Here is a 230686-nt window from a genome sequence, read left to right as displayed (position 1 = left end):
CGTCAATCGGTGCGTAGACCTCACTTGCCGCCTTTACAGACTCCACGACACCCGCTTCGTCGCCCTGGGCGAGTTCGGTGCCAGCATCCGGCAACTCGACATAAACAACGTCACCGAGCTGTTCTTGAGCATATGAGGTGATGCCGATTGTTGCGATGCCTCCGTCAACTGAAATCCACTCGTGATCCTTGGAGTAATAGGTGGTCATGTCCTTATCCGTTCTCTCGATTGTTCAAGGGTTTGATTTGCGATAGTAGCGATTTGACACGAAGGGCATATCTGAAACTGTTGCCGGAAGACGACGATTGCGGACGATCAGCTCCAATCCGGTGCCGGTCTTTGCAAACCCGGCCGGCACATATCCCATCGCGACAGGCGCACCGACCACGGGGCAAAAGCCGCCACTGGTGACGGTGCCGATAACCGGCCCATCAGGTTGCGCGATCTCCGCACCGTTGCGGGCGGGGACCCCGCCGTTGAGCCTGACGCCGATCCGGACCCGGCCCGGACCGTTCTTCAATTCCCGTTGAATACGGTCCGCGCCCGGAAAACCGCCCTCCTCAAGCCGGCGTTTCTGCATGCAGAAAATTATGCTTGCTTCGACCGGTGATGTTGTTTCATCAAGATCGTGACCGTAAAGGCACAGGCCCGCCTCCAGCCGAAGACTGTCACGTGCTCCCAGACCAACCGCGTCAATACGCTCGTCAGCCAGCAGTGCCCGCGCGATCGGTTCGGCGGCTCCGGCCGGAACCGACAATTCCACGCCGTCTTCACCTGTGTAACCGGCACGTCCGACGTGACAATCAATGCCGTCGAACTGCGTGGAACATGCCGACATGAACGCGAGGTCTGCTGCTTGCGGCGCATGTGCAGCGACAGCATTGACAGCCTCCGGCCCCTGTACGGCAATCAGCGCCCGGTCCTCGATGACTTCGAGCTTGACCGCGTCTTGCAGATTTTTCCGAAAATGCGCGATGTCGACCTCTTTACGCGCCGCGTTGACGACCAGATAAAGACGCCCGTCTTCCGCGTCGGTTTCAGGCCGTGTCACCATGAGATCGTCGATGACACCGCCTTCGCGGTTAAGCAGGACAGAGTAGCGCTGCCGCCCGCGCGGCAGATCGACGAAACTGGATGGGGTCAACGCTTCGAGTGCGTGTGCTGTCGTCTCGTGGTCCGGCCCGACGAGAACAAGCTGTCCCATGTGAGACACATCGAACAATCCGGCCTTGCTGCGCGTGTGCAGGTGCTCGGCCAGTATACCGTTCTGGTACTGCACCGGCATTGTGTAACCCGCGAACGGAACCATGCGTGCGCCGAGCTCCAGATGGAGATCGTGAAGTGGCGTCTGCATCAATTCTGTCACTTCGGTGGCCATTGCCATCATTGGTCCTCGAATGCAGGGCGTTACTTGGCATTCCGGCAGATCATGAACCGGTCAACCAGCACCCCCTCTGTCCGAGTACCTGAGAGATTTCCTGTCGAACGCCATGAGTCGCGCGCCAGTTACTCCTTCGGTGAGCAGTCCACTGAACAGTTCAGTGGAGCACTGCTTTCCAGAGCGTTGTTCCCCATGCGGTCCTTTTGCCTGAGAGTTTCCGGGGCGGTTGCTCCTTCGGCGCCGGGTCATTTGACCCGGGCTCTCCCGCGTGGGGCACGCGCGTTGCCGCGCCAAACAGGTCACGACCCTGATTGCGGGCGGGATTTTGCGAGCGGGGAATACCCTTGTCAATACAGGATTAATCCGGCCGGGATTGAAGTCTTTCAAAACAAGACCCACGGCAACCAGGGTAACGTAGCGGCTTCCCGACAGTCTTGTGATCCGTGGGTCACGGCGTGTGTGCGTTTCCGCGGAAGACGTCGCTCAGCGGCGACGCCCTTCATCAAATCCGAACACCACCTTGACGCTCTGGCCCTGCGGAATCGTGAATTTTTCCTCGATCAACGTCCACTTTTCCGCAGGCGCGCTCTCGCCGAGCGTCACAGGAACGGTCAGCACTTCAGAGCTCAGGGGTTTGGCACCAGTGCCGCCGGGCACGATCGCGACCCGCAGCGGCAGAACGATCTCACCGCCTTTCCAGGCCGGGCCAGGTGTTACGTCACCGGACAGCCCGACTTTCATGAGCCGCTGACCGTCCGCCTGCTGGGTGCAGCTGTTTGCCCAGTCTTCGACCGTTGCCTGATAGAGCAAGCCTTCGGATTCATCCTCTTTGCCGCGAACGTAATTCCTGATCAGGTAAGCGTTTGACTTCAGTTCCATGGACGGACAAGGCACCGGCGGTGCAAAGGTTGCCGGAGAAACTTCGATCGGTTCCTGTCCGCCCGTGATTATCTTGCTGGCAATACTGTCGGAACCTCCGCCACAGCCTGCCAGGGTCGCAGCGCACAAACCAGCTGTCAGAATTGTCTTCAGTTTCACGTCGAATACGGCCTGGAACGCACTGATCATCATCTACCCATCGGATCGAAAAGCAACTTGGCGGAGTGTCATAGCAGGTGAACATTTGCTTGGCGAGGCTTGATCGCCTGAAAGCTTGAAGCATCTCATTGTGGCTGAAATAGTGTGCACATCAGCGCATCTACTTGACAGGCATGACCTTGAAGCCCTTATTGCGGCCAGGAAGGTTTGCTGAAAGAGCACCATGAGCGATACCAAGCAGATAAAACCGCCACTTACGATAAAACTCTGTGCGCCACGCGGGTTCTGCGCCGGTGTGGACAGAGCGATCCAGATTGTTGAACTTGCGCTGGAAAAATACGGCCGTCCCGTTTATGTGCGCCACGAAATCGTTCACAACAAATTCGTTGTTGATGGTCTTAAAGCCAAGGGAGCAGTCTTCGTCGAGGAATTGAGTGAAATTCCTGCTGATGATGCCGGCAGGCCCGTGATCTTTTCCGCGCACGGCGTCCCGAAGTCGGTGCCCGAAGATGCCGAGGCACGCAACATGTTCTTTCTGGACGCTACGTGTCCGCTGGTTTCCAAGGTGCACAAGGAAGCTCAGATCCACGATCGGCGCGATCGTGAAGTGCTTCTGATCGGACATGCCGGCCATCCGGAAGTCATCGGGACGATGGGCCAGCTGCCGGCGGGAACCGTTGCGCTCATCGAAACCGAGGAAGATGCCCGAAAATTTCAACCCAAGTCGGACAGATCACTCGCCTACATTACCCAGACGACTCTATCGGTTGACGACACGGCCGGAATTGTTGCGGTCCTGCAGGAGCGTTTTCCCGATATCGTTGCCCCACACAAGGAAGATATCTGCTACGCAACAACGAACCGGCAGGAAGCGGTAAAACATGTCGCGCCGGATGTGGATGCAATGGTTGTTGTCGGTGCGCCGAATTCTTCCAATTCCCAGCGCCTGAGGGAAGTTGCTGAACGCGCCGGCTGCAAGGTTGCGGTTCTGATACAGCGTGCAAGCGACATCGAGTGGCCGGATTTCGAAGACGCACGGTCCCTTGGACTGACGGCAGGTGCATCGGCGCCGGAAACTCTGGTAGAGGAAATCATCGACGCGTTTTCCACCCGGTTCGAAGTCATCGTCGAAACCGTGCGAACCGCTGAGGAGACAATTTCCTTCAATCTGCCACGGGAACTCAGAGACGTGGTCTCGACGCCCCAGGCGGCTACCGGATAAGAACATGGCCGTTTATACCGAAGTGACCGATGAGGAATTGCAAGACTTCATCGGAACCTACGATGTGGGGCGCCTGCTTTCGTTCAAAGGCATTGCCGAGGGTGTTGAGAACAGCAACTTTCTCGTCCATACCGACAAGGCCTCCTACATTCTGACACTTTACGAAAAACGGGTAGATCCCGACGATCTGCCCTATTTCCTCAATCTTTTGCAGCACCTTGCCGGCAAGGGTCTTTCCTGCCCGACACCTGTTCCATCAAGGGATGGCGATCTGCTTGGGACGCTGGCTGGCCGCCCGGCCGCGCTTGTCACATTTCTGGAAGGCATGTGGGTCAAGCGCCCACGGGTTGAACATTGCGCCGGCCTTGGAAGGGCGATGGCCGAACTGCATCTTGACGGCCAGGACTATGACGGTTTTCGGACCAATGCGCTGAATGTCGCCGGCTGGCGGCCCTTGTTCGAACAATGCGGAGACCGGAGCGACACTGTTCATCCGGGACTGGGAGACGAGATTACGCGGGAACTGGCGCATCTCGAAGCGACCTGGCCGTCAGACCTGCCGCACGGTGTCATTCACGCCGACCTGTTTCCGGACAATGTCTTCTTTCTCGGCAACGAGCTTTCGGGTCTGATCGACTTTTATTTCGCCTGCAACGATGCGTTTGCCTACGATATCGCGATCTGCCTGAATGCCTGGTGTTTTGAAATCGACCTTTCGTTCAACGTGACAAAGGCCAGGGCACTGTTGAAAGGTTACACTTCCGTTCGCCAGCTCGACTCCAACGAATACGACGCGTTACCGACCCTTTGCCGCGGTGCTGCCTTAAGGTTCCTGCTCACGCGGCTTTATGACTGGTTGAGCGTGCCCGAGGGAGCCCTTGTTACACCCAAGAACCCACTGGAATACCTCAAGAAACTGAAATTCCATCAGACAATTGGCGGTACGGAGGCTTACGGACTGGAACGATGAGCAATCAGAATCGCGTAACGGTTTTCACCGATGGTGCCTGTTCCGGAAATCCGGGCCCCGGTGGATGGGGTGTGTTGCTTCGTTTCGGCGAGCACGAAAAGGAACTGAAAGGCGGGGAGCCGGAAACCACCAACAACCGCATGGAACTGACCGCGGCAATCGAGGCACTGAATGCACTCAAGCGCCCCTGCGCGATCGACCTCTACACGGACAGCACCTACGTGCGGAGCGGGATCCGCGAATGGCTGGACGGCTGGAAACGGAAGAACTGGCGGACGGCTGCCAACAAACCGGTGAAGAATGCCGACCTCTGGCAAGCCCTCGACGAAGCACGCGAACGCCATGACGTTTCGTGGCACTGGGTCAAGGGTCATGCAGGGCATCCTGACAACGAACGCGCGGACGAACTGGCGCGCGGCGGCATGGCACCGTATAAGAACGGCGATTGAATACAGCTCCCGACCGACGCGCTGAGGAAATCAAGTGAGAGATCTCTGCTGGTCCGCTCCCGCATCGCGGCGTCAAGCCGCACCCGACATTCCAGGGTCCGTGCTGATCATGGCGAACCCCACTTCCGGCGGATACAAGGCGGAATTCCTCGACAGCGTCCGTACAAGACTGGAAGATCTCGGTTTCCGCACAGAAATCAGACTCACCAGGCATGCCGGTGAAATCGGCGAAGTCTGTGCCAACCCAGGCCTGGGTGTTCGAACGCTTGTCGTTGCCGGGGGCGATGGATCGATCAACGAGGCACTGACGGGCTTTCAGAACAATCCCGACCCGCCGCAGCTTGCTGTCATCCCCTTCGGGACGGCGAACGTCCTTGCTCTCGAACTCGGTCTGCCACGAAAGCCGCTTGCGATCGCTGACATGATCTGGCGGCAGAAGACGAAATCTCTGCGCTTCGGACTTGCCAACGGTCATCCGTTTGTTCTCATGGCGTCCAGCGGCTTCGATGCGGAAATCGTTCACGCCGTGCCGCTGGCTCTCAAGCGGAAGTTCGGCAAGCTTGCCTACGTGATCACTGCTTTCAGGATCGGTTTCAAACGCAAGGCGAGCCATCTGGAAATTTCACTGGACGGCGAAACGATCAACGGAAAATTCGCGGTCGCCAGCAATGCGCGCCACTATGGTGGTCCCTTCGTCATCTGCCCGCACGGGGCGACAGACCCGGGTCTGTACATGCTGGTGCTGGACAAGGACGACCCCTGGTCTTCCCTGCGTTATGGATTGGCGCTGATGTTCGGACGAATACACAAGGCGCGTGGCGCAACCGTCCGGCCGTTTTCCGTGGCCACTATCGCTTCAACCTCGCCCGTCGCTGCGCAAGTTGACGGCGATCCATTCGGCACTACGCCACTGGAAATCCGCCAAACGGAGAAGACAGTGCCGGTACTGGTTCCCTGACACCCGTTGTCAGCCGCAGGGCGCCATACGAGTTCAAGGCCAGGCGGGGAACGCCTATGCGCTTTCAGCTTCTGCCGGCATTTTCCGGAGCATCTTGGTCGCATCGGAGGAAGACATCGCTTCTCCGAAGAAGAAGCCCTGTGCAAATTCGCAACCGAGCTGGTAGAGCTCCAGCGCATCCGTCTCACTTTCTGCACCTTCCGCGACAACGGACATGCCCAGATCGTGGCCCATGGCGACGATTGTTCGAAGCAGGACGGATCGGGCAGACGATCCATTGGTCTTCACGAAGGACTGGTCGATCTTGATGGTGTCGAACGGGAAGCGCTGCAAATACGACAGGGAGGAATGACCGGTTCCAAAATCATCCAGAGACAGCCCGGCCCCAAGGCTGCGCAGCCGCTCCAGTACCTTTGCCGAGTATTCCGGATTTGACATGACGAGGGATTCCGTCAATTCCAGTTTCAAGGTTCCCGGTTCAAGAGATGTCCTTGAAAGCACCGCCTTCACATCGTTGATGAGATCCTGTTTCAACAACTGGCGCGACGACAGGTTCACCGATGCAAACAGCGGCCTTTTTATCGGATACTCTCTCTGCCAGAAGGCGAGCTGCTGAGCTCCCTTGTCCAGCACGTACATCCCGAGTTCGTTGATCAGGCCAGACTGTTCTGCGATCGGAATAAACTCCGATGGTGCAATCTTTCCGCGCTTCGGGTGGTTCCAGCGCGCCAAAACCTCGTAACCGGCAATGGACTGGTCTTCCAGGCGAATGATCGGCTGGTAAAATACGCCGAGCGTTTCCTTCTTGATGGCCTCACGCAGGTCCGCTTCAAGATCGACGATATTCTTGTCGAGCGGCCGCAGGATAGGTCTGAAAACTTCCTGCCGATCACCGCCCAGTCGCTTGGCGTGATTGAGCGCGATCTCCGCGTTGGTGACCATATCTTCAACGGCCTGTTTGCCGCCCTCGAAGAAGGCAATCCCGACCGAACAGGTCAGAAAGATTTCCCGGTCCCCGAACGTGATCGGTGCGCGGACCGCTTTGCGCAGGGAATCCGCCAGGGCGACGATCCTGTCCGGCTCCTGTTCCGACAAGAGCACCAGGCCATACTGATCGCCGGACAACCTGCCAAGCGTGTCCTGCTGGCCAATCAGGCGGCCGAGACGGCGTGCCACCGTCAGGAGAATGCTGTCACCTGCCGACAGGCCGATGCTGTCATTGACCTGCTTGAAGCGGTCAAGATTGAGAACGAGCAAAGTGGGTTTGGCTGTTTCTTCCGCCTTCGAGCGCACAACACTGGTGCGCAGGCGATCGACGAACAGTTCCCTGTTCGGCAATCCGGTCAGGTTGTCATGTACCGCATCATGAAGCAGCCGCTCTTCTGCCGTGCGCTCCTCCGTGACGTCAAGCAATGTTCCAACGCAGCGTATCACCTCACCGTCGGACCCTATGATCGGCCGGGCGCGCAACCTGAACCAGCGGAAGTGTCCATCTTCAGATCGCAGGCGGAATGTCTGCATGACCTTGCCGCGACGCTGGTCGATAACAGCGTCAAGCGTCGCCCGGAACCGGTCCCGGTCCTGTGGATGCAGAACTTCCAGCCAGTCCCTCGCCGGCCCTTCAAGCGCTCCGCGCTTGAGATTGAGCAACTCCTCCACCTCGTTGCCCGTATAGATCCGGTCGCGGTCGATATCCCAATCCCAGATAATGTCGCCGGCACCGGTGAGTGCCAATGCCTTGCGCTCAACATCGGAGATCAGCCCTTGAGCGATTGCACCACCGGCAAAAGCGTGCTGCATCACCGTGAAACCGATGAGCAGGACGATCAGAACAAGGCCGCCACCGAGCGCTGGTTGAACAATATCGTTAGATAGATATCCCGTCACCGTCATGGCGGAGCCGACAAGCCAGGCAATCAAAAGGCACCAGGTGGGGATCAGCAGGATCGCCCGGTCGTATTGCTGGAATGCCAGCACGGCAATCGTTATGAAGCCGAGTGCGCCGATAACGCCGAGTGACAAGCGCGCAACGCCTGCCGCAATTGACGGATCCCAGACCGCAACGCCCAAAAGCCCGAGGATGAGGATCAGGGTCGTCAGTGCCAGGTGGGAGTAGTGTATGTTCCAGCGATTGAGATTGAGATAGGCGTATAGAAAGATGAGCAGGCTGGCTGCAAGCATGACTTCAGCGCAGGACCGCGCCAATTGACTGCCGCCACCGTCGAGATTGAAGACAAGGCCCCAGAAGCCGAAATCGATACACAGATAGGCCAGGACCGACCACGCCAGCGCCGCGGTGGCAGGAAACATGACGGTTCCCTTGACCACGAACAAGATGGTCAGGAACAAGGCCAGAAGACCGGAAATCCCCAAAATGATGCCGCGGTAGAGGGTGTAGGCGTTGATCGTTTCCTTGTAGACGTCGGGTTCCCAGATACGCACTTCGGGAAGTTTGGGCGTCGTCAGTTCGGCCACGAATGTGACGATCGAACCGGGATCGAGCGTTACGAGGAAAACGTCTGCTTCCAGGCTCTTCAGTCTTTCGGGCGCAATGCCCTGGCTCGGCGTGATCGCGGCTATGCGCGACGAACCGAGGTCTGGCCAGAAGAGATCCGATCCGACCAGCTTGTAATTCGGCGCAACGATGAGACGATCGATCTGTTCGTCACTGGTATTGGCAAGCGCGAAAACAGCCCAGTTCGTGTTGTTGCCGTCAAGCGATGGAACTTCGATCCTGCGCACGATGCCGTCCGCGCCGGGTGCCGTGGACACCTGCAGACGTGTTCCGGCGTCCCGATGCAGTTCGATTGAGTTCGTAACATCGAGCGCCTCGATATCGATTGGAACGGGAATCGGCTCAAGTGCTTGAACGGGCAACGCCGCAAACACCGAGACGATCACGCAAAAAGCTAAAACAACACGTCTGATCACACTATTGATCGGGTCCGGCAACAAAATCGACATGGAGCGAAGAACTACCGGGTTGTGGCGCATGTCACAAGAATTCTTTCAAGATACCCTCAACACTGGGGCTAATTTTTCCGGAAAGAACAGCGTGATCCTCCGCAAGACAGGCGTAAAGAAGATGATCCTGCCAGGTCCCGTTAATTAACAGGTAGTTACGTGCGTATCCCTCTCGGCGGAATCCTGCATTTTCGAGCAATCGTATCGACGCCGTATTGACCGGAATGCAGGCCGCCTCGAGACGGTGAAGGTTCAAAACGTCGAAACAAAATGGCAAGATCATGGCGACCGCTGCGGACATGTGTCTCTTTCCCGCATGACGTTCACCCATCCAGTACCCCAACGTGGCGGTCTGGCTCACACCGCGCCGGATGTTGCTGAGCGTCAGACCTCCCAGGACCTCGTTCGTCCTCGACCGGAAAAGAAGAAATGTCAGGCTTCGGCCTTCCTTGCGATCCTTGGCATAGCGCCGCAAGCGCCGGCGAAATCCGGATTTGGTCAGATCATCGGATGGCCACAACGGTTCCCACGGCTTCAGGAAGGCGCGGCTCTCATCTCGCAGTTCCGCCCAGTCCTTGAAGTCGGACATAAATGGTGGGCGGAGGAGATATCCACCCGCCTCAATCAGCAGCTCGGCGTCAGGTGACGATCCCGGCCGTAGCAATGCCATGCCCCGAACCTCGTAGTTTTACAATGACGCGGCCCGCAGCACCGGGGCCTGTTCCAGTCGTCCTGCCAGTTCATCCGCTTTCATGATGCCGTCTATCGGACCGATCGCCGTCAGCGTCGGCGTGGTTCCGACAAAAGTTTCGTGCGCAACTCTGCGAATATCCTCGGCCGTAACAGCTTCGATCTTACTGGAAATTTCATCCGGACCAAGTACCCTTCCATGAACCAGGATCTGACGTGCGATCTGACCGGCACGGGCGGCCGGACTTTCAAGAGCCATCATAAGCCCTGCCCTTATCTGCGCGCGTGATCTGGCAACTTCATCATCGGAGATCGTCTGCGAGGCAGATACTAGTTCGTCCGTGATCATCGGCATGAGCGCCGCCAGGTCGTCATGACTGGTCGCAGCGTGTAATCCGAACAGGCCGGTATCGGAAAATGCCCAGTGGAAACTGTAGATTGCGTAACACAATCCGTGCTTTTCGCGTATTTCCTGGAAGAGCCTTGACGACATGCCTCCCCCCAGAACGGATGCAAGGATCTGAATGGCATAATAGTCCTTGGACTTGTAGGCCAGGCCTTCAAAACCGATCAGTACCTGGGCTTCCATCAGGTCCTTGTTTCGAAGCGTCTCACCACCACCATATTTGGCCGTGGCATCCTGGGCGGCCGCCTCGCCGCTGAAACCACTGAACTTTTCCCTGGCAAGAGCAACCAGTTCGTCGTGTTCAACCGCACCGGCTGCCGCAAGCACCATATCCGGTGCCCTGTAGCGATCGGAAAGATAGGTGTTAAGTGCGTCCCGGTTAAATCCCTGAACGGTTTCCGGCGTGCCGAGAATCGGCCTGCCAATCGCCTGGTCCGGCCAGGCGGCTTCCTGAAACAGATCGAACGCCTGATCATCGGGCGAATCGTTCGCGGCGCCAATCTCCTGCAGGATCACATGCTGTTCGCGGGCCAGTTCCTGCGAATCGAACGTTGAGTTCTGTAGAATGTCGGACAAAAGGTCGACTGCGAGGGGGGTGTCTTCTGCCAGGATCCGCGCATAGTAGTTGGTATGCTCGATGCTGGTCGACGCGTTCAATTCGCCTCCAACCGCTTCGATCTCTTCAGCTATGCTGCGCGCTGTCCTGGTCTTGGTTCCCTTGAAAGCCATGTGCTCCAAAAGGTGCGTGATGCCATTTTGCTGCACCGTTTCCGCTCGGGACCCGGTCCGCACCCAAACTCCCAGTGCCGCCGTCTTCAAGTACGGCATCTGGTCGGTTACGACCGTCATCCCGTTTTCCAGGACAGTTGTTTGTACTTTCATATAGCTACACCCTGGCGGTGGCGGCGCGGGCGTGTGTCTCGATAAATCGTTCCACCTCGTCCAGTTCTGCCGCCAAAACCTGCTGGCGCTCCTCCGCAGTCATCATATCTTTCAGGTTGTCCGGCAGTTCGGGCCGAATACCTGAGGCTTTTTCAACCACATCCGGGAACTTCGCCGGATGAGCCGTTCCCAGCACCACCATGGGCACCGAACCGTCTTCGTGGTTCCTAGCCACGTGAACGCCGATCGCCGTATGTGGATCCAGAAGATATCCGGCCTCCTTCCACGTTCCGGCAATTGTCGCCGCCGTCTGCGCTTCGTCACAACGGCCTGCTCCGAAATGGGCTCTCATTTCAGCAAGCGGCCCTTCCTCTATCGAAAAGCTGCCCGACTGGGCGAGCTGGTCCATCATCCGGCGGACCGACGACCCGTCGCGACCGCTAACCTCCGCCAGAAGCCGTTCGAAGTTTGACGAAACCTGGATATCCATCGAAGGTGAAATCGTTGGCGTCACGACCCGCTTTTCGTAGCGGCCGGTTTCGAGTGTACGTGCCAGAATGTCGTTCACATTGGTCGCAACAATGAGCTTTTCGACGGGAAGCCCCATCTTCACTGCCGCGTAACCAGCGAAAATATCTCCAAAGTTGCCGGTCGGCACCGTGAAGGACACTTTGCGATGCGGTGCGCCAAGGGTGGCACCGGCAACAAAGTAGTAGACGATCTGCGCCAGGATGCGCGCCCAGTTAATTGAATTGACGCCCGACAGGGCGACACGGTCACGGAACGAAAAGTGATTGAACATGCCTTTGACGATTGCCTGGCAATCGTCAAAGTTTCCGGTGAGGGCGAGCGCATGGACGTTGTCTTCCGTCGGCGTCGTCATCTGGCGGCGCTGTACGTTGGAAACACGGCCATCGGGGTACAAGACAAATATGTCCGTGCGCTCGCGCCCCCTGAACGCTTCGATAGCTGCACCACCCGTATCACCGGAGGTCGCTCCGACAATTGTCGCACGCAGACCTTTTTTGGTCAGAACGTAGTCCATCATGCGCCCGAGCAGCTGCATGGCGACATCCTTGAAGGCAAGGGTCGGGCCGTGAAAAAGTTCAAGAATGAATGTGTTTGCACCGGTCTGCACGAGCGGTGTCACGGCAGGATGTCGGAAACCGGCATAGGCTTCATCGATCATCGCCTTCAGGTCTGTTTCCGGAATTGCACCGCCAACAAACGGCCGGATCACTTCCAACGCAACGTCGGCGTAAGGTTTACCCGCAAAAGAGGCAATCGTATCCGCATCGAACTGAGGCCAGGATTCGGGAAGATAGAGGCCTCCGTCGCGGGCTAGCCCCTGCAGCAGGACATCGGAAAACTCCAAGACCGGTGCTTCGCCACGCGTACTGCTGTATTTCACCCTGCCATTTCCCTCTTCGATCGTTTCAACGGACTTTGTCCGCTCCTGCCCTGCAACCAGACCCCCAACCTACTTGAAACCCGGCTGCTTTGAAACAAACCATGCCATCCAGCCGACTTACGCGCCATAACTTTCAAGCGCAAGTCGCTTTTGGGTTAAATGATGACCGTGAGCCGACAAGGCTTTTGCAACGCCACGGCATTGAAATGGTCAGGCGTGTCCGGCGTCGGAATATAACATTGCCGGATCGATCCCCATTGAACTGAGCGCCCTGCGCCATTTGGCGTCGAAATCCGTATCGAACAGGATTTCCGGATCGGCCGGTGCGGTCAGCCAACCGTTCGCCTGAATTTCGTTCTCCAGCTGTCCGGGAGCCCACCCGGCATATCCAAGTGCCAGAATAGCCTGTTCCGGGCCGTCGCCCTGGGCAAGAGCCCGCAAAATCTCCAGTGTCGCGGTCAGACAAATACCGTTGTCGATCGTCAGTGTTGACTGATTGAGCATGAAATCGTCGCTGTGAAGCACAAAGCCACGCTCGACTTCCACCGGACCACCTTTGTGGACATTCATACCGCGAACGCTGTCCGGCAACCGGATAGCGCTCTCATCATCATTCAGGATATCCAGCTGGATCAGCAATTCCTCGAGGGAAAGATGCCTGGCAACCTGATTGACAACCAGCCCCATGGCACCCTGGTCGGAATGAGAGCACAGGTAGATCACGGAGTGTTCGAACCGACTGTCAGCCATGCTCGGCATTGCAATCAGAAACTGTCCTTCAAGAGAGTCTGTTTCTTCTGCTCCGACCATAAACACCTCGACTGAGTTTGACGCCTGCGTCCGTGCAAAAGCATACCGCCTTTGAACGGCTTTGTTAATGACTGTTTCCCGTGCCGGTCGTCCGTCATTTCACTTTGCCGTAACGTGACCGTCACAAGGAAATGACCGCTGCCGGAGGCTCGGACCCATGACGAGCCGACGAAACTCGTGTAGCACTGAGCCCATGAAATACACTGTCCAGATTGCGCTCATGATGCTTTTGTGCGCCTTTTCCCCCGCCCGCGCCGAGATGACTGACTGGGTCGAGGTTCAAGGTGGCGCTGTTCGTCTGATCTCCGCCGGCCCCCTTCAGGACGGACACTACATGGCCGGGCTGGAGTTCCTGTTGGAGCCTGGCTGGCACACCTATTGGCGATATGCCGGTGAGGCCGGAATACCGCCGCAGATTTCGGTAACCGCGTCAGACAATATTGAAAATCTCGAAATTCTGTACCCCGTGCCTGAGCGTTATGATGACGGTTTTTCGGAATCGATCGTCTATCACGACGGAATAGTGTTGCCATTCCGGATTACGCCAGCGGTGAAGGATCAGGATGCCAAGCTGGAAGTCGAGGTCTTTTTCGGAATATGCAAGGATGTTTGCGTTCCAGGAGACGCTGCCCTGACACTGGACTTCAACCCGAGTGGCAACAACGATGCATTGTCAAAACGCCTTATCGAGCGGGACCTCACCGCGGTTCCTCGCCAGGAAACCAATAACGGACTGGAAATCAATTCCGTGACACATGACGGCAAGGGCTTTCTCCTTGTCGAGGCCACCGTTGGCGATGATGGTGAAGCCGACCTCTTTGCAGCGGGTCCGGAAGGATCTTTCATCGGCCTTCCGAAACCGCTGGGAAGGAACGGAGACAAGGCGACATGGCGTCTTTCGACGAAAGGCCTGGCGACAACTGCAAGTGACCGCCAGCTCAGGCTTGTGCTGTCTTCGAACGGAACAGGCGTCGAACGCCTGGAGCCCATTTCTGCGGACTGGATCGACTAGGGCGCATCCATTGACCGGATTCGTTCAAGCTTCACTCGACGTTGAACGAACAACGCTCTATCTGTGCAAGCGGACAAGTTCTTCGTTAAGTCATCCAGCAAAGGGATATTCGATATGACAATCAAGGTTGGGGAGCGCCTTCCGGACGCCACTTTCAAGATCATGACCAGCGACGGGCCCGGCGAGATGTCGTTGAAGGACATTGCAGGCGGCAAGACCCTTGTTCTGTTCGGCGTGCCCGGCGCATTCACGCCGACGTGCCACATGAATCATCTTCCCGGTTTCGTCGAGCATGCCGAAACCCTGAAAAACAAGGGTGTCGACACGATTGCGGTCCTGTCCGTCAACGATGTGTTCGTCATGGATGCCTGGGAAAAAGCCTCCAATACGGGTGGTAAAGTCACCTTTTTGGCTGACACCGGTGCGGAATTTGTCGAGGCCATCGGCCTGGGCCTCGGCCCGGCGCCTATTTTCGGCCATCTGCGTTCGCAACGTTTCGCGCTCATCGCCAAGGATGGCGAAGTTACCTTCCTGGCCGTCGAGGAAACTCCGGGCGAAGCAACGAAGACAGGCGCTGCCGCCATACTTGAAGCGCTCGGCTAAGCACTTCCACTGCCCTTGCTACGCGGCCAGAGTATCGTGGCCGCGTAGGTCAGAAACACGCCCAGAAGTGTCGCAGCCAATCCGAACCATGTCAGCGCATACCCAAGATGGTCATTCTTGAACCGGACAATGGTTTCACCGGCCTGCGGCAACCCGGCTTCGGGCGTAAACGTGCCGTCCAGATCAATGCTGTATGGCGCAAGGTTTCCGGGATCTAGCCCCAGCATCTCCCCCATCGCCTCCGTATCGCGGGCAAACCATAACCTGTCATTGGCACTCGGTTCGGGAGTGGTCCAGTTCGGTTTCTCGCTCAGCCTCAAAAGACCTGTCAGATTCACTTGCCCGGCGGGAATATTCAAGGCGGCCGCCTTCGCAGGTTCCGCAAGTCCCTGCGGCAGAAATCCCCGATTGACGAGAACCAGCCAGCCTTCCGTCGTTCTGAACGGCGCATAGACCATGACACCGGGACCTTCCGCCAGCCCTACAGGGTTTGAAAGCGCGGTGTAGTAGAAGGTGTTGCCCTCCAGGAATGCACCTGCCAACTTGACACGGCGATAGTCGTACTCTTCTCCGAGACCATCCCGCCACAGTGCCGGGCGCGGCGCTTCGACAGGCGACTTCGTGACACCTGATTCGACTTGAGCGATGAGGTTGGTCTTCCACTCAAGCCGGTCGAGCTGCCAAAAGCCGAGGTTCAGAAGAACAACAAGGCCAAGTGCTGCGGCTATTGTGGGGATGAGAAGTTTCTTTAGTCCGCCCATGGGCCGATCATGTCTCTTTGGTTCAAATGTCGTCCGGATTGTCCAGTCGGCCTTCTTCGGCTTTATGCCTGAACTGAAGTGCGATCATCAGCCCTTTTAGCGGGCGTAATACGGCAGCCGCGAGGACGACTGTCAGTGGAAGCCAAAGCAAGAGGTGCAGCCAAATCGGTGGCTGAAAGGACAGCTCAACAAACAGAACCAGTCCGACGACGACAAACCCGACGAGCATGATGACAAAGACCGCAGGGCCGTCGCCGCTGTCGGCGAAGGAATAGTCGAGGCCACAAGCACTGCAGGCCTTCTTGACGCTGAGAAATCCGTTGAAGAGTTTACCCTGGCCACAACGGGGGCATCTTCCGGATAGTCCGGAGGTCACCGGATTGACCGGCGGAAAATGGGCCTTGTCTTCCATACCTGATGCCTAAGGTTCGAAAATCAAAAACGCCCGGTCTGTCCAGCAAACCGGGCGCTTCTTGATGGAGTGGCTTGCTCACCTAGTGCGCGGCGGGAGTACCTGCACCCCAGATGTAGATGGCGACGAACAGGAACAGCCAGACGACGTCCACGAAGTGCCAGTACCAGGCGGCGGCTTCGAAGCCGAAGTGTTTTTCCACGGAGAATTGTCCGGCCAGTGCACGCAACAGGCAAACCAGCAGGAAGATTGTTCCCACGATCACATGAAATCCATGGAAGCCGGTCGCCATGAAGAAGGTCGCGCCATAGATGTTGCCGTCGAAGGAGAATGCGGCATGGCCATACTCGTAGGCCTGAACGATCGTGAACAGGACCCCGAGCAGAACGGTCAGCGTAAGGCCCCATTTCACGCCTTCACGGTCGTCGTGCAGAAGAGCGTGGTGCGCCCAGGTAACTGTCGTTCCGGAGCAGAGCAGGATCAACGTGTTCAAGAGCGGCAGGTGCCATGGGTCGAATGTTGCAATTCCGTCCGGCGGCCAGTGACCACCGGTCGCTTCAACGCGGCTGAACTGTATGGCTTCACCGGCAAAAAGCGCCGCATCGAAATATGCCCAGAACCAGGCAACGAAGAACATCACTTCAGAGGCGATGAACAACAGCATGCCATAGCGAAGGTGAAGGGACACAACGCGCGTATGGTGTCCCTCGCGCGATTCCCTGATGGTATCGCTCCACCAACCGAACATCACGTAAAGGACCACCAGCAGACCGATGGCAAACAGCCCCCAGCTTGCCGCGGCGAAGTCGATACTGAAAAGCTCGAATGATTCACCGGCTGCGGATTTCATCCATGCGATTGCGCCAATCGCCATGATGAAAGCGCCGACCGACCCGATGAAAGGCCACGGGCTCGGCTCCACCAGGTGGTAGTCGTGGTTATTGGTATGTGCCTCAGCCATCGGCAAGCTCCCCAAACACAGTCATGTCATGCGCAACAAGCGCAATCGCTCACAAGTTCGTTTCAGCAGAAGGCGCCTCAGCCCGTGCTGCAACAGGTTGTTCCGGTTCTTCTACCGGGAAGAAAGTATAGGACAAAGTGATTTCCTTCACGTGTTCCAGCTCAGGATCCTTGTCCATCTCCGGGTCGACGAAGAAGACGACCGGCATTTCGACGGTTTCACCGGATGCAAGTTTCTGCTCGGTAAAACAGAAGCAATCCAGCTTGTTGAAATATGCGCCTGCTGACGGAGGCCACACATTGAAGGTCGAGGTTCCAACAGTCTCCTCGCTACCGGTATTGGTCGCCAGATAAGCAAGTTGCGCGCTCTCGCCCATCTTGAGGGTCACCGACCGTTGTGCCGGCTTGAATTTCCAGGGCAGGGAATGATTGACATTCCCGTCAAAGCGCACGGTGATCATCCGGTTGATGACAATGTCGCTGTCACTGGTCGCAACTTGCGGAGTTCCGCCAAAACCGGTCACGCGGCAAAAGAGATCGTAAAGGGGAACGGCAGCATAGGAAGCGCCCACCATCAGTCCGAATACGCTGACGCACGCAAGGGCGACCCTGCGATTGCTGCTTGCGACCTGATTGTTGTTCTGCTCGTTTCCCACGTACGTTTCCCTAAAGAGCCCGATCCATGATACTCGGTCCCAGCTTGACGATGGTGACCACATAAAAGAGAACGACAAGCGCCAGCAACACAATCGCGATCGCAATCGAGCGAGAACGCCGCTTCTTCTGCTGTTCCGTTGTCAGCCTGATACCCTGTTCTTCTTCCGCCATCATCCTACGCCCCTGCGACCAGACTTTCGCCCAGCAACAGGGCAAACAAAAGAAACAGATAGAAGATGGAAAATCTGAACAGGTTGACGCAGGCCTTGCGTGCTTCATCGCCTTCGCGCCTGCGCCAGACGTTGGCGGCAAGCGCAAGGAAGGCCAGTCCCAGCACCGCAGAAGCAGCCCCGTAAACAGGGCTCGCAAATCCCAGGAAATACGGAGACATGCCGACGGGTGCAAGGATCAGCGAATAGGCGAGAATATGATGACGTGTGCTGGTTTCACCGGCAACAACCGGCAGCATCGGGACGCCCGCAGCACGATAGTCGCCACTCTTGAACAGGGCCAGCGCCCAGAAATGCGGCGGCGTCCACATGAAGATGATGAGGAAGAGCACAAAACTCTCCAGGCTCACCGAGCCGGTTACCGACGCCCAGCCGACCATTGGAGGAAATGCGCCGGCTGCACCGCCAATGACAATATTCTGCGGCGTGGAGCGTTTCAGCCACATCGTGTATATGACGACGTAGAAGAAAATCGTAAATGCCAGGAACGCACCTGCGAACCAGTTGACCAGCAACCCGAGCGTGACCACGGACCCGATCGCCAATGTCATGCCGAAGGCAAAGGCCTCCTCCCCGGTGATCTTTCCAGCGGGAATCGGACGCTTTTGAGTGCGCGACATGATCTCGTCGATGTCGGCGTCGTACCACATGTTCAGGGCACCCGATGCACCTGCACCGATGGCGATACACAGGATCGCAACACCGCCCAGTACCGGATGCACGGACCCCGGAGCCAGCATCAGGCCAACAAAGGCCGTGAATATGACGAGAGACATGACGCGCGGTTTCAGCAGCGCCACATAGTCGCTCACCGATCCCATTCCACCGTTCCAGACGGCGCTGTCCTGACTGATCGTATCCTGGCGCTCGACGAGCGACATGGGCGCGTCCTTCAAATTCCGTTGTACTGCATTGGCAGCTTTTCAAAGGAGGCACCGCGCCGGTTGCCGGTGCGGTGCCGATTTCAGGCCGGAGGCCGTGCCTCCGTCCGCGGGCCTATTTGATCCGCGGCAGGGTTTCGAACTGGTGGTGCGGTGGAGGTGAAGACAGTGTCCACTCCAGGGTCGTCGCCCCCTCGCCCCACGGATTGTTGCCAACCGCACGCTTCTTGGAGAAAGCCTCGGCAATACCGAACAGGAACACCAGCACGGCGAAAGCCGAGATATACGATCCGATGGAGGAAACGTAGTTCCAACCGGCCAGAGCGTCCGGATAGTCGGCATATCTGCGCGGCATGCCGTTCATGCCCAAAAAGTGCTGCGGGAAGAACAACAGGTTCACACCGATGAAGGTGATCCAGAAATGCGCCTTGCCGATGGTTTCATTGTACATGTAGCCGAACATCTTCGGGAACCAGTAGTACCAGGCTGCGAAGATCGCGAACACGGCACCAAGCGACAGCACGTAGTGGAAGTGTGCCACAACGTAGTAGGTGTCGTGGAATGCGCGGTCGAGACCGGCATTGGCAAGTTGCACGCCCGTCACGCCACCAACGGTGAACAGGAAGATGAACCCGATCGCCCAGACCATAGGTGTCTTGAACTCGATGGAACCGCCCCACATGGTGGCGATCCAGGAGAAGATCTTCACACCCGTCGGCACCGCAATGACCATCGTGGCCGCGACGAAGTAGGCCTGTGTCTCGGAGGACATGCCAACAGTGTACATGTGGTGCGCCCACACGATGAAGCCGACCACGCCGATGGCAACCATTGCATAGGCCATGCCGAGGTAACCGAAAATCGGCTTGCGGGCGAAGGTGGAAATGATGTGGCTGACGATGCCGAAGCCCGGGAGAATCAGGATGTACACTTCCGGGTGGCCGAAGAACCAGAACAGATGCTGGAACAGGATCGGGTCACCGCCGCCGGCCGGATCAAAGAACGTGGTGCCGAAGTTTCGATCCGTCAGCAGCATCGTGATGGCGCCAGCGAGAACCGGCAGGGACAGCAGCAGAAGGAACGCCGTAATCAGGACGGACCAGGCGAACAGCGGCATCTTGTGCAAGGTCATGCCCGGCGCACGCATGTTGAAGATCGTCGTGATGAAGTTGATCGCACCGAGAATGGACGATGCGCCGGCAATGTGAAGCGACAGAATTGCAAGATCCATTGCAGGTCCGGGCTGGCCGGACGTGGAAAGCGGCGGATAGATCGTCCAGCCACCACCAACGCCATTACCACCCGGAGGGCCTTCAACAAATAGCGACAGCAAGAGAAGAAGGAAAGCCGGTGGCAAGAGCCAGAAGGAAATGTTGTTCATGCGCGGGAACGCCATGTCGGGCGCGCCGATCATGATCGGAACGAAGTAGTTGGCGTATCCGCCAATCATGGCCGGCATCACCATGAAGAAGATCATGATCAGGCCATGTGCGGTCGTGAACACGTTGAACATATGCGGGTTGCTGAAATACTGCATCCCCGGTTCCATCAGTTCCATCCGCATGCCGACGCTGAGCGCGCCACCCACGATCCCGGCAAAGATCGCGAACATGAGATACAACAACCCGATGTCCTTGTGGTTGGTCGAATAGACCCACCGGCGCCATCCATATGGATGGTCATGTGCCGCATGTGCTTCGCTCGCAGCCATTTGGGGCTCCCTCTTCAAGTACTTTCAGCAGCGCTGCGTGCTATCGCGCGTCGCCGGTCAAATGAAAGCCGCCGCGTTATTTCGCGGCGACAGAGATGTCTTCGAGCTTGCCGGCAGCAAGCTTCTTTTGATCTTTGATGGATGCCATCAGCTGTTCATTGGCCGTGTCCAGGTCTTCCTGCGCCGCTGTTGCCCAGGTCTTGTACTGTTCCTTGGACACCACACGAAGAGCAATCGGCATGAACGCGTGATTGACGCCGCAAAGCTCGGAGCACTGACCGTAGTAGACACCTTCCTCGCGTGCGCGGAACCAAGTCTCGTTCAAACGACCCGGGATCGCATCGATCTTGAGACCCATCGAGGGCATTGCGAAGGCGTGGATAACATCTTCTGCCGTGACCTGAAGACGAACGGTGGTATCTACAGGAACGACGAGATCATAGTCGACCGCCAGAAGGCGAGGCACTTCGTTCAGCGACACGCCACGTGCTTCGGCAACAGCCTGACGATCATCATCAGCGATCATGTAGGAATCAAAATAAAGATCGCCCATGCCTTCGTCGGTGTACTCGTATCCCCAGTACCACTGGTATCCGATCGCCTTGATCGTCATGTCGTATTCAGGGATATCGAGCTGCTTGTAGAGCAGACGGAACGACGGGATCGCGATAACAACAAGGATCAGGATCGGCACGACCGTCCAGGCCACTTCAATCATCGTGTTGTGCGAGGTGCGGGAGGGCACCGGATTTGCCTTGGAGCTGAACTTCACCATGCAAACGACCAGCAGGGCCAGCACGAACAGCGTGATCACCGTAATGATCACCAGCGTGAACGCGTTGAACCACGTGATGTCGTCCATCATGTCAGACACCGAGGCCTGAAAGCCAAGCTGCCAGTTTGTCATACCGGATTCGGCTGCCAGGGCCGCGGTGGACACTCCAGCAAATGTTGCCGCCGCTCCGGCCAATGTCATGAGACGCTTGAAGACTGCCTTCACGTCCACGCTCCCTTCCCTCAGCCGCCTGTAAGCGGCACCTGCATACATCCTGGACCCACGATCCGGACCAATCCGGTCGGGCAGTAACGGGCTTGGCGCGAGTTCGCAAGCCTGAATCTGCCATAACCGTTCATCGGACAGGATCATCAGATAGCCGGACTATAACCATAAACCCCTATGAAGGGCGATGGTTACAATCGGCCAGAGCGGCGATCTGCCGCATCACCCCGCCGACACCATTGTGCCGCACAAAAACCACAAGAAACGCCGAGCTGCAACGGAATTTCCAACTTTTCACATCCTCAGGATGGCCTTGCCAGATTGACGCACGTCAAGGACACGCGGATTTTCGACAAAAATTCGGGCTAATCGACGGCTCGGCCCCCCGGCAGACTGGAATCAACGGCCATTGTGCGGCAATGTCTGGCCGGGATTAAACCATGATTCGCTGAGCGGACTGAAAACCAGTTGATACGCTTTTGCAGAATCGGACAACGATTGACCGGAGGATTTCTTGTCAACTCATACGCAGCAGTCCTTCCAACCACACAGCTCGGGAAAAACCGGGCTTTCCATTTTGAAACTGGCCGCCATTGCCGGGCTTTTCCTGGGCACGCTTGTCCATGGAAATCCACCTGCTCAGGCTCAAGGCGAGGTCCGATCCAGCCATGGCGATTGGCAGATGCGCTGCGATACACCTCCTGGTGCTTCCGGCGAGCAATGCGCCCTCATTCAAAATGTCACGGCTTCAGATCGCGAGAATGTCGGCCTTTCCGTGATTGTACTCAAAACCGCCGACAAACAGGCGCGCATCCTGCGCGTTCTTGCGCCGCTGGGTGTCCTGTTGCCCTCCGGTCTGGGATTGCGCGTCGACAATGCGGACATCGGACGAGCCGGGTTCGTGCGCTGCCTGCCGAACGGCTGTATCGCGGAAGTCATTTTGGAAGATGAATTGCTGACGAAACTGAAGGCCGGTGCGCAAGCAACCTTCATCATCTTCCAGACACCCGAGGAAGGTATCGGCATCCCGATTTCGCTGAACGGATTTTCGGAAGGTTTCGACACACTGCCCTAAGCCGGAAAACCATCCGTTTGTCAGCGCACAAGTGACTGCTTGTGCCGTGGAGGTCCGACGAAGCCCGGACGAGGATCCCTGCGGTCAATCCAGCGGCAAGATTGCAGTTTCAGATCCGACGGGTACCGGATCTTCGCTTCGCTGCGTCTGAAGCTAAAATCAGTGGAAACAGGAGATTCAACACGCGTAACACGTCGGTTCACGCGGCGGGCACGTCCTGCTGATCCTTCACGACTTCCTTGCGCGGCGTCACCTTGTGCAGGCGGTCCGCACCGGCATACATTCCCTTTTCAAGCTGGACGGCGAGGCGTTCCTCATCCCTGCCGCGCACATCTTCTTCAATCTGGTCGATCCGGTCCAGCGGTGTGCCGAGCGCTTCAAGCGCCGCACGGCCAAATACGACGCTGGACTCGAATGTCTCGCGAATCTGGAAATCCACACCCCGCCTGGTGAGGTCCAGAACATGGGCGCGATCTGTTGCACGGCAGAAGATCAGCGCTTCGGGAAATCCGTCGCGGATCAGGTCGATCGCCTTTGCCATCACCTTGTCGTTTTCGATGCACATGGCAACCAGCGCGGCGTTGCCAGCCCCGGCGGCTGCCAGAACGTCGGCCCGGGTCGCATCGCCATAGTAGACCTTGTAGCCCTGTTTTCGAGCGTAATCGATGCGGTCGGGCCGGTTGTCGATCGCCGTGATTTCAAGGCCTTCAGAGGTCAGTATCTGCGCGACAACCATGCCGAAACGACCGAATCCGATGACAAGAACGGTCGGTGCCGCCTCCTCGAAGGTTTCGATAGACGGGTTTTCAATGCCCTTGGCCTTGGCTCTTGCGGCAAGCCTGTCGAGCCCCAGACAGGCGAGCGGTGTCAGCAGCATTGTCAGGATGACGATAGCATTCAGCAAGTTGGCCGTCTGGTACGTCAACAGGCTGTTGCTGACGGCTGCAGTGAAGAGAACAAAGGCGAACTCGCCGCCTTGCGGCAGCGTCACCGCAATTCGCATGGCATCCGAATTCGACGAGCCGGTTCCGCGTGACAGTGCCCACAGGAAGACGCCCTTGAGCCCCATGACCACAGTGACGCCGGCGGCGACCACTATCCAGTGCTTGATGACCAGCGACACATCCAGCGACATGCCGACGGCGACGAAAAACAGACCCATGAGCAGCGACCGGAACGGCTCGATATCAGCCTCGAGCGTATGCCTGAAGCTGGATTCGGCCAGAAGTACACCCGCCAGGAATGCCCCCAGAGCCATCGACAGGCCGACGGAATGCATGATCCCGGCACTGCCGAGGGCGACCAGAAGTGCCGCTGTCAACATGACTTCGCGGGCACGGCTTGCCGCCAGAAACAGGAATATGGGTGAAATCAGATATCGGCCCGTCAGGATAACGGCCGCCACGGCTCCGAGAACGATCAGGATTTCGTTCAGGATCTCCCCTGTTGTCGAAGGCCCTTCCCCCGGTGCCAGGATCGCTACCATCGCCAGGAGCGGCACGATGGCAATGTCCTGAAGCAGCAGAATTCCGAAAGCCCGCTGTCCATAAGGCGACGAAAGCTGAGCCCGCTCCTGCAGAATTTGCAGGGCAAACGCCGTTGAGGACAGGGCGAGACCGAAGCCGGCAACAAGTGCGGTTGAAAAAGGCATGCCGACAAATCGGGCGACCGCAAACAGGCTGGCGCCTGTCAGGATGACCTGGGCTGTTCCCAACCCAAAGATATCCCTTTTCATGCGCCAGAGTTTTTGCGGGTCGAGTTCAAGTCCGATCACAAACAGCAGAAGCACGACGCCGAGCTCCGCGACATGCAGAACGTCCTCGCCCGAGCCCAGAAGCTGCAGGCCATGCGGACCAATCGCTGCTCCGGCAGCCAGATAGCCCACAACCGAGCCGAGACCCAACCTCTTGGCAATCGGAACGGCGACGCAGGTCGCTGCCAGGAACACAATCGATTCAGCAAAAAACGGAGGTGCGCCTTCCGCAGCCATCCTATCTCCTCTGCCGTGCGGCTGAAAATTCCCTTGCCCCAGCATGACAGCCAGGGAGTTGATTCCATATTAACAAAAATCAGCTGCATTAACTTTGACAAATCTAAAACAAGACAGGAATTAGTGATCAAAAAACGGTCAATTCTGCCAAAACAAGTTGCGAAATTCTAATCCACGGGCAGATCAGGTAAAAACTCTCGAAGAAATTTATCTGCTCTTGAACGAAATAATCTTGTTCGAAGACGGAACCAAATCATCCTTTTACCAGTATGCCCCTGTACTGGCCGGTCCTTTTTCTCGCCTGGGTCATTTCGATCTTGCACTATCCAAATCCGGTACCGGGCAGATGACAGAAAGACGATCTGATCTGTTGTCAGATCAGTCCGTGCCGCTGCAGGAATGCCAGAAGAGCGCCGTCGGATGTATAAACATGTCCTGTCAGACCAGCCTTCTCCGCACCGGACACGTTTGCCGCATTGTCATCGACAAAGGCGCTTTCTTCAGGCTCGTATCCGTATTTCGCACAGAGGCGACGATAGACGACCGGATCTGGTTTCCGGGCTTTGAATTCGGCGGAAACGTGTGCTTTTTCACCAAATAATTCAATCGCTTCCGGTGCACAGACAGGCAAAGCGGCCTTGAGCATCATGCCGTTGTTCGTCAGAAGCGCCAGATCGGCTCGCTCCTTGAGCCTGCGAACATGCGCCAGAACCAAAGGTCTTGCGCGCATCATCTGTCTGCGTATATCCGCCCAGGTATCGAAATCAATCGGATACCCGAGCAGACGGGCATATTGAGCCAGATAGCCTTCCGCAGTATCAGGAGATCCGGCTTCGGCCACCGCTTCATGAGGTCCACCCCAGACGGCGGCGTCAATCTCGGTCGCGGGCCGACCGGTCAGCTCTTCCAGCAGACGGAGCCTGACCTGGTGATCGTAGTCATAGAGCACCTGATCCATATCGAAAATGACGAACCGGATATCAGGCATCTCAAAATCCGTGTTCCTGATCAGACAGCCGTCCCTCCGACAGTCAACTCGTTGATGCGCATGGAGGGTTGCCCGACACCGACCGGGACACCCTGCCCCTGTTTGCCGCAAGTCCCCATGCCGGGATCGAGCTTCATGTCATTGCCGATCATGGCAACGCGGGTCAGGGCGTCAGGGCCATTGCCGATCAGCATCGCCCCCTTAACGGGAGCACCGACCTTGCCGTTTTCAACCCGGTAAGCTTCCGTACAGGAAAACACGAACTTTCCTGAAGTGATGTCAACCTGGCCGCCACCGAAGGAAACAGCATAGATGCCATCCTTCACCGACTGAAGAATCTCTTCCGGATCCTTGTCTCCGGACATCATCACGGTGTTGGTCATACGCGGCATCGGAATGTGTGCAAAGGATTGCCGACGGCCGTTGCCGGTCGGCTCCATGCCCATCAGGCGGGCGTTCTGACGGTCCTGCATATATCCTGTAAGAATACCGTCCTCGATCAGGATGGTGCGACCGGCCGGAGTGCCCTCGTCGTCAACACTCAGGGACCCTCGTCGATCGGGTATCGTGCCATCGTCGACAATCGTGACGCCCGGCGACGCGACCCGCTCTCCCATCAGTCCGGCGAAAGCCGAGGTCTTCTTTCTGTTGAAATCGCCCTCAAGGCCGTGACCGACTGCTTCATGGAGCAGAATTCCCGGCCAGCCCGGACCGAGCACAACATCAAAAGATCCTGCCGGGGCGGGCACGGCTTCAAGGTTGACGAGTGCCTGACGAAGGGCTTCGTCAACACCGCCCTGCCAGTTCTCTGCCGTGACAAAACGTTCGAAACCCTCACGGCCACCGCAGCCAAACATTCCGCTTTCCTGGCGTTCGTCATTGCCGGCAACCACGGAGATCGAAAGGCGCACCATCGGACGGGCATCGCGAACGAGATGTCCATCAGCACGCAGGATTTCCACGACCTGCCAGGAGCCGGCAAGTGACGCCGTCACCTGGCGGACCCGCGGGTCTTTTGCCCTTGCATAGGCATCGATCTCCTGCAGCAGCTTCACCTTTTCCTCGAAACTCGGTCCTCCCAGCGGATTGGCATCGGTGTAAAGAGACTGATTTGTGCGCGCGGGTGCTGCTGCGTAGCTGCCCGAATACCCCTTCGACACCGCGCTGACAGCATCCGCCGCACGCTTCAGTGCGGCCTCGGAGATATCGCCTGCATGAGCATAACCGGCTGCTTCGCCGGCAACAGCCCGCAAGCCAAAGCCCTGAGCCGTGTCATAATTGGCCCCTTTCAAGCGTCCGTTGTCGAACACCAGACCTTCCGTCTGACGATATTCGACAAACAATTCGCCATCATCCGCCCCCGCCAACGCCTCCTGCGTAATCCGCTTGGCGGAGTCCAGTCCAAGGCCGGAGGTTTCGATGAGATCTGTCGTTGAAAGGGTCATGTCGTGTCCTGTCTTCGCCCGGGTTTCGAGGCGCGAATCTGCGTGTAGACGCAAACCGGTGATCCTGTTTCCCACAACATAGGTGCATTGCGTCCGTTTTTCACACGAAAAGCAGCAAAATCCGCTTGAGGAAATTTAAACTTGAATTTAAAACTCAGCTTAAATTCGCCGAGCGAGAAGCTGCGGCACAGCCTGGCGCGTCACGCCGCCTAGCCAATTCCCCGAAAACTCGAACCAATCCCGCTGCCAAAGAGCTTGCGGAACAGGGCCCGGTATGTCCACACCAATCAATGTGACCGCAGGCGGCAGCATAACCGCGTTTCATGACATTGCCGCGCTACGCGGCGACGGACTTCACCCCAAGCTGCTGGAGGCATTGGCAAAAACCGGAACTGTTTCAGGTCCGCCCGCCGAAAACACGACGAGTGACAGAAACATCATCCCTGTTGACTTCGCCTCAAGATCAAGCTTGCCGGCTCCGGACCGGAAAGCATCGAAATGAAGTCGATCCTCGTTGCCATGCACCTGGTCGCCTGTCAGCCGGACCTCCTTGTCTGTCAGGACATGTCCGTGAATACCAAACGCTGGTCGGATATTGAAACCTGCCGCCAGGACCGGATTGGTGAAATGTTCCGGCTGAAGCAGGATTTGCCGGAGTGGGCTGTGGTCATGTCGCGCTGCCGCTATCTAATCGGCAGCGATCGTCGTTCCACTCCGGCATTCTAAATAACCGGTTTGTTTATTTGGTTCACGGCTTGCCGGATAGGCGCAAAGTACCGTAAAAGACGGGGAGAAACTGCGAAACAACACGGCAAACCGGCGACAATGAACCGATACGAAAATCCGCGCATTCCAAGCGAAGCCCGCGTCCGGTACCTGGATGGCGACTATCAGGTCGAAACGCCGGGAACATTCGTGCGCTGCGCCGTTACAGGGTCGGCGATCCCTCTGGATGAGCTGAAATACTGGTCGGTCGAGCACCAGGAAGCCTACGTCGATGCCAAGGCATCCATGAAGCGGTATCTGGAAACACGCTAACGCTTTGCCCTAGCCTTCGAAGGACTTTGCACGCAGTTTCTCGCGGATCAGCGCGTTGAGACGTTCTGCATCATCGATTTTCATCGACACGTCCAGCACCTGTGACTTTGCGACCAGCCAGCGGAACAGTTCACCTTTCGAAGATGCAAGCCGCACCATGTCTTTCTGCGTTGTCACCAATTGCAGGTCGTCGTTTTCGGCTTCCGTCAACAAGGCTCGTGCTTCTGTTTCCTCATATTTGTGGTGATCGGCAAACTCCCGTGTTTTCCTGACGCTGTACCCAAGGTCTTTCAGCGACTTGAAGAACTTTTGCGGGCGTCCGATACCTGCGAAAGCGAACAGTCCGGTGTCCTTCAGAGCGTCATTCGATTGCGGTTTCAGGTGAGCGTGCAGTATCGGCAAACCCTTGCGCCCTGCCAGGTGAACCACCTCGTCCGCCGCCTCGCCCTCACCGACCAGCACGAGACAGTCGGTCTTGATGATTTGCCTGTCGGCGGGTGCCCGCAACGGTCCTGCGGGCAGGCAATATCCGTTTCCAAGTCCCGTCGTACAGTCGACGAGAACAAGATTCAGATCCTTGGCCAAAGCCGGATTCTGGAATCCGTCGTCCATCAATATGAGATCAATCGGCTGTGTCTCCGCAAGGAGCGCACCCTTCGGACGATCCGACGATATGACCGTCGGTCCATGTGCAGCCAGCAGCAACGCTTCGTCGCCAACGTCTTCCGCGCGGTGCCTTGCCGGGTCCACGAGCAGTGGCCCTTTTTCCCGTCCACCGTATCCTCTCAGCAGAAAGCCGGGCGCAAAGCCCTCTTCCCGCAGTAAACCGGCCAGCGCAATTGCAAAGGGTGTCTTTCCGGTTCCGCCGACAACGAAGTTGCCGATGCAGATTACAGGCAACCGGCTTCTGGCCTTGGGTTTTTTGAAAAGTCTCCTGCCGGACACAAATCCGTAGGCCCAACTGAAGGGCACCAAAAGAGTCGAGGCTGGAGACAGTGACGGCTGCCACCAAAATTCAGGTGATTTGTTCATCCGCCGTCTCCTGGAGCCGCTTTGCGCGATCTCCATTCAATAGGGGTTGCAGCAACGCCAAGGATTTGTCGAGCGCACCACGTCCTGCCTCGACGAGCGCCCTTGCTGTTTCAATTTGCCGGTGGATCTTTTCGGGGTTACGGAACAACTCGCCGACTTCATTGGCGAGTTTCGTCGGATCCTGCACCCGGACAGCAGCGCCATTGCTCCAGAATTCCTTGTAGACCGCGCGGGCATTTGCAACTTTCGGCCCAGTCACCAGAGCGGACCCGCTGAGCGCTGCCTCTACCGGATTGTGCCCGCCGACATCGGCAAAAGACCCACCCAGGAACGTGACGGGCGACAAACGGTAGTACAACCCCATCTCACCAAGCGTATCACCAAGAAAGATCTCGGTTTCCGGTGTGACCGGTTGTTGAGAACTGCGCGACACGAGCGAAAGATCGCTGGCTGCAGCCAGATCGATAACGTCCTGCGCACGCGCCGGATGCCTTGGCACCAGAACAAGCAGCAGATCCGGAAATTCCTGCCGTAGCCTTTTGTAGGCATCGAACACGATTTCATCCTCGCCGGGATGGGTCAGTGCCGCTACCCAGATCCTCCGTTCACCGATTTGCGCCTGCAGAACCGTGATCGCCTCGTCATCGACCGCCGGCTCGGGCGCATCGAACTTCAGGTTTCCCGGAACCTTTACGTCGTGGCAGCCAAGCTTTTCAAATCTTTCGGCATCCGCCGGACTTTGAGCAAGCACCAGATCCAGGCACCTGAAAATGAACCGGGATATGTACGGGACACGGGACCAGTTCCGCAAGGACCCGTCGGAAAGCCTGCCATTCAACAAGACAAATGGCACATTGCGGCCGTGCATTTCGTCAAACAGGCACGGCCAGATCTCGGATTCGACAACCATCGCAAGGTCGGGTGACCAATGCTCAAGAAACCGGTTGAGTGGAACCGGCGCGTCGTAGGGTACGAACTGATGAAAGGCACCATCCGGCAGTCTTTTTTCGGCTAATTCGGAGGCAGTCACAGTCACCGTTGTCAGCAACACCGCGTGACCATCTCCGGTCAACACGTCAATCAGTGGCAGCACCGACATGGTTTCACCGACGCTTGCGGCATGAATCCATATCAGACTACCTGCCGGACGGGCCAAATCGCTCCTGCCGAAACGTTCTCCCTTTCGGGCGGGAATTTCCTTCGATGAGCGGCTCCTGAGCCCAAAAAGAACATGAAACAAAGGTGAAACGCCTTGCGCAGCGGCCCGATAGAGACTGAGCAAAACTGGGCGCTTCTCAACCATCCGACCTGCCGACCAGTTCATAGGCCCGCCTGGTAACGGCATTCAGTTCGCCTTCCACTTCCCGGCGATAGGTTTCAAGCGCGTCTTCTTCCGCGTCAGAAGGAACCCAGATCAAGTCGCCAACGGCGATGCTGCCACGCCCGAACGGCAGATTCACACTTGCCTTGTCCCAACTGTTGAGCTCAATGCTACGGCTCGTTGCGACGGCGACAGGAAGGATTGGGCGGCCCGAATGCTTGGCAAGTTGCACAATTCCCTCGCCGGCCTTGCGAGAAGGCCCTTTCGGCACGTCAGCTGTCATGGCAATGCTGTAGCCGTCCTTCAATGCTCTGACCGCTTCGATAAAACCGCGCATGCCACCGCGCTTCTTGATCTGGCGTGCATTCCGGCCACCGGAGGCCCGGATCAATCCCAGACCGAATTTGCTGGCTGCGATTGCGTTCACCTCCCCGTCGGCCGACCGGGAGATCATGACCTTGGCTGGCCAGTGCCTCGGTTTTGCAAACGGCACCATGAAGTGCTGCCCGTGCCACATCGCCACGATGACAGGCAACTCTTTCTCCGTCTCGTCGTGAATACCTTCGGGATCAACGTTGAAACGGTTGGTGTGATAGACCAGCTTCAGGTATCCGGCGAGCGCGGAACCCACGCCTGCAAGTACCCATGGATGGCGGCCAAGGCGTTTGATCATTTTTTGTTATCGCCTGAATGTTTCTGAGTTATGCCGCCGCTTCCGGATCCAGAAGGCGATGCATGTGTACAATGAAGTAACGCATATGCGCGTTGTCGACCGTGGCCTGGGCCTTGGCCTTCCAGGCTTTGCTTGCCTCGGCATAATTTGGATAGATGCCCACAATATCCAGCTCATCCAGATCCCGGAAGGTCAACCCATCCGGCGATTCCAGTTCACCGCCAAAGACCAGGTGCAACAGCTGTTTCGGGGTGTCGGTCTCGCTCATGAGCATCCTCGCTAAGTTTAATACAGGCGCTGGTCATCTACCGGATAATGTCCTCAAGCACCGCACGCACTGGTCCTATAAGCCCGGTCGAAGCCGCGATCAATGCCGGGTGACCGGTCCGACTGCGATTATAGGTCAGATCCCGGCCGGAAACGTCGGTTATCCGCCCGCCAGCCTCGTTCACCAGAAGGTCGGCTGCTGCAAGATCCCAGTCGCTCGGACCACCACGCGCTGTGCCGACATCTATACGCCCCGCAGCAACCATGACGAGCCTGTAGGCCAATGACCTGAGGATCTCGGTTTTCTGAAACCCGGCAGCAAGCACATCCGTATTCGAAATGATCGAATGCGGTCCGGTCAACGTTGCACCCGAAACACTCGTACGGCCGGAGACCCTGATCCCGGCTTCGTTCAGGAACGCCCCGCCACCCGCACGCGCCGTGAACATTTCGTTCCGCCGCGGACAGAAGACTGCACCGGTCACTGGCCGACCGTCTTCAACCACAGCGATCGATATCGTCCACTCATCGCCGCCGGCCAGGAACGCGCGGGTACCGTCTATCGGGTCAACGATGAAGACACGTCTACATTCCAGACGGGCGCGGTCGTCAGCGGTTTCCTCCGAAAGCCAGCCGTAGTCCGGACGAGCGGTCAGAAGGCGGTCCGCCAGAAACCTGTCCACCGCGATGTCCGCTTCGGAGACAGGTGACTTGTTACCCTTGAACCAGGTCTCCAGACCCTGCCCAAAGTAACCAAGCGCCAGTTCCCCTGCCTGACGAGCCGCTGTTTCCAGCAATTGAAGATCCGCAACGAGGTCACACCCGTCGGCATCCTGATCAGCTTCCGGCAAGCGCCATTCCTTCAATCATCACAGAGGGTGTCGCTGCCGAGTAGCGGTTGTCCAGGTCACTCCCGGGAACCAGCCGCCTGAACATGTCGTTCAAATTGCCAGCAATCGTAATCTCACTGACGGGTTCAACAATTTCACCGTTTTCGAACCAGAATCCGGCAACCCCGCGGGAATAGTCCCCGGTGATGCCGTTGACCCCGTGGCCAATAAGATCGGAGACCAGCAATCCGCTGCCGGCTTCCGCCATAAGCGTGTCCAACGACAACTCTCCCGGCATCAGGGTTATGTTGGTGGCACCGGGCGACGTGCCACTTCCGCTTCTGTGCGCGCGTCCATTGGGATCCAGACCCAGTTCACGAGCGGACGCACCATCAAGAAACCAGTGCTGAAGAATGCCATCCTCGATCATGTGCAAGACGGAGGCAGCCGTTCCCTCACCGTCGAACGGCCGGGTGGCCCCTCCCCTGCGCTTGAACGGGTCGTCGACAATCTGAATTCCGGGTGCGAAGATCGCTTCCCCCATACGATCCTTGAGAAAACTGGTTTTCCGGGCAATGGAGGCACCATTTATGGCGCCGGTCAGGTGACCGAGAATGCTGCGTGCGGCGCGCGATTCATAAATGACATTGGTCGTGCGCGTGGAAAGCTTTTGCGGATTGAGACGACGGACAGCACGCTCGCCCGCCCTTCTGCCGATTTCAGCGGGTGCATCGAGGTCTTCGAAATACGTCCTGCTGTCAAAGTCATAGTCACGTTCCATACTGGTGCCTTCACCAGCGACCGCCGTCATTGACATGCCATAGCGGGATGTCATGTACGACCCTTCAAATCCATGACTTGTGGCCAGCACGACACCGGCGAGGCGCCAGGATGCTCCGGCGCCACCAGACTTGCTGACCCCGGCAACCTCCAGTCCCGCCGTTTCCGCTTCAAGTGCGATATCGGCGAGCGCATCCGCGGTCATTTCCCTGCTGTCAAGAAGTTCCAGTCCGGGCATGTTCTTTACAAGGAGGTGTTCGTCGGCAAGCCCGGCATAGGGATCTTCAGGCGCAACACGAGCCATCGCCACGGCACGCTCAGCCAAGGCGCCGGGATCATCCAGCTGATTTGCGGAAACGGCCGCTGTCCGCTTGCCAACGAAAACGCGCAACGTGACGTCGTCGCCTTCGGCACGTTCGGTCTCTTCGACCTTTCCCTCCCTGACATCAACGGCGAGCGAGACGCCTGTCACCGCCACGGCATCGCAGGAATCAGCTCCGGCCTTCCGGGCCGCTTCGACAAGACGCACAGCACGCGACTGCAATTCGCTTTGATCAATCATTTCCGACATTCGTTCCGCCTTGATGGGTCTGCTTCATTCGCCCCGCTTCGGCTGTTGTTTACGCCCAGCGCCCGTGCTCCGCAACAACTTGCGCGCAAACGACCCATCGTGGACAGGGCCAGCATGTTGAACCGCCTTTGAAATTTCCGTTTCGGCCCATTTTGAACACAGGCATGAACAGATCGTTTGCACCGCGCTTACACTCCGGTAACCCTCTTTAAAATCAGAGTTTTTTAACTCTATCTCTTAAGTGGTTCACGACTTTTCTCCGTTACATTCAGCTTCATCAAGAGACCTGAAGGTCCGACGGAGAGTCATTTGAGACGTCAAACAGAACAACAGGCGCCAAAAGCAACCGGGAGCAATGCAGAAACAATACTGCATCCCGGTTGCCTGCCGGTCCGATTTGAACAAAGGCTCGAATGCCGCCCCGGAACACCCTCTCTTCCTGCTGAAATCTATATCGACCGCACAAGGGTCATCATAAAGCGACGCATTGCAGGTGTTCCCGTCAGGGTCATTGTCCCTGCAAACGGTTTCGATGGTGTCATGGTCCGGATCGTTCCGGGTGCCGCGCCTGGTAACATAACGGCTGCGCTTATCCTGAAACATCCCGACAGCGCCTTATCAATCACCCTCGCAGAGACGGAAAACTCCGACGAACTAGCCGTGCTTTGGAGCCGTTGGGCCCAAACGCTGAAACTGCCCATGCTCGTATGCGATCTTGGCGGTGAAGTTAAACCGATAGACGCATTCTGCGCGACACCCGCCGCAAATCCGGCTCCTCGACGCAAGCTGCGTCTGTTGACCGGCCGCCGTCCCCGTTTTCTGAACAGGCGCATACCTGGAACGGTGACCGATGCACCCGCAGTTTTCGGACATGAGCGGGAAATCATCGCAAGAACCTGAAGCCCAGCCAACTTCCCGTAACCGGAAGGCACTTCCTGGTCTCTCAAAGACCCACGCCAACCAGCGCATCGGTGACAAATCCGGCGAACAGGATCCAGCCATAGGTTCCGTTGGAACGAAAGAGCTTCAGGCACTGGTCGCCATCGTCGATGTCGAGCACGATCACTTGCCATCCCAGATGAACCACGCCTGCCAGGATACCTGCAAATGCCAACGGACCGGCGTCGGCAAATGCAGCTGCCAACGAAAAGAGCACCGTCGCACATCCATAAAGGGCAATCAGGGCCGGCTTCGTGCGATTCCCGAATAGGCGTGCCGTCGACCTGACACCGACAAGTGCATCGTCGTCCTTGTCCTGATGCGCGTAAATCGTGTCATAGCCGATCGTCCAGCATATGCCTCCAAAATACAAAAGGACGGGCGCTGGCGACAACGACCCGAAAACCGCGGCCCAACCCATGAGGGCTCCCCAGGAAAATGCAAATCCGAGGAACAGCTGCGGCCAGTTCGTAATGCGCTTCATGAATGGATAGATCGCGACCGGCAGCAGTGAGGCAAGGCCGAGAACTATCGAGAATGTGTTGAACTGCAACAAAACCAGCAACCCGATCAACGCTTGCACGATCAGGAAACTCCTGGCCTGGTTCTTGGTCACCTGACCTGCCGGTATCGGCCGGGACCGCGTCCGCTCGACCCTGGCATCAATGTCAACATCCAAAAGGTCGTTGTAGGTACATCCGGCGCCGCGCATTGCCACGGCTCCAACAAAGAACAGAACGAGATGCCAGGGGTTGGGCCACCCGTTGCCGGCTGCGATTGCGGCAAGCGCAGCTGACCACCAGCAAGGCCAAAGGAGCAACCACCATCCGATAGGCCGTTCCCACCTTGCTAGACGGGCATAAGGACGTAACCCGGCGGGCAAACGTGTATCGACCCAATGTTGCTTCACCGCGTCAGCGACCGGTCCCGTGTCCTTGGTGGAAAATAACATTCGCTGCCCTCTTTGAGTTTCGGACTTCTACCAAATTCGCGACGAAATACATCCTGCAATTGCCCCGGGATATCGGACAGCAAGCCCGTCCCGATGATGAGCGATGATCTGCCTTCTCCGTCTCCGCGTCCATATGACGGTTCGCCGCTCCCAGCAGGCTCTTTGTCTTCAACGACGGAAGGACGGTCTCACCTGCACTTGTTTGCCGGATTTGCAGGGACAGACCTGCCATGATAGACCGCGCAACTGCAACGCTGGCGTACCCGAATCCGCGTCAGCGAGACGGATCGTTCTCGAAAGATCGGCGATACATGAAACTGCTGCTTATCGGGTCCGGCGGGCGTGAGCACGCCCTTGCCTGGGCTTTGGCGAAATCCCCGAAACTGACCAAGCTTTACGCCGCTCCCGGAAATGCCGGGATCGCCGAAATCGCCGATCTGACCGACCTGAATGTTTCCGATCATGATGCCGTGATCGGGTTCTGTCGCGCAAAACAGATCGATCTCGTGGTTGTTGGTCCTGAAGCACCGCTTGTTGCCGGGATTGTCGACGACCTTGAAGCAGCCGGCATCAAGGCATTCGGACCAAGCCGAGCCGCCGCACAGCTGGAGGGATCCAAGGCATTCACAAAGGGTGTGTGTGATGACGCGGCAATTCCGACAGCCGGATATGGGCGTTTTGCCGATTGCGACGCCGCACTTTCCTACGTCCGCGACCAGGGAGCACCCATCGTCGTCAAGGCCGATGGTCTTGCGGCCGGAAAGGGTGTCGTGGTCGCCATGACCATTGGCGAAGCGGAAGACGCGGTCAAGGCCTGCTTCGAAGGTTCGTTCGGGGATGCCGGTGCCGAAGTGGTCATAGAAGAGTTCCTGCAAGGTGAAGAAGCCAGCTTCTTCGTGCTTTCCGACGGTACCCATGCCCTCCCCCTGGCAACCGCCCAGGATCACAAGCGCGCCTATGACGGCGACGAAGGACCCAATACCGGAGGAATGGGGGCTTACTCACCGGCACCCGTCCTGACAGGCGACCTGGTCACCCGGGTCATGGATCAAATCGTCAATCCGACGATCAAAACCCTGGCGGACCGCGGAACCCCTTTCAAAGGCGTTCTCTATGCCGGCCTGATGATCACTGCGGCTGGTCCGAAGCTGATTGAATACAACACCCGTTTCGGCGATCCGGAGTGCCAGGTCTTGATGCTGCGTCTCAAGAGCGACCTTCTGGAACTCATGCAGCGCAGCGTTGAAGGAACATTGGCAACTGCAAACGCCGACTGGAGCCATGAGAGTGCACTTACCGTCGTCATGGCCGCAAACGGATATCCGGCAGCATACGAAAAGGGCACCGAAATTCGTGGCCTCGAAAAGATAGGATCCGAGACGCTCGAAGTGTTTCATGCCGGCACCAAACGCGAGGATGAACGATTGCTGGCAAATGGAGGCCGGGTGCTGAATGTGACCGCGCTCGGTGATACGGTTCGCGACGCAAAAGCCCGCGCCTACGCGGCAGTCGGGCAGATAGACTGGCCGGAAGGCTTTTGCCGTAACGACATCGGTTGGCGCGCTGTTGAGCGCGAGGTAGCCGAAGGTACCGGAGACGAATAAAATTCCGGACACCCTTGCGGACTGAAGTGAGCAACAACAAGCCTGAAAAATCGTCTTGGCAGCATGTTCTGGTAGCCGATACTGTTTTGGTGTTCGTGGCCCGGGGAGAGCGTCTTGAAGAGTGATTTGCCCGATCTGTTTCCCGGATTCGAAACCAGATTCGTCGAAGCGAACGGGATAACCCTGTTTTGCCGGATCGGCGGGTCCGGCCCTCCTCTCCTGCTACTGCACGGCTACCCCCAATCGCATGTCATCTGGCATGAAATCGCATCAATCCTGTCGGCACATTTCACCCTTGTGATGCCTGATCTTCCCGGCTACGGAATGTCCTCCATTCCCCCGGTTTCCGGCAATCACGAGGCGTATTCAAAGCGGTCAATGGCGTCCGTCATGCGCGAAATGATGCGTGTGCTGGGGTACCGGACGTTTTTCGCAGCGGGACACGACCGGGGGGGCCGTGTTGGATACAGACTGGCCCTGGACCATCCGGATACGATCCCAAGGCTGGCCGTGCTCGATATCCTTCCCACGTCGGACTATTGGGACCGGATGAACCGCGTCTTCGGTCTTAAAGTCTATCACTGGATGTTTCTCGCACAGCCATTTCCATTCCCGGAGAAAATGATAGCCGCTGCACCAGTCCGATATCTGGAACACACATTGGCGAGCTGGACAGCGGAAAAAAACCTCGACTGTTTTGCGGAAGGGGCCCTGGAACATACCCGTGCCTGGTTCTGCGAGCCCGACCGGATCTCCGCATGCTGCGAAGACTATCGAGCAGGCGCGACAATCGACTATGAGCACGACATTGCCGACCGGAACGCCGGCAACATCATAAGGGCGAAAATGCTGGCCCTTTGGGGCGACAAAGGCATTGCAACAAGTGTCGACGACCCACTGGCGGTATGGCAGGCCTGGTGTCCACATGTCGAAGGACACTCCCTTGCCGCGGGCCACTTTCTGCCAGAGGAAGCACCAAAGGCCACTGGCGAGACCCTGCTCGACTTTTTCAGCTCCTGATTGAATAAAACTTGAATAAAATTTGAGCGATAAACTTCAATTCATCAGTACTGCCTGTAAAAAAAGTTGAAAAACCTGACTTTTTCAAAGTTGCGTGAATTGTCGCTTAATAGCGCTTAAGAATTCCATTCAAACCAATTTAACTATTCTAGTCTATTGAGAGAATGGGCAGAGAACGCTTGGAAAAAACGGCGCTTCATACTTGCGGCGACGAGACCCCGGCATCCTGGCCAATCAGTTAGCAGCTGCGGCTGCCGGGGGTATTTGTGCTGAGTATGGGCAAACAAGTGGCTGGGGAACAGGAGAAGCTGCGGGGACACGCGCCTCGTCAGGACCGGTTCAACGGTTTTCTGGACCGCCTCGTTGATCAGCTTTGTCCGGATGACCTGCATTTCGAAAAGCCATTACGCATCGTTTTCCTGTCCTTTCTGGCTTTGACCGTATGTGTTCTTACTGTTCAGAACATCGTTTCCGAATACCGGAATTTGCGTGAACCCCAGGAAGCGCTCGTCAACACCGCTGAACGCCTGCTGATGAAGCAAAAGAAGGTCGGCTCCGAAACGCTTGACGAAATTGTCGGTGCGCTTGGTGCGAATGAAGATCTTCTGAACGCGATCCGCAACAATGACCATCGACAGATCAAACAGGTTGCAGATGCACTGTTTGCCGTGAAATTTGACAATCTCAACGTGGTGGAACTTGCGATCTATTCCGCCAACCGGAACCTGATCTACCCGGCCAATGGCACGGCACCCGTCCGCGTTCCCGGCGCTGTCTTCAAGTCCGACCTGAATTCAACCGCCCCTGGCCGGAGCGACGGCATCGAATTCGGCCCGAACAACCAGTTCGTTGTCAGTGTCTTTCGCCCGTGGATATCCGACGGTCAATTGCTGGGATACCTGAAGCTGGCAATCGACATCGAACGCTCTCTGGCACTTGCAAGTGCTGCGGTGGACGCTCAGATCGTGAAATTGTGCGAATTGCCCGCGGCCAACGGAGACCCTGCCGGTTCGACACGTTACAAGATCCTTGGAAACCTTGCTCCATCGGGGTTTGATCTGGGCGTTTTTTCTGCCGGCGACCAAGACCTTGCCCGGATACATCCATTGTATCTTCAGGACGGCAAGGTCTTCATGGTTCGCGACCTGCCTATCGCGGTCACACAGAACGATCACGCATTCAAGCTGCTGCTGGTCAAAGACATTACCGACAACGTCTGGGCATTCTTGAACGGTATTGTCATTTCCCTGCTTGCCGGTATCGGCCTTTCTTTCATTGCTTGGGCCGTCATCCATCGCCTTCTTTCACGCTTGCAATCGTCTGTTCAGAAAACCCGCGCACGGCTCGAAGCAGAAGTCAGGGACTACACTGAGAAGCTGGAAAGGAATGCGTCAAAACTTATCGAAGCTCAACGTATTGCCACAGTTGGAAGCTGGGAAAGGGATGTTGCCACGAACGAGGTCAGCGCGACGGAAGAATATTATCGGATCATGAACCTGCCAGCTGGTCTTTCCTCGAAGAAGATCATCGAAAGAGTATACGCCCAAATACCTGAAAACGAGGCGCAGGCGGCCAAACTGATGGTCAGGCGTGCGATCGAGACCTGCGGCGAATTTGATTTCGAACACTCGCTGGTGCCAGAGAACGGTTCTCCACGCTACCTCCACATCCGCGGCTATGTGCTTTCCGGCCGGGACGGAACGGCGACCAAAGTCGTGGGAACCGTGCATGACATAACCGAACGCACACGGGCGGACCGCAAAAACAATCTGCTGGCCAATATTCTGGAATCTTCGCTCAATGAAATTTACATTCTCGACGCCAAGACTTTCCGCTTTGAACACGCCAACAAATGTGCCCTGAACAACCTCGGCTACAAGCTCGACGAACTTAAATCGCTGCAGATCTGGGACATAAATCCAATTTATGATCGGGATACGATCGAGCGGCAGACCAGGCCTCTACAGAACGGTGACATTGAGGGCGTGGCAGCGGAATGTCTGCACAAGCGCGTCGATGGTTCCGAGTATCCGGTAGATCTGCGCGTACAATTGCACCAGGACAAGGACCACGATCTTTTCGTCATCATTGCGAATGATGTCACCGAAAGGGTCCTGCGGGAGACTGAAACCCGTGAGGCCAGAGTACGGGCCGAGCGATTGGCCTATTTCGATCCACTCACCAAACTGTCCAATCGGGCTGGATGTCAGCGTGATGCGAAACAGCGCTTCGGCCACGACACCAAACCAGCATTCCTGGTGCATGTCGACATGGACAATTTCAAGCGCGTGAACGATACGCTCGGGCATCTTGCCGGCGATTATTGCCTTGAAGAAACCGGTCGCAGATTGCGCGAAGTCTCGCGCGGGCTAGGCACGCCCTATCGATGGGGCGGTGATGAGTTCGTCATTATTGCCGAAGCGAGCGACTCCGATCCGAACGAACTTTGCGAACGCGCACGTCGACTCATGCGCATGCCGATGGAGTTCAAGGGCAATCGGTTCTGGCCAACCGTCAGCATGGGCATTTCGCTGTGTCCAGAGGACGGATCGAACTTTGAAGACCTGCTTTTCAATGCCGACCTGGCGCTGTACCAGTCGAAGGAAAACGGCAAGGATCGGCTCACGTTCTTCCGGACCAGCATGAAGACCGAAAGCGAAACGGAAGCCAGGATCGAGCGGGAACTTCAGGACGCAGTCAAGAACAACCAGTTTTTCATGGTGTTCCAGCCGCAGGTCAATCTGCGCTCGCAAACGATAACCGGTATCGAGGCCCTGATCCGGTGGGACCATCCGGACCGAGGTGTTCTGTCGCCCGGTGGCTTCCTGCCTGTCGTCGAAAAAACGAGCCTTGCGCCGGTACTGGGCGAAGTCGTCATCGACCGGGCCATGGCGGCGGCAAAGTACTGGCTCGACACGGGACTCGACTTTGGACGGGTCTCGATAAACGTGTCGCCTGCACACCTGGCGTCCGGTCTGCTTGTCGACCATTTCAAGGCCGCGATGGCGAAATATCAGGTCCCGCCTGACCGCGTTACCGCCGAAGTGCTGGAATCGGTCTTTCTGAGCGATAATCGTTCAGGCCATCTGGCTGCGCTGCGGGAATTGTACGAACTTGGTGTTCACATTGAACTTGATGATTTCGGTACAGGTTATGCGTCGCTCACCCATGTGGCCGACCTGCCCATAAACGGTTTAAAAATCGACCGGTCCTTCACGAACCAAATGATTGACGACCCCAGAAAGGAAGCAGTGGTCAATCAGCTTATCCACCTCGCCCGATCGCTCAACATAAACATTGTCTGCGAAGGCGTGGAAACAGAAGCGCAGTATGACCGCCTGCGCATGATGGGCGATTTTTCCATCCAGGGCTTCCTGATTGCCGAACCAATGCCCCTAGATCAGATGACCGAATGGATGAGCGAAGCGTCCGACGATCTCTATTTCGTCATTTGACCGGGCGGCCGGCAGCTCGACAATTTGCGCGTTGACAGCACTCTTTCGAAGCGGATCGGTCCAGCCGAAGCTTGGAAAGACACAGTCCGGCACCCATCTGTCCCAAGGCACATTCATATGAAGGGCAATTCAGATGGCCTCAACACCCTTACCCGCCGGGACCCAACCGCGCATAGGTCTGACCCTTGGCAGTGGCGGCGCACGTGGCCTTGCCCACATTCCGGTTCTGGAAGCACTCGATGACCTGGGTTTGAGACCGGTCCAGATCGCGGGCACCTCGATCGGAGCAATCCTTGGCGCTGCTTATGCAAGCGGGCACAGCGGGCAGGATATCCGGCAGATTGTTCTCGACATTTTCGCCGACAGAAACACTGTCCTGTCCAAGGTCTGGCAATTGAGGCCGCGGCGGTTCGGCGACATGTTCCGGCCCGGACCGGTTCAGTTCGACCCCGAGCGTGTCCTTGAGGTCTTCGTTTCTGAATATCTGCCTGAAAATTTCGAAGATCTGCAGATACCGCTACGCCTGCTTGCAACGGATTTCTTCGGCGTCGAGGAGATCGACTTCGAAAAAGGACCACTCCTTCCGGCGGTTGCCGCGTCAATCGCAATTCCGGCGCTGTTTCGTCCTGTGAAGCACGGAGACCGGTTCCTGATCGACGGCGGTGTCGTCAACCCTCTCCCGTTCGAAGGCATGCGCTCCAACTGCGACATTGTCATCGCTGTCGACGTCGTCGGAGCACCGGTGCCGCGGCCTGAAAAGTCCGATATCAACATGCTGGACTCGCTGTTCGGGTCTGCGCAAATCCTCATGCAGACCATCACCAACCAGAAACTCAAAATGGAACAGCCGGATATTCTGGTTCGTCCTCCGCATGACACAACTCGCGTCCTCGATTTCATGAAAGCGGATCGGATCCTGGACAGGGCGGAACACTTGCGGGCAACGACCCGAGAACAATTGGCCAAATTGATAAAAGAGACAATGAAAGTAACCTGAATGTCACATAAGTAAATTTCACCAGACAACTGGATTTTATTGCAAAATATTTTCAAATTAATTGTTGTTTAACGATTTAATGAGATCTTATTCTTGAATAAATAGGGGCAAAACAATGCAACATACGCGGTCAATAGATCTGGAGGACTGCCCAGTTCCAGAGGATCTACTCAAACGCCTGCTCGACGCGACACTGAATGCAATCTCGGATGTCGGATCCCAGTTGACAGAGCCCCAGCGCGCCGCTCTTGCGGTTTACTGTTACCGGCGCTCTCACCTGCGCCAACTCGGCTTGTCGCTGGCAGCCCTTTGCAACCGGGCCGCATTGATGATGGAAGCCGGTCATGCCGGTGAACTCATTCACATGCAGGCACAGGCAAACACCAACAGCGATGTTGACGCCGACCGACGCCCGAGGGGCGGTAAGGCACCCGTCAGCCTCTACGTTGTTTGACAGTTCATTCGGGGCGGGTACTTCCTCCCTCCTGCCCCCACCTGCGGCAACCGCCTCCGTATAAGTGATACGCAGGCCGGTTGCCCTTTTCTTTCCAAAAGCCTTGCCGAGTTGCTCCTGAAACCGGATTTGAACATGTTTCGGCTATTCCTGCTTGCCAGTGACGATCTGACCGCTACTCTTTAGGGAACTGATAGAAACCGGGACCAGACACATGGCTTCAGGCGTTTCCGTTCTCAAACTGTCCCGGTACCGGGAAATCAATCCTGGCCGCGTCATTGCGGTTCTTCTGGGCATTTTCCTCTCGTTTGTGGCCCAACCGGCTTTTGCGATTTGTCAGCTGATCGCAAACGGTCCTTATCTCCAGCCCCAGGCCGATGCCGTCCGCGTCTGGCAAGCCTCGCTTCAGGCCGGAGAAGTTCAAATCCGTTACATCGGCCACTCGACGTTTGAACTCGAAACACCAGGTGGCGTGCGCATCGCAACCGACTACAACGACAGTGTCCGGCCCTTTCTCCCGCCCACGGTCGCGACGATGAACGGGGCTCATACGACCCACTACTCGCTAGCACCCGACCCGAGTATCGAACATCTGCTCTACGGCTGGAATCGCGAAGGTGGTCCAATGGACCACGACCTGACGGTTGAAGATGTCCGCATCCGGAACATCCAGACAAACATTCGCGGCTGGGACGGGGAAACCCGCAGGCTCGGCAATTCCATATTCATCTTCGAAATTGCCGATTTGTGTATTGCGCATCTGGGACACCTGCATCACAGGCTGACAAAGGACGACCTCGCCAGACTTGGTCAGATCGATGTCGTATTCGCGGCGATCGACAATTCCTCGACGCTCCGCCTGGACAGCCTGATGGATGTCTTGGCAGGCATCGGCCCGACCATGGTCATCCCGATGCACTTTCACTTTGCAGGTGCACTTCCGGCCTTCATGGGAAGGGCAACGGAAGCCGGCTACCGGATCGTCAGGGCAGAAACGCCGAAACTCGTGATCAGCCGATCCTCTCTGCCTGTGAACCCGACCGTCTACATCATGATGCCCGGAGGAACCTGACACCCGTTGCAGGGTCAATCAGCAAGCTGGTAGCGGAGAAATATTACCTGGCTGTCTCCGGTCAGCCGCCTGTCGATTTCTGAAAAACAATCGGGAACATCAGGCTCAACGCCAGCACGTTCTTCCAGAACGCAGATCGCTTCCGGCTTCAGCCATCCACCCTTCACGGCAGAACCCAGTGCCGCTTCCCCCAGTGCCTTCCCGTAAGGCGGGTCGGCAAAAACAAGATCGAACGGCTCGATTGTTCCGGCGTCACCGAGGCGGGTCGCATCACGGCGAAATATCTTGGCCACACCGTTCAGGCCGAAATTTTCCATGTTTCGCCGGATAACACCTCGCGCCTCCGCGCCCTCCTCTATGAAGGTGCAGTGGCGGGCACCTCGGCTCAGTGCCTCAAGGCCGAGAGCACCGGTGCCTGCGAAAAGATCAAGAACCCGAGCGTCCTCGACGTCGACGGCAACACCATGAGCAAGAATATTGAAGATGGTCTCACGCAGCCGATCGCTCGTCGGCCGTGTCATCTGGGATTTTGGCGCGGCAATCGCTTTTCCCTTGAAACGCCCGGAAACAATTCTCAAGAACGACCGCCTCCGCGCGGACGACCACCGCCTTTTGGTGGTCGGCGACCATCCTTATTGTCTTGATCCGCCCTGCTTTGCTGTGCCTTGTCCTCCAGCAAGCCGTCTTCGCTCCATATACGGCGCTGCGGCGTCCGGCGCTGTTCGCCAAATTCCTTTCGCGGCTTCGGTTCGGACGTCATGCGAAACTTGGATCTCGGTGAGACCTTTTCCTGCCGGGGACCAGCGCCGCCACGCTTGGCCTGCTTTCGATCCTGCCGGTCGTTCTTTGCGGTTTTGCGTTTGTCGGTCTCGGACTTGCCTTCCCGCGCAGTCAGCCATTTGCCCTGATTGCCACCCCGATCACCACCGGATTTGCGGCCGGAGCCGGATTCGGAGCTGCGGCGGCTGGCTGGGCTCTTTTTCGGAGTATCCTGTTTAGGCTGATGAAAAATCGGCGCATCAAAGTCGGCACCAGCTTCATTTGCGAGTGCCTCACCAAGCTGGTCGCGCAGGATCCTGCCCCGGATTTCACGGACATCGTTGTCCGGCAGGTCCATCAGCTGGAATGGCCCATAGGAAATCCGGATGAGCCGGTTCACCGTAATACCCAGATGCTCGAGGACCCGCTTGACTTCCCTGTTCTTGCCTTCGCGCAAACCGACCGTAAGCCAGATATTGCCACCCTGTTCCTTGTCGAGGGTTGCCTCGATGGCGCCGTAGAGAACTCCCTCTACCGCAATGCCGTCCTGCAACGCGTCAAGATCTGCCTGGGTGATCTTGCCGAAAGCACGGACACGGTACCGCCGCAGCCATCCCGTCGACGGCAGTTCAAGAACGCGTGCAAGGCCGCCGTCGTTTGTCAGCAACAGCAGTCCCTCGGTATTGATATCAAGCCTGCCGACAGTCAGGACACGGGGCAATTCCTTCGGCAACCTTTCGAACACCGTCGGACGGCCTTCCGGATCCTTGTTGGTCGTCACCAGTCCGCGCGGCTTGTGATAGAGCCACAGACGCGTCCGCTCGCGCATTGGCAATGGCTCTCCGTCGACGAGAACCTTGTCGTTCGCCGAAACGGTGATGGCAGGCGTGGCCAGCACCTTGCCGTTCAGCTGGACACGCCCCGCCTCGATCCAGGTCTCCGCTTCCCGGCGCGAACACAACCCTGCGCGGGCCATGACCTTCGCGATGCGTTCGCCGCGCTCCAGAGTATTGTCGGAGACCACGTTGGCCGGCTCGGCATCCGGCCTTTTCCTGGCGGGAGCCCTGGAGGGCTTTTTGCCCTGCACGCTTTTTCCGCGCCCTCGGCCTGATTGCGGTTCTGGGCGCTTTTGAGAAGGTTTTCTTGTCGTCATGGATGCGTCATAGCAGAGCTGGACCGTTTCGGAAATCGCCAGTTGACGTCCAATTCTGCAATGGAGCCCTTTTCCTGGTGCATGGCACGTGCGAAACAACTTGCGCACAGGACCCTTGAGGGGATCCGTGCGGACGACTTGAAGACCTATTCGGCGAACCTGAAATATCCTCGACACATGACCACAACCAGCATCAAGACCGAGAAAAACTCTTTCATGAACATCGCCCTTGAGGAAGCAGAAGCCGCTGCCGCAAGAGGGGAAGTTCCGGTAGGTGCCGTTCTGGTCAGGAACGGCACCATCCTGGCCCGCAACGGCAACCGGACGCTGGAGCTGCACGACCCGTCAGCGCATGCAGAGCTTCTCGTCATCCGGACCGCGTGCACGCTGCTGGAATCTCAACGCCTGACCGGCTGCGATCTCTATGTCACTCTGGAGCCATGTCCGATGTGCGCCGGGGCGATATCCTTTGCCCGGATCAGACGACTCTATTACGGAGCCGGTGACGAAAAGGGCGGCGCGGTAGATCACGGAACGCGATTCTTCTGTCAGCCGACCTGCCACCACGCACCAGAGGTCTATGCGGGCATCGGAGAAACCGACTCCGCAAAAATACTTAAAAACTTCTTTATTTCCAAGCGGTAACGGCAATCTTGCGTTGCGCAGAAGTCACAACACTTCGCTAAAAGTGCCGGAACCTTTTCTCGCTCGCGTTTTCCGTTGGCAAACCGTCTGGTCCATCATCCATACTTGCACGTATCGGCACCCGTGAACGCTGGAGTTTAAAATGTCCCGTCTTGTTGCTCTTGGTCTGCTTGCCGGCATTGCCAGCGCGACCGGCCCCGCCAACGCCGCCGATTTGCCGGTTGCGCCGGAGCCCATCGACTACGTCCGCATTTGCGATGCCTATGGTTCCCGTTTCTACTACATTCCCGGCACCGAGACTTGTTTGCGCGTCCGCGGCAGGGTTCGCACCGAGTTCCGGGTTCGCAATTTCGGCGAGGCCGAAAACTCATGGGGTAACAGGGACTCTGACGGGTATCAGTGGCGCTCCCGTGGCTACCTTTATCTCGATGCCCGCACGCAGACGGAATTCGGCACGCTCCGCGGCTTCATCGAAATGTACATGCAGCAGACCAACGAAAGCGCGGGCTATTCAATCGACAACGCCTATATCCAGTGGGGCGGATTGCTCGCAGGCCTGACAAACTCGAATTTCGATTTCTTTACCGGTTACTCGTTCAACGCCCAGGTCGAAAGCTATTCGGACCAGTCGCTGAACCAGGTGGCCTATACCTATGCCTTCGGCAACGGGTTCAACGCGACGATAGCCCTGGAGGACCGTTCCGATCGAGAGGCCAGCATCGGTCTCAACGGCGGTACGCTTGGATATGGCGGAACCCGGGTGCCGGATGCGATTGGCGTCCTCGGCGTAAGTCAGGGCTGGGGTGAAGCCCAGATCATGGGCGCCTTGCACCAGGTTTATCCGAACTCCGTTTACAACGGCACGACCGGCGGTTCTGAAGATGAACTCGGATGGGCCGTCGGTGCAGGTGTCGAAATCGAATTCGGCGGTTTTGCAAACGGCGGCAGCATCGCACTGCAGGGCGTTTATACAGACGGAGCGAGCGCCTATGGTTCGACCGGCTGGGACAGCCGCATTACCGATGCAGTCTGGAACGGCAACAGCACGGAAACCACCAAAACCTGGAACGTTTTCGGCGGTGTGAGCCTCGGCCTGACCGAAACCGTCGAACTCAACGTCGAAGGCGGTTATCACAATGTTGATGCGGGAACGAGTGCTTATGATTTCACGCAGTGGAGTGTGACGAGCAACCTCGTGTGGGAGCCCGTTTCGGGCCTTATCATCGGTCCTGAACTCCAGTACCGGGACATCGACTACAGTGCCGCTTCAGGCCTGAACGATACCTACCAGCTTTATGGTACCTTCCGGATGCAGCGTTCCTTCTAGTGCGCATCCCTTGAATGCTGGATTACCTGATGTCGAGAAGCGGTCTACACGGCAAGACACTTCGGGGCGCTGCGGGTGCCGGGCCTTCCATCACCTGAAGGACCGGTAACGTCAGGAGCGCAAACCGAGCCTCGATTTTCAGCTCAATCTGAATTCGATTGCCCGAAAGTCTGAAATCACCGGACAATCGGGTTTTGCGACATCCGGGCTGGCAAATCCGATCGCGATCACGTCGCTCCCGGCATTCAACCCGGCCTGAATACCTGCCGGGGCGTCTTCAAAAACCAAACACTGTCCGGCACTGGTGCCAAGCTTTTCTGCAGCCAGTGTGTAACCGGAAGGATCAGGTTTCCCGTGTTCGATATCTTCGGCAGTTATCAGCACTTCGGGAATTGGCAGGCCGGCTGCAGTCAACCGGCGAACAGCAAGATCGTGGCCGGCAGACGTTACGATGGCCCAACGGCCGGTCGGCAATTGGTTCAACAAATCAGCGGCCCCGGGGATTGCCACTATTCCGCGGACATCGTCAGTTTCTGCCGCCTCGATTTTGTCAGCCTCGGATTTGCAATCCGTGCCGGCTTTCGCGAATTCTCGAACGACATCAATTGTTCGTCGGCCATGTGAAACGGCAAGTATGGAAATGGGATCGAGTTCATTGGCAATTGCCCAATCCGTTAAAACACGCTCGATCACCACACGGGAATCCAAAAGCGTTCCGTCCATGTCGAACAGAACGGCTGAATAGGCTCGATCTAGCTGCAGCATGTTTTGATTTGTTCCTTTCACAAACAGTGCCGAAAAAAACCTGAACAGGTAGGTGCAGCAATGATACGGCGTGTTTCAGGTTTGCCAGGCCAGAGCGTGTCCTCTGTCCGACTTGCTCCGGGCTAAAGTGCCCGGAGCTGTGGTTCAGGTGCCTTCCCGGGCCCATTTGTCCCGGACGGCATCCCAGAGACCGGTCTTCCACAAATCGCTGTGACCCGCGCCCTCAATGATCAGGATTTCCTTGGGATCAGATGCGAATTCGAACAAGCGCTTGCCATGGTCGACCGGAATGACGGCGTCATCGGTTCCGTGAACAATCATCACCGGCGCACCGACTTTCCCGATCCGCTCGCGTGTTTTCATCGGGTCCTTCATCAGCATTTCAACAGGAAGCCAAGGATAGCTTTCGCCTGCCATGTCAACGAGTGCGGTATAAGGTGCTTCCAGCACAACAAGTCCTACATCAGAACGTTCGGCGCCCACGGCAGCTGCAAGTCCGGTTCCGAGGCTCTCGCCGTGGACAATGACCGGTGACCCGGCAGCTGCTGCCCTGTCGTAGTGCTCCAGCGCATCGGAAACGAGGGCGGCTTCCGATGGGCTTCCCTCGCTGCCAGCATAGCCGCGATGTGTTGGTGCATAGAGACCGTATCCGCTGTCCACGATCTGCTTGAACCGCTTCCAGCGGCCCGAGAGATTGCTCGAATTGCCGTGAAAATAGACAACAGTGGGAGTACCCGGATCCACCGGCTCCGCGGTCCAGACCGTTATCTTTGTTCCATCCGCCATTTCGACGATTTCGGCTGAAACAGTCTCAAGTCCCTTGTCTGCAGGTGTTTCCAGTTCGCCGCTTGGCACAAAAACGAAGCTACGCTGGTTCACATACATGTATCCTGCTGCCATGGCGTATGCGATGGCAGCGGCGATCACCAGTTTGATCAGACCCCGCCGAAACTTCGGCCAGGCACCCGCATGTTTTTCCTGTGCTCCCGCTGCACTGCCGGCTTCAGCCTCGGCCATGACACGCTCCTTGTTGCATTTGCCGTTGTTCCTACGCATGGCGGGTTGTTGCCGATCAGATTGCCGCGATCACTTGCGCCCGAAAAGCCTCTCAATGTCCGTCAGCTTGAGCTCGACCCAGGTCGGTCGGCCGTGATTGCACTGGCCTGATTTGGGCGTTGCCTCCATGTCGCGCAAGAGCGCGTCCATTTCTTCCGGACGCATTCGCCGGCCTGCGCGCACGGATCCGTGACATGCCATGGTCGCGGCTACATGGTCGAGTTTTTCCTTCAGGCCGTCCGCAGTGTCCCATTCCGCCAGCTCATCGGCCAGGTTTCTGACCATGCCCTGAATGTCCATGTCACCCAGCAATGCCGGAGTTTCCCTGACGGCGATCGCACCGGGACCGAATGCCTCCAGCACGAGTCCAACCTCTTCCAGGTCTGCCGCCTTTTCGTGCAAGCGGAGCGCATCTTCTTCCGCCAATTCGACAATTTCCGGGATCAGGAGAATCTGGCGCGCAACATCTTTCTTCGCCAGCGCCTCCTTCAGCCTTTCATAGACGAGCCTCTCGTGAGCCGCGTGCTGATCGACAATCACAACACCATCCGTGGTTTGTGAAATGATGTAGGTTTCATGAACCTGCGCGCGTGCAGCACCAAGAGGCAGTTCGGTCTTTCCGGTTTCGACTGGTTCCTGGTGAGCCCTTGCATCCGCGGATGGAACCGACATTTCGGCGAAACCGTTCTGAGCCCGGAAACTCTTCTGGGCTGTCTCGGCAAATCCCTCCATCGCCGCTCCGTCATCCTCCAGCGGACGGAAGACGTCCGGATTCCAGCGGTCGCCGGCTTGCGGACGGGCATGAGGATAAGCCTGAGCCTGGGCGCTTCTTCCGGTATTCCCCTGACCTGGCGTGTATGCACCTGCAGCGGAAGTCTGAAAGCCGGGTCCTTGGGAGCGCAGTGCATCGAGTGCGACTGCGGCGTTGGAGGTTGACGACCGGTGCCCGGCCTGAACGAGCGCCTGTTTGATGGCCCCGACGAGCAGTCCGCGAACCAGTTGGGAATCGCGAAATCTCACATCCGCCTTTGCCGGGTGCACATTGACATCCACCTGCGCCGGATCCAGTTCGAAAAAGAGAACGACGACGGGGTGCCGCTCTCTTGCCAGCACATCGGCATAGGCGCCGCGCAGTCCGGACAGCAACAGTTTGTCCTTTACCGGCCTGCCGTTGACAAAAAAGAACTGATGTTGGGCATTGCCGCGATGATGGGTCGGCAAACCGGCAAATCCGGTCAGGTGAACCCCTTCCCGCGCCGCATCTATTTCCATCGCGTTTTCGACGAATTCCTGCCCGAGTATCTGGGCGATCCTCGCAAGCTCGGGTTCATTGCCTCTTGCGGCCGGCCAGCTTTGCGCCTGCCGGTCAACGCCCGAAATCGAGAAACCGACTTCCGGATAGGCCAGAGCGATCCGTTTGACGATATCCGTGACCGCAGAGGTTTCCGCGCGGTCGGATTTCAGAAACTTCAATCGGGCCGGGGTCGCAAAGAACAGGTCTCTGACTTCAACCAGTGTTCCGCCGGCACGCGCGGCAGGTGCCAGCGGCTGTTCCCGTCCCCCTTCGACCGCAATCGCCCAGGCATGATCTTCTTCCCTGTGACGGGTCTGTATCGTCAGCCTCGCCACGGACCCGATGGATGGCAGGGCCTCTCCGCGAAATCCGAGAGTCCGGATATCGAAAAGGTCATCGTCGGATATCTTGGATGTACAATGTCGGCGGATTGCCAGTTTCAGGTCGTTCTGGCGCATGCCTTCGCCGTCATCGGCAACGCGCATGAGCGTCTTCCCACCGGCAGCGGTCACGATCTCGATATTCCGCGCTCCGGCATCAACGGCATTTTCAACCAGTTCCTTGATGACACTGGCGGGCCGCTCGATTACTTCGCCGGCCGCAATCTGGTTGATCACCTGTTCGCCAAGTTGCCTGACCTGCATGAAACTCCCTTTACTCGGTTTCGCACTGCGTCATGTTCCTATATGGTCCGCGCCGAGTTTGTCCCGATTCTTTCCCAGCTTATCAGATCAAGCACAATCCGAGTGAATGACATGACCGTTTCTGCACCGCTTCTGATTGACGGGCTTCGCGCCGTTGCTCCTTTCTACAAGGGGGTTCTGTGCGATGTCTGGGGTGTGCTTCACAACGGGGTTGCAGCGTTCGAGGAAGCACACAAGGCGCTGAGAGCCTATCGGGAAGAGACCGGCGGCAAGGTGGTACTGATCACGAACGCACCACGCCCGGCCAAACAGGTCGGGGAGATGCTTGCAAAACTCGGTGTTCCCGAAGAGGCCTACGACGATATCGTGACATCTGGCGATGTGACCCGGGCGATTCTGGAGGAACAGGGCAACAAGACCCTTCTGCATCTGGGGCCCAACAGGGATCAGCCGCTTTACTGGGACCTTGAAGCGACCTTCACCACAAATGACGACGAGGCGGAAGCGATCAGTTGCACCGGACTTGTGGACGACGAGAGGGAAACGCCCGACGACTACCGGGACCGGCTGCAAAAACTGGCCGACCGGAAGTTGCTCATGATCTGCGCCAATCCGGATATCGTGGTGGAACGTGGTGACCGGCTGGTCTGGTGTGCAGGAGCCTTGGCCCGGCTCTACGAAGATCTGGGCGGAGAAGTCGCCATTCTCGGCAAGCCGCACGCACCAATCTACCACGCCGCAATGAAACGGCTGGAAACGCTTGCGGGTGAACCGATTTCAAAGGAAGACGTTCTGGCCATTGGCGACGGTCTTCCCACGGATATCCGCGGAGCGGTCTCACAGGATATCGACGTCCTGTTTATTACCGCCGGAATTCACGCTTCGGACTTCGGACCCAGTGACGCTCCGGAAGAACACCTGATCCGCAAACGTCTGATCGAGGAGGGGCTGCGCGCAAGAGCTGCTCTGCCCCGGCTCTGGTGGTAGAAACAAAAAGGGCCGCCAGCGGCGACCCTTTGTTCAATCGGGATCGAGATTCTTCAGTCGAAAAGCTTGTCGATATCCGCCTGGGCGCCCATCAGCATTGAATCGATATCATCCTGCGAAACGCCTTCACCATCGTGTTGCGGACCGTGCAGGATCAGTTCACGCTTGCGGCGCTCTTCGTCGCTTTCCTGAAGTTCCGCATCCAGATCCTCCGGAATACGCAGATGTTCGATAAAGGACGAGACGCGTTCGTCGATATAATTCAGGGTTGTCACGACCTTTGAAATCCGCTGTCCCGTTATATCCTGGAAAGTGCAGGCTTCGAAGATGCTGATCATCTTGTTGCTGACCAGTTCCTGGTAGGCTTCCGTGTCGCTTGTGTCCGCCCCCATGATATCCTCGGCGGCTTCCATGATCGTGTTGGTGGCCTCTTCGGTCGCCTCGACAATCGCATCAAGCTCGCGTCCGGCATCAGGTATCTTGTTGCCGGTCATGTCATTTGCGCGCAGTTGGCAAATTTCTTCCTTCATGCGCGTAATTTCTTTGGCGATCAACTTGAGCTCTTCAGTCACCGTTGGCTGAACGGTCGACAGAAAGTCATGCATCGATCCGGACATGACCTCTGCAAGGTGCATCACGTCCGTGAGTGAGACTTCGCCATCACGATTTTTGTTCTGTTCCAGGAAATCTATAACGCGCGCAACGTTTTCCTGCTTTATATTGGCCATAAGGTTCACCCCCCGCATGAAAGCCATTCCTGAACGCAGCGGCAAACTTTGCGCCGCGTTCCTGCTTCAGAATCCCGATAGACCTGAGCACACCTGCCCGTCCGACAGCTGTGTCACGCCTTTGATCCCGGTTTGCGCCGGCGGAACACCCACTACTGGGCTCCGCCCGGCACAAAGGTCACTCGGAGAAAACAGCTTCGATCTTGCCCTTGAGCGTCTGAGCATTGAACGGCTTCACGATGTAGTTGTTCACACCGGCTTTCTTTGCGGCAATGACGTTTTCCGTCTTGGATTCCGCAGTGACCATAATGAACGGGGTTTTGCTGAGACCAGAATCGGAACGAACCTGCTTGAGCAGTTCGTAGCCGGTCATCGGCTCCATATTCCAGTCCGAAATGACCAGGCCGTAACGGCGCTGCTTCATTTTTTCCAGGGCTTCGGTGCCATCCGCGGCATCGTCGATGTCTTCGAAACCAAGTTGCTTCAACAGGTTCCGAATGATGCGAATCATCGTTTTGTAGTCATCGACCACGAGGACCGGCATCTGAAGATCAAGGGCCATTGTCTACTCCATACTGTCAATTGGCGCGGCCCCTGGCCGTGGGCCGGTGGAAACGCGATATGACTCTGAAGGAGAGCAACACAATTACTGTGTCCTCACCTCCCCACACCCGGCATAATCTACCTGCTGGCCCTGAAAAGACCGTTAATAACGCGCGTATTTTTCTTCGCCGAAAGCATAATTGCCAGAAAACCCTTGCGGGCCTAGCGTTCTCGCCGGTTGGAAACAAGAAAAAACCGGGCGGAATTGGCATGTTGGAACTGCGAACACTCTGTTTCGAAGATCTGGAAACGGGAATGCGGGAAGAACTGGTGAAACACGTCAGTTCTTCTGATGTCGTAGGCTTCGCCGAAGTCTCGGGGGACCGGAACCCCATTCACCTGTCGGAGCACTTTGCAGCACGCACACCTTTCAAAACCCGGATTGCGCATGGCCTTTACACCGCAAGTCTCATTTCGGCGGTGCTCGGGACCCGTCTTCCCGGCCCAGGTGCGATTTATCTTTCCCAGACACTCAATTTCAAGGCACCGGTCAGGATCGGTGACGACGTAAAGGTAACGGTCACGGTCGAAGAACTCATGGAACGGGGAAACCGCGCCCGGCTTTCCTGCATCTGCAGCGTCGAGGATCAGGTGGTTCTGGAAGGTGAAGCCCTGGTGAAGGTCCCTCGCCGTGACGAGGACAGATCGCGTATCTGACCGCAAAGCATCGGCCGACCGGTTTACGATGTCTACCGACCTTGACGTTTTCACGCGCAGACGGCAGTTTCCACGCCAGCATCAGCGAGCGGACACATCACGTGCCCCCGTTCCCACTGCCGTTTCCCGAGAAGCCGTTCCGGCCGACACACTGCGCGAAGGTTTGCTGCATGAGCCCGTCTCAATCCGCCAGTTTCTTGTACGCCGAGAATCTGGACGCGTTTCCTGAAGAATTGAAAGGCGGCATCGTCGCAATCGGAAATTTTGATGGCGTGCATCGGGGGCACAGAGCCGTACTGGGCGCGGCATTGGGGCTTGGCCACGGCACGCACCATCCGGTTTTCGCCATGAGTTTCGAACCGCATCCGAGAACAGTGTTCAATCCTTCCAAACCGGTCTACCGGCTGACGCCTCCGCCGTTGAAGGTCGAGATGCTGAATGCGTGCGGACTGGACGGGGCTCTTATCCTGCCGTTTACCCGGGAATTCGCCGGCATTGAAGCAAACGCCTTTGTTCAGGACATCCTGATTGACACACTCGGCATTTCGCACGCGGTCACGGGCTATGATTTCCACTTCGGCCGGGCGCGACAAGGAACACCCGACTATCTGCGCATGGCAGGCGCTGAAAACGGTTTCGGTGTCACGATCGTTCAGCGTGAAGAAGATGAAGGCGCCGAAGTCATTTCCTCCACCCGGATTCGCGACTGCCTCGCACAAGGAGACGTAGCGCAGGCCAATGCCCTGCTCGGGTACCGGTGGTATTTCGATGCAACGGTCGAACACGGCGACAAGCGCGGGCGTGACCTCGGCTATCCGACAGCGAACCTGCATCTGAGCGGTGACAGTCCGCTTCTCCAAGGCATTTACGCGGTCAAGGTGCGGACGGAAAACGGCTGGCATGACGGTGTCGCCAGCTATGGCAGACGGCCTACTTTCGACGACGGCGCGGTCGTGTTCGAAGTCTTCCTGTTCGATTTCAGCGGTGACCTATACGGCCAGACACTGAGAATACACCTTGTTTCCTATCTCCGGGGAGAGGACAAGTTCGACTCGGCCGAGGCCCTCGTTGCGCAGATGGATCGTGACAGCGCCGAAGCGAGAGCGGCATTGCAATCCCTCCAACCCCTTTCGGAAATCGACATGAAGTTGCTGGATCTTGCCACGTGACGAAAGTCTCAGCCCGGGCACCGGTCGAACCTAATCCGCTATTTGCAATTTTTCTGATGACAACAGCAATGCTGATCGTTCCGGTCATGGATATCATTGCAAAATACCTGTCGTCGGCGCTACCGGCACTTGAAGTTACCTTCGGCCGATTTTTTTTCCAGTTCGTGATCTGCCTCTGTATCGCACTTGTCACCGGACGGATAATGCGGCTCAGGGCCAGGCAGCCGGTCATCAATTTTCTGCGTGGCATCCTGCTCGCGATTGCATCGCTCAGTTTTTTCACCGCCGTCAAATACATGTCGGTCGCAACGGCGATCTCGATCTTTTTCATAGAACCGATGGTCTTGACCATGCTGGCCGCGCTGATCCTGAAAGAACAGGTCGGCATCCGCAGGATCGGCGCCATTCTTGTCGGGCTTCTGGGCGCCATCTTCATCCTGCGCCCAAGCCTGGCAGAAATCGGACTTGTCAGTCTACTGCCCGTTTTGACCGCATTCTTGTTTTCCTTTTATCTTCTGATCAACAAACTTTACCCGGTGGAAGACGACTTGCTCACGATCCAGTTCGGCGCCGGTCTATCAGGTGCGCTACTGCTGGGTACGGCTTTGCTGATCGGATCGTACGGACAATTTGAAGGCTACGAGTTCGAAGTCCCCACACTTCCGCAAACGGCCTTGCTTGCGCTCATCGGGCTGATTTCATTCGCCGCCCATGGACTCGTTGTTGCCGCTTTCCAGCGCGGCAGTGCCAGCCTGCTCGCACCGCTGCAATATGTCGAAATCGTCAGCGCGACGCTGTTCGGCTATCTTGTCTTTTCAGACTTTCCCGATGGTCCCACATGGATAGGGATAGCACTCATCATCGGCAGCGGGCTCTATATCGCGCACCGTGAACGGAAGCTGAAAAAGAAAACTCAGGCCGATGCCGTTCCGGAGATGTGATCCGGTTCACGTTCCTGTTGCCGTGCACGATCGATGAGCTGCATGCGCCGCATTCCAAGAAACAGGATCGCTGCCGGCAAAAGCGGTGCCATCGGAATGCCAAGCAGGATGGCAAATGGTGCCGTCGATGCGGACAGTCCGATGACCACGGCAAGCAAAATCCTGTCATACGGGAAAAACCCTCGATCGAGCCCTTCCCTGATCAAAAACGCACACGGGATGACGAGAAGCGTCAGGTCATAGGTGAGTGCAAACGGTGTTACCAGGAGGGTTCCGCCAATCAGTGATGCGGACCGGACGGCCATGTCGCCCGTTCTGCGCCAGGTCTTCCAGACGCAGATGAGCGCGCCGAGGCCGACCAACATCTGCGCAGCCATCGAAATCTCATGGCCAAGCCCGAATTGACGGAAGCTGCCATAGACAGAAATCATCTTGCCCCATTCGACACCGCCAAGCTCCATCATTGCTGCTGCGACCGGCGCCTGTTGCCAGAACATCAGCCAGACACCGGCGCCGAGCACAGCAGCGCTTAGGCCCGCAAACACCAATGTGGTCACCGACGCGCCGAGGAAGGCTCGCCAGTTCAAGCTGGCAACAAGCGCGACCGGGACAAGAATTCCGAGTTGCGGCTTTATCGTCAGCAAACCGAGAGCAAACCCGGCCAGCATCATGCGCTGTCGCTCGATACCGACGAGAAAGAATCCGTAAAGAGCGGCGGTCAGGGCCGCATTCTGTCCGTGAAACGCATTGTTTGCACAGGCCGGGATGAGGATCAGGCACGCGGCGAGCAGCCACTTGCCGGTGATCAGCCTGCAGGAAAGGCACAAGAGCGCAGTGGTTGAAATCACGAAAGCCGCAAAGGCCATCTTGTAAGGAAGCGCAGCAAAAACGCTCAGGAGAAGCTGGAAAGTCGGCGGATAAAAGAAGCCGAAGACCGTTTCGGACCCCGAGATTTCGACCTGCAATGCCGAAAACTCGGCGGGAACATAGACAATTTCAGGGACTCCGGCGAGCGCCTGCCGTCCTGCAAGCCAGAAACTGAAATAGTCCATCAGCACGGTGCCGTTGGGCGCGCCGAAAGCGTTGGGAACAACCAGCAACCAGATAAGGCCGAGACTGAGGCCGATGGCGGAGCAAAGGCACGCGAAGCCGATCCGGTCCCAGGTAAGCCAGGCCCCCTCGCGAATCCCCTTTTGCCAGATCATTGCGGCGCGGTTTCGCGCTTTCATGACTGCACCTCCTTGCCGATACGACCAGAAAAACTGACAAGGCGCATTGACACAAAAAGGATGATTGCCGGTGCAACAAGACCGAGCGGCACTCCCGAGACAGCCCCGATATATCTTGAGGAGGCAGAGAGCAGCACCGCGAGGGCAACCAGCGTCCACATGTACGGGAATGCCTGCTTGCCGTTTGTGGCCTGCACCAAAAACGCGATCGCGACAGCCAGGGCCGCCAGGTCATAGGGCAGCACATAGGGTGTCGCAAAGAACCCGGCCGAAACCAGAACCGCTGCCTTCAGACCGAAAGCCTCGTCGGATCCCCAGACTTTCCAGACCACCCACAGGGCCGCGAGGGACGCCGCGCCCTGAACCGCATAAGCGGGCAGCGCGTCCAGGCCGATCAGGCGAACAGAGGCGTAGACGGATGCCATCTTGTAAAATCCTGCCATTCCCTGGTCGGTTGCCTGGCCGGTGAACGCGGCCTGTTCCAGAAAAGCCTGCCAGGTACCGGAACCCAGCACAATCCAGCTCAGCGCGGCAACGGCGATCGCGGTGACAGCGGCCGACGAGAATGCCCTGTAGTAACCAGCCGCCAGGAACGCGAAAGGCAGAAGAACGCCCATTTGCGGCTTTATCGTCAACAGACCGATGAACAGCCCGGCCAACACTTCGCGGCGCTCCGACAAGGCAACAAGACCGGCTCCCAGCAATGCAGCGCACAGAAGTGCATTTTGTCCGTGAAACACTGCATTGAACGTTGCGGGCATCGCTGCGATCAGCAGAACCCCGGTCCAATTGCGCAGGATGCGTGCGCAGACCGCGCCGGCGAATGCCAGGCTGACCACTTGTGACATCACATAGGCCGGGATTGCAGCCATCGTCCCAAGAGGAGCCAGAATGAGTAAAAAGGTCGGCGGGTAGAAGAACGGATAGAAGGCACCGGGTTCAAGATAAGGCGCTTGCAGCGCAAGAAAGGCTTCATTGTCGTAGGCAACCTGGGGCGTGCCCCGCACAACCTCCGAGCCCGCCAACCAGAAACAAAGGAAGTCGTTTATAGGCACGCCAGTGGCGGTCACGGCCGGTCCGGCCGGTGAAAAGAAATAGATCAGCACCGCGCAATAGGCCGTGACGGCCATGAGACCTGCCGGGATCAGGCGATCCCGTGTCGCCCAGTACCCATCTGCAAAATACGCGGCCATGCCGTCCTCTTGATCAAGCTCCTCCTCTTCATAAACTGCCAGCCGTTAAAGAAAGCCTGCCATTCCGGCAGTCGAGTACCCACGAAATACTGCAGACCTCTTTATTCGGCCTGCAAGTGCTGCTATGTCCCATCCCATGCACGACATGCCACTCATATTCATCGGCTCTGAGATGATCGCGATTACGCGAATTACCTGCCCGGCCTTCGGCTGACGCGAACAACGCGGCGCCAGGGACCGGGACACTCCTGTTCTCGCGGCCTGAAGACAGGCACGCAACACCCCGTAAAATTGGCGGGCAGTTTGCCCGAACGACCGGATCGACTTGACGATGACCGAGACAGATAAACGCGACTATTCCGAAACGCTCAACTTGCCGAAGACCGATTTCCCGATGCGGGCGGGCCTTCCCAAGAAGGAACCTGAAATCCTCGCAAGGTGGGAAAAGCTTGATATCTACAACAAATTGCGCGCGCAGGGTGCGACCCGCGACAAATTCGTGCTGCATGACGGCCCCCCCTATGCCAACGGCAACATCCACATCGGGCATGCACTCAACAAGACGTTGAAGGACATTGTCACCCGCTCGATGCAGATGATGGGTTTCGAGAGCAATTATGTTCCTGGCTGGGATTGCCACGGCCTGCCGATCGAATGGAAAATCGAGGAACAGTACCGCGCCAAGGGCAAAAACAAGGACGAGGTTCCGATCAACGAATTCCGCAAGGAATGCCGCGAATTCGCCGAACACTGGATCGATGTACAGCGCAAGGAATTCAAGCGCCTCGGTATTGAGGGGGACTGGGACAACCCCTATCTTACCATGCGCTTTGAGAGCGAGGCGGTCATCGCCCGGGAGCTGATGAAATTCGCCATGTCCGGGCAGCTTTATCGCGGCTCCAAGCCGGTCATGTGGTCGGTTGTCGAAAAGACGGCACTCGCGGAAGCAGAAATCGAGTATCAGGATCATAAGTCCGACATGATCTGGGTGAAATTTCCGGTCGTGACCGCTGGTGGCAGTGATCAGGCCGCCGTGGAGCAATTGCTCGATGCGTCCCTGGTCATCTGGACAACCACGCCCTGGACCATTCCCGGAAACCGGGCGATCTGTTTCTCTTCGCGTATCGCCTACAGTCTGTATGAAGTCACGCAGGATGGCCTGCCGGACGAAAACTGGGTGCAGAAAGGCGATCTCCTGATCCTTGCCGATGCTCTGGCGGCAGACGTCTTCAAGAACGCCCGCATTTCAGACTTCAATCGTGTTCGTGCCGTAACCGCAGACGAACTTGAGGCAATCACCTGTGCACACCCTCTCGCCGACCTCGGCCTCGGCGGCTACGAATTCGATGTGCCCGTGCTGGATGGTGATCACGTAACCGATGATGCAGGTACGGGCTTTGTCCATACTGCCCCCGGCCACGGCTCGGACGATTTTGAAATCTGGATGGATAAACGCGCCGAACTGGATGCGCGCGGTATCAATACCGCCATCCCGTTCACGGTTGCCGATGACGGATTTTACACCAAGGATGCTCCGGGCTTTGAAGGTGCCGAGGTCATCACCCACAAGGGTGAAAAGGGCAAAGCCAACAAGGTGGTCATCGAAAAGCTGAAGGAAAGCGGAAATCTGATCGGCCTTGGCAGACTTAACCACTCCTATCCGCATTCCTGGCGCTCGAAGAAACCGGTGATCTTCCGCAACACCCCGCAGTGGTTCGTCTACATGGACAAGACCTTGTCCGGTGAAGGAGACACGTTGCGCACGCGCGCGCTCAACGCGATCGACGAGACCCGCTTCGTACCGGGAAGCGGTCAGAACCGGTTACGCTCGATGATCGAGAACCGTCCGGACTGGGTCCTGTCCCGCCAACGCGCATGGGGTGTTCCGATTACCGTGTTCATCCACAAGGAGACGTCTGACGTTCTGAAGGATGAGGCAGTCAACGCGCGCATTTACGAAGCCTTTTGCGATGAAGGTGCCGATGCATGGTACGCGGAAGGTGCCAAGGAGCGTTTCCTCGGGAATGACTATCTGGCCGATGACTGGGACATGGTCACCGATATTCTCGATGTGTGGTTCGATTCCGGTTCCACCCATGCCTTCGTCCTGGAAAAACGGGACGATCTCAACCCGACCCGCAAGAAGGACGGCGGAAACGACTATGTTCTTTATCTTGAAGGGTCGGACCAGCATCGCGGCTGGTTCCATTCCTCGCTGCTGGAGAGTTGCGGCACGCGCGGTACGGCGCCCTATGACGCCGTCCTGACACACGGCTTCACCATGGCCGAAGATGGCCGCAAGATGTCCAAGTCACTCAACAACCAGGTGTTCCCTCAGGATATCATCAAGCAGTACGGGGCCGACATCCTGCGTCTTTGGGTGGCGTCGACAGACTATTGGGAAGACCAGCGTCTCGGCCAGGAAATCATCAAGACAAACGTCGACAGCTATCGCAAGCTGCGCAACACGCTGCGCTGGATGCTCGGATCCCTTGCTCATGCAACCGGCGAAGAGGTCTCGATCGCCGACATGCCTGAACTCGAAAGACTGATGCTGCATCGTCTTGCCGAGTTGGACGCCCTGGTTCGTGAAGCCTATTGGGAGTTCGACTACAAGAAGGTGACCCACCAGCTCTTCACCTTCATGACCGTCGAATTGTCCGCCTTCTATTTCGATATCCGCAAGGACACGCTTTATTGCGATGCCGAATCTTCTGCTCGCCGCAAGGCGTCGCTCTTCGTCATCGACAAGCTGTTCAACTGCCTGGTCACCTGGATGGCGCCGATGCTGCCATTCACAATGGACGAAACCTGGGTTACCCGCTACGGGGAAGAGACCTCGGTTCATCTTGAGCAATTCCCGGTCGTTCCCGCAGAATGGCGAGATGAAGATCTGGCTGCCAAATGGGCGAAGATCAGAACGGTTCGCCGCGTGATCACCGGTGCTCTTGAAATTGAACGCAGGGAAAAGCGGATCGGTTCGTCACTGGAGGCACACCCGGTCGTACATGTGACCGATCCGGATCTGATGGCCGCGCTTGAGGGGCAGAACATGGCTGATATTGCCATCACCAGCCAGTTGACGTTGTCTTCCGGCGCTGCGCCGAACGGTGCCTTCACACTTGAAGACACAAAGGGCGTAGCGGTTGTGCCGGCTCTGGCAGAAGGCCAGAAATGCGCCAGATCCTGGAAGATCCTGCCTGAAGTCGGGACTGATCGGGACTATCCGGATGTCACATTGCGCGACGCCGCAGCGCTTCGTGAATGGGACGCTTCTCACGTGCCCGCATAACGCGGCAAGGCAAGGGACAGTTTCTGGAACCGCATGAGCGAACCGACACAAATTGAACCAGATACCGCCGGGCAACCCCTCTTGTGGGGTCGCTTCAGCGGGATTGTGTTCGTTGTTGCGCTTGCCGGCCTCGTCCTGGACCAGGTGAGCAAACTCTGGCTGCTTTATGGCTTCGAGCTTGGAACGAATGGCCCTGTAGAGCTATTCCCGGTGCTGGAATTCGTGCTGGTCTGGAACCGGGGTGTCTCCTATGGCCTGTTTCAACAGGACGGCGATACAGGTCGCTGGCTGCTGGCCGGACTGACGGTTGCCATAACCATCGGTCTTTGGGTCTGGTCGGCGCGCTGCCAGACAAAACTGGTCGCCTTCGCACTCGCGCTGGTCATAGGCGGTGCGATCGGCAATGGAATAGATCGAATCGCATACGGTGCCGTGGTTGATTTTGTGCATTTTCACGTTGGCACATTCTCCTGGTACGTCTTCAACCTCGCAGATGTGTGGATCGTTGCAGGCGTCGTCGCTCTCCTGTATGACAGTTTCAGAATTGGTCCTAATTCAGCCGCAAAATGAAGGTTTAACGCTGAACAGATGGATTGCGGGCGCGTGTATGCCTGCTTTTTCAACAGGTAACCGGGGAGTCTGCTGTGGTGCGGACGAAAATTAGCTGGGTCAGAAAATCCGCCGTGCTTGTCCTATTGACTGGGCTGGCGGCTTGCCAGGCGGCCGACGGAACATCGCAGGCGCCGGATGTGGCACTGGTGAATTCCCTCATGAGCGGGCTCGGCGCTGTCGATCCGAACGCAAAGCCCATCGATTACAAACCCCGCGCTCCGCTTGCCATGCCTGCCGAACCGGGAAAGCTTCCGGAACCGGAAACCGAAGTTGCCGGAACCGATGCCCAGAACTGGCCGCAGCAACAGGAAAATGCTCAATACCGGGAACTGAAGGAGCTCTACGCAGATACCGGCGGGCTCAACAAGCAACCCTTGACACCTGAGCAAATGCGCGGCTTCAAGATCACGGGCGTGACCGGCCAGACGACACGAGACCTGGAAGCCGAGCGCCGCGACAACGATATTGCCGAAGGCGAAGTTCAAACACGCGCGCAGCAGCGCGAAGAGTGGGAAAAGCTTCAGCAACTCAAGGCACAGCAGGCCGGTCTGGAAGACAATGGTATTGCGACACGCCGCTTCCTGACCGAACCGCCAAGCAGCTACAGCACGCCGTCCCCGGACGCGCCGATGCCGGACATTGTAAAGAAGTCGAACAACAAGAAACCGACCAATTACGATCCATATACAAGTACGCCAGTCGATCCGCGGTGTCTGGAAGGTCAACAGGAATTTTGTAACTGACCGATCCGCGGTTAAACCGCGAATGACAAAAATGTAATGGGACCTCTGGACCAACCTTCCTATATGGAGGGATCAGTCCGGAGGTTTTTTCGTTTTCAGGCCACAAAGGGAGTTACACGTGAACCCTCGCCAAAATGCATTTCGTCCATCAATTGCAAAACGACTGCGACGGTCCGCCCGTCTTTTGGCTCTACCCGTACTCTTGCTGGGTACTACAGCGCTTCTCACCCCATCGCAGGTTGCTGCAGACTCACTCCTGACGAGCGATATCGTCATAGCACCCAATCTGGAGAGTTTCACGCTGGAGAACGGCCTCCAGGTCGTCGTGATACCTGACCGCCGGGCCCCGGTCGCCACGCACATGATCTGGTACAAGGTCGGATCGGCAGATGAACCAGAGGGGCAGTCAGGCGTGGCACACTTTCTTGAACACCTGATGTTCAAGGGGACAAAAGCATACCCTGACGGCGCTTTTTCGAAAATGATCGCGGAGCGAGGTGGTCAGGAAAACGCCTTCACGAGCCTGGACTACACGGCCTATTTCCAGAAGGTCGCAAAAGAACACCTGCCGCTGATGATGAAGCTTGAGGCGGACCGCATGGAGAACCTGGTGCTGACCGAAGAGATCGTCGCGCCGGAACGTGATGTCGTGCTTGAAGAACGCAGAAGCCGTGTGGACAGCGAGCCCGGTTCGCGCCTGCGCGAAGCCATGAACGCCATCACATTCGTCAACCATCCGTATGGGTCACCCGTGATCGGCTGGGAGAGCGAAATCGAAGCCCTGAACAAGGATGCCGCGATAGATTTTTATGACCGGTTCTACACACCGAACAACGCGGTGGTCGTGATCGCCGGTGACGTCGACGTTGAAAAGATCCGGGAACTTGCAATCGAAACCTATGGCAAGGTCGCAAGGCGTGCGGAACCCGGCGAACGTGTGAGACCTTTGGAACCACCACTCTCCGGAGAACGCCGGATTGCGGTTTCTGATCCAAGGGTCCGCCAGGAAACCATTTCGCAGACCTGGGTCGTTCCCAGCCAGTCGACGGGACAGGGACGGACGCCGGAGGCGCTCGATGTCCTGTCGTATATTCTGGGAGAAGGCCCTTCGAGCCGGTTGCACAAGGCCCTCGTGCTTGGCCAGGAAGCTGCCATCGGAGCAGGAGCCTATTACCAGAGCCGAGCCCTGAATGACGGCAGGTTCGGAGTTTATGCCGCCCCGCGCCCGGGTAAGACCCTTGAAGAAATGGAGCGCCTGATAGCAGCGGAGCTGCAGAAGGTCATCGATACAGGCGTCTCCGAAGAAGAAGTGGCGCGTGCCAAAAACAGCATGCTTGCAAGCGCGATCTACGCCCAGGACAGCCAGTCAGGACTCGCCAGGCTGTTCGGCGGTGCACTGACCACCGGCCAGACGGTGGAAGATGTCCAAAGCTGGCCGGCACAGATAAGTGCCGTTACGCCTGCGGATGTTCTGGAGGCCGCGCGGTCCTACCTGACAAAAATCCCGGTTTACGGGGAATTGCGGATCGAAAGCGGGACAGAACCCGCAGCCGCCCTGACCAATGCAACAGAAGTCAACGACAAGTCCTGATCCATGACCCAGAAGACATTCTTTCGCACGCTTTCATCCCTCGCCGTTCTTTCCGTCGTCGCCCTTATGGCGCTTTCCCGTCTTGCCTATGCTGTCGAGATACAGAAAGTTGTCAGTCCGAAGGGTATCGAAGCCTGGCTCGTTGAGGATCATACGGTTCCCATCATCGCGGTGAATTTTTCCTTTGACGGTGGCTCAACGCAGGATCCAGCGGGAAAAGAAGGCCTGACACGGCTGCTGGCGGCGTCACTGGATGAAGGTGCAGGTGACCTCGCTTCCGAAGATTTTCAGGGCAAGCTGGAAGAACTCGCTGTGAGTATCGGGTTCAGCACCGGCAAGGACCGGTTTTACGGAAGCTTGAGAACTCTCAGCCCAAGACTGACACAGGCAACAGATCTTCTGAAGCTCGCAGTCAATGAACCCCGTTTCGATGAAACCCCCGTCGAGCGCATGAAGACGCAATTGAGTACGCAGATCAGACGGAACCAGAGCGATCCGAACGCGATTGCAGGCCGGTCACTCGCCGATGCCATGTTCGGGGCGCACCCTTATGCCCGCCCGACGCTTGGGACGATGGAGTCGTTGACCAGCCTTTCCGCAGCAGACCTTCAGGCACAGCACGGCAAGATCCTGACGCGGGACGGACTGAAGATCGGCGTCGTCGGCTCGATCGATGCAAAGACCCTGGCCCCGCTTCTGGACAAGATTTTCGCCGACCTTCCCGAGCGAAGTGACCTGGCGGCTGTCGCCGACCTCGCGCCCCGGACCGGCGGGACAGTTCACCGTGAACTTACAGTGCCGCAAACAACGATACTTCTGGCTTATCCCGGCATCACACGCGACGACCCTGACTATCAGGCGGCTTACGTGATGAATCACATACTTGGAGGTGGGACCTTTACATCATGGATGTATCAGGAAGTGCGCGAAAAACGCGGACTTTCCTATGGGGCGAGCACGTCCTTGTCGCCTTACCGCCACACAGGCCTTCTCATTGGATCCGCGGCGACCAAATCGGACCGGGCCGGCGAGACTGTAGAGGTGATGCTGAACCAGCTGAGCCGCATGGCAACGCAAGGCCCGAGCCAGGACGAGCTGGAGGCGGCCAAGCGATTTATCACCGGTTCTTACCCACTGCGCTTCGACAGTTCGGGCAAGATCGCCCGTCAGCTCGTTGCCCTTCAAAACGCCGAGCTCGGCATCGACTATTTCGACCGCCGCAACAGCGAGATCCAGGCCGTGACACTTGAAGACGTTCAGCGCGTTGCAAAAAGGCTGCTCGCGGAACACAAACCGACCATCATCACCGTCGGCCAGCAGCAAGGCTGACAGACGACTGGATTTGATGTGTGTTGTCGAGAGCAGGTGCAGGTCCGCAATGTGCCAGCACCGGTCTCGGCAACTCGCCGCGGCCACCATGCCTATGCCTCACCTCGGCGTCTTTGATCCGGACCAAAAAGAGTCTGCCGCAGTTTCCCTGAAAACGGAACGTTAGGCCTTCTGGTTTTCAGTCTTCGCCTGTTACCTCAAACAATGTTGTTTTGGGATAGTGCAAGGTGTTGTGAAACTGGGCCTGCTCATCGTGAAGATTTCGATATCCATGGGGTTGATCTGCACGAAATCTCAGACCGTCACCGCAGCGGCAGCGTTTCCAGCGGCCGTCGAACAAGATTTCCATCTCTCCCTTGGTCACGAACACATCCTCGACCACACCGACATCGTGTGAGTTCGAGGTGTGTGTCTGTTCTGCTTCCAATGTCACAAGAAACGTCTCAGAACCGAAAACCGGGTCGAAGGGAAATACGGTGTGAAAACCGATGCTTCCCGGAAAGCTGATTAACTCCTTGCGGGCAGGTGTAAAGGTATCACCGGTCTGGATCATGTCTTCAATGAAGGCTGTGAGAGGCAAGTGAAACCCCTTCGCCAATTTCCACAAGGTCGCGATGGTCGGGCTCGAGTCGCCGCGTTCGATCTGATGAAGCATCGCTTTGCTGACGCCAGTCAGCTCCGCGGTCCTCGACAGGCTTAGCCCGGACTTCAATCGAGCGGCCTTGAGTTTGATTTGAATTTTTTTGTCTGTCATTTGCCTGAATCTCTTGTTCGTTATAACGAACGTACGTTATAACGAACAATCGCAGAGTATGGTCCCACGTGTCCAAGCTTAGCTTTCCCGAACCGCAAAGGCACGACAGATATGATTGCCGGTCTGAAACTTTCACATCTTGTCTCGGGATCCATCGCGGTACTGGTCGGCTACACCGGCAGCGTGGCGATCATATTTCAAGCCATTGACAAGCTTGGAGCCACGCAGTTGCAGGCCAACAGCTGGATGCTGGTCCTGGGGCTGGGAACCGGGTTAAGCGGCGTTGCACTGTCCTGGCGCTATCGGATGCCAATCCTGACCGCATGGTCAACACCGGGGGCGGCTTTGCTGGTCATTGGTCTTGATGGCATTCCCATGAGTGAAGCCATTGGCGCCTTTCTGGTTTGCGGCGCGTTACTGACGCTGACCGGATTGACCGGCTGGTTTGAGAAACTGTCGCATCTGATACCTGATGCGATCGCCAGTGCCATGTTGGCAGGAATTCTGTTTCGCTTTGGTTTGGGTGTTTTTTCGTCAATGGAAGAGGACATGGCGCTCGTCGCGGTCATGTGCCTGACGTATCTTGCAGGAAAGCGATGGTTTTCGCGATATGCGATACCTTCGGTATTGGCGACCGGCATCTTTTTTTGCTGGATCGCAGGCGCCTTCCACACCGATGTCGAATTTGCGTTTTCAATCGCTCGACCGGTCTTTGTCATGCCCGAGTTTTCCATGGCCGCACTCATCGGGGTCGGCCTGCCCCTCTACGTGGTCACGATGACCTCGCAAAACATGCCCGGCATCATTGCCTTGAAATCAGCAGGATACCAACCGCCGGTTTCCGCGAGCATGACGGTCACCGGGATGACCACAGTTCTGCTTGCCCCGTTTGGAGGTTTCGCATTCAATCTCGCGGCAATAACTGCAGCGATATGCGCAGGTCCGGAAGCCGATGCAAACCCATTGACGCGATACAAGGCGGCCCTCATTGCTGGTGCATTTTATTGTCTTGTCGGTTTGCTTGGAGCTGCCGTTATCGGTCTATTCCTGATTGCTCCCAAGGCGCTTGTGGTATCGGTTGCGGGGCTTGCGCTCATGAATACCATCGGAACCAGCCTCAACACCGCGCTGTTGCAGTCCGGGCAGCGAGAAGCCGCATTGGTAACTTTCATGACCACTGTGTCCACTATCTCCTTTTTCGGAATTGGTGCGCCTGTCTGGGCCTTGCTTTTCGGGGCTGCGACCAGTTTGGCATTGTCAAAAAAGGGAGTGAACCCTCTAATAAGCGCGAACTAGCAACCACAAAACGACTCTTCCGTGCGACACCAGCCAGATCCGCGTTCCGGCCCATTTCGGGAACGACATCTGCGAGGAAAGGCGTTCCCGATCATGCATTTAAGGAATTGAAAAACGTCCTGCATTCCACACAACCGGTTTGAACGATTGCGCCAGATCAGCCTGCCGCCGACTTTCTGGGAGCCGGCGCGCCCTGCAGGACTTCTGCCCGGACGGGACGCGGCGGAGAAAACAGGTTGCCCTGGGCAAGTTTCACATCGTAGTCGAGCAATTCCAGAACCTGCGATTCCGTCTCGACGTGATCGGTGATCAGTTCCATGCCGTAACGATGCAGCAGATCGCCGAAGTCCGAGGGATGAATGTGACCGTGCTTGGCTTCCCGGCGACCGATCAGATAGTCAGCATGGAGCTTGCCGTATTTGAAGCCACGCCCGGCCAGAGAATTGAAGTCCATTTTCATGTCGTTGATCCGGTCGATCGAGAACCGGAAACCGACTTCATATAGAGCGTTCAGGCTCTCGAGCTCCATCGCTCCCATCTCGGCGACATCGCCCTGGGAGAATTCGAAGACGAGCACATCGGCAAAATCCCTATTGGATTTCACGAATTCCAGAAACCCCGGGAAAAAAGTTTCATCGACAAGCGAAACCAGGGAAATATTGCAGAACAGAACCGCATTGCGATTGCGGGAAGTCAAACGACGTATGACCTGGACGGCACGGAACAGCAACAGGTTGTCTATGCGGGCGATCTGGCCCGACAGCACCGCTTCGGGCAGAAATGCCGTTGCTGCTATCGCATTGCCTTCTGCATCGCGGAGGCGCGTGAAGGCTTCATAGTACTTGACCTGTCGCTGCGGCAAGGTGACGATCGGCTGCAAGTGCAGCTCTACCCTGTTGGCATTGAGCGCGGAAGTTATCAATTCCCGCATTGCCATGTTGGGTTGCGGGCGAGGTGGCTGAACTGTTTCGACATCTTTTGCCTGAAAGTCCGCTTGAGACGTCACTTCATCGCCGAAATCAAACGCAGGTTCAGGCCTCGGTGCCGGCACCATGGTGTCTTCTTCACGGGGTCTTTCGCCATGAACACCATATCGCCGGTCCCATTCCGCCATGTCGCCATGGCCGTGCGTTTCAGGCGACTGTGGAGCCGGTACCTGTGGCGCTGGCGCCTGTGGAGCTGGAGCCTGCCAGTTCATGTGATCAACAGGCGGATGCTCGGGCTCGTGCTGCGGCATCGGATGCAGCTGAGGCGGCACTCTCGGTTCAGCATGTACAGGGTTGTACGGAGGCGGGCTGGGGGGGGCAGGTGCGTATGAGGGCGGAATGCCCGCTTCATGCGCCTGCACAGCGGGCCGGGCCTGCGGATAATGCGGAAGATTGGGCGCCCGCGGCGGTGGAGCAAGTGCCTGTTGATCTTCCACCCGGGTTTCCAGATCGGACATGGCTTCCGCCATCTGTTTCACCAGAGTGCCGAGCACTTCCACCTCGGCGAACAAGGGATCGATTTCCGCGCGGGTCCGGCGAGGCATGGTATGTTCCATTCCCGTCAACCGCCCCTCGAGATTACCGACATCCTCATCAAGGTCGGCCATTCGGTCCTCGAGACGGTCCACCGCAACGCTCACCGCTCCACGATCACGCGCACGGCCGATCAGAAGATGGATCAGAATCATCGTGCACATCAGTGCGAGCGACAGCGAAACGGCTTCACCGAACGGCCGCCCGAACTGAAAAATCAGCACGATTGCGGACGACAACGCGATGATCGCCATGCATATTGCTACAAAGATGGTCCCCGTTCGACCCATGATGTCTGAAAGTTCCGACCCGAATCAAAATTTACCGGTTAATCATGCCTTAAGAAACAGGCACATCCGAATCCGCAAGCCTCTGTGAGGCATCGAATTGCCGACTTGTCCCCGACTATGCATCACCAAACCCACTGTTTTTTCGTTTCATGCGCGATACCGGGCAGGTCGGAAACCGGTGCAGCGCGGAAGCGGTGTCAGCTGCTGTATCTGCCGAACAGGAATGCTAGGGATTTGCAATCACCATAGACTTGGTTAAAATTATGGCGGGCAAAATGTCGTGGTGCAGAAGGAACCGGTTACCATAAGGGGACTGGCATGCACACCGCCGAGCAGACGACCCGGAACGCTTCCACCCGAAAGGCACAGGATGACCGCCGAGGCAGCCACTCGTCTGCTCAGGCCGATTCCGCAAAAGTCCCCGATGCGCACCCGGCACCCAATTCCGATGCCTCCGTCCTGCCGTGCAACGAGAGGCAGGCCCGGTCGGCATTGACCGATGCCCTCGAAAGCGCGGAATTTCGCTCGGCACCTCAACTCAGATCGTTCCTGGAATTTGTCGTCCACGCGTCGCTGGAAAACAAGCATGAAAAGATCAAGGGGTACACGATCGCCGTGGAAGCCCTTGGACGTGCAACGGATTTCAACCCGGTCACCGACCCGATAGTAAGGGTGGAAGCCGCCCGGCTCCGTCGCCGGCTCACGAAATACTATGAGGGTTCGGGTGCCTCCTCCCCTGTCCGTATCACGATCCCCAAGGGAAGTTACGCACCAGCGTTCACCTCCGTGAAATCGGTGGCAGATTCGGGAACAGCAGCCAATCAGCAGGACGCTGTCACGAGCGAGAACAAGGCCGCGGAAGACAGCCGACCGTTCGAGGACCTGCATTCCCCTGTTTCTGCGGACGGTCAAGCAGGTCGCTCTGATGCTGAGCAAAGCCTCGCGAATTCGAATTCCATCGGTCAGGCAGGTACGGCACAAGGCGTGGAAAACGCGAACCCCTTGCAGGGCAGCTCCCAACGCACATTTCCAAATCAGCGGGAATCTCCACTCCCGCGACTCCTCCGGATACAGGTATCGCTTCCGATTGCTCTCGCACTCGCGGCGGGTGGTTTTCTTGCCGGTCTCCTTGTGGGCGCTTAGGATAACTCGCTGGTCCGATCAGTTTTCTCCGTAAAAACTGCAAAATGCGTCATCTGACAACGCTTTGTTTACCCTGTTCGGAGAATTATCAGGGTGACGAATCTTTCGATATTCGAAGGACCCGGATCAAGCGATGGGAGTTACCCAGCAATGGGGAGTATTGAGGGCAACCATTTGCCTGTGATTGTACGTGTACTCGATGCATCGGCCTCGGAGGCAGCTCGCACATCCGCCGTTTGCGCGAAAATATCCGCCTCCTGCGCCGATCCGATCCTCTACACGGACTCAGCGTCCTGCCTTCAGGATCTGGCGGACAAGTCAACCGACGTTCTTATCATAGACCTGGAAACTATTGGCGGTGACGAAGCCCTTGAAGCCTATGCCGTAAGATGTCCGAAGGCCGTAATCATCGCCGTATCGGCAAAAGGATCGGTATCGCGTGCGGTCAGTGCGATGCGATCGGGTGCCCATGACTTCCTGACCAAACCGTTCTCGCTTGATGCACTTGCCACCAAGATCATGTTTCAGCTCAAACAGCGCAGACCTGTTCTGGCGCCCGCTCCCGTCGAGGCCGCATTGCCGAAGGAGCCTATTCGCGTGCCGGAACGCCAAGCCCTGAAGTCGCGATCTGAAATCTCAATCGTTGTACAAACGGGCCTGGATCGCCTGATCGGTGTTTCGCTTCAAATGCGCGACGTCCATGATCAGATAAGACGCATGGCGCCCTCGCAGGCGCCGGTGTTCATCACCGGCGAGTCTGGAACCGGCAAGGAACTGTGTGCAAACGCGATCCATGACCTGTCCGATCGTCATCCCAACCGGTTTGTCACGCTGAACTGTGCCGCCATCCCCCGGGACCTGATCGAAAGCGAAATATTCGGGTACATGCGCGGTGCCTTCACGGGCGCATCGGAAAATCGGGCCGGCGCCGCGGAACAAGCCGATGGCGGAACACTGTTTCTCGACGAGATCGGCGAAATGGACCTGCTGCTGCAAAGCAAGCTTTTAAGGTTTCTTCAAACCGGAAGTTTTCAACGGCTGGGTGACACACAGTCCCGCAAGGTGGATGCACGTATCATCTGCGCGACGAACCGCAATCCGGTTGCCGAGATCACGGCCGGTCGTTTCCGTGAAGACCTTTATTATCGTCTTCACGTCCTACCGGTCCACCTGCCGCCGCTGCGGGAACGCCGCGACGATATCCTGCCGCTTGCGGAGACTTTCCTTGACAGGTACTCCAGCGAAGAACGGCGGAATTTCAAGGGGTTCGACGCCGACGCCGAAACGCGGATCTTGTCCTACGGCTGGCCCGGCAATGTCCGGCAACTTGAAAACACCATTCGACAGATGGTTGTCATGAATGATGGTGCAGCCGTCACCTATGACATGCTGCCGATGGTAATCCGCGATCAAAGCAGTCGGCCGAATGCAATCATCGATCTTTCCAGGGAAAGGTCGCGCGTGAGCGTTCCAAGCCGTCCCTTCGGGTCCATCGAGCCCCTGTGGGCCCAGGAACGGCGGATTATCGAAGACGCCCTCGATGCGTTCGACGGAAACATCGCCATGGCGGCGGCGGCACTGGAAATCAGTCCCTCCACTATCTATCGGAAACGTCAATCCTGGACGGCACGCAGCCTTTAACCGGCTATCCGTTTACTGCATTGCACACATTTTCTTGTCTATCGTCAAAAGTCGGTCTATATCGGCGAAATCGCCAAGAAACGACAAGACATAAGGGCGTGCGGGGAAGTGAAAATGCTGACAGGAAAACGTGTATCCCGGCGAGGTGCCTCTGCTATCCTCCTGGCAACGGGGATTTATACGGGGATTTGCACAGCAAGTGTTCAAGCTGAAACTGTCTCCACTCCCTCAAAAGCGTTCACGGACGCACTGACAGCTTATGATGCAGCCTGGGAAGCCAACGGACTTGCATTCTCGGTTGCAACTTTCACGCAAGACGGTGGAACCGCATACGGACAATATACTCCGCACAAAGATGCCATCTTTCAGGAAGACGACGTCCTTTCCATCTATGCCGAGCCGATCGGATATTCCTTCAGCCAGACCGACGGCATCTACGCGTTTGAACTCACAGCAAGCTACAGGCTCGTGAACCTGTCGGGTCAGGTCCTGGCCGAGCAGGACAATTTCGCCGTGTTTTCCGGTGAGGGCCGATCCAAGCAACGCGAACTTGCCGCAGCCCTTTCCTTCCAGTTCAGCGGGTTGCCGGCCGGCGACTATCAGCTAGAAACCCGATTTAGCGATGATGAGGGCGGAAAAGTAGCCGGATTCACCTTGCCATTTACAATTGCCGATCCCAAATAACGGAACGTTCGGAGACACGAGCGCGCGCTCCGCGTCGGTTTAATTCAAGGTTCCTTGATCAGGAATCACGCCATTGCGCAAATCTGCGCCAAGTGAAGATTAAATTCTCCTCACAAACCATTGACAATCTGGACGTTGCTGCATAAATCCAAGGCGCTGTTAGCACTCGCCTTGAGGGAGTGCTAGTACGCAGCAGGGATCAAGGTCTCCTGCTTAGTTCAACCCAGAAATCATGTCTCGCGCGCTGCCAATTGCGTGGGGCGCGCTCATGAGAGGAAACAGTCTTATGGCATTTCGTCCATTGCACGACCGTGTCGTCGTTCGCCGCGTAGACTCTGAAGAGAAGACTGCCGGCGGAATCATCATTCCAGACACCGCCAAGGAAAAGCCGCAGGAAGGCGAGATCATCGCTATCGGCACCGGCGCCCGTAAAGACAACGGCGAGATCGTTGCGCTCGACGTCAAGGCAGGCGACCGCGTTCTGTTCGGCAAGTGGTCTGGCACCGAAGTCAAAATCGACGGTGAAGACCTGCTGATCATGAAGGAATCCGACATCATGGGCGTGATCGCTTAATCAAACAGCGAACCGCTTCTGATCTCCTCCATTTCTCAATTTAGGTGAGACGACCCTATGTCTGCTAAAGAAGTAAAATTCTCCTCCGACGCCCGTGAGCGCATGCTCCGCGGCGTTGACACTCTCGCAAATGCCGTCAAGGTGACCCTCGGCCCGAAAGGCCGGAATGTCGTGCTCGACAAGGCCTTTGGCGCACCGCGCATCACCAAGGACGGTGTATCGGTTGCCAAGGAAATCGAACTGGAAGACAAGTTCGAAAACATGGGCGCCCAGATGGTGCGCGAAGTCGCTTCCAAAACCAACGACATCGCTGGTGACGGCACGACCACAGCGACCGTTCTGGCCCAGTCCATCGTCAAGGAAGGCGCCAAGGCTGTTGCAGCCGGCATGAACCCGATGGATCTGAAGCGCGGCGTTGACATGGCTGCTGCTGAAGCCGTCAGAGCGCTGGAATCTGCTTCCAAGACCATCACAACTTCCGAAGAAGTTGCACAGGTCGGCACCATTTCCGCAAACGGTGACGAGCAGGTCGGTCAGGACATTGCCGAAGCCATGCAGAAGGTCGGCAACGAAGGTGTTATCACCGTCGAAGAAGCCAAGTCCCTGGAAACCGAGCTGGAAGTCGTTGAAGGCATGCAGTTCGACCGCGGCTACCTTTCTCCGTACTTTGTCACCAATGCCGACAAGATGCTGGCTGACCTGGAAAAGCCGTTCATCCTGCTGCACGAGAAGAAACTCTCCAACCTGCAGGCCATGCTGCCGATCCTGGAATCTGTCGTACAGTCTTCCCGCCCGCTCCTCATCATCGCTGAAGATGTTGAAGGCGAAGCACTGGCAACCCTGGTTGTCAACAAGCTGCGCGGCGGCCTGAAAATTGCTGCTGTCAAGGCTCCTGGCTTCGGTGACCGCCGCAAGGCCATGCTGGAAGACCTCGCGATCCTGACAGGTGGTACCGTGATCTCCGAAGATCTCGGCATCAAGCTGGAAAACGTTTCTCTCGACATGCTCGGCACCGCCGAGAAAGTTGCCATCACCAAGGAAACCACGACCATCGTTGACGGTGCCGGTTCCAAGGAAGACATCGATGGCCGCGTCGGGCAGATCAAGGCGCAAATCGAAGAAACCACTTCCGATTACGACCGCGAGAAACTTCAGGAGCGCCTGGCGAAACTCGCAGGTGGTGTTGCAGTAATCCGCGTTGGCGGTGCGACCGAAATCGAAGTGAAAGAGAAAAAAGACCGCGTCGATGATGCTCTGAACGCAACTCGTGCTGCTGTTGAAGAAGGCATCGTTGCAGGTGGTGGTGTTGCTCTGCTTCGTGCAAAGAATGCTGTCGCCAAACTGACTTCTGCAAATTCCGACATCGCAGCCGGCATCAAGATCGTTCTGCGTGCCCTGGAATCCCCGATCCGCCAGATCGTCGAAAACGCTGGTGTTGAAGGTTCCATCGTCGTTGGCAAGATCCAGGAGAACGATGACGACACATTCGGCTTCAACGCTCAGACCGAAGAATTCGTCAACATGATCGAAGCCGGCATCATCGACCCGACCAAGGTTGTTCGTACGGCTCTTCAGGATGCAGCATCCGTTGCCGGCCTCCTGATCACAACCGAAGCAATGGTCGCAGAGCTTCCGAAGAAAGAAGCAGCCCCGGCAATGCCAGGTGGCGACATGGGCGGTATGGGCGGCATGGGCTTCTAAGAAGCCCGACGCTCAAATGTCTTACGAAAAGGGCGGCTCTCGGGCCGCCCTTTTTGCATTTCTCCACGCTCATCATTTTCAATTCGTACTGCCTTGCAGCATGAGAGCGTCATGGACAGTCAAGAAGCCAGACGTTCAGGTGCTTTGCCGAGGGCCGGCCATTGACGGACTTCCGTCCGCGAGACCTTACCTCGACACATGGCGATCTCTGCCGTCAATCTTGAGATTTACCAGGCTTGGCAGCAATGCAACGGGCCACGGAGGACCGACATCCCAATGACCTGTGCTTACCCTTTCCTGGACCGGTTTCGAACACTGGGGCATAGCCACCAATCAACCTGATCCGATGTTTGCGCGACCTGCAGCCTCTGCTAGAAAGAAATCATGGATCTTACCTCTGCATTTCTTCTGGCAACCGCGACAGCCGCACTTGTGGCAATTCCCGGACCCAACGTCGCCCTGTTCGTCGCGAACACTCTGACGCATGGCGCCCGCTACGGCTGCGCAACAGTGGTCGGCACGACAATCGGCATCGCAATCCAGCTGGCAATCGTCGTTCTCGGCCTGTCCGCGTTACTTCAGGTCGCGGCAAGTACGCTCATCTGGCTGAAATGGGCTGGTGTCCTTTACCTGGTCTATCTTGGCGTGTGCGCGTGGCGCCAGGGGATAGACGACATTGAACGGCCGAAGGCAACCGGCGGAACGATGGGTCGCCTGTTCCTGCAGGGCCTGCTGCTTGCAATTGCAAACCCGAAAACGTTGATCTTCATCGCAGCTTTCCTCCCCCAGTTCACGGGAAACGATCCGACCGCGGGTCACATGGCGGTGGCCGCTGCCATCTATCTTTCGATCGTCTTTGCCGGCGATATGTTGTGGGTCGTGGCGGCAAATGTTTCCAGGCCTCTCGTCATGCAACTGGGCCGTCTCCGGCACAAACTGACCGGTGCGTTGTTTGTCGGTGCCGGTATCGGGCTTGCGCTGGCACGCGTTGAGCGCTGAAGCTGCGTGCCCGGCGAACCGGCCATTGCAGTATCAGGCGACCGGTTCGCTTTACGCTGACCCACGAAAGACCATAGCCCGCAAAATCCGAGGGAATTACATGCCCGTCATCGAATATGTCTATTCTGCGCATTCCGGCTACGCCTATCTCGGATCTTCCGAGCTTATGCGGATCTGCAAGAGCGCCGACGTCGTCTTGATCCACAAACCCGTCTTGCTATCGCCCGTTGTCGACGCTCAGCGCGGACAGTCTTTCCGCAAGCGCACGCAGCAGCACGTCGACTACTTTTTCGGACGCGAGATTGAAAGATGGGCGGAGTATCGTGAGGTGCCCATAATCAACTATCGACCAAGCCGGCACGATGCAGATTACAGCCTCGCCTCGGGCATGATCATCGCCCTGGGAGAAACCGGGCCGATGACTGACCGGATGGCTCACAATCTGCTTCAGGCACATTGGCGTGACGACGTGGACCTGTCGGATCAGGCAGCTCTTGGAAGAATTGCAACGGAAATGGGCCTCGATGCCGAGACGCATTTGGAAAGGGCCGCCTCTCGGGAAGTTCAAGAAACGCTGCGGAAAAACACTGAATGGGCAGTGTCGAACAACGTCTTCGGCTCCCCCACCTATTTCGTCGATGGCGACCCGTTTTACGGACAGGATCACCTGACACTGGTTGAACGTGCCCTTCACACCCCGTTCAAACCGGGAAACTGGTCCAATCCGAGCGTAGCATAACACACGCTATTTATTCAGTTCCTGCGCCCGTTTCCTGGCAAGCAGATTGATTGTCGGACCGTCTGTGGCGAGCGAAATCGCTTTGTCGTAACTTTTTGCCGCTGCGAGGTGATTTCCCGCCCGGGCCTGTAAGTCCGCACGCGCTGCCCAGAGTGGCTGGTATCCGGAACCGGTCACGGTTTCCGCCGCATCCAGGGCTTCCTGCCCAGCCCGAGGTCCATGAAGCCGCCCGGTGACTACCGCCTGCGCAACCAGGCTCCCGACAGAAGGAGCGATTTTGAGAAGCGCGACATAGAGTTTGTTCAGCGCCAGCCAATCGGTGGAGCCGGTTTCCTTCCTCGCAATATGAACAGATTCGATAGCTGCCTCGATCTGGAACCTGCCAACTGACGACTTCACATAGGCGCAGTGCAATTGCCGCTTGCCGTATCTTATCAGCGCGTCGTTCCAGAGCGTCACATCCTGCTCGTCAGTGGGAACCAGCATGTCATCGACAATGCGTGCACGCGCCCGCGCATGGCTGAAGGCGATCAGGGCGGCAAGGCCAAGAGCTTCCGCATTGTCCACTATCAGACGTCCCAGCAGATCTGCGAGATAGAATGCCTCGTCGCCAAGATTTTCTGCGGGATCCTGCCAGTCATGCGCATGCAAGGCATAAAGCGCCTCAAGAATTGCCGTACTGCGTTCCCGCAGGGCGTCGTCGCAGGGAAGCGCGAAGGGTATTCCAGCGTCCCGGATCTTGGCCTTGGTCCGAACCAGTCGCTTGGACAGCGCGACAGGTGAGATCAAAAAGAGCCGCGCAATGGTTTTCGCTTCCAGACCAAGAACGGTTTGCAACATCAGGGGAACGTGCAGATCCTGGGCAATTGCCGGATGCGCGCAAACCATCAGGAGTGACAGGCGCCGGTCCGGGATTGAGCCGTCAGCAAGCTCGGACGAGGGCATATCCGGTATCTCGTTCACGGTCGGAAAACGGAACTGTCGCCGCTGACTGTCCGTCAACCGGTTTCGTGCAGTGGTCAACAGCCAGGCATCCGGGTTGTCCGGAATTCCGTGCGCCGGCCAATGGCTGAGCGCTCTTGCAAATGCCTCTGCCAGTGCATCCTCGGCGAGTGCGATATCGTGCGTGCGAGACGACAGGAGCGCCAGCAGCCGACCATAAGACCCTCGCGCAGCCAGTTCGGCTGCGCGAGCGGCATCTGTCATTCACCCCCCATGGCGGAGGCCCGAATCTCGACCTTTCCGGTCTTGGCAGCAGGACATTTCTGGGCCCACACCATGGCTGCATCCAGGTCCGGAACATCAATGACAAAATATCCGCCAAGCGTTTCCTTCGTATCGGCGAAAGGTCCATCCTGAACCTGCCTGGTTCCACCTTTCAGTGACAAGGTGGTGGCCGAATGTACAGGTTGCAGCCAATCCGTATCGACGAAGACCCCGGCCTTTTGCAATGCTCCGATGTAAGCCCCGTAGACTTCCTTTTCGGCTTGCCAATCCTCGGGCGTCATATCTGAGAGATCCGCAGGATCGGTGTAGAGCAAGAAAGTGTAGCGCATACTTTTTCCTTCGTTTTCAGGACGCTGCCGACTCGGTTGCAGCGAGGTTATCCAGTCCCTGTTCGAATGTCTTGCCCACCATGCCATCAAGGAAAAGACCAAACACGCGGGCGACAGGATTAAGTCCCAGATCCATCTTCATCGTCCACACGACACGTGTTCCCTGAGGTGTGTCCAACGCCGTTATCTGCTGGACCGGACGCCCCATCGCTCCTAGGTCGATGTCATAACGGACACTGTCAGCTGTCACCGAGGCGACCGTCTGGCTGCCCTTGCCCTCACGACCTTCGAAACGAAACCCGGAACCGACACCCGATCGCGGTCCGAACGGCATGATCTTCAGGTCAGGATCCGAGGTCAGGTAAGGATTGAACCGCTGATATCCTTCGTTGGATGCGGCAAGGTCCAAAACGGTTTCCGGTGCCACCTTCATGGTTGCCTGCCGTTTCACGTGCACTTCTCCAGGCAGGAAGAGTGTGCCGGCGGCCGCCAGGGCAATCACCCCAACGCCGCCAAGAAGAACCGTCCATATCGTCATGTATTTCTCCATCCGGTTTTTCGAAAGCAACGGTGCTTTCATAGACATGACGAACGACCGGACGGCCGATGGACATCGGCAGCAAATTTTTCCTCCCCGAACGGTTTCAGCGCTCATGACACGTCGGCAGCCCAGCGGTATGATCCGTCTGCAGGCCTTGTACAAACGCATTTCCTGCTGGGAGGCCGGAATGGAATTACTGCTGCTTTGCGCCGGTGCCGGCGACAAGTCCTGGGCAGGACCGGCAGCCGATCGCCCGCTTCGCACGAAGGGCAAGCGCCGCGCCCAGAAAGTCGGCGCCTTGATCGGTCAACGCGGATTGCGCCCGGATATCACCTTGACTGCCTTGGACAAACGGTCCCGGGTAACGGCAGAGAAAACACTCAAGGCAGCAGGGTGGACGGCTCGCGACATTCGTGGTTCCCGGAAACTTTCAGCGGGGCGTGTTCCGGATTTGCCTGATGTGAACAGGGTGCTGTTGACAGCACCATCGGCAACAATTCAGGCGTTGGCGGATCGCCTCGGTTCCGTGCTCAGAACCCACGCCGGTGCGCTCCTCATCATGTCTCTTAACGCTGGCAATGCCGACTTGAAAGAGTACGTCGACCCTAGAAACCTGCCGGATCTCTTCCCTTGGCCTTCGCCCGACGGACCCGAACTGCGTCCGCGGCCCGCCTACTATTACACGCAATCGGCAGCCCTTCCCTATCGCAACGGCGAAGCGGGCACCGAGATCCTGATTGTCGGATCCAGCAGCGGTCGCCATTGGGTCGTCCCGAAGGGTATCGTCGAGCCCGGGCTCGGCCCGGCTCAGTCGGCGCTGATTGAAGCTCGTGAAGAAGCCGGGGTTGAAGGCATGGCAGGTCACGATCCGCTCGGCCATTACACTTACGACAAGTGGGGCGCGGCCTGCAGCGTTGCGGTCTATGCCATGGAAGTCACCCGTGTCCTGCCTGACGATCAGTGGGAGGAAAATCACCGGGACCGGCGCTGGGTGTCCCCCGTCGAGGCTGCTGATCTGCTTCATCAACCTGCTTTCAGGGGCATGCTGGCTCGGCTTTGATTCACCTGTCCAGGAAACCTGCCGTTTTGATTGTTTTCAACTTCTTGATGAATCATTCCAGGCCGTCAGCAGTCGCGGAACAGCTTCTCGAATTCGGCTTTCTTCGGGAACCGTGCCTAAATCCAGCTGCACAAAGTCCGCAAGTTTGCAGGCACATGCGCTTGATTTTCATGACGCGCCAATCCAGAGGCCCTGAACTTTTTCGACATGGATCCATTTGGGAAAGCCGTGCCACTACGTTCTTGCAGCTTAAGCCATTTCTTTAAGATAGTCCGTTACGCTACGGGGAGGATTCAAGGTCCCGGCACTGCCGGAACAGCCCGGCAGCGGTGAGGCTCTTGACGATCAGACTGGCATCTTTTCGAACGATCTTCGGCATTGATCTTCGCACACTTGCGCTGTTCCGTGTCCTGCTTTCGCTCTGGATACTCATCGATCTCTCGATGCGCGCACGGGATCTGGCGGCGCATTATACCGATTTCGGCGTCATGCCCCGCGCCGTGCAATTGGACCATCTTTACGCCCCTAGCTGGTCATTCCATCTGGCCAATGGATCGGCCTGGTTCCAGGCAATGCTTTTTGTCCTTGCCGGCCTCGTCGCGCTTTGCCTGCTGCTGGGATGGCGAACTCGCCTGATGACAGCGCTTTCCTGGGTTCTGCTCCTTTCGCTCCAGAACAGGAACACGTTCATATTGTCCGGCGAGGACAATCTGGCGCTTCTCTTGCTGTTCTGGGCCATGTTCCTGCCTCTCGGCGCGCGCTACTCGCTCGATGCAGCGGTGTCGCGACACAAGGAACTTGCCGAAAACGCCTATTTTTCGGTCGCGACAACTGCCCTGCTGTTGCAGGGAATGTCCATGTATTTCTTCAGTGCTCTCCTGAAGACACATCCCATATGGATCAGTGAGGGAACAGCGGTCTACTACGCCCTGCAACTGGACTACCTGGTCACGCCGTTCGCCCTCTGGTTTCGCCAATTCCAGGGTCTTTTGACGGGGCTCACCTACTATGTCTATCTGCTGGAGTTGATCGGCCCGATCCTCATTTTCTCACCGATCTTTCACAGGACGCTTCGAACGCTCTTCATGCTGGCCTTCGTGACCATGCATCTGGCGTTCGCCGTTTTTCTGGAGATCGGGTTTTTCCCGTTCATCTCCATCATCATGAATATCACCTTCATGCCCGGCTGGATGTGGGACAAGCTTGCCGCCGCATTGCCCAAACGCACACGCCAACCGGTTTCAATCTGGTTCGATCGTGGCTGCGACTTCTGCGAAAAGACCTGCAATATCCTGAGAATGATCCTGTTTCTGCCGTCCGTACCGGTCAAACCCGCCCAGGAGGACCCGGAAATCGGTGCTGAACTGGAGGCCCGCACTTCCTGGGTTCTGACAGTCGGAGAACAACGCCTCTTCAAGTTCGAGGCACTCGCAAAGCTGGTTACCGTCTCGCCCGTTTTTTTCCCTCTGGGTTGGTTCATGGGTCATTCCGCCTTCACGGCCATCGGCGACCATTCTTACGACTGGGTCGGTCGCAACCGGACCCGCCTCTCCCGCGTTACAGCTAGATGCCTTCCATGGCGCAGTGCCCCACCCCGGTTTGGTTGGCTTACGCAGATTGCCGCCGGTGCCTCGCTTGTCTTCATCACGGTGCAGAATGTCTCCACGCTGCCTGCGAGCGGCCTCACATTGCCAAGTGCATTCGTCGGTGCACGCCAGGCCCTCGGGCTCTATCAGCACTGGACCATGTTTGCCCCGTATCCGGAAATGACCAGCCCCTGGCCTGTGATCGAGGGGGAGCTGTCCGATGGCACCATGGTTGACGTCTACAAAGGCCGGGAGGGTCTCGCGGACTTTGAAAAACCGGCTGCCGTTTCGAAGACCTATGAGAACTACCGTTGGCGCAAGTTCCTGTCCAACGTGGAAGACCAGTCCTATGAAGATGTAACACAGGTGCTTGCGCTCAATTATGCGCGGTACCTGTGCCGCAACTGGTCCGCCAGGCAAAACGGTTCTGTGTCCCTGACCAATTTCGTCATTTTCTTTCAGATCGAGAGAACGCCCCGGCCCGGCGCTGCGAAAGAGATCGAAACACGCACTGTCTGGACGCACGATTGCTTGGGCTGACCAACTGGCAGCTCTCCGGATCAACGGTCCAATCTTTTCAATCCATGAGCGAGAATTTTGTCGTCCCCCACCGGAAATTCAACCGATGGCCCGGCAGAAATCCGCCAGGCCGCAATTGTGGTTTGCGGGGTCAAGGAAGATCAACTGGATGGTGCCGCCGAAACTTGCAAACCTCTGCTGCACGAGACCGCACTGAACATTCACTTTTTTGGCGCGACGAACCGGGTATCGCCGCACCGCTCAACCCGACACCTTACGCGATGCTCCGGCGGCACCAGCACGGTGTGCGATAACATCGCGGCAGCCAGTTTCCAGATGACTCGGCAATCCGGTTCTGCAAAGTAACAGGCAGACCCGATGAAAGGACCTCGTACATGAAATCCATCGATCTTTCAGAGAAACTGGCCCTGTTTTCCAGCCACTGGGATCCCCATGTGGTGTCCGACTATAACGACAACGACGTCATGGTGGTGAAGTTCAAGGGTGAATATCCGTTTCACAAGCATGACACGACGGACGACTTCTTCTACGTCCTTGAAGGCGAGATGATCATGGATATCGAAGGGCAACCGCCGCGGACCGTGAAAGCGGGAGACCTTTTTATCGTTCCGAAAGGGGTTGTTCATCGCCCAAGAGCCGAAAAGGAAGTTAAGGTTCTTCTGATCGAGCCCAAGGGAGAGCCCAATTCCGGCGATTCCGATCGTGCACCGGCGCCTAAGCCGAGAATTTAAGGCCGTGTAAAACCGTACGGTCACCTGGCTGGAAAAGGCGGTTTGGTTCCGCCTTTCCGACAGGCCAGTCCATGCTGCCTAGTCCCGTGCAGGAATATTGATCGCCTTTTGGCTGGCCGGGCGGGCGAGGCAAGTATCCACCCAGCGCACGACATTCTTGAAATCATGATAGCCGACAACTTCAGCGGCTTCGTAAAAACCGTTGATGTTGCGCGCCCAGGGCCAGGAAGTGATGTCGGCGATCGTATAGTCGTTCCCCATTATGAACTCGCGGCCATCGAGTTGGGCGTCGAGCACTTTAAGAAGGCGTTTGACTTCATCGCGATAACGCTCGAACGGACGGCGATCCTCAAAATTCTTTCCGGCAAACTTGTGAAAAAAGCCAAGCTGGCCGGTCATTGGACCCAGGCCGCCCATCTGCCACATCACCCACTGGATCGCCTTATATTTTTCGCCCGGTTCGGCGGGAAGGAACTTCCCCGTCTTTTCGGCAAGATAGATGAGGATCGCGCCGGACTCCCAAAGAGCAAGAGGTTTTCCCCCGGGGCCGTTCGGGTCGATAATCGCCGGGATCTTGTTGTTCGGGTTGAGCGAAAGAAACTCCGGAGAGGTCTGGTCGTTGGTTCCGAAATCCACCTTGTGCGGTTCATATGCCAGGCCTGTTTCCTCGAGCATCGCCGAGACCTTGATACCGTTCGGTGTCGGCAGGGAATAGAGCTGGAGACGGTCGGGATGTTCGGCTGGCCACTTCTTGGTGATCAGGAAATCGGACAAGGTGTTCATGAAGATCTCTCTGGTTTTATGCCCCGGCAGCTCCAGCCGGGATCCCGAAGGTCATATAACACTCGCGATCGCAATTTAAACCCATCGTCCGGATGCGATGAATAGATTTGTTCTTTCGCGGGATTACGCCTATATCAGCGCGGCCAACGACAACGAGGAATGCCCGATGACACAGGATCACGAAGCGCGGATCGAGCAGCTTGAGATCGACCTGGCACATGCCAATCGCACGATTGAAGATCTCAACAGCGTCGCGGTCGCGCATGGCAACCAAATCGACCGGCTGACGCAGCTCCTCGCCAAGATGACCGATCAGATGGAAGAGCTCGCGGAACAGGTTCTGCCAGCCCACAGTATCGACAAACCGCCGCATTACTGACCGAGTTTGTGACCGTGCCGTTGTCGCGGAAGAATTGATTCATGACATGGACGTCATGACATGAACTTCTAGACTCGTGCAGTCACATTCAGGTGCTTCATGCGTTCATTTCGATATCCAGTCCTGCTTCTTCTGCTCGTTGCGACCCTCGCCAGCGCCTATTGGTGGTCCAGCCGTCCGCCAGAGGTTGCAGTCACGCAACCTTTCAGGGGCCGTGCCGCCGAGGTGGTCTATGCAACAGCTGTCGTGGAACCCGTCAGGTGGGCAAAGGTTACAAGCATCATTCGTGAAAGGATCATATCCCTTTGCGGCTGTGAAGGGGCGGAAGTCCGGCAAGGCGACCAACTTGCCGAATTGGACAGCGGGGACGCGCGGGCGACGCTCGCCGAGCTAGAGGCACGCCGCGAACTGGCCCTGTCGGACCGGGAGCGGGCGTTGCAGCTCATGGAGCGGCGTGTCGTCAGCCAGCAGGTTTATGAAAAGGCTCAGAACGAGGTCATTCGCATCAATGCGACGATCGCCGCGCAGAAGGAGCGGTTGCGGGACTACCTGATCACCGCGCCGATGGATGGCGCTGTGTTACGGCAGGACGGTTCTGTCGGCGAGGTTGCGGAACCTGGCGAAATCCTGTTCTGGATCGGGCAGCCCCTGCCATTGCAGCTTGTTGCGGAGGTGAACGAGGAAGATATCCCGAAAGTCGAGAAAGGCCACAAGGCGCTCATTCGTTCGGACGCGTTTCCAGATGAAGATCTCGCCGCAACAGTCTCGAGAATTACTCCGAAAGGTGATCCGATTCTCAAAAACTACCGCGTTTACCTCGAACTTCCGGACGATACCCCCTTGCGTATCGGCATGACCACGGAAATCAACATCGTCACAAACGAAAGGGACGATGTCCTGTTGCTGCCGATTGCCGCTTTCGACGGCACCATGCTTCAGGTCCTGGACGACCAGGACCGGATTTCGCTTATCAAGGTCAAGACCGGCATTCGCGGCACCAGAGCGATCGAGGTTCTCGACGGCATTGGGGAGCAGAACCAGGTCGTCTTTCCGTTTCAGGCTGACCTTTCGGAGGGCGACAGGGTTGCACCGAGGGATGGAGGAGCCAGGTAATGCTGCTGTTGCGGATAGCTGCGACACATGTCCGGAACCGCATGCGGCAAACCGTTGTCTCAACGTTGGGCGTTGCCCTTGGCGTCGGCTTTTCAGTTGCCATGGCCAGCCTCATGGAAGGCTCGCAGCGGGACTTCATGACGACGCTGATCGAGGCAATTCCACATGTTGAAATCCTGGACGAGCAGCGAAACCCGGCAGAGCAACCGGCAACGGCAAAGTACGACGCTGTGGCCTTTCACGGCTTGCGGCCGCTGGAAGATTTGCGCGGCATCCGCAACCCGACGGAAGCCATCGCCTCGCTGCGCGACTGGGTGCTTGGCGATTTCGCCCAGCGGCTGAGCGGCCAGGCCGTACTGCGCTACAGCGGGCAGGACATTGGCATGACGCTTGTCGGAGTGGTTCCGAGACGCGAATTACTGGTTTCCAAAGTCCGGGAGGACATGCGCGCCGGCAGCTTTGAAGCCCTCGATACGACAGCGAATGGCCTGGTGATTGGCGGCAAGGCTGCCAGTCGTCTGGGCGCGGAACTCGGCGACACGGTCACGCTGACCTCGGCGAACGGCATCGCCAAACGGTTCAAGATCGTCGGCCTGTTCCACACGGGCATCACGACCAGCGACGAGGGCCTTGCCTATGCTCCGCTCAAGGCCGTGCAGATACTTCTGGAAAAACCGGACATCATCAACAGCATCTCGATCAGACTGGCCGATATCAGACAAGCGAATGATGTCGCCGCGCGCGCGGAGCGTCAGCTCGGATACAAGGCCGTCTCCTGGGAGGAAGCCAATGAAGGCCTGATGGAGGCCTTCGTCGTGCGCAATGCGATCATGTATACCGTTGTCGGCGCAATCCTGGTGGTCGCCGGCTTCGGAATATTCAATATCGTGTCCACGATCGTGCACGAGAAGGCACGGGACATTGCAATACTGAAGTCTCTCGGCTTTCCGGAGTCCGACATTCAGCAGATCTTCGTTCTCGAAGGCCTGGTGATCGGCATTCTGGGAGCGCTTGCAGGGTGCCTGCTCGGCTTCGGGCTTTCAAGCTATCTGGCGACCGTCAAGTTCGAGGTCACCACGGATATCGAGATGACCCGTTTACCGATACATTTTTCGTATATCCACTACGTGCTTTCCTGCTTCCTCGCCCTGTTTTCCTCTGCCATCGCAGGCCTCATTCCGGCCAGGAAGGCCGCGAAACTCAATCCCGTGGACATCATCAGGGGTGCGACATGACCCCGGCCGAGGCTGGTCCGACCAGCAATGTCAGCCTTCTTCTCCAGACCAGGAAACTGACCCGGATTCTCCCCGCCGTTGTTCCTGTCACCCTGGTTCAGGATGTCGATATCAGCATCGGAAATTCGGAGTTCGTTGCGATCACCGGACCTTCCGGTTCCGGCAAATCCTCGCTGCTTTACCTGCTTGGCCTGCTCGACAAACCGACATCAGGCGGGGTGTTGATTGAAGAAAGCAGCACATCGGATTTGTCTTCCGGCGAGATGGCATCGATGCGTCTTGCAAAAATCGGCTTTGTTTTTCAGTTTCACTTTCTCCTCCCCGAATTCACGGCCCTGGAAAACATCATGATCCCGATGCAGAAACTCGGCAGGCTTTCCGCCCGGGACCAGCTCGAACACGCCACCGGGCTATTGGTGGATCTTGGCCTGCAGGACTTTCTTCACCGCCGGCCTGCGCAACTTTCCGGGGGACAACGCCAACGGGTTGCGGTGGCCAGGGCACTTGCCAATTCGCCGGACCTGATCCTGGCGGACGAACCGACGGGCAGCCTTGATTCAGCGGCAACGGAACAGGTCTTTGGCAGTCTCCAGTCGATCGTCGAGACACAAAAGACAACCGTGGTTGCCGTGACCCACGACATGGATCTTGCGTCCCGCATGCAGCGCCGCATCCATCTTGTGGATGGCAAGATCGATTACGATCGTGTCCAGTAGGTGCCGGAACATCAACTTTTCCTGTCCGGCTTGCCAAGCCATAAATGTCATGTCATAAGCATCCCATCATCAAGAGAAGGGCTGGCGCCCTCGCCAACCTGCCGAACCGGGCAAGGTGGTTTCCGCAACAGGGATGCGGCCGGATGGAACCTCATAGAGGTATTCCGGCAATGAAGCGGTTCAATTGCATGCGCCAGTCCTCCTCGGGCAACTGATGGAGGATTTTTTGTCTCAAGAGCCTTTTGCCGGACGCGCGGCAGTTCTGATTGAGGACCATCTGGCGGCGAATGCCGCAATCGCCGACACGGCTGTCTGGCAGCAGGCGGCCGAAGACTGCGTGATGATGCGCATCCAGAGCCTGCGTCTGATCGGCGGTTTGCCGCACCACAAGGCGCCTCTTGCAGAAGAGGTCAGGATCAGGCGCCTGAAGGACCTTCTCCGACTTTGGGCAAACGGCTGCACCTGTGCCGTCGATGAAGATCTGTTTGCCGATCTTTTGAAGCGCAAGCGGTCGTGAGCCTGAAGGATGTCAGTTCGGGACCGGCCGGGGACGGCCGCTATCATCAACGGATACGAAAGTGAAATGGGCTTCCGTAACCTTTTCGCGATGGCCGTAACGGTGGCGCAGCGCCCAGGCATCCAGCCTGATTTCCATTGACGAATTGCCGACGCGAACGACCTGGGTATAGACGCAAAGAACGTCGCCGACATGAACCGGGCGAATGAACTTCATCCGGTCTACGGCGATGGTCACCACCCTGCCCTCAGCGCGTTGCCCGGCAGCAATGCCGCCTGCAAGGTCCATCTGCGAAAGTACCCAACCACCGAAAATGTCTCCCGCAGCATTGGTATCTGCGGGCATCGCCATTGTTCGCAGCGTCAAGTCACCACTCGGTTTCTCCTGCTCTTCGCTCACGCTGATCCTCTCCTTTTCAGTTTCGGAAAAGACTAGCGGCAAGCAGGCAGATCACAAGCTTTTCTTGTCAGATCAGCAGCATAAGGATTGCCATGATCCACAAGGGAGCCGGTGAGGCAACCCAGATCAACAGGATAGGCAGGCCGCGTGGCAGAAAATTCGACAAGGACATTTCACGTTTCCATTATCCAAAGACCGGCAATTCAACAACGGTAAGCACCACGAGTGCCAGCATGCCCGTGACAAAGGCGAGTTTCGCACTGCCGATCAATGTTCGACCGGCGGTGTCGAGCCTCGGCAGTTCCATTTGCCGGGAATCCAGATACATGGACACCAGCATTACCGAGAAAATCGCGAACCAGACGACCACGAGAACCTCGGCGACAAGAACGACTGCTACCAGCATGATCCGCTCCATTCCGATTGTTGGGATGTCAGTTCGGCCGGAGGCGACGACCCGGCATGGCCGAATGTCGCGAGCCAGAGACTTTGTGCAATCCGTTCGGCAACTGCGATGATCTCATCTGCCAGATCAGGCACGAACAACTCGCGAACGACAGGACGAAAAATCGACAGCCAATCTCCATAATCGGAACTGACCACCTCTTTCAGCTTCAGATGTGCCGGGACAGGCTTGCCCTTGTAGGCGCCATTCTTCAGGAGAACGGATTGCCAGAAGGCTTCCATCTTCGGCAGATGCTCTTCCCATTTGCCGTCAAGTCGACCTTTGAAGATCAGACCGAGACGCGGATGCTCACGAATACAGCCATAGAAGGTGTGCACCATCACCCGAATGGATTGCTCGTTCACCGTCTCGTACCGGCGCAGGCGATCACCTGTTTCCCTCACCGGACGAACCGGTAACTTGTATCTGTCTGAACCGGATCTGCGCGCTTTCATCGCCCTCTCCATAACATTCATTTTAGATGTATCTTTTAAATGACACACATCGACGCTAAAATCAACATCTCAGATGAATGTTTTATGGAGCCCAGCCATGCGCCTCAGTCAGGCCAGCGATTTTGCATTGAGAATTCTGATGGCCACCGGTCAGACGGACAAGCCGCAGACAGTAGACAGTCTGAGCACACAGCTCGGACTGGCCAAATCACATGTCATGAAAATCGTCGCCCAGCTTGCGCGGGCCGGATACCTGAAAACCACGCGCGGGCGCGGTGGCGGTATTCGCCTGGGACGCTCACCGGAAGAGATCCGGCTCGGAGATGTCGTCAGGCTGATCGAACCTGACCTGGGTGTCGTCGCCTGCCTCAAACCGGAGCTAACAGTTTGCGCCTTTCTGCCGCGCTGCGCCCTGAAGGGAGCCATGTCGCGCGCGGCGGAAGCGTTTCTGGACAGTCTCGATACCGAGACGCTGGCCACGATCCTTGCAGGGACGCAACTGGCCAGTTTGCCGGGCAAGTAAACCTAAAGCGTGGACGCCTGCTCCAGGAATTCCCGGTCCTCCAGACAATAATATCCCGATATCCTGCTGATCGTCCCGGAACGTTTCCAGTCATTCAGCACGCGGCTGACATTTTCACGCGCCGCCCCGGCCATGTTGGCAATGTCCGCCTGGCTGAGCTTGTAGTGGATGAGCATCCGGCCATCGTCCAACGTTTTTCCGAAGGTCTCCGACAATTGCAGCAGGGTCTGCGCGACCCGCCCCGGCAATGGCAGGAAAGACCTTGCCGCCAGAACGTCATTGGCATGACGCAACCGTTTTCCGACGATCGACAGCATGTGGCGGTAAACCGCCGGGTGTTCATCGGAAAACCGCTGGAAGGCCGCCTTGTCGATGAAAGCGAGTTGCGCCTCTTTCAGCGCACTGACTGTTGCGGAGCGCGGGCGTCCGTCAAGGAGTGCCAATTCGCCGACCAGATCACCCGGGCCAAGAACCGCCAGGAGTTGTTCGTCTCCCTCAACGGACAGGAGCGATACCTTCAACGAGCCCTCCAGAACGGCATAACAACCGTTCCCCGGATCGCCGTTTTCAAACAATATTGTACCTGCTGCCAGTTTCATCGGCCTTGCGAGCCGGGATAACCCGACAGCCAAATCCGGCTCAAGCCCTTCCAAAGAAAAGCTGTTTTTCAAAAAGTCCTTGATTTCAGCCACACCTACCCCCTGCCAAAGGACGTTCACGACACATAAAATTTCCTGCCACGCGCAATCCTGTGATGTCCGTCACGTGCGTTCAAGAAAAAAATACCTATATCTAGAGTCATGGAAGCGGGGCTGCCCCTCCCCCCTTCCTGACCTCCACGAAAAACGGCTCTGTTCCCCGCAGAGCCGTTTTTTCGTTTCATCGATCAAAATCCCGCGAACCGGCGGTTTTTTCAATTCAAAAACACATCCTTGCGGTCAATGGTCCGAAAAAACCTGTCGCTGGCAAGGACCTCGTACTGGCATTCGCGGATTGCAATTTTTTTACGAGGTTCTTCCCGCATCAACCTGTCGTCGGACTTTCCGGGGATCGCGGCGACGAAACTCCGGTCGTTCATGCCGTCGAAATGATTGAGGAGAAGCTCGTGAAGCTCCTCGACATTGCTGGTCTGTGGCAAAGGCTCTGCAGAGGGCAGAATTTTAAGATTGTATCCCTTTGCAAGACGCGCAAGACGCAAAGTCTTGAGGCCAGACCGAAGCGGTGAGATCACCAGTGGCGGCTGATCGAAATCCGCGCGCTCAATCGCCTTGAACACAATCCGGGCAATCGATGTTCTCGACAGCAATCCTTCGCGGACTGCGACAAAATCCGGTTGCCGCTGCATGAGCACCGAATAGCGCGTCAGCTGGGCAAGGGCCTCGTCCAGCAGGACTTCATCGGGCAGCAGACGGAAGAAAGCGCGCCTGTTGAGCTGTTCGCGGGTGAACATGCGATCTCCGCAGGTTTCCTGCATACGCGTGCTTACCGGCAGGACCCGATCGCCGCTGAAGGCAAGCGTAATACCGAAAAGCATGCGGTCTCCGACCTTCTCGGCAACTTCCTGAAGCGGTCTGAATTCGCGTGGCCAGAGTTCGGTGGTGACCAACGCACCGATGGCGCTCAGCCGGCCATTGACCGCAAGGTCGCGCAATGCGCGGTCAACGCCGAATGCGAGACCGTAATCCAGTGCACCAAGTGTAATTTGTTTCATCTAGTCTGACAGGCGGGTCGGTGATTCAATGTTTCACCCAATTCCCTGCGTCATTCGGGAGATCTTTGCAAGTCTGTTGCGCAGATTGAGGAGACTTGAATGCGAAACAGATGCCCATGTGTCCAGGTATTCGTCACGCACCGAGTATTTCCCTGCGCCGGGTGAGCAGCTTGTTTCTCACAGTCAAACGGATTGCTCGGCTCCGCAAAACAACTACTTCTCCCGAGGCTCAAAAACCGGCGCCTTCAAACCATCAACCTTGTAAACGACAAGTTCCTCCAGCGGCACGCCCTTCACCTTGCGTACCAGAACGGCAAGTTCCTCGACCGTTTCGAACGATCGTTGCAGGTCGCCGGCCTTGTCGCGCCGTTTTTCGGTGAAGTAGAGACCCGGTTGCACAAAGAGGGTTTCGTCCGGATCAGGGGTCATGATGTAGCGGATGCGCTCGGTCACCTGAATGACAGGCAGTTTGTCTTTCATCAGAAAGTCGGTCTGCGCATTGAGGCCATAGCTCATGGTCAGGATGTAGGACGCATTCTCATCTTCGGCCAGTTGTTCCACAGCCGCACCGATCTCGTCCCAACCGCGCAGCTGGAACGTCGGGTCCTTGCGGGCGAGTTGTCCCGTGACCGGATAAACGGCATGGATCTGCACCAGAACGGCGACGAATATTCCGATCGCGATTCCGGCAACTGCCACTTTTCGCCAGATCAAATGATCTATGCGCGGTGACGTCATGAAGACCGCCGCCATCATGGCGAAGGCCGGAAACAGCGGCGCAGGCCAGTTGGCCTGAACCCGGGCATGGAGCGAGTGATACGTCAGATAGAGCATGAACGGCAGCGTTGTCAGCAGGATCAGGGACGCGGCACTTTCCCTTGCCCGGAAAGCTTTGAAAAGAAGTCCCGCGCCTGCGGCAGCCAGAATGGCAATCAGGGGGTTCAGGAGCCCGACCAGGGCACCGAGATATTCAAAGACGTATTTCGTTGTGAAGCCACCGCTGCCCGCACGGCCGAACTGCTTGTAAAAACTCACCCACTCATGGACATGGTTCCAGTAGAGCACCGGCGAAAAGCAAAGAAACGCAAGGGCTCCCCCCGCCCAGAGCTGCCAGGTGCTCCACCAGCGTCGTGCCTCCGGCACCCAGATGAGCCAAAGCACGATGCCGGCCCCAAGGAAAAGCAGTGAATATTTCGACAACAGACCGAAACCGGCCATCAGCCCGACCAGCAGCCACCAGTTCGGATTTCTTGATACGGACAATTCGGCAAGCGTCCAGAATGTCAGTCCCCAGAAGACAACGGAGGGTGCATCAGGCGTTGCCAGGATGCCGCCGATCCCGATCAGCAGGCTGGTGTTCAGAAACAGAACGGCCCAGCCCGCTGTGCGTCGGTCGAACAGGATCGTGGCTGAGCGCCAGAGTGCAAGGGAGCCGATCAGGCCCGAGAAGACGACCACCGCGCGCACGGCCAGGACCGTGTCGCCGAAAACCGCCTGCCCGGCGGAAATCCACCAACCGATCATCGGCGGGTGATCGTAGTAGCTCAGGGCCGGAAAGAGCCCCCAGATGCGATAATACGCTTCGTCCTCGACAAGATGAGCATTGGCAGCAGCGAAAATCTTGAGTGCCGTCAGAAGACCGACAATCAGAACCAGTCCCGACGGCCGCAGGAAATACGGCAGGTCTTCGGTCTTTGCCACGTTAGGTCATACCCGCCGTTTACGATCTCCGCCAGGTGAGCGCGGAGCTGGCCGCGTAATTCCATACCGCTCCCATCACGGCACCTGCGGTTCCGGCAACCCACCAATAAACCGGGTCGGCGTAAATCAGGTTGGCGACGCCGACATTGGCGAGCACACCAACGGAGCAGACGGCATAGAAAGTCAGGAGACCGATCAGTGCCCTCACGCCCCTGAGGCGCCGGTCACGGTAAGTCAGCTGATTGTTCAGGAAAAAATTCGATGTCATGGCAACGAAGGATGCTGCCGTCTGCGCCAGATTGAATTCCATCCCGCCCAGCAAAAAGAACCGCAGGGCGACCAGATGGACGAAAAGCCCGCTGGCGCCGACAAGTCCGAACATCAGAAAGCGGACGGAGACGATATCGCCGAAGTACTTGGCCAGCAGCAGACCGAAATAGTCCAGTGTCACCAGCGTGTCCAGCTTGCTTTCCCCATGCTGGCGTTCACGGAAGGTGAACGGAAGTTCCTTGATCTTCAGCGTACCGTTGGCGCTGGATACCAGATCGAGCAGGATCTTGAAGCCCTGGGGCGACAGACGCGGTGCGAGCGCCTCCGCCTTGTCACGGCGCACCATGAAGAAACCGCTCATCGGATCGCTCAAGGTCACGTTCAGGAGCTTTTGAGCCAGCCCGTTCGCGATATTTGAACCCCACGCGCGAATAGCGGACAGGCCTTCGCCGACAGTGCCGCCTTCCACCTTGCGGCTGGCGACAACAAGATCAGTGTCATCGGATTTGATTGCAGCGAACATCTTCGGCAGCAGCGTCTCATCGTGCTGCAGATCGGCGTCCATGATGGCGACAAACGGCGCTGACGACGACAGGATTCCCTCGATGCAAGCGCCGGACAGTCCGCGGCGCCCGATCCGCCGGATAACCCGCACGCGCGGATCGACACCCGCGATCTTTCGGGCAACCTCGGTCGTTCCGTCCGGTGAATTGTCGTCGACCACGATCGCCTCCCAGGCAATGCCTGAAAGGGCCTTGTCGAGCAGATCGATGAGGATCGGGATATTGCCGGCTTCATTGAAACTGGGCAGCACGACACTCAGCTCTGCCGCACGCAATCCGGAAGCGTCTCGGGGGCTGTCCCAGCCTCCCTCATCCGTGCCTTGTGCAATGCTGGCTGCGCTTTCCATGTTTCAACCCTGTTCGTCTTCTTCATCCCGTCGATCGGGTGAAAGGACGTGCCGCTCGTCTGAAAATTTCGCGGACCATAGCCTTCCATGTGTTAAATACAAGCAAAGACGCGCCATACGCTGGCAAGTACACGTCCTTCATTGCTCGTTTTCATGGACCACGATGCCCGGTCCGCTCCTTTTACCCGTAAGTGTGATGCAAACAAGGCAAACCTGACGGCATTTCGCTGCCGGCAGAATAACCCCCGGGTCCGCTCCTCAGGATCCCGCCTTCGCGAACCTTGCTCTCAACTGCTGTTTCGTCTAGGACAACCGCAATTGTCTTAGCGCCGGTTGCCACAAACATGTGACAGCAATCGGCCAGGAACTCGCCGGGATCTGACGACTTCATGGCCAAAAAACCGAACAAACTGAAGGCCCGCCTGCCGCGGGGCTTTGTCGACCGCTCTGCCGACGACATCCGCGCGACGGATGAGATGATCAGCAAGATCCAGGCGGTCTACGAGCAATACGGCTTCGATCCGGTCGAAACGCCTGCCTTCGAATATACCGATTGCCTCGGCAAATTCCTGCCCGATACCGACCGGCCGAATGCCGGTGTCTTTTCGGTGCAGGACGAAGACGAGCAGTGGATGAGCCTGCGCTACGACCTGACCGCACCCCTCGCCCGTCATGTCTCGGAAAACATCAACGGGATCCAGCTTCCCTATCGCACTTACCGCGCGGGCTGGGTGTTCCGGAACGAAAAGCCGGGCCCGGGCCGCTTCCGCCAGTTCATGCAGTTCGACGCCGATACGGTCGGCGCTCCGGGCGTCCAGGCGGACGCGGAAATGTGCATGATGATGGCCGACACGATGGAAGCCCTCGGCATTCCGCGCGGCCAGTATGTCATCCGGGTCAACAACCGGAAGGTTCTCGATGGCGTTCTGGAGTCCATCGGGCTTGGCGGTGAAGAGAACGATGGGCACCGTCTGACTGTTCTGAGAGCGATAGACAAGCTCGACAAGTTCGGAATTGACGGCGTGCGCCTTCTGCTCGGAGAAGGTCGCAAGGACGAAAGCGGTGATTTCACCAAGGGTGCCGCTCTAGAAGCATCTGCGATCGATACCATCGCGGATTTTGTATCCGGCACCGGCTCCCTGGAAAATGACGGCGTCACCGAACTCAATACGATGGCCGCAATGTTCAACGCCTGCGGCTATGCGGATGACCGTATCAAGATCGACCCTTCCGTCGTGCGTGGGCTGGAGTACTACACCGGTCCTGTCTACGAAGCCGAGCTGCTCTTCGATGTCACCAACGAAAAGGGTGAGGTCGTGCAGTTCGGGTCCGTTGGCGGCGGTGGGCGTTACGACGGGCTGGTCAAGCGCTTCACGGGCCGCGACGTACCGGCAACCGGGTTTTCAATCGGCGTCTCGCGTCTGATGACGGCGCTCAAGAACCTCGGCAAGCTCGGCAGATCCGAGGTTGTCGCTCCTGTTCTGGTGACCGTGATGGACGGCGATGTCGACGCTCTTGGGCGGTACCAGAAAATGGTTCAGGAGTTGCGCGGCGCAGGTATCAGGGCCGAAATGTACCAGGGCAACTGGAAGAAATTCGGCAACCAGCTGAAATATGCCGACCGGCGCAACTGTCCGATTGCCATCATTCAAGGGTCGGATGAGCGGGAAGCCGGTGATCTTCAGATCAAGGATCTGATCGAAGGCAAGCGGTTGTCGGAAGAAATAACCGACAACATCACCTGGCGGGAAAGCCGGCCGGCGCAGATCACGATCAAGGAAGCTGACCTGGTGGAAACCGTGCGCGGCATTCTGGATGGCCAGGCAGACGATCGCAGACGTCAAAACGAGGGCTGAACAATGACGGCGGCTCAGACAACCGGGCTGGACCCGAACAAGATCGAAGCGGTTCTTGCTGCTTTCAGGGATGCGGGACATGAATTCGTTAACCCGCCGATCCTGCAGCCGGCAGACGTCTTTCTCGACCTGACAGGCGAAGACATCCGGCGCCGTCTGTATCTGACGCAGGGGAGCAATGGCACGGATCTCTGCCTGCGCCCCGATTTCACCATTCCGGTCTGCCGGCACCACGTGGCAGCGGACAAACCCAGCCTACCGGCTGCCTACTGCTACAACGGCCCGGTGTTTCGCCAGAGGCCGGACGGGCTGGGTGAAATTCCCCAACTCGGTGCAGAAAGCCTTGGCCGAAAAGACACCGCGGAAGCCGATGCCGATCTGCTGGCCCTGTCCGTGAGTGCACTTCAAACATTCGGAGCAACGGGCACTTCCATTCGCATCGGTGACGAGACGCTGCTCGCGGCTGTCCTGTCCGGGCTGGATCTGCCGGCCGTCTGGAAGAGACGTTTGCGTGATCTGTTCGGTGAAACCGACAAGCTGACCGCCGCGATCGACCGCATGGCGGGAAGTGCTTCGGCGAATGACGACAGCCGGGATGTGCGCCTCGGTTTTCTTTCTGCACTGGAGGGCGCGGACCCGACGGCCGCCCATGCCGTTGTCGAGGACCTTCTGTCAATCGCCGGCATTTCAGCCGTCGGCGGGCGGACACCCAGCGAAATTGCCGACCGGTTCCTGGAACAGGCCGCCCTTGCAAGCGGCGGTCGCGGACATGCGCAGGCGGCAGTCACGCTTCGTGCCTATCTTGCCCTGAAAGCCGATGGCGACAATGCCGTTGCATCCCTGCGTTCGTTCGGTACGGACCACAGTCTCGACCTCGAAGAGCCGATTGCCGCCTTCGAGTGCCGCCTGTCGGCACTTGCAGCCAAAGGCATTGAACCTTCCCGGCTTTCGTTCGCCGCTGATTTCGGCCGCCGACTTGACTATTATTCCGGATTTGTCTTCGAGATACACTCGGCCTCGGACCAGATCGCGGGACCACTGGTTGGCGGCGGGCGCTATGACAGGCTGCTGACCCTTCTCGGGGCCGGCGAAAACGTACCGGCCATCGGCTTTTCCATGTGGCTGGACCGGATCGCCGCCAGTATCGGGGCTGACTCATGAGCAAACTCATCATCGCCATTCCCTCCAAGGGCCGTCTCCAGGAAAACACCCACGCTTTCTTCGGGCGCGCGGGTCTGAAAGTTGATCAGCCCGGCGGCGCGCGCAACTATCGAGGTGCCATCAAGGGGTTGCACAACGTCGAGATCGCCTTTTTGTCGGCCTCTGAAATTGCCCGGGCGCTCTCTGAAGGCTCCGTTCATTTCGGCGTCACCGGACTGGACCTTGTCGAAGAGAATATCAGCGATCCGGCAAACAATGTTCACGTCGTCACACCACTCGGATTCGGGCCGGCCGATGTCGTCGTTGCCGTCCCGAAAGCCTGGATCGATGTGGAATCGATGGCAGATCTGAGCGACGTCGCCTCCGACTTCCGCAGCCGTCATGGTCGCCGCCTGCGTGTTGCGACCAAATACGTGAACCTGACGCGTGCTTTCTTCGCCCGGCACGGAATAGCGGACTACCGCATCGTTGAAAGTGCGGGCGCAACGGAAGGTGCCCCTGCTGCCGGATCTGCGGAGCTCATCGTCGATATCACCACCACCGGATCGACCCTTCACGCCAACAACCTGAAGATCCTTGCCGATGGCGTGATGCTGAAGAGCCAGGCCAATCTTGTTGCCTCTCTCAACGCCGACTGGAGCGTTACTGCACTCGCTGCAGCGAGAGCGATCCTGGACCGGGTGGCAGCTGAAGAAGCTGCGCGCGGCATCAGACTTGTCAAGGCAGTGGTCGATGACAGGACACAGGCGCTGAGATCAGTCAGCAAGGTCGGCGCGATCCAGCGTTTCTCCGAAAGCGATGACGCAAACCGTGTCAATGTGCTGTGCCCGAAGGACGCTGTCGCCGATTGCGCCCAGCTCCTGATCGAGGAAGGTGCAGACACTGTAACCGTCGAGACGCTGGACTACGTGTTTTCCAGAGAAAATCCGCTTTTCACACCTTTGAAAGAAAAGGTTGGCGGATAGCCCCGCCGGTCTCCGTTCCCCGTCAGAAGGTTTCGCCTTGAGCTGAATTTCCAGGTTCGACACCGTCTCGACCGGAGCCAGGGGCAAATCGAGGCACAATCCGGTCTTCCCGGGTCTTCAGTTTCAGCTGCCGGTTTACCGCTGCAGACATCACAACTGCCTCGCAACACTTTGAACGCCGAATACCTGCGCCGCATCCAGCATCCCGATGGAATACACACCGATAATGCATTAACAATCAAAGGGTACGAGGCTGAGGAGCGCGCTCACGGTCTCTCTTAGTTGTTTCGCATCAGGATGCGCCGGACAACGACCACGGGTACGAGGGGCGAAGTGGTATGACACTATTGAATAAACTGCGGATCGCGAGCGGTCTGGTTTTATTCGTGTTTGTGCTTGGACATCTGCTTACACTGGCATTCGGTCTGCGATCGATCGAGGCGATGGAAACGGCCGGTCGGTTCCTGATGGGACCCTGGACCAATCCGGTTGGCGGTCCGATACTTATGTTGTCCTTCCTTCTGCATGGGGCGCTTGGAATCTGGGCGCTCTTCTGGCGCAACAGATTGTTCTTCAACTGGGGTGACAGCATCCAGGCGCTGCTCGGCATTGCGATCGTGCCGCTCCTGCTGCCCCATATCATGGGGACGGTCGTCGGGCCGGCGATGACCGGAGCGACACCAAGTTTCAAATGGGTGCTTGCCGTCTACTGGATGTTCGTCCCGCATCTTGGAATTCAGCAGGTGATCGCCCTCATCGTCATCTGGATTCACGGCTGTTATGGACTGTTCCTCTGGATGCAGGTCCAAAACTGGTGGGGCCGGATCTCAACTGTTTCCTACCCGTTTGTCGTGATCGTTCCTGTTGCCGCCCTGCTTGGCTTCGTAGAGGCGGGCAAGATCCTGCTGGCGAACAGCGGAAATGCCGAATTCATGGCGCCAGTGCGCGAAACGGCAACTTTGTATGGGCAGGTCGGCGATCAGCTTTGGCGAATTCAGGACCAGATATTGTGGGCGTATGCTGCCATTGTCGCAGTCGTTTTCGCGGCGCGTGCGGTGCGGGTGTGGCGCAAGCGGCCGATGGTCACACTGAATTATGTCGACGGCCCGACGATCGTCCGGCCAGCTGGCCTCAGTCTTCTCGAGACCGCCCAGTCCAGGGATACCCCGCACGCCGCGCTGTGTGGAGCACGAGGCCGTTGCGGCTCTTGTGCCGTGCGCATTGTCGAAGGTGCCGGGAACCTGTCGCCGGTCGGCCCTATAGAAGCCGAAACCCTGGCACGGCGGTCTGCCGCTCCGGGGGACCGGCTGGCATGCCAGGCCATGCCTGTTGGTGGTTCCGTGCTTGTCGAGCCTTTGTTCTCGCCGGATATCACACCGATCGAGTACCAGGAATTGCTGCGCGGCGAGGTTCCGGACCCACCGGTTCCCGAGCCTGCCTCGGTGGGTGAGGGCTCGCAATGAACCGGTTTCTGATAGCGCTCGCATGTTTGTTTGCCGTTCAAATGATTTCGCCCGTCTCGGCACAAATGCCCTTGCCCGGATCCGGCTCAACAGAAGTTGAAGATACGGTCGCGGAACCTTCACCCAATGACATCAAGGAACTGGCCCGCCTTCTTGCCGACCCGACCATCGTCAACTGGCTGGAACAACGGGCCGACGCACTCAACGGAGAGGGTACACCGGAGAACCAGTCCTTCAGGGACATTGCGGCACAAGGGCTCGAGGCCGTCCAGGCAAGGGTGCGGCAGGTCGGTGTCGCCCTGACACTGTTGCCACAGGCACCGTCGATCATTTCCAGCACATGGCAACAGGAACTCTCACCGCGGGAACAGTTGAACCTTGTTGTTCTGTTGATCATTTTCGTTTTTGTCGGTGCAGGACTTGAGTGGCTCTACTGGCGCTACGCCGGATTTGTCCGGCGACGTATCGAGCTGCATCAATCAACCACCTATCTTGAAAAAATCCGCTCGGCGCTCACTCGCCTTGCACTGGTGTCGGGCGGTGCCTTCTGTTTTTCCCTGGGCACGATCGGCACGTTCGTCATTTTCGAATGGCCGCAAAACTCCTATGACTTTGTTCTGGAACTGCTGATTTCGCTTGTCATCATGCGGGCCATTGCGGCAATTGCGCTGTTCGCGCTTGCTCCGCGCGTCGAAGCGCTCAGACTGGTGCCACTCTCCCGGCAGGATGCGCGGCTTCTCTATCTCGGGGTCATGGTGACATCCGCCGTCATGCTGTTTGGTGGCAGTCTCGCAGAAACCATAGTGCTTCTGGGACAGAATGAGGCTGCAGGCCTGGCCATTGACATATCGGCCGCGGCCGCAACGACAGTCCTGGTCATCCTGCTGTTGTGGCTGTTATACGCGCGCAGCGAACGTCAGCGCCGTTTCATTCTGATGCCGGTCCTTGGCTCCTTTGTGGTGCTGATGCTCTTCATACTCTGGCTGATTGGTGCCTACAGCCTGGCAGGCACTCTGGCCGTCATTGCCCTGCTTGTGCCGATCGAGCGCATTCTGAGGCGTACGATCGAGCATGCTTTCAAGGCAAACAGGCCCGATCCGGTATCGGACGAGCCGGATGGAGACAGCGACGTGGAAGAGGAGGCGGATCACGGGATCTATCTTCCCGTTGCCATTCGCCTTGGCAGGTTCGTCGTCGTCGTCACGGCTGTTGTGTCAATCGGGCTGTTTTGGGGTGTGCAGCCCTGGAACCTGTCAGCCGTGAATTCGACGCCGGCTCAGATCGTGCGAATCCTGGTTGACGTCATGGTGGCATTTCTGATTGGCGACCTCATCTGGACGGCTACAAAGACGGCAATTGACCGGCGTATGGCGGCGATGCCGAAACTTCAGCCCGGTGTGGCGCCAGGGCCGGAGGCGCGCATGGCGACGCTGCTGCCGCTGATCAAGAAAGTCGTGCTGGTCACGATTCTGGTCATGGTCGCGCTGATCGGGCTTTCATCGATGGGCATCAACATTACTCCGTTGCTGGCCGGCGCGGGCGTGGTCGGACTGGCGATCGGTTTTGGTGCCCAAGCCCTGGTTCGCGATATCGTCTCGGGCGTCTTCTTCCTGATCGACGATGCCTTTCGGGTCGGCGAATATATTGAAATGGGTGATTTGCGCGGCACCGTGGAATCCATGTCCATTCGCTCCCTGCAAGTCCGGCACCACCGGGGTGCAGTGCACACCATCCCGTTCGGCGAACTGAAGTCGCTCACCAATTACAGCCGCGACTGGGTCATGATGAAACTGGAATTCCGGGTGCCTTTCGACACCGATCTCAAACTCGCCAAAAAGATCGTTAAACGCATTGATGCCGAATTGCAGGACAACCCGGAATACGGGAAGAATTTCCTGCAGCCGCTCAAGTTTCAAGGTGTCCGGCGGATGGAGGAATTCAACATGGTCGTCGGCGTAAAATTCATGACCAAACCGGGTGAGCAATGGACCATCAGGCGCGATGCCTATCAACGCATTCGGGATGAATTCGAAAAGGCAGGCATCAATTTCGCACAACGAAACGTCAAGGTTGAAGTCATCGGCGCAGAGGACATGAGCGAGGAAACAAAGGAACAAGCCGCCTCTGCAGCAATGGACGCCATTGAACAACAGGTTGACGGACCAACCGGGTCATAAGGCCGGTCCGCATCTTTGGGACGCCGTGCACAGCCACCGAGAATGCTTTGCAATGTCACGTGATCCTGCGCATTTCCGAAGGAGACGAAGCTGCCGCGTCGGCGTTCACCGTCCTGCCATGCTGTTGCGAAGCAGACCGTGTCCCTGATAGCGAAATGCGCCGATACGATTGCAATCACGCTTTCGCAAAATCCGACACCAGTCGCGACAGGACATCCCAATCTGTGAATTCGCGCGTGTTCTGGAGCTCCTTGTTGACGTGATCCGCAAGATCACCCTCCAACAAGGCCGACTTTTCAAACCAGTCATAGGAACCCGGTTTCACCGCACCGGCGATCAGAGCGATTTCCGTTGGCTTCCAACTTGCGGCCTGAAGAAAGGTGTCGACATATTCCCCGGCCTCTTCCCTGGTGTCCTGAAAGGCCGCCGCCAGGCTTACGGACACGAACAGGCCAGGCAATTCGTTGAGACTGCCCCGGTTGGCAAAGACAAACAATTCGAGATCAGGCTGGTGCCTGGCCGAATGCACGGAGCCGGCAATGATGGTCTTGTCAAAGTCCGGAATGGAAAGCCCGCCGGAGAGATCACTTACATTGTGAAATCGGACCTCATTCCCCTCGCCCGACAAGGTCGCGCCAATGAATTTTGAAATCTTTTCCGTTTGTCCTTCGGTGGTTGCATAGGCAATCAGGTATCTCAAGACAGCACCTATCCGCTTTCGTTCGACATTCCCACGCTAGCGTATGCCGTGTTTTCCGTCGCTCCGTATCTTCACGTGTTTTGCCTGGGTAAATCGCGGCAAATTGTCCGATCACGAGCACTCGCGTCTGGTGCTGGCCGACACTTCAAGGAATTCCGGGGTCGACGGGTGAACCAACGCTTATCAATGCGAATTCCGAACGCAGGACGGGCCGACAAAGACACGGCGCCTGCCGATGAACAGGCCCGAAAGGCACCTCCTCTTTATTTCCTTGTCGGTCTCACAAACGCTTCCCTGGCCTTTTCAACCTGGTCCCGGCAACAACAACCTTCCAGGTGGTCGTTGACCATGCCCATGGACTGCATGAACGCATAGACGGTCGTAGGGCCGACGAAGCTCCAGCCGCGTTTTTTCAGGTCCTTTGAAAGGGCCGTGCTTTCAGCCGTCTTGCCAAGCGTTCTTGCGGTTTCAAAATCGATCCTTGCCGGCCGGTCTTCCGGTTTGGGTTCGAAGGACCAGAAATAGGCCGCAAGCGAGCCAAATTCCGTTTGGAGTTCCAGAGCCCGATTGGCGTTGTTGATCGTTGACTCGATCTTCTTGCGGTGCCGCACGATACCACTGTCTTCCAGACACCTTGCAACATCGCCGTCGTTAAACTTCGCCACTCTTTCAAACTCGAAATTGGCGAATGCCGCCCTGAAGCCTTCCCGTTTCCTGAGGATCGTCAACCAGGACAGGCCGGACTGAAAGCCTTCGAGGCAGACCTTCTCAAAAAGCCGCCGATCGTCATCGACCGGCCAGCCCCACTCCGTATCGTGATACCGCTGGTAGTCCTCAAGACCACCATGCCACCAGCAACGGCCCCTACCGTCCTGCCCTTTCAGGAGACCGGTGACCGGGTCCCGCTCGGGTTTCACGTCTTTTCCGGTTGCCTGTTCGCTCATGCCTCACCCGATATTCACTATTTGTTCTCAATTGGTAGCGGTGATCGAGAAAAGTTACAAGCACAAGTGTCCAACCAAGCTTGAAAAACGAAAAAGCCCGGCGAAATGCCAGGCTTTTCAATCGACTGTATTGGGGGTCAGGCAAACAGGGCGTCGATATCGTCCTGGGACGCAACATCGTTGTCGGTTTCCAGTGCGGGACCGTTGAGCAGCGCCGCGTCGCCTTCCTTGAACTCCCGTTGCTCGAGCTCAATGTCCTTGAAGGTGTCAATTCCGCCCCAGATGTCCATCATCTGCATGATGCGATCCTCGACAAACCGGAGTGTCGAAACGACCTTGGTGATGCGCTGACCTGTAAGATCCTGGAAGTTACAGGCCTCGAAAATCTGAACAACCTTTTCCTGAATGTCGTTTGCGAGCTCAGAGTCCTCTTTGCCGACACGAGCCGAAAGTGTGTTGGCGGTCTCGTCAATAAACTCGGCGGCAGAAAGAATCATTTCCGTCGCCCCTTCTGTCCCGTCGACAACGGCATCAAGCTCGTTGGTGACACGGGTCATTTCCTCACCCTTGGAACCAGTGGTGTGGTGCAGGGTGGCAATTTCCTTTTTGGTCTGAGCGATCGCTTCATACATCGCGTCGATCTCGACCTTCAGTTTAGCGGCCTCCGACAATTCCTTGCGAAATTCGGACATGAATTTCTGGCTCATCGCTTCGGGGTCAAGTGCGTCGCCCTTTTGCGCAGCTCCTTTGCCGATCAATGATCTCAGACTGGAAATTTCCGCCAACACTTCCTGATGCCGTCGTTCTTCGGCAAAGGCCGGATCACTGTCGGCCCCGGTATTCATGCGTATCAAGCTTTCCGCTCGAAAGGATCTCTTCACCGCGGCCATGCCTTCTCCCGTCCCTTGCCCCTGCCGGCGCATACAAATAGCGATTACCCAATTGGTAGCAGCGGAAGTTTAAAGAAATGTTTTTCCCTGAATTGACGAAAATGACAGGGGTGTCCGATGTTTGGCGCGATATTCCTTCTTTTTCCTCTCAAACGGTTTGGTTATCTTTTTCAACGACATTATTTGCGACGATCCGGACATGCCCGCACCGGTTTCGTCGCAGGGAATATTTGAACTGAACATGAATGTGGCCGGTAACTGCGATCTGACTTATATGAAAACCATGCGTTTCCTTCATCTGCCAGCATTGCTGACAAGTTTGTTTCTTACGGCGCTCATGATTTCCGTGTCGGCGCGAGCCGCAAACGATTCATTTTCTACCGAGGAACTGCTGAGAGGTTTCGAGAAGACGGTGTTCGGGCTCGAGTACCGCAGCTGGAGCTGGCGTCCCTACCTGGTCAAGAAGTTCACGCAGCCGGTAACCTTTTACGTACACAATCTGTCACGCCGCGACCGCACGCGCGTGGTCCATCGTTTCGTGCGGGAAATCGACCGGCGGATCGGTGGTCTCGAAACCAGCATTACCAACGATCCAGCCGCTGCGAATTTCGAGGTTTTTGTCGTGGACCGGGCGCAATACGTGTCGGTGGTTCAAAGAGACATTTACAAAAACGACCGTGCAAAAGTCCCAGGCCGGTGCCTGGTGCGCGTGGTTTCCGGTCGCAAGGGCATCAAACGCTCGTCCGCGGTCATTGTTTCAGATGAGGGGGAGTTTCTGTTCAAACGCTGCCTTGTCGAGGAAATCCTTCAGGGGTTAGGCCCCATGAACGATCATCAGGACCTGACACACTCGGTTTTTAACGATGCTTCGCGCCACAGCCGGTTTACTGTGTTCGACCAGATCATTTTGAACATGCTTTACGATCCCCGAATCAGGCCCGGCATGTCGATGAAGCAGACCAAACCCATCCTGCCCCTGGTTGTGCGTGACGCCCGCAGGCGCGTGCGTTAACCAACGAAAGCTGGAAATCGCAAAGATTTCAATCATCGGAAATCGATGTGCGAGCAGGTCGCCACCGTGGCAGGGATCTGTTAATCCTGTTCCTCAAGACTCGGCTAACCATAAGAAAGATTTACGCGAATTCTCACGTCGAGATTCACTATTGCCTGAGCATGCCCGCTTATCATCCTTGCCAGTTCGTTAACCGGCAACTTAAAATTGCCGGAAGACGTGGTTGATGATGAGTTGCGAGTGTTGCCATGTTCTTTTTGAAGAAACGTTCTTCGAACTTACTGTTTCTGGCGGGAGCTACCCTGCTCGGCGCCTTCATTTCGGCGGGTCCGGTGTCTGCCGGCCAGGTTTCGCCTCCCCCACTGGTTCTGAGCCCAAATCTGACAGAACCCTGGATGCTGCAGCTGCAGCCCGGCACGGCGCGCCGCGCAGCAGCTCCCGTACAGAGGCGGCAGGTCCAGCAGCCCAAGGTCCGGCGTGCCAATTGGTGGTCGCGCCGAATGGAACCGGCCCGGCAACAGCCCAAACGGCAGACCCGGCAGATTGCACCTCAATTCCTTCCGACGATCATCGACTATGACGGCCCTTACAAGGCGGGCACGATTGTCATCGATACGAACGCCCGCTTCCTCTATCTGGTCCAGAAGGACGGAACCGCTCGCCGCTATGGTGTCGGCGTCGGCAAACCCGGATTTGAGTGGGCAGGCATGCATCGTATCACGCGCAAGGCCGAGTGGCCGGACTGGCGTCCACCAGCATCGATGCGCAAACGCCGCCCCGACCTGCCTGTCTTCATGGCCGGCGGGCCGGAAAATCCGCTCGGGGCAAGGGCGCTCTATCTGGGGTCCACGCTTTATCGCATTCACGGGTCCAATCAGCCCTGGACCATCGGACACGCAGTCTCGTCCGGCTGCATTCGCATGCGCAATGAAGATGTCATGGACCTCTATCAACGTGTGGGCGTCGGAACCAAGGTACACGTTCTCTAATGCACAACCTCGACAACTGAAAATCACCTGAACGCACGGCAACGCCGTGCGTTTTGTTTGGTTTGCCAGCCACTGCTTGCACTGCTGCAGGTTTCTTTGCAGTTTGTTTTTCAACGAAGAGCGGATCTCCGCTCGTCAAAGCGTATCGAGACGACGCAGGGTATGACCCGACGCACCAACATTGAATCTGCGCGGTCCGACGCGGCCTATTTCGTGAAAGCGGCCCTGGTCGGCCTTCTCGTGGGAGGATTGGCGACCGGTTTTCATGCAGGTCTCGAGCATCTGTTTACCCAGTACGCCGCCCTGAGAAACTCTCTCGGCAGTGGCGCATTGCCGTATGTCGTTTCGATTCTCATTTCATCTATATGCGTTGCCGCAGCTTTTCTCCTCGTTCAACGGGTTGCTCCGGAAGCCGCCGGCAGCGGCATTCAGGAGATAGAAGGAGCGATGGAGGACCGGCGTCCGGTTCACTGGCCCCAGGTGCTTATTGCAAAATTTTTTGGCGGCCTGCTTGCCCTCGGCTCTGGCCTGGTGCTGGGGCGGGAAGGACCGACCATTCATATGGGAGCCATGACTGCGGAAGCGCTCGCACGCTCTCACAAGGTCTCTCCCGCCGATCACAAGGGCCTTCTCGCAGCAGGAGCAGCCGCGGGACTTGCCGCTGCCTTCAATGCGCCGCTTGCCGCAATCCTGTTCATTGTCGAGGAAACGAGACGGCAGTTTCCGTTCGGCTACCGTACCTACATGGCCGTCATCATTGCCTCCATCCTGAGTGCAGCCGTTACCGAACAGCTCACACAAACCGGCCCTCTCCTGGTTGTCGATGTGCGTTACCTGCCGGTCTGGAGTTACCTGCTGCTTGCCTTGATGGGCATCCTGCTCGGTGTGCTCGGTGTCTTCTTCAACAAGGCGCTGATCACGGTCATGGACCTGTTTCTGAAAATCCCGAAGGGTCTGAGATGGCTCCCGGCCCTTGCAATCGGCGCAGTCACGGGCATCCTGCTCAATGCGTTTCCCGATGCAACGGGCGGCGGCGAAGATCTGGTCCATGACCTGATATCCAGCCATTATGGCGTTCTTGCTCTCTTGTTGCTCACCTTCCTGCGCTTTGGCGGCGTGCTGTTTTCCTACGCGTCCGGTGTCCCGGGCGGCATATTCGCCCCCATGCTGTCCATTGCGACATGCGCCGGACTGGCGTTCGGCGTGATTGCCGTCGAGACGCTGCCCGTGGAAGCTGATTTCCGGGCAGCCTGTGCCGTCGCTGCCATGGGCGGTTTTTTTGCAGCGTCCGTTCGTGCGCCCCTTGTCGGCGTCGTGCTGGTGATGGAGTTGACCGGAGCCTATGCCCTGATCATGCCCGTGCTCGTGACCTGCACGACCGCATCGCTCACTGCTCACCACCTCGGCGGGCGCCCGATCTATGAACAGCTTCTGGAACGCACGTTGCGTATTGCAGGCCAGGATCCCGATAACGAACCGGACAAAACACCGGTGCAACTCGGCACGCGCGAAGGCTGAGCTGCCGATCCAGGCGTTTCCCCGGACAGCGTTTCCCCGGACATGGTTGCCGAAGGCAACTCAGATTTCAGGCACCACGAGCCATTGCTGCCGCTCCAGCGGCACCCTGAACCGGACAACGCACCGGATCGCGGCACAAAAAGGGCTCAAGCCTCAGCAATCCGGAGACGAGGACTTCAGAACATCCAGGTCTCCGGATTTGAAATCGCGTCGCCGCGACCGGCTGTCTGCACGCCCTTGATGCACCGGATGATGAACCAGACAAGCGTCGCGATCAGCACGAAAATACCAATGAACACGAATGTCAGCACGGCGCCTATAAGGCTGTACAGCAATCCGATCCAGAATGTTCGGATCTGATAGGTATAGTGGGATTCGACCCATCCCCCGGCTTTTCCCCTGTTCAAATAGGCGAAAATTACACCGATAATCGAGGTGATGCCGACGATGATACTGACAAGATAAAGAATGTAGATAAGAGTGGCGTTCTTACCACCGGGTTCCATGTAACCTGCGACATCGGTCTGATCGTTCATAACCGCACTCCGCTAAAATTCATTCTATCGAAACCGGGCCTGTGCAGCTGCGAATCTCGTTGCATCCACATTGATCCGGCCAGCCTAGATTACAGTCCTTTGCCCATTCGTCCAGACTTGTGAATATCGCTCCGCGCGAGACGGACCAAAGTGCCTTGCCAATTGCTGGGGCGACGGCCATGAGGACCAGAAGACCACGGGGATTTGTTTTCCCGTCTTAACGACTGATCTGGTCGGCTTGTCCTGCCGTAACAAGTGCTGTTAGTTCAAGAACGTTCCCGAATTCTGACATGGTCTGTCGCATTGGGGAGAGTTCAAGCAGCATCTGTCGTCTTTCTGAGAGATTGAAAATGAGCAATCTGACGGACATGGAAATCTTTGCGCGCGTGGTGAGCGCAGGCAGCATGTCGGCGGCCGGTCGGGAAATGAGCCTGTCCCCCGCGGTGGTTTCGAAACGAATCCGAAGGCTGGAAGAAAAGCTGGGAACGCGACTTCTTCAGCGAACAACCCGTCAGATCGCAATGACCGAGGCTGGTCAGGGCTTTTATGAACGGGTCATTGCCATTCTGGCCTCGGTCGAAGAAGCAGAGTCGTTTGTCTCGCGCGGATCCGCCAAGGCCCGGGGAAATCTCAGGGTTGCCGTTCCCACGTCGTTCGGACGCCTTCACATTGCACCGCATCTGGGACGGTTTCTGTCCGAGAACCCCGACCTGTCAGTCAATCTCGACCTGTCCGACGATTTTGTGGACATTGTCGGCGATGGGTATGATCTCGCGGTCCGGATTGCGGAGCTTTCGGATTCAAGCCTGGTCGCAAGGCGGTTGGCCCCGGTCCACCGTGTCCTGTGCGCCAGCCCGGAGTATCTGGCAAAACACGGCGTTCCGATCAGCATTGAGGATTTGGCAAGCAATCATGTAACGATTGCAGCGACAAATCAGGATCCGTGGCGGCTTGCCGGGCCCACCGGAATCGAAACCGTGCGTACACGTGCGCCTCTCAAGACAAACTCAAACGAAGTCGTGCGGGAATGCCTGCTTGCAGGTGTTGGCGTGGCACTTCGTTCCACCTGGGATGTCGGTCCGGAGCTACGAGAAGGCAAGTTGCAGATACTGCTGCCTCAATACAGGGCATCAAAGGACGTCGGCCTGCATGCCGTTTATCCGAGCCGTCAGTTCCTGCCGGCCAAGGTGCGGGTCTTCATCGATTTCCTGGCCGGTCTTTACGGGACTTCGCCCTATTGGGATGCCGGCCTTGACGACTGGCTCCGCCTGCCGAGCAGCGCAAAGGCCGGGTGATCACTCCATTTTGACATGTGACGTTTAACTGCCGCATTAGTATCTCTCCTGATGCGACTGTGCGTCACTTGCATCATGTTCGGGCTTCCTGTCTTTTGTGCCAGGGTATGTATGCACCCAAATTGAGGGAGAGTTATATGCAGCGTTTGCTGATGATCGCCGGAACAGCGCTTCTGGCCGTAACCGCTCAGGCAAGTGCCGAAGGCGACCCTGCCAAGGGTGAGAAAGTTTTCAAAAAGTGCGCCGCCTGCCACGCCGTTGGCGAAAGTGCTAAAAACAAGGTCGGACCGCAGCTGAACGGGGTGGTTGGCGCTCCGTGGGGACGTATCGAAGGATACAAGTACTCGAAAAACCTCGTTGAATTGAGCGACGGCAAAGTCTGGGACGAAGACACTCTCGTCGTCTATCTGACTAAACCGAAAGACCTTATTCCCAAGGGCAAGATGGCATTTGCCGGTCTGAGAAAAGAAGCGGACCGCGACAACGTGATTGCCTATCTTGCACAATTCAAGGAAGACGGCACGACCGAGTAGGATCAATCGGCATCGCATTACAGGAAAGGCCGGGGCTCCCCGGCCTTTTTCATTGCGGCAACTTCAGTCAATGTTCACCATGATGCTTGCGGATACGCCTGACGACCCACCAGATGAGCAAAACGACCAACGGCACTGCCAGGCCTGTCGTGATATTCGCGCTCGGAACCGGAAGCCCCGCATCCTTGGCGGCCTTTGCCAGGTACGAAATCAAACCGACTACATAATAGGAAACCGCAGCGACTGACAGACCTTCGACGGTTTGCTGAAGTCGCAATTGCAGACGGGCTCTGCGGTTCATTGATTGCAGGAGGCTGCGGTTCTGCTGTTCCAGTTCCACGTCAACTCTCGTGCGCAGCAATGTCGTCGCGCGGGCAAGCTTGCGTGACAGCATTGCCTGGCGGTCTTCAATTGCCTGGCAGGTTCGCATGGCAGGTGCAAGGCGTCTTGCCAGGAACGATGCCAGGGACAAATCGCCCGGTGCGGCTTCTTCTCTCAATGTCTCAAGTCTGGCCTTGACGATTTCGGCATAGGCGCGGCTAGCACCGAAACGGAAGGCACTCGCCGTCGCCCCGGCTTCCAGCGCCGCCGCCAGGGCAGACAGCTTGTCAAGTAGCTCCTGGTTGGTTCCAAGCGCAGCGGCATCCTTCATCTGGCCGGTCATTTCCGCCAACTCGATCTCAAAACGCCGGATTTCCGGTTGCAGACCTGTTGCCTCAAACAATCCCAGCATGGCAAGCGTCCGATAGGTTTCGACCTCAAGAAGGCGTTGCACGACAGCGCCGCACTGCACACCGCTCAGGGATCGATTGAACAACAACATGCGTGTCAGTCCGTCTCCGTCCTGACGGAAATCCGTCACCACGGTCGCTGCCCCGTCTTCCAGGTTCGAGACCGTCAGACTGCTCTCGTCAAACTGGCTGCGCCAATCTTCGTTTTCGACCGGTTCGCGCAATTCGAGGCGTACAGCAACGAGAAGGTCTCCAGGCGCGCGAAAGGCCGCGCCGAACGGATGTGTCGCAGCAAGTTGCCCGAACAGCTGGTCCGGTCTCGCGCTTCCATCCCAGGTGTAGGTCGTGAATTCCGCGTGCTGTTCCCAGCTGAGGGTTCCACCGCCGAAAGTCAGGGTGTGATGCCGGTTCCCCGACGCCGGCCCGGGCACTCCTCGGGACATGCAGAATTCCGACAACCAGTCGTGATCCCTAGCCGCCTCTTCCGCGTTGGTCAGGAACGCATAGTGCAATACCGTGCGGGGACACGTCAGCGGTCGGAATGGACGTGCATGCACTTCTCCCAGCACACGTTCGCGCAAGAGAGATGTCCGGAACGACGGCAGCGACGACCCGTTCTCTGACCCCTGACCCACAATACTCGCCCCTGTCCAGTGTTCCGTCTGCGAGGCACTCTGATCACAAAGAATGCCTTATACCAAGGTCTAATATTGTCACAGGCCATGATTGTTCGCTGATGGCGGTTTTGACGCAATGATAATTGGATAAAAAAATTGACCAATTTTTGCATTGCACTTATGTTGCGCGGCAACGAAGGGATGCATCACGCATGTTTCAGCCTGTTGATCATCAAAAAACGGCCGACGCCGTTGTGGAACAGATTGAAAATCTGATCCTGAAAGGCGTCCTGCACTCCGGTGACCGGCTACCGTCCGAACGGGACCTGGCCGAACAGATGAAAGTCTCAAGACCCGTCCTCAGGGATGCGCTCAAAACTCTTGAGGAACGCAGGCTGATTGAAGCACGGCGCGGTGGCGGCACCTATGTCTGCGATCTGATCGGTCCCATATTTTCCGATGCCATTATTGAGCTGATCGCCCGGCATCCGGACGCCATCAATGACTATTTCGAGTTCCGAAGGGGGATCGAAGGACAGGCGGCCGCCCAGGCAGCCATGCGTGCAGCCCCTACCGATCTCAAGCGTCTCCAGGATATCGTCAAACAAATGCACGATGCCCACGAGGCAGAGGACCTTTCCGTCGAAGCGCTGCTTGATGTCGAATTTCACCATGCAGTCGGCGAAGCGGCTCATAACGTGGTGATGCTGCATACGCTGCGTTCCTGCTACCGGTTGCTTGAAAACGGTGTCTTTTACAATCGCGGCCGGCTCTACCACCACCCGAGCGCACGAGACGAGTTGCTGCAACAGCACGTCGCGATCGCAGACGCGATCTGCGAGGGTGATGCTGTCGGGGCAAAGCGCGCATCAGAAGAACATATCGACTATGTACGCGGCACGCGTGCCGAGGCCGAACAACTCGACCAACGCGAACAACTGGCGGGCCTGCGTCGTATCAAACCCATTAAGAATTCCACTCGATCCTGATCCGGGGGAGGATAAATCGTGACGACTATTACCGATGTTGCCGACATGCAGGCTCTTGCAAAGCGCAGGGTTCCGAAAATGTTCTACGACTATGCGGATACCGGGTCATGGACGCAAAGCACCTACCGGGAAAACGAAGCAGCGCTGCAACGCCAGAAGCTGCGTCAACGTGTTGCCCGCAACATCGACAACCGTTCGGTCAAGTCGACCATGATCGGTCGGGAAGTCGCCATGCCGGTCGCATTGGCGCCTGTCGGGCTCACCGGCATGCAACACGCGGACGGTGAAATTCTCGCGGCACAGGCGGCTGAAGAATTCGGTATCCCCTTTACGCTTTCCACAATGAGCGTTTGCTCGATCGAGGACGTTGCGGAGCACACCAAGACCCCCTTCTGGTTCCAGCTCTATGTCATGCGCGACAGGGGATTTTCGGAAAACCTGATGCAAAGGGCGACGGCGGCGGATTGTTCGGCACTTGTGCTGACCCTCGACCTCCAGGTGCTTGGCCAACGCCATCAGGATCTCAAGAACGGCCTGAGCACACCACCCAAACCAAAGCCGAGCGTCCTTGTCGATCTCGCATTCAAGCCATTCTGGTGCTGGAACATGCTTCAGACAAAGCGCAGGGAATTCGGCAACATTCACGGGCACGTGGCTGGTGTCGACGACATGTCGTCGCTCGCTGAGTGGACGAACAGCCAGTTCGACCCGACACTTGACTGGTCTTCGGTCGAGTGGGTCAAGAAACACTGGGATCGCAAGCTGATCCTGAAAGGCATCAACGATGTCGAGGATGCAAAAATCGCTGCCGGCCTCGGTGTGGATGCGATCGTGGTCTCCAACCATGGCGGACGTCAGCTGGACGGTGCTCTGGCCTCCTATGACGTCCTTGGCGACATCGTCGACGCAGTCGGGGACAAGATCGAAGTTCATTTCGACGGTGGGATCCGCTCAGGACAGGACGTCTTCAGAGCGGTCGCAATGGGTGCTCACAGTACCTATATCGGCCGGGCCTACATCTATGGCCTCGGCGCAATGGGCAAGGCTGGCGTGACCAAGGTTCTGGAGATGATCCACAAGGAACTGGACGTGACAATGGGCCTTTGCGGCGAGACCGACATCACGAATACCGGCCGGCATAACCTGGTGCTGTAGGTCACGGACGCCGGAGCAAGGCCAGCCATGCCCGGGCGATCGCTTCACCCAACGCGTCGGACTTGTCCGCGTGACGGGCAGCTTCCTCATCGAGCTGCTCGGGCCAGTCCGGCGTATGTGGAAGGATCTCGTCTGCAAGATTTTCAGACCATTCACGCACGTCCGCTGAGGCGGCTTCGAAATGGAACTGGATAGCGTAGGTAGTCCGGCCGATGCGGAAGGCCTGTATCGGTGTCATTGCGCTTTCAGCCAGGTGAACAGCGTCTTCAGGAAGCGAAACGGTATCGGTGTGCCAGTGAAACAGTGGCCCGCCCTTTCCCAACGCCGAGACGACAGGATCGGCCTGGCCCTCTGCCGTTGGTGTCACGTGCCGCCAGCCGAACTCAATGGGCCGGCTCAAAATGTTGCGTCCACCGAACGCCCGCGCGATGAGCTGGCAGCCAAGGCAGATCCCAAGCACCGGCCGATCTGCCTCGTGGAACGTCCTGATCAGATCACACAAGCGCGGCAGATGCGGATACTCCTTGTCCGCAAGGGCATTCTGGCCACCTCCGAGCGTTACCAAACCGCTAAAGGTGCCGGCCTCGTTCGGCAACTCCTCGCCCGCGTAGGCCCGGACAGTTTTCCATTTGTGCCCCATCCGGGCAGCCGTTCTGCCAAGTGCCGCCAACCCGGCATCCGGATAGTTCTCGATCACCAGCAGGGTCATCCCGTCTCCCGTGTCTTCCAGTTGCTCAAACCGCTTTCGCTGGTTGACCGTAATCATCTGAGTTCTTGATGCAAACATCAAAAACAATCATTTGCGCTTAAGTGAATTGAACGCCAGATTCCCTTCAGGATTTTCCAAGCATGGTGTTTTCATGAGCGTCGCTTCCCCCGCGATCCGCAACGGTTCAGGCGGTTTTTCTGCAATGGATTACGGGCTCTATGCAGCCACGGTGCTTGCCTGGGGCTTCAGCTGGATCGCGATGAAAAGTCAGGTTGCCACCGTGGCGCCGGAAGTCTCCGTCTTCTGGCGATTTGTGCTGGCAGCTGCGGTCATGATGGCATGGGCAAAATTCCGCGGCCACAACATGTCCTTCCCAGTGCAGGATCACTTCCGCTTCGCAGGCCTTGGAGCCTTTTTATTCTCGACCAACTTTACATTGTTTTACTATGGCGCCATGCAGATCCCCTCCGGGCTGCTTGCCGTGATTTTCTCCACCGCATCAATCTTCAACCTGTTTCTTGGGCTGATCGTATTCGGTCAGCGCCCCAATCCCCTGGCGCTGTTGGCAGGCACAATCGGGTTTGCAGGGATCGCCCTGATGTTCTGGCCGAAACTGGTCGGTGCTGAATTCAACACACATGCGGCAATCGGACTGGGCATATGCGTTGCAGGCACGCTGTCATTCTGTGTTGGCAACATGGTCTCCGCCGACACCCAACGGCGCGGCATCGGAGTAGTCCCCGCGACCGCCTGGGGCATGTTCTACGGAATGATGTTTCTGGGATTGTTTTCAGCCATTCGTGGACAGAGTTTTGCCGTCGAATGGTCGATCAGCTACTTCAGCGGACTTGTCTATCTTGCAATTTTCGCATCGGTCATTGCCTTTGCGTCCTATCTGACCCTTCTGGGGCGGATCGGGTCTGCGCGGGCAGGTTATGCGACCGTCATGTTTCCGGTGGTCGCGCTTACGCTCTCGACAATCTTTGAGGGATACCAATGGACCACCGCTGCAGCCCTGGGTGTGGTCTTCGTGCTTGGCGGAAACATTCTGATGCTGCGCGCGCGTTGAAACGCCAGTCATGAAACAAAAGTACCTGGTGACGGAATATCTTATTCAGCCGCAAGCTGGCCGGTACCGCCACCGACATTGCCGATTGCCGCGACAAGGTGATTGCACAGGGTATCGTGCATGGCTTCTCGGGCCGTGTCCGACCGCAAAAGGGCGATGTCGCAAGACGGCAGGGCAGGAAATCCGTCCCTTTCATCCAGAATACGCATTCCGTCGCGGATCGCACTTTCCGGAAACACGGTGACTGCAAGCCCTGCCTGTACCGCTCCAACGAGAGCTGCCGCACTGGAGCTGGTATAAGAAACGCGATATCGCCGCCCGACCCTGTCCAGCGCGTCCATCGACAGTCGCCGCCAACCGCAGGTCGACGGCCCCAGCGCCAAGCGGATGATGTCCTGCGTATGCGCGCAATGCTGACTGGATGTCACCCAGTAGAGCGGTTCGCGCCGGATGATCTCGCCGCGAAGATCCATCGTATCGCTCGACGTGGTGATGGCAACATCCAGCGCTCCATCGCGGATCGCTTCAGTCAGTTTGCTGCTTCCCGAACACTCGACCTGCACTTCAATTGATGGATTCAGCCGGTTAAAAGCGGCCAGAACCTGTGGCAAGAGACGGTCCGCGTAATCGTCCGGCACGCCGAGCTTGACGTGGCCAACTTCCTTTTGACCGTTGAATGCAGTGAGTGTCTCGTCGTTCAGAAGGATCATCCGCCTGGCATATTCGACCAGGCGCTGCCCGTCTTCGGTCAGCCGTGACTGTCGTCCGTCCTTGATGAATATGGCCTGTCCGACGCGCTCTTCCAGCCGGCGCATCTGCATGGATACAGCCGATTGCGTCTTGTGCACAGCTTCGCCTGCCTTGGTGAAGCTGCCCAGTTCCGCAATCGCTAAAAACGTGCGGAGCTGATCAATATCCAGCGCGTGATTCATGTGAATGCTCCACGGCACAACCACTTGTCAGTCGGTTGATTTGAGATTCGAATTAATTGAGCGAAGATACATCACAAATTCTTACATTACAAACAATATTTCAGCCCAGCGAACAACTTGTCCTCGACGCAAGTTATTGCAAACAAAACAAAACTTACAGAAACCGCTTTCTACTCCGCCGCCTGGGGAACGGAGAGGTTGTCCAGCGAAGAAACGATATGTTCGACCAGAGCGTCCGTTACCCGCGAACTGTTGTGCCAGGATCGCATGATGCCGATTTCGCAATCAGGAAGTTTCGGAAAGCCATCGGCTTCCGTCAGGACACGCATACCTGAGCGCAAGGCCGATTCCGGCAGAACGGAAATTGCCAGTCCCGCAAGGACAGCTGCCCCCACCGCCGTGGAGTTCCAGCTTGAATAAAGCAGGCGGTGTTCGCGCATCTGGTCTCCAAGTGCATTGATCGCCGCCTTTCGCCAGTCGCATGTCGCACGGCCCAGCGCCAAAGGTAAAGGAGACTCGTTTTCAACCGCATGGCGCGCCGAAACGACCCATAAAAGTGGTTCGCGGCGCACAAGATCCACGTGTTTGCGACCTTTCTTTTGAACATGCGTGATGATCGCGACGTCCAGTTCTCCTTCGGAGATCATGTCGGCAAGATTGGGGGTGGGCGCGCACACAACGCTTACTTCAGCCTTGGGATTGGACCTTGAAAACCTGGCAAGAATCTCGGGCAGAAAGCGGTCGGCGTAGTCATCCGGAGTTCCCAGACGCACAAGACCGGCAAGTTCGGTATCGTCAAAGGCGGCAAGTGTTTCATCGTTCAGCTGGACAAGCCTGCGGGCATAATGAAGCAGCCGTTCGCCATGCTCGGTCAACCGGGACTGACGCCCGACCCGCACGAAGAGCGGTTTGCCGATGCGTTCTTCCAACCGTCGCATCTGCATGGAAACCGCCGACTGTGTCTTGTTCACATTGTCGGCTGCCTTGGTGAAACTGCCGCTTTCCGCGATCGAGACAAAAGTTCGTAGCTGATCCAGGTCGAGCATTTCCACTCCAAACTATAAGAGATGATCATGTGTAACATGACACTCATTCGATCGGGAAATGTTTATTGACTGTTCGACCATCACGCGACCTGCCTGCCTGTCGAAAAACTTACATCACGCATACTGATCAATTCCATCAAAAACATTCGTTGGAATTATGTTTGAAGATAGCGCATCTTGAGGATGTTCCTCAGACAATGATCGCCACGACCGGCGCGGAACAAGTTGCCGAAACTTCGTTCGGCCGCTAACAGGAGACTTTTGCCATGACACATATCGCAAGCATCCCCTTCGTCGCTCTCTTCGGGCAGATGGCTGCCCGTGCATGGCGTGTGTTTACGAACCGCCGCCATGTGACCGAACTCAAGTATTGGTCCGACGAGCAGTTGAAGGACATCGGTTTGACGCGGAGCGACGTTCGACGAGCGTTGGCCCTCCCCTTCTACCGAGATCCGACATCTTCACTGAGCAATCTTCCGGAATTCGCTTTGCCGACGCATCTCAGCGCTGCCAACACCGCGAAGGAGAATCCGGCCCTTACGCTCATTGACGGATGCAAGCCGAAATCCGGGCAGATCGCTGCCTGATCCCAATCGAGTCCCCCCGATTGCAGCCCCCTGTCGGCAAACCTTGCTGACATTCACTGACCCGCCTTTTGGCGGGTCTTTTTTTTGCCAGATCAGTTCATTTCTTGTCGTAGTCCCGCGCCGCTTTTTCAAAGAAACTGTCGAATGCCTTGAACTGGCTCGACTGAAAATCCCGGCCGGCTGCCAGCCAATTCGATACCATTTCATCTATCTCGGAGGATTCGGCGTCAAGATCTTCCTCGGGAGCCTCCGGCTCTTCCTCGGGCTCCGGTTCAGGTGCTGCGTCTTCTTCCGTTTCCCGGGTTTCGGTCACAAGGCTGGCCGGCTGGAGAAATGACCCCCAGAATGCGTTCATTGCGTCCGCATAACCTTGCATGTAGTCGACCGGTGTCGGCTGAGGTTTGGGACGGCCACGGGCGAAGCCACGCAGATAGGCATCAAGGAGATTGCGCGCCTCCCCGTGCACAAAGGGGCGCGCCACCTGCCCCATGGCGAGCGTTGCCGCAACAGGCATCATTTCCTGAATGGCATCGCTCTGCAGACCGGTAAGACCGGATATCTGTCCGGCAAGCGCCTTTTGAACCGCTTCCGGACCAAAAAAGGGCGTTAGAGCGGTTTCAGATGCATTTTGAACAAACCCGGCAAAAGGAGACTTCACCGCCTCATCGAATGAAGACGGCAGACCGGGAAAATCCGAAAATCCGGGCACCGTGCTGCCAAAATGCCGGAAGCCGTTGAGAGCCGCAGGCAAAAGCTGCTCCATCACGCGACTCAAGTCGTCGTTCGACCAGCCAAACCGCTCTCTGACATCCTCCGCCAACGAAAAAACGTCAAATGGAGGCGCACCCTTGTCGCTGCCCGTCATCGCTTTGCTCCGGTCAATTTCCAGCGAGGTCCTGAGGAACAAGACCAACCGGTACAAGAGTGACGCTTCAGGGGGCTCAGGTCAATTCGCACGCGAGACCAGGCTCTTTTGGTCACTGATCTTTTTTGCGATGGCTTCAATCAGCTTCAAGAAAACCAGAATAACAAGAAACTAGCGAAGCCTTTTGTAACTTAGCCGATTTGGATCATCGGCGAGGCAGTCTTCGGGAAAAAGAAAAAAATTTCGTATCTTGCCGTTTTCCAACTGACTAACTTGTCAAGGATTGAGCTGAGCCAATCTGTCAAATATAGCCTGTTTAAACTCGCGAACATTCTCATCAAACAGGTCTGCCTGAGGCCCTGAGGCGAGTAGAGCCGCGTCGGCCATTTTCATGGCACATTGATCTTTTTTCAGCGTCGCAAAGATCGCTGCATGCGCATATGCCAACCAGCAAGGCAGCACGCCAAGGAAACTTGCTGTCTGCTTGAACTCAAGTTCCTGCGAAGGACAGTTTTCAGAGAACGCCTTCACGCTTTCAGTTTTCGAAAACCAAAGATCCAGCTCCCGAGACAAAAGACCCTCAATCTCTCTCACATCGGACCGGTACAATTTTTCGATCCGCCACCATTGGTCTTGCAATTCATTCACCGCCATTCGACGAGAAAACAGGTGTTCTCCAGAGCTCAACGGTAACTTTGGAAATCCTGGATATCCATCGATCAAAGGATGCGAATAAAGATTGATGCAGAATTTACCTTTATAGAGCGCGCTCCAGTTCTGACTTTTCTGGAAGCTAACAACGTGCTCAAATCCATTGGAAACTCGCCGAAACACACGATTTCTGGCTCTGAAGCCTTTTTCGTCGAGAAGCGGAGCAACGACGTCCTTCATGAGGCTGTCTAAGTTCATTTTCGGTGCTTCGAAAATGTGCCCGACAGGTAAAGTCAATCTGCGGAAAGCCCTCCACATAGACGATCGAATCGACACGCGCACCTCGATTACCAGACTAGTAAGCGTATTCGCGAAACACCTGCGTGATGTCACCGTTCCAGGAGCCGTTGTAGCGCTGCAGCAGAATGTCTGCCGGGCACATGCCCGCGGCAAGGCCTTCCTCGAGCGGCGCCAGGTGGACTCGTTCGTCCAGGTCGCCGTCGCTAAGCCGGTTGCGCCGCTTCAGTCCCTCTTGCGCCAGGGCCAGTACATCCTTGGCAACGTCGAGAACCGTTCCTTGCCGGAAAGGTGTCTGCAAGGCCGACCCCGGAACGCCGCTGCGCAATGCGGCGCGCTCTTCCGCGGTCCAGTCCTTGACCAGTTCCCAGGCCTGGTCGAGCACACCGCTGTCGTAAAGCAGTCCGACCCAAAGGGCGGGAAGCGCGCAAATGCGGCGCCAGGGCCCACCATCGGCCCCACGCATCTCAATGAATTTCTTCAGTCGGACATCCGGGAAGAGTGTTGAAATGTGGTTGTTCCAATCGCCAAGACTTGGCGTGGCATCGGGAACCCTGCCTTCCAGCGCCCCCTTCATGAACTGGCGGAAGGTCGTATCCGTCACGTCGTAATAGGTCTCTCCGCGCTTGACGAAATACATCGGCACGTCGAGTGCCCAGTCCACGTAGCGCTCAAAACCGAACCCTTGTTCGAATACAAAGGGAATGTCGCCTGTTCTGTCCACGTCGGTATCGGTCCAGATCTGCGCGCGGAAAGACTTGAACCCGTTCGGCTTGCCGTCGGTAAACGGAGAATTTGCAAACATGGCGGTCGCGATCGGCTGAAGCGCAAGGCCAATGCGCATTTTGCGGATCATGTCGGCCTCTGAGGAGAAATCGAGGTTCACCTGGATCGTCGACGTTCGATACATCATGTCGAGGCCGAGCGAACCGACCTTCGGCATGTAATTGGTCATGATGTCATAGCGGGACTTCGGCATGCGCGGAATTTCCGCACGCGTCCATGTCGGCGTCATGCCGATTCCCAGGAAGCCGACACCCATCGGCTCGGCGATCTGGCGGACATGGGCCAGATGCTGATTGGCTTCACGGCAGGTCTGGTGGAGATTTTCCAACGGGGCTCCGGAGAGTTCGAACTGTCCTCCCGGCTCAATGGAAATTGCACCCCCACCCTCGTTGTCGGCGAGACCGATGATCTTGCCTGCGTCTTCGATGCGCTCCCAGCCAAGGAGACTTTCCATGCCTTCCAGAACCGCTTCGACTCCGTTGGAACCTTCATACGGAATGGGAGACAATTGCTTCAGACAGAAACCGAACTTCTCGTGCTCTGTGCCGATCCGGAAACGGTCTTCCGGCTTGCAGCCCTCTTCGAGAGTTGCGGCAAGGTCCGCAACAGTTTCAATCGGTGTGGTATCGACCGTATCGCGGGCCATGAAACCGTCCTAAGTGTCTGCGCGGCAAGTCACGAAACGCGTTGTGAGCACTCTCGTTTCCGCATTGATCCGGCACGTTTCATGTAAAACGCACTCGAGCTTGCGTGATTTAGGAGGCTTGAAACAAGAATGCAAGGAAGGAAACCGCAGATGCGTTCGTTCACGCAATTCTGAACACGGATAGCGGATCGTCCCGACCACGCAGTTGCACCGGGCCGAGACTGGTTGTGCTCGCACCTTCCGGCAGATGCGCCATGGTTTGCGCGCTTGCAAGCGCAATCACCTTTGCGTCGGGGTCGACCAGTTTACCATATTCCTGCAGTCTCGCAGCGACATTCACGGCGTCGCCAATGACGGTGTAGTTCATGCGCGAGGAGGTTCCGATATCGCCGACAACCACCTTTCCGGTGTGCACACCTATCCGGACCCGCAAATCGATGTCCGGTGACTGATTGATCCGTTCAGCGAGAGACTTGACCGCCTTGATCGCCATGGCCGCGTGATCGGGCTGGTCGGACGGCGCGCCCCAGAACGCCATGACACCGTCCCCCAGAAACTTGTCAATCGTTCCCTGGCTTTCGGCGATCGCATCGGAAACAGTTTCGAAGTACCCGTTGAGGTAAGACGCGGTTTCCTCCGCAGACAGGTGAGAGGCCAGCCCGGTAAAACCCGCGAGGTCGGCAAAAACGATCGTCATCTCGCGCAATTCGATATTCCGCGCACTTGTCATGCCTTCTTCGATTAGGCGGGACACAAGCTGCCGGGGAACATACCTGGCAAAGGCGTTCAGCGCACCGACAGAACCGTTGAAGGCCTGGTTGACATGGTCCAGCTCGGCCAGCCGTGACCGCGGCAGACGTTCAGCCGCCTCAAAATTCAGTTGCCGCAGCTCGGCGGCGGAATGAGCCAGCCGTCTCAGGGGTCTGCCCAACATGCGTCCGACCATGAAGGACAACAGCGCCCCAACGAACAACGCGACAATTGCGGCATAAAGGACAATACGGGTCTGATCGAGTGCAGCGCCGAACTGATCTGCCTGATAGAGCGTGCCGACAATCCAGCCCTCGGCTGGACCTTCATCCACTTTGGAGAAGATCGCCGTGAACATGCCTCTTTCACCGGGAAACACCCGGCCATCAACCTCCCCTCCCATATTGTGGGCCTGTTGCTGATCCTTCCAGATCAGGTGCAAAGGAGTGTTCTTGAGGTCCGCAAGATCCGGCAGGGGGCTTTGCGGTCTGGAAGCAAAATCGTTTTCCGGCACCCCCTCCACCACGATTGCCTTGTCCCGGCTTTCCAAAAGAAACACCTTCTGCCGGCCTTCCCAGGACATCTGGTCAGCAATCCCGGCAAACACGGGCTGAGGGTAAAAGGCGAAAAGCGACCGGGTGTCGCCAAGGCCGAGTTCCGCGACCAGAACCGCGGTTGAAAATCCTTCCTTGTACCGGAATGGCGCCCAGGCAACGATCGGTTTCTCGTCACCCGGTGTTTCACTCAGACCCGTTTGCCCGAGTTCCAGCATTGCGCCGTCGGGCAAGAGCCTGAGATAAGGTGCCAGATCTGCGTCCCCAAACTGCTCGCCGGATGCGGAGGCATGAACAGCAATCGACCTGAGGAACTGTTCCTGCTTCTGGAAAAATTGCTTCAGGGTCGCTTCATTGCCCTTCAGAACGGCCAATGCCTGCTCATCCAGCAATCGCCCGGCGATCCGCCTGTCGGCAGACGCCATATAGGAAATGATGATGCCGCAGATCACGACCAGCAGCAGTGAAAAAACCAACCCGAGCGCTATTCCCACGGGAAGCCGGAAACGATTGCGGTCTGTCTCCATCACAGCATCGGAATCCGGTTGATCCACACCGGATTTTTCAAGCGCCTTGCCACGTCCGGATGAGGAATCTCCCGGTGGAAGGATGTCCTGCTGCAATGAGTTATCTCCAGTCGCCAACCGTTGCCTGTATGATGGTCAATGCGGCTACCGCCGCAGTATCGGCCCTCAATATACGGGGTCCGAGCGGAATTGCGGTAACGAAATCCAGACCACGCAGATGGCTGCGCTCGTCGTCGGAAAACCCGCCTTCCGGCCCGACGATCACCGCAAGCGGTTGAGGACCGGCTTCCTTCATCTGTGCAAGGGTCAGCAATGGATTGTGCGTTCCTTCCGCCTCGTCGCAGAACAGCAGACGGCGGTCCGGATGCATTTGCGGCCACTCGGCCAGGACGTCTTTCAGAGACTGTGGACCAATGACTTCTGGAATTGAAAGAATGCCGCACTGTTCAGCGGCTTCGATGACATTGGCTTCCATGCGCTCGAGGTTGATGCGGCTGGACTGAGTGTGCTGGGTCATGACCGGCTGGAGACTGCCCACACCCATCTCCACCGCCTTTTGCACCATGTAGTCGAGCCTGGCATGTTTGAGCGGCGCGAATAGATAGATCAGATCATTGTGCTCGGTCTGCTCCCGCGTGCGCTCCATCACCTGCAGTGCGCAATCACGGCGGCTGCCGCTGGAGATTTTTGCAAGCCATTCCCCGTGATTGCCATTGAAGACCAGCAAGTAGTCGCCGTCCTTCATCCGCAGCACATTCATCAGATAATTGGCCTGGCTTCGGTCGGCCTCGATCCTGGCGCCTTCGGCAAGAACGTGCCGCAAAAACAATCGCTGCATCTTGTATTCGTATTTTCCCATGTGTCGAACGTAGGCGACCGATTGTGTATGTTTCAAGGCGTATAGTCGGGCCTTGCCTGAACTACACAACATTCAGTGACCAGCGGTGTCACAGCCTTCTCAAGTCGCGCGACAACGTGTTCACTTTCCCGACGGCATGAGGATGACGTGACCCGGCATCTTGACCCGTCACCGGCAAGCAGCCACTTTCGGGTTAAGAAAAGGAATCACACGCGTGAGCGAAACCCCGTCCAACGTCGCCGAATTTTCCGTCTCCGAGATTTCGTTCTCCATCAAGCGCACGATGGAAGACACCTTCGGATATGTCCGGGTGCGCGGCGAACTGGGGCGCATCTCACGTCCGGGGTCGGGCCATATCTACCTGGACCTCAAAGACGACAGGGCGGTTCTGTCCGGCGTCATCTGGCGCGGTGTTGCCTCGAAGCTGAAGATCCAGCCGGAACAGGGGCTGGAGGTGATCGCCACGGGCAAGATCACGACATTCCCGGGTCAGTCCAAGTACCAGATGGTGATCGACGCGCTTGAACCAGCTGGTGCCGGAGCGCTGATGGCACTTCTGGAAGAGCGCAAGAAAAAGCTCGCGGCAGAAGGCCTTTTCGCGGAGGAACGCAAGCAGATACTGCCACCCTTGCCAAAAGTGATCGGCGTGGTCACGTCACCGACCGGTGCCGTCATTCGGGACATCCTGCACCGGATCTCCGACAGGTTTCCGCTGCATGTGCTGGTCTGGCCGGTTCGCGTGCAGGGAGAAACATCGGGTGCGGAGGTTGCCAACGGTATTCGCGGTTTCAATGCGCTGGAAGCCGGCGGCGCCATACCGCGACCGGACCTGCTGATCGTTGCGCGTGGCGGCGGCAGTATCGAAGACCTCTGGGGCTTCAACGAGGAGACCGTGGTGCGGGCTGCTGCTGACAGCCAGATCCCCCTGATTTCCGCTGTCGGACACGAGACCGACTGGACGTTGATCGATCTGGCCGCCGACGTTCGCGCACCCACACCCACAGGGGCTGCGGAAATCGCTGTCCCGGTAAAGGCCGAGTTGATGGCGATGGTCGACGACCGTTCGCGGCGGCTCAACTCAGGTCTTGTCCGGTTCGTCACGGGCCGAAGAACGGAACTGAGGGCGGCGAGCGCCGCCCTGCCGGCCCCGCAAGACCTGCTGGCGTTGCCACGACAAAAATTCGACACGCTTGCCAACGGTCTCGAGCGCGCGCTGATCGTCAGCACGAAAAGTCACAGATCCACATTGCAGAACCTGGAAGGGCGCCTCTCTCCCCTGCTGCTTTCGCGGCTCAGTTCCAAGGCGCGGCAGGATCTCAGCAATGCCAGCGACCGGCAGCAGCGCGCACTCACTGTTGCGGTTGCTCAAAAGCGGCAGGCATATACCGCTGTCGCTGCGCGTCTCACGCCTTCTCGCCTGTCCCAGCAGACGCTACTCGGCCAGGAGCGCGTCACCGGGCTTTCGGAACGGCTCGACAGGGCTTTCCTCGCACGCGTTACCCACGAGAAAAGCAGGCTCGACGGATTGCAGAAGTTGCTCAAGTCGCTGTCCTACAAAGATGTTCTTGCGCGCGGATATGCCGTTGTCCGCGATGAAGCCGGACAACCGGTCAGATCCGCAACCGCTATTGCCTCAGGTGCGGCACTTGCCATCGAGCTGGCCGATGGAACAGTGGATGCCGTGGCGATGAGTGATAGCGCCGCTGCCACCCCCCGCAAAGGCGAGACCAAAAAATCCACTCCTTCAAAATCGAGGCCGGAAAATCAAGGAGATCTGTTCTAGCTTCCCGATCTCATTTTTGGAAAATCCTGCCACCCGAAAGGAAGCAGACCGACCCCTTGTTTTCTTCAATCCGCTTAGGGTTAATTTAACCAGTTCCCTTACCGCTATCTTAAGTTGTCTCCCCTAGCGTAAGCCGAAATGATTGAGCTTGTAGACGGGGCAGTCAGAAAATGCAGCGCAAACAATTCGGCAAACGCGGTGTTCAGCAATCCGTACCGCAATTCGGCGACAGGAACACGAGCTACGCTTCCGCAGGCATGCCGGCCTATGCATCGGCTGGCGGTGGTGCAGCGACTTTCGAAGACGACGACAATTTTTCCATCGGAAAGATGCTGGGACTTGCGTTCGGCATGCTCTTCAGTTTCCGGGGCCGTCTTGGCAGAATGGAATACTGGGTAATCGGATCCATTCGGTTCGTCCTGTTCATTGCCGTGTTGATCGCGTTTGTCTTCGCAGTCGGGCCACACATGAGTGGCCTGTCGGAAGAACAAGCGAATATTGCGCTTATGAAATATGCATTCGGCACGGCCAAGGGCGGGGTCATGACGTTTCTGCTTCTGACCCTGACATTGTGCCAGTGGTCGCTGGAAGCCCGGCGTTGCCACGATCGGGACTCCTCTGCCCTTTATCTGCTCATCCTGTTCATACCGATCGTCGGCAGCTTGTATGCCATCTATCTCTTCATCGTGAATGGTTTCTTTCCCGGCACTCTTGGCCCCAACCGATTTGACACTGTTCGCAGCCAGGCACAGATTTTCGACTAAGCGCATACAAGCAGATATCGGGACAAAAAACCGCCGCTGGAGCGCCAACTCCAGCGGCGGTACTTTTTTTCGCGGGTGTCATCCAACACCTTACCGAGCGTGCTTGCGGCCCGGCATCATCCCATGAGGGACGGCAACAGCGTTATGATCGACGGAAACGCGAGCAGCCCGGCAATCGTCAGGACATCAGCAACGAAAAACGGGATACAGCCCCGAAAGACTTCCTGAACCGGAATATCGGGCCGCACGCCCGAGACGACGAAACAGTTCAGGCCTATGGGCGGGGTGATCAGACAGAGCTCCGCCATTTTCACCACCAGAATGCCGAACCAGATTGCACAGGCCTCCCCCGACATGCCAAATGCGCTGTCTGCTGCCGAAACACCTTCGCCGCCATTCAGCGCGATCACTGCCGGATAAACAACAGGAAGGGTCAGGATCAGCATGCCGATCGCATCCATGAACATTCCGAGCACGGCATAGGCCAGCAGGATGCAGATCATGACGATCCACGGGGAAAATTCCAGGCCGACGATAAATTCCCTGAAGGCGTCGGGTAATCCGGCAAATCCCAGGAAACGGACATAGACCAGCACACCCCAGATCAGGGTGAAGATCATCACGGTCAACCTGGCGGTTTCATGCAAGGCCTGTCCGAGCTGTTTTACCTTCATGCCCTTTGCAAAGGCGACGACCAGAACCACAAAGGCCCCCAGAGACCCTGCCTCGGTCGGTGTTGCCAGGCCAAAGAAGAACGAACAGAAGATAATGGCAACCACGGCAACGATCGGCAGTGTTCCCGGTACGCTTTCCAGGCGTTCCGCCCAGGTGAACCCCTTGACGGCCGGCGCGTCGCCGCGCCAGGCAGAGACCGCCACGATGATCCCGACATAGATCAGTGCTGAAAACACACCCGGCAGGAACCCGGCAATCAGCAACTTGCCCACCGATTGTTCGACCAAAATGGCGTAGATCACCAGAATGGCTGACGGCGGTATCAGTGAAGCCAGCGTGCCGCCGGCAGCCACGACGGCGGCAGACAGCCGTTTGGAATAGCCCGCCGCAAGCATCTCGGGAATGGCGACCCGGGCGAAGACCGCTGCCGTTGCTACCGACGCGCCGGAAACCGCCGCAAATCCGGCTGTGGAGAATACCGTGCCGACGGCCATGCCACCTGGAAGCCAGCCGAGCCACCTTTTGGCAGCCTCGAACAACTGCTTGGTGAAGCCTGCATAAAAAGCCAGAAATCCGATAAGGATAAATGTCGGCAAAACCGAAAGGGCATAAGTGACGGATTTTGAATGCGGGATTGTGCCAGCCATCTTCAGGGCGACGAAGAAGCCCCGCTCAAACCCCATCTTCATGGAGAAATGAACGATCAGCCCGACAAGACCCGTGAAGGCCGCGGCAAAAGCCACGCGGACACCGAAAACAACAAGGACCAGAAGCACTCCGGTCATCAGGATGCCAACTTCAAACGGGGTCATCTGGAAGCCTCCTCATCGGTTTCATCACCAAAGGCTTCTTCGATCTCGTGCTGCGCAACGTCCTCGACATTCTCGATCATCGGAACCTCGACCGGTTGTCTTGCCGGATTGGCGACCAGGCGGGCGTATCCGTAAATCTGCAGCAGGAGCCGCAGGAAAAGCAGGCCGAGCGCCACCGGGATCACCAGTTTCGACGGCCAGGTGGGGAGGCGAATGTCCATGGTGCTGTCGCCAATGGCCCACGACCGGTCAAAATGATACAGCGATCCCCAGATCAGCAGGGCGACAGTAAAGGCGATCAGCATGACGCCGAGCATTTCGCAAATGTAAAGTGTGCGGCCGCGCAACTGTCCGAGCACAATCTCCATCCGGATATGTCCTCCCACGCGCTGGCAATAAGCAACGCCCGCGAATGCAAAGATCGCCATCGCCTGCTCGGTGATATCGATGAACCCGGGTATCGGCGTGTTGAACAGCAGCCGTCCGAGTACCTGCGCAACGGCGAGCAGGATCAACGCCAGAATGGAAAACGCGGCGAATAGGTTAAATCCGTTTTCGATATGGGCGAGAAAGCCGCTGAAGTGGATGTAGGTGGTCGGGCGCTCCGGATCGGAACGTCCAGCGGGATCGATTGTCATCATGAGTGTCAGCCCCGAGGCAGAGCTTTCCGGCGCTCATTCCGCGCGCCGGAAAGCAACAAGGTCAAACCAGCAACGCGGGCTTATTCGGCAATGGTCTTCTTGACCATGTCGAGCAGTTCCTGCGCCGGAAGACCAGCGGCTGTCTGCTCTTCGATCCAGGCGTCATGGATCGGGCCGGCCTTTTCAGCAAAGGACGTCAGTTCCTCATCCGTGAATTCCACCTGGACAACACCACGGTTTTCCAGTTCCGGCCACCACTTGTCGTAGACCTTCGCATAGGTGGCGAGATAGTGGGCAAGCGCGGGATCGACGGAGTCGTCAAGTGCCGCCTTGAAGTCATCCGGCAACGCGTTGTAGGCGTCGACATTGACGACGATCGGGCAATGAACGGTGCCCGGGTTGAGGTTCTTTGTCCACCAGTCCGCAACTTCCACGACCTTGAAGGATAGGTGTGCGTGCGGTGCAAATCCGGCAGCCTGAACCGTTCCGGAATCAATTGCCTGATAGGTCTCGGAAGCCGTTACGGATGTCGGAACAGCACCGACTGCGTCCATCAGCTTGCCCAGTCCGCCAAGCGCGCGAACACGCATGCCGTCGAAATCGGAAATCGATTTAGGCACCGCTCCCTTGCCGGCAAAGTTATATTGCGGCATCGGCGACGGCATCAGCAGTTTCGCGTTCCAGCGGCCGAGGTCTTCCTGAACTGCCGGATGATCGTAGAGCGCCTTTGAAACCTTCACTTCGGTTTCGAGGTCATTCACGCCAAGAAACGGCAATTCCAGAACAGTAAGGGTCGGGTTCTTGTCCGCATGATAGGACGCACAGAACTGAGCCATTTCGAACGCACCGAAGGAAATTCCGTCGAGATTTTCCCGGGACTTCGACAGCGCTCCACCATAGTGCAGCTTGATTTCGAACTTGCCGTCCGTCTTTGCGGCAACTTCCTCGGCGAGTTTTTCAACATGCTCGGTGAACGCCCGGCGCTTGCCCCAAAGGGACACATTCCATGTCACGTCGGCGGCGAAGGTTTCGGTGGCGAATACGACAGACAGTGCAACCGCCGATACAGCGGTCGCGGACTTCAGTGAAAAGAGCATGAAATCCTCCCAGATATTTTGCTCATTTCCTTGGCGACTCACCCCGCAGGCAATTCACCTGTGAGCCGTGCCAAGTCGACGGGATCTAAGCACAGGACGTGCCAATTGCGAACTGGTGACGTAACTGCCTGTGACAACAAGTCTTTCGTAAAGAACAAGCGATCCGTGAGCTTACGGGTTGGCAAGAATCCGCCTATCGGAAACATCAATCGGCGGATTTCCGCCTAAACCTCAACTGTATCTGCATTGCTAGGCTGCTCGCGGGTGAGGCCATGCCGTGCCATCTTTTCGTTCAAGGTCCTGCGCGGAAGATTGAGTTCCCGCATCACATCAGCGACGTGTCCCTTGTGCCGCCTGAGAGCGCTCTCGATAAGGCTGCGCTCATACGCGTCCATGAGGTCCCTGAGCCCGCTCGACGGTTTCAGCGTTGCGGCTCCCCTGTGCCCGGTCACCAGGACTTCCAGCGGCTGCGGACTGACAGCAGCATTCAATACGAAACGTTCGGCAGCGTTCCGCAACTCGCGAACATTGCCCGGCCAGGCATAGGTTTGCAGGAATGCTTCATCACGCGCCGAGAGACCGGGGGTGGATACCGCATATTGTGCCGCCAGACGATTCAGGAACGTATCGAACAAAAGCAGACTATCCCGCCCCCGTTCGCGCAACGGCGGCAGGTGAAGTTCGATCGTGTTCAGCCGGAACAACAGGTCTTCGCGCAATCGGCCCGACCGAACCGCTTCCCGTGGATCCAGGTTGGAGGCACTGACCAGCCGAACGTTCACATTGACCGGTTTGGTGCCGCCAATCCGGTCCACCTTGCCTTCCTGCAGTACCCGCAGGAGTTTCGGCTGAAGGGTGAGCGGCATTGAAACGATTTCATCCAGAAACAGCACGCCATTGTCGGCTGTTTCGATCCGGCCGATATGTCTGCGGTCCGCACCGGTAAATGCTCCGGCTTCGTGACCGAAAAGCTCCGCTTCCACCATTGACTCGGGCAAGGCAGCTGCATTGACAGCGACAAACGGTGCTTCGTTGCGCTGGCTGAATTCATGGAGCGCCTGAGCAATCACTTCCTTGCCGGTGCCGGTTTCGCCCGTGATCAGGACAGCCGCGTCCGTTCCGGCGAAATGCAGGATCTGCTGGCGAAGCGTCTCGATCTCCGGACTGTTTCCGATCAGCCGGCTCTCAAGACCGGCTCCGTCGGCAAGCTGTTTCTTCAGCGCACGATTTTCCGTAACAAGAGCACGCTTGTCGGACGCCCGGCGAACCACTTCGGCGATGTGGTCCGGATCGAACGGCTTTTCGATGAAATCATAAGCTCCGGCCCGCATGGCCTCGACTGCCATCGGAACGTCACCATGCCCGGTGATCAGGATAACCGGCAGATCGGCATCATGTGAACCGATCCTGCGCAACAGGGAAAGACCGTCTTCGCCTTCCAGCTTCACATCAGAAACGACACAGCCATCAAAACCGGCAGCCAGCCTCGACATGGCTTCATCGGCTGTGGCGACCTCGAGCGTTGCAAAACCGGCAAGCCGGATCCACTGTCTTAGCGCCGCCCTCATGGAGGGGTCGTCATCGACAATAAGAACTTTCTGGGTATCCGGCTGTCCGGTCATTCTGCGGCTTCGATATCCATGTCCTGAGTCTGGCTTGACGGTCTCATTCCGCTTTCAATTGCAGGCAGCGTCAGCTCGAACACAGCTCCTTTAGGCGTTTCTGTCCTTACAGACAAGCTGCCTCCGAGGTCCTCGGCAAGGCGCATGGAGATTGCCAGACCAAGACCCATCCCTCCAGAACTCGTCTTCGTGGAGAAAAACGGATCGAAAATCCGTTCACGCAAGTCTTCCGGGATACCGGGTCCGTTGTCAGAGATCTCCAACCGGATTTCATTGTCAATCAGCTGCGCGATCAACCGAACTTGACCTTCTCCTTCCGCCGCGGCCGCGTCGGCGCCGTTGCGCAGGAGGTTCACCAGGATCTGCTCTACCCGCAAGGGGGCGGTTTCGGTTTCAAGCGCAGTGTCCGGCAGCTCCATTTTCAGGAAAACACCCGTTTCCTCAAAGCGTGGCCGGACAATCTTTTCCGCTGTCCGGATACTTTCCCTCAGGTCGATTTTCTCGATCCGGCTTTCTCCCGGACGAGCGAAGCGTTTCAGTTCCTGGGTGAGGTTTGCCATGCGCAGCTGGATACCATCGATTTCCTTGAGGTTCTCAACAGCGGTCCCGGTATCGCCCTTGTCCAGAAACTTGCGGGTTCCTGCAACGAACATCCGTAGCGCGGAAAGCGGCTGGCTCAGTTCGTGAACAACGGCTGCCGACATTTCGCCGACAGCAGCGAGGCGGTTGGATCGCGCCAGACCGCGCTGTGCTTCCAGCAATTCCCGTTCGATCCTGCGGCGCTCCTGGATCTCGCCCACGAGTCGCGTGTTGAGTTCCTTCAGGTCCGCCGATTCCTGGCGCAGCTGGACCGAGGTCTTGCGCAGCCGACGGCCACGCAGAACCAGCAGGATGACCACATAGACCAGGCAAAGCGTGATGGTAACCGCCCAGATCGGCAATACGCTTTTGCGCGTTTCTTCCACGGGCACAAGAAAATGCAAGGTCCAGCCAAGCAAACCGACCTCTGCGGATTTGTGCCTGAACATATTGCCGTCAATCGTAACCAGTTCACTTGAAATGACCGGCTGATCGCTGACCGGGAGAAGGCTTTGCGAGGCATATTGCCGTGTCGTATTGATCGTCTGGCGCACGCCTGGCGGCAATTCGGACAGCGTACGGTAGCGCCATTCCGGCCGGCTTGAGAGAAAAATCACGCCGTTTTCATCAGATGCAAAGACCGTTTCCCCGCCTTCGGCCCAAGCTGCCTCGAGAGGACGCATGTCCACTTTGACCACGGCCGCTCCGATCGGCTTGCCCGATACCGGCGTTGGCCGTGCCAGAAACAGACCGGGTTCGCCCAGCGTTGCCCCGATCGCGAAAAACTGCCCCTCTTCTCCCTTGATCGCGGATTTGAAATATGGACGAAAGCCATAATTCTGGCCGACAAGCGACAGCTCATCCTGCCAGTTGCTTGCTGCGAGCGTCGTTCCGTCTTCGTTCATGACATAGAGCAGGTCAGCACCGGAATTGTCGGCCATTTCCTGCAGAAACCGGTTTGCACTTTCAATTGGCCGCCCGGACTGAAGAGCGAATGTCGCCCTTGGATCGCGGGCAATCATGTAAGGAAGATAGCGATATTTCTGGTACTCACCCAGGATCGTCTGGCGATAGAGCGTCAGACGTTCCGCGGCCTTGCGATCGACACTGTCCTCATCCAGATCCATAAAAAGCTGAATGAGGACAAAGGCGGCTGCAATGAGCAGAAGCGGCGGTATTGCCAGATATAACCAGCTTTTCGACATTCCCTGTTATTGCCCATTTTTTTGAGCTGCGCCAGAAAACTGAATTGAGAACAAATCGGTGTTGACGAAAAAAACTATTGATACGCGTCAAGGACTCTCGTCATGCGTGTTGGTTAGTGTTTTCATGTGGCTGGCTTGCAGTCGTGTTCCAGGCCAATGGAGGAATGAATGCCAATCAAAGATGTTTTGACCATTCTCGACCTTGCAGGCGATCAGCCTGCCGCAAAATACGCCTTGGAATTCGGTCGAACCCACGATGCCCATGTTACCGGGCTCGCGGTATCGTTCGAACCCGTCGTACCTGCCTTTGCCGCCGCACCGATGCCTGTCGACTACATGCAGGCCGCACACGAGCAAGCGATAGCTGCCGCTAACGAGGCCAGGAAGGAATACGACGAACTTGCCCGGCTTGCCGCCGTCAACAGCGAAAGCCGGCTGGCCGAGATTCTGACAGGTGGTCCGTTGGAAAACGTCCTGGTTCACTGCCGCCCGACAGATCTGGTTGTCATCGGCCAGGCCAATCCGGATCGACCGGAACCGATGCGCGAACTGCTCATTGAAACGGTGCTTTTTGAAAGTGGCGTTCCGGTGATGCTCGTGCCCTATATCGGCAGCACGGCTTTTCAACCCAAGAATATTCTGGTCGGCTGGGATGGAAGTTCCACGGCAACCCGCGCCATTCACGCGGCACTTCCTGTTCTGGAAAAAGCCGAGAGCATTACCGTTCTCGTGATCGAGAAGAAGGCTTCTGCCGGGGAAGGTCAACCCGGCGCGGATGTCGCCAACTACCTGGCGCGCCACAACATGAACGTCACGGTCGAGGTCGTCGTCAATCCCCAGACGAGCGTCGCCGACACGGTGCTCAACCAGGTATCGGACAATGGCAACGACCTGGTTGTCATGGGTGGTTACGGGCACAGCAGAATGCGGGAGTTCCTCTTCGGAGGCGCGACCCGGGAAATCCTGGAGGCCATGACCGTTCCGGTCTTGATGGCTCACTGAGGAACCGGAAACCGTCTATCTCCTGCGGGTCTGCCGCAAACAGACCCGCAGGAGGGAATTGCCTCGGTCCTGCGCTGGAACGCGTTCTTCCAGGTGAGGTCGAATTGGCAGATGCAAAGGGTGAGACCTGCTAGGGCCGGCACGAAAGACAGGCTTCCTGCCCGGTTCCGTGCAGCCGTTCAACGTCGTTCTGGCGCACCATTACGATCCGGTCAATTCGTCTGGCAACAACATTGCGAGCCCTTGAAACCCGGACGGTTTCTTGCAATTTTTTAACCTTGTATCCGGGTAAAATCACCGTCACCATTTCAATCTCATTCATGAGGGCATGACCGGTTTCGAGCTCAGTACCGGCTGTGTGGAAAGGCTCAGGTTCCGTGACCATTCGCAATCTTGAAGGCTTCTTCGCACCTAAATCCGTCGCCGTCATGGGGCCCTGCAGACATCCGGGTGTCCTGACGGAAAAACTGGTCGACTGCCTGCACGACATAGAAACTGAACATCTCGTCTCACTGGTCGGCATCGAGGAAGACATTTCCTTCAAGGGTACCAGGTGCAGATCACTGGACGATCTGGATGTCATGCCTGACCTGGTGATTTACCTCGCCCGAAGCGATGACCTTCCGGCAACGATCGAAAAGCTTGGTGCGGGTGGCACCCGTGCGGTTCTGATCCCCTCGCCCGGATATGAGACATGGGCGGAACCGCTCATGCAAGAATGCCGTGAAGCTGCCCGAAGAACAAACCTTCGACTGATCGGACCGGGCAGTCTCGGTGTTGCCGTACCGGCCAGCAAACTGAACGCCCTTTTGAGCGCCGAACCACCCACGCGAGGCGATATCGCGTTTTTCTCGCGTTCCGGTGCGGTGCTCAATGCAACTCTTTCATGGGCAAGAACCCATAATACCGGCTTCTCCGCCGTTGTGTCGCTTGGTGCGCGCATCGATGTCGATCTGGGCGATCTGATTGACTATTTTGCCCAGGACTACCGAACCCGCTCGATCGTACTCCATCTCGAAGGCATTGCATTTCCGCGCAAATTCATCTCCGCAGCGCGGGCCGCGGCACGCAGCAAACCGGTGATCGTCATCAGGTCCGGCAAGAGCCGGGATACGGGTGGATCGGGCCGCACCCATGCAGGTCGTCTTTCCAGGACCGATCTTGTCTATGAAACGGTGTTCCGTCGCACCGGCCTGTTGCGTGTCCATGATCTTGACGAAATGTTCGAGGCACTGGAAACCCTGTCGCATATCCGTGTGCCCCGCTGCAACCAGGTTGCTGTCATTGCCAACGGTCGCAGCCTTGCGAGCCTGGCGGTTGACCGGCTTCAGGACCTAGGCGCGCAATTTGCGACCTTTAGCGCAGAGACCAGACAGGAACTGACGGCAGTCAGCCGGGAGCCATCAGATCCTGAACCGACCCCGGCAGCGGACGGATCCGTCATTCTGCGGGAAAGCGTGTCTGCGGCGGACATCACGACGGCGATCACAACAGTTCTGAAAGACCCCGCCGTCGACGGAGCAATCGTTCTCCAGGCCGCAAGTGCCTTCCAGCCCTTGAGAAGCATCGCGAATGCCATAACCGATGCCGCTGCCACCGACCGGCGCCGTTCAGGACGCAAAAAGGCTCTGGTCGCCGGCCTGATCGGCAGTGATGGCGCGATCAGAGCTGAACTTTCTGCCGCCAAGATCCCGAACTATGCCAGTCCGGCCGAGGCAGCCCGCAGCCTGATGCATCTGGTGCATGACGCCCAGGCGCGTGAGTTCCTGATGGCAGCACCGCCAAGCCTGCCGACCAACTTCACGCCGGATGTCGAACGCGCACGTTCCATCGTCGAAAACGCGTTGCAGGAAGGACGAAACTGGCTTGATCCCAGGGAAGCCTTCGACGTCCTTGCAGCCTATGAACTGCCCCTCATGAAGACGGTGATGGCGACAACAGCCGAGGAGGCGGCCAAACTCTCGCGCGCGTTGTTCGAAACATCCAGGCACTGCGTTGCGAAACTGGTTTCGCCCGATTTGCCGTTCAAGTCACGGATCGACGGTGTCAGGCTGGGACTTGAAAACCCCGAGGCCGTCGAGAATGCCGCCAGGGAACTGATTGGCAACACCAGACGAGATTATCCGGATGCCGAGATCGCAGGAATATCCCTTCATCCGATGCTTGAAGACCGTCACGGCATGGAACTTTACATGGGACTTGCGGAAACACCGGAGTTCGGACCGGTTCTCGTCTTCGGACACGGCGGCACCGCAATAGAAGAAAGCGAGGACATTTCGCTCGAACTGCCGCCGCTTGATCTCAATCTTGCCGACGCCCAGATTGGCCGGACACGGATCGCACGGCTTCTGGAGGGTGGGCCTTCCCGCCCGGCGCTCGACAGGTCAGCCCTCGCCCAGGCCCTGGTCAAGCTGTCCCAGATCACAATCGACATTCCGGAGATCAACGAACTCGACATAAATCCGCTGGTGTCCCTGCCCTCGGGGCTGATTGGCCTTGATGCCCGCATGACCCTTTGCCATCCCGAACACCGCCCAGGGAGAACAGGCGGATCGCGCCTTGCCATCGCTCCCTACCCGCAGGAATGGGAACAGACACTCACGCTCAAGGGTGACAAGGAAGTCTTTGTGAGGCCGGTCCGGCCCGAGGATGAAGACCTTTTCAAGAGTTTCTTCGAAACCATCACACCGGAGGATCTTCGGCTACGCTTCTTTGCACCGGTTCGGGATTTCAGTCACCGGTTCCTTGCCAGGCTTACTCAGCTTGACTACGCCCGTGCCATGGCGTTCGCCGCGATTGACCCGAATGACAACGGGCTTCTGGGGGTCGTTCGTCTGCATGCCGACCCGGACCACCAGACCGGAGAATACGCAGTGATGGTGCGCTCCGACCTGAAAGGGGTCGGCCTGGGCTGGGCGCTGATGAAACTCATCATCCGATATGCCAAGGCCGATGGGATCGAAACCGTCAAGGGCGAGGTTTTGAAAGAAAACACGTCGATGATCTCCATGTGCCAGGCGCTCGGTTTCACCGTCGGCACCTCACCGGACGACCCGGGTATTGCCCTCGTTACGCTCGCCGTATCGGAAATGCCGGAAGACATTTGAATCTGTTGCCAGATTTTCCAACGACCTCTACCGTGGGGCACCGGCGTGCCAGTTCTGGAGGGGCATATGGACAGCAGAGCCAAACGTATCCTGGGAGCCGTCTCGGTCCCATCCTTCATGATCGGCACGGATTTTACCGGGGCCATGCTCCTGGTGACACCGATCGAACAGGAATACTCCGTCGACATAACGACAACCCAATGGGTTTTGAACGCCTATGCGCTGACATTGTCCATGGGTCTTGTTGCCGGTGGCCGACTTGGTGATCTGCTCGGCCATCGCAGATACGTGCTGATCGGTCTCGGCATCTTCTTTGCGGCTTCGATCGCCTGCGTGTTCGCCCCAACCGTCTCAGCGCTCATTTTCGCAAGAGCCGCGCAAGGTGTCGGATCTGCGCTCATCTGGCCCTGCATTCTCGCGCTGGCTGCAACTTCGGTTGAAGAAGACGAACGGGGCAAGGCGATGGGCATCCTGATGGGGACCGTCGCTGGCGGAAATGTACTTGCGCCGTTCATTGCCGGGTCGCTGGCCGCACTCGGCGACTGGCGCGGTTTTTTTGTCTTCAATGCCGTGTTTGCAGTCATTGCCGCGCTTCTCATTTTCCGTTTCATCGACCGGGAAAAGGAACATGCGCGGGATGAGACGGTTGATTTGTCCGGCATGGCCGTTCTTGCCATTGCGGTGTTTTGCCTTCTCTTCGGACTGGATACCGGAGCGGACAACGGCTGGTTCAACGGAACCACTCTTCTGCTTTTTGCCGGCGCCCTGGTGTTTTTCGCCGCTTTTCCGTTTGTCGAAAAATTCGTGAAGGATCCGATGATCCCGCTGCCGATGATGCGGAATCATCAATTTGTCAGGACGCTTGCGCTTAACGGTCTGCCGGCCATCGTACTGTTCCTGTGTCTGCTCTACCTGCCCCAGTACATGCAAAAAGTCCTTGGCTGGTCGATATTCTGGAGTTCGATGGGCATGCTGCCGCTTGCAGTTGTCGTTGCCTCAATGAACCTCGCGGTTGGTAACTACTACAATTCCATCGGTCCTCGAAAACTGATGGCCGCCGGCCATGCGTTTCTGGTTCTGGGTTGTGTCCTGATGCTCTTCCTTCAGACCTCCTGGGGTTATGTCGCACTGGTACCGGTGATGATTGTCGTGGGTATCGGAGGAGGCCTTGTATTCGGGCCGGCCGGGACCGCCGCGGTCAATGCCGTCGGAGCGCAGGGTGCCGGTCTTGCCGGAGGTCTGTCCTTCATGTTCCATCTCGGGCTTGGAGCGATCGGCATCGCCTGTGCAACTGCCATGATGTTCGTCACGGCGATCAAAAAGGTCGAGACGATCGTGTCGTCCGCCGGTATCAAGCTTCCCCTCAACGAGCTCCGCGTGTTGGCGGCGGGTACTCTCGATGACCCGGCGGTCAAATCGATCACGGAGCGTTATTCAGGCAAGGATATCGACGTGATCAACACAGCAGTGCGCGACAGTTTTGCAGCTGGTCTGCACGCTGCATTCTGGTTCGGACTCGCCGTGGCCATCATCGGCGTTGTTGTCTCTGTCAGTCTGGACGAGAGCAAACTGCGAACCGATGCTCCGGAGGATGACGCCGCGGAGATCTGATCACAAGTCAGGTCATTGCTTTGCCTGGGCGGCAGCGCGGATCTGGCTCAGTGACGCCGCCGGCGTGATCGCCTCAGGGTCGAGTTTCATGTGCAGGATCGCTGGCATGCCGGAAGCCCGTGCCGCCGCATAGGCCGGGCCAAAGTCTTCCGCCGTTTCAACTGTCGCCCCAAACGCGCCATAGGTTCGGGCCAGGGCAGCGAAGTCCGGATTTACCAGTTTTGTCGCCGACGGTCTGCCGGGATAGGTTCGTTCCTGGTGCATTCGGATCGTGCCATACATGCCATTGTCGATGGCCAGAACGATGATGTTGGCCCCTTCCTGACAGGCAGTTCCGAACTCCTGCAAGGTCATCTGAAGGCAACCATCTCCGGCGAAGCAGATCACTTCGCGCCCCGGAAACGCAAGTTTGGCGGCCACAGCTGCCGGCAGACCGTACCCCATCGAACCGGATGTCGGCGCAGCCTGGGTACCGTAGCGGCGGAACCGATGGAACCTGTGCAGCCATGTCGCGTAGTTTCCCGCGCCGTTGGTACAAATCGTATCTTCGGGAAGGTTCGCTTCAAGCCAATTCATCACGGCGGCCATCTGCAAGGGCCCCGGTGTTTCCGGTCGCGCTCCCGACCAAGCCAGATAATCCTTGTGCGCCCGGGTCGCTTCGCCCGCTCCCTTGATTTCAACGGGTGGCTGAAGTCCTTCAACGGCCTTGCAGAAGGCTGTCGGGCTGGCATTGATCGCAAGATCCGCGCGGTAGACCCGCCCAAGCTCTTCCGGATCGGGATGGATGTGAACCAATTGCTGATCGGACGCCGGAATTTCGAGTAGCGAATAAGACTGGCTCGGCATTTCGGAGAGCCGTCCGCCGACGAGGAGAACAAGGTCTGACGCCTTTATCCGGGCGAGCAACTTCGGGCTTATGCCGATACCGACGTCGCCCGCGTAATTCAGGTGGAGATTGTCGAACAGCATCTGACGGCGGAAGGAGCAGGCAACAGGCAGATCGAACCGCTCGGCAAAGCGCGTGAAGGCGGCGACGGCATCTTCCGACCAGCGGCTCCCCCCGAGGATCGCGATTGGCCGTTCGGCAGCCCAAAGCCTTTTCTGGAGTTCCGCCATTTGCGTCAGACCGGGATGTGTCTCCACCTGCTGCCAGGCCGGCGGCTGCGCGACGGTTGCCGTCTCGACAAGCATATCTTCCGGCAGGGCCAGAACTACGGGTCCCGGACGCCCGGAAGTCGCAACATGGAAGGCACGCGAGATGAATTCGGGAACCCGATCCGCCTGATCGATTTCGGCGACCCATTTGGCGATGCCGCCGAACATCTGCCGGTAATCGACCTCCTGAAATGCCTCGCGTTCTCTCATTGCCCGTTCTATCTGTCCGATGAACAGGATCATCGGGGTGGAGTCATGAGCCGCCACATGCACTCCGGCGGAGGCATTGGTTGCGCCAGGGCCGCGCGTCACCATGCAGATCCCGGGTTTGCCGGTCAGCTTGCCGTGGGCATCCGCCATCATCGCCGCGCCACCCTCCTGGCGGCAGACCGTCACGGGAATCGACGCATCGTGAAGAGCGTCGAGAACCGCCAGATAACTTTCACCAGGCACGCAAAAAACACGATCAGCCCCGTGCCGCTCCAGTGCGTCCACCAACAATTCGCCGCCGGTTTTCTGGTCCATGTTCTGCATCCAGTTCTTCAGAAAAATCAACAATCATTCTATAGCGTAAGAAAGAGAGCGCCGTTAGAACCTGAAATCAGATTTATTGGCAATGAGATCATTCCAAAATGGATTGACCTCATTGTCTGAGAAAGGCGGACATTCAAATGAAAGCACGAGGTGTGCCGGCGCCTGGGCAGCGGGCAATGGCGATGCAATTCCCGATCTCGTCTCGAGGAGGCCCGGGCGGTCTTTGACAAAAACCAGCTGGCAAGCCCGAAATTCGTAACCAAATTGCCGAGGTTCAGCGGGTCTTCCCACTACACCCAGAACGCACCGGAACCTGCGAAACAGTCAGATCGACGGCCTGTGCAAGGACTTTCAAACCGGCTGAACGGTTACGACCTGGAACGTGTGCATATCGCCGTCTTCGTCCTTGATCGACACGTACTCACCCGGATTGAAGGCATGAGCGCCGAAACGGTAGCCCGCCTCATCGTCATCATCGCCGTCAATGTCGTAGTGAAACGCCCAGGATCCGCCGGGCCGGTGGATCAGATGACCGACTTCCTCTTCTTCACTGCCCCAGAACCGACGGACGCGACAGTGGTCGCGCTCTTTTTTCCAGAGCGTCGCATCAATGTGCCCGGTTTCGTTGAGTGGCGCCGTAAATTCGTACCCGTGCCGCGCGGACCCCTGAGGGAATTCTTTTGTCCGGGCCAGGTTCAACCTGATCTTTCTCAATGCCGGATGGTCGTTCATGGAATCCTCCTGTAAAGACACAACACGCTCTTTGTGCCACATCGTCGTCGGGCGACATTGAGCAGAATCAAACCGTGAGAGTCGCACCTGGTGCAAAATCAGCGAGCCTCATCTTAGGACCGGACATGGATCAATCCCAGGACGCCGTTTTCAAGTTTATGCAAGGCCTGACATCCAACGATCCGGACAGACCGGACGTGAAGAGGATCGATACCCACGCCAACATTGTGTTTCTGGTGGGCAACCTTGCCTACAAAATCAAGCGCAACGTCAGTTTCCCGTTTCTCGACTACTCGACGCTGGCGCTGCGCGAGTGCGCCTGCAAAGCGGAAATCACCTTTAACCAGCCGAACGCCCCTCAAATCTACCTGAAAGCGCTGCCGGTCACACTTGAAGCAGATGGCAACCTGTCACTCGATGGCGCAGGAGAACCCGTCGAATGGGTCGTGGAAATGCGCCGCTTCGACACGCAGAATGAGCTGGACGTCCGGGCGGGCGCGGCGCCATTTTCCGACACGTTGTCCGACAAGCTTGCGAGCATGATGGTCGCCGCGCACGGCGAAGCGCCCACACGGAGCGGTCCCGGCTTTTATGAAGCACTGGCGTCCTATGTTGCGCAGAACGACGCGGCATTTCACGAACATCCCGAATTGTTTCCGCCTGAAAACGTACGTCATCTGACCGTTCAAGCCGGAAACGTCCTGTCGTCTCTCAAGGATCTGATCCTCAAACGGGGCGAGCAAGGCCTCATCCGGCGCTGCCATGGCGATGCGCATCTGCGGAATATCGTGCTGATCGAAGACGACCCGGTTCTGTTCGATGCGGTCGAGTTTTCCGATGAAATTGCAACCGGCGACGTGCTGTATGACCTTGCCTTTCTGTTGATGGATCTTTGGGAGCGAGGCCAGCTGCGGTCCGCCAACCGCGTCTTCAACCGCTATCTTGACCTCAGTCGGCTGGATACGCACCCTGAAGGTCTCGCGTGCCTCCCGTTCTACATGATGATGCGTGCTGCAATTCGCTCCAAGATTGCTGCAAGTGCGGCCCTTGCCCAATCAGATCCGGAGCAAAAACAGGCCCAGCAGAGCCTGGCGCGGAAATATTTCGGATTTGCCCAGGCGTTTCTGGAGCCGTCGCGACCGGAACTGGTCGCGATTGGCGGGTTGTCGGGGACCGGCAAAACCACGCTGGCCTACGAACTGGCAGCTGATATCGGCCGCGCTCCCGGTGCGCGCGTGCTGCGCACGGACGTCATGCGCAAACGCCTGCTTGATATTCCCGAAGCAGAGAAGGCACCGCCGGAGGCCTACACGCTTCAGGCTTCCAATCGCGTCTACCAAGCCATCGACGAAGCAATTCAGGCCGTTCTTGCATCCGGGCATTCGGCAATCTTCGACGCTGTGTTCGCTGCTGAAAGCGAGCGTGCCAAAATCCGGCGGATAGCAAAAAGTGTCGAGGCAGGTTTCACCGGTCTTTGGCTGACGGCTGCTGCAACGACACTCAGGCAGCGTGTGGCTGACCGCGCCCAGGATGCCTCTGATGCAACTGCGGATATTGTCGACAAACAGCTCGGATATGACCTGGGCAAGATGTCCTGGGCGCAGATTGAGGCCGGAGGCAACCGGGAAGGAACAGCGTCCCAGGCCCGGGAAATTCTTGGCCGCTCACAAAGCAGTAGCTGATTTTTACTGGAATCCACCTGCCCTGAGAGCAGCTGCCACGGCAGCGGCAGCAAACACGGCGACATATTCCTTCTTCAACCTGAGCTGAACCGCGGCTGCAACGATGATGCACAAGCCGACGACCAGCCCACCCTGCAGGATGATCGGCAGTATCGTGGAGACAATGATCGCACCAGGCAGGGCTTCCAGGCCACGTCTGATTTTCGGTGTGACCGTCACGCGTCCCATGACCCAATAACCGCCGGCCCTCAGCGCATAGGTGACAGTCGCCATACCGAGGATCGCGAATAAAACCATTGTATCTGCGGTAAAGGCACCTTCAGTCATCGAGATAGGCCCCGGCGAATGCTCCGGCAACCGCGCCGGTGAAAATGCTCCAGTAACCGCCGAAAAGGACCCAGGTCGCCCAGGCAACGCCGCCGGCGATCAGCCAGCTGACCGTCTGGCGTTTGCCTTTCCAGAGCGGCACCAGCAGGGCGGCGAAAAAAGCTGGCAGCACCAGATCGAGACCGAAGGTTTTCGGATCGGAAATGAGACTGCCGGCGAAATAGCCCGGGATCACGGACAGTGACCACACAGCCCAGACGATCAGTCCGCTGCCCAGATAAATGCCCCAGTCGCGAGTCCCTTTTTCGTATTGAGACAGCGTCAGCAGCCAGTTGAGATCCGTCAGAAAAAACAGTGCGGGATAGGTCTTGTATCCCGGCACCTGACCAAGCCAGGGACGCAAGCTGGCGCCAATCAATAGCATGCGCATGTTGATGGCGGCGGTAATCCCCACCATTGCGATCAATGTCGGCCGATCCAGGGGGTCGCTGTAGATTTCCATGGCGACGAATTGGCTCGCCCCCGCGAACACGATTGAATTCATCAGGAGCGCTTCCAGAAATGACAATCCCTTTTGCGCGGCCACGGTGCCGAACACGGCACCAAACACGATGATGCCCGGAAAGACAGGGATGCACATCAAGGCGCCCTGCACGCAGCCTCGCAGGCTGAGGGTGACATTTTTTTCAAGCATTCAAGACCAAAGACTTGGAGAACAGGCCCGTTTCAGGACGCGCCACTATCACGAGATTATAGTTTCAAGACCAATGAAATCTTTTGATCCACATATCACGGATGATTGTCGCCGGTTCAGAAGAAGACACCGTAGATCATGCGAAGTCCGGTGAATCCGAGAAACAGGGCGAAGACAAGTTTGAGTTTTGCCGGATCAATCGCATGAGCGATTTTCGCGCCAAGTGGGGCCGTCAGGGTCGATGCAGGGATGATCAGCATGAAGCCGATCAGGTTGACGTAACCAAGCGAAAGCGGTGGTCTGCCGTCAAGATCAAAGCCGAAATAGACCGACAGCAATGTCCCCGGCACAGCGATGATCAGTCCGATGGCCGCCGCGGTCCCGACCGCCTTGCGGATCGGATAGTTGAACAGCGTCAATGTCGGCACGCCGAGGGTGCCGCCACCAATTCCCATCATCACGGAAATACCGCCGATCAGGAAGCCGAGCACTTCCCTGATGGGTGAGCCGGGCAGCTTGTCAGCAAGATGCGACCCTTCCTTGCGAAGCATCATGTTCGCGGCAACGGCAAGGGCAACGACGCCGAAAACAAACGTCAAGGCGCCACCGGAAATGTTGCCGGCGAGCGTCGCGCCGGCGAGCACACCCAGAGCAATTGCCCACCACCAACGCTTGAGAAGATCCATGTCGACGCTGCCGCGTTTGTAATGCGCGCGCGCCGACGAAGCACCGGTGGCAAGGATGGTTGCCAGCGACGTACCGACAGCAACATGCATCAATACGTCAGGATCGATCTTCAGTGCGGTGAACATGTAATAGAGCACCGGCACGATGACGATCCCGCCACCGACACCCAGCAATCCCGCGATGATCCCGGCAACGACCCCCGTGGCAACAAGTGAAAGCGCCAGCAGGCTGAGGGAGAAAAGGCTGAGATCGTCCAAACTGGTATCCTTTCGGGCGGGACTTGAGTTGCCGGGCGGCAAGTCAGATTGTGGTTTTAGGACAAGTTCACTCGTTTTTTCCAGCCGGACGACGCAACAAACTGTTTCGGCCTGCCAACAAACGCTTGAATTCACCCCTTATAGCGGACAGTGTTCGGCTGGTTCTGACAGGGAGGGGACATGTCCGAACACTGGCTCGCGCTTTACACGTTCGCACAATTCCGGACACGTGCGGATGATCCGGCAAATGATGATTTCTTCAGCAATGAAGCAGCCATCTGGGCCGCAATGGAGCGTGCAGATGGTTTCATTGCCCGCGCCGGATATGAGGACGAACCGGGCACGGACCTCTGGGGCGAGCAGGTCTTTCCGAAATACTGGGAAGACAATGGCGATGGCTGGGCGCCGTCCACAATCTCCTTGTGGCAGGACCTGGAAGCCGCCCTTGCTGCCGTTTATCGGGGCCCGCATGCCCAGATCCTCAGATTGGGTCATCTCTTCGTCAAGGAAGCCGTGGACTATCCGCCTTATGTGCTCTGGTGGGTTCCACAAGACCACCGGCCAGACTGGGAAGAAGCTGTCGAGCGTCATGAATTGCTCGGTGACAATGGACCGTCGGCAACGGCCTTCACCTTCAAGAACGCCTTCGATCCCCAGGGCGATCCGCTCGTTGTCGACGCGAAACGCTCCCGCGAGATCGCCGATCACAACCGCTTGCGCGCGAACCTGCCGAAGACGGTTCAATAGGCGTTTGTTCCCCCCCCTTGTCGATAATTCGCAGGAAAACACCTGCAGACCCATCCTTGTCGCCAGCCGCGGAAACCAGCAGGTACCGGGCATCTGAGTATTGAAAGACACAGCAGCAAGTTGCGTTTTTCGCAGCCAATTCAAAGCGCTGCAAAAGCACTGCACCTGGCGACAGCACCTCGACCATGCCTCCACCCCAGTAACTGACAAGAAGATCACCGTTGGGAGTTGCAAACAGACCGTCCGGGTATCCCTCACGGTCCGATAGATCGCAAAATCGCTCTGTGAGCCCGGTTTCGAACTCATACCGCAAAATGCAGCGCCCGAAGGTATCGGAGAGATAAAGCATCCGGCCACACGGACTGAATGCCGGGCCATTGGCGACGATTACGCGATCATGGATGCAGTCCCAGGTCCCGTCACTCAGCTTGTAGAAGCCGCCTAGGGGCATTTCCTCGTTCTGATCGCTGATCGCGACGACCACCTCACCGTCCGGGCCTATCGCTCCGTCGTTGATGCAGGTGTCAGCTGACAGCGGCGGCGGGTTTCCGAACTCGGCGAGAATCGCCGTCCCGATATCGAACTGGTAGATGCCCCGCTCCGATCCAACCAGCAGCGCACTGTCGGACTGCGATTTTACAAATCGCAGATTTCCATCCGTTTCAAGGTCGAAAACTCTGCAGCTCGATTCGGACAATCCGAATGATCGCAGTGACTTTGAACAATGATCGACCCAAAACACCTGGCTTATCGCACTTTGCCAGCAAGGAGACTCCGGGAGCTCATCGACCGGTCCGGGAAGGCGTCTGAATTCGACTGTGTCTTGCATCAACGGATACTCACTTGACAATTTCCGAGCTCTTTGTATACAAAATTATAAATGTATACAATATGGAAAACGGTATGCAGTCTAATTTGAAATCGGAAGAGAGCGTGATCGACCGGCTCGTTGATATGATTTCCTGCGGTGAGCTTGGCCGCGCACAGCGCGTTCGCGAGGTTATGATCTCAGAACGCCTGGGTGTCAGTCGCATTCCACTGCGCGAAGCAATGGGACGATTGGAATCGCAAGGCGTGCTCGAGGCCCGGGAACGCGGCGGAATGAACGTCAAGGCCTTCTCCGCCAAACAGATAAACGAAATTTGCCGTGTACGTGCCGCTCTCGAACCGATCGCGATGCGGGACGCCGTCGTACATCTGTCAAGGCAAGAGCACAGGATAACGTTGAACGCGATCATCGAGGAAATGAAATGGGCGGCTGAACACGAAAGCCGGGAGGATGTCGCGAGGGCAGATATCGCCTTTCATCGATTTCTGATCGATCTTTCGGGGAACGACCTCATTCGCAAGATCTGGTCGGGGCTGGAACTGCAGCTCCGGATAATTTTCCGGCTCGAACTTTATGTCCCCACGAACCTGGATGAAGTCGTGCCGAAGCACTTGCATCTCCGGGATGTCCTGTTGAGCGGTGATCTTGAAAAACTGGACTCAACGGTCGCGGATCACGTTTGGCCGGAGTTCGGCGTAACCGAGTAATCAATCCAGGAGGAGAACATGCCAAAACTGAAATTTCCAATGATGGCTGTTTGCTTAGCCACATTTGCCATCGGCAGCACTGCATCTGCACAGGAAGTGCGTTTGCTTGCCTTTGAGGGATATGCCGACGACGCGTGGCGGGTCCCATTTGAAGAAGCCAGCGGCTGCAAGGTCGCAGTCAGTTATGTTGGTGGCGTTGACGAGATGTTCGCCAAAATGGCTGGTTCCGACGGAACAGACTTCGACCTTGTTTCGATCGATACCAGCCTTTATCCGCGTTATGCGGAGGCGGGATTGCTGCAAGCCTTCGACGATCAGAAGTTGTCCAACATCAACAATCTGCTCCCGGCATTTCAGGAAGTGGCGGCCGTGCAGGATGGCGAGAAAAGGTTGGGCATCCCCATCGCATGGGGCTCGCAGGGGTTGATATACGACGCTGACGAATTGAGCGATGCACCGACATCCTGGGGTGCCATGTGGGATCCTGAGAATGCGCAGCGCGTCATAGCGCTCGACGATTCCAACAACAACATTGTCATGGCAGCACTTTACCTGGGGTTTGATGACCCGTTCGATTTGACCGACGAACAAATGGTGCAAGTGCGCGACAAGCTCATCGACCTCAAGGGGAACCTGCTGAGCTACTACGCGGGGTTTGAAGATGGTGTTGCTGTCTGGGAAAGCGGTGCTGCAACAATGATGCTCTCCATGGGCGAGCCGCAGCTCGGCCAGTTGCGCGAGCGGGGCTACAATGCGGTCTATTCGATCCCCAAAGAAGGTGCGGTCGGCTGGCTGGACACGTGGGCCCTGTCTGCGGGTGCCGGTGATCTTGATTGCGCCCATGCCTGGGCAGACTATTCGTTGCGCCCGGAAGTGGGCGAGGTGCTTAACAGCAAATACGGCTATGGGCCGACCACCATGGAAGCCGAAGGACTGGACTATGCCGACAACCTGGTCTGGCTGAAGCCCGTGGAGGACATGGACGCCCGAGTTCGCCTCTGGAATGAAGTGAAAGCGGCAACGAAGTAGACGAAACATCGGCTCCGGGGCGTCGGACTTGACCGCGCCCCGGTAACGGTCAGTATCGAGACCCGTGAAATGCAGATAAAAAATCTCGAGATCCACGTCCTGTTGGCGGATGATTTCGACGAAACACTGACGTCCTCGGCGCAGGACAGCCTCCTTGTTGTTGTCGAAGATGAGCGCGGCAACAGGGGATATGGAGAATCGGACGTAAATCCCTGGATCGGGCGCGCCTGTATCGATGCCCCCGGCACCCATACAATGGGATTGTGCCTTCGCGATATCCTGATGTCGGAACCCGTCGAGGATATTCGCGTCTTTTGGGAACGCGCCTATGTCGCAACCGCGATGAACGGCAGGCGCGGTGCCGTCATCCATGCACTTGGTGCCGTCGAGATGGCACTCTGGGACCTGTTGGGAAAGCGCGAGAACAAGCCTGTATGGCAATTGCTCGGCCGGCAACGGCGAAGCGATCCGGTGGTGCCCTATGCCTCTCTTCAACCACATGGTGTCGGGTTTCACGATTATCGCGATGCACTGTGTCAGGCCGCGGAGCGCGCCAGAACACTCGGTTTTCGCGCGATGAAAGCTGAAATCACAATGAACGGCCCCTATGCTCACGACGGCATGAAAGAGCCATACGACAGGCACACAGAACTGATCAGCGAGGTTCGTCGCACGGTTGGCGATGACGTGACCCTGATGGTTGATGTCCAGTACATGTTCCCCGATGCCGTCAGCGCCGCTGCGGTTATGAAGGACTGGCTCGATTTCGACTTGTACTTTGTCGAGACCCCGGTCTGGTGCGATGATCTGAGTGAACACCGCAAGCTTTCCGAATTGGTGGATATCCCGATCGCCATGGGGGAGTGGTTGTCGACACGACACGAATTCGCCGACCTGATAGCTTGTGGTGGCGTGTCGATCCCGCAACCCGACATAGGTCGGGTGGGTGGATTGTCCGAGGCCTTGCTTGTCGCTGACATGGCCGCGCGACACGATCTGACCATCGTGCCGCATTGCTGGAAAACCGGTGTATCGACTGCAGCGACTGCACACTTTTCCGCGGTTACACCCCATTGCAAGTTTATCGAATTCCTGCCGCAGGAACTGTGCATCGAGAAACTGCGCAAGGAATTGACGTTGGGCGGCGTGTCCATGCAGGACGGTGTCATTGTCGGGTTGGACGACGCGCCAGGCCTCGGCGTTGATCTCAACTGGGATGCGGTGCGCGCCTACGCACAACCATGAGGACAACATGGATCTTATCCTTGATGAGCTTGGCAAATGCTACGGCAGCACCTGGGTACTGAAGCAGATAAACCTGACGATTGGCTCGGGGGCGTTCTTTTCGCTGCTCGGGGCCAGCGGTTCGGGCAAGACGACACTTCTGAAAGCAATCGCCGGCATTGAAATGCCGGATCAGGGCAGGATCGTGCACGGGGAAACCGACATCACGTCGCATCCAATGGAAAAGCGACCGTTCAACACCGTCTTTCAAGGCTATGCCTTGTTTCCGCACATGACCGTTTTCGACAATGTGGCGTTTGGACTAAGGGTCAAGGGTCAACGCGGCGGCGTATTGAAAAAATCCGTGACCGAAATGATCGACAGGGTTGGACTTTCAGACAGGATCCACGCCTTTCCGGCGCAGCTCAGTGGCGGACAGAAGCAGCGTGTGGCCATTGCCCGTGTTCTGGTCTGTGAGCCCAGGGTAATTCTGCTGGACGAGCCGCTTTCAGCGCTGGATGCCGTCTTGCGAGGCCAGATGCAGCGCTTCTTGAAGGAATTGCACAGGGACCTGGGGCTGACATTTGTTTTCGTGACCCATGACCAGGACGAGGCAATTTCTCTGTCTGATCGTATCTGCATCCTCAATCAGGGACGAATTGAGCAGGTTGATACGCCGGATGCTTTGTATCACGCACCCAGGACCACTTTCGTTGCGGAATTCATCGGACTGAACAACCTCTTTCAAATGGACGATAACGGCGACACGGAGTTTGGCAGGGCGGCAACGCCGCACAGCGGTTCCAACGTACTGACAATACGCCCCGAGTCCGTTCAGGTCGGTGAAACGCATGCCAGGCTGAAAAGCCGTGCTGTTCTCACGGATCGGCGGTTTCATGGCGACAACACCCTGTTGACATTCCGTACGGCGACTGGCCGTGAGATCCTGGTCCGGAGACCGGGACGTGGTGACACGATCGAACTTGGCGAGGAAACCATATTGGGATTTCCGGACTGTGACTGTACGGTCATTCCTGGTGCCGGTCCGAGATGACCGCGCATTGGTTTTCGGTCGCGATCTGGCGTGTTTCCATCTGGGCATTTTTGCTGATGGCAGTCCTGATCCCGATCGCCGCATTTCTGGTCTACGGTTTTTTCGGGGTCGAAGGCGGGTCCATCGTTCATGCCCTGTCCCTCGACAACTATGTCGAAGTGGCAAGTGACCCGGTCTACCGCAAGGTGTTGGGAAAAACCTTGAGGATCGCCGTCGAGGTTTCAATACTCTGCTTCGTCACCGGTTACATTGTTGCGGTGTTCATCAACCGGCAACGGCCAGCATTGAAATACACATTGATCTTTGCGGTCGCCATACCTCTGATGATGAGCTACGTGATCAAGATCTATTCAATGCGTGGCCTTTTGGGACACACAGGCTTTCTAAATCAGTTTCTGATCTGGATCGGCCTGATTGACGAGCCTCTGTCGGTCTTCCTGTTCAACTTGACCGCGGTGCGAATGACGCTCGTCTTCGCACTGGTACCGTTCAGCATTCTGACCACGTTTGTCGGACTGGAACGCATTCCAGACGCAACCATCAATGCCGCACGGGATCTCGGCGCCGGCCCGATCCGTATTTTCTGGACTATTGTTCTTCCGTTGTCCTTTCCTTCTGCAGTCGTCGGAGTGATGTTCACCTTCGTTCTCAGCGTTGGCGATTTCCTGGCCCCCGAACTGGTAGGTGGCGTGAATGGACTGACCTATGGCCGGTTGATTTTTTCCCAGTTCGGCATCGCGTTCAACTGGCCGCTTGGCGCTGCCCTGTCACTGGTTCTGATGGTTCTTTCCTTCGCGGTAATTGCCGTGGCGGGCAAGCTCAGCAATCCAAGATGGCTTCGACGGGAGGGGCCATGAAACCGGTCCGTACACTGTTGAACATCATCGCCGTCCTGACGGTGTTTCTGCTCTATGCCCCGATTTTTCTGGTCGTGCTGACGTCGTTCTTTTCCGTTCGCCGCGGAAAAATCATCTGGGAAAGCTTTTCTTTCAATTGGTACGCCAAGCTGTTTTCCAACGCCGAAATCGGAGCCGCTGTCTTGAGTTCGATCAAGGTGGGAATTGTTGCAGTCACCGCAACGCTGGTGCTGAGTTTGGCCATGTCGATCTACACAAGCCGCGCGCGGACACCACGCTGGGAAAGAACGACAATATCGGCGCTGGTGTTTCTACCCTTTCTCCTTCCACCGATCATTACCGGAATGGCTCTGCTCGTCACGATGAAGGAAGTGGGAATCGCCAGAGGGGTGAACGCCGTGATCCTGGGCCATGTCGTGTTCGTTCTGGCGATCGGATTTCGAACGCTGCAAACCCGGTTATCGATGCTGGACCCGGCATTGGTCTGGGCCGCACGCGATCTCGGCGCAGGGCCATGGCGTTGTTTTTTTCAGGTCCTGTTGCCGCAACTGGCCATGCCACTGGCAACCTCGGCGATCATGAGTCTTGCGATCTCTTTCGATGAAACAATGATCACGCTCTTTATCGTTGGAGATGGCATGACCCTGCCGATCCGGCTTTACGGCATGATGCGTTACGGGTTCACCCCGGAAATTTCTGCGCTGGTCACTCTTGTCTTGTTGGTCACCGCGATTTTGACAGGGGCACTGGCAATTCTCTATCGCGGTCGGACCGCATCGATTGCCGAGTAATCAGGAGTGAGTTTATGCAAGGCAAAGTTATTCTTGTCACCGGCGCGGCGCGAGGCATCGGCAAAGCAATCGCCCAACATCTGCTCGATCAGGGCGCCAGGGTTGCGCTTTGCGATATCGGCGATATCGAGGCGTCGAATTTGCCAGACCATTCCAGCATCCACAAATGCGATGTATCCGATGATCGCGCGTGCGCAGCGCTCGTCGACGATGTCACGGCGCGGCACGGCAGACTGGACGGGTTGGTCAACAACGCCGCTATCGGAGATATTTCGACCTGGGATCAACTGGACCTTGAACGCTACCGCCACGTCATCAACGTGAACCAGTCCGGTGCATTGCATATGTGCCGGGCAGCAACTCCGGTGTTGACGGCTTCCCATGGGGCAATCGTGAATATCGCATCGATCATGGGCATGGTCGGATCAGTCGATTCAGTGCCGTATTCCATGGCCAAGGGCGCCATTCTCAATTTGACGCGCTGCCTTGCCTGTGATCTTGCCGAACACGGGATTCGAGTTAACTCTGTCTCTCCCGGCTTCATCGATACCGACATGGCAGTCATGAACGACGGCAGTCATGAACACGACACGGAATACTTCAAGACAGTGTACCTCCGGCACAGGAAGATCCCGCTCGCAAGACCGGCTCAACCGGTAGAAGTGGCAGGTGCAGTCGCATTTCTTCTGTCAGATGCAGCAAGCTATGTGACAGGTGCCAATCTGCCCGTCGACGGCGGCGTCACGGCAACCTTTTAAGTCTGGACTGGCCGATGGACTTTGTCACCCTGTGCTCGCCCAACGCTCGTGTTTCTCTGGACCTGAGGGTGGGTCATTTGCGCGACTACTCTGTGTTTCACAACGATCGGTGGCACTCCCCTCTCCATTCGGCTGCGTGGATCGACGATGAAGACACCATGTTTCCCGACGACCTGCCGAAGGTGGAACGATACCTGTCAGGCGATTTTCTCTGCGCTCCCTTTGCTCAAAGCGATGTCGAAGTGGCGCCGTTTCACGGATGGTCCGCAAATTCGCGCTGGGACTGCGTCGATGAGACCAGTCGCTCGGAAGCACGGTTCAGACTGCGCAAAACCGTCATGGGCGCACGAGTTGAAAAACAGCTCCGCTGTGCAAATGATGCTCCATTGCTTTACCAGACCCACCGTTTCATTGGCGGCAGCGGTGCCTTGCCAGTTGCGCATCATGTCCTGACCCGCATGGAAGCCGGCGGGCGCATTTCTCATTCACCAAAATGCCTTGCAACAACACCGGACTCGGCAACGGAACCTGGCCTCAATCATCTGATATGTCCCGCAACTTCCGTCGACCCGACCGCGTTTCCCTCGAGAAGCGGAACGACGGATCTGACCAGATTTCCGATTGCCGATGTTCATGAGGATTTTGTGGTGCTGATCGATGCGCCGGATACAAGACTTGGATGGACCGCTGTACTCCGCGACGCCGAGGATGACATCGTGTTTGTTCTCAAGGATCCCAAGGTCCTCCCGGTGACGATGCACTGGTATTCGAACGGTGGATTGACCACGCCACCCTGGAATGGTCGCCATCGTAATGTACTTGGGATTGAAGATGGATGCAGTGGTTTGCATTGCGGCCACCGAGCAAGCCTTGCGCCGTCGAAACTCACCAAAATGGGCGTGCCTACGGCCTTGGCATTGGACCCGGCCGGATCAGTGGCGATCCGTCATGTGATCGGCGCGGTTCAGCGTCCGGTCGGGTGGGATCGCGTTGCTCATATTGAGCTCAATGGTGACGTTCTTCGCCTCGAAGGATCGTCTGGAGAGTCTCTCGGGATTCGCTTTGACGGAAGTTTCTTTGAAGGCCCGGAGTGAAGGCAGGCTCGTTGCCAGAACCAGCTATCTGGAAAAGAACGTACGGTTCTCATCGTGGTCTTGCTGGAAGCCGGCTCGCTTGCGAGCCACCAGGTCTCCAAAACACCCATGCCGGCATGAACCTTCTTCCGCAGATCGAGTTTGCCTCGGAAATACTCGTCGTCGGGCAAAATTCGCCGGGAAATGTTGTTGAGCGTGAAAACGAACGAGATGCATACCGGGTCAGGTCCGGAAGTGCGGGAAAGACCGCACCTTCAAAAGAATGACCAGATGCCGTCATCCGGCCTGGAGACTTTCTTCACCGCTGCGTGCCCCCCCGCCTTCAGCCAGTGATCACCCAGATCGACGAGCAGACGATCCGCCTTGCTCATGGCCGCTTGCAGCTTCGCAAGCTCTTGCGACACGCCGGGTTTGCCCAGTTCTTCGACCATTTTCCGGGCGTCCTGTTCGGTGATCGGAATGCCCGCCTGCGCAAAGGAAGTGGTCAGCGATTTCACGATCTCCTGCGCATTTCTTGCGGTTCCGGTTATGGCGACGAGCGGCAGAGTCGTTGCGAGCACCTTCGCGAGAACGGTTACGGAGGTGGAGATGGAAACATCTCCCGCTGCACCCAGACCGCCCATCATCTTTCCCATAAATCCGGCGACATGTTGAGCCGTGAAGCCGTCGGGTATCGATGACAGCGCGGAGGAGAACGCCGAACCGAGGCCGCGCGACAGGTGAGACCAGAAATTTGGACAATTGTTTTTCAAGAACCTGAAGCCCCGGACAATGTCCGGCAGCATAGCTGCAACACCCTTCACTTCCCTTTCTCTCGTTTTGTAGAATACGAGGCCCTTCGTGAAGATAACGGTTGCTGTCACAGCCAGGCCTGCCGTGCCGATGATCGTCGTGCCGAAACCCATGACAAATGCCGCCATGGCATTGCTGGCCGGTTTCACTGCACGGGTCTGAACATTGATCTCTTTGAAAAGACCCGTCGATTCCAGATTTACGATGAAATCCAGCCCGCGGCTGGCATAAAGCGTGTTGCCGCGGATCCAGAAAACCTTGCCTGTGTCGCCGCCGGACTGGCCTACAATGACCTGCTTGAGTTTGAGATCGACCGTGCCCTTCGGCACCAGGTAGCTGCTGCCGATGAGACCGGTCGTGGATCCCCGGACATCGTCGAGCCAAGAGAGATTCCCGTGCGCGACCTTGAGCGCTTCAGCTCCCTTGGCAACAACGAGATGCCCCTCCTTGTCGCGGTAGGGTTTCTTGCTGGGCACCACAACTCCCGGTGAGCCCCCGATGCCTCCCGTGGTCCGGGGACTGCCTTTCAGTTTCGCGTCAGGACCGCCCACCTCGGCTTTTTCCTTGGCGTCCTTCATCTTTTTCGGCGTGTTGGGAACGTATTGCTGGGGGTCATGGCGCGGATCGGTCCAGCGCCAGGCAGCCGCTGCTGCCGAATTGTTCAACCCGCGCTCCGTACGCCCGCCGGGATCTACGCGTGCGTCAGGCCGACTGAACCCCAGCGCGACGGCCTGAAAGTCGGCGATCATCCCCTGGGTCAGGGGCCCCGCGATTCCGTCGACAGCGAGGGGAGTACCAGCACGAGGCATCAATTCATTGATCCGCAATTGAACGGCCATGACATCGGCTTTGTCGTTCTTGCCGCCAAGGCCCACTGATTTTTGAATGTTCAAAGTGAATGTAATGATCACCGGCGCACACCTTCTCGATGAATTGTCTGAAAAATCTGCAATACTTCGCGAATGGCAATTTCGGATTGGGTCATTTGCATGTTTACTCAATGTAAAGTGATATCGACAAAGTATAAATTTGCGCAATCATGTAATTATTCGAATTTCGATTTAATACAAACCAAAACACAAGAATTGCGAACGAACAAGCTATGGAAAAGCATATGTGTTTTACATATAAGATAGCGACATCGTGTTTTCGGTAGCCTGAATTGGGCACTCGATCGAGTTGCGAACTTGCCGGTTGGCATCGAACCTCGGCATTCGCTCACTGACAAGGCCGCAACCAGCGGCAACATCGAGACAATTTTGTCTGGCATGTGAAGCTTGGCGCTTTGCCCCGGGCGTTGCCGAGACGCTCGGACTGGCTGGCATCTTTCCGAGCCCGATCGCTCAGCAGAGTTTTCAGCCGGGCATAAACCCGTTTGTATGGAAGCGCAGACAGCAGCTTGTCACCTGCTCCGAAGACACAAGCCACGTCTGGGAGACAAACCCTGGAATGAAACAAGGTTCTCCAGCCCGAGACGAGGTTGCGGACGCGTTGGGGCGGCACTCCGGATCGCCATCGGGGCCTATCTGTTCAGCCGGCCCAATTCTACCAAAACGGCTGCACCGGTTTTGATACCATCGATAAATCGCTCGACTTCCAGGTTTTCATTAGGTGCATGATTGGCTTCATCAGCATTGGCATACGGAATGACAAACGCCGGTTTGTCCAGGATTTTGGTGAACACATAATCTGGCAACGAGCCACCCACAGTCGGATATACGAGAGGCTCGACACCGCGGGCAGATTTGACGGCCTCGATCAGGGGCACGGCGAAACGGCTGGTCAGCGGGGTCTTTGACGGCAACATTCCATTGTGCCGAACAACCTCGACCTCTGGCGCAAAACGCGCCACATGAGCCTCGACCCGCTCGAACACATAGTCAGGTGTAAGTGGTTCAACCAGACGAATGTCGCACTTGGCGATAGCCTCGTTCGGCAGAACCGTCTTGCTGCCCGGCCCGCCGTAACCGCCATGAAGCCCGTTGATGGTCAATGTCGGGTGGAACATCAGTCTGTCCCAGTATGGCCGCTCCTTGGGTCCGTCAAGCTCGGTCAGCTCAAGATCCGCTTTCACCGCTGCTTCATCGTCGGGAAGTCTGGAAATGACTTCCCGTTCCACGTTGCTCGCCGGAATGACCGGTTCCGTAATGCCCTCAACGGTGATGTATCCATCCGGATCCTTCATGGTTGCGAGCAGATGTACGAGCGTCCAGATAGGATTGGGAACGACACCGCCGAAATTCCCGGAATGAACATCTCTCGAAGCCCCTTTGGCCAAAAGGTCGAATGAAGCCACACCGCGGACGCCAAAGGTAATCACTGGCTGTCCGCTTTCGTGGAGCGGACCGTCCGAGGTAACGACAAGATCCGCTTGCAGCCGTTCAGCGTTTTGACGCACGAATTCGGCGATCTGCGGTGAACCAATTTCCTCTTCGCCTTCCAACAGGAAGATGACATTGCAGGGCAAACTGCCATTTACCTTGAGGTGCGTTTCGATTGCGAGCAATTGAGCGAAGTGCTGCCCCTTGTTGTCACCGATCCCGCGCGCCCAGATTCGACCATCTCGCAGGGTGGGTTCAAAGGGAGGACTTATCCAGGCATCAAGCGGATCGGGAGGTTGAACGTCGTAGTGACCATAAAGCAGAACGGTCGGTTTGGACGGGTCGACAGTGAGATGCCCCAAGACGAATGGATGACCAGGCGTTTCGACGAGACCGGCATCAAACCCCAATCCGTCGAGGTGACTGACAAGCATCTCGGCGACTTTGCGAATGCCGATATCATGCGCCGAGATGGACGGATGACGCACGTAGTCCATGACACGAGCAACAAATTCGTCCGCGTTCGCATCGATATGGGCGAAAAGACTGTCGGTCATCCGGCTTCCCTTTTCAGAACGAGTGCTCCCGAACCATGAACACGGGCGATCCACCCCGGTGGGATGATGCAGGTCGTATCCAATTGAATGAGAATGGCAGGTCCGGAAATTCCGTTCCTGGCACCCAGGGATGCCCGGTCGTAGATCGGTGTTTCCTGCTTTCCTCCGGGCCAATGGACTATCTGGGACTGGAGGGGGTCGGGTCGTGCTGACGGATCAAGAACAAGTACCTTGATCGGTTCGGTTGCACCGACGGCTTCGACCCGGATTGTCACCAGTTCGATTTGTGCATCGAGCACGAAACCATAAAGCGACTTGTGCGCACTGCGGAAATTGTCTTCCGTCTCTTGCGCCGTTTGTCCCCACTCGACGGCGATCTCACCGCCTTGTCCATGGAAACGCAAAAGCGCGAGGGCCTTGAGCTCTCGTTGAGAGGCGGGAACCCCTTCCGCATCCAGCCAGTCTTCTGCCTTTTTTCTGAGACCGTTCACGATGGCTTCGCCTGCATCCTGATCGACGGCACCGGCTGTCGGCAGAGCGCGGGTAAACTCGGCTTTCATATCCGCCGCCAGCAAACCGGCAGCGCAAAGCAGACCGGGCGCTGGAGGAACCAGAACTTGCGATATCCCCAACAACTCCGCCAGTGCACAACCATGAAGCGGTCCGGCACCACCGAAGGGTACCAGGGTAAAATCGCGCGGATCGTGACCGCGTTCGACTGATATGGTTCGAACAGCCCCGATCATGTTGTTGTTCATGATGGCGAGGATACCTTGTGCAGCGTCCTCATCGGATAGGCCCAGCGGTTTGGCGACATTGTCGCTGACAACCCGTTTCGCCGCGTCGACATCGAGAGACATGGAACCGCCCAACAAGGCGTGAGGCAGGTTGCCGAGTGTTACATGAGCATCCGTTACGGTCGCTTCCCCGCCGCCATGACCATAGGCAGCAGGACCCGGACGCGCGCCGGCGGAATGAGGCCCGACCGCGAGCGTGTCATTGTTGACCGCAGCGATAGAACCGCCCCCGGCACCGATCGTCACCATGTCGACCATCGGAAGTGAAAGCGGCCATGCCCCCACCTTGCCTTGCTGGGTCAGAGCGATGCTGCCATTTCGAATGAGACAGATGTCGGCAGATGTCCCACCGATGTCGACCGTTATGATATCGCGGATGCCACAGGCGGCAGCCGCATTCACCGCACCGACAACACCCGCAGCGGGCCCCGACAGGGCAGTCAACGCCGGCGCGACACGGATCGCTTCCGTCCCCGCAACACCGCCGTTTGACTGCATCAGCAACAACGGCGATGCCGCCTGCGCTTCATCAAGGCGTTCCTGCAAACGAGAAATGTAGTTGGAGACACCAGGCATGACATTCGCGTTCAAGACCGTCGCCAGTGATCTCTCGAACTCACGAACGACAGGTAGAACATCCGTCGAACAGGTGATTGCAAGGTCCGGCAACGCCTCACGCAGGATTTCGACCACGCGGATTTCATGCGCGGGGTTTGCATAGGCATGCAGGAGGCAAACCGCGACCGATTCAACATTCTGGTCCTTGAGCGTCTCCGCAACCTGCCGGACGCTGGTTTCATCCAGTGTCTCAAGAACCCTTCCGCCTGTACCGATACGTTCCACGACTTCGTGAATTCTGTCGGCAGGAACAGGACGCGCCGGCTTGACCCATGTGAAGAGATTGGCGTGACGCGGAATATCCTGGCGCCCGATTTCGAGCACATGCCGAAACCCCCGCGTTGTAACCAATGCGGTGCGGGCACCCTTGTCTTCCAGGATCATGTTGGTGGCAACTGTCGTGCCGTGAAGAACCCGCGACAGATCTTTCGCCGCAATGCCTGCGTCTGCCATAACGGCCTCGACACCGGTCATGAAGGCTTGGGAAGGATCGGACGGTATCGAAGGGGTCTTGGCTCGCCACATGGCGCCGGAGTTACGGTCCAGCAGCGAGATATCCGTGAAGGTACCACCGATATCGACTGCAACGGCGTAAGAGGAACCCGGACTGGTATCAGACGAAGGCATCGACATACTCCTGACGGTGAAAGCGGAGAGTTTTCGGACGGTTGCTGCGCATCGACAGGGTCGCATCATGGTTGAGCCTGCCATCCTCAATCACCACGCCGTACTCGCTCATGGCGGTTTCCGCCTCGACGAACCCACCCAGGACATCGCTCAAAACCTTCTCAGGCGGGCGATCGTAGGGATGTCCGTGCCCACCTCCCCCGCCGGTCTCAATTCGCAATATGTCACCCTTTTTCAGCATGTTACGGTCGGACAGCGGATCGAGGCGGACTTCCGCGTCGGTGCCGGGATTGACGATTGCAACACCGTGACGGCCCGATTTTCCGCCATGGATTCCCCAGGGCGGGTTCTTGACGCTGTCGATGCGGATTGCGACCATTGTTTCTTCGGCAAGGATTTCGTACTCGCGAACGATTCCACACCCGCCGCGATACCGGCCAGGACCGCCTGAATCGGTTGCAATTCCATATGCTCTCATGGTGACGGGATAGCCGGCTTCAAGAAATTCAACCGGATAGTTTTCCTGAGCGACGAAATAGACCGCATCGATTCCGTCAGCCGTAGAACGCGCGCCATAACCGACGCCAATTCCGTCTGCCAGCAAATAGGGTTTGAGCCGGCCGTCGTCAGTCCGATATGTGCCTCGCATGATGTTGACGACATAAGCGGAGTTCGCCGCTGGCGCCTCACCTCCCCCTGCGTTGAGAAGTCCGCACATTGCCGAGATCATGCGCATTGCGGTCAGCCCGCGCAATCCAAGCGGCGCCGGATATTCCGGCTGCAGGAAACTGCCCTTTCGAAAGAGAACTTCATCCAGAGCATTTGGACCTCCGGCATTGCACACCTGGCTCGGATCTCCTCCCAGGTAAAACAATCCGAGCGCCATCCCCGGAACGCCTTCATTCATAAGGTAGTTGATCGGCCCGGGCGCCTGGTCATCGCTGTCGCGAGCATCGAAGGAATAGACGTCTTCACCGTCAGCGCCCTTGGTGCGGGTGAGCGAAAACCGCATATGAAACGGACCGTTTCCGTGTCCGTCAGTATCGATTGCATCGGTAAAACTGTGTGTTCCGTAGTCAAAGGTTTCAGCCAGTTTGCTGCGCACCAGCTTCCGCGTGCGCTGCAAAAGCTGCGCAAGAGCATCTGCCATAACCGCAGGTCCGAACCGGTCCAGGATTTCCCCGACCCTGCGCACGCCCAGCTCGACGGATGCCATCAGGGCACGCATGTCGCCGATGCTCTGATCCGGATACCTGGAATTGCGATGAAAGATGTCGAGTGCGGCCTGATTGACCCTCCCGGCGTCGATCATCTTGGTAACCGGGATCATGATGCCTTCCTGGAAGATATCTGTCGCATCCGGGCTGATGGAGCCAGGACGCAGTCCGCCGATATCTGCGAAGTGAGCCCAGCTCATGACGAAGGCGCAGACCTGACCGTTGCGAAAAACAGGCGCAAGCAGAACCTGATCATTGGAATGGGATATGGCGCCGTAGGAGCCATAACAATCATTGTACCAGTAGACATCGCCCTCCTGCATCGTTTCCATCGGAAACTTCTCGAGCACAGGCCGGGTCATGTCACCAAAGATCGGAACCATCGACCCCACGGCCATCGTGCCGTTTCCGTCAAAAAGCGCCGTGTAAAAATCCTTCTTCTCGCGGATAAAGGCAGAAATGGCCGTGCGCTCTATCAGCGCCTCCATCTCGGATTGAGCCGCAGCGATCGCGCCGCGAATGATCTCGAGTGAGACAGGATCGCAGAGCGGCTGTTCGATCAGGCGCGATTGTTTATTCATGGTCAACTCCGTTCAGAGCGGGAAGTGTGAGCACGGTTTGCCCCAGCGCACCGGCCTCCACGCGAGCGTGTGCGGCGGCAATTTCGGATAGTGGATAGGTTGCGCCGATCCGTGGGCGCAGTGTTGCGGACCAGATCATCTCGTTGATCCCGGTTTCCGCTTCGGTTCGCTGATCAGCCGTCAGCCGAAACCCCTGAATGAAACGGATCTGCGCACCAAGATCGGCGAGCGCGTAATAAGGCAGGACGGGTGCCGGATTTGAACTGCAGGAAAAACTGGCAATCGTTCCGTGCGGTGCAAGACAGGCAATGTCGGTCTCAAGATTGGCGGCGAGATCGACTTCCACAATACGGTCGATGCCCCTGCCCTGTGTCAAACGGGCGATTTCTGCTGCAATGTCCTGTCGGTGGCGATTGAATATCGTGACATCACCGAGCGATGCAACCGCTTCCGCCCCTGCCGCCGTGCCCACAGTACACAAGACCCGCGCCCCGTGGGCCAGCCCGATCTGCACGCAGATCTGACCTACCGCTCCTGAGCCGCCCTGGATCAGGAGCGTCTTGCCCTCGACACTGCCATCACCCAATATCGCGAGCCAGGCTGTCAGCGCGGGAACGCCTAGGCAGGCACCTTCCCGGAAATCCAGCGCGTCCGGAAGATTGACGGCCTGGTCGGAAGGAAGGCTGATGAATTCGGCTGCTGTTCCAAAGGCCCGTCCGGCTTCGCCATACCCGCCTTGTGCATTCCACATCCAGACCCGCTCTCCGATCCTGTCGCTGGAGACGCCCTCTCCGACCGACCGGATGATGCCCGCCCCGTCGCAATGCGGGATGATCAGCGGGTGCGCCATCCTGGCACCGTTCCAGCCTGCTCTGCGCTTGACGTCTGCGGGGTTGATACCGGATGTCATCACCTGAACCAGGACTTCGCCGTCACCGGGCTCAGCGCTCGTCCGGTCAGCAATTTGAAGCACTTCGGCGGCTGGACCGGTTCGGGTGTAAACAGCAGCCAGCATCAGACACTCGCAAAATGACAGGCAACCAGCCGGGTACCGATCCGGCGTGGCTGGGGGACTTCATCGGCGCACCGCAATTGCGCCCTGGGGCAGCGATCACGAAAGACGCAGCCGGAGGGTGGATTGCGGGGGTCGGGTGCGCCCCCGCCGATTGGCAGCGGATCGTGGCTCTGGTCGACATGCGGTGTCGGTACAGCAGCGACCAGTGCCTGCGAATAGGGATGCAAGGGGTCATGGACGATGTCCTCGGTCGGACCGTCTTCCATGATCTTGCCCAGATACATCACGATCGTGCGTTCACACACGTAGCGCACCAGAGCCAGATCATGACTGATATAGATGGCCGTCAGTCCCAGGCGATCACGCACATCCCGAAAAACGTTCAGAACGCCGGCCCGCACCGAGACGTCCAGCATTGAAACCGGTTCGTCGGCCACCACGAAATCCGGTTCCAGTATGAGAGCCCGCGCCATGACGACCCGCTGAAGCTGTCCACCGGAAAGCTGGTGCGGATATCGCTCGAGAAACTGTTCCGGGTCGCCGAGCCCGACCAGGTCAAGTGCGTCGATGATCCGCTGATGCCAGGTGCTGCGCGAAATTTTTGCATTCGCAAGAGGTTCTTCCAAGGTCTTGCGAATGGAATAGCGCGGGTTGACCGCGTCGAACGGGTTTTGAAAAATCATCTGAGACCGGCTTCTGAATCGTTGCAGATCCGAGCCTTTGAGATCCCCGATCTCGTCTCCTTCAAACCGGGCTGATCCACCGGTAATTTCTTCAAGCCGGACGAGGATGCGGCCCATTGACGTCTTGCCGCAGCCGGACTCGCCTAATAGTCCGACACTTTCTCCCTTGCGAAGCGAGAAGCTGACGCCATCAACCGCCTTGACGGTTGTCGAGAGGCCCATCATCGCAGAAACGGCATTCCCTATTTTGTAGTGCAGCTTTGTATCTTTCAGCTCGATAATGGGGTCACTCATGCTGCTGTTCCCCACGTCCCTGGCTGCTTGGCTTCTTCACGCAAAGCCGCAGCTTCGACAGCACGATGACAGGCAACGAAGTGGCCGGGAGCATCTTCCGTCAACATCGGTTCCTCGACACGGCACTGATCGGTGGCAAAGGGACATCGTGCTGCGAAACGGCATCCAGGCGGCGGATTCGCAAGATCCGGCGGACTGCCCGCGATCGGTGTAAGGATCCCGGTTCCTGCCGAATGGAGATCGGGAAACGCGTTTTTCAACCCCATTGTATAGGGATGCAGCGGTTCGTTCAGGAGGGTTGCGGTGTCGCAATCCTCGACCACTTTTCCCGCATACATCACAACTGTGCGGTCGCAGATATATGCCACGACGGAAATGTCATGCGTCACCATGATGACGGACAGGCCCAGTTCGCGTTGCAGGCTGCGCAACTGGTCCAGAATCTGTCGTTGGATGATGACGTCCAGCGCCGTCACCGGTTCGTCGGCAACCACCAGCTTCGGCTCTAGTGCCAATGCCAGCGCAATGGCGGCGCGCTGACGCATACCGCCTGAAAACTGATGCGGAAAATCGCGCAATCGTCCAGGATCGATACCAACCATTTCAAAGAGTTCCACTGCACGTTTTCTCGCAGCGGATTTGCTCAAGCCGCCCCGGTCCCGCAGCACCTCGACGATCTGGTATTCGACGCGATAGACCGGGTCGAGTGAATTCATTGCCGATTGCGGGATGAATGCAATGTCGCGCCAGCGCAGAGAATTCATGTCCTTCTCGGACAGCGATACGATGTCCTGACCGGCAAACTGCATCTGGCCGGCCTTGATCCGGGCATTGTCCGCGATGACACGGGTGAGCGCCCGGGCCATCGTGGTTTTGCCGCAGCCCGATTCACCGACAAGTCCCACGATAGAGCCTTGCGGCACGTCAAATCGGGCATTGCTGACGGCGACAATGTCGAGTGCGCCGACCTTGTAGGCGATGCTAACATCTTTGACCGAGAGCAGCGGTGCGTCCATCTTAGCGCCCCAACTTCGGGAAGAGCAGGTTTTCATACCCACGCGAAATGAAAAAGCCGGCACTCACCACCAGGATGATGGCAAGGCCGGGCGGGATGAACCAGTAATAGGCCTGACGGGCGAGTGCCTGACTGGCAAACGCATCCTGCAGCATGAACCCCCAGCTGATGGCGTCCGGATCGCCGAACCCCAGAAAGCTGATGGACGCTTCGGTCAGGATTGCCCAGCCGATCGCTATGGAACCGTAGAGGAACGACAACGGCAGAATGTTCGGAGTGATATGACGCAAGATGATCTTGAGATCGGAAGATCCCACGACGCGCGCCGCCTCCACATATCCGCGCGAGCGGAGCGACAGGACCTGAGACCGGATGACCCTGCCCGTGTCGCGCCAGAGAACAAGGCCCATTGCGATCACCGTGTTCCAGATCGAGGGTTCTGAAAATGCAGAGATGACGATAACGAAAGGAAGAAAGGGGATCCCGAAGGCCACGTCCGCCAGTCGCATCAGGACCGCGTCCACCCATCCGCCGAAATATCCGGCCAGCAGACCAACGATTGATCCGATGAAGGCGACCATGAAAGCGGCTGTGAACCCGACCAGCAATGCGGAGCGCGCGCCCCAGACAATCTGGGAGAAGATATCCCGCCCAAGCGAGGTCGTTCCCAGAAGATGTCCTTTCGCACCCGGAGGAAGATCGGAGGCGAGATCGTAGTCGGCCGTATAAAGAATTTCCGAGGGGTCGTAGGGCGCAATGTAGGGTGCACAGATCGCCGTGACGATAAAGACTGCATAAATCACGAGGCCCGCCAGGGCGAACGGGTCGCCCACGGGCAGGCGTATCGCTGCAAAGATACGGGCAACGCCGCTTTCGTGCGTGTCTGCAACCGTCTCAGGCATGGGAGATCCTTGGATCGAGGAATGTGTAGAGCAGATCCGCAATCAGGTTCATCGCGATGACAACAATTGCAATCATCAGGAAAGCCCCTTGTGCCAGCGGATAATCGGACGCCAGAACGGCGGCGACCAGCTCTCGGCCCAGGCCTGGCCAGGAGAACACGCTCTCCACGACCACATTGCCCTGCAGCTGATATCCCACCGCAATGGCAAAGGAGGTGACAACAGGCAGCAGCGCGTTGCGTGCACCGTGACGAACGACGACCGCATAGGACGAAAGGCCCTTGACCTTCGCCATGGTGACGAAATCTTCCTTCATGACGTCCAACATGTTGGAGCGCATCAAAAGCAATGGCAGGCCTTGCGAATAGATCGCCAGCGTCAACATGGGCAGCGCCAGGTGGGAAAGGAAATCAGCAGATGTATAAAGCGCCCAAAGGCTGCTGTATTCCGTGCCGGCCGAGCGCGTTCCACCCGCTGGAAACCAACCCAGAGAGAAGGAAAAGATCGCCAGAAGAACCATTCCGAGCCAGAATTCCGGCATTGCCCGGGTCGCCAGCACGACAGGCAACGCGGCAACTTCAACACGTGAACCACGCCGCCATGCGAGCCAGGCGCCTGCCAGAATGCCGAACACATAGGCGACAATCAGCGAAGAAAACGTCAGGATCAGCGTGTTTGGCAGCAACAGCCAAATTCGCTCGGCAACAGGTGCGCGGTAGCGGAAGGAATATCCAAGCTCGCCCTTCAGAAGATTGACGAGATAGGTGAAATACTGTTGCCAGAGCGGTTTATCCAGACCGAACTGACGGATGAGCGCTTCTTGCTGTTCTTCTGTAAATGTCGGATCGATGTAGGCTGCCAGCGGACTGCCGGGCATGAGCCGGAACATCAGGAAAAGAATGGTCACCACAGCCCAGAGGACCAGCGCCAGTTGCAGCGTTCTGATGAGCAGAGGCTTGAGTGAATTCATCGCATGTCCCGAGCGGTCGCTGACGCGTGCAGCAACAACAAAAACCGAAGTTTCCTGGATTGGAAACGCGCGATGACCATGCCACCGCGCGTTTTGTCGGAGGTCTTACTTGCCCAGGGTTTCCGAGACACCTTCAGGATAGGCAAGTCGCTCGCCAACCCCGCCGTAACCAGCTTCCTCGAGGATGCTTTTGGCAACATCCGGACCAGCCTTGAAGCCGTCAACGACATCAGCCGCGTGCCAGTATTCAAGTGCTGGCGAAACCACCGAATTCGATGGAACCGCAAACTTCTTGAACGCCGCGTTGACAATCAGCCGGCGATCCACGGCACTGGACAGCGCCCTGCGGAAAGCCGGATCGTCAAAGGGAGGACGCCGAAGATTGAACGCCACGTACCGGAACCCGATGTCGACCGTTGAGACAACTTGCAGGTCGCCATCTTCATCTGCTGCGGTAATCAGCACCTGCGGGTCGCCCTGGAAGTCTGTGAGGAAGTTCAACTCGCCCGAACGAAGCATGCCTAGCGCTGCTTCCGCATTCGGAACAATCCGAAGAATGAAGCGGTCCGCTTTGGGGGCATTGAAGTGGTCGGCATTGGCTTCAAGCACAATTTCTTCATTTGGCAGCCACCGCACGAATTTATACGCGCCCGAACCGATCGGCATCTCCTCCTGATGGGATTCCGCATTTTCCTCCTTTGAGGAAAGATCGGCCAGGATAGGCTCCCACACGTGTTTGGGGATGATATTGATCTTGGCAAGGCTGGACGTGAGGAAGGACGCGGAAGGTGTGGCCAGCGTGAAAACGATGACGTTGTCACCCTCGATTTCGATGTTCGTGATGTTCTGCCCGAACGGCGCATACATGGGCGCTTCACCGCCGGTCGTTGCCTGATAGGAGAACACCACGTCTTCGGCTGTGACCGGGTTGCCGTCATGGAATTTCAGGCCATCGCGTAGCGTTACCGCAATGGTCTTTTCGTCGCGCCACTCATGACCTTCCGCAGCCCATGGTGTCGGCAGACCGTCCGGCCCGACACGGTAGAGGCGATCATAGATCAGTTCGGTCAACCAGTTGTCGGTAACACCGGAAATGTAAAGCGGGTTCACCGCGATCACATTGTCGGAACTGTTGACGATGACGTCTTTTTGTTCGCCGGTCGGAGCCAGCGACAACCAGGTCCAGTAGCTGCGGATCCCGATGCCGGACTGATCGACGACCGTCGCCGGATCGAACACCGTCTTGTCAAATGCAAAGGCCTGCTGGGGATGCACAAGCATCATGTTGGGCTGGTCCGCGTCCAGCATCTTCTGTGCCTCGATCACAAGCTTCTGGCGTTTTTCCGGATCGACCGTCACACGCTGCTCTTCCACCAGCTTGTCGTATTCGGGGTTGTTGTAGCCAATGAAATTGTAACCCTTGTCGGCGGTCGATGAATGGAAGAGATTGTAGATGATCTCGTCCGGGTCGGAACGTTCCGGGCGGCCGGTCATTTGCCAGGCGGTCACGTCCCAGTCATCACGATTGTACCAGACTGCGTTGGCCATCTGCGACCACGGCATCACGTCAACTTCAACATCAAGACCCAGTTTGCGCCATTCCTGTGCAATCAGCTGGATCGCCTGGAACTCGGCCGGTTGCGCTGCCTGTGGCCGGGACAACAGGTGAATTGTACGTATTGGATCCTGCGCGGAAACGGACGTTGCATAAAACGACGCCCCCAGCGCGGCCCCCACGGCAATTTTGAAAAAAGTCTTCAAGGTCACTCTCCTGTTGACTGGGCCCGAGCGCAACGCGTTCAGGCCATTTCGGTTGCGCGAGGCCTCCGTCAGCCTTGCCAAGGCGCGGAGCAGGCCGCCCGATCACACCAAAAATCCACACCGGATGAGATCAGTGGTGATCCTTTTGGTGAAGATTTTGTTTTATTCAGTAAAACATTTTTGATATGCTTCAATCAGTAAAACACATAGAAAATTAAAATCAATAGAGTGAAGGAAGAAAATGGTGACATCGACAGCACCAGGCGCAGCTGAGCGGAAGTCGTACCGGATTGATGCAGTGGCTCGGGCATTGCGGGTTCTGGAAGCTTTGGGCGACACCCCCGGCATCGGCGTCACCGCACTGGCGGAGAAGCTGGGGCTGACGAAGTCCATCGCCTTTCGCCTGCTACAGACGCTGGAAGAAGACGGCTACGTCCAGCGCGACGAGGAGCGAGCGATCTATTCACTCGGCTATCGTGTCGCATTGCTGGGCGAACGTGTCGGACGCAAGGGAGCACTGCTGCAGGTCGCACGCCCCGTCATGGACGCGCTAAGGGACGAAACAGGAGAAAACGTCAATCTCGTGGTGCGCGAAGGCACAGCCGCGATTGCCATCGCGACTCGGGAAGGTCTTCATAGCATAAGATTGTTCGCGCAAACCGGCAGGCGCGGACCATTGCATGCGGGAGGCGCGTCCATGGTGCTTCTGGCTTATGCTGAACCCAGCATCCGTGACCGTGTGCTCGACGCTCCGCTGGAACGGTTCAGTCCCCACACAATTACCGATCCTGAACGCCTGCGCGATGCTCTCCTGCTCATCCGGTCCAACCGCTACAATGTCGCGACCAACGACCTCGACGATGGTGCCTTTTCCGTTGCCGCGCCCATCCAGAACACGGCCGGTGAAATCGTCGCCGGGATCTCTGTCGCCGGCGCCTCGGCGCGGCTCGATGAAGTTCGCCGTGCCAGCTATATCGAGAAAGTCGTCGAGGCCGCGGCGGAAATCTCAAAGCGCCTTACGCTAGGCTGACACTCATGCCGGATTTGAAATCCCGCGATCTATAGCGCCGTCTTGTTGCAATGACTCCTGATCACACGGGTTGCGGATGATCTCGACTTGCTGCTAGTGTTTTATTCTGCATTACATTGTTTCACTGAATAAAACACTGGAAGCTCCCATGAACGCCACAGAAACTGCTTTGCTTGATCAAGTCACCATCCACGACCCTTGGGCGCTGGTAGAGAGCTTCGCCACCTTCAAGCGCGAACATCCGGACGACGTGAACCGAGGCATGGAGGAAGTTGTTTCGCGACTCGAGGCACACGGTGTCGAAGTCAAGGTTCACGAACCGGATCTGTTTCTGAGCCTGCCGGGAGAAGCGCGAATTGAGGCAGATGGCACGACATTCCGCGCCAAACCTCCCGCCTTCAGCGCAGATGCGAGGACTGGCCTGACCGGTCAACTGGCCTATGTCCCCGGCACGACGAATATGGACGAGGAGGATGCCTTCGAAAGTCAGTTGGAGGCGGGGCCGGAAATGGAAGCGAAGGTGCGCGGCAATATCGTCCTGACCGAAGGTTTTGCCAGTCCTGCAATCATATCCCTGATGGAGGGATGCGGAGCAATCGGCGTCATCGCAATCAATCCCGGCATCGATGTTCACTGGGGGATTTGCACGACGATCTGGGGTATACCCGGCGCATCCGACCTGGCCCGAAAACCCGGCATTCCGGCCGCCGCGGTTAACCTGGAGGCCGGCAAGGCACTGATCGAGCTGGCAAGGTCCGGCGGTCATGCGACGATTTTTACCGAAATGGAGGAAGGCTGGTTTCGGTCCAAACTCCCGGAAATCACGATCAGCGGGACTGAAGAACCCGAGAAATACGTTTTGCTGCACGGCCATCTTGATAGCTGGGATGTGGGTGTTGGCGACAATGCAACAGGCGACGCAACGATGTTGGAGATTGCGCGCGTTCTTTGGGCCAACCGGGACAAGCTTCGGCGCACGGTCAAGATCTGCTGGTGGCCAGGCCACTCGACGGGTCGCTACGCGGGATCAACCTGGTATTCGGATACCTTTGCGCTCGACCTGGATGAAAACTGTGTCGCGCAGGTAAACTGTGACAGCCCCGGGTGTCGATGGGCCACGGAATTCATACACGTTTCGGTCATGTCCGAAGCCCATGATTTCCTTGCCGGCGTAATTCGGGATGTTGCAGGCAAGAAACTGCAATCCGAACGCCCCCATCGGGCCGGAGACTATTCATTCAATGACATCGGCCTTTCAAGTTATCTGATGCTGTCATCGGCCATGACGGACGCTCACCGCGAAGAACTTGGCTATTATGCCGTTGGTGGCTGTGGAATGAATATCGCCTGGCACACGGAAAACGATACGCTGGAAATTGCGGACAAGGACATCCTGCTCAGGGATATCAAGGTCTATCTTCTGGCTGTATTCAGGAATGCCAATGCATCGGTACTGCCAATGGACTGGCGGGCAACGGCGCGTGAATTCCAGACAACCATCGACGACTACCAGAACCAGGCAGGAACCGAATTCGACCTTTCCGGCTGTCGTGCGGCCGCGACGGTGCTTCTGTCGGATCTGGAGAGTTTTTACGATGGCGTCGCAAGGGGTATTGTTTCCAAGGCCGCTGCAAATACGGTCATCCAGGAGCTGGCGCGTATTCTGGTGCCCTTGAATTTCAACCGAAGCGACCGGTTTCGGCATGACCCCGCGCTGACCATCCCTCCCCTGCCTTCACTGGAAGAAGCGACGAAAATCGCGGACCGTCCGGTTGAGCTGAAAGGATTTTCGCGCACCGAACTTGCGCGCGGCCAGAACCATGTGATCGCAGGCATCCGGACGGCGCAAAAACTGATCGCCAGGCTATCGAAGTAGAATTCAGTCGCCCGCACCTGAGCATCGGTGAATTGCCGCACATTGGAGATTGCGAGATATATAGGCAACGTGACACTGGGCGACATTTGGAGTTTTGGATGCGCGCTGGTGAACTCAAGCGCCCGCCCCTCCTTCCGCGCAATTTGGCAATGCGATCCTGCGCGGAAGGTCTCCATGTCGGCTTTTTCGATGAGATATCAGAACAAAAACGCAAGTCCTGCAGGCAATTCGAGGAACGGCAAATGGTGACCGGCGTAACGCGAATGAGCCATTTCAAAGCTCTGACGGCTAGCGCCGGGTAAGGTCGAAGTTTTCGCAACTGAAGCTCGCCGGATCATTCGGGTCGCCGGACCCGTCATAGGTCACAGTGCCCGGGTGTGCGCAGATGATCCGCCCGTTGCCTGTTGGCTCCCGGGTCATCGGGTTGACGAATGGGGCATCCAGCTTTTCAGGCGCCACACCGGTGTTCAGCCAAATCTCGAGGGCCGCAATGTAGTTCGTTCCGTCCGGACCTGGACCGCCCTGGCAATGCGCGACACCGGGACGGATGAAGAGCCGCACGTCATCTCGCGCGGTCTTGTCAAAGGCAAGTACGTTTTCGTAATAGTCAATCGTCCCATAGGCAGAAAGTGAGCCGTCCATCCAGCCGTTGTCTATGATCAGCTTGCCGCCGTTGGCGCGGAATTCCGAAAGGTTCGGGTCGGTCGCATCCAGTGTCGGCGACAGCCGAGCAGCGTTATGCGCATAATCTGAGAAGTCATAATCTTTATAAGTCCAGTCCGGATCGCTATAGAAGAAATACTTCATCAGACCGGTCGCGAATCCCCACCGGGCGTTCGGAACGGGTGGCGCTTCGAACACTTCGTCCTCAAGACCGGGATGGAAGTCCACCTGTTCCTTGGGTATGAACCCGCCTGTGATCCATCGCTCCCACCCCAGGGGATTTCCGGGAAGCTCGGCGCCATACGGAACGCCTGGCCACTCGGAATTTCCGTAGGAGAGGCTCCCATAGACCGCCTCAGCTACCGCAACCTGCTCTTTGGTAAGGCATTGGTTGGTCCCTTCGGTACCACACTCCAGTGCAGAGACATCAATATCGCATTGCCTCGGGTCGTTCAGTATCCCGTCTGCCAGGCCATCCAGCGCATCACATCGGGCCATGACCGCATTGCCAAGCACCTGAAGTGCACGGGCATCAATCACAGGTGTCGTGATCTGGTCGGGATTGGGGTACATGAGTTGGGCTTCTCGGGTCCAGCGCCCGGCGATCTCATCGGTCCAGCTGTAGGCCGGCGCACCGGCATAAATGCCATCAAAGAGATCCGGTGACCTCTGGGCCAGCATCAAACCCTGTCCACCTCCGCGAGAACACCCGAAGAAAATGTCACGCCTGCTCGGCGTGCCATAGTAGTCTTTTATGATCGCTTTCGCGTGCATCGCCGTCCGATGCACCGCCATGTGACCAAAGTTGACCTGTCGTTCGAGATTGTTCAGGGCCCAACTTGCGCTCAATGCATTTCCCTTGTGTCCGGTGTCGGTTGCGACGGTTGCCCAACCGCTCCCGACAACGTTCCAGAGATCCTGCGCTGCATTCGCGTAGTTTCCAGCGAACCCGCCACTTCCCCCCATGACGAACTTGCCGTTCCAGTCGTCAGGCAGCAGCAACACAAATCCGGTTTCTGTTCTGATGATGCCTTCAACCCGGCAATGGCCGACAGGTTTGGTGAGGAACGTTGCTGAAACAAATGCAACATCGGGATAGTCAGCAAGATTCTGCAGCTCGCAGGCCTGTTCCCGGGCTGTGACATCTCCGGAATTTACGGCAAATGCAAATATTGCGGTCACCGCAATCATGGGCCAATTCGCCATAGCCTTGGATATTCTCGCGAGCATCGTGACTCTCCTCCCCAAACCTGAGTACGTTACCCTCATGAATCGAATGCGCAACCTGGAAACAAGCACCTGAATTGCAATTTGAAATGCGAGGGCAAATGGAAACACCCCGATGCGCATAGGCAGGATTGATCTCGCTCTTCAGGTGCTGATCGGATTGGGCGCAGGCCTTCTTACCGGTCTCTTTTTGGGGGAGCTTGCCGCGCCACTGAATTTTGTCGGAACAGCTTTCATACGGCTTCTACAGATCACCGTTATTCCGTACATCATGGTGGCGTTGATAACGGGTCTTGGCCGACTCGAGATCGCCGAAATTGGCAAATTGGCCCGCACAGGCGGCGGAGTGCTTGGACTTCTTTGGTTGCTGGGGATTTGCCTCGTTCTGTCAATGCCGCTCGCCTTTCCAGACTGGCCGCAGAGATCCCTCTTTCAAAAATCTTCTCTCGAGGCAGGCACGCCCGTCGATTTCCTGCTGCTTTTCATTCCCTCCAATCCTTTCCACGCCATGGCCAACGCAATTGTTCCGGCAGTTGTAGTCTTCAGCATCTTTGTAGGCCTGGCACTGACGGTGACACCACGGCGGGAGTTGATCATTGAGCCCTTGCTGGTGTTGGGCGACACGCTCGCCAGGATCACTGGCGTAGTGTCCCGTTTGTCGCCGATCGGAGTTTTTGCTCTGGTTGCAGCACTGGCCGGCACGGTCAGCGCGGATGATCTTTTTAGATTACAGGTCCATGTCGTGGTTTCCGCTGCCCTTGCGCTTATTGCAGCGCTTTGGCTCTTGCCTGCGATTGTCTCGAGCATCACTCCACTTAGGCATTTTGCAATTTTGCGCACATTACGTGCACCGATGCTGACTGCATTCGCAACCGGGAGCACTCTCGTCATTCTCCCGATGCTTGCTGAAGCCTGCAAGCGCCTGATTGACGAGTCCACTGACGAGCGCCCAAGACTGCAGTCGCAGGACGAGGCCGAAGAAGAACGCGAAGTTCAGTCTTCCGTGGATGTTCTCATTCCAACTTTCTACAGTTTTCCAACCGTTGGAAGCGTTCTTGCGCTCGGCTTCGTCGTGTTTGGAAGCTGGTATGTCGGCGCCCCTATGGATGTCTCGCAATACGCCACTATGGTTCTAGGAGGCATTGCCAGTCTCTTCGGTGGCACAGCGATTTCGATCCCGTTCACGCTTGAACTTGTAGATCTCCCGGCCAGTCTTTTCGGTGTATTTTTATCCATCGACTTTATCGGCAGCAGGCTTTCGTCTCTCGTGGGTACGATGCACTACGCCACAATCGCGTTGATTGGTACTTTCGCGCTTCAGCGACAAATATGGTTTCGACTTCCTGTGCTTTTGAAAGGCTTGGTGCCTGGCCTGTTGGTCACAATCGCACTTCTTTTGGGGTTCCGGGTGGTCTACTCCAATTTCATTGTGGTGCCCTACACCGCCGCCGACGTCCTGTCCGAAGCACAGTTGCTTGGTACGGAGACTGAGGCGGTCGTTTATATCGAGGAACCGGAAGCCCCCTTGCCCGGTGGTCCAAGATCCTACGACGACATCGTTTCGTCAGGTTCTATCCGGATTTGTTACATCCCCGGAAATTATCCCCTGTCGTTTTTCAACAGTGCTGACAAACTGGTAGGCTTCGACGTTGAAATGGCGCACCGATTTGCGCTTCGATCCCGTTTGGAGCCGATCTTCCTGCCTCTTGATCAAGTCAGCAAAGCTCCGGACAAACTGGATTCGGGATATTGCGATGCCGTCTTCAATTCGACGACTGTTTCCCTGGATCGGACGACAACGACTTTGCAGACGGCCCCGCTCAGTCTTGCAACGCTCGCATTGGTTGTTCCCGAAAAGCAGCGCAAAAACTATGAGACCTGGGCCGACATTGTCGATTCCGAGGACATGAAGCTCGCGTATAGTGGTTATCACTCCTTGCCACGAGCAGCCGCGACCAGTCTTCCCACGATTGAGTTTGTTCCACTCAAGGGATTCAAAGAGCAACAGGCTTACTTTGAAAACGAAGGAAAAGGTGCAGATGCATTCATTGATACGGCCGAAGAAGGCGCTGCCTGGACCCTACTCTACCCGCGCTTTTCGGTTGTTGTACCAAGGCCAGTGACCCGCGTACCCATAGTTTACCTGACGGCCAAGGACAGCCCACTGCTGCTGAAGGCCCTGAACACTTGGTTACTGATTGAACGTGAAACCGGCGGCATTCAGGAACTTGAGGAATATTGGATTGAAGGTAGGAGAGATGCCGTTGCAACATCGCGTTGGTCAGTAATTCGCAACGTTCTTGGATGGGTCAACTAGCAAGGAGGGGTGTAATAACCACAGGAACTGCTGCACTCAAGACGACCGTGACTGACAACTTGGTATGTCCACGTCCGCTTTCCGCATTTTTTTGGACAAGCATGGCAATCATGCCTCCTGGCTTGGTATTCTTCTGTCCGAGCCAATTCGCCACCTTCCCGATGGCACCATGAACTGCACGTCACGGGGCTAAATTCTCAACTGCCAAAGATTGCATTTTCGTTTTTGCAGCCTGCAATCGACCCACCTTTTTCATTCTGGTGGATATGCAAATCAGGCTCGGCGGCTGATGAACCGGCGTAATGACGACAAAGCAACAGCTGACAAGACGCGCCCCGTTATTGCATCAAGGATGTGTAGCTTTTCGCATCCGATGCAGGCCAATCTGGATCAATGCCCGTAATAGGCGGAATAAATGCCAAAGACGCCGACGACGACCAGGCTCAGGGCCCAGACCAGGTCCAGATTGAACCAGGACTTTGACAGGAATTTCAAACCGAGCCACAGGTATCCGGTGACAGCAACAAACCCTCCGGAGACCATCGCAATCAGCATTCGATTCGATTGCGCATCGCGCTACACCAAACATTTAATGAACAGTCTTCACAGTCCCGGTCAATGGTCTTTACGATACGCTCGGTCACACCATTCTCGAACCGAATTCCCTAGTGTTTAATCGGTAAAAAACGAGCGGGCGATACATGTGATGTAGAAATATTTAAGGACCTAAAAATTAACAATAGGCTGTTTACTAGTTAATTTTACTAACGCATGAATATCATCAAATACTTTCTTACTTAATCATAAATTTACCTAGAGCAACTCTAATAAAATCGACTTAAAATTGTATGCGACAGATCACATTATTCATTGATCTGGTGCTGCATTCAACCGTTGCTGGAGGGAGCAGTGGGAATGTTCAATGTCAAAATTGGTGGCAGGATCTATGCCGGGTGTTTTGCGCTTGTAGCCGTTCTGGTTGTTTCGGTGGTGACGACACTCGTGAGCGTCAGGCAAATCGAAACCAACGTTCAAAGGCTCGACGGACTGAGAATTCCCACATCAAACAGCAGTCAATCCATGGTTCGGGACATCTACGGGACTCTCGCCGCGTTGCGTGGATGGATGTTGACGGGAAATCCGGACTTCAAGGTCGAGCGGGAAGCGGTCTGGCAAAACATTGCACAACTGCGTGGAAAGATCGATGAGCTGTCAACGAACTGGACCAATCCGGAGAACGTTGACTCATGGAACGCATTCAAGGTTGTTCTTGACGAATTCGCCGAAGCCCAGAACCAGGTCGAGGCTCTGGCGAAAAGTCCAGATCAGTTTCCTGCGACAAAAATCTTGATCGAGGAGGCGGCCCCTCTTGCAGCATCAATGGTCGCGGACATCACCAAGATGATCGATATCGAAGGCAATTTGCCACCGGCCAGCGACGAGCACCAACGCAAGAAATTGCTTGGCATGATGGCCGATGTGCGAGGCACACTTGGTCTTTCACTGGCGAACATTCGGGCATTCTTGCTGACCGGCGACAAAGACTTCCAGGCAAATTTCGAAACGCTCTGGGTAAAGAATTCAAAGAGGTTCGAGGACCTGACCGGCAGCAAGGATCAACTCAAGCCAGACCAGCTTGAAGCGTTTGAACGATTTTTGGCGTCGCGCGAAAATTTCGCGCCGCTGCCTGCAAAAATGTTTGGAATCAGGGGGTCTGAGCGGTGGGACGCCGCCAACTACGCCCTCAAACACGAAGCTGCACCTCGTGCCGGAAAGCTGCTCACAACGCTTGTCGGGGCAAAGGATGACAACGGCATCCGTGGTGGCGGAATGGTCGACAATCAACGCGCACTCATGACGCAGGACGCGGAAAACATTGCGGCGAGCGTCGACAGTCTGACCAGGCTGGTCTGGGGTCTGCTCGGCCTCGGTCTGGTGTTGGGTGTCGCAGTCAGCTATTTGACGGCTCGCTCGATCGTACGCCCGGTGACCGGAATGACAGGTGCCATGGCAAGGTTGGCCGAGAATGATATCTCCACCGAAGTCCCTTCCGTGGCACGGCGTGACGAGATCGGTGAGATGGCAAAGGCCGTACAGGTTTTCAAGGAAAACATGATCCGGGCGGCAACACTTGAACAGGAACAGCAAAATGCCGCTCTGGAGGCTGAAGCTGAAAAGAAGCGCATGATGGAGGATCTTGCCAACGACTTCGAACGGGCGGTCGGTTCCATCATCAATTCCGTGTCGGGAGCATCGACCGAACTACAGACAACTGCGCAATCCATGACCAGCACGGTTGAGCAAACCAGTATGCAGGCAGGCGTGGTCGCAACCTCGTCGGATCAGGCAAACAGTAACGTGCAGACCGTCGCGGCGGCGACTGAAGAAATGGCCGCCTCGGTCCAGGAGATAGGTCGTCAGGCCGAGGATTCATCCAGAAAAGCTCAGGCGGCTTCTGCAGAAGCCGAGGAAACAGTCGAAAAAGTTGGCGCTCTGTCAGAAGCTGCAACAAAGATAGGTGCTGTTGTGTCCCTCATTCAGGACATTGCTGAGCAGACAAACCTTCTTGCGCTTAATGCCACGATCGAAGCCGCACGTGCTGGTGAGGCCGGCCGAGGTTTTGCTATTGTTGCCTCGGAAGTAAAGGATCTGGCGTCTCAGACTGCAAGTGCGACCACGGACATCGGCGAGCAGATAAATGCCATTCAGGATTCGACACAAACGTCGGCGGAAGCAATCGGCAAGGTCACTTCCGCCATCAGTGACCTGAACGAGATTGCCGCTTCGATTGCCGCAGCCGTCGAGGAGCAATCCGCTGCGACCAGTGAGATTGCCGGAAATGTGCAACAGGCCGCCGTTGCCTCGCAAGAAGTTTCGGACAGTATCGGCGAGGTCAATCAATCCGCGGCTGGATCTAGTGCAGCAGCAGCGCAAGTCTTGTCTTCGGCGGGCGACCTGTCACGACAGTCAGAGTCACTGCGCAATGAAGTCGACAGATTTCTTCAGGGGATCCGGGTTGCCTGATTTCGTAAATGAGACTGGACGAGTATCCGGACAACCCGGGCCCTTGTGAAGAAGCCGGCACATGACTACCGGACGCAGATCAAATTGGATCAATGCCCGTAATAGGCGGAATAAATGCCAAAGACGCCGACGACGACCAGGCTCAGGGCCCAGACCAGGTCCAGATTGAACCAGGATTTTGACAGGAATTTCAGACCGAGCCACAAGTATACGGTGACGGCGACAAGCCCTCCGGAGACCATCATGGCAAGCGTATGCACCGCGGCAACGAGAAAGGCCGTCAGGACATTGTTGTTCATCAGGCTTTGAGCCGCCAGATGGCCGGCATCATCCCTGCCGACCTCGCAGATACCCAGATAGATCGGAACCAGCATCAGGCCGGCCCCATGGGCCATGGCCGCAAGAAACGACCAGAAGACCAGCCGGGCGGGATGCACGCGTGCCAGAAATTTCGGATGCCTGCGATTGACAAGCAGATACACCCCCATCGCGATCACCAGAAGCCCTGCTCCGATGCGGATTTCAACTTCCCATTCGACGAGGAACAGCATCAGCGAGAAAGGCAGCAATATGCCGATCATCGCCAGGAAATGCCCACATGCCAGCATGGCAAGCGCCCTTGGCAGTGCCTTGTGGTCGCGTTCCATCAACGCTGCCGAAACGGCCAGGGGCCATCCCATGCCGGGATTGATGCCGTGATAGATTCCGGAAATGATGACGGCCCACCAAAGGGCCGTCGTCGTTGCTAGTTCGGGCATGTGTCAGACCGAAGGGTAGCAGAAACTGTCCGTCGAGCAGTCACCGCCCTCCAACCGTATCTGATGCGCGCGCAAACCGTCCGGGAAGTCGATGTAGAAATCCTTGTCGAGTTCCAGTCCGCCATTCTCGCCGACACGGGCCATGACCATCTGGCCGCCCGAGGACTCCGGGTAGAACTGATCGTCCCATGTCGAATAGAGCGAGTTGGTCCAGTAAACGCGTTTGCCGTCACGGCTGATCTCGACCATCTGCGGGCCATAGGCAAAGTCCTTGCCATTAGGATGCTTGGCACCCCGCGCGATGCCACCGAGCTCAACCTTTCCGGCAAGAACCGGGTTCATCGGATCGGAGACGTCATATTGATGCATCTCTCCCAATCCCCAGCAGGCGACGTAAAGGTATTTGTCGTCAAGGCTGAGGTCGATATCCGTCACGAGCGGCGGGACGGCCTCGAAGCCCTGCAGCAGTGGCGGCAGGTTTTCAGCCTTTTCAGGACGCGGATCTATGGTGATCGTCTTCTTGGACTGCCACTTGCCGTCATCGTCACGCCACCAGGTGAAGATTGCGCCCTGCAGATTGGTCGTGTCGACCACGACGCCGCAAAACCCGTATGACTTGGTCGGATCGTGGGCCGGTCGGATTTCCAGCGCCATCTGGTAGTTCTCGCCAAAGTCCATTGTCTGGATGTTCTTGCGCTTGCGCAGGTCCCAGAAGTGGATCGAGTGGCCATATTTGTTGGACAGCAGGTCCTCCGGGACGATCCCGTTCTCAAATTGCGGCGGCAGCCCCCATTCCGAACTCACCATGTAATCCTGTGGCAGGTTCCACCAGAAATCATAATGCTTGTCCTGCTTGCCCCGATCCATCTCGTATTGTCCGATGATTTCGAAGGTTTCGCAGTCCATGATGAAGATGCCGGGAGGTCCGCCGGTACCGTCTTCACCGCGTCCACCCAGGCAGCTGACATAGATGCCTTCAGGGCCACAATGAATTGTGTGAGGTCGTGAGTATCCGGTCTTGGCAAAGACCTCTTCAGGCTCGATTGTCTTGTGGATCTTGGCTTCCAGCGGTTCCTTGACGTCGATCACATAGATGCGCGACGAACGGATGCCCGGCACGATAAGGTAGCGCCTTTCAAGAAATGCGTGACCCGATAGTGGTGACAGTGCCGATGAACAGGCGTTCCAGCCGAAATGATGGAACTCATCACCCTTGTTGGGCACGATCACCTGATGCACGATCTGGCCGTAAGTGTCGGAATCCGGCTTGAGGTCGACTACGGCAATGCCATCTGATTGCGATCCATCAGGGCTGAGCATGACCGTAAAGGCGTAGTTTTCCACTGGTGCCTGCATGGCAAGTTTTGGTGATGCGTGAAATGTAGGATCTGGCCTGAGGTTCATTGTTATTCCTCCCTTTCAAGTAACAATGCCCGTTTTCGGACACGCATTATCGGGCCCGCTATCGGGCCAAAAAACAGTGCAACGCTCAGACCTCCGCGACATTGCAGAGTTGGATTGCTCCACTGATTTTGTCCGAGAGACCGGTCAGCTTTCGTCCGATCTCATGGCGATAATTCTTTTCAAACCTGCGGATGGGTCCTACGGCACCGACGCTGAAGGTGGCGCCGATATTCCCGATTGAAACCGGCGCAGCAACGCTCGCGATGCCCAGGTCAATCTCCTGATCGCAATCGGCAAAGCCCCGTTCGGATATTTCCTTAAATTCAGCCCGAAGCTCAGCTTCGGTGATCTTGGTGTGCTCGGTATATTGCTTCATGCTGCGGGACAGGATTTTCTCCTGAAATTCAGGTTCCGCGAATGCGGCAATCGCTTTCGAGCATGAACAGGCATGCATCGGGCGTTCACCCAGGCCCGGATGAATATAGGCGCGGCCCGGATCGTCCGGGGTCTCCACGTGAATGATCTCGACCTTGCTGTCGCGAAATCGTGCCAAAAATACTGTTTCGTTGAAATTGGTGGCCGCAGATTTCAAAAGTGGTGCGGCGCAGCGGCGGACATCGACATCCGATTTTCCCAGCAACGCAATCCGGATCAGGCGCTCGCCGACAACGTAGTGGCCATCGTCGGAAGGCTGATCCAGGAGTTTTCTCTCCACCAGTGTCTGCACCAGCCTGTAACAGGTGGGCTTTGGCAGGCCGGTTGCCTTTTGCACCTCGAGCACAGAAACCGGACGCCCGGCAACAGCGATGATCTCCAGAAGATTGATCAGTCGTTCAAGGTGCATGTTGACGGATCTTTCTCAAATTGTAAGACTGATTATCAAATCATGAGAATTTTTTATTCTCAATGCAAGCGAAATATTTGGAGGCAGACTATGCGTACACGTGCCGCCGTAGCCCTTGAGGCAGGCAAACCCCTTGAGATCATGGACGTTAATCTTGAAGGTCCGCGCACCGGAGAGGTGCTGGTGGAAATAAAGGCCACCGGCTTGTGCCACACGGACGAGTTCACCCGCTCGGGAGATGATCCAGAAGGTATCTTTCCTGCAATTCTGGGCCATGAGGGCGCTGGCGTCGTGATCGAGGTGGGTGAAGGCGTTACAAGTCTCGAGGTGGGCGATCATGTCATTCCGCTCTACACGCCCGAATGTCGTGAATGCGATTATTGCCTCAATCCCAAAACAAATCTCTGCCAGTCGATCAGAAGCACCCAGGGTCAGGGCCTGCTGCCTGACGGCTCGACACGGTTTTCCATGCTCGATGGAACACCCATTCATCACTACATGGGCTGTTCGACCTTCGCCAATCACACCGTCGTTCCGGAAATCGCGCTTGCAAAGGTCCGAAAGGACGCGCCATTCGACAAGATCTGCTACATCGGCTGCGGCGTGACGACAGGTATCGGTGCGGTGATCAATACCGCCAAGGTGGAAATCGGCTCACGCGCCATCGTGTTCGGTTTGGGCGGCATCGGGCTGAACGTCATCCAGGGCCTGCGTCTGGCAGGCGCCGATCAGATCGTTGGTGTTGACCTCAACGACGACAAGGCCACGATGGGCAAACATTTTGGCATGACCGATTTTGTGAACCCGTCAAAAATCCAGGGTGACATTGTCGCGCATCTGGTCGAACTGACCGGGGGCGGCGCTGACTATACGTTTGACGCGACCGGCAATGTGAAGGTGATGCGCACAGCGCTCGAGGCCGCACACAAGGGCTGGGGCGAGAGCGTGATCATCGGTGTTGCTCCGGCTGGCGCGGAGATCTCGACCCGCCCTTTCCAGCTGGTTACCGGGCGCGTCTGGCGCGGTACCGCATTCGGTGGTGCCTCGGGCCGCACTGATGTGCCCAAAATCGTTGATTGGTACATGGACGGCAAGATCGAGATCGACCCGATGATCACACACAAGCTTTCTCTTGAAGAGATCAACCATGGGTTCGATCTGATGCACGAAGGCAAATCAATTCGTGCGGTCGTCGAGTTCTGAGCGACCGGACAGATGATGCCTGGAGGTCAATGCTAATGAGGCAATCCCGCCTGGTACCGGGCGGGAACCTCTAGTTGCGGTGGTTCAATGAAGCAGATTGTGAGTTGGGCCCGGCAGGGGTTTGTTGAGCGCGGCGGACTGCCGCCCGGTTTCAGGCCCTGTGGTCATCCCCTTCAAGGTTCACGCAAAATCGGGCAGATATACGCATTCGGACCAGAAGGTCCGGGTTGAGCGAGATCCGGACTGCAAATGATCGAAGCGTGTCGACCGGCCGTTGATACCGCGATATTCAGTTCACATTTCGAAACTGCTCGGCGGCCTCGACAAGCATGACTTTGATTTGGTCGGGTGAATTGGCAACTGCAAAGATGCGTTTGTCAGGCCTCAGCAGGACGCTCGTGGCACCGATAGCACCCAACAAATCTGCCAGCGGCGGTTCAACACGCGCATCGATGACCCGTACGTCCAGAGGGAATTCACCCGGTTCGACGGGATCAACCGTGATCAGTGCCAGTTCATGGCCGATCTCGTCATCCAGTTTTCTTCCGTTCTTGAGAACAGGCTGAGAGAATGTTTTGCCCCTGGCCGGATCGGAGGCTCTCCCTATTCCAGGGCCTATGACGTTCTGCAAATCCTGCATTTGCTGCGGTCTTTCTGCCTTGCCTGAGTTGCCCATTCGGTTGATCAATTCGCCCAGCCGCACGGCTGTACCGATGTATTCTGCTGCGTTCGGTTTCCGCTCCGTCTCATAGGTCTTCAAGAGTGGGATTTCACTCTCGTCGCGGCAACACCGGGCAAGTTTCCAGGCAAGGTTTGCCGCATCCCGGATCCCCGCACACAATCCCTGGCCCATGAAGGGCGGCGTCAGGTGCGCCGCATCGCCGGCAATCATCAACCGCCCTTTTACCCAGACCCCGGCGACCTCGGATCGAAATGTATAAATTGCCCGGCGTTCGATTTGCGCATCTTCGGGTTCCAGCCACCTCGAAAGGCGCTGCCAGACGTTCGAGATCTCCGATGCCTGTTGATCGGTCTGGTCATCTGGCAGTGCAAACTCCCACCTGCGTCGCAGGCCTACGTTTCTGCAATAGGTTGCCGGTGTGTCGGCATCGCAATATTGCAGCGTAAAATCACCCAGTTGCGGCATCTCATGGTTCAGCATGACGTCGACGACGAGCCAGCGTTGCTTGAATCCCAAAGAGTTCATTTGTGAGCCCATGATGCGCCTGACAGTGGAATTTGCACCGTCACAACCGACTGCAAACTGGGCCGTGGCATGATGGACCGTGCCGCTCAACCTGTCGACATAACGCAACAGGACCTTGTCACCCATATCTTGCAGGGCGTCGAGCTGGTGCGACAGCAAAATGGTGGCTCCGTCGCGCTCGCGCAGGCTATCACGCAACACACGTTCAAGATCAGGCTGATGAAATCTGTAGCTGGCAAACCACCCGTTCGACGTCACCTCCTGTGGACGCGGCCAGTCCAGCAGCACGGTGTTGTTCTTGTCGACGAAGCGCATGCCCTTGTTGACAATCAACTTGTCCTTGAAGCGATCGGCGGCTCCGATCCACTGCAACACGCGCATGATCTCGTTATCGAAATGCACCGCTCGCGGCAGATCGTAGATGTCGGCTTCCCGATCCAGAACCAGGACCCTGCAGCCCATGTCAGCGAGCAGCGCAGCCAGCACTGCGCCGGTTGGCCCAAGACCGGTGATCGCAACGTCAAAGTCAGTGTCGCTTGTTGTCATTCTGCCCGACCGTCCTGATTTCAACCGGATTTCGCGATCTCGCCATAGAGCCAGGGACAGTCCACGATTGGTGGCGCCTGAATTCCCCTTGCGGCCAGTTCAAGACGCTTCTCCTTGAATTTCCGCCGCAATTCTTCGCGCAGATATGGTCGGTCATGTCCCCAGAAACTGGGACCGACACTCGTCTCATGCGGTTCCCACGCAGCTGGATCGATTATCCGCCCGCCCCACCCGCTTTCGACAAAGAAACCGGACGGGGAACGTGCATAAAATGAGGTAATCCAGTCGTTCGTGTGACGTCCGAGCGTGTAAGCGATCAGGTCTTGTTCGATGGCAAGATCATGCCCCTGACCCACATCATCGAGCGTTCCGAACTCGATCATGAAATGATGAAAGCCTGCGCTGCCTCCCCCCACGAGCGCAAAACTGTGGTGACGTCCATTCACATGGAAGAAATAGAGAGGAACAGGCTTGAGACCGTAGTCGCTCAGCTGGAAATCGAGCAGGTCCGTGTAAAAGGGCACCAGAAGATCCGGGTCAGCAACGCACAAGACCGCGTGCCCCATACCGAGTGTTCCGGTCTTGAATCCGCTATGCGGGCGACCCGGCACAAAACGATCGGTTGTGACCATCGGCTTGTAAAACAGCTCGATCCTGTTACCCGCCGGATCATCGAACTGGATCAGTTGCTCAACGAAACGGCGGTCAGCCAGGTCACGGCTGCCTGGCTGAACTGCTATGTTCGCGGTATCGAGCCTTTGCGCATATCGTTGAAGGTCGTCTGCGGTTTCAACTTCCCAGCCCATGAAGGAAAGCGCATCGCCGGGTTCATTCGCCACGACCAGTCTCTGTTTCCGGTCGTCCATGCGAAAACTCAGGTTTTGACCACCTGCATCGACCTTCTGCATCCCCAAAAGTCCGCCGGCGAACTCCGACCAATCATCAAGATTGTCGGATCGCACTCCCAGATATCCCAGTGCACAGATCGCCAATTTCTTCCCAACCCTTCAGAGCTTTCAAGGCGCGGTACGTTCAAAAAGCCTCTTTATTCTTCTGCCAGATTTTAGGAAAAAACAAGCCTATAAATAACTAAATTACCATTTTATGAGAATTTTGTCACATTTTACTCTGATTGAGAATGGTAGTTGCCTTGATGTATTCGCCCAAAAAGGAGCGGCTGGATCCATTCGAATTCGCCTACCGAAGTTTACGCGAGATGAAGCGACGCGTGGCTGGAAAGAGCACCAAACAAGGAAAGAAAGTCTGACATGAACGTCCGTGATGTCTCGCGCGAATTGATGCGTGAATTAGGATTGAAGAAAGTGTTCGGAAACCCGGGTTCGACGGAAATCCCCTTTCTTCAGGACTGGCCAGATGATTTCGACTATGTCCTTGGCCTGCAGGAACTGTCCGTCGTGGGAATGGCGGACGGATATGCGCAAGCTTCAGGTGAAGCAGTATTTGTAAATCTGCACTCCGCCGCGGGTGTCGGCCATGCGATGGGTGGTATCTACACCGCGTATCTCAATCAAACACCCATGATCATCACGGCGGGACAACAGAGTCGCGACTTGTTGCTCAGGCGTCCTTTCCTGGGCTCGATGGAAGCAACAGAACTGCCCAAGCCTTATGTGAAGTGGAGCTGCGAGCCGGCACGTCCACAGGATGTGCCTCTCGCCTTGCTGAAAGCTCACACGATTGCGATGCAGCATCCGCGTGGCCCGGTGCTTGTCTCCATTCCCATGGATGACTGGAATTGCCCGGCCGATATGCCGCAACTGCTACATCGGAGCGACGAACATGCACCGCATGTCCAGGCGGTTGAAAATGTCGTGTCTGCTTTGACGAGAACTGAAAATCCGTCTCTGGTTCTGGGACCGGGTGTTGCCCGCAGCGGCGCAAGGCGGGCAGCAATCAAGTTGGCCGAACATCTTGGCGCAACAGTGTACACCGCCCCCATGGCGAGCCGGTCGGTTTTTGATGAAACACACCACTTGTTTGCCGGCCACCTCCCCGCTGCGCCAAGGCCCTTGCTTCAAGAGTTGAAAAAACATGATGCCAGCATTGTGATTGGCGCTCCCGCCTTCGCGTTCCACGTCTCTGGTGATCTTTCGGCATTTGGAAAAATGCCCCCGGTCTTTCAGTTCGATGATAATCCGGACGCCGTGGCAAGCGCGTTCGGCGTGCAAAGTACAATGTGTTCGCCGCGCTTGGCTATCGAGGCTTTGCTGCAGCAGACATCACCCGGAAAGCACTGGAAAAAAGAACCCCGACCGGCCCCGCAGACCACGACCGGTTCGCGTTTCAGTGCCGATTGCGTCCTGGAAACCCTCAACGCATTCTTACCGGAAAACGCCGCACTCGTGGAGGAAGCTCCGTCGCACAAAAACGCCTTCAGAACGTTTGTCCCCGATACCTTGCACCGGGAATATTTTGCAATGTCCAGCGGCGGGTTGGGATTTGCTGTCCCGGCAGCGGCGGGCATTGCGCTTTCAGAAAAATTCGGCCGTGTTGTTGCCATCGTCGGCGACGGTTCGGCGATGTACTCCCCACAAGCGCTTTGGACCATCGCGCAGCGTGATCTTCCGGTCACGATACTGATCTTGAACAACCGCGGGTACGGTGCGATGCGTGCATTCAGCGAGTTGTTTCAGAGTGACAAGGTGCCGGGGATAGAGATTGACGGCATCGATTTCGCTTGCCTCGCCACAAGCCAAGGCATGACGGCGCAGGTGGCCCGGGACACAGCGTCATTGGAAAATGCTCTCGTGCAGGCATTTGAGCGGAAGGGCCCAATGCTGATCGAGGCAAGGGTCGATCAGACAATCGAGGCACTGTATGACCTGGACTGATCATAGGACCGGGCCTGCCAACACTTCCGCATGCCGCAAGTCATCACAGGTCAGGCACCCAAGCAGCGCCATCGCACGGTCCAGATCATTGCTGAAATGCCGTATCACCCAGTCCGGGCCCGCTGCCCCGTCGAGATAGTCGAAAACCAGTTTCGGAATACGCCGGCGCGACAACTCGCGCAGGTCATCGATGGACGCCGGGATCACGCGACGGCTCCCGGCAACGGAAAAACCTTGCCGGGATTGAGGATACCGCTAGGATCAAGAACCTTTTTGATCTGCTGCATCATGTTGATCTCAACAGGGCTCCGCGAACGGTCTAGATAGCCGGTTTTCAGCGTTCCTATGCCGTGTTCAGCCGAGATAGACCCGTCAAATTCTCCAACACAATCATAGACAACGAGATCAATCTTGGCCTGGGGAAACGGGTCTTCGCGAACCTGAACAGCAAGGTGGATGTTGCTGTCAACCACATGACCGAACACGATCAGCTTCGCATCGCTCCAACGCGCTTCCAGCCCCCCGCGCAAAGAACTGACAAAGCCATCGATCCGGGTGATTGGAATGGAGACATCAAAATTCGCATTTGGCCAGAAACGGGTTTGCAGGTCGCCGGAAGCATCGCGGATGGCCCAGAAAGTCTCCGCTTCGCGAGCGGACTGCGCGATCAACACGTCCACCAGCAGGCCATCTTCGATGCAATACGCCAAGATCTCTTCGAAGCGCATGGCCTCATCTGATCGTCGCTCCTGTTCGATCAGCAGATAGTATCCGAGGCCGTGGTCCAGCGGCGGCTTCAAGGCATGATTTGTTGCAAATCCATAGAACTCCGGCCACATGGCTTCAAAGGCTGAAAGATCTGTTCCGAGCGCTTTCCGTACGCGACGGACAACCTCTCTAACAGCGTCAAAATCCGGAGCCGCGCACAAGGCTGTATCCCTGTGCAACGGTGCATCATAAAGGCGCAACACTGCACGTGTGATGACGCCCAAAGTTCCCTCGCTTCCGATAAAAAGCTGTTTGAGGTCATACCCGGCGTTGTTCTTGAGCATCGTGTTCATCGAGGACATCACGGTTCCGTCGGCCAGTACGACTTCCAGGCCAAGAACCAGATCACGCGCCATTCCATATTTGAGAACACGGTTGCCTCCTGCGTTCGTTGCGAGGTTTCCGCCAATCATGCAGCTGTCACGCGATCCGGTATCGAGCGGAAAGAGAAGGCCTGCCTCCTCCGCCGCCAGCTGCGCTGCCTTCATCGTGACGCCGGCTTCCAGCGTCATTGTTGCAGCGGTGACATCGACAGTTTCAACCCGAGACATGTTTTCCAGCGAAATCCCGACGGACCCTGGCAAGAGGGCTGCCCCGCCGGCAAGACCCGTGCGCCCTCCCTGAGGCACAACGGGTATGGACAACTCATTGCACAGACTGAGGATTTCGGACACTTCCTGCGTATTTTCCGGACGTGTCAGACCCAATGGCTCCGCTCCGGGAAGCGACGGAACCATCCAGTCTCCCCGATAGGTTTCCAGGATCGCTGGATCCGTAACAAGTACTTTTGGCGCGAGCCTCTTCCGCAAGATCTGTTGTGCTTCGTTCGACATGAAATTTTTCCAGTTCAGGTTCAAAGCCCAAGTGGCCAACTTATGCTTTGCTCACTAGAGTGATATTCTGGCTGAATTCAAATACAAAATTCTCATTTAATGGGAATCTTTTAGAAATCGAGAGAATCCAATTGGCAGGCTTTGATCGCTACGACAACATTCTGAAGCTTTTCATTCATCAACGCAGTTCCTGGACAGCGATCGACATCGCCCACGAGTTGGGCGGGGCGCAGAGCACGGTTTACAGAACCGTCCGGGAGCTGGTGGCAGCCGGCTTTCTGGAAAGTACGATCGAGGCCCATTACCGTCTTGGCCCGGCGTTTCTGGAATTTGAATATTCCATGCGCGCCAGTGACCCACTCGTCCGTTCCGGTGCCATTTTCCTGGAAACACTGGTCGAACAGGCTGGTGTATCCTGCTCGGCCGTTCTGGCACGTCTCTACGGCAATCGGGTGATGTGCGTCGCAGATGCGCATTCTTCCGATGTCACGCAGGAAACGAGTTTCAAGCGTGGGCGTCCCATGCCCATCCTGCTCAGTGCAACGTCAAAGGCGATATTGGCAGGATTGCCTGGCCGCCGGCGTGAACAGCTCTTTGATGCGGTGGGGCCGGAAAACCCGGAAGAACGCCAATCCCTGACCGAAGAGTTGAAAAACATCAAAAAGCGCGGGATATCGATTACCAGTGGCGAACTCGACAAGGGCGCCGTCGGGCTGGCCTCACTGGTCCGCAATCAATCTCTGGGAATCAATGCATCACTCAGTCTGATTCTGGCAACGAAGGACTATGACGAGAGCATCAAACCCAGGCTTCTTTCGCTGCTGACCAGCAATGCCAAGTTGATCGAAAACTTCATGGAGGATGCGCACAAGGGAATGCTGCAGCCCTAGGGAACGTGCCGGGTACGTCCAGATAGGAATTGAGGAATTTCCATAAAATACGAGTAATTTGCATTTTTTGTTTGCAGAAATATCATAATATGAGAATACTGCCTGGAAATTCTGTTCCCGGGGGTATCAGTGACTCAAACAGCAGTACAGGCTGCGGCCTACCTTCATCATCTGGCACTTGAAAGTTCCACCCCTTCCCATCTGGCCGAGTTCTATTCGGATGCGATGGACATGGGCCTTGCAAAGATCTCGGACGCGGAGTGGCGATGTGAAGGACCCGGCCGTCGAATGATCATTGTTGCCGGCGAGGACAAGAAACTCTCTTTCGCGGGTATGGCATGCCGAAATGCCGACGGGCTCGCGGCGCTCCGCGCGCGCGCAGGAAGCGAGGGACTTGAGATCCTTCAAAGCCCGTCACCCTATTTTGGCGACGATGCATTTGCGGTTCGGGACCCGAACGGTCACCTGATCTGTTTCGGATTGGCAAAGCCGGACACGACCGCACGCAAGGGCATTCAGGGCCCGACGCAGCATCTTACATTTGCTTCAAATGACGTGAGCGCCTTCGTCGATTTCTATTGCGGAAAACTGGGGTTTTCACTGGTTGATCGCGTGTTGCACGACGATGGCGATCTTGCAACGGCGTTTACCACCTCGAACCACGAACACCACACGATCGCCTGTTTCAAATCAGATCGAAACGGGATTGACCACCATTCCTACGAAGCGGGTGACTGGAACTATATCCGGGACTGGTGCGACCACTTTGCCGACCGCGATATTCAGTTGATGTGGGGCCCGGGTCGCCATGGTCCCGGAAACAACCTTTTCATTTTCATAGAAGACCCCGACGGGAACTGGATCGAGGTCTCGGCTGAACTGGAGGTCATCTATGACCGGCAGGTTGTCGACTGGCCGCAACATCCACGCACATTGAACAAATGGGGCCGCGCAATCTTGCGCTCTTAACTGGGGATCCGGGGAACAGATGAAATTTTTGAGTTTCTTGCGTGAAGGATCGAGCGGCTTCGGCGTGGTTGTCGACGGCGGCGTTATTGATCTTACAGGTCGGCTTTCTGGCGAAGTGGTGACACTGCGACAGGCAATCGCCGCCGAAATGCTGGGGGCAGCTGCCGATTATGCATCGGGTCGGCACCCGGACCTTGGCTGGTCGGACATCACCTTTCTGCCGGTCATTCCCGATCCTGCGAAAATACTCTGCATCGGGCTGAACTACCAGAAACACAAGCAGGAAACCGGGCGGCCGGATGTGGAATACCCCACGGTGTTTACCCGCTATGCAGATTCGCAGGTCGGTCACCGGCAGGCGATGATCAAGCCCGGCGTGAGCGAAAGATTCGACTACGAGGGCGAGATGGCCGTGATCATGGGCCGGGGCGGACGCAACATCCCTGCAGAAACAGCTTTGGGCCACGTCGCCGGTTACGCCTGTTACAACGAAGGGTCCGTGCGGGACTGGCAACGGCATACATTTCTTTTCACTCCGGGCAAGACGTTTCCCGGCACCGGTGCATTCGGTCCGTACATGGTCACCACCGACGAAGTGGGCGACTATACCAGGCTGCCCATTCAGACACGGCTGAATGGTGAAGTGATGCAGGATGCAAAACTTTCCGATCTCATTTTCCCGGTCGAGCAACTGATCGCGTATTGCTCCACCTTCACACCGCTGGCCCCGGGAGACGTCATCGTGTCCGGAACACCAGGGGGCGTCGGAGACAAGAGAACCCCGCCAGTCTACCTCTTCCCCGGCGATACGGTGGAGGTAGAGATTGGCTGCCTCGGCACTCTGCGAAACCCGGTCATGGGAGAGGATGCCGTGTAGTGCCGAAAAACGCCTCTGATACGGACGTGATCATTGTGGGAGCGGGCCCGACCGGGCTTCTCCTGGCCAACCTGCTGGGTACGATGGGCGTGCGCACAACAATCATCGAACGCAATGCCGGCACGGTTGATGAGCCTCGGGCCGTGTCCATCGATGATGAATCCATGCGCTCACTGCAGGCCGCAGGGCTTTCCGATGAAGTTGGTGCAATCTGTTCGCGCGGTTACGGGTCGATCTACAAGGGTCCGAACGGCAATGTTTTTGCAACGGTCAAACCGTTCATCAAGGAATACGGATTCGACAAGCGCAACGCGTTCCAACAGCCCGAGTTCGAGGCAATTCTGCGTGCCGCTCTCGAACGCCACGACAACGTCACCGCGCATTTCGAAACAGAGGTCACCGGATTTTCTCAGACATCCGAAGCCGTAAAGGCGGCCGTCACTTTTCCGGATTCAGAAAGCGGAACAGTGACCGGGAGCTACATGGTGGCCTGCGACGGCGGCCGGTCGGCAATTCGGAAGGCGTTGGACATCCCGATGGAAGGAACGACATTCGAGGAGCCCTGGCTGATCGTCGATCTGCTGTCCACGCAAAACAGATGCTTCCACACCGAGGTGCATTGCGATCCCTCTCGGCCAAGCATCACCCTGCCCGGCCCGAATGGCGTACGCAGGTACGAATTCAAGCTGCAAAAGGGTGAAAATCCGCAGCAGGTGACAGAGGAAACCTTTGTCCGCCGCCTGCTTGCAGAAACCGGACCCGATGCAAAGGAACCTATCCGGCGAGTGAGGGTCTATACGTTCCACGCCCGGATTGCAGAACGCTGGCGTGAAGGGCGCGTTTTTCTCGCAGGAGATGCTGCTCACCTGACGCCGCCATTCGCAGGGCAAGGCATGAACAGTGGACTGCGCGACGCGCATAGTCTGGCCTGGCGGCTTGCCGAAACCCTGCACGCAACCGGGTCGACCGATCTGCTGGATAGTTACCAAACCGAACGCAAGCCTCATGCCTGGTCGCTGATTCAGCTGGCACTGCGTATGGGTCAGGTGATGATGCCCGCATCACGCCTGCAAGGATCGTTGATCCGCGCGGGTTTTCACGCACTCGCGCTTTATCCACCCGCCCGGGATTACTTTGCGCAGATGAAATACAAGCCCAAACCACGATTTGAACAGGGGCTGATCCAGCATGGCGTTCGCCGGAACAAACATTCGGTGGTGGGTCGAATGATCCCGCAGCCAGTTGTTGCCGATCCGGACCGCACCCATCATCTGCTGGATGAGGTACTGCCCGACCGACCCGTTGTGCTGCTGTATTCCAAGGCGCCGGACACCGACCTTTCCGAAACGGCGCGGGCTCAATTCCGGAAACTTGGCGTTTCCATTGTTGGTCTTACTCCGGAATGCACCAACCCGGTTTCGGCGGACTTCCCGATTTACAGGGATCAAAGCCGGTTTTTCGCGTCCGAACCTTACAAATTCCATGTCGGACATGCCTTTCTTGTTCGGCGCGATCGATATGTCGCAGCGTCTGCACCGGTTTCCCGGGCCGATAGTTTGACTGAGATGATCTTGCGGCTCAGCCCGCAGCTGGAGCATGCGCAATCATCAGTCTCTGAACACATTTCCAGAAAAAAAGAGACGTCAGGTCCGATACCAAGAACTGCATAAATTGACTTCAGAGGAGGAGAAGCCAAATGTTGAAATTCAAAGGGTTGCTTGCAGCTGCGTTGCTAGGCGCAGGTCTTGCTGGAAGCGCGTATGCCGAGCCCGTCACGCTCAAGTTTCACTCGTTCCCGCCGATGCCTGCGAACTCCAATGCCAAGTTCGTCAAGCCGTGGGCAGAAAAGGTGAAAAAGGAATCAAACGGAGAAATCGACGTCGAGATGTATGTCTCGATGCAACTTGGCGGCAAGCCGCCACAGCTTGTTGATCAGGTTCGCGAAGGTGTTGTCGACATCGTCTGGACCGTGGGTGGATACACGCCCGGCCGCTTTCCGCACCTGGAAGCCTTCGAACTGCCATTCATGCCTGCCTCCGCCGAGGCGACCTCGCAGGCCGTGCATGAATACATGACAACAGTCGGAGCAGAAGACCTGAAGGACTACAAGGTCCTGGCAGTGTTCGTGCATGCCCCGGGGAAAATCCATACCAAGGACAAACTGATCAAGTCGGCCTCGGATCTTGAAGGCTTGAAAATGCGCGGTCCGACCCGTGTCATCAGTCAGATGCTCGGAGAACTCGGCGCAACACCGGTCGGGATGCCGGTTCCACAGGTTGCGCCATCGCTGTCCAAAGGTGTGATCGACGGCATGGTGGTGCCTTGGGAAATCATGCCTTCTTTCAAGCTCGAAGAACTGACCAAGTCGCACTCCGTCGTTACCGGGGACCGTGGTCTATACACAACTCCGTTCCTGTTCCTGATGAACAAGGCGAAATACGAGTCGCTCACCGATGAGCAGAAAAAGGTCATCGACGACAATTCAGGGCTGGCGCTGGCACAGATGGCCGGTCAGCTATGGGACAGCTTTGAGGCGCCTGCCCGCAAACTGGCCGAAGACGCAGGTGGAGAATTTCATGAAATCTCCGGAGCAGAACTTGAACAGCTTCAGGCCACCGGTGATGCTTTCGTTGAAGCCTGGATTGCGGAGGCAAACGAAAAAGGCATGGATGGTGCCATGCTGATCGACACCGCACGTAATCTTGTCACCAAGTATGACAATTGAACCAGACCGGTCGGACATGACATCCGGTCACCCCAAGCGCCCGATCGACCCGGTCGGGCGCATGCTGGAGCGTGTCGCGGTGGTCCTGGCGGGTCTCGGGGGCATTGTGCTGCTGGTCATCGTCAGCATCAGCTTTGTCTCCATCATTGGCCGTTTCCTCTTTTCCAGCCCCCTGTTGGGGGATTTCGAACTGGTCGAGATGGGCTGTGCAGTCGCGATTGCGTCCTTCTTGCCCCTTTGCCAGTTGCGCAGAGGCAATGTGATTGTGGACTTCGCCACCGCAGGTCTGCCACCACGTGTAAATGCTCTTTTGGACGGTTTGAGCGCGTTTCTGTATGCGCTGGTCGCGAGCTTTTTCACATGGCGCATGTACTACGGGGCACAGGACATGTTTCGTTACAGTGAAGAAACGATGTTGTTGCGGACACCGGTCTGGATCCCGTTCCTGCCCGTCGCGTTTTCTTTCTTCATTCTTTCAATCTGCTGCTTCTACACCGCGTACAACAGCTTCCAGCGCACAATGAGACGGATCTGAAGAATGGACCGCGAGACCCTTGGAATCGTCGCCTTTCCGGTGCTCTTCATCATGCTTGCCCTTCGTGTTCCGATCGGATTGGCCATGCTTGTCGTTGGCAGCGCCGGCACTGCAATGATTGCGGGCTGGTCACCCATCTTCTCTCAGGTCAAGACGAGTGCCTGGCATCTGTTCTCCAACTACTCGCTTTCCGTCATTCCGCTCTTTCTGCTGATGGGGAATTTCGCTTCGCGCACAGGCATGAGCGAAGCCTTGTTCAAATTCGCGAGTTCTTGCCTCGGCCACAGGCGCGGCGGCGTTGCAATGGCTGCCATTGGCGCCTGTGCAGGCTTCGGAGCGGTCTGTGGTTCTTCGCTGGCCACCGCTGCCACGATGGGCAAGGTCGCACTGCCGGAACTGCGCCGGCTTGGCTATTCCGGCTCGCTGAGCACAGGTGCGCTAGCTGCGGGCGGAACGCTGGGTATCCTCATTCCGCCTTCGGTCATACTGATCATCTATTCGATCCTGACCGAACAGAATATTGCGAAAATGTTCCTTGCTGCACTGGTCCCAGGCCTCCTCGCGGCCGGTGGCTATATCCTTGCAATCGCGATCTTTGTTCGGCTTTACCCGAGCTCGGGCCGCGCACGCGAACGGGTCTCGATGCTGGGGCGCCTGGGATATTTCAAGGATATCTGGCATGTCGTGCTGATCTTCACCTTCATGCTCAGCGGCATTTACCTGGGCTGGTTCACCCCGACCGAAGGGGCTGCCGTGGGGGCTGCCGGAACCGGACTCATTGCCGTCTTCAAACCGGACTTCGGATTTCGCGCGCTGATGGAAGTGATCGAAAGCACCGCGATCACATCGGCAATGATTTTTCTCGTGCTGCTCGGTGCCGAGTTCTTCAACGCCTTCATTGCACTCACACAGCTCCCGATCCTGTTGGCAAATTTCGTTGTCGATGGCAATTTCACGCCGCTTGTGGTCGTCGCCGCGATCCTCGTACTCTACCTGTTCCTAGGTTGCCTGATGGACAGCATGGCAATGATCCTGCTGACAATTCCCGTATTCTTCCCTCTCATCATGACACTTGATTTCGGAATGAGCCCTGAGGAAACGGCCATCTGGTTCGGCATCCTTACGCTGATCGTTGTGGAGGTAGGGTTGATCACGCCACCGGTTGGCCTGAACGTGTTCATCATCAACAAGATGGCGGTGGACGTCCGGATTTCGGACACCTTCAGAGGCGTGCTGCCCTTTCTGATCAGTGACATCATTCGCGTTGCGGTTCTGTTCAGCTTTCCGGCAATTACCCTGTTCCTGATCAGGCTCTTTCCCTGAACACCGGCGCTTCAGGGCGGTTGCGAGACCCCGAACGACCCCGCTCCCGCCGGCGTCTTGCCGCTCAACGTGTGAATGCGAAAGTGCGACCCAAGGGATTTTCGTCGGGTTGACTGGCTCCCGAGTACCAGATCGTTTTTGCTGTTGCCATCGATGAACAATCGCACATCAAGCCAAGTTCGTTTATCGCTGCCTTGCCCGTGCGTACGGCCAGGCCACGGTCGACTGCAAAAACAAAATACGACAAGGCCCTGCTGAGCCCCCCGGTATGAGGCAGCGAGCGCGAAGCCCGCTTTCTTCCGGCTCAAGCCGGAAAGATATTTTCCGGTTCCCGATGTTGGCGCTCCTGGCAAGCACAGGGCGCACCAGCAGATCATGACGCAAGGGTCCGAGTGCGCTGCTGGAAAAACAACGCGTATGCCTGAGGCGCCTGCACCGCCGTTTTCTCAAGATATCCGTTCTTCAAATGGGTTGGCGCGACCAGAAACTCGAGTCGAGTTGCCATGAATATGGAAACGATTTCATATTTCCATTGACACGTTCCACAGGCTTCGATTATGAAAATATGGTAACGTTTCCATAATGAGTGCATTGGAGAAATTTCAATATGAAAGCTGCGCGCATCAACCGTCTCTTTGGCATGTCCGGGAATTGTTTCGACGTCGCCATTGATCACGGAATGTTCAATGAAAAATCCTTCCTTGGAGGGATAGAGAACATGGCGGCAGCCGTTGAAGTCGTTGCGAAGGCTGCCCCGGATGCCATTCAACTCCCACCCGGCACCGCTCCGCTACTGCAAGCCCGGTCCGGCAAGGACCGGCCGGCACTCGTGCTGCGCACCGATGTCGCGAATGTTTACGGCACGCCACTGCCGACGGTGCTGTTTTCAGAAGTGATTGACCAACCTGTAGAGCAGGCTATCCGACTTGATGCGGCTTGCGTCGTGGTCAATCTGCTCAGCTTGCCGGATCAACCCGAAGTCTATCGTCAATGCGTTCGAAACATAAACGGGCTGAAACATCTTTGCGATCTGGCCTCCATGCCGTTGATGGTCGAACCGCTGGTGATGCAAGACAATGCCAGGGGCGGTTACATGGTCGACGGTGATCTGGACAAGATAGTGCCCCTGGTCCGTCAGGCCGTCGAACTTGGTGCCGATATCATCAAGGCGGACCCCTGCACCGATGTCAGCCAGTATCACAGGGTGATCGAGATCGCCCAGGGTGTACCCGTTCTGGTGCGCGGCGGCGGCAAGGTTTCAGACGAGGAAATCCTTACCCGTACATCGGAGCTGATGGTTCAGGGCGCACGCGGCATTGTCTACGGCCGGAATGTGATCCATCACCAAAAGCCTGCGGAAATGACGCGCGCGCTGATGGCCATCGTTCACGACGGTGCTTCGGTTGCCGATGCACTGGCATTGGTGGCTTGATCATGCAGACCATCCGATTTGGCATTATCGGTTGCGGCCTGATGGGGCGGGAATTTGCTTCAGCCGCCGCGCGCTGGCTGCATCTGACGGAGAGCCGTGCACGTCCTGAAATCGTCGGTGTTTGCGACACGAATGAAGCCCTTATGGGTTGGTTTTCAACCCATCTGCCGAATTTGAAACAGACAACAACGGACTTTCGGGAACTTCTGGCAAACCCCGACATAGACGCAATCTACTGCGCGGTGCCGCATTCCCTGCATGCAGACTTCTATCCGCAGATAGTTGCTGCGGGAAAACACCTGTTGGGCGAAAAGCCCTTTGGCATGGATGCCGGGCAAAATGCGACCATAACCAAAGCGATAGCCGACCACCCCGGCGTCCTGGTCCGCTGTTCCTCTGAAATGCCGTATTTCCCTGGCGCGCAACGGGTCATCGAATTCGTTCGCTCAGGCGCGGTTGGCGACATCCTGGAGGTGGAATCCGCGTTCTTGCACTCGTCGGATCTCAATCCCGACAAGAAAATCAACTGGAAGCGGATAGCCAGCGTCAATGGCGATTATGGCTGCATGGGTGATCTCGGCATGCATGTCTGTCACGTGCCCCTTCGTCTCGGCTGGAAGCCCTCATCTGTGCATGCAAGCCTCGTCAACCGGGTCACCGACCGCCCCGACGACAAGGGAAACATGGTTCCCTGCGATACATGGGACAACGCCACAATAACCGGCAGCGTTGAAATGCCCGGCGGCACCTTTCCTCTCGTTCTGAAAACATGGCGAATTGCACCGGGTGAATCGAATACCTGGTCCCTGCGGGTGCTCGGCATGAAAGGCTCGGCCCTGTTCACCACCAAATCGCCGCGGCAGTGGCAGTACATGCACTACGAGGCCGGTGGCGCGCAGGCCTGGCAGGTCGAGGATCTGGGCTATCAATCCCTGTTTCCAGCAATCACCGGAGGCATTTTTGAATTCGGATTTGCGGATGCCATTCAGCAGATGTGGGCTGCATTCATCGATGAACTGGCTGGTGGCGATGCGCGCGGTTTCCCCTGTGCCACCCCGGCCGAAGCGGCTGATCACCACGCCATATTGAATGCCGCGCTGGCGTCGGGACGAACCGGTCAGGTCCAAGACGTGGAATACAGCCAATGAACCGCTCCGAGATCAATCAGGCGCTCAGGGCGGCTGAAGAAACACTCGCCCGGTACAGCTGGGCCTTGCCGGACTGGGCATGCTGGTCGGTTGACGATCATCGCGTGAACGCGAGCCAGAGCAAATGGCTGCGGGACCGGCAACTCGGATGGGATGTCACCGATTTTGGGTCCGGTGCGTTCGCGGACCGCGGCCTGACGCTGTTTTGCGTCCGCAATGGTACGCGATCGCCGGGCGAACGACCCTATGCAGAAAAGTTGCTTTTTGTCGGCGTGGATCAGGAAACACCGTTTCACGCGCACAAACAGAAGCTTGAGGACATCATTGTCCGCGGTGGCGGGACGCTTTGCCTCGAGTTGATACCGGATGGCGCAGTTCTGGAAACAGCCGGGACAACTGTCCGGATCGATGGCATGCCTGCGCCCATGTTCGGTCATGTTCACCGATTGACGGCAGGTCAGAGCATTACGGTTCCACGCGGGGTCCAGCACCGGTTCTGGGGTGAAAAGGCGCCCGTCTTTGCAGCCGAGGTAAGCCAGTGCAACGATGACCTGACCGACAACTATTTCCTGGAGCCGTTAGGGCGTTTCAGTGAAATCCTCGAAGACGAGCCACCCTATCGCCAGCTCTGGAATGAGGTTGGGTGATGGCCGGTGGTCGCGGTGTGATTTGTGCAGGCAACTGGATCGTGGACATCATTCACGACATTCCGGAGTGGCCGGCAAAGTCGGATCTGGTCGTGATCACCGGGCAGACCGTCGGAGTGGGCGGCGGGGCCGCCAACGTCGCGTTTGATCTCGCTGCCCTCAAGAGCGACTACCCGGTTCTGCCCGTCGGATTGCTGGGTCAGGACGAGCATGGCGAGACCGTGCTTCAACACTGCCGGGCTGCCGGACTGAGTGTTGACTATCTCCAGTCGGTTCGCGAACTGCGTACGGCACACACTCATGTGATGAATGTCCCGGGTGACAGCCGCACCTTCTTCTATCACCCCGGAGCCAATTCGCATCTGGGCGTCGACAATCTGCCTATCGGTGCAATGGCTGCGCACGGTCCGCGGATCTTCTATCTGGGTTACCTGAACCTTCTGCCGCGTCTGGATGCCGTTGGATCTGATGGCCGCACTGGTGCTGCCGGAATTCTGGCGCAGGCACGGCGTCTGGGGATGCTGACTTGTGTGGATCTGGTGTCATCACTCAACGATAGCTATCGCGAGATTGTCTTTGGAACATTGCCGGAAATCGACTGGTTGTTCCTGAACGAGACGGAAGCCGCGCGCGCCACCGGCGTTCCTCTTGAAGGTGAAGCTGACCGGGAAAACATGGCGCTTGCAGCCACGCGGCTGTTGGAAGGCGGATTGCGGCAGGGATGCATCCTGCACACACCCAGACTTTCGCTCTGGAAAACGGCTGATCAGGAGCTCTGGTTCGACGTGCCGCAGCTTCCCAGATCGCAAATCATCAGCCCGGTCGGCGCAGGCGACGCGTTCGCGGCCGGCATTTTGCACGGATTGCATGAAAGCTGGCCCGCGCACGAATGCGTCCAGCTCGGAAACAAAATGGCCGCAGCATGCCTGCGCTCGCCAACGGCAACGGGAGGTATTCCTGCATTGAATCAGCTTTGACGCCCCGGGAGGCGGCGTTGCAGCCGATCAGTCACACGTAACATTGAATCTTAAAGGGAGGAAACGACGATGAAAATGAGCAAGAGAATTTTCCTGGGAGCATCTGCACTGGGCCTCACCATGGCAGTTGCAGGGTCCGCCCTGGCGCAGGATCAACGTGTCATCGCAAGTATTGTCTTCCAGGGCGACCAGTTCATGAAATCGCTGCAGCAAGGTGTACGCGAAGCCGCGGAAGCCCGGGGGGCAGAAGTGCTGGAATTGAACATTGATGGTGACCAGGCACGAGAGGCGCAGGCCATCGACACGTATATTTCTCGTGGTGTCGATGCAATTGTCATAGCGCCTTTGTCCGCCACCAATTCGGCAGGATCCCTGAAACGTGCTCGAGACGCGGGGATCACGGTTGTTGCCTTGAACGGCGGCCTGCAGGACAAATCCATCGCAAATGCGACTTTTTCGACTGCAAACTATGATCTTGGTGCGTCTTCCGGCAATGCAGCGGCCGCGTTCATCAATTCCGAACTCGGTGGCGAAGCACAGGTCGGCATAATGGCCTTCTCAAGCCTGCTTCCTGAACAAAGCGGCGCGCGCACCGGCGGGTTCAAGGATGCGGTATCCAAGGGCAACACCGTTACGGTCGTGACGGAACAAGATGCCTGGATGCCTGAAAAGGCCGTGCAGGTCGCCACAGACATGTTGACGGCAAACCCGCAGATCAATCTGCTGTATGCGGCAAATGAGGGCGGCACGGTGGGTGCGATGCAGGCGGTTCGCAATGCCGGCAAGGCGGGCAAGGTTTATGTGTTCGGCATTGACGGCTCGGAGCAACTCGCGCGTGGATTGATGGCCGGTGACAATGTCCTGCAGGCGACCACCGCGCAGTCGGCAAAAGATATGGGTGCCATGGGAGCCAATGCTGCTCTCGACCTTCTGGAAGGTGGCTCGGCGGAGGCGGAAACATCCGTTCCCGCATTGTTGCTCAGCCGTGCCGATCCGGATGGCATCGCCGCATTCGTGGAATCCCTGAAGTAAGCCGGTTCGGCCCTTCGCCAGATATCATGGCGAAGGGCCGGCAAAGGATTTCCGCTATGAGTAACCTTCATTTTGAGGGCCTGACCAAGCATTACGGTGCTGTCAAAGCCCTCGATCAATTCACACACAAGTTTGAAAGCGGACAAGTTCATGCGCTGATCGGCAAGAACGGCTCGGGCAAAAGCACCTTCATCAAAATGCTCGCAGGCGCCATCCAGCCGACAGAAGGACAAATGTTCCTGGACGGCCGGAAACTGGAATTCCAGAGCCCTGGCGAAGCCAACAGCGCGGGAATCGTCACGGTTCATCAGGAACTGTCCCTTGTTCCCGGTCTCAGCGTTGCAGAAAACATTTACCTGGGCAGGTTGCCAAAGCGCGGCCTGCTGGTGAACTGGAAACAGCTTTATGACGATTCCAGATCATTGTTGGCCGAAATAGGAGCCGAAATGATCGACCCGCGCGCGACAACAGGTGATCTGTCGATCGGGCGCCAGCAGATCGTCGAAATCGCAAAGGCGATGAGCCTGTCGCCAAAGATCCTGTTGCTTGATGAACCGACATCGGCACTGGCCCATGCAGAGGTCGGGCAATTGTTCGCACTGGTCGATCGTTTGCGGACGAGCGGTGTCACGATCATCTATATTTCCCACCGCCTCGCGGAATTACCCAGAATTGCAGATACCGTCACTGCGATCCGCGACGGAACGCTGATCGGCTCGGTGGCAATCGACAAGGCAAGCCCCAAGGTAATCCTGGACATGATGTTCGGCGAGTTGCCGCCTCTCCAACGACCGACCCGCCATATCGACAAAACGCATTCGGCCCTGTCGGTGCGCGATCTCGAACTGGCCCCATTCTTCAAGGGCGTCTCGTTTGACCTGCATCACGGTGAAGTTCTGGGAATTGCAGGAATGCTTGGGTCCGGACGCACCGAGTTGCTGCACACGATTTTCGGGGCGCGGCGTGCGGATGCAGGCAGGATCGCGGTCAAGGGCAATACAGTGTCCAACCCGTCGATCGCTACCATGAAGGCAGCAGGCATCGGATACGCTTCGGAGGATCGGAAGGCTTCAGGGCTTGTGCAATCTGCAGCAAGTCACGCCAATTTGTGTCGCGTCGGGCAGAAGCGGATCGCACCCAGCGGCTGGACCAACCTCGCTCTTGAAAGACCCTTTGTCGACAAACAGGTCGCCGGTCTGCATATCAAGATCGGGGACCCGATGGCCCCGGTGTCGTCTTTGTCCGGAGGCAACCAGCAAAAGATCGTCGTCGGCGGTTTGCTGAACAACGAGCCCGACATCCTGCTTTTTGACGAGCCCGGGCGCGGTGTCGACGTGCAGGCCAAACGCCAGATCTATGAAATCATCTGGGACATGGCGGCGCGAGGACTTGCCTGCATCGTGGTGTCAACGGAACTGGAAGACCTGACCGATTGCTGTGACCGCGTTCTCGTGCTGCACGAGGGCAGGCTGTCCGCCGAATTCCTAAACGAAGATCTTGACCCAAAATCACTTTACGCCGCCTGCATGACCGGCGATGACACCGGAGCCGCTGCATGACCAATACACATCTTGCGACGCAGTTGCGACGCCACTCGATGTTGCTGATACTGCTCGCACTTTATGTGCTTGTTGCCTTTACCGCCCGCGGTTTCATGACGATCGACAATCAGCTGAACATTCTGCGAAACATCGCGGTGCCGGGAATGATCGCATTCGGCATGGCACTGGTCATCATTGTCGGGGAGATTGACCTTTCGGTCGGTTCGATGGTCGCCGTATCCGCGTGCCTGACGGCCTGGGTTGTCGAAAAGGCGTCCGGCGACGCCTTCGAACCAGCCTGGTATTTTGTAGCTCTGGGCATCGCGGTTACCCTTTGTTTTGCGGGATTCGTCGGCTGGTTCAATGGAATGCTGCGTCAGCGGGTCGGCGTTCCGACCTTCATATCCTCGCTGGCGATGATGGCAACGCTGGCAGGAATGGCAAACCTGATCACCAACGGATCGGCAATAGAGGCCTTTCCCTCATGGTACTACATCATCGGCAGCGGCCGCTTTCTGGGTGTCCCGGTCCCGGTCTATCTCCTCGCAGTTGCCTTCGTTTTCACCTATGTGCTTGCGAATTTTACCACCCTTGGCCGTTCCATATATGCGGTCGGGGGCAACATGGAAGCCGCTCGGCTGTCGGGTATCGACATCTGGCGCACCAAGAAGATCTGCATGATCATCGTCGCGCTGTTCGCGGCGACCGGCGGGATCATCTATTCCTCCCTGATCAACTCCGGCAATCCAACAATTGCGCGCGGAATGGAGTTGGAGGTGATCTCGGCAGTCATCATTGGCGGCGTTAGCCTGTTTGGAGGGCGGGGATCAATCTGGGGCGCTTTCGTGGGAGTTCTGTTCCTCGGTGTATTGATAAACGCAATGACGCTCTGGGGATTCAACCCCTATGCCCAGCAGGTCGTCAGAGGTGCTTTGATCCTCGGTGCCGTTTTCGTCAACTTTTACATTGATCGCAAATGACAGGTTACAGAACACTGAAATGGGAGACCGGACAGGTCACGATGCAGAAACGCGGGGCCATGTTGCGCGATCTCAGTGTGAATTTGCCGGATGGACAGATCGTCCGTCCGTTGCACACGGCACCCTGGGTGGGAAAAGACAATGTCAGCGAACTGGACGGCCTGATGCAGGGATTGAGCGGCGAATGGCCTTGCGTCCCTTTCGGCGCCCGGCATGACGATTTGCCGCCGAGTTGGCCGAGATCTCTCGGCTGGGAAGATACGTTTGCACACGGATATGCCGCCCATCATGATTGGGAGATTTCTGCATCCGCCGGCAGTCTGGATGCACGGATCGAAATGCCCGCAGATCATCCCGTCCACTCACTGCGTCGCCGGGTACAGCCTGAGGCGAACGGGATCGTTCTTGATCTCTGGATCTTGCCGCGGCGCGATTGCAGATTACCTGTCGGACTGCATCCGGTTTTTGCACTTCCGGACGACCCGTTGCGGATGCGGGTCGAGGTAAGCGGAGCCACAAAGGTCATCGCGCATCCGGAAACACCACCGCCGGATCCAACTCCGGCACTCCCTGGCGCCGTGTCTGGGAGCCTGGACGTGGTCAGGGACACAACAGGCGGTGTCGTGGATTTCAGCAGGTTGCCGCACTCCGGTCAGAACGAAACCCGATTGATGGCACTGGGAGGGAACGGGCACGTCACGATTACAGATCAATTGACGGGAATTGCCACCAAGCTCTGTTACGATGCAGCCCGGTTTCCCTTTGTGATGTTGTGGATTTCCAACCGGGGCCGTGCCGCCGAACCCTGGTCAAGCCGTCATCTTGCCTTGGGTGTCGAGCCTGTTCGCGCCGCATTCGACCTCGGTACTTGCGTGTCTGCAGATGACAACCCCGTCTCGAGACTGGGCGAGGCAACGGCTTTTGATTTCGCCGCAAACCGTGAATTTCACACGACCTACACTATTTCGGTACACGAGCCGTCGACTGCCTCACGTTAAGCGTGACCGGCAAAACGACATCCTCCGCCGTTTTCCCCTTCTCCGGCGTCCGGATCATGCGCAACAATCCTGTAATCGCCTCGTTGGCAATCTGATCGATTGGCTGTGCGACAGTCGTCAGAGAGGGAAAAACGTAGGACGCCATCGGCGTATCATCAAATCCCGTCAATGACAGGTCGCGGGGTATCTCAATACCCAGTACCCGAGCCGCGTGCAAGATGCCTATGGCTGCCACGTCACTGGTTGCCACGATCGCAGTCGCGCGAGGCGTGCAACTGAGAACCTCGTGGCCGAGCGCGGCGCACCCCTGGACACTGTGTTCGGTCCCCAGCACCGTCCTGGGGGCCGGCAGTCCGGCCGTCTTGCAAGCCGCCGCTGCGCCAGCCGCACGCAAGATCACGGGTTCGGATTGTTTTGGCGCTCCAACGACCGAAATCAATTCATGCCCCAGGGTTATCAAATGCTGCGCCGCTATCAGCCCACCCAGATAGTGATCGGCGCGTACCGACTTCGCACCAATCTTGTCAAGCTGCCGGTCGAGCGCCAGAATCGGAATGCCGGCGTCCTGAAGCTTGGCAAAAACCTCCCCTTCACCGTCCACCGACGCAATCAGAACACCGTCCACCTGCTGGGCAAGCAACATGTCGACATATTTGGCTTCGTGTAACGGATCTTCCGCCGTTGAGCAGATCATTGACTGATAGCCTTGCGCAAACAGGGCCTGCTCCAGGCGATGCGCCAAACGTGCAAAGAAGTCGACCTTGATCGACGGGACCAGGATGCCGATCAGGTTGCTGCGTCCGCTGCGCATCATCCGCGCACCGGCATTCGGTCGATATCCGAGCTCGCTGATGGCTTTTTCGATGCGTTTACGCGTTGCTTCCGCGACATAGCCACTGTTGTTCACAACACGCGATACGGTAGAAACGCCCGCTCCCGCCTGACGGGCAATGTCCTTTATTGTGGCCATGTTGTCCCAATTCCACGCAGTTAACGCGATTCGCACCCGGCAAAAGCGTCATCCCGACTCATCAGCAGGTCCTGATAGATGAATGTGGCGGCTGAATGCACGATTATCCAGCCAAACTTTGAATTCTCCGACAAATCGGATCTGAAGCCCGGCAATCCCCTGATATTCACATGCCGGTCGGAATTCGCACAGATGGAGACCAACAGCACCCGAGTGAAATTTGAAATCGAGCTGAAGACGCCAGTCGAACACTGGCGTCCATAACCCGGTTTCCTGGTAAGGTCAGCTCATGTATTGAAGTGTGCGGTCGTCCATCTCAGTGGTTTGAAAGCCGCGCCATCTGGAGGGCATCGCAATAGCCTTCTTCGGTGCGCACAAAGTCCCGCATTACACCTTCTTCCTTGAACCCGAGAGCCCGGTAGAGTTCGATCGCACGCGTGTTGTCGACCCAGACGATCAGGCTAATCCTCCTGATCCTGTAATAACCGTCGCACAGGCGGATCAACACCCCGATTAACGCACGGGCGACACCCTTGCCCTGGCTCCGTTCACTTGTGACAACCATGTTCAGTTCCGCCGAGTGTGACGCGCGCGGAACGTTCGTATTCAAGACAAGTTCAGCAAATCCGGACACTTCTCCATCACTCGCTGCGACGAGTTGCACCAGGTTCGGATCCGGGGCCAACCGGTCTTCAGTGTTCTTGAGCCTCATGTGTCGCAGGCGCATCGTTCCAAGAACAACGTGAGGGCTTGTCAGGATTGCGTGCAATGCTGGCGCGTCCGCAGGTTCTGCATGGCGTATCGTGAAAGTCATGAAACCCTCCTTCGAGCGTCGCGGCTGTTCGACGAAACGGCCGCTGTTTGAATCAACATAGGTCCGATCATATCGGAGTGCCCAAGTGGATAATCTGCTCGCGCGCACCTGTATAGCCAACAAGCCTCGAGTGCCTCGATAAAAGTCCGGTTCGTTGTGCACCGGTCCGATCTATGCGTCTCATTTCACCGTCATCTCGCAGTTTCAGGCCAGGTTTTCAGAAAGCGACGCGATATGGTTCGCTGGTATGCGGCTCGGCCCAGATTGTCCGCGCATTCTTATTAGCGACCGCGACGGTTGCCCAGTTGTAGCCGCGTCGTTCCCGAAGTTGGTTGACCCATTGATTGTGCAGATTTAATTTGCTGAAGGCTGTTCGCACCTCAGCTTTTGCTCCCTGTCGAGCAAGCTACGCAGATGTTGGTTACCGCGCTTTGACATGCCCATTAGGGTGGATCTATCACCGCTGGAGTGTTGTTTGGGAACAAGACCGACCCAAACAGCAAGATGACGACCTTTGTTGAACTCATCGCCGATCGCTGCGCCAATTGCAGTGGCCGTTTACGGGCCAACGCCTTTGATCTTGGCAGTGCGCTGGCAGGTCTCGTACTGCCGGAAGACCCGGTTAATCTTCTTATCAAAGCTGGAGATCCGACGATCGAAATCACGGAACAGATCGTAAAGTTCAGCGATTGCATCACGAGCCAAAGGCGATAGTTCATTGCCCTGATTAGACAGGACATCGGGGGTCAGACTTCATGCTCTGGTAATGCATTTAGCCATGGCAAGGCCGCGGTCGAGCAAGTGCGTGCATATCTGGCCGTCGACAGCCGTGCGACGATTGACCACACATTGTCTGGCGCGGTGAAGCGCTTGAAAGTCCTGTTGCTCAATGCTCTTCTTCGTCACTAGGGGATTTTGGGGCTGAAGTGCTAGGTCCTGTTGAGAAAGTGGATTCCCAAATCAGCTAAGCTGTGTTTCAAGACTGTCTTTTAGGAGGCAGTCTTGGCACGTGGCGATTTGACAGACGCAGAATGGGAATTGATTGAAGCATTGCTTCCTTCGGAGCGAGGCCGAAAGTCCCGCCCGGCTCAGGATAATCGTCGTTATTTGAACGGCATGTTGCATGTCCTGCGTGTTAGCTGCCCTTGGCGGGACATGCGTGAGCGTTACGGGAAATGGAACTCGGTCTATGTCCGGTTTCGCAGATGGGCGGAGCAAGGCGTTTGGGAAGGGTTGCTGGAAACACTGATGGACCTCGGGCTTACTGATGACTGGCAACACATGATCGACAGCACCACAGTCCGCGGCCACAGTCAGGCAGCAGGCGCTAAAGGGGGACTCATAAGGAGGCTTTTGGTCGATCACGCGGCGGCTTTACGACGAAAATCCACGCCATAGCAGACGGTCAAGGACGCCCTCTCGGCTTTGTCCTGACAGGCGGCGAGATCTCCGACTACAGTGCCGTTCCAGCCCTTCTGGAGATGCCTTGCAGCAAGCCCCGACTGTTCCTGGCCGACAAGGGATACGATGGCGATGTCGTGCGTCAAAGCTTGCTGCTCGTTGGTATCAGCCCGGTCATTCCGCCAAAGTCAAACCGCAGGGAGCCGATACCTTGCGATTTCCGAGCCTACAAGGACAGGAACCGGATAGAGCGAATGTTCAACAAGGTCAAACAGTTCCGCAGGATTGCCACCCGATACGACAAAACCAAAAGATCCTTTGCCGCCTTCCTCAATCTCGCAGCCGCACGCATCTGGTTACGCGACTTTGTCAACAGAACCTAGCGTACAGATCGCTTCCGCATCGTTGCCATCATTCTTTTGACGGCCGAGCGGGGACTTGGATCCGTAGCCTATCAGCTCAAGGTGACACACTTACCCGCCTACCGGAATCTGAACGGCTTCGACTTAGCCAGAAGTGAAGTCAACGAGGTGCTCATGCGCCAACTTCACCGCTGCGAGTTCATAGAGCAGGCTCGGTATGGCTTCTTCCTAAGGGGATCCGAAACCGGAGTGGCTCATCTTGCAACAACTCTCGGCATCCAGGCCATTGAATATTATCTCAAGCGTTTCCGCTTCTTCTCCACCGTTGAACTCGTCAATGTGCTGGAACAGGAAAGAGCCTAGGGCAAAGCAGGACAGATCGCCAACCGACTCGTCCTTTCAGATCTTGTCATCCTCAACGAGCTGAGATACTTGCCGTTCAGCGCATCAGGCGATTCTCTGCTCTTCCATCTCCTGAGCAAACTCCATGAGCGCACCAGCGACATCATCACCACCAACCTTAACTTCTAGGAATGGGCAGCCGCATTTGTCGGCTGTTCCCCGTCAGCACCTATGGGTCCAGATAGGCTGATTGCGTAAGGGAGAGGTTGTAGCTCATCTTCACCATACTGGAGTGAAGCATGAGACAGAAGAGCGAACGTCTCCGGGATGCGGCAGATCGCACGGTGAAGGACATTCGGCGCAAGACGCGCAAACGGTATTCCTCTGAAGACAAGATTCGGATCGTACTGGCAGGCCTTCGTGGCGAAGATAGCATAGCGGAGTTGTGTCGCCAGGAAGGCATTGCGCAGAGCCAGTACTACAGTTGGTCGAAGGAGTTCATGGAAGCTGGGCGTAAGCGTTTGACTGGTGACACAGCGCGGGAAGCCAACACAGGTGAAGTGCAGGACCTTCGTCGTGAAGCTCACGATTTGAAGGAGGTGGTTGCAGAACAGGCACTCGAGCTCCGTTTGCTCAAAAAAGCATGCTGGGGGATGGGGACAACGACGAATGAGATATCCAGCGTCTGAAAAGCTTGAGATCATTCGGCTGGTGGAGCAGTCCCACCTTCCAGCCAAACAGACCCTCGACATGCTTGGCATCCCTCGCACCACGTCTTACCGCTGGTATGATTGTTATCAGAACGGTGGCCCAGAAGCGCTGGAGGATCGTTCTCCCCGATCACCAAGGATCTGGAACCGCATTCCCGATGATATCCGCGGGCGTATTGTTGCCCTGGCATTGGCAGAGCCCGAACTATCACCACGAGAATTAGCTGTGCGGTTCACCGATACGCAGCAGTACTTCGTATCGGAAGCCTCCGTGTATCGTCTCCTCAATGCCCATGATCTGATCACAAGCCCAACCCTTTTTGTGGTCATCAAGGCTGCCGATGAGTTCTGCGACAAGACCACCGCCATCAACCAGATCTGGGTAACGGACTTCACTTACAGTGCGCCTCGTCCCGGATCGTCCAGGGTGCAAATCACCGGAATGCATTGAGAAAGGAGGAATGGAAGATTGCCTTGTCCCCTGCTGTGGGGGGCATGAGCCCAAGCGGCGGTGACCTGCTGCCAACTGGCAGGGTGACGTAGCCCGTGGAAAAAGGGGACTGAGGCGAAGCCGTTACGCCGAGATGGATCCCGAGGCTGAAGTATTGGAAGGCTGAGGAACACGAACCGGTTCACCCGCATCTGAGGGCTGGAATGTCGCCTCCGCCTACACGGTTTAATAGGTGGAATGCTGATGATGACGCTTGATAGGTATATCGGCGTACATCCGAACGTGAGCGTAGACGTAGGAAACTCGCGAGAGGTTATGGGGAGAATGCAGCCAGACCACGGCATCGGCATCGACTTGCGGAACGCAAGGGAAAAGACGGCGACCGGCAACCTCACCAATACGACGACGTCCAGCATTTGAACGAGGGAAGGCATGATGGAATGTCCACGATGTTCTACATCGCAAGGGAGTTGACCCTGATGTCCATCATGCTGGTGGATTTCCCTTAGTAATTCGAGGCGGGGAAAGCCTGTCACATGGTGAAGGGGAACAGTTCAATCTGCTTGGAGTGCAAATTACTTGACCAAATGAGGTGAAAACCTTTGATAATCAGCGAAATGCAGCACAAGCTCGCAACATGGGCCGAGCCCGATCAGAACCGGCGGTTCGATCGCCTTCTTCGGCACATTGCCGATCGGGAATGGCTTGCCGAGGCCGCCCGGACCGTTCTGGCGTCAAGCGGCGCCCGGCCCCAGGGTGTTGGCGGAATAGACAAGCAACGGATGGAGGCCGGGCTGGTCAACCATCTGGCCGACTTGCAGATTGACCTGCTGAACGGCACTTATCGTCCAAAGCCGGTCAAGCGGATCTATATCCCGAAAGTCCCCTTTTCGAGTTCGAGGGGCAAGATACGACCACTGGGTATACCGACCCTGACAGACCGCATCGTCCAACGCGCCATGTTGATGGCCATGGAGCTGATATGGAAAAGCGACTTCCATCGCCTGTCCTATGGCTTCCGGCCGGAACGCAACGTGCATCATGCTGTCCGCACCGTGAAGATCCAGCTTCAGGATGGCAGTGGCACGAAGGGGCGCTGGATCATCGAAGGTGATCCGGCGAGCTACTTCGGCACCGTCCATCACCCGCTGCTTCTTAGATGCGTACGGCGGCAGGTGCGGGACGGACGGTTTGTCGGTCTCCTCTGGCGTATTCTCAAGGCGGGTCACATTGACCGTGGCTTGTTCAAGGCTGCCAGCGAGGGTGTTCCGCAAGGTGGCGTTCTGTCACCGCTCATGTCCAACATCATGCTCCATGAGTTCGATGCCTGGCTGGAGGCGAAATACCTTAACCGGAAAGCCCGTAAGGATCGCTCGGCATGGAACTTTGGCATTCAGCAGGGACGACCCATTACGGTTCGGGAGAACCGGCAATGGAAACCTGCCGTTGCCTATTGTCGCTACGCCGATGACTTTATCATCATCGTCGAAGGGAAGAAGGCTCATGCCATGGAGATCCGCGAGGAATGCCGAGCCTTTCTGGAAGGCTGCCTGAAGTTGACGTTGAATATGGAGAAAACCCATATCACCCACGTCGACGACGGGTTCGTCTTTCTGGGGCACCGGATCATTCGCAAGCGAGGATCGAACGGACGCATGTCCGTTGTCACGACGATACCCAGGGAAAAGGACAAGGCATTTGTCCGCAAACTGACCGAGACCCATTCCGGCAATCACAGTGTCAGTACGGTCGATATGATCACGAGTCTGAACCGCCAATTGGCGGGATGGGCGGCGTCTACAAGTTCACCGACTTCAGGGCGTATGTCTTTCGGCGCATCGATCATGTCGTATTCTGGAAAATGGCGTACTGGCTGGGGCATAAGTATCGGAGTCGTATCAGACCCTTGATGCGGAAGTGGTTCAGAGCCCCGGAACCGGGCAAGGCGCAAATCTGGCTCGTTTACGGTCGGAACGAACGTGGCGAGGCCATCGGAAAAGACTTGAATCGGCTTGTCTCAACCCCAAAGGCGCAATCCGGAGGCCAATCCATACATCTTCCGGAGTGAAACCCGCAGCACCGTCACCTCTCGCGACCATGATGTTGCTATGGCCATGGGCCAAGTTTGAATGGAGAGCCGTATGCGCTGAAAGGCGCGCGTACGGTTCGGGGAGGAGAAGCGCAAACGCGCTTCTTACTCCACTCAAGATCATTGGCTGGGGCTGGTACTACCTGAGCAAAATCTGGATGACTTCTCGCGATACGTTGTCGCCTGGAAGCTCTGCACGACCATGCAGGCTACCGACGTCACAGACACGCTGGAACTGGCATTCCAAGCATCCGGCTGTGATCAGGTTGCCGTTCGGCACAAACCCCGCCTGCTGTAGGACAACGGCGCGAGTTACATCTCTGGTGAACTGGCTGATAGGCTCAACGAGCAAGATATGGATCACGTGCGTGGTGCACCTTACCATCCTCAGACCCAAGGAAAGATAGAGCGCTGGCATCAAACCATGAAGAACCAGATCCTGTTGGAAAACTACTTCTTGCTCGGTGATCTCAACGCCAGTATCGAACGCTTCGTTACTCACTACAATCATCAGCGCTATCATGAGAGTCTCGGCAACCTCACACCCGCCGATGTGTACTTTGGGCGATGTGAAACCATCCTACTCGAATGCAAAAGGATCAAACGAGACACAATCAATCAACGGCGTTTGCAATACCGCAATCAAGCCGCATAAAATCAACCAACAAGATGGGCCAATCTTTCCGCTAAATCACGCGGCTATCTGTTCCAAATACCCCGACGACGGACTAAATATCGATTTCTTGTTAATCACAAGATGGTACAGACGACTGGGTTCGAACCACCGAGCTTCGGAGCCACAATCCGACGCTCTATGTGTAGCACTACGTCTCATCGGATATCAAGACATCCAAAACATTTATATTTTTCAATATGTTATTTTATTTTTCCTTCTCAACATGACTCAAAGTGTGTATATTCAAGTCACCTAGTCTCACGTGTTTTTTACCCCGAGCGGCCCCCCAATATGCCATCAAATTCACTTAGCGATATTCGACTTCGTAGAATCAAACCGCCAGCCGTCGGTCGATCAGAGCTGTCCGACAAGACTGTCCCCGGCCTGAAATTTCGCATCACGGCAAACGGGAGAAAAACTTGGAGTGTGCAAGTCAATATCGACGGTCATAAGCGCAGGTTCACTATAGGTGAGTATCCAACTGTCGGCCTCGCAGAGGCACGCAAAGAGGCCCTGAGGCTGCGCGTAGAGGCCTATCACGGCCGCGACCCAATCAAAGAGAGGCGCGAAAAAAGAAAGGCGCGCGAAGCAGACACACGCACTGTCAGCGACGCAATTGACGAGTACGCGGAAAGGCAACTAGTGCCAAACTTACGCACAGCGAGGGAACGCGAAAGCCAGCTTCGAAGCGCACTTGCAAGCAAGGCCTCAAGCCAAATCTCAAAGTTGACGAGAAAAGACTTGCAAACAGCCATCGACCGCAAAGCCACAGAAGGTGCACGTTATGCTGCGAACCGCATAAGAGCTGCACTTGTCGCGTTTTCGAAGTGGTGCTGGCGTCGGGGTTACATCATTGAAGATATTGGCATTGGAACCAGCAAGCGGTGACCGAACGACCAAGAGATCGAGTACTGTCGATAGCAGAAGTTCAAAAGATTATGGAGGCCTCGTTTCAGCTAAATGGATTCTGGGGGCCACTGGTTCGCATTCTAGCGCTCACTGCGCAACGCCGGGGTGATGTCGCTGGGATGCGGTGATCAGAGATTGACTTTGAGCATCGGCGTTGGTCCATTTCAGGAAGCCGAACGAAAAATCGCCGTATGCATATTGTATACCTCTCGGATCCAGTTGTTCGAGAACTCGAAGCTCTCAATGCTGAATCTGAACCCGGTTGCGATTTCGTTTTTACCACCACGGGCAAAACGCCCGTGAGCGGTTTTAGCAAGCTTAAGACACGGCTAAACTGTTTAGTGGATCTATCCGACTGGCGTCTCCATGATATTCGCACTGCTTTTGCTTCGGCGCTGTGTGAGCTTGGAGAACCGGAGGGAGTTGTGGATCGAGTGTTGAGTCATATGGCAAGCGGGTCTGCACCTTCGGCTGTCGCTCGCGTCTACAATCAGTCCGAATACCTTAATCAGCGAGCTGGTGCTCTAAGTCGATGGGCTGACCTAATCGTCGCGCAGACCACAATCGAAACTGAGCTCCATGACTGAACAGAATTGCAGCGATTTTCCAACGCAGATGGAAAGATTACTTCACGAGCTATACAGTTCCTACCTGCCGGGAATCGATCAATCATGCGCGCGCGAAGATGCGCAAAAATCTATGTCTTTTGGAGCCATAACCGATGCAGGCGATCCAGATGCCAAATACTATATCGAGAGCGCCAAGCAAATTAATGCTGCCGTAAAAGCACTATCTAAAGTCGAAAACCACCTATCAAAGCTAGACAAAAATGTATTACTTACACTTGCAAACCACTCAATTACACTTCAAAACATCTATGAAAATTCAGAAGAACCTATTACGCACAAAGAACTGTTCTTAATTTTGGCGGAAGAGCTAAAAACTGGCCTGAACGCTATCGAAGAAACCAAAAATCTTTACTGGCCAGGTAAAAGAAAACCAAGGAACGCGATGGCGTACAAGGTCGCCCTCGTAATAGGCGCCTGGTGCTACGAGCGAACTGGCGCGATACCTGGCACAGGACATGGAAATGAGACAAACAAACCGACACCGTTCAACAGGGCAGTCAAGCAAGTATTTAAGCTGATGGGTTTTCATATCGATTCACGACTTCCTTGCGCGAAGGCGGTCGAGGAACTCAAACAAAAACACAGCCGCCAATCGTAATTCCAACATATACACTTAATCCAATTTTCTTTGTGTTTTTTGTATTTCTACGCAGACGTGAAATTTTGGGAAAGTCATGGGGCCGGATGTAGTCCCATGTTGTCATCCGGTGCTTCAAACTCAACACGAGAAAGGCACCATCGATGTATAAGCATCAAGATAAGCTCGTTGATATCTCTGAATTGTCTTCTGCTTTGGGCGGCATTAGTCGATCTACGATTTATCGACACATCAACAAGACACAAGGCTTCCCAAAACCTATCAAAATCGGATCACTCACCCGCTTTAAAGCGTCAGAGATCGAGCAATTCATCGTCTCCCAACGCCACGCACAAGAAGGCATTGAGAAATGAGCTCAAAAAACGTTGACAGATTAAGCTCGCCGCTCACGCAGGACGGACTCGCTCGGGACTTTGTTGACAAGTGTCAGACTACGCTTCGATATGATCATGTGCGTGGCAGATGGTTCCGGTGGAATGGCGCGGTTTGGGTTGAAGACCGCACCTTGGCAACATTCAACGACATAAGAGAATACATCGATCTGTGTACGGAGACTCATAAGTTATCGATGCGGAAGGCCGCGTTTGCGCGGGGTGTTGAGCAGTTCGCGCTTGCTGATCAGCGTATTTCTGTAACGTCTGAAGCCTGGAACTCTGATCGCATGCTACTGGGTACGCCGGGCGGCACTGTCAATCTTCGCGACGGCTCGATGAAGAAAGCTGATCCCGCCGACTTGATCTCAAAGTGTACGTCTATCAGCCCGGCGGACACTGCGGACTGTCCAAGATTTCTCCAATTCCTTGACGAAGTGACCGGTGGAGACCAAGAGATGCTTGCCTATCTGCAGCGTCTGTCAGGATACGCACAAACTGGTGAGACAAGCGAACAGATCCTGTCCTTTATCTATGGACCAGGCGGAAACGGTAAATCAGTTTTCATAAATATTTTCAAAGGAATATCAGGCAGTTACACCGAAGTCGCAGCGATAGAAACGCTCACAGTTTCAAGGTTTGATTCACATCCTACTGGACTTGCAAAACTCCATGGCGCACGCGCTGTTGTGGCGTCAGAGACTGAGGAAGGCCGCAACTGGCGGGTAAGCTTGATCAAGCAATTGACTGGCGGTGACCCAATTTCGGCAAGATACATGCGACAAGACTACTTTGATTTTGTTCCACAGTTCACCTTGATAGTTGTGGGGAATCACGCGCCAGGATTTGGAGCAATAGACGAGGCGATCAAGCGCCGTATCCAAATTGTTCCTTTCGACAAAACGCCCAAGGTGGTGGACAAGAGTCTTGAGGAGAAACTAAAGGAAGAATGGCCAGGCATCTTACGCTGGATGATTGACGGTGCAGTCAATTGGTACCGCGAGGGATTAAGTCCGCCCCAAAGGGTCGAAACTGCCACGCAAGAATATCTTGAACAGGAATACGTCTTCGGCCAATGGCTGGCAGAATGTTGTGAAATTAATGCTGCCGGTTTTGTGCCAGTGCGAAACGCGTTCCTTTCCTGGAAAGACTTTGCGCACGAGAGGAACCATGATCCTGGCAACGAGCGTTCCTTTTCACCGAAGATGGTGAAAAACGGATTTGTGAAAACCACCAAGAGCGTTAGCCGCAAGTCAACAAAGGTCTGGACTGGACTCAACATTGTCGCAAACCGATAGGCGTCGCCGCATAAACACGCAACCAAATCTGGACTGCCGCAAGCTTCAAAAAGAGAAGGAAGGTTGGCAGCCCGCTTCTTGGAACGGGCCGCTCTGCGGCTCGGCCTCAAAACGAAAACAGCAACCCAATTCAAGATGTCTATCGGTTGTCCGTCTAAAATCTCCCGGCAACTATCAGACAACCGATAGAACCGGTAATCTGGTGTTTTTGCGCAAAACGAAGCAAAAAATACAAAAGGTTACGTTTACCGGTTGTATCGGTAAAGTCGTGGCGGTGTCATGGCTGTCTGCACTACCGGCCAACCTTTTTCGTGCTTAGCTGTACCGTGGGTGGCGACACAGAGGTGGTCTCAATCTTTATCGCCTCCTGAAGCGCGATCTCTTGAAAGCGTTTACGGGCTGCCTCGAGACGCTCGCCAAAGCCCACATTCACATTCACATTGGCACGGCTCGCTGAAAGGACGGGTTTCTCAACCCGTAGTGCCCGGCCAGCCGCTTGGATTCTGATCTCGATCGGCATGTCTGGATTGCGATACACGGCCTGCAAAAATGCATGTGCGTCACCTTCAAAAGCGTTTTCGATATCTGCAGCTGCCTTGCGGGCGGCCTCTTCCAGCGCGAGTGTCTTGTTGTTCTTGCGGCCAGGGGGACGCCCCGGACCAGGTTTGTAGTTGCCATTGCGTTTGGGTCGAGATCTGATGGTCATCAACAGAACCTTAAATCCTTTTCTGTGGTATTATAATACCGCATACAAGACAGAATCCAAGCATTTTAGCTGGGATTTCAACAAACTGAGTCCTCACATCCAAGACGACCGCGTTGCTTCGCGATAGACTATTATGAACATTACTTTTGGCGCAGTGCGAAATTGCATCGCGCGCTAAGTTCGCACTCACTACAACGCGGGCTTCTGGCCGTGCAAATTAATGCGGAATGGTCAAGTGCCGCCCAGTTTGTGGCGATGGGGCGTTCGCAGTCTACCAACCAGTGACAGGCCTCTTGAAGCCAAGGATCGTACCTTATGTCCGCTAAACGTCGACTGCGAAGATATCTCTCTAAGAATCTAGCCATATTCACGTCGACCAAGGGTTTTGCCCTATCATGTTGAAACAGCTGGATCGCATTTGAAACATATTGTCCAACAGCTGGCACGTCAGCCAACTCCTTGTCCTGCTGGGGAAATGTCCCACCGTTTTCATGCGCATACTTGGCCAAAGCACTAATCGAGCGAGCACGGCGACGCCACAACCCAAGAGGGCGCAGAACCATTTCAAGCTCGCTTATCGGTGCAGCTGCCAAACAATCCCAATCTGGGTACCTTCGAAAGAACTCATTGTAGCACTTTGCCACAGTCTCTGCCCGGGTACGCTGCAGCAAAACCTCGACACAGATCTTTTCGTATTCTCCTGCCTCATGTCTCCGCCAAGGAAAGTTTCGACCACACCTATCGAACCAACTTAAAAGTCTTTTCCGTATCCTAGTGATCCTTGATTTTTCACCTGAAGTGAGACTGTCCTGATGCATTTGTTCGAACGCTCTTTAAGGTAGGGCTAGAGATTAGTTAGTAATTTTCGGGACTGCACTTAAATTGCGAAATATCAATGTGAACAAAGACTGAACACGTTCTAGGTTGAAAATGACGGCATTACACATTAATGAAGCATGCAAGATATTGTGAATATTCAAGTATTTCATTTGCTTTTGCGGGTAGAAGGCTGTCGAGTTATGAATTAACCTCATTGATTCTTCCGACTGATTGAGTTTGAACTAGGTACCCAGAAAAATGGTCTCTTCTTCCCCAACTTGCGTTGATCTTTTTGCAGGCTGCGGAGGGCTTTCACTAGGCCTGAAACAGGCCGGTTTTCAAATAAAGTTAGCGGTCGAGAAATCTGAAATGGCCGCTGAAACATACTATCATAACTTGATTCGCCCCATTCAAGACGCGGATGAATGGCGGAATTATTACGAAAACCGCAATCTCGAAGATCAGGCAGAGTCTGGACTGGTAGTGCGGGAGTTGTCAGATGTCCTCCGATCCAAAGCCATACTTTCCAGATTGCGAGAAAGCGAAATAGACGTAGTAGCAGGCGGTCCACCTTGCCAAGGTTTCTCGTCAGCAGGCAATCGTAATCCTTCAGATGAGCGCAACAAATTGCCATGGCAATTTTTAGAGTTCATTGAAAAAGTGAAGCCGAAGATTGTCATTATTGAAAACGTTGCGGGCATGCAATTTGATTTTCTCAAACACGGGACAAAGTCGCCTTTTGAGGATTTGTGGACTGCACTATCTGCGACTGATCCTGGCTACCAAGTCCAACCTATGGTACTCAACGCAAAACATTTCGGTGTACCGCAACATCGCCCGCGCGTATTTCTCGTCGGATTAAGAGAAGATCTTGTCGGTAAATATTCGTTGGGAATAACGGCGAAAATCTGGGACTCTTCGATTGATTCACCCCAAGTGGCCGTTCTTGGTGACCGACCGCTTCTTGCACCTAAACGAACCCACTTCGATAACAATAGAAATGAAGTTGGGCCGGGGTATTTCACCGTCAAGGATGCGATCTCGGATCTCATGACAGAAAATTATTCCGAGACATCATCTCTATCTGAATTTGCAAGGGAGATGCGAGAAGACACCAGCTATTTGAAAGCCGTTGTATTCGATCCCCAAGCTAACAAAAGACCAAACAACCATGTATTCCGTCAACATTCCGATTTGGTAATGGAAAGGTTCAGCCTTTACCAGTTCTTACGTGATGCAAATATCCACCGGTCAGTCTTGGCAATTCCTAAAAAAACGGGTTTATCTGAACATGCACAACGTAAGTTGCTGCATGCGGCAATAGCGAATGTGAAGTATCCGGCGAAGGATGGTAACGGAAGTATCCTTGCAAATGCACAGCCCACCCTAATGCATCTAATAAGGAAACTCGCAACGAAGAAACATAGCCAGCGTGCGCTTTTTTGGGGCCGACCAGCACCAACAGTAGTTAGCATGCCCGACGATTTTGTTCATCCTGTCCAACCGCGCATCCCTACAGTAAGAGAGTTGGCCAGGTTTCAGTCGTTCCCCGATGCTTTCGAGTTCCGCTCAAAGGAAACTACAGGGGCCCACAGGAGACGCTTTCAAGTACCGCAGTACAGCCAAGTAGGAAACGCTGTTCCCCCGCGTCTAGCGTTCGCGCTTGGATATCATCTCCGCGAAGTTATGGAAATGCTACAACAAAAACAGGGCCTTACCAGAAAACCCGACGTCGCTTAAAAGTCTATTCTCAGATTGATATTTTTCGGCGAAAATGTCGTTTTACGTTAAGTTTGATCGTCTATTCGAAAAAACTAAAGTAAGACTTGTCTCTGATAAACGCGCCCTGTACGTGGTCAGGATCGCATTTGAATAGCGAGTGGAGGTTTTCTAGCACCGGAACACGAGCGGCCATTTCTGCAGCACCATCACCAAATCCGAGCCGCGTGAGATCTTGGGCTGAAATATCGGGCACCTTATGGATGCACCAAGTCCGCAAAGGTTGCGCCCAGTTCACTCCGCCAAGCTTGAAATGTGAAAGGTATTGCGAAGAAAGGATTACACCCATCCCGAATTGTCGACCTTCCAGCAACAGATTCTCGAGTACGTCGAACCCGTGCTCCATTATGTGATGTGCCTCGTCCACAAGCACGAAGGAATCTATGAAACGGCGCTGGATGCCTGTCTCGTCCGTTTGGAAGTCTGGTCGGTTTCGCGACGGCATGTACTCGTTGTAGACAAGATCCAAAAACAAGGTGACCAATATGTCTTGGATCTGACTCCCGGCGTTGATACCCTTCAGGTCTAAGACGAGCGACCGGTCGAACAGCTCACCGAAGTTCGAGATCTTTTGACGATTTGGCTCAAATATCTCAAGATTCACAAGGGCACGAAGGACTGCGGTCACTGAGTCACCTTTCGGAACCACATCACTGTAAATTTCTAGTACGTCAGCGATAAGCGGAAACCCGCGGCCCGAAAAACGGTTGTAGGCGTCAATCACGCATCCCTCAAGCGTATTCCGTTGCACTGGGCCGATGCGATGTACTTTGCTCACCACATCTGCAAAGAACATTGCCCTCCGAATGTGGGCGTTTTTGCTAGCTCCTTCCGGCAGAGCAAAGAAGTTCAATGGAATCGGCTCTTCACCTGGGGAGAGTAGCTTTCCGTTGATATTCTTGATGAATTCCGCATCTATAAAATCGTTTTTATAGTCGAAAATGAGCGTCTTTGGAGGTACGCCGCCGTTACCAGTCGCCGAGCGAGAAAGCTGGTAGACCAACGAACGAACGAACTGTGTTTTCCCAGTGCCAAGATCACCAACGACCCCGATGTTCAGTTGGTTTACCCTTGTGTCACTAGGGTCAAAAATCACTTTTTCAGTATGTATGCCCTTGGGACGCTCCCCAACCTCAATCGCAACCCCCGCTAGTTTGCCAATTTTCCCAGTCGTATCGACTGACTCTGTTTCCTCGCAAACTTCCATGTTGCCGGGCTCTTCAAGAGACTTCTCCTCCGTCTCAGCCGGTGTGGCATCGTTTTTCGTCTCGTGTTGCTTATCTTCTGTTTTCTGCTTCGCTGCATCGTTTTTATCGTTATCGGGATGCAACGCTCCGAGACTCAGACCATCGTTTCCAGCCTGATACTGAAACTCGATCTCGATTTGGTCACGACCAATCGTCTCAACGAAAGTCTGCTGAACATCGGTTCGGTCACCGGAGATGATTGCTCGCCCCAGCTGAAGCGGATTAAGAAGGATCTGCCATGGAGCATCCAACTCAGTACCTCTGGTCTCGATTGGCGATCCGGGTTGGGTGACGCCTCCCGATTGGAACCAGAACAACGTACCGGCTGAAGCGAAAAACCGCGCTCTACCACCCGAGATTGCTTGCAGGAAATCCCTTTCATTTACCAGGGTTTGCTCCGATGCGGTCGAATTACCATCGGCGCGAAGGGCGAGTGCGGCTTCCATCAAGGACGTGACTGCGTTCAGAAGCAGAATAGTTGGTCGTGTATTCACATTTTTACATAGGCTGGCGAGCAACTTGCTCGAGTTTTCAAGTTGTCCAAGCGCTTCTTTTACATCGAGATCATGAGGCGAAGGGAACGTGCCCTCCTGCTGGCGCATCTTCACCTCTACCGGATGGAGTATGATATCGTACAAACCAGCCTTGGTAGGAACCGCACGCACCGCGAGAATATCGGCGCGGCGGCGGTCTTTTTTAACCGTTCCATCCTTGGCTATCGCCTCGAGCACTGAGTTTACCGCATCCATCGGCAATAGGCACCGTATCTCGTCGGTCGGGCCACCTGCTTCCCACGCACTCAGTGCACGAAACGAGAGGAAAAAGCCGATCGCACCAACTGTCTGCGTGTGTCCGATTGAAAGTAGTGACGATAATCCGATTCCACGTGACCCCAGCTCTCCCAGCACCAGTTCAGCGCCAGAAGTCTCAAGTCTGCCAAAGGACGCAACGCAATCGTTTTCCAACTGGTCTCTAAAATGTGGATCGAGCCGCGCGATTGTCGTGTATGGCCGCGCCGGAGCGACGTTCGAGCCAGCTCCTTTGGCAGTTCGCGCGAGAAAAGCGGGGCGCCACTCCCAGAGTACTAGGTCTGAGCCCAAGCTACCTATTTCCTTTGACAGCGTTGCCGGATCCATGTGGGCATTTCCCGCGACCGTCCACTGAGCTGGTGAGTTCCGCAACTCACTTGCCAAGAGTCCGCAGGAGACTTCCGGGTAGCCTATTGAGCCGGTGGGGACTTCCACGAGGCTGAGGCAGCGACCGTAGCCTGGCATAGCCTTGAAGGCGTCTTCCGGTAGACCCGGGCAGTAAGCGCTTCTTAGAGTTCCCGGCGCGGCTCTTGACCAAGTTACGTGCCTATTTACGGGGAGATCAGGGGCGGACCCGCCGAGCTCTTTGCTCTGGCCAGCAGCGATACTTGGTTCGACCAGTGGAGTTTCGAGGAAACGAATGTCTACCCGCGGGCGTTCTTGCAGCTTCCATTGGAAAGGGGGAGGAGCGGTATTGGAGCCTTTTTCCTTTCGCATAGGACCAGCTGCTTTCTCGATTGCCGCAAAAACGTACTCCGGCTCGGGAATCGGTCCGCTCCGGTACGGGCTGTCAAAAACCCTGATGCCTCCAGGCAAACGATCGCCACGCCGCGCCACCTCAGCTGCGGCGGCATCAACGAGTGCGAAGTCAAGCTCGCGTGAACGTTGGACCTCGGACGAGGAATAGATTCCCGCATTTATCTGGCTAACAAGAGGGTGGACTCGCAAGTAATCACGCAATGCAGCTGCCACTCCACCGCGATCTAAGCCGGAAGCGGCACCTACGGGGAACCTTCTTCCCAACAGGCTTCCAAGTCTCCCGGTCCCGTCCTTCGTTACCGAGTTCGAGGCCAAGAATGACCAACCAGAGAAGAGCCCATCCTTACCTGTATCGAGCGGCATGGCGAGTAGGTAGCTCATTTCGAATGGCGACGGAGCTAGGTGGGGGAAACCTAGGCCGTCACAGAAGCGAAGCAGGTCGATCACGTCTTCTGGGCCCAGGTTTTCGAGGAGATCGTTCGCAGAGTTTTGCACCGACCAAGACCACCCCATGCGAAGCGGGTGAAGAGGCGAAAGCAGAATACCCTCGAGTCTCCCTGCCCTGTCAGTTGCGAGAACTGAGAAAGGAAACGAGAGGAGGCCACTCGGTTCATTAGCCTTGCTGTGCCTAAGAAGCTCCGAGAATGCAACCAAGTATTCCTGCAGCCGATCGAGCCGAAGCCCCCTGAGGTCTAATCTGCTTGGCCACGCGCCAAGACCGCCGGTGTCGCTGGAAAGGTCAGGTAGGTGAAGCTCATTAAACGATTCCCAAAACTGTTCCACGGCGTCGCGAGCGGCTCGATCCAAGACCAAGCGGATCGAGCCGGCGTTCTGGTTCCAGCAGTAATAACCAAGGTGCCGATCGAGCTGCGGCTGTTGTGGTGGTTGGGTGTCACCAATCTGCACAGACACGATCCCAAGTGTCGCTTTGAACGTAGCCAACGGTTTCTGAATGATGCAGCTGTCGCTCAGCCAATCCTCAATGGAGCTCCTCGGGTCGCGCCTAAACTCGCTCTCTAAACTACTGTCGATCTCCTCCGACAGCGGTTCTCCCATCGCGCACGCAGTAAACGGTGATACGTGCGCCATTTTTTGATCTGGCATCCGGATCTCGGCCAACAAGTTTTCAAGGTGCAGAACGCCTTCGGGCTTCACTCTGAAATCTTTCGTGAGACCCAATTCGAGCTCGTCGTTCTCAAGTGCTTCGGCGACCAAGGAGATTGTCGAATCAGGCCATTCGATCGCGGTCTCACCCAATGACTGCATGGTGAGGACTCTTGCGTGCGTGGTCGATTTCCCTAGTGTGAAGACGGGTGGTGATGCGTCATCAGGCGCGATTGGCACTACGCGTTCGTCAATTACCGAATACCTCGTTGGTGAATGCAGACAAATTTTGTAGCTTGGCGTCTTAGCGCGCTGTTTCTCGAGCAAGATCGGCGACGTTCTTCCTGGGAATGGCAACAGCAACTCGATGGATTTCGGCCCACGAAGAATTTCTGTCGCCACGTCGCTCATTGGAGAGAGATGAATCTGCTGCGGTTTCTGGGGCCAATTACCCCTGGTGAGCGTAAGCTCGATGTCGAATACGGCGACGATTTCGCTTTCCGTTTCCTCGACAACAAGGTTGCTGACCGAAACCATAGATGATCGGCATTCTACTCCGATCTCAACCTCTCGCGGATCAAAAGATTTGCTTGATCCAAGCGAAACCTTGAAGCGGCCGAGCTTAGCTTGTTTTCCAGATACGGGCGCCGCGGGATCAAGCGTCGCGATGTGAACCCGGTTCTTTAGGTTCGGCACAACTGGCAATGCAATTGATCGCGATCCCGCTAACCTGCTGACAGGTAGGTCCTCTTCCAAGTCGGGCGCGTTGTAAAAGAACGAAGACTCCTGCGTCGTTGACCACGCTTGCATCCAGTCTTCCTTTGGGGCCCCTAGAAAGCATACCGCGAGTATCCGGTGTCCAAGCGTTGAGCTTACGGTGGCCAGGTTGTTCCAAGGAAGTATGGAGAGCGCATGATCCTCGCTGGGCCGCAACCGGCCGGAACGTCGCTCCTCGTCGCGAATGTCAAGTATCGCCAGTTCAACGGTTTCTGTCCTGTCCCACTTCTCCGCGATCAACCGCGCATATTTTCTTGCGTCGTTCGGCTTTGAATAGCGGTTGGCAGACATGTTATCTGGGATCGGCAGGCCAAATGCTACGTAGCACCCAGCGGCCTCAGCCATTGGAGAATCAGCCTTTTTCATGGCGCGGAGCGCCGATGGCAGGTGGTTCAAACCTAGGTCAAGGTGATGCCACCAGGCATCGGTCCAGTTGAGCTCGTCATTTCCGCTCTCTAAATACGCATCTGCCATGTAAATGCAGACATTTTCAAGAGTAGATATTAAGCTGTCACCGTAAGATAAGTATATGCCCACCTCCTCAAAGAGCCGTGGTATCTGCGCGAGTATCTCGCGGATGGAAAGTGAAGAACCGAAAACATCGGCGACACCTGCAGGAATACTTTCAGGATTAAGTGGATTGTAGGCTTCGAGCGACTTCAGCTGTTTCAGCTCTCCGCGATGATGCACGAGCAAGGCGGCAACCTCTTCGCCATCGTCACGGCTTCGCATCCTGATAGCCATCTCCGAGGAGATTTCACCCTCTCCGGGCGTTAGACGGACAACATGCGCGAAGTTGTCGACACCGCGCGCTGCGTTTGCTTCTTCTGCGATGGAAGTCAACTTTCCCGGCGGGAAACTGGCCGGTAGACTAACGCTTGACAAACCATTGAACTTCGCCAAAGAGCGCCCCAACGCGCGAGTAAGAATCTCTTTTTCTTTATCCATCTCTTTGTTACTCAAAACGCAGCCTTCACCTCGATTGCCTCATCAGCATCGTGGCTGCCCCTCGCAAGCCCCGCGTCTTCAAGCCGATCGACGAGCGCGGTAATTCCGGGTCGGAGACACAGTGCTCGGAGAGCACCATCGATATCGGCGACCCGCGCAACGCCCTGCCCCATTCCCGTGGACAAGCTGCTCAATACGACAAGCCATTCTTGCCCGGGGTCGATTACGTGGTAACGCCCTCTGAGCCGCAGCAGACTATAGAGGTCCCTGGAGCCCGGAGCATCTGAACGTTCGGTCAACGCGTACATCACCGTTTCGCGGACGTTTTTCGAGGAGCCGCGGCTCGATCGTAGGTCGTCGGCGGACCGCTCAAATGCCTCAGCAATCTGAGCTTCAAGAGACGCTGTGGATTGCTTCGCACTCCAATCGCGGGCGTTCTGAATCCAGTTGGCGAGACCGTTGCTATCGTCGTCGAACTCGGCAGGCCTCGGGCATCCTTGCTTGATCCACTTATCGAGTACCGACAATGATGCCGTTCCCTGTATGACTGTGGTTTCGATTTGCTCCTTGACACTTCGTTCGGAAACTCTTGCCTCGTCGTTCCAGCGCAACAACGGACGAGATTTTGAAAGGGCTGCTCTGGCAACAGCTTCGGCCTCCTCGTTGGTCACCACGCCAAGAGCGAGAGCTCGCAGAAGATTCATTTCGAAGAGGAACCCCAGGCCGAGAGCGTTTCGAAGGATGCAAGCCGCCCAGTCTGTCCAGCGCCGCCGAGGCATTCTTTCAATCCAACCATCATGGCAGAGCATATCCCATGAACGGGCAAACCACGCGTATGGCGTGGATTCATTTTGCAGCCACAGTGGTTGCAGGCCTCCCACTGCCACGTCAGGACCTTCGCATTCGGAAATGATCACTTTTTTTGCTTCCGCCAAAAACTCCGGAGCCCCAGCTTCCAATGCATCGTCGAGCCACGGCGTGATCGTTTCGCCTTCCCCGCCGAACAACTGCACGAGCTTTCTCGAGGCCGAACCTTCACCGCCTCCCAACACGTACATTCGCTCCAAAATCGCGGCGTAGTTGGCTGGTCCAGGGGTGCGAAGTAACCCTGAACGGTCCTGCAACAAAGACGTGCCGAGGCTCACGGGGACTGCAGCATAGGATTTCGCTTTCGCCGGACGCAGCGCTCTCAAGTCGTCTAGAAGGATCTCTGCAGCGACTTTCGCCTGCTCCGCTGGAATGTCCAAATCCGAGCGCAGGCTCTCGACGAGCTTTTCCCATCTCTCTGTGTCTTGACGGGGGCGCGTGAAACCTATGCGGAGATTTTTTGGCTTGGAGATGTCGTAGCGATCGAAGGCGATCGCCTCGTATGGTTCCTCGTTTCCATCAACTTTGAGCGACACGCTTTCACGGTCGCGCGCCCGTTCAACGATGCCCCAGGTGAGCGACGAGACCAGGATTTCCGGCATATTTGCATACTGTGGTCTGTTTAGCCGGAGGAAGGGGCTACCTACAGAGCGCTCGGTATTATTGCTACTCATGCGTTACTCATCCTGGCCGAATGACCTGCCCGTCTGTACCCACAAAGACCGTGTTTCCGCCCAACTGACGGGCCGCCCTTGTCTCAAGAGATACAAGGCGGGCACGCAGACGTTCAAGGCGTGGTTCAACAAATCGAAGCGAGTCTGAGAATCCTAATCCGTCGGTTCTAGACAACGCTTCACGCATCAGGTGGAAGTCCAACGGCGTCTCCGCGTAATCCCCGCTCCCAGGACGGTGGATCCGCAATATCATACGTCCACCGAAGACCGACAGGTCGAGTTTGAAATCCCTCGGGTCCACCTCGACAGCGACGTGGGCATCGCCGGTTGCAGGAGTGGTCACTCTCGGTCTCATTAACGGCAGTCTCGCGAGGGAGCCACTAGATCCCTGCGTCGGCGGAAGGAAAACTCTCAAGAGCGCGTCGCTGACGCCTCTCGAAAGGCCCTCGCCACGCAGGCCTCGGCGCATACATCTCTGCAACTCACTGATAACATCAACAAAAGCGGACCTCCCCAGAACGAGGCCATGGAACCGACGTAAATACTGTGAATACCAAGGTAGGAGTTCGTCTCTAGCAAGCTCGGAGTGACCGCTGTTAATTGGGTTCGCGAGTTCGGCAACAACCTTGTCCAATGCCTCTTCCAGTGGGCTCCAAACCGATTTCAAGCGGTCGTCGATGCTTAGGAATAGTCTAACGGCACCCGTTCCATCGTGTGCTTGCCCCATTGCACTCGCCAGTAGCTCGTGCTTTTCCGACGAGAAGTCCAGCAGCGGATCAGATGCGATTATCGCATCGAAGGCGTCGTTTTGCGCGAACACGGTTCGCCGGAACTGGGCACCGATAGGCACGCCTGCGCGAAGGCCACCGTACAATAGCACGTGTGTCCTAAGGCTTGCGAGTGAAACGAGCGCGCGACCTCGTTCCAATGATGAACTTGCGGATTGGAAGTCCTCCTTAGTTCGCTTTACCCAGGCCCCAATTCCATCGAGCCCATCAGTCCCTATGGGTCCCACCAGAGCAAGCGCCGCAAGACCCCACAGGTCGCGATACGAAAAATTGAAGCCACCTATGATCTCAGCGCTGCGGGCGCTTCGACACCAGGCATCAACGACCTCCTCGTTTGAAAGCATTGATGCATTGGCACGAACTGGATCTAAATCTCCCCCGGGCCAATCGTCGCCATTCTCTTCGAGAAATTTCTCCGCGAGTTCACGGAGTGGTTTCTCAAACGCAGCGTCGCGCCTATCGAACCCGGCGCCGCCCTCGTGGACCAATGCTATGTGGCGCGCTTCGTTATTGGTTTGCGCACTGTCGACAATGGGCAGGGGCTCCAGCAGAGAAAGGTGATCCATGTACACCACGATCACATCGAATTCCATGCCATCTATCGAGGTGAGAGAATATGCATCGTGGTCAGACGCTAACTGCCGTTCTCCGTGGATGGACCACCCCTCGACCTCCGGTTCTTGTGTGGTACCAGCTTGAAAGAGAAGGGACGTAATGCGATGGGCTACTGCGTTCACGCCCCGCGCTTCGCGGCCAGAAAACTCGCGAAGTTCGCCGAGCAGCACGCCACGGTTCACGCATGCTATAAGATGGTTTCCACCTTCGATCGCAAACGTTATGTCTTCAATAAGATCGCCTTTCGATATCCGTTCGGCCGGGATAGTTGCATCATTCACGACACGGAGGCATCTGCCGGACGGCGTGGCATAGTTGTACGAGCGTTGTGAATAGCCGTCGGTCTTTTCGTTATCTTCGATCCTTTCGGCGCCAGCATCCTGAACGACCCGCGCTGAAAGGTACGACTTGCCGTTGCCTGCGCCACCGACAAGGAACAAAAGACAAGGACTTTGCTGCCCTTCCACATCTCGACACGCTTTCACGAGCGTTTGACAGGCTGTTGACGCGAAAGGAGAAGCTGGGCCTTCCGGCCAATGACCACCAGCCTGAAGTCTTATGGGTGTCGCGGCTACCTCTGGCCCACCAAATGAACGCTCATAAATCCATAATGGGTAGCTACTAAACAATGAGTTCTGCCCCTAAATTGGTTCTTAAATCTACACACAAAGACTTCAAGCTTTTTGATTCATGAATTAATTTCACGTCACAAAGGTAGTGTTTCAATTTCACCAAAAGACAGATGTGTCCAACTATAAAGTAAAGCATCGTCTCGCTCACGCATCGCAACTAAGCTTCCAGAAGAGCAGCATGTAAGTGCCAATCTTGAAGCTGGGTTTCATCACGCCACTGTGTGTTAGTTATCATCCACAGATATACAACGTAAAGGCGTACTATCGTAACTACGAGACTGCCTGTGCACAATCGGACACCTGTTTTCTTACCGGTGCCGGCTTGAGATTGTTGGAGAGCTGTGATCAGCCCCACTTGAGTGGTCCGTTTTGATTGTTAGTGCATGACTGGGCTGCGGTCCATCTGGATGATGGTCTCCGGTGCCGGTGGTCGGTATCCCAAGGCGCTGTGTGGACGCTTGGTATTGTAGTGTTTCCTCCATTGTTCAATCAGGATTTGCGCTTCCTTCAGGCTGTAGAAGGTTTCTCCGTCAAGCAGTTCATCTCGGAAACGGGCGTTGAAGCTCTCGCAGTATCCGTTTTCCCATGGCGAACCAGGTTCGATGTACGCGGTCTTGGCACCCACAGCGTTGATCCAGTCCCTGACGGCTTGAGCAACGAATTCCGGCCCGTTGTCCGATCTGATGTAGGCTGGGACAGCCCGAAGATGAAGAGATCTATCAGCGCGTCAATCACGTCGGTGGAATTGAGCTTTCGCTTCA

Annotated in this window: 203 protein-coding genes, 5 pseudogenes and 2 riboswitches (1 of these 210 cut by a window edge); of the genes and pseudogenes, 108 read left to right on the top strand and 100 right to left on the bottom strand. The window is 56.7% G+C overall.

Translation table 11 applies throughout. The annotated features are described in order from the left end of the window. From gcvH to LA5095_RS01050, 3 genes are all read right to left on the bottom strand, one after another. Positions 1-208, bottom strand: partial view of a glycine cleavage system protein GcvH gene (gene gcvH / locus LA5095_RS01060; RefSeq protein ID WP_055111186.1) — the 5' portion only. 164 nt of this gene lie to the left of the window's left edge; only the first 208 of its 372 coding nucleotides appear in the window; its start codon is at positions 206-208; its stop codon lies beyond the left edge, outside the window. A 24-nt stretch (positions 209-232) separates the two neighbouring features. Beyond that, a complete protein-coding gene (gene gcvT / locus LA5095_RS01055; RefSeq protein ID WP_082442787.1) occupies positions 233-1384 on the bottom strand; it encodes a glycine cleavage system aminomethyltransferase GcvT in 1152 nt (383 codons plus the stop codon). Between the two features lie 182 nt (positions 1385-1566). After that, positions 1567-1658: riboswitch (glycine riboswitch) on the bottom strand. Between the two features lie 206 nt (positions 1659-1864). After that, positions 1865-2452, bottom strand: a complete 588-nt coding sequence (locus LA5095_RS01050; RefSeq protein ID WP_208992513.1) for a hypothetical protein — start codon at positions 2450-2452, stop codon at positions 1865-1867. A gap of 190 nt (positions 2453-2642) precedes the next feature. Between LA5095_RS01050 and ispH the strand changes: the two genes are divergently transcribed. Genes ispH through LA5095_RS01030 form a run of 4 tightly spaced genes read left to right on the top strand, consistent with a single transcriptional unit; the run spans position 2643 to position 6018 of the window. Continuing rightward, positions 2643-3641, top strand: a complete 999-nt coding sequence (gene ispH / locus LA5095_RS01045; protein WP_055111184.1) for a 4-hydroxy-3-methylbut-2-enyl diphosphate reductase — start codon at positions 2643-2645, stop codon at positions 3639-3641. Between the two features lie 4 nt (positions 3642-3645). Then, entirely contained in the window at positions 3646-4611 is a 966-nt protein-coding gene (locus LA5095_RS01040) for a homoserine kinase (protein WP_055111182.1), read from the top strand. Further along, the gene (rnhA, locus tag LA5095_RS01035) at positions 4608-5060 is read left to right on the top strand and encodes a ribonuclease HI (RefSeq protein WP_029063741.1); all 453 of its coding nucleotides are present in this window, start codon (positions 4608-4610) and stop codon (positions 5058-5060) included. The genes LA5095_RS01040 and rnhA overlap by 4 nt, the downstream gene beginning before the upstream one ends. A 34-nt stretch (positions 5061-5094) precedes the next feature. Beyond that, positions 5095-6018 (top strand): diacylglycerol/lipid kinase family protein, encoded by a 924-nt coding sequence (locus LA5095_RS01030; protein ID WP_208992512.1) that lies wholly within the window; start codon positions 5095-5097, stop codon positions 6016-6018. Positions 6019-6072: 54 nt separating this feature from the next. On the opposite strand, the gene LA5095_RS01025 is transcribed toward LA5095_RS01030, so the two are convergent. From LA5095_RS01025 to LA5095_RS01005, 5 genes are all read right to left on the bottom strand, one after another. Beyond that, positions 6073-8982: an EAL domain-containing protein gene (locus LA5095_RS01025; RefSeq protein ID WP_082442786.1), complete on the bottom strand. Its 2910-nt coding sequence runs from the start codon at positions 8980-8982 to the stop codon at positions 6073-6075. Positions 8983-9013: 31 nt separating this feature from the next. Next, complete coding sequence (locus LA5095_RS01020; protein ID WP_055111178.1) at positions 9014-9652, bottom strand: GNAT family N-acetyltransferase; 639 nt, start codon at positions 9650-9652, stop codon at positions 9014-9016. 18 nt (positions 9653-9670) lie between these two features. Next, positions 9671-10960, bottom strand: a complete 1290-nt coding sequence (locus LA5095_RS01015; protein WP_055111176.1) for a M16 family metallopeptidase — start codon at positions 10958-10960, stop codon at positions 9671-9673. Between the two features lie 4 nt (positions 10961-10964). Then, positions 10965-12371 (bottom strand): threonine synthase, encoded by a 1407-nt coding sequence (gene thrC, locus LA5095_RS01010; RefSeq protein WP_055111174.1) that lies wholly within the window; start codon positions 12369-12371, stop codon positions 10965-10967. A gap of 210 nt (positions 12372-12581) precedes the next feature. Beyond that, on the bottom strand, positions 12582-13181 hold the full coding sequence (locus LA5095_RS01005; RefSeq protein ID WP_055111172.1) for a YqgE/AlgH family protein: 600 nt from the start codon (positions 13179-13181) through the stop codon (positions 12582-12584). Between the two features lie 193 nt (positions 13182-13374). Here LA5095_RS01005 and LA5095_RS01000 point away from each other — a divergent pair, with 193 nt between their 5' ends. Then, positions 13375-14193 carry a protein-disulfide reductase DsbD domain-containing protein gene (locus LA5095_RS01000; RefSeq protein ID WP_055111170.1) on the top strand — a complete coding sequence of 273 codons (819 nt, stop codon included), beginning with the start codon at positions 13375-13377 and terminating at the stop codon, positions 14191-14193. 114 nt (positions 14194-14307) lie between these two features. Next, positions 14308-14796 (top strand): peroxiredoxin, encoded by a 489-nt coding sequence (locus tag LA5095_RS00995; RefSeq protein WP_055111168.1) that lies wholly within the window; start codon positions 14308-14310, stop codon positions 14794-14796. Here LA5095_RS00995 and LA5095_RS00990 read toward each other — a convergent pair. The 8 genes from LA5095_RS00990 to coxB all read right to left on the bottom strand — a co-directional run bounded on the left by LA5095_RS00990 (position 14793) and on the right by coxB (position 21408). Next, complete coding sequence (locus LA5095_RS00990) at positions 14793-15557, bottom strand: SURF1 family protein (RefSeq protein ID WP_055111166.1); 765 nt, start codon at positions 15555-15557, stop codon at positions 14793-14795. The genes LA5095_RS00995 and LA5095_RS00990 overlap by 4 nt on opposite strands. A 22-nt stretch (positions 15558-15579) precedes the next feature. Beyond that, positions 15580-15969 (bottom strand): DUF983 domain-containing protein, encoded by a 390-nt coding sequence (locus LA5095_RS00985; RefSeq protein ID WP_055111164.1) that lies wholly within the window; start codon positions 15967-15969, stop codon positions 15580-15582. An 82-nt stretch (positions 15970-16051) separates the two neighbouring features. After that, a complete protein-coding gene (locus LA5095_RS00980; RefSeq protein ID WP_055111162.1) occupies positions 16052-16930 on the bottom strand; it encodes a cytochrome c oxidase subunit 3 in 879 nt (292 codons plus the stop codon). A gap of 49 nt (positions 16931-16979) precedes the next feature. Next, positions 16980-17585, bottom strand: a complete 606-nt coding sequence (locus LA5095_RS00975; protein ID WP_055111160.1) for a cytochrome c oxidase assembly protein — start codon at positions 17583-17585, stop codon at positions 16980-16982. 10 nt (positions 17586-17595) lie between these two features. Next, a complete protein-coding gene (locus LA5095_RS32600; RefSeq protein ID WP_196897995.1) occupies positions 17596-17757 on the bottom strand; it encodes a cytochrome c oxidase system small membrane protein in 162 nt (53 codons plus the stop codon). A gap of 4 nt (positions 17758-17761) precedes the next feature. Next, a complete protein-coding gene (locus tag LA5095_RS00970) occupies positions 17762-18697 on the bottom strand; it encodes a heme o synthase (protein WP_055111158.1) in 936 nt (311 codons plus the stop codon). Positions 18698-18812: 115 nt separating this feature from the next. Beyond that, positions 18813-20408, bottom strand: coding sequence for a cytochrome c oxidase subunit I (ctaD, locus tag LA5095_RS00965; protein WP_029063729.1), 1596 nt, complete (start codon positions 20406-20408; stop codon positions 18813-18815). 76 nt (positions 20409-20484) lie between these two features. Further along, positions 20485-21408 (bottom strand): cytochrome c oxidase subunit II, encoded by a 924-nt coding sequence (gene coxB / locus LA5095_RS00960; RefSeq protein ID WP_408009889.1) that lies wholly within the window; start codon positions 21406-21408, stop codon positions 20485-20487. Between the two features lie 577 nt (positions 21409-21985). Here coxB and LA5095_RS00955 point away from each other — a divergent pair. After that, positions 21986-22483: an invasion associated locus B family protein gene (locus LA5095_RS00955; protein ID WP_055112574.1), complete on the top strand. Its 498-nt coding sequence runs from the start codon at positions 21986-21988 to the stop codon at positions 22481-22483. A gap of 199 nt (positions 22484-22682) precedes the next feature. Here the strand turns inward: LA5095_RS00955 and LA5095_RS00950 are convergent, their stop codons facing one another. The 3 genes from LA5095_RS00950 to tldD form a co-directional block, all read right to left on the bottom strand. Further along, on the bottom strand, positions 22683-24473 hold the full coding sequence (locus tag LA5095_RS00950; RefSeq protein WP_055111156.1) for a monovalent cation:proton antiporter-2 (CPA2) family protein: 1791 nt from the start codon (positions 24471-24473) through the stop codon (positions 22683-22685). A 373-nt stretch (positions 24474-24846) separates the two neighbouring features. Continuing rightward, positions 24847-25461 carry an HAD-IA family hydrolase gene (locus LA5095_RS00945; protein ID WP_055111155.1) on the bottom strand — a complete coding sequence of 205 codons (615 nt, stop codon included), beginning with the start codon at positions 25459-25461 and terminating at the stop codon, positions 24847-24849. A 20-nt stretch (positions 25462-25481) separates the two neighbouring features. Next, the gene (gene tldD, locus LA5095_RS00940) at positions 25482-26906 is read right to left on the bottom strand and encodes a metalloprotease TldD (protein WP_055112572.1); all 1425 of its coding nucleotides are present in this window, start codon (positions 26904-26906) and stop codon (positions 25482-25484) included. A 274-nt stretch (positions 26907-27180) separates the two neighbouring features. On the opposite strand from tldD, the gene LA5095_RS00935 reads away from it, so the two are divergent. From LA5095_RS00935 to LA5095_RS00925, 3 genes are all read left to right on the top strand, one after another. Further along, complete coding sequence (locus LA5095_RS00935; RefSeq protein WP_055111153.1) at positions 27181-27408, top strand: hypothetical protein; 228 nt, start codon at positions 27181-27183, stop codon at positions 27406-27408. Next, positions 27405-27632, top strand: a complete 228-nt coding sequence (locus tag LA5095_RS00930) for a hypothetical protein (RefSeq protein ID WP_055111150.1) — start codon at positions 27405-27407, stop codon at positions 27630-27632. Before LA5095_RS00935 ends, LA5095_RS00930 begins: the two co-directional genes overlap by 4 nt. A 99-nt stretch (positions 27633-27731) precedes the next feature. Beyond that, positions 27732-27944, top strand: a complete 213-nt coding sequence (locus tag LA5095_RS00925) for a DUF2093 domain-containing protein (RefSeq protein WP_029063721.1) — start codon at positions 27732-27734, stop codon at positions 27942-27944. A gap of 9 nt (positions 27945-27953) precedes the next feature. Here the strand turns inward: LA5095_RS00925 and lpxK are convergent, their stop codons facing one another. Genes lpxK through LA5095_RS00895 form a run of 6 tightly spaced genes read right to left on the bottom strand, consistent with a single transcriptional unit; the run spans position 27954 to position 33418 of the window. Further along, positions 27954-28976 carry a tetraacyldisaccharide 4'-kinase gene (lpxK, locus tag LA5095_RS00920; RefSeq protein ID WP_055111148.1) on the bottom strand — a complete coding sequence of 341 codons (1023 nt, stop codon included), beginning with the start codon at positions 28974-28976 and terminating at the stop codon, positions 27954-27956. Further along, complete coding sequence (locus tag LA5095_RS00915; protein ID WP_055111146.1) at positions 28960-30279, bottom strand: 3-deoxy-D-manno-octulosonic acid transferase; 1320 nt, start codon at positions 30277-30279, stop codon at positions 28960-28962. Before LA5095_RS00915 ends, lpxK begins: the two co-directional genes overlap by 17 nt. Further along, a complete protein-coding gene (locus LA5095_RS00910) occupies positions 30272-30970 on the bottom strand; it encodes a lysophospholipid acyltransferase family protein (protein ID WP_055111144.1) in 699 nt (232 codons plus the stop codon). The genes LA5095_RS00915 and LA5095_RS00910 overlap by 8 nt, the downstream gene beginning before the upstream one ends. A gap of 28 nt (positions 30971-30998) precedes the next feature. Next, on the bottom strand, positions 30999-31238 hold the full coding sequence (locus LA5095_RS00905) for a DUF4170 domain-containing protein (protein WP_055112570.1): 240 nt from the start codon (positions 31236-31238) through the stop codon (positions 30999-31001). Positions 31239-31275: 37 nt separating this feature from the next. After that, positions 31276-32088, bottom strand: coding sequence for a 3'(2'),5'-bisphosphate nucleotidase CysQ (locus LA5095_RS00900; RefSeq protein WP_055111142.1), 813 nt, complete (start codon positions 32086-32088; stop codon positions 31276-31278). Beyond that, entirely contained in the window at positions 32075-33418 is a 1344-nt protein-coding gene (locus LA5095_RS00895; protein WP_055111139.1) for a TldD/PmbA family protein, read from the bottom strand. Before LA5095_RS00895 ends, LA5095_RS00900 begins: the two co-directional genes overlap by 14 nt. Positions 33419-33727: 309 nt before the next feature. On the opposite strand from LA5095_RS00895, the gene LA5095_RS00890 reads away from it, so the two are divergent. After that, complete coding sequence (locus LA5095_RS00890) at positions 33728-34318, top strand: DUF6101 family protein (RefSeq protein WP_055111137.1); 591 nt, start codon at positions 33728-33730, stop codon at positions 34316-34318. A gap of 43 nt (positions 34319-34361) precedes the next feature. Here the strand turns inward: LA5095_RS00890 and ubiA are convergent, their stop codons facing one another. Continuing rightward, on the bottom strand, positions 34362-35309 hold the full coding sequence (ubiA, locus tag LA5095_RS00885; protein ID WP_055111135.1) for a 4-hydroxybenzoate octaprenyltransferase: 948 nt from the start codon (positions 35307-35309) through the stop codon (positions 34362-34364). 311 nt (positions 35310-35620) lie between these two features. Between ubiA and purD the strand changes: the two genes are divergently transcribed. The 6 genes from purD (at position 35621) to LA5095_RS00855 (ending at position 43911) form a co-directional block, all read left to right on the top strand. Next, positions 35621-36913: a phosphoribosylamine--glycine ligase gene (gene purD, locus LA5095_RS00880; RefSeq protein WP_055112568.1), complete on the top strand. Its 1293-nt coding sequence runs from the start codon at positions 35621-35623 to the stop codon at positions 36911-36913. A gap of 114 nt (positions 36914-37027) precedes the next feature. Further along, positions 37028-37933 (top strand): alpha/beta fold hydrolase, encoded by a 906-nt coding sequence (locus LA5095_RS00875; RefSeq protein ID WP_055111133.1) that lies wholly within the window; start codon positions 37028-37030, stop codon positions 37931-37933. Between the two features lie 287 nt (positions 37934-38220). After that, complete coding sequence (locus LA5095_RS00870; protein WP_208992511.1) at positions 38221-41388, top strand: sensor domain-containing protein; 3168 nt, start codon at positions 38221-38223, stop codon at positions 41386-41388. 133 nt (positions 41389-41521) lie between these two features. Further along, positions 41522-42385, top strand: a complete 864-nt coding sequence (locus LA5095_RS00865) for a patatin-like phospholipase family protein (protein ID WP_055111131.1) — start codon at positions 41522-41524, stop codon at positions 42383-42385. A 115-nt stretch (positions 42386-42500) separates the two neighbouring features. Continuing rightward, positions 42501-42839: a hypothetical protein gene (locus LA5095_RS00860; protein ID WP_055111129.1), complete on the top strand. Its 339-nt coding sequence runs from the start codon at positions 42501-42503 to the stop codon at positions 42837-42839. Between the two features lie 214 nt (positions 42840-43053). After that, entirely contained in the window at positions 43054-43911 is an 858-nt protein-coding gene (locus LA5095_RS00855; RefSeq protein ID WP_055111127.1) for an MBL fold metallo-hydrolase, read from the top strand. A 14-nt stretch (positions 43912-43925) separates the two neighbouring features. Here the strand turns inward: LA5095_RS00855 and rsmD are convergent, their stop codons facing one another. Together rsmD and LA5095_RS00845 are read right to left on the bottom strand one after the other, a co-directional pair. Next, positions 43926-44489 (bottom strand): 16S rRNA (guanine(966)-N(2))-methyltransferase RsmD, encoded by a 564-nt coding sequence (gene rsmD, locus LA5095_RS00850; RefSeq protein WP_055111124.1) that lies wholly within the window; start codon positions 44487-44489, stop codon positions 43926-43928. Continuing rightward, a complete protein-coding gene (locus LA5095_RS00845) occupies positions 44486-45823 on the bottom strand; it encodes a pseudouridine synthase (protein ID WP_082442710.1) in 1338 nt (445 codons plus the stop codon). The genes rsmD and LA5095_RS00845 overlap by 4 nt, the downstream gene beginning before the upstream one ends. 177 nt (positions 45824-46000) lie before the next feature. Between LA5095_RS00845 and LA5095_RS00840 the strand changes: the two genes are divergently transcribed. Further along, complete coding sequence (locus LA5095_RS00840; RefSeq protein WP_055112564.1) at positions 46001-46468, top strand: nucleoside deaminase; 468 nt, start codon at positions 46001-46003, stop codon at positions 46466-46468. A 142-nt stretch (positions 46469-46610) separates the two neighbouring features. Then, positions 46611-47795: a porin gene (locus LA5095_RS00835; RefSeq protein WP_055111121.1), complete on the top strand. Its 1185-nt coding sequence runs from the start codon at positions 46611-46613 to the stop codon at positions 47793-47795. Positions 47796-47933: 138 nt separating this feature from the next. Here LA5095_RS00835 and LA5095_RS00830 read toward each other — a convergent pair whose 3' ends face one another. The 3 genes from LA5095_RS00830 to mutL form a co-directional block, all read right to left on the bottom strand. Then, positions 47934-48560, bottom strand: a complete 627-nt coding sequence (locus tag LA5095_RS00830; RefSeq protein WP_055111119.1) for an HAD-IA family hydrolase — start codon at positions 48558-48560, stop codon at positions 47934-47936. Between the two features lie 144 nt (positions 48561-48704). Beyond that, entirely contained in the window at positions 48705-49577 is an 873-nt protein-coding gene (locus LA5095_RS00825) for an alpha/beta hydrolase (RefSeq protein WP_082442784.1), read from the bottom strand. A 69-nt stretch (positions 49578-49646) separates the two neighbouring features. After that, positions 49647-51554 (bottom strand): DNA mismatch repair endonuclease MutL, encoded by a 1908-nt coding sequence (gene mutL / locus LA5095_RS00820; RefSeq protein WP_055111115.1) that lies wholly within the window; start codon positions 51552-51554, stop codon positions 49647-49649. A 111-nt stretch (positions 51555-51665) separates the two neighbouring features. Here mutL and LA5095_RS00815 point away from each other — a divergent pair, with 111 nt between their 5' ends. Continuing rightward, complete coding sequence (locus LA5095_RS00815; RefSeq protein WP_055112562.1) at positions 51666-52541, top strand: TIGR01459 family HAD-type hydrolase; 876 nt, start codon at positions 51666-51668, stop codon at positions 52539-52541. Between the two features lie 53 nt (positions 52542-52594). Here the strand turns inward: LA5095_RS00815 and LA5095_RS00810 are convergent, their stop codons facing one another. Continuing rightward, the gene (locus LA5095_RS00810; RefSeq protein ID WP_173937285.1) at positions 52595-53269 is read right to left on the bottom strand and encodes a protein phosphatase CheZ; all 675 of its coding nucleotides are present in this window, start codon (positions 53267-53269) and stop codon (positions 52595-52597) included. A gap of 178 nt (positions 53270-53447) precedes the next feature. After that, complete coding sequence (locus LA5095_RS00805; RefSeq protein ID WP_029063701.1) at positions 53448-53831, bottom strand: response regulator; 384 nt, start codon at positions 53829-53831, stop codon at positions 53448-53450. A gap of 251 nt (positions 53832-54082) precedes the next feature. On the opposite strand from LA5095_RS00805, the gene LA5095_RS00800 reads away from it, so the two are divergent. The 3 genes from LA5095_RS00800 to LA5095_RS00790 all read left to right on the top strand — a co-directional run bounded on the left by LA5095_RS00800 (position 54083) and on the right by LA5095_RS00790 (position 56639). Next, a complete protein-coding gene (locus LA5095_RS00800) occupies positions 54083-54529 on the top strand; it encodes a MaoC family dehydratase (protein WP_029063700.1) in 447 nt (148 codons plus the stop codon). Between the two features lie 170 nt (positions 54530-54699). Continuing rightward, positions 54700-55698: a bifunctional riboflavin kinase/FAD synthetase gene (locus LA5095_RS00795; protein WP_055111113.1), complete on the top strand. Its 999-nt coding sequence runs from the start codon at positions 54700-54702 to the stop codon at positions 55696-55698. After that, positions 55695-56639: a DMT family transporter gene (locus LA5095_RS00790; RefSeq protein ID WP_208992510.1), complete on the top strand. Its 945-nt coding sequence runs from the start codon at positions 55695-55697 to the stop codon at positions 56637-56639. The genes LA5095_RS00795 and LA5095_RS00790 overlap by 4 nt, the downstream gene beginning before the upstream one ends. Here LA5095_RS00790 and LA5095_RS00785 read toward each other — a convergent pair. Together LA5095_RS00785 and LA5095_RS00780 are read right to left on the bottom strand one after the other, a co-directional pair. Further along, positions 56612-57868, bottom strand: a complete 1257-nt coding sequence (locus LA5095_RS00785; RefSeq protein ID WP_055111111.1) for a glycosyltransferase family 87 protein — start codon at positions 57866-57868, stop codon at positions 56612-56614. The genes LA5095_RS00790 and LA5095_RS00785 overlap by 28 nt on opposite strands. Next, positions 57865-59061 carry a glycosyltransferase family 87 protein gene (locus LA5095_RS00780; protein ID WP_055111109.1) on the bottom strand — a complete coding sequence of 399 codons (1197 nt, stop codon included), beginning with the start codon at positions 59059-59061 and terminating at the stop codon, positions 57865-57867. The genes LA5095_RS00785 and LA5095_RS00780 overlap by 4 nt, the downstream gene beginning before the upstream one ends. A gap of 331 nt (positions 59062-59392) precedes the next feature. On the opposite strand from LA5095_RS00780, the gene ileS reads away from it, so the two are divergent. The 5 genes from ileS (at position 59393) to LA5095_RS00755 (ending at position 66628) form a co-directional block, all read left to right on the top strand. Beyond that, positions 59393-62353 carry an isoleucine--tRNA ligase gene (gene ileS, locus LA5095_RS00775; protein ID WP_055111107.1) on the top strand — a complete coding sequence of 987 codons (2961 nt, stop codon included), beginning with the start codon at positions 59393-59395 and terminating at the stop codon, positions 62351-62353. Between the two features lie 33 nt (positions 62354-62386). Then, complete coding sequence (gene lspA / locus LA5095_RS00770; protein WP_082442708.1) at positions 62387-62923, top strand: signal peptidase II; 537 nt, start codon at positions 62387-62389, stop codon at positions 62921-62923. Between the two features lie 77 nt (positions 62924-63000). Continuing rightward, on the top strand, positions 63001-63708 hold the full coding sequence (locus tag LA5095_RS00765) for a hypothetical protein (RefSeq protein WP_144436102.1): 708 nt from the start codon (positions 63001-63003) through the stop codon (positions 63706-63708). A 118-nt stretch (positions 63709-63826) separates the two neighbouring features. Continuing rightward, positions 63827-65299, top strand: a complete 1473-nt coding sequence (locus LA5095_RS00760; RefSeq protein ID WP_235808832.1) for a M16 family metallopeptidase — start codon at positions 63827-63829, stop codon at positions 65297-65299. A gap of 3 nt (positions 65300-65302) precedes the next feature. Then, positions 65303-66628 carry a M16 family metallopeptidase gene (locus tag LA5095_RS00755; protein WP_055111103.1) on the top strand — a complete coding sequence of 442 codons (1326 nt, stop codon included), beginning with the start codon at positions 65303-65305 and terminating at the stop codon, positions 66626-66628. A 178-nt stretch (positions 66629-66806) separates the two neighbouring features. Here LA5095_RS00755 and LA5095_RS00750 read toward each other — a convergent pair whose 3' ends face one another. Continuing rightward, the gene (locus tag LA5095_RS00750; RefSeq protein ID WP_055111101.1) at positions 66807-67382 is read right to left on the bottom strand and encodes a helix-turn-helix domain-containing protein; all 576 of its coding nucleotides are present in this window, start codon (positions 67380-67382) and stop codon (positions 66807-66809) included. Between the two features lie 111 nt (positions 67383-67493). On the opposite strand from LA5095_RS00750, the gene LA5095_RS00745 reads away from it, so the two are divergent. Further along, a complete protein-coding gene (locus LA5095_RS00745) occupies positions 67494-68678 on the top strand; it encodes a benzoate/H(+) symporter BenE family transporter (RefSeq protein WP_055111100.1) in 1185 nt (394 codons plus the stop codon). 157 nt (positions 68679-68835) lie between these two features. Here LA5095_RS00745 and LA5095_RS00740 read toward each other — a convergent pair whose 3' ends face one another. Next, positions 68836-70452 carry an EAL domain-containing protein gene (locus tag LA5095_RS00740; RefSeq protein ID WP_082442707.1) on the bottom strand — a complete coding sequence of 539 codons (1617 nt, stop codon included), beginning with the start codon at positions 70450-70452 and terminating at the stop codon, positions 68836-68838. Between the two features lie 354 nt (positions 70453-70806). Between LA5095_RS00740 and LA5095_RS00735 the strand changes: the two genes are divergently transcribed. The 7 genes from LA5095_RS00735 (at position 70807) to LA5095_RS00705 (ending at position 77969) form a co-directional block, all read left to right on the top strand. Then, the gene (locus tag LA5095_RS00735; RefSeq protein ID WP_055111095.1) at positions 70807-71631 is read left to right on the top strand and encodes a hypothetical protein; all 825 of its coding nucleotides are present in this window, start codon (positions 70807-70809) and stop codon (positions 71629-71631) included. Positions 71632-71781: 150 nt separating this feature from the next. Further along, a complete protein-coding gene (locus LA5095_RS00730) occupies positions 71782-73272 on the top strand; it encodes a sigma-54 dependent transcriptional regulator (protein ID WP_055111093.1) in 1491 nt (496 codons plus the stop codon). A 114-nt stretch (positions 73273-73386) separates the two neighbouring features. Further along, entirely contained in the window at positions 73387-73956 is a 570-nt protein-coding gene (locus tag LA5095_RS00725; RefSeq protein ID WP_055111090.1) for a hypothetical protein, read from the top strand. Between the two features lie 286 nt (positions 73957-74242). Beyond that, positions 74243-74530, top strand: a complete 288-nt coding sequence (gene groES / locus LA5095_RS00720; RefSeq protein ID WP_029063691.1) for a co-chaperone GroES — start codon at positions 74243-74245, stop codon at positions 74528-74530. A 57-nt stretch (positions 74531-74587) separates the two neighbouring features. Next, the gene (gene groL, locus LA5095_RS00715; RefSeq protein ID WP_055111088.1) at positions 74588-76231 is read left to right on the top strand and encodes a chaperonin GroEL; all 1644 of its coding nucleotides are present in this window, start codon (positions 74588-74590) and stop codon (positions 76229-76231) included. 384 nt (positions 76232-76615) lie between these two features. Continuing rightward, positions 76616-77230: a LysE family translocator gene (locus LA5095_RS00710; RefSeq protein WP_055111087.1), complete on the top strand. Its 615-nt coding sequence runs from the start codon at positions 76616-76618 to the stop codon at positions 77228-77230. Between the two features lie 100 nt (positions 77231-77330). Next, positions 77331-77969, top strand: a complete 639-nt coding sequence (locus LA5095_RS00705; protein WP_055111085.1) for a 2-hydroxychromene-2-carboxylate isomerase — start codon at positions 77331-77333, stop codon at positions 77967-77969. Positions 77970-77975: 6 nt separating this feature from the next. Here the strand turns inward: LA5095_RS00705 and LA5095_RS00700 are convergent, their stop codons facing one another. Genes LA5095_RS00700 through LA5095_RS00690 form a run of 3 tightly spaced genes read right to left on the bottom strand, consistent with a single transcriptional unit; the run spans position 77976 to position 80063 of the window. Continuing rightward, positions 77976-79175, bottom strand: a complete 1200-nt coding sequence (locus LA5095_RS00700; protein WP_082442706.1) for an RNA polymerase sigma factor — start codon at positions 79173-79175, stop codon at positions 77976-77978. Next, positions 79172-79525: a YciI family protein gene (locus tag LA5095_RS00695; protein WP_055111083.1), complete on the bottom strand. Its 354-nt coding sequence runs from the start codon at positions 79523-79525 to the stop codon at positions 79172-79174. The genes LA5095_RS00700 and LA5095_RS00695 overlap by 4 nt, the downstream gene beginning before the upstream one ends. Before the next feature lie 16 nt (positions 79526-79541). After that, entirely contained in the window at positions 79542-80063 is a 522-nt protein-coding gene (locus LA5095_RS00690) for an SRPBCC family protein (RefSeq protein ID WP_055112550.1), read from the bottom strand. Positions 80064-80253: 190 nt separating this feature from the next. Between LA5095_RS00690 and LA5095_RS32285 the strand changes: the two genes are divergently transcribed. The 3 genes from LA5095_RS32285 to LA5095_RS00670 all read left to right on the top strand — a co-directional run bounded on the left by LA5095_RS32285 (position 80254) and on the right by LA5095_RS00670 (position 83983). After that, positions 80254-81126, top strand: a complete 873-nt coding sequence (locus tag LA5095_RS32285) for an NUDIX hydrolase (RefSeq protein WP_158510318.1) — start codon at positions 80254-80256, stop codon at positions 81124-81126. Between the two features lie 338 nt (positions 81127-81464). Continuing rightward, on the top strand, positions 81465-83252 hold the full coding sequence (locus tag LA5095_RS00680) for an HTTM domain-containing protein (RefSeq protein ID WP_144436104.1): 1788 nt from the start codon (positions 81465-81467) through the stop codon (positions 83250-83252). A 374-nt stretch (positions 83253-83626) separates the two neighbouring features. Further along, the gene (locus tag LA5095_RS00670) at positions 83627-83983 is read left to right on the top strand and encodes a cupin domain-containing protein (protein ID WP_055111077.1); all 357 of its coding nucleotides are present in this window, start codon (positions 83627-83629) and stop codon (positions 83981-83983) included. A gap of 78 nt (positions 83984-84061) precedes the next feature. Here LA5095_RS00670 and LA5095_RS00665 read toward each other — a convergent pair whose 3' ends face one another. Continuing rightward, complete coding sequence (locus tag LA5095_RS00665; protein ID WP_055111075.1) at positions 84062-84766, bottom strand: glutathione S-transferase N-terminal domain-containing protein; 705 nt, start codon at positions 84764-84766, stop codon at positions 84062-84064. Positions 84767-84863: 97 nt separating this feature from the next. Here LA5095_RS00665 and LA5095_RS00660 point away from each other — a divergent pair, with 97 nt between their 5' ends. From LA5095_RS00660 to LA5095_RS00640, 5 genes are all read left to right on the top strand, one after another. Beyond that, on the top strand, positions 84864-85145 hold the full coding sequence (locus LA5095_RS00660) for a SlyX family protein (RefSeq protein ID WP_208992509.1): 282 nt from the start codon (positions 84864-84866) through the stop codon (positions 85143-85145). 99 nt (positions 85146-85244) lie between these two features. Then, entirely contained in the window at positions 85245-86258 is a 1014-nt protein-coding gene (locus LA5095_RS00655) for an efflux RND transporter periplasmic adaptor subunit (RefSeq protein WP_055111073.1), read from the top strand. Next, positions 86258-87493 (top strand): ABC transporter permease, encoded by a 1236-nt coding sequence (locus LA5095_RS00650; RefSeq protein WP_055111071.1) that lies wholly within the window; start codon positions 86258-86260, stop codon positions 87491-87493. The genes LA5095_RS00655 and LA5095_RS00650 overlap by 1 nt, the downstream gene beginning before the upstream one ends. After that, positions 87490-88209: an ABC transporter ATP-binding protein gene (locus LA5095_RS00645; protein ID WP_055111069.1), complete on the top strand. Its 720-nt coding sequence runs from the start codon at positions 87490-87492 to the stop codon at positions 88207-88209. Before LA5095_RS00650 ends, LA5095_RS00645 begins: the two co-directional genes overlap by 4 nt. Positions 88210-88270: 61 nt before the next feature. Beyond that, a riboswitch (SAM-I-IV-variant riboswitch) is annotated at positions 88271-88394 on the top strand. 41 nt (positions 88395-88435) lie between these two features. Beyond that, positions 88436-88726 carry a hypothetical protein gene (locus LA5095_RS00640; RefSeq protein WP_144436105.1) on the top strand — a complete coding sequence of 97 codons (291 nt, stop codon included), beginning with the start codon at positions 88436-88438 and terminating at the stop codon, positions 88724-88726. A gap of 12 nt (positions 88727-88738) precedes the next feature. Here LA5095_RS00640 and LA5095_RS00635 read toward each other — a convergent pair whose 3' ends face one another. The 3 genes from LA5095_RS00635 to LA5095_RS00625 form a co-directional block, all read right to left on the bottom strand. Further along, positions 88739-89077, bottom strand: a complete 339-nt coding sequence (locus LA5095_RS00635; RefSeq protein WP_051644716.1) for an acyl-CoA thioesterase — start codon at positions 89075-89077, stop codon at positions 88739-88741. A gap of 232 nt (positions 89078-89309) precedes the next feature. After that, positions 89310-89531, bottom strand: coding sequence for a hypothetical protein (locus LA5095_RS00630; RefSeq protein ID WP_055112544.1), 222 nt, complete (start codon positions 89529-89531; stop codon positions 89310-89312). Beyond that, positions 89522-90025: a group III truncated hemoglobin gene (locus tag LA5095_RS00625; RefSeq protein WP_208992508.1), complete on the bottom strand. Its 504-nt coding sequence runs from the start codon at positions 90023-90025 to the stop codon at positions 89522-89524. Before LA5095_RS00625 ends, LA5095_RS00630 begins: the two co-directional genes overlap by 10 nt. Positions 90026-90122: 97 nt before the next feature. Between LA5095_RS00625 and LA5095_RS00620 the strand changes: the two genes are divergently transcribed. Beyond that, the gene (locus tag LA5095_RS00620) at positions 90123-90548 is read left to right on the top strand and encodes an RrF2 family transcriptional regulator (RefSeq protein ID WP_055111062.1); all 426 of its coding nucleotides are present in this window, start codon (positions 90123-90125) and stop codon (positions 90546-90548) included. 2 nt (positions 90549-90550) lie between these two features. On the opposite strand, the gene LA5095_RS00615 is transcribed toward LA5095_RS00620, so the two are convergent. The 4 genes from LA5095_RS00615 to LA5095_RS00600 form a co-directional block, all read right to left on the bottom strand. Further along, on the bottom strand, positions 90551-91240 hold the full coding sequence (locus LA5095_RS00615) for a Crp/Fnr family transcriptional regulator (RefSeq protein ID WP_029062316.1): 690 nt from the start codon (positions 91238-91240) through the stop codon (positions 90551-90553). Positions 91241-91461: 221 nt separating this feature from the next. Next, positions 91462-92259: a ChbG/HpnK family deacetylase gene (locus tag LA5095_RS00610; RefSeq protein WP_055111059.1), complete on the bottom strand. Its 798-nt coding sequence runs from the start codon at positions 92257-92259 to the stop codon at positions 91462-91464. 213 nt (positions 92260-92472) lie between these two features. Continuing rightward, positions 92473-93960, bottom strand: a complete 1488-nt coding sequence (locus tag LA5095_RS00605) for an ArnT family glycosyltransferase (protein ID WP_055111058.1) — start codon at positions 93958-93960, stop codon at positions 92473-92475. A 19-nt stretch (positions 93961-93979) separates the two neighbouring features. Then, the gene (locus tag LA5095_RS00600; protein WP_082442705.1) at positions 93980-95140 is read right to left on the bottom strand and encodes a glycosyltransferase; all 1161 of its coding nucleotides are present in this window, start codon (positions 95138-95140) and stop codon (positions 93980-93982) included. Positions 95141-95529: 389 nt separating this feature from the next. On the opposite strand from LA5095_RS00600, the gene hisS reads away from it, so the two are divergent. The 5 genes from hisS (at position 95530) to LA5095_RS00570 (ending at position 102762) form a co-directional block, all read left to right on the top strand. Further along, positions 95530-96996: a histidine--tRNA ligase gene (gene hisS, locus LA5095_RS00590; protein WP_055111054.1), complete on the top strand. Its 1467-nt coding sequence runs from the start codon at positions 95530-95532 to the stop codon at positions 96994-96996. Positions 96997-96999: 3 nt separating this feature from the next. Further along, complete coding sequence (locus tag LA5095_RS00585; RefSeq protein WP_055111052.1) at positions 97000-98157, top strand: ATP phosphoribosyltransferase regulatory subunit; 1158 nt, start codon at positions 97000-97002, stop codon at positions 98155-98157. Beyond that, positions 98154-99122 carry an ATP phosphoribosyltransferase gene (gene hisG / locus LA5095_RS00580; protein ID WP_055111050.1) on the top strand — a complete coding sequence of 323 codons (969 nt, stop codon included), beginning with the start codon at positions 98154-98156 and terminating at the stop codon, positions 99120-99122. Before LA5095_RS00585 ends, hisG begins: the two co-directional genes overlap by 4 nt. A 338-nt stretch (positions 99123-99460) precedes the next feature. After that, complete coding sequence (locus tag LA5095_RS00575) at positions 99461-100585, top strand: 2Fe-2S iron-sulfur cluster-binding protein (RefSeq protein WP_082442704.1); 1125 nt, start codon at positions 99461-99463, stop codon at positions 100583-100585. Next, on the top strand, positions 100582-102762 hold the full coding sequence (locus LA5095_RS00570) for a mechanosensitive ion channel family protein (protein ID WP_055111046.1): 2181 nt from the start codon (positions 100582-100584) through the stop codon (positions 102760-102762). Before LA5095_RS00575 ends, LA5095_RS00570 begins: the two co-directional genes overlap by 4 nt. A 175-nt stretch (positions 102763-102937) precedes the next feature. On the opposite strand, the gene LA5095_RS00565 is transcribed toward LA5095_RS00570, so the two are convergent. From LA5095_RS00565 to LA5095_RS00555, 3 genes are all read right to left on the bottom strand, one after another. Continuing rightward, the gene (locus tag LA5095_RS00565; RefSeq protein ID WP_055111044.1) at positions 102938-103462 is read right to left on the bottom strand and encodes a flavodoxin domain-containing protein; all 525 of its coding nucleotides are present in this window, start codon (positions 103460-103462) and stop codon (positions 102938-102940) included. A 263-nt stretch (positions 103463-103725) separates the two neighbouring features. Next, positions 103726-104406 carry a DNA-3-methyladenine glycosylase I gene (locus tag LA5095_RS00560; protein WP_055111042.1) on the bottom strand — a complete coding sequence of 227 codons (681 nt, stop codon included), beginning with the start codon at positions 104404-104406 and terminating at the stop codon, positions 103726-103728. A gap of 137 nt (positions 104407-104543) precedes the next feature. Beyond that, on the bottom strand, positions 104544-105296 hold the full coding sequence (locus LA5095_RS00555) for a protein phosphatase CheZ (protein ID WP_082442702.1): 753 nt from the start codon (positions 105294-105296) through the stop codon (positions 104544-104546). A gap of 199 nt (positions 105297-105495) precedes the next feature. Between LA5095_RS00555 and LA5095_RS00550 the strand changes: the two genes are divergently transcribed. From LA5095_RS00550 to clcA, 3 genes are all read left to right on the top strand, one after another. Further along, positions 105496-106308 carry a DUF2927 domain-containing protein gene (locus LA5095_RS00550; RefSeq protein WP_208992507.1) on the top strand — a complete coding sequence of 271 codons (813 nt, stop codon included), beginning with the start codon at positions 105496-105498 and terminating at the stop codon, positions 106306-106308. Positions 106309-106556: 248 nt separating this feature from the next. Then, positions 106557-107297, top strand: coding sequence for a L,D-transpeptidase (locus LA5095_RS00545; protein ID WP_055111039.1), 741 nt, complete (start codon positions 106557-106559; stop codon positions 107295-107297). 57 nt (positions 107298-107354) lie between these two features. Then, a complete protein-coding gene (gene clcA, locus LA5095_RS00540; RefSeq protein WP_306359035.1) occupies positions 107355-108815 on the top strand; it encodes a H(+)/Cl(-) exchange transporter ClcA in 1461 nt (486 codons plus the stop codon). 176 nt (positions 108816-108991) lie between these two features. On the opposite strand, the gene LA5095_RS00535 is transcribed toward clcA, so the two are convergent. Then, positions 108992-109351, bottom strand: a complete 360-nt coding sequence (locus LA5095_RS00535; protein WP_029062145.1) for a DUF4870 family protein — start codon at positions 109349-109351, stop codon at positions 108992-108994. Between the two features lie 350 nt (positions 109352-109701). Between LA5095_RS00535 and LA5095_RS00530 the strand changes: the two genes are divergently transcribed. Together LA5095_RS00530 and LA5095_RS00525 are read left to right on the top strand one after the other, a co-directional pair. Beyond that, complete coding sequence (locus LA5095_RS00530; protein ID WP_055111037.1) at positions 109702-110646, top strand: LysR family transcriptional regulator; 945 nt, start codon at positions 109702-109704, stop codon at positions 110644-110646. 137 nt (positions 110647-110783) lie between these two features. Beyond that, positions 110784-111179, top strand: coding sequence for a c-type cytochrome (locus tag LA5095_RS00525; RefSeq protein WP_055111035.1), 396 nt, complete (start codon positions 110784-110786; stop codon positions 111177-111179). 67 nt (positions 111180-111246) lie between these two features. Here the strand turns inward: LA5095_RS00525 and LA5095_RS00520 are convergent, their stop codons facing one another. Continuing rightward, positions 111247-112545 carry a DUF3422 family protein gene (locus LA5095_RS00520; RefSeq protein WP_055111033.1) on the bottom strand — a complete coding sequence of 433 codons (1299 nt, stop codon included), beginning with the start codon at positions 112543-112545 and terminating at the stop codon, positions 111247-111249. Between the two features lie 194 nt (positions 112546-112739). Here LA5095_RS00520 and LA5095_RS00515 point away from each other — a divergent pair, with 194 nt between their 5' ends. Together LA5095_RS00515 and LA5095_RS00510 are read left to right on the top strand one after the other, a co-directional pair. Continuing rightward, entirely contained in the window at positions 112740-113516 is a 777-nt protein-coding gene (locus tag LA5095_RS00515) for a FadR/GntR family transcriptional regulator (protein ID WP_055111031.1), read from the top strand. An 18-nt stretch (positions 113517-113534) separates the two neighbouring features. Then, positions 113535-114671 carry an alpha-hydroxy acid oxidase gene (locus tag LA5095_RS00510; RefSeq protein WP_055111029.1) on the top strand — a complete coding sequence of 379 codons (1137 nt, stop codon included), beginning with the start codon at positions 113535-113537 and terminating at the stop codon, positions 114669-114671. 1 nt (position 114672) lies between these two features. On the opposite strand, the gene LA5095_RS00505 is transcribed toward LA5095_RS00510, so the two are convergent. Next, the gene (locus tag LA5095_RS00505) at positions 114673-115437 is read right to left on the bottom strand and encodes a type 1 glutamine amidotransferase (protein ID WP_235808831.1); all 765 of its coding nucleotides are present in this window, start codon (positions 115435-115437) and stop codon (positions 114673-114675) included. Between the two features lie 94 nt (positions 115438-115531). Between LA5095_RS00505 and LA5095_RS00500 the strand changes: the two genes are divergently transcribed. Further along, the gene (locus LA5095_RS00500) at positions 115532-116449 is read left to right on the top strand and encodes a DMT family transporter (RefSeq protein ID WP_055112535.1); all 918 of its coding nucleotides are present in this window, start codon (positions 115532-115534) and stop codon (positions 116447-116449) included. Positions 116450-116490: 41 nt separating this feature from the next. On the opposite strand, the gene LA5095_RS00495 is transcribed toward LA5095_RS00500, so the two are convergent. Beyond that, a complete protein-coding gene (locus tag LA5095_RS00495; protein ID WP_055111027.1) occupies positions 116491-117381 on the bottom strand; it encodes a LysR substrate-binding domain-containing protein in 891 nt (296 codons plus the stop codon). Between the two features lie 170 nt (positions 117382-117551). Continuing rightward, on the bottom strand, positions 117552-118427 hold the full coding sequence (locus LA5095_RS00490; RefSeq protein ID WP_029062154.1) for a LysR substrate-binding domain-containing protein: 876 nt from the start codon (positions 118425-118427) through the stop codon (positions 117552-117554). A gap of 266 nt (positions 118428-118693) precedes the next feature. Here LA5095_RS00490 and LA5095_RS00485 point away from each other — a divergent pair, with 266 nt between their 5' ends. Further along, the gene (locus tag LA5095_RS00485) at positions 118694-119014 is read left to right on the top strand and encodes a DUF1127 domain-containing protein (protein WP_055111025.1); all 321 of its coding nucleotides are present in this window, start codon (positions 118694-118696) and stop codon (positions 119012-119014) included. A gap of 97 nt (positions 119015-119111) precedes the next feature. Here LA5095_RS00485 and LA5095_RS00480 read toward each other — a convergent pair whose 3' ends face one another. From LA5095_RS00480 to LA5095_RS00460, 5 genes are all read right to left on the bottom strand, one after another. Further along, entirely contained in the window at positions 119112-119879 is a 768-nt protein-coding gene (locus LA5095_RS00480) for a hypothetical protein (RefSeq protein ID WP_055112533.1), read from the bottom strand. Positions 119880-120155: 276 nt separating this feature from the next. Further along, a complete protein-coding gene (locus tag LA5095_RS00475) occupies positions 120156-120770 on the bottom strand; it encodes a DUF4304 domain-containing protein (protein ID WP_158510317.1) in 615 nt (204 codons plus the stop codon). A gap of 115 nt (positions 120771-120885) precedes the next feature. Beyond that, the gene (locus tag LA5095_RS00470; protein ID WP_055111021.1) at positions 120886-122259 is read right to left on the bottom strand and encodes a glutamate--cysteine ligase; all 1374 of its coding nucleotides are present in this window, start codon (positions 122257-122259) and stop codon (positions 120886-120888) included. Positions 122260-122419: 160 nt separating this feature from the next. Beyond that, positions 122420-124186 carry an adenylate/guanylate cyclase domain-containing protein gene (locus tag LA5095_RS00465; RefSeq protein ID WP_055111020.1) on the bottom strand — a complete coding sequence of 589 codons (1767 nt, stop codon included), beginning with the start codon at positions 124184-124186 and terminating at the stop codon, positions 122420-122422. 4 nt (positions 124187-124190) lie between these two features. Beyond that, positions 124191-124949 carry a 16S rRNA (uracil(1498)-N(3))-methyltransferase gene (locus LA5095_RS00460; RefSeq protein WP_055111019.1) on the bottom strand — a complete coding sequence of 253 codons (759 nt, stop codon included), beginning with the start codon at positions 124947-124949 and terminating at the stop codon, positions 124191-124193. Between the two features lie 214 nt (positions 124950-125163). Here LA5095_RS00460 and xseA point away from each other — a divergent pair, with 214 nt between their 5' ends. Both xseA and LA5095_RS00450 read left to right on the top strand, forming a co-directional pair. After that, positions 125164-126732: an exodeoxyribonuclease VII large subunit gene (gene xseA, locus LA5095_RS00455; protein WP_055111018.1), complete on the top strand. Its 1569-nt coding sequence runs from the start codon at positions 125164-125166 to the stop codon at positions 126730-126732. 170 nt (positions 126733-126902) lie between these two features. Continuing rightward, complete coding sequence (locus tag LA5095_RS00450; protein WP_055111016.1) at positions 126903-127496, top strand: DUF805 domain-containing protein; 594 nt, start codon at positions 126903-126905, stop codon at positions 127494-127496. Positions 127497-127612: 116 nt separating this feature from the next. On the opposite strand, the gene LA5095_RS00445 is transcribed toward LA5095_RS00450, so the two are convergent. From LA5095_RS00445 to LA5095_RS00425, 5 genes are all read right to left on the bottom strand, one after another. Continuing rightward, complete coding sequence (locus LA5095_RS00445) at positions 127613-128983, bottom strand: TRAP transporter large permease (RefSeq protein ID WP_055111014.1); 1371 nt, start codon at positions 128981-128983, stop codon at positions 127613-127615. Continuing rightward, positions 128980-129624, bottom strand: a complete 645-nt coding sequence (locus LA5095_RS00440; protein ID WP_055111012.1) for a TRAP transporter small permease subunit — start codon at positions 129622-129624, stop codon at positions 128980-128982. The genes LA5095_RS00445 and LA5095_RS00440 overlap by 4 nt, the downstream gene beginning before the upstream one ends. A gap of 80 nt (positions 129625-129704) precedes the next feature. Then, complete coding sequence (locus LA5095_RS00435; protein ID WP_055112531.1) at positions 129705-130721, bottom strand: C4-dicarboxylate TRAP transporter substrate-binding protein; 1017 nt, start codon at positions 130719-130721, stop codon at positions 129705-129707. Positions 130722-130945: 224 nt separating this feature from the next. After that, complete coding sequence (locus LA5095_RS00430; protein ID WP_055111010.1) at positions 130946-132343, bottom strand: sigma-54-dependent transcriptional regulator; 1398 nt, start codon at positions 132341-132343, stop codon at positions 130946-130948. After that, on the bottom strand, positions 132340-134127 hold the full coding sequence (locus LA5095_RS00425; protein ID WP_055111008.1) for a sensor histidine kinase: 1788 nt from the start codon (positions 134125-134127) through the stop codon (positions 132340-132342). Before LA5095_RS00425 ends, LA5095_RS00430 begins: the two co-directional genes overlap by 4 nt. 168 nt (positions 134128-134295) lie before the next feature. On the opposite strand from LA5095_RS00425, the gene LA5095_RS00420 reads away from it, so the two are divergent. The 3 genes from LA5095_RS00420 to LA5095_RS00405 all read left to right on the top strand — a co-directional run bounded on the left by LA5095_RS00420 (position 134296) and on the right by LA5095_RS00405 (position 139847). Next, the gene (locus LA5095_RS00420) at positions 134296-135129 is read left to right on the top strand and encodes a universal stress protein (protein WP_055111005.1); all 834 of its coding nucleotides are present in this window, start codon (positions 134296-134298) and stop codon (positions 135127-135129) included. 377 nt (positions 135130-135506) lie between these two features. Next, positions 135507-138236, top strand: coding sequence for a bifunctional acetate--CoA ligase family protein/GNAT family N-acetyltransferase (locus LA5095_RS00410; protein WP_055112530.1), 2730 nt, complete (start codon positions 135507-135509; stop codon positions 138234-138236). Positions 138237-138302: 66 nt separating this feature from the next. After that, positions 138303-139847 (top strand): MFS transporter, encoded by a 1545-nt coding sequence (locus LA5095_RS00405; RefSeq protein WP_055111003.1) that lies wholly within the window; start codon positions 138303-138305, stop codon positions 139845-139847. A 12-nt stretch (positions 139848-139859) separates the two neighbouring features. Here the strand turns inward: LA5095_RS00405 and LA5095_RS00400 are convergent, their stop codons facing one another. After that, positions 139860-141527, bottom strand: a complete 1668-nt coding sequence (locus LA5095_RS00400; protein ID WP_055112528.1) for a thiamine pyrophosphate-binding protein — start codon at positions 141525-141527, stop codon at positions 139860-139862. A gap of 360 nt (positions 141528-141887) precedes the next feature. After that, a complete protein-coding gene (locus LA5095_RS00390; protein ID WP_029062170.1) occupies positions 141888-142268 on the bottom strand; it encodes a hypothetical protein in 381 nt (126 codons plus the stop codon). A 125-nt stretch (positions 142269-142393) separates the two neighbouring features. Between LA5095_RS00390 and LA5095_RS00385 the strand changes: the two genes are divergently transcribed. Continuing rightward, a complete protein-coding gene (locus LA5095_RS00385) occupies positions 142394-143950 on the top strand; it encodes a bifunctional aminoglycoside phosphotransferase/ATP-binding protein (protein WP_055110998.1) in 1557 nt (518 codons plus the stop codon). Between the two features lie 3 nt (positions 143951-143953). Here the strand turns inward: LA5095_RS00385 and LA5095_RS00380 are convergent, their stop codons facing one another. The 3 genes from LA5095_RS00380 to LA5095_RS00370 form a co-directional block, all read right to left on the bottom strand. Then, positions 143954-144277, bottom strand: coding sequence for an AzlD family protein (locus tag LA5095_RS00380; RefSeq protein WP_055110996.1), 324 nt, complete (start codon positions 144275-144277; stop codon positions 143954-143956). Further along, on the bottom strand, positions 144270-144917 hold the full coding sequence (locus LA5095_RS00375; protein WP_208992506.1) for an AzlC family ABC transporter permease: 648 nt from the start codon (positions 144915-144917) through the stop codon (positions 144270-144272). The genes LA5095_RS00380 and LA5095_RS00375 overlap by 8 nt, the downstream gene beginning before the upstream one ends. A 170-nt stretch (positions 144918-145087) precedes the next feature. Next, a complete protein-coding gene (locus LA5095_RS00370; RefSeq protein ID WP_029062173.1) occupies positions 145088-145915 on the bottom strand; it encodes a sulfite exporter TauE/SafE family protein in 828 nt (275 codons plus the stop codon). Positions 145916-146095: 180 nt separating this feature from the next. Here LA5095_RS00370 and LA5095_RS00365 point away from each other — a divergent pair, with 180 nt between their 5' ends. Next, positions 146096-146662 carry a DUF3291 domain-containing protein gene (locus LA5095_RS00365; RefSeq protein WP_055110992.1) on the top strand — a complete coding sequence of 189 codons (567 nt, stop codon included), beginning with the start codon at positions 146096-146098 and terminating at the stop codon, positions 146660-146662. Here the strand turns inward: LA5095_RS00365 and LA5095_RS31765 are convergent. Next, positions 146550-147491 carry an SMP-30/gluconolactonase/LRE family protein gene (locus LA5095_RS31765; protein ID WP_082442700.1) on the bottom strand — a complete coding sequence of 314 codons (942 nt, stop codon included), beginning with the start codon at positions 147489-147491 and terminating at the stop codon, positions 146550-146552. The genes LA5095_RS00365 and LA5095_RS31765 overlap by 113 nt on opposite strands. 74 nt (positions 147492-147565) lie before the next feature. Here LA5095_RS31765 and LA5095_RS00360 point away from each other — a divergent pair, with 74 nt between their 5' ends. The 8 genes from LA5095_RS00360 to LA5095_RS00325 all read left to right on the top strand — a co-directional run bounded on the left by LA5095_RS00360 (position 147566) and on the right by LA5095_RS00325 (position 155005). Further along, positions 147566-148198, top strand: a complete 633-nt coding sequence (locus LA5095_RS00360) for a GntR family transcriptional regulator (protein ID WP_158510316.1) — start codon at positions 147566-147568, stop codon at positions 148196-148198. 18 nt (positions 148199-148216) lie between these two features. Beyond that, positions 148217-149227 carry an ABC transporter substrate-binding protein gene (locus tag LA5095_RS00355; RefSeq protein WP_082442699.1) on the top strand — a complete coding sequence of 337 codons (1011 nt, stop codon included), beginning with the start codon at positions 148217-148219 and terminating at the stop codon, positions 149225-149227. 69 nt (positions 149228-149296) lie between these two features. Then, positions 149297-150472, top strand: a complete 1176-nt coding sequence (locus tag LA5095_RS00350; protein WP_055110986.1) for a mandelate racemase/muconate lactonizing enzyme family protein — start codon at positions 149297-149299, stop codon at positions 150470-150472. 7 nt (positions 150473-150479) lie between these two features. After that, positions 150480-151505 (top strand): ABC transporter ATP-binding protein, encoded by a 1026-nt coding sequence (locus LA5095_RS00345; protein ID WP_158510315.1) that lies wholly within the window; start codon positions 150480-150482, stop codon positions 151503-151505. After that, positions 151502-152362 carry an ABC transporter permease gene (locus tag LA5095_RS00340; RefSeq protein WP_055110982.1) on the top strand — a complete coding sequence of 287 codons (861 nt, stop codon included), beginning with the start codon at positions 151502-151504 and terminating at the stop codon, positions 152360-152362. The genes LA5095_RS00345 and LA5095_RS00340 overlap by 4 nt, the downstream gene beginning before the upstream one ends. Beyond that, positions 152359-153153 carry an ABC transporter permease gene (locus LA5095_RS00335; protein ID WP_055112526.1) on the top strand — a complete coding sequence of 265 codons (795 nt, stop codon included), beginning with the start codon at positions 152359-152361 and terminating at the stop codon, positions 153151-153153. Before LA5095_RS00340 ends, LA5095_RS00335 begins: the two co-directional genes overlap by 4 nt. 14 nt (positions 153154-153167) lie before the next feature. Next, positions 153168-153911, top strand: coding sequence for an SDR family NAD(P)-dependent oxidoreductase (locus LA5095_RS00330; protein WP_055110980.1), 744 nt, complete (start codon positions 153168-153170; stop codon positions 153909-153911). Positions 153912-153925: 14 nt separating this feature from the next. Further along, a complete protein-coding gene (locus LA5095_RS00325; protein WP_055404397.1) occupies positions 153926-155005 on the top strand; it encodes a hypothetical protein in 1080 nt (359 codons plus the stop codon). Positions 155006-155259: 254 nt separating this feature from the next. Here the strand turns inward: LA5095_RS00325 and LA5095_RS00320 are convergent, their stop codons facing one another. From LA5095_RS00320 to LA5095_RS00275, 10 genes are all read right to left on the bottom strand, one after another. Further along, positions 155260-156708, bottom strand: coding sequence for a hypothetical protein (locus LA5095_RS00320; protein ID WP_055110976.1), 1449 nt, complete (start codon positions 156706-156708; stop codon positions 155260-155262). 611 nt (positions 156709-157319) lie between these two features. Beyond that, positions 157320-158675 carry a M20/M25/M40 family metallo-hydrolase gene (locus tag LA5095_RS00315; protein ID WP_055110974.1) on the bottom strand — a complete coding sequence of 452 codons (1356 nt, stop codon included), beginning with the start codon at positions 158673-158675 and terminating at the stop codon, positions 157320-157322. Further along, complete coding sequence (locus tag LA5095_RS00310; protein ID WP_055112524.1) at positions 158672-160717, bottom strand: hydantoinase/oxoprolinase family protein; 2046 nt, start codon at positions 160715-160717, stop codon at positions 158672-158674. The genes LA5095_RS00315 and LA5095_RS00310 overlap by 4 nt, the downstream gene beginning before the upstream one ends. Next, the gene (locus LA5095_RS00305; RefSeq protein ID WP_055110972.1) at positions 160704-162515 is read right to left on the bottom strand and encodes a hydantoinase B/oxoprolinase family protein; all 1812 of its coding nucleotides are present in this window, start codon (positions 162513-162515) and stop codon (positions 160704-160706) included. Before LA5095_RS00305 ends, LA5095_RS00310 begins: the two co-directional genes overlap by 14 nt. Next, positions 162508-163530 (bottom strand): NADPH:quinone reductase, encoded by a 1023-nt coding sequence (locus tag LA5095_RS00300; RefSeq protein ID WP_055110970.1) that lies wholly within the window; start codon positions 163528-163530, stop codon positions 162508-162510. The genes LA5095_RS00305 and LA5095_RS00300 overlap by 8 nt, the downstream gene beginning before the upstream one ends. Next, a complete protein-coding gene (locus LA5095_RS00295; protein WP_055112522.1) occupies positions 163530-164507 on the bottom strand; it encodes an ABC transporter ATP-binding protein in 978 nt (325 codons plus the stop codon). Before LA5095_RS00295 ends, LA5095_RS00300 begins: the two co-directional genes overlap by 1 nt. Continuing rightward, entirely contained in the window at positions 164504-165523 is a 1020-nt protein-coding gene (locus LA5095_RS00290) for an ABC transporter ATP-binding protein (protein ID WP_055110969.1), read from the bottom strand. The genes LA5095_RS00295 and LA5095_RS00290 overlap by 4 nt, the downstream gene beginning before the upstream one ends. 1 nt (position 165524) lies before the next feature. Next, entirely contained in the window at positions 165525-166424 is a 900-nt protein-coding gene (locus LA5095_RS00285; protein WP_055110967.1) for an ABC transporter permease, read from the bottom strand. Next, positions 166417-167394 (bottom strand): ABC transporter permease, encoded by a 978-nt coding sequence (locus tag LA5095_RS00280; RefSeq protein WP_055110965.1) that lies wholly within the window; start codon positions 167392-167394, stop codon positions 166417-166419. Before LA5095_RS00280 ends, LA5095_RS00285 begins: the two co-directional genes overlap by 8 nt. A 105-nt stretch (positions 167395-167499) precedes the next feature. Beyond that, the gene (locus tag LA5095_RS00275) at positions 167500-169155 is read right to left on the bottom strand and encodes an ABC transporter substrate-binding protein (protein ID WP_055112520.1); all 1656 of its coding nucleotides are present in this window, start codon (positions 169153-169155) and stop codon (positions 167500-167502) included. A gap of 244 nt (positions 169156-169399) precedes the next feature. Here LA5095_RS00275 and LA5095_RS00270 point away from each other — a divergent pair, with 244 nt between their 5' ends. Both LA5095_RS00270 and LA5095_RS00265 read left to right on the top strand, forming a co-directional pair. Next, positions 169400-170185 carry an IclR family transcriptional regulator gene (locus LA5095_RS00270; protein WP_159100757.1) on the top strand — a complete coding sequence of 262 codons (786 nt, stop codon included), beginning with the start codon at positions 169400-169402 and terminating at the stop codon, positions 170183-170185. 148 nt (positions 170186-170333) lie between these two features. Further along, the gene (locus tag LA5095_RS00265) at positions 170334-172061 is read left to right on the top strand and encodes a M28 family metallopeptidase (protein ID WP_055110960.1); all 1728 of its coding nucleotides are present in this window, start codon (positions 170334-170336) and stop codon (positions 172059-172061) included. A gap of 288 nt (positions 172062-172349) precedes the next feature. Here the strand turns inward: LA5095_RS00265 and LA5095_RS00255 are convergent, their stop codons facing one another. Next, entirely contained in the window at positions 172350-173954 is a 1605-nt protein-coding gene (locus LA5095_RS00255) for a DUF6351 family protein (RefSeq protein ID WP_158510314.1), read from the bottom strand. A gap of 112 nt (positions 173955-174066) precedes the next feature. Here LA5095_RS00255 and LA5095_RS00250 point away from each other — a divergent pair, with 112 nt between their 5' ends. Then, positions 174067-176268, top strand: a complete 2202-nt coding sequence (locus LA5095_RS00250; protein ID WP_055110955.1) for a cation:dicarboxylate symporter family transporter — start codon at positions 174067-174069, stop codon at positions 176266-176268. 390 nt (positions 176269-176658) lie between these two features. Here LA5095_RS00250 and LA5095_RS32595 read toward each other — a convergent pair whose 3' ends face one another. Beyond that, the gene (locus LA5095_RS32595) at positions 176659-176823 is read right to left on the bottom strand and encodes a hypothetical protein (RefSeq protein ID WP_158510313.1); all 165 of its coding nucleotides are present in this window, start codon (positions 176821-176823) and stop codon (positions 176659-176661) included. 360 nt (positions 176824-177183) lie between these two features. Between LA5095_RS32595 and LA5095_RS00245 the strand changes: the two genes are divergently transcribed. Then, positions 177184-179292: a HAMP domain-containing methyl-accepting chemotaxis protein gene (locus tag LA5095_RS00245; RefSeq protein ID WP_055110953.1), complete on the top strand. Its 2109-nt coding sequence runs from the start codon at positions 177184-177186 to the stop codon at positions 179290-179292. 89 nt (positions 179293-179381) lie between these two features. On the opposite strand, the gene LA5095_RS00240 is transcribed toward LA5095_RS00245, so the two are convergent. From LA5095_RS00240 to LA5095_RS00230, 3 genes are all read right to left on the bottom strand, one after another. Beyond that, positions 179382-180050 (bottom strand): hypothetical protein, encoded by a 669-nt coding sequence (locus LA5095_RS00240; protein WP_055110951.1) that lies wholly within the window; start codon positions 180048-180050, stop codon positions 179382-179384. Positions 180051-180053: 3 nt separating this feature from the next. Beyond that, positions 180054-181454, bottom strand: coding sequence for a selenium-binding protein SBP56-related protein (locus LA5095_RS00235; protein ID WP_055110949.1), 1401 nt, complete (start codon positions 181452-181454; stop codon positions 180054-180056). Between the two features lie 85 nt (positions 181455-181539). Further along, positions 181540-182298 carry an IclR family transcriptional regulator gene (locus LA5095_RS00230; RefSeq protein WP_055110947.1) on the bottom strand — a complete coding sequence of 253 codons (759 nt, stop codon included), beginning with the start codon at positions 182296-182298 and terminating at the stop codon, positions 181540-181542. 90 nt (positions 182299-182388) lie between these two features. Here LA5095_RS00230 and LA5095_RS00225 point away from each other — a divergent pair, with 90 nt between their 5' ends. After that, on the top strand, positions 182389-183501 hold the full coding sequence (locus LA5095_RS00225) for an S-(hydroxymethyl)glutathione dehydrogenase/class III alcohol dehydrogenase (protein ID WP_055110945.1): 1113 nt from the start codon (positions 182389-182391) through the stop codon (positions 183499-183501). A gap of 289 nt (positions 183502-183790) precedes the next feature. Here the strand turns inward: LA5095_RS00225 and LA5095_RS00220 are convergent, their stop codons facing one another. Together LA5095_RS00220 and LA5095_RS00215 are read right to left on the bottom strand one after the other, a co-directional pair. Beyond that, positions 183791-185254, bottom strand: coding sequence for a bifunctional 3-(3-hydroxy-phenyl)propionate/3-hydroxycinnamic acid hydroxylase (locus LA5095_RS00220; RefSeq protein ID WP_055110943.1), 1464 nt, complete (start codon positions 185252-185254; stop codon positions 183791-183793). Positions 185255-185274: 20 nt separating this feature from the next. Continuing rightward, positions 185275-186246, bottom strand: coding sequence for a VOC family protein (locus LA5095_RS00215; RefSeq protein ID WP_055110940.1), 972 nt, complete (start codon positions 186244-186246; stop codon positions 185275-185277). 276 nt (positions 186247-186522) lie between these two features. On the opposite strand from LA5095_RS00215, the gene mdlC reads away from it, so the two are divergent. Further along, positions 186523-188106 (top strand): benzoylformate decarboxylase, encoded by a 1584-nt coding sequence (gene mdlC, locus LA5095_RS00210; protein WP_055110938.1) that lies wholly within the window; start codon positions 186523-186525, stop codon positions 188104-188106. On the opposite strand, the gene LA5095_RS00205 is transcribed toward mdlC, so the two are convergent. Both LA5095_RS00205 and LA5095_RS00200 read right to left on the bottom strand, forming a co-directional pair. Further along, complete coding sequence (locus tag LA5095_RS00205) at positions 188107-188313, bottom strand: hypothetical protein (RefSeq protein ID WP_055110936.1); 207 nt, start codon at positions 188311-188313, stop codon at positions 188107-188109. Continuing rightward, complete coding sequence (locus LA5095_RS00200; protein ID WP_055112517.1) at positions 188310-189707, bottom strand: FAD-binding oxidoreductase; 1398 nt, start codon at positions 189705-189707, stop codon at positions 188310-188312. The genes LA5095_RS00205 and LA5095_RS00200 overlap by 4 nt, the downstream gene beginning before the upstream one ends. 131 nt (positions 189708-189838) lie before the next feature. Between LA5095_RS00200 and LA5095_RS00195 the strand changes: the two genes are divergently transcribed. The 15 genes from LA5095_RS00195 to LA5095_RS00120 all read left to right on the top strand — a co-directional run bounded on the left by LA5095_RS00195 (position 189839) and on the right by LA5095_RS00120 (position 205781). Beyond that, a complete protein-coding gene (locus LA5095_RS00195; protein ID WP_055110934.1) occupies positions 189839-190597 on the top strand; it encodes an IclR family transcriptional regulator in 759 nt (252 codons plus the stop codon). A 129-nt stretch (positions 190598-190726) separates the two neighbouring features. Then, complete coding sequence (locus tag LA5095_RS00190) at positions 190727-191566, top strand: VOC family protein (RefSeq protein ID WP_055110932.1); 840 nt, start codon at positions 190727-190729, stop codon at positions 191564-191566. A gap of 19 nt (positions 191567-191585) precedes the next feature. Beyond that, positions 191586-192443 carry a fumarylacetoacetate hydrolase family protein gene (locus LA5095_RS00185; protein WP_055110930.1) on the top strand — a complete coding sequence of 286 codons (858 nt, stop codon included), beginning with the start codon at positions 191586-191588 and terminating at the stop codon, positions 192441-192443. Then, positions 192443-194113, top strand: a complete 1671-nt coding sequence (locus LA5095_RS00180; RefSeq protein ID WP_055110929.1) for a bifunctional 3-(3-hydroxy-phenyl)propionate/3-hydroxycinnamic acid hydroxylase — start codon at positions 192443-192445, stop codon at positions 194111-194113. Before LA5095_RS00185 ends, LA5095_RS00180 begins: the two co-directional genes overlap by 1 nt. A 26-nt stretch (positions 194114-194139) precedes the next feature. Next, positions 194140-195168 carry a TRAP transporter substrate-binding protein gene (locus LA5095_RS00175; protein WP_055110927.1) on the top strand — a complete coding sequence of 343 codons (1029 nt, stop codon included), beginning with the start codon at positions 194140-194142 and terminating at the stop codon, positions 195166-195168. Further along, positions 195158-195703 carry a TRAP transporter small permease gene (locus LA5095_RS00170; protein ID WP_082442695.1) on the top strand — a complete coding sequence of 182 codons (546 nt, stop codon included), beginning with the start codon at positions 195158-195160 and terminating at the stop codon, positions 195701-195703. The genes LA5095_RS00175 and LA5095_RS00170 overlap by 11 nt, the downstream gene beginning before the upstream one ends. 3 nt (positions 195704-195706) lie before the next feature. Beyond that, positions 195707-197026 carry a TRAP transporter large permease gene (locus LA5095_RS00165; RefSeq protein ID WP_055110923.1) on the top strand — a complete coding sequence of 440 codons (1320 nt, stop codon included), beginning with the start codon at positions 195707-195709 and terminating at the stop codon, positions 197024-197026. Positions 197027-197633: 607 nt separating this feature from the next. Next, positions 197634-198458, top strand: coding sequence for a class I fructose-bisphosphate aldolase (locus tag LA5095_RS00155; protein WP_055110919.1), 825 nt, complete (start codon positions 197634-197636; stop codon positions 198456-198458). Beyond that, positions 198458-199606, top strand: coding sequence for a Gfo/Idh/MocA family protein (locus LA5095_RS00150; protein ID WP_055112515.1), 1149 nt, complete (start codon positions 198458-198460; stop codon positions 199604-199606). The genes LA5095_RS00155 and LA5095_RS00150 overlap by 1 nt, the downstream gene beginning before the upstream one ends. After that, on the top strand, positions 199603-200253 hold the full coding sequence (locus LA5095_RS00145) for a D-lyxose/D-mannose family sugar isomerase (protein WP_055110917.1): 651 nt from the start codon (positions 199603-199605) through the stop codon (positions 200251-200253). The genes LA5095_RS00150 and LA5095_RS00145 overlap by 4 nt, the downstream gene beginning before the upstream one ends. After that, complete coding sequence (locus LA5095_RS00140; protein ID WP_055110915.1) at positions 200253-201230, top strand: carbohydrate kinase family protein; 978 nt, start codon at positions 200253-200255, stop codon at positions 201228-201230. Before LA5095_RS00145 ends, LA5095_RS00140 begins: the two co-directional genes overlap by 1 nt. A 75-nt stretch (positions 201231-201305) precedes the next feature. Then, positions 201306-202262, top strand: coding sequence for a substrate-binding domain-containing protein (locus LA5095_RS00135; RefSeq protein WP_158510312.1), 957 nt, complete (start codon positions 201306-201308; stop codon positions 202260-202262). 56 nt (positions 202263-202318) lie between these two features. Beyond that, positions 202319-203821, top strand: a complete 1503-nt coding sequence (locus tag LA5095_RS00130) for a sugar ABC transporter ATP-binding protein (protein ID WP_055110909.1) — start codon at positions 202319-202321, stop codon at positions 203819-203821. Then, entirely contained in the window at positions 203818-204783 is a 966-nt protein-coding gene (locus LA5095_RS00125; RefSeq protein ID WP_082442694.1) for an ABC transporter permease, read from the top strand. The genes LA5095_RS00130 and LA5095_RS00125 overlap by 4 nt, the downstream gene beginning before the upstream one ends. After that, on the top strand, positions 204780-205781 hold the full coding sequence (locus tag LA5095_RS00120; RefSeq protein ID WP_055110905.1) for a hypothetical protein: 1002 nt from the start codon (positions 204780-204782) through the stop codon (positions 205779-205781). Before LA5095_RS00125 ends, LA5095_RS00120 begins: the two co-directional genes overlap by 4 nt. On the opposite strand, the gene LA5095_RS00115 is transcribed toward LA5095_RS00120, so the two are convergent. The 3 genes from LA5095_RS00115 to LA5095_RS33565 form a co-directional block, all read right to left on the bottom strand. After that, a complete protein-coding gene (locus tag LA5095_RS00115) occupies positions 205744-206751 on the bottom strand; it encodes a LacI family DNA-binding transcriptional regulator (RefSeq protein ID WP_055110903.1) in 1008 nt (335 codons plus the stop codon). The genes LA5095_RS00120 and LA5095_RS00115 overlap by 38 nt on opposite strands. 316 nt (positions 206752-207067) lie before the next feature. Then, positions 207068-207565, bottom strand: a complete 498-nt coding sequence (locus LA5095_RS00105) for a GNAT family N-acetyltransferase (protein WP_055110900.1) — start codon at positions 207563-207565, stop codon at positions 207068-207070. Positions 207566-207919: 354 nt separating this feature from the next. After that, a complete protein-coding gene (locus LA5095_RS33565; RefSeq protein WP_408009886.1) occupies positions 207920-208099 on the bottom strand; it encodes a transposase in 180 nt (59 codons plus the stop codon). Here LA5095_RS33565 and LA5095_RS33560 point away from each other — a divergent pair. The 12 genes and pseudogenes from LA5095_RS33560 to LA5095_RS00035 all read left to right on the top strand — a co-directional run bounded on the left by LA5095_RS33560 (position 208070) and on the right by LA5095_RS00035 (position 217401). Then, complete coding sequence (locus tag LA5095_RS33560) at positions 208070-208279, top strand: hypothetical protein (RefSeq protein WP_199485805.1); 210 nt, start codon at positions 208070-208072, stop codon at positions 208277-208279. The genes LA5095_RS33565 and LA5095_RS33560 overlap by 30 nt on opposite strands. Before the next feature lie 288 nt (positions 208280-208567). Beyond that, positions 208568-209349 (top strand): annotated as a pseudogene (locus LA5095_RS32990) (IS5 family transposase). Between the two features lie 39 nt (positions 209350-209388). Continuing rightward, positions 209389-209856: pseudogene (locus tag LA5095_RS31755) on the top strand (ATP-binding protein); the annotation flags it as partial. Positions 209857-209969: 113 nt separating this feature from the next. Then, a pseudogene (locus tag LA5095_RS31750) lies at positions 209970-210780 on the top strand (helix-turn-helix domain-containing protein); the annotation flags it as partial. 294 nt (positions 210781-211074) lie between these two features. Next, positions 211075-211251: a hypothetical protein gene (locus LA5095_RS32590; protein WP_158510311.1), complete on the top strand. Its 177-nt coding sequence runs from the start codon at positions 211075-211077 to the stop codon at positions 211249-211251. Positions 211252-211433: 182 nt separating this feature from the next. After that, complete coding sequence (locus tag LA5095_RS00065; RefSeq protein ID WP_199485804.1) at positions 211434-212741, top strand: reverse transcriptase domain-containing protein; 1308 nt, start codon at positions 211434-211436, stop codon at positions 212739-212741. A 286-nt stretch (positions 212742-213027) separates the two neighbouring features. After that, positions 213028-213575: pseudogene (locus tag LA5095_RS31745) on the top strand (transposase); the annotation flags it as partial. Between the two features lie 102 nt (positions 213576-213677). After that, positions 213678-214484 (top strand): Arm DNA-binding domain-containing protein, encoded by an 807-nt coding sequence (locus tag LA5095_RS33490; RefSeq protein ID WP_082442692.1) that lies wholly within the window; start codon positions 213678-213680, stop codon positions 214482-214484. A gap of 155 nt (positions 214485-214639) precedes the next feature. Continuing rightward, a complete protein-coding gene (locus LA5095_RS33485; RefSeq protein WP_082442691.1) occupies positions 214640-215092 on the top strand; it encodes a tyrosine-type recombinase/integrase in 453 nt (150 codons plus the stop codon). Further along, a complete protein-coding gene (locus LA5095_RS00045) occupies positions 215085-215732 on the top strand; it encodes a hypothetical protein (RefSeq protein ID WP_144436245.1) in 648 nt (215 codons plus the stop codon). The genes LA5095_RS33485 and LA5095_RS00045 overlap by 8 nt, the downstream gene beginning before the upstream one ends. A 143-nt stretch (positions 215733-215875) precedes the next feature. Beyond that, the gene (locus LA5095_RS00040; RefSeq protein WP_055110877.1) at positions 215876-216085 is read left to right on the top strand and encodes a helix-turn-helix transcriptional regulator; all 210 of its coding nucleotides are present in this window, start codon (positions 215876-215878) and stop codon (positions 216083-216085) included. Next, positions 216082-217401 (top strand): phage/plasmid primase, P4 family, encoded by a 1320-nt coding sequence (locus LA5095_RS00035; RefSeq protein ID WP_055110876.1) that lies wholly within the window; start codon positions 216082-216084, stop codon positions 217399-217401. Before LA5095_RS00040 ends, LA5095_RS00035 begins: the two co-directional genes overlap by 4 nt. A gap of 292 nt (positions 217402-217693) precedes the next feature. Here LA5095_RS00035 and LA5095_RS00030 read toward each other — a convergent pair whose 3' ends face one another. Together LA5095_RS00030 and LA5095_RS33480 are read right to left on the bottom strand one after the other, a co-directional pair. After that, positions 217694-218107, bottom strand: a complete 414-nt coding sequence (locus LA5095_RS00030) for a hypothetical protein (RefSeq protein WP_055110873.1) — start codon at positions 218105-218107, stop codon at positions 217694-217696. 140 nt (positions 218108-218247) lie between these two features. After that, positions 218248-218925, bottom strand: coding sequence for an iron-sulfur binding domain-containing protein (locus LA5095_RS33480; RefSeq protein ID WP_082442690.1), 678 nt, complete (start codon positions 218923-218925; stop codon positions 218248-218250). Between the two features lie 259 nt (positions 218926-219184). Here LA5095_RS33480 and LA5095_RS00025 point away from each other — a divergent pair, with 259 nt between their 5' ends. Next, entirely contained in the window at positions 219185-220666 is a 1482-nt protein-coding gene (locus LA5095_RS00025) for a DNA cytosine methyltransferase (RefSeq protein ID WP_055110871.1), read from the top strand. A 61-nt stretch (positions 220667-220727) separates the two neighbouring features. Here LA5095_RS00025 and LA5095_RS00020 read toward each other — a convergent pair whose 3' ends face one another. From LA5095_RS00020 to LA5095_RS00005, 4 genes and pseudogenes are all read right to left on the bottom strand, one after another. Beyond that, positions 220728-226364, bottom strand: a complete 5637-nt coding sequence (locus LA5095_RS00020) for an ATP-binding protein (protein ID WP_144436244.1) — start codon at positions 226362-226364, stop codon at positions 220728-220730. Beyond that, complete coding sequence (locus LA5095_RS00015) at positions 226361-227890, bottom strand: hypothetical protein (RefSeq protein WP_144436243.1); 1530 nt, start codon at positions 227888-227890, stop codon at positions 226361-226363. Before LA5095_RS00015 ends, LA5095_RS00020 begins: the two co-directional genes overlap by 4 nt. Positions 227891-227897: 7 nt before the next feature. After that, on the bottom strand, positions 227898-229733 hold the full coding sequence (locus LA5095_RS00010; protein ID WP_144436242.1) for a hypothetical protein: 1836 nt from the start codon (positions 229731-229733) through the stop codon (positions 227898-227900). Between the two features lie 568 nt (positions 229734-230301). Further along, positions 230302-230686: pseudogene (locus tag LA5095_RS00005) on the bottom strand (integrase core domain-containing protein); the annotation flags it as partial.

The sequence above is a fragment of the Roseibium album genome, from assembly GCF_001404515.1.
GTDB classification, from domain to species: domain Bacteria; phylum Pseudomonadota; class Alphaproteobacteria; order Rhizobiales; family Stappiaceae; genus Roseibium; species Roseibium album.
Note: the sequence above shows the minus strand (reverse complement) of the source record. Positions and strands in the feature narration are given on the sequence as shown.

What these genes read in the sequence shown, in the direction of transcription:
- LA5095_RS00705 (WP_055111085.1), top strand. Translation starts at nt 77,331, where the DNA reads ATGCCCGTCATCGAATATGTCTATTCTGCGCATTCCGGCTACGCCTAT.
- LA5095_RS00170 (WP_082442695.1), top strand. Translation starts at nt 195,158, where the DNA reads ATGACAATTGAACCAGACCGGTCGGACATGACATCCGGTCACCCCAAG.
- LA5095_RS00950 (WP_055111156.1), bottom strand. Translation starts at nt 24,473, where the DNA reads ATGGCTGCGGAAGGCGCACCTCCGTTTTTTGCTGAATCGATTGTGTTC.
- LA5095_RS00735 (WP_055111095.1), top strand. Translation starts at nt 70,807, where the DNA reads ATGCACACCGCCGAGCAGACGACCCGGAACGCTTCCACCCGAAAGGCA.
- mdlC (WP_055110938.1), top strand. Translation starts at nt 186,523, where the DNA reads ATGAACGTCCGTGATGTCTCGCGCGAATTGATGCGTGAATTAGGATTG.
- LA5095_RS00250 (WP_055110955.1), top strand. Translation starts at nt 174,067, where the DNA reads ATGCGCATAGGCAGGATTGATCTCGCTCTTCAGGTGCTGATCGGATTG.
- LA5095_RS00560 (WP_055111042.1), bottom strand. Translation starts at nt 104,406, where the DNA reads ATGAGCGAACAGGCAACCGGAAAAGACGTGAAACCCGAGCGGGACCCG.
- groES (WP_029063691.1), top strand. Translation starts at nt 74,243, where the DNA reads ATGGCATTTCGTCCATTGCACGACCGTGTCGTCGTTCGCCGCGTAGAC.
- LA5095_RS00125 (WP_082442694.1), top strand. Translation starts at nt 203,818, where the DNA reads ATGACCAATACACATCTTGCGACGCAGTTGCGACGCCACTCGATGTTG.
- LA5095_RS00240 (WP_055110951.1), bottom strand. Translation starts at nt 180,050, where the DNA reads ATGCCCGAACTAGCAACGACGACGGCCCTTTGGTGGGCCGTCATCATT.
- LA5095_RS00815 (WP_055112562.1), top strand. Translation starts at nt 51,666, where the DNA reads ATGACCGTTTCTGCACCGCTTCTGATTGACGGGCTTCGCGCCGTTGCT.
- LA5095_RS00255 (WP_158510314.1), bottom strand. Translation starts at nt 173,954, where the DNA reads ATGCTCGCGAGAATATCCAAGGCTATGGCGAATTGGCCCATGATTGCG.
- LA5095_RS00040 (WP_055110877.1), top strand. Translation starts at nt 215,876, where the DNA reads ATGTATAAGCATCAAGATAAGCTCGTTGATATCTCTGAATTGTCTTCT.
- LA5095_RS00135 (WP_158510312.1), top strand. Translation starts at nt 201,306, where the DNA reads ATGAGCAAGAGAATTTTCCTGGGAGCATCTGCACTGGGCCTCACCATG.
- LA5095_RS00315 (WP_055110974.1), bottom strand. Translation starts at nt 158,675, where the DNA reads ATGACCGACAGTCTTTTCGCCCATATCGATGCGAACGCGGACGAATTT.
- ispH (WP_055111184.1), top strand. Translation starts at nt 2,643, where the DNA reads ATGAGCGATACCAAGCAGATAAAACCGCCACTTACGATAAAACTCTGT.
- LA5095_RS00845 (WP_082442710.1), bottom strand. Translation starts at nt 45,823, where the DNA reads ATGACGACAAGAAAACCTTCTCAAAAGCGCCCAGAACCGCAATCAGGC.
- LA5095_RS00350 (WP_055110986.1), top strand. Translation starts at nt 149,297, where the DNA reads ATGCAGATAAAAAATCTCGAGATCCACGTCCTGTTGGCGGATGATTTC.
- LA5095_RS00550 (WP_208992507.1), top strand. Translation starts at nt 105,496, where the DNA reads ATGCCCGCACCGGTTTCGTCGCAGGGAATATTTGAACTGAACATGAAT.
- LA5095_RS01020 (WP_055111178.1), bottom strand. Translation starts at nt 9,652, where the DNA reads ATGGCATTGCTACGGCCGGGATCGTCACCTGACGCCGAGCTGCTGATT.
- LA5095_RS00470 (WP_055111021.1), bottom strand. Translation starts at nt 122,259, where the DNA reads ATGGCCCGCGATACGGTCGATACCACACCGATTGAAACTGTTGCGGAC.
- LA5095_RS00800 (WP_029063700.1), top strand. Translation starts at nt 54,083, where the DNA reads ATGTTGGAACTGCGAACACTCTGTTTCGAAGATCTGGAAACGGGAATG.
- LA5095_RS00785 (WP_055111111.1), bottom strand. Translation starts at nt 57,868, where the DNA reads ATGAAAGCGCGAAACCGCGCCGCAATGATCTGGCAAAAGGGGATTCGC.
- LA5095_RS00330 (WP_055110980.1), top strand. Translation starts at nt 153,168, where the DNA reads ATGCAAGGCAAAGTTATTCTTGTCACCGGCGCGGCGCGAGGCATCGGC.
- LA5095_RS00230 (WP_055110947.1), bottom strand. Translation starts at nt 182,298, where the DNA reads ATGCACCTTGAACGACTGATCAATCTTCTGGAGATCATCGCTGTTGCC.
- LA5095_RS00305 (WP_055110972.1), bottom strand. Translation starts at nt 162,515, where the DNA reads ATGAATAAACAATCGCGCCTGATCGAACAGCCGCTCTGCGATCCTGTC.
- LA5095_RS00545 (WP_055111039.1), top strand. Translation starts at nt 106,557, where the DNA reads ATGTTCTTTTTGAAGAAACGTTCTTCGAACTTACTGTTTCTGGCGGGA.
- hisG (WP_055111050.1), top strand. Translation starts at nt 98,154, where the DNA reads ATGAGCAAACTCATCATCGCCATTCCCTCCAAGGGCCGTCTCCAGGAA.
- LA5095_RS01005 (WP_055111172.1), bottom strand. Translation starts at nt 13,181, where the DNA reads ATGGTCGGAGCAGAAGAAACAGACTCTCTTGAAGGACAGTTTCTGATT.
- LA5095_RS00690 (WP_055112550.1), bottom strand. Translation starts at nt 80,063, where the DNA reads ATGACGATATGGACGGTTCTTCTTGGCGGCGTTGGGGTGATTGCCCTG.
- LA5095_RS00695 (WP_055111083.1), bottom strand. Translation starts at nt 79,525, where the DNA reads ATGCGCTACACTTTCTTGCTCTACACCGATCCTGCGGATCTCTCAGAT.
- LA5095_RS00840 (WP_055112564.1), top strand. Translation starts at nt 46,001, where the DNA reads ATGACCACAACCAGCATCAAGACCGAGAAAAACTCTTTCATGAACATC.
- LA5095_RS00585 (WP_055111052.1), top strand. Translation starts at nt 97,000, where the DNA reads ATGACGGCGGCTCAGACAACCGGGCTGGACCCGAACAAGATCGAAGCG.
- LA5095_RS00360 (WP_158510316.1), top strand. Translation starts at nt 147,566, where the DNA reads ATGCAGTCTAATTTGAAATCGGAAGAGAGCGTGATCGACCGGCTCGTT.
- LA5095_RS00650 (WP_055111071.1), top strand. Translation starts at nt 86,258, where the DNA reads ATGCTGCTGTTGCGGATAGCTGCGACACATGTCCGGAACCGCATGCGG.
- LA5095_RS00400 (WP_055112528.1), bottom strand. Translation starts at nt 141,527, where the DNA reads ATGGACCAGAAAACCGGCGGCGAATTGTTGGTGGACGCACTGGAGCGG.
- LA5095_RS00895 (WP_055111139.1), bottom strand. Translation starts at nt 33,418, where the DNA reads ATGTCGGAAATGATTGATCAAAGCGAATTGCAGTCGCGTGCTGTGCGT.
- LA5095_RS00980 (WP_055111162.1), bottom strand. Translation starts at nt 16,930, where the DNA reads ATGGCTGAGGCACATACCAATAACCACGACTACCACCTGGTGGAGCCG.
- LA5095_RS00265 (WP_055110960.1), top strand. Translation starts at nt 170,334, where the DNA reads ATGAACGCCACAGAAACTGCTTTGCTTGATCAAGTCACCATCCACGAC.
- LA5095_RS00015 (WP_144436243.1), bottom strand. Translation starts at nt 227,890, where the DNA reads ATGAGTAGCAATAATACCGAGCGCTCTGTAGGTAGCCCCTTCCTCCGG.
- LA5095_RS00645 (WP_055111069.1), top strand. Translation starts at nt 87,490, where the DNA reads ATGACCCCGGCCGAGGCTGGTCCGACCAGCAATGTCAGCCTTCTTCTC.
- LA5095_RS33490 (WP_082442692.1), top strand. Translation starts at nt 213,678, where the DNA reads ATGGTACAGACGACTGGGTTCGAACCACCGAGCTTCGGAGCCACAATC.
- LA5095_RS00670 (WP_055111077.1), top strand. Translation starts at nt 83,627, where the DNA reads ATGAAATCCATCGATCTTTCAGAGAAACTGGCCCTGTTTTCCAGCCAC.
- LA5095_RS00310 (WP_055112524.1), bottom strand. Translation starts at nt 160,717, where the DNA reads ATGCCTTCGTCTGATACCAGTCCGGGTTCCTCTTACGCCGTTGCAGTC.
- LA5095_RS00730 (WP_055111093.1), top strand. Translation starts at nt 71,782, where the DNA reads ATGGGGAGTATTGAGGGCAACCATTTGCCTGTGATTGTACGTGTACTC.
- LA5095_RS00910 (WP_055111144.1), bottom strand. Translation starts at nt 30,970, where the DNA reads ATGATCAAACGCCTTGGCCGCCATCCATGGGTACTTGCAGGCGTGGGT.
- LA5095_RS00505 (WP_235808831.1), bottom strand. Translation starts at nt 115,437, where the DNA reads ATGATTACGGTCAACCAGCGAAAGCGGTTTGAGCAACTGGAAGACACG.
- LA5095_RS00835 (WP_055111121.1), top strand. Translation starts at nt 46,611, where the DNA reads ATGTCCCGTCTTGTTGCTCTTGGTCTGCTTGCCGGCATTGCCAGCGCG.
- LA5095_RS00780 (WP_055111109.1), bottom strand. Translation starts at nt 59,061, where the DNA reads ATGGCCGCGTATTTTGCAGATGGGTACTGGGCGACACGGGATCGCCTG.
- LA5095_RS00570 (WP_055111046.1), top strand. Translation starts at nt 100,582, where the DNA reads ATGAACCGGTTTCTGATAGCGCTCGCATGTTTGTTTGCCGTTCAAATG.
- LA5095_RS00855 (WP_055111127.1), top strand. Translation starts at nt 43,054, where the DNA reads ATGGCTTCAGGCGTTTCCGTTCTCAAACTGTCCCGGTACCGGGAAATC.
- LA5095_RS00025 (WP_055110871.1), top strand. Translation starts at nt 219,185, where the DNA reads ATGGTCTCTTCTTCCCCAACTTGCGTTGATCTTTTTGCAGGCTGCGGA.
- LA5095_RS00280 (WP_055110965.1), bottom strand. Translation starts at nt 167,394, where the DNA reads ATGAATTCACTCAAGCCTCTGCTCATCAGAACGCTGCAACTGGCGCTG.
- LA5095_RS00475 (WP_158510317.1), bottom strand. Translation starts at nt 120,770, where the DNA reads ATGAAGGACGTCGTTGCTCCGCTTCTCGACGAAAAAGGCTTCAGAGCC.
- LA5095_RS00810 (WP_173937285.1), bottom strand. Translation starts at nt 53,269, where the DNA reads ATGGCCAATATAAAGCAGGAAAACGTTGCGCGCGTTATAGATTTCCTG.
- LA5095_RS33480 (WP_082442690.1), bottom strand. Translation starts at nt 218,925, where the DNA reads ATGCATCAGGACAGTCTCACTTCAGGTGAAAAATCAAGGATCACTAGG.
- LA5095_RS00435 (WP_055112531.1), bottom strand. Translation starts at nt 130,721, where the DNA reads ATGCTCTTTTCACTGAAGTCCGCGACCGCTGTATCGGCGGTTGCACTG.
- LA5095_RS00795 (WP_055111113.1), top strand. Translation starts at nt 54,700, where the DNA reads ATGAGCCCGTCTCAATCCGCCAGTTTCTTGTACGCCGAGAATCTGGAC.
- LA5095_RS00035 (WP_055110876.1), top strand. Translation starts at nt 216,082, where the DNA reads ATGAGCTCAAAAAACGTTGACAGATTAAGCTCGCCGCTCACGCAGGAC.
- LA5095_RS00120 (WP_055110905.1), top strand. Translation starts at nt 204,780, where the DNA reads ATGACAGGTTACAGAACACTGAAATGGGAGACCGGACAGGTCACGATG.
- purD (WP_055112568.1), top strand. Translation starts at nt 35,621, where the DNA reads ATGAAACTGCTGCTTATCGGGTCCGGCGGGCGTGAGCACGCCCTTGCC.
- LA5095_RS01040 (WP_055111182.1), top strand. Translation starts at nt 3,646, where the DNA reads ATGGCCGTTTATACCGAAGTGACCGATGAGGAATTGCAAGACTTCATC.
- LA5095_RS00535 (WP_029062145.1), bottom strand. Translation starts at nt 109,351, where the DNA reads ATGAACGATCAGACCGATGTCGCAGGTTACATGGAACCCGGTGGTAAG.
- groL (WP_055111088.1), top strand. Translation starts at nt 74,588, where the DNA reads ATGTCTGCTAAAGAAGTAAAATTCTCCTCCGACGCCCGTGAGCGCATG.
- LA5095_RS00860 (WP_055111129.1), top strand. Translation starts at nt 42,501, where the DNA reads ATGCAACATACGCGGTCAATAGATCTGGAGGACTGCCCAGTTCCAGAG.
- LA5095_RS00915 (WP_055111146.1), bottom strand. Translation starts at nt 30,279, where the DNA reads ATGGTTGAGAAGCGCCCAGTTTTGCTCAGTCTCTATCGGGCCGCTGCG.
- LA5095_RS00660 (WP_208992509.1), top strand. Translation starts at nt 84,864, where the DNA reads ATGAATAGATTTGTTCTTTCGCGGGATTACGCCTATATCAGCGCGGCC.
- LA5095_RS32595 (WP_158510313.1), bottom strand. Translation starts at nt 176,823, where the DNA reads ATGCTGATTGCGATGGTCTCCGGAGGGTTTGTTGCTGTCACCGGATAC.
- LA5095_RS00935 (WP_055111153.1), top strand. Translation starts at nt 27,181, where the DNA reads ATGTCCACACCAATCAATGTGACCGCAGGCGGCAGCATAACCGCGTTT.
- LA5095_RS00990 (WP_055111166.1), bottom strand. Translation starts at nt 15,557, where the DNA reads ATGGGCGGACTAAAGAAACTTCTCATCCCCACAATAGCCGCAGCACTT.
- LA5095_RS00390 (WP_029062170.1), bottom strand. Translation starts at nt 142,268, where the DNA reads ATGAACGACCATCCGGCATTGAGAAAGATCAGGTTGAACCTGGCCCGG.
- LA5095_RS00825 (WP_082442784.1), bottom strand. Translation starts at nt 49,577, where the DNA reads ATGGCCGAGGCTGAAGCCGGCAGTGCAGCGGGAGCACAGGAAAAACAT.
- LA5095_RS00515 (WP_055111031.1), top strand. Translation starts at nt 112,740, where the DNA reads ATGTTTCAGCCTGTTGATCATCAAAAAACGGCCGACGCCGTTGTGGAA.
- lpxK (WP_055111148.1), bottom strand. Translation starts at nt 28,976, where the DNA reads ATGAACAAATCACCTGAATTTTGGTGGCAGCCGTCACTGTCTCCAGCC.
- LA5095_RS00105 (WP_055110900.1), bottom strand. Translation starts at nt 207,565, where the DNA reads ATGACTTTCACGATACGCCATGCAGAACCTGCGGACGCGCCAGCATTG.
- LA5095_RS00700 (WP_082442706.1), bottom strand. Translation starts at nt 79,175, where the DNA reads ATGACAGATGCCGCTCGCGCAGCCGAACTGGCTGCGCGAGGGTCTTAT.
- LA5095_RS00665 (WP_055111075.1), bottom strand. Translation starts at nt 84,766, where the DNA reads ATGAACACCTTGTCCGATTTCCTGATCACCAAGAAGTGGCCAGCCGAA.
- LA5095_RS00740 (WP_082442707.1), bottom strand. Translation starts at nt 70,452, where the DNA reads ATGGCGATCATCGCGTTGTCGTCCGCAATCGTGCTGATTTTTCAGTTC.
- LA5095_RS01000 (WP_055111170.1), top strand. Translation starts at nt 13,375, where the DNA reads ATGAAATACACTGTCCAGATTGCGCTCATGATGCTTTTGTGCGCCTTT.
- LA5095_RS31765 (WP_082442700.1), bottom strand. Translation starts at nt 147,491, where the DNA reads ATGCAAGACACAGTCGAATTCAGACGCCTTCCCGGACCGGTCGATGAG.
- rnhA (WP_029063741.1), top strand. Translation starts at nt 4,608, where the DNA reads ATGAGCAATCAGAATCGCGTAACGGTTTTCACCGATGGTGCCTGTTCC.
- LA5095_RS00295 (WP_055112522.1), bottom strand. Translation starts at nt 164,507, where the DNA reads ATGAGTGACCCCATTATCGAGCTGAAAGATACAAAGCTGCACTACAAA.
- LA5095_RS01015 (WP_055111176.1), bottom strand. Translation starts at nt 10,960, where the DNA reads ATGAAAGTACAAACAACTGTCCTGGAAAACGGGATGACGGTCGTAACC.
- lspA (WP_082442708.1), top strand. Translation starts at nt 62,387, where the DNA reads ATGAGCGAACCGACACAAATTGAACCAGATACCGCCGGGCAACCCCTC.
- LA5095_RS00495 (WP_055111027.1), bottom strand. Translation starts at nt 117,381, where the DNA reads ATGAATCACGCGCTGGATATTGATCAGCTCCGCACGTTTTTAGCGATT.
- gcvT (WP_082442787.1), bottom strand. Translation starts at nt 1,384, where the DNA reads ATGGCAATGGCCACCGAAGTGACAGAATTGATGCAGACGCCACTTCAC.
- LA5095_RS00385 (WP_055110998.1), top strand. Translation starts at nt 142,394, where the DNA reads ATGGATCAATCCCAGGACGCCGTTTTCAAGTTTATGCAAGGCCTGACA.
- LA5095_RS01025 (WP_082442786.1), bottom strand. Translation starts at nt 8,982, where the DNA reads ATGTCGATTTTGTTGCCGGACCCGATCAATAGTGTGATCAGACGTGTT.
- LA5095_RS00805 (WP_029063701.1), bottom strand. Translation starts at nt 53,831, where the DNA reads ATGGCCCTTGATCTTCAGATGCCGGTCCTCGTGGTCGATGACTACAAA.
- LA5095_RS00325 (WP_055404397.1), top strand. Translation starts at nt 153,926, where the DNA reads ATGGACTTTGTCACCCTGTGCTCGCCCAACGCTCGTGTTTCTCTGGAC.
- LA5095_RS00235 (WP_055110949.1), bottom strand. Translation starts at nt 181,454, where the DNA reads ATGAACCTCAGGCCAGATCCTACATTTCACGCATCACCAAAACTTGCC.
- LA5095_RS00620 (WP_055111062.1), top strand. Translation starts at nt 90,123, where the DNA reads ATGCGCCTCAGTCAGGCCAGCGATTTTGCATTGAGAATTCTGATGGCC.
- LA5095_RS00165 (WP_055110923.1), top strand. Translation starts at nt 195,707, where the DNA reads ATGGACCGCGAGACCCTTGGAATCGTCGCCTTTCCGGTGCTCTTCATC.
- LA5095_RS00140 (WP_055110915.1), top strand. Translation starts at nt 200,253, where the DNA reads ATGGCCGGTGGTCGCGGTGTGATTTGTGCAGGCAACTGGATCGTGGAC.
- LA5095_RS00725 (WP_055111090.1), top strand. Translation starts at nt 73,387, where the DNA reads ATGCTGACAGGAAAACGTGTATCCCGGCGAGGTGCCTCTGCTATCCTC.
- LA5095_RS00755 (WP_055111103.1), top strand. Translation starts at nt 65,303, where the DNA reads ATGACCCAGAAGACATTCTTTCGCACGCTTTCATCCCTCGCCGTTCTT.
- ubiA (WP_055111135.1), bottom strand. Translation starts at nt 35,309, where the DNA reads ATGTTATTTTCCACCAAGGACACGGGACCGGTCGCTGACGCGGTGAAG.
- LA5095_RS00945 (WP_055111155.1), bottom strand. Translation starts at nt 25,461, where the DNA reads ATGCCTGATATCCGGTTCGTCATTTTCGATATGGATCAGGTGCTCTAT.
- LA5095_RS00155 (WP_055110919.1), top strand. Translation starts at nt 197,634, where the DNA reads ATGAAAGCTGCGCGCATCAACCGTCTCTTTGGCATGTCCGGGAATTGT.
- mutL (WP_055111115.1), bottom strand. Translation starts at nt 51,554, where the DNA reads ATGCAGGTCAGGCAACTTGGCGAACAGGTGATCAACCAGATTGCGGCC.
- LA5095_RS33560 (WP_199485805.1), top strand. Translation starts at nt 208,070, where the DNA reads ATGACGACCTTTGTTGAACTCATCGCCGATCGCTGCGCCAATTGCAGT.
- LA5095_RS00635 (WP_051644716.1), bottom strand. Translation starts at nt 89,077, where the DNA reads ATGGCGATGCCCGCAGATACCAATGCTGCGGGAGACATTTTCGGTGGT.
- LA5095_RS00530 (WP_055111037.1), top strand. Translation starts at nt 109,702, where the DNA reads ATGAGCAATCTGACGGACATGGAAATCTTTGCGCGCGTGGTGAGCGCA.
- LA5095_RS00575 (WP_082442704.1), top strand. Translation starts at nt 99,461, where the DNA reads ATGACACTATTGAATAAACTGCGGATCGCGAGCGGTCTGGTTTTATTC.
- LA5095_RS32600 (WP_196897995.1), bottom strand. Translation starts at nt 17,757, where the DNA reads ATGGCGGAAGAAGAACAGGGTATCAGGCTGACAACGGAACAGCAGAAG.
- LA5095_RS00750 (WP_055111101.1), bottom strand. Translation starts at nt 67,382, where the DNA reads ATGACAGACAAAAAAATTCAAATCAAACTCAAGGCCGCTCGATTGAAG.
- LA5095_RS00030 (WP_055110873.1), bottom strand. Translation starts at nt 218,107, where the DNA reads ATGACCATCAGATCTCGACCCAAACGCAATGGCAACTACAAACCTGGT.
- LA5095_RS00600 (WP_082442705.1), bottom strand. Translation starts at nt 95,140, where the DNA reads ATGGAAAGCGCAGCCAGCATTGCACAAGGCACGGATGAGGGAGGCTGG.
- LA5095_RS00145 (WP_055110917.1), top strand. Translation starts at nt 199,603, where the DNA reads ATGAACCGCTCCGAGATCAATCAGGCGCTCAGGGCGGCTGAAGAAACA.
- LA5095_RS00375 (WP_208992506.1), bottom strand. Translation starts at nt 144,917, where the DNA reads ATGTGCATCCCTGTCTTTCCGGGCATCATCGTGTTTGGTGCCGTGTTC.
- LA5095_RS01050 (WP_208992513.1), bottom strand. Translation starts at nt 2,452, where the DNA reads ATGATGATCAGTGCGTTCCAGGCCGTATTCGACGTGAAACTGAAGACA.
- LA5095_RS00200 (WP_055112517.1), bottom strand. Translation starts at nt 189,707, where the DNA reads ATGTCGAACGAAGCACAACAGATCTTGCGGAAGAGGCTCGCGCCAAAA.
- LA5095_RS00185 (WP_055110930.1), top strand. Translation starts at nt 191,586, where the DNA reads ATGAAATTTTTGAGTTTCTTGCGTGAAGGATCGAGCGGCTTCGGCGTG.
- tldD (WP_055112572.1), bottom strand. Translation starts at nt 26,906, where the DNA reads ATGACCCTTTCAACGACAGATCTCATCGAAACCTCCGGCCTTGGACTG.
- ileS (WP_055111107.1), top strand. Translation starts at nt 59,393, where the DNA reads ATGACCGAGACAGATAAACGCGACTATTCCGAAACGCTCAACTTGCCG.
- LA5095_RS00290 (WP_055110969.1), bottom strand. Translation starts at nt 165,523, where the DNA reads ATGGACGCACCGCTGCTCTCGGTCAAAGATGTTAGCATCGCCTACAAG.
- LA5095_RS00045 (WP_144436245.1), top strand. Translation starts at nt 215,085, where the DNA reads ATGACTGAACAGAATTGCAGCGATTTTCCAACGCAGATGGAAAGATTA.
- LA5095_RS00830 (WP_055111119.1), bottom strand. Translation starts at nt 48,560, where the DNA reads ATGCTGCAGCTAGATCGAGCCTATTCAGCCGTTCTGTTCGACATGGAC.
- LA5095_RS00525 (WP_055111035.1), top strand. Translation starts at nt 110,784, where the DNA reads ATGCAGCGTTTGCTGATGATCGCCGGAACAGCGCTTCTGGCCGTAACC.
- LA5095_RS00500 (WP_055112535.1), top strand. Translation starts at nt 115,532, where the DNA reads ATGAGCGTCGCTTCCCCCGCGATCCGCAACGGTTCAGGCGGTTTTTCT.
- LA5095_RS00355 (WP_082442699.1), top strand. Translation starts at nt 148,217, where the DNA reads ATGCCAAAACTGAAATTTCCAATGATGGCTGTTTGCTTAGCCACATTT.
- LA5095_RS00555 (WP_082442702.1), bottom strand. Translation starts at nt 105,296, where the DNA reads ATGGCCGCGGTGAAGAGATCCTTTCGAGCGGAAAGCTTGATACGCATG.
- LA5095_RS00115 (WP_055110903.1), bottom strand. Translation starts at nt 206,751, where the DNA reads ATGGCCACAATAAAGGACATTGCCCGTCAGGCGGGAGCGGGCGTTTCT.
- LA5095_RS00335 (WP_055112526.1), top strand. Translation starts at nt 152,359, where the DNA reads ATGAAACCGGTCCGTACACTGTTGAACATCATCGCCGTCCTGACGGTG.
- LA5095_RS00405 (WP_055111003.1), top strand. Translation starts at nt 138,303, where the DNA reads ATGGACAGCAGAGCCAAACGTATCCTGGGAGCCGTCTCGGTCCCATCC.
- LA5095_RS00485 (WP_055111025.1), top strand. Translation starts at nt 118,694, where the DNA reads ATGACACATATCGCAAGCATCCCCTTCGTCGCTCTCTTCGGGCAGATG.
- LA5095_RS00480 (WP_055112533.1), bottom strand. Translation starts at nt 119,879, where the DNA reads ATGACGGGCAGCGACAAGGGTGCGCCTCCATTTGACGTTTTTTCGTTG.
- LA5095_RS00925 (WP_029063721.1), top strand. Translation starts at nt 27,732, where the DNA reads ATGAACCGATACGAAAATCCGCGCATTCCAAGCGAAGCCCGCGTCCGG.
- LA5095_RS32285 (WP_158510318.1), top strand. Translation starts at nt 80,254, where the DNA reads ATGGAATTACTGCTGCTTTGCGCCGGTGCCGGCGACAAGTCCTGGGCA.
- LA5095_RS00970 (WP_055111158.1), bottom strand. Translation starts at nt 18,697, where the DNA reads ATGTCGCTCGTCGAGCGCCAGGATACGATCAGTCAGGACAGCGCCGTC.
- hisS (WP_055111054.1), top strand. Translation starts at nt 95,530, where the DNA reads ATGGCCAAAAAACCGAACAAACTGAAGGCCCGCCTGCCGCGGGGCTTT.
- LA5095_RS00225 (WP_055110945.1), top strand. Translation starts at nt 182,389, where the DNA reads ATGCGTACACGTGCCGCCGTAGCCCTTGAGGCAGGCAAACCCCTTGAG.
- LA5095_RS00365 (WP_055110992.1), top strand. Translation starts at nt 146,096, where the DNA reads ATGTCCGAACACTGGCTCGCGCTTTACACGTTCGCACAATTCCGGACA.
- LA5095_RS00425 (WP_055111008.1), bottom strand. Translation starts at nt 134,127, where the DNA reads ATGTCGAAAAGCTGGTTATATCTGGCAATACCGCCGCTTCTGCTCATT.
- LA5095_RS00175 (WP_055110927.1), top strand. Translation starts at nt 194,140, where the DNA reads ATGTTGAAATTCAAAGGGTTGCTTGCAGCTGCGTTGCTAGGCGCAGGT.
- LA5095_RS00445 (WP_055111014.1), bottom strand. Translation starts at nt 128,983, where the DNA reads ATGACCCCGTTTGAAGTTGGCATCCTGATGACCGGAGTGCTTCTGGTC.
- LA5095_RS00220 (WP_055110943.1), bottom strand. Translation starts at nt 185,254, where the DNA reads ATGACAACAAGCGACACTGACTTTGACGTTGCGATCACCGGTCTTGGG.
- LA5095_RS00865 (WP_055111131.1), top strand. Translation starts at nt 41,522, where the DNA reads ATGGCCTCAACACCCTTACCCGCCGGGACCCAACCGCGCATAGGTCTG.
- LA5095_RS00490 (WP_029062154.1), bottom strand. Translation starts at nt 118,427, where the DNA reads ATGCTCGACCTGGATCAGCTACGAACTTTTGTCTCGATCGCGGAAAGC.
- LA5095_RS00380 (WP_055110996.1), bottom strand. Translation starts at nt 144,277, where the DNA reads ATGACTGAAGGTGCCTTTACCGCAGATACAATGGTTTTATTCGCGATC.
- LA5095_RS00440 (WP_055111012.1), bottom strand. Translation starts at nt 129,624, where the DNA reads ATGATGACAATCGATCCCGCTGGACGTTCCGATCCGGAGCGCCCGACC.
- LA5095_RS00655 (WP_055111073.1), top strand. Translation starts at nt 85,245, where the DNA reads ATGCGTTCATTTCGATATCCAGTCCTGCTTCTTCTGCTCGTTGCGACC.
- LA5095_RS00995 (WP_055111168.1), top strand. Translation starts at nt 14,308, where the DNA reads ATGACAATCAAGGTTGGGGAGCGCCTTCCGGACGCCACTTTCAAGATC.
- LA5095_RS00610 (WP_055111059.1), bottom strand. Translation starts at nt 92,259, where the DNA reads ATGAAACAAATTACACTTGGTGCACTGGATTACGGTCTCGCATTCGGC.
- LA5095_RS00340 (WP_055110982.1), top strand. Translation starts at nt 151,502, where the DNA reads ATGACCGCGCATTGGTTTTCGGTCGCGATCTGGCGTGTTTCCATCTGG.
- LA5095_RS00285 (WP_055110967.1), bottom strand. Translation starts at nt 166,424, where the DNA reads ATGCCTGAGACGGTTGCAGACACGCACGAAAGCGGCGTTGCCCGTATC.
- LA5095_RS00710 (WP_055111087.1), top strand. Translation starts at nt 76,616, where the DNA reads ATGGATCTTACCTCTGCATTTCTTCTGGCAACCGCGACAGCCGCACTT.
- LA5095_RS00905 (WP_055112570.1), bottom strand. Translation starts at nt 31,238, where the DNA reads ATGAGCGAGACCGACACCCCGAAACAGCTGTTGCACCTGGTCTTTGGC.
- LA5095_RS00985 (WP_055111164.1), bottom strand. Translation starts at nt 15,969, where the DNA reads ATGGAAGACAAGGCCCATTTTCCGCCGGTCAATCCGGTGACCTCCGGA.
- LA5095_RS00430 (WP_055111010.1), bottom strand. Translation starts at nt 132,343, where the DNA reads ATGACCGGACAGCCGGATACCCAGAAAGTTCTTATTGTCGATGACGAC.
- ctaD (WP_029063729.1), bottom strand. Translation starts at nt 20,408, where the DNA reads ATGGCTGCGAGCGAAGCACATGCGGCACATGACCATCCATATGGATGG.
- LA5095_RS00300 (WP_055110970.1), bottom strand. Translation starts at nt 163,530, where the DNA reads ATGCTGGCTGCTGTTTACACCCGAACCGGTCCAGCCGCCGAAGTGCTT.
- LA5095_RS00450 (WP_055111016.1), top strand. Translation starts at nt 126,903, where the DNA reads ATGCAGCGCAAACAATTCGGCAAACGCGGTGTTCAGCAATCCGTACCG.
- LA5095_RS00460 (WP_055111019.1), bottom strand. Translation starts at nt 124,949, where the DNA reads ATGGGAAAATACGAATACAAGATGCAGCGATTGTTTTTGCGGCACGTT.
- LA5095_RS00345 (WP_158510315.1), top strand. Translation starts at nt 150,480, where the DNA reads ATGGATCTTATCCTTGATGAGCTTGGCAAATGCTACGGCAGCACCTGG.
- LA5095_RS00420 (WP_055111005.1), top strand. Translation starts at nt 134,296, where the DNA reads ATGCCAATCAAAGATGTTTTGACCATTCTCGACCTTGCAGGCGATCAG.
- LA5095_RS00745 (WP_055111100.1), top strand. Translation starts at nt 67,494, where the DNA reads ATGATTGCCGGTCTGAAACTTTCACATCTTGTCTCGGGATCCATCGCG.
- LA5095_RS00130 (WP_055110909.1), top strand. Translation starts at nt 202,319, where the DNA reads ATGAGTAACCTTCATTTTGAGGGCCTGACCAAGCATTACGGTGCTGTC.
- LA5095_RS00630 (WP_055112544.1), bottom strand. Translation starts at nt 89,531, where the DNA reads ATGCTGGTAGCAGTCGTTCTTGTCGCCGAGGTTCTCGTGGTCGTCTGG.
- LA5095_RS00930 (WP_055111150.1), top strand. Translation starts at nt 27,405, where the DNA reads ATGAAGTCGATCCTCGTTGCCATGCACCTGGTCGCCTGTCAGCCGGAC.
- LA5095_RS32590 (WP_158510311.1), top strand. Translation starts at nt 211,075, where the DNA reads ATGATGACGCTTGATAGGTATATCGGCGTACATCCGAACGTGAGCGTA.
- LA5095_RS00245 (WP_055110953.1), top strand. Translation starts at nt 177,184, where the DNA reads ATGTTCAATGTCAAAATTGGTGGCAGGATCTATGCCGGGTGTTTTGCG.
- LA5095_RS00625 (WP_208992508.1), bottom strand. Translation starts at nt 90,025, where the DNA reads ATGAAAGCGCGCAGATCCGGTTCAGACAGATACAAGTTACCGGTTCGT.